Annotated in this window: 121 protein-coding genes and 3 riboswitches; of the genes, 60 read left to right on the top strand and 61 right to left on the bottom strand. The window is 43.7% G+C overall.

Annotated elements, in window-relative coordinates:
* The first annotated feature begins 88 nt into the window (after window positions 1-88).
* From HMPREF1535_RS06185 to HMPREF1535_RS06140, 11 genes are all read left to right on the top strand, one after another.
* On the top strand, window positions 89-1,840 hold the full coding sequence (locus HMPREF1535_RS06185) for a RagB/SusD family nutrient uptake outer membrane protein (RefSeq protein ID WP_046145604.1): 1,752 nt from the start codon (window positions 89-91) through the stop codon (window positions 1,838-1,840).
* Between the two features lie 137 nt (window positions 1,841-1,977).
* Window positions 1,978-2,940: a tetratricopeptide repeat protein gene (locus tag HMPREF1535_RS06180; RefSeq protein WP_007655712.1), complete on the top strand. Its 963-nt coding sequence runs from the start codon at window positions 1,978-1,980 to the stop codon at window positions 2,938-2,940.
* A gap of 45 nt (window positions 2,941-2,985) precedes the next feature.
* Entirely contained in the window at window positions 2,986-3,573 is a 588-nt protein-coding gene (locus HMPREF1535_RS06175; protein ID WP_007655710.1) for an RNA polymerase sigma-70 factor, read from the top strand.
* Window positions 3,574-3,639: 66 nt separating this feature from the next.
* The gene (locus HMPREF1535_RS06170; RefSeq protein WP_046145603.1) at window positions 3,640-4,662 is read left to right on the top strand and encodes a FecR family protein; all 1,023 of its coding nucleotides are present in this window, start codon (window positions 3,640-3,642) and stop codon (window positions 4,660-4,662) included.
* 240 nt (window positions 4,663-4,902) lie between these two features.
* Complete coding sequence (locus tag HMPREF1535_RS06165) at window positions 4,903-8,355, top strand: TonB-dependent receptor (RefSeq protein WP_046145602.1); 3,453 nt, start codon at window positions 4,903-4,905, stop codon at window positions 8,353-8,355.
* Window positions 8,356-8,367: 12 nt separating this feature from the next.
* The gene (locus tag HMPREF1535_RS06160; RefSeq protein WP_010801502.1) at window positions 8,368-10,257 is read left to right on the top strand and encodes a RagB/SusD family nutrient uptake outer membrane protein; all 1,890 of its coding nucleotides are present in this window, start codon (window positions 8,368-8,370) and stop codon (window positions 10,255-10,257) included.
* Between the two features lie 97 nt (window positions 10,258-10,354).
* Window positions 10,355-10,507, top strand: coding sequence for a 50S ribosomal protein L34 (gene rpmH, locus HMPREF1535_RS25330; RefSeq protein WP_005633099.1), 153 nt, complete (start codon window positions 10,355-10,357; stop codon window positions 10,505-10,507).
* A gap of 117 nt (window positions 10,508-10,624) precedes the next feature.
* Window positions 10,625-11,260: a PASTA domain-containing protein gene (locus HMPREF1535_RS06155; protein WP_007655703.1), complete on the top strand. Its 636-nt coding sequence runs from the start codon at window positions 10,625-10,627 to the stop codon at window positions 11,258-11,260.
* Between the two features lie 2 nt (window positions 11,261-11,262).
* On the top strand, window positions 11,263-12,336 hold the full coding sequence (locus tag HMPREF1535_RS06150; RefSeq protein ID WP_007655702.1) for an RluA family pseudouridine synthase: 1,074 nt from the start codon (window positions 11,263-11,265) through the stop codon (window positions 12,334-12,336).
* A gap of 2 nt (window positions 12,337-12,338) precedes the next feature.
* Window positions 12,339-13,346, top strand: coding sequence for a D-alanine--D-alanine ligase (locus HMPREF1535_RS06145; RefSeq protein ID WP_046145601.1), 1,008 nt, complete (start codon window positions 12,339-12,341; stop codon window positions 13,344-13,346).
* 11 nt (window positions 13,347-13,357) lie between these two features.
* Window positions 13,358-14,518 carry a 1-acyl-sn-glycerol-3-phosphate acyltransferase gene (locus HMPREF1535_RS06140; RefSeq protein ID WP_046145600.1) on the top strand — a complete coding sequence of 387 codons (1,161 nt, stop codon included), beginning with the start codon at window positions 13,358-13,360 and terminating at the stop codon, window positions 14,516-14,518.
* A gap of 269 nt (window positions 14,519-14,787) precedes the next feature.
* Here HMPREF1535_RS06140 and HMPREF1535_RS25745 read toward each other — a convergent pair whose 3' ends face one another.
* The gene (locus HMPREF1535_RS25745) at window positions 14,788-14,940 is read right to left on the bottom strand and encodes a hypothetical protein (RefSeq protein WP_154670866.1); all 153 of its coding nucleotides are present in this window, start codon (window positions 14,938-14,940) and stop codon (window positions 14,788-14,790) included.
* A 268-nt stretch (window positions 14,941-15,208) separates the two neighbouring features.
* Window positions 15,209-19,168, bottom strand: a complete 3,960-nt coding sequence (locus HMPREF1535_RS06135) for a hybrid sensor histidine kinase/response regulator (RefSeq protein ID WP_010801506.1) — start codon at window positions 19,166-19,168, stop codon at window positions 15,209-15,211.
* Between the two features lie 225 nt (window positions 19,169-19,393).
* Here HMPREF1535_RS06135 and HMPREF1535_RS06130 point away from each other — a divergent pair, with 225 nt between their 5' ends.
* Window positions 19,394-20,629: an MFS transporter gene (locus tag HMPREF1535_RS06130; protein WP_007655681.1), complete on the top strand. Its 1,236-nt coding sequence runs from the start codon at window positions 19,394-19,396 to the stop codon at window positions 20,627-20,629.
* Window positions 20,630-20,704: 75 nt separating this feature from the next.
* Here the strand turns inward: HMPREF1535_RS06130 and HMPREF1535_RS06125 are convergent, their stop codons facing one another.
* On the bottom strand, window positions 20,705-22,660 hold the full coding sequence (locus HMPREF1535_RS06125; protein WP_148499101.1) for a tetratricopeptide repeat protein: 1,956 nt from the start codon (window positions 22,658-22,660) through the stop codon (window positions 20,705-20,707).
* 298 nt (window positions 22,661-22,958) lie between these two features.
* On the opposite strand from HMPREF1535_RS06125, the gene HMPREF1535_RS06120 reads away from it, so the two are divergent.
* The 8 genes from HMPREF1535_RS06120 to rocF all read left to right on the top strand — a co-directional run bounded on the left by HMPREF1535_RS06120 (window position 22,959) and on the right by rocF (window position 36,757).
* Window positions 22,959-23,510 carry a helix-turn-helix transcriptional regulator gene (locus tag HMPREF1535_RS06120; protein ID WP_046145599.1) on the top strand — a complete coding sequence of 184 codons (552 nt, stop codon included), beginning with the start codon at window positions 22,959-22,961 and terminating at the stop codon, window positions 23,508-23,510.
* Window positions 23,511-23,744: 234 nt separating this feature from the next.
* Window positions 23,745-24,569 carry a DUF6261 family protein gene (locus HMPREF1535_RS06115; protein WP_046145598.1) on the top strand — a complete coding sequence of 275 codons (825 nt, stop codon included), beginning with the start codon at window positions 23,745-23,747 and terminating at the stop codon, window positions 24,567-24,569.
* A 165-nt stretch (window positions 24,570-24,734) separates the two neighbouring features.
* Window positions 24,735-25,685: an Rpn family recombination-promoting nuclease/putative transposase gene (locus HMPREF1535_RS06110; protein ID WP_046145597.1), complete on the top strand. Its 951-nt coding sequence runs from the start codon at window positions 24,735-24,737 to the stop codon at window positions 25,683-25,685.
* A 278-nt stretch (window positions 25,686-25,963) separates the two neighbouring features.
* Window positions 25,964-30,172, top strand: a complete 4,209-nt coding sequence (locus HMPREF1535_RS06105) for a hypothetical protein (RefSeq protein WP_046145596.1) — start codon at window positions 25,964-25,966, stop codon at window positions 30,170-30,172.
* Window position 30,173: 1 nt separating this feature from the next.
* Window positions 30,174-32,780, top strand: a complete 2,607-nt coding sequence (locus HMPREF1535_RS06100) for a cadherin-like beta sandwich domain-containing protein (RefSeq protein WP_046145595.1) — start codon at window positions 30,174-30,176, stop codon at window positions 32,778-32,780.
* Between the two features lie 170 nt (window positions 32,781-32,950).
* On the top strand, window positions 32,951-34,513 hold the full coding sequence (locus HMPREF1535_RS06095) for an ATP-binding protein (RefSeq protein WP_046145594.1): 1,563 nt from the start codon (window positions 32,951-32,953) through the stop codon (window positions 34,511-34,513).
* A gap of 115 nt (window positions 34,514-34,628) precedes the next feature.
* On the top strand, window positions 34,629-35,837 hold the full coding sequence (gene rocD, locus HMPREF1535_RS06090; protein WP_046145593.1) for an ornithine--oxo-acid transaminase: 1,209 nt from the start codon (window positions 34,629-34,631) through the stop codon (window positions 35,835-35,837).
* 23 nt (window positions 35,838-35,860) lie between these two features.
* Window positions 35,861-36,757 carry an arginase gene (gene rocF, locus HMPREF1535_RS06085; RefSeq protein ID WP_007655677.1) on the top strand — a complete coding sequence of 299 codons (897 nt, stop codon included), beginning with the start codon at window positions 35,861-35,863 and terminating at the stop codon, window positions 36,755-36,757.
* Between the two features lie 147 nt (window positions 36,758-36,904).
* On the opposite strand, the gene HMPREF1535_RS06080 is transcribed toward rocF, so the two are convergent.
* The 3 genes from HMPREF1535_RS06080 to HMPREF1535_RS06070 are packed head-to-tail and all read right to left on the bottom strand — an operon-like array spanning window position 36,905 to window position 42,622.
* Window positions 36,905-38,275 carry a TolC family protein gene (locus tag HMPREF1535_RS06080; protein ID WP_046145592.1) on the bottom strand — a complete coding sequence of 457 codons (1,371 nt, stop codon included), beginning with the start codon at window positions 38,273-38,275 and terminating at the stop codon, window positions 36,905-36,907.
* 4 nt (window positions 38,276-38,279) lie between these two features.
* Complete coding sequence (locus HMPREF1535_RS06075; RefSeq protein WP_046145591.1) at window positions 38,280-41,492, bottom strand: efflux RND transporter permease subunit; 3,213 nt, start codon at window positions 41,490-41,492, stop codon at window positions 38,280-38,282.
* 14 nt (window positions 41,493-41,506) lie between these two features.
* A complete protein-coding gene (locus tag HMPREF1535_RS06070; RefSeq protein WP_046145590.1) occupies window positions 41,507-42,622 on the bottom strand; it encodes an efflux RND transporter periplasmic adaptor subunit in 1,116 nt (371 codons plus the stop codon).
* A 296-nt stretch (window positions 42,623-42,918) separates the two neighbouring features.
* On the opposite strand from HMPREF1535_RS06070, the gene HMPREF1535_RS06065 reads away from it, so the two are divergent.
* The gene (locus tag HMPREF1535_RS06065; RefSeq protein WP_244275575.1) at window positions 42,919-43,830 is read left to right on the top strand and encodes a helix-turn-helix domain-containing protein; all 912 of its coding nucleotides are present in this window, start codon (window positions 42,919-42,921) and stop codon (window positions 43,828-43,830) included.
* A gap of 602 nt (window positions 43,831-44,432) precedes the next feature.
* Here the strand turns inward: HMPREF1535_RS06065 and nrdG are convergent.
* The 5 genes from nrdG to HMPREF1535_RS06040 form a co-directional block, all read right to left on the bottom strand.
* Entirely contained in the window at window positions 44,433-44,933 is a 501-nt protein-coding gene (gene nrdG / locus HMPREF1535_RS06060) for an anaerobic ribonucleoside-triphosphate reductase activating protein (protein WP_046145588.1), read from the bottom strand.
* A gap of 9 nt (window positions 44,934-44,942) precedes the next feature.
* The gene (locus HMPREF1535_RS06055; protein ID WP_046145587.1) at window positions 44,943-47,150 is read right to left on the bottom strand and encodes an anaerobic ribonucleoside triphosphate reductase; all 2,208 of its coding nucleotides are present in this window, start codon (window positions 47,148-47,150) and stop codon (window positions 44,943-44,945) included.
* A 318-nt stretch (window positions 47,151-47,468) separates the two neighbouring features.
* On the bottom strand, window positions 47,469-48,197 hold the full coding sequence (locus HMPREF1535_RS06050; protein ID WP_046145586.1) for a DUF6064 family protein: 729 nt from the start codon (window positions 48,195-48,197) through the stop codon (window positions 47,469-47,471).
* Window positions 48,198-48,221: 24 nt separating this feature from the next.
* Complete coding sequence (locus tag HMPREF1535_RS06045; RefSeq protein WP_007655663.1) at window positions 48,222-48,710, bottom strand: threonine/serine exporter family protein; 489 nt, start codon at window positions 48,708-48,710, stop codon at window positions 48,222-48,224.
* Entirely contained in the window at window positions 48,707-49,474 is a 768-nt protein-coding gene (locus tag HMPREF1535_RS06040; RefSeq protein ID WP_007655662.1) for a threonine/serine exporter family protein, read from the bottom strand. The genes HMPREF1535_RS06045 and HMPREF1535_RS06040 overlap by 4 nt, the downstream gene beginning before the upstream one ends.
* 136 nt (window positions 49,475-49,610) lie before the next feature.
* A riboswitch (cobalamin riboswitch) is annotated at window positions 49,611-49,808 on the top strand.
* Between the two features lie 59 nt (window positions 49,809-49,867).
* On the opposite strand from HMPREF1535_RS06040, the gene HMPREF1535_RS06035 reads away from it, so the two are divergent.
* The 5 genes from HMPREF1535_RS06035 (at window position 49,868) to HMPREF1535_RS06010 (ending at window position 55,843) form a co-directional block, all read left to right on the top strand.
* Complete coding sequence (locus HMPREF1535_RS06035) at window positions 49,868-50,083, top strand: cysteine-rich CWC family protein (RefSeq protein WP_046146438.1); 216 nt, start codon at window positions 49,868-49,870, stop codon at window positions 50,081-50,083.
* Window position 50,084: 1 nt separating this feature from the next.
* Entirely contained in the window at window positions 50,085-51,599 is a 1,515-nt protein-coding gene (gene accC / locus HMPREF1535_RS06030; protein ID WP_046145585.1) for an acetyl-CoA carboxylase biotin carboxylase subunit, read from the top strand.
* Window positions 51,600-51,636: 37 nt separating this feature from the next.
* Window positions 51,637-52,158, top strand: a complete 522-nt coding sequence (locus HMPREF1535_RS06025; protein WP_046145584.1) for an acyl-CoA carboxylase biotin carboxyl carrier protein subunit — start codon at window positions 51,637-51,639, stop codon at window positions 52,156-52,158.
* A 1-nt stretch (window position 52,159) separates the two neighbouring features.
* On the top strand, window positions 52,160-53,692 hold the full coding sequence (locus HMPREF1535_RS06020) for an acyl-CoA carboxylase subunit beta (protein WP_046145583.1): 1,533 nt from the start codon (window positions 52,160-52,162) through the stop codon (window positions 53,690-53,692).
* 155 nt (window positions 53,693-53,847) lie between these two features.
* Window positions 53,848-54,044: riboswitch (cobalamin riboswitch) on the top strand.
* A gap of 122 nt (window positions 54,045-54,166) precedes the next feature.
* The gene (locus HMPREF1535_RS06010; RefSeq protein WP_046145581.1) at window positions 54,167-55,843 is read left to right on the top strand and encodes a putative transporter; all 1,677 of its coding nucleotides are present in this window, start codon (window positions 54,167-54,169) and stop codon (window positions 55,841-55,843) included.
* Between the two features lie 102 nt (window positions 55,844-55,945).
* Here HMPREF1535_RS06010 and HMPREF1535_RS06005 read toward each other — a convergent pair whose 3' ends face one another.
* The 9 genes from HMPREF1535_RS06005 to atpD are packed head-to-tail and all read right to left on the bottom strand — an operon-like array spanning window position 55,946 to window position 63,028.
* Window positions 55,946-56,803 carry a F0F1 ATP synthase subunit gamma gene (locus tag HMPREF1535_RS06005; RefSeq protein ID WP_007655661.1) on the bottom strand — a complete coding sequence of 286 codons (858 nt, stop codon included), beginning with the start codon at window positions 56,801-56,803 and terminating at the stop codon, window positions 55,946-55,948.
* A gap of 16 nt (window positions 56,804-56,819) precedes the next feature.
* A complete protein-coding gene (gene atpA, locus HMPREF1535_RS06000; protein WP_010801515.1) occupies window positions 56,820-58,409 on the bottom strand; it encodes a F0F1 ATP synthase subunit alpha in 1,590 nt (529 codons plus the stop codon).
* Window positions 58,410-58,422: 13 nt separating this feature from the next.
* Entirely contained in the window at window positions 58,423-58,965 is a 543-nt protein-coding gene (locus tag HMPREF1535_RS05995) for a F0F1 ATP synthase subunit delta (RefSeq protein WP_046145580.1), read from the bottom strand.
* Window positions 58,966-58,968: 3 nt separating this feature from the next.
* On the bottom strand, window positions 58,969-59,469 hold the full coding sequence (atpF, locus tag HMPREF1535_RS05990; protein ID WP_007655658.1) for a F0F1 ATP synthase subunit B: 501 nt from the start codon (window positions 59,467-59,469) through the stop codon (window positions 58,969-58,971).
* Between the two features lie 13 nt (window positions 59,470-59,482).
* Complete coding sequence (gene atpE / locus HMPREF1535_RS05985) at window positions 59,483-59,737, bottom strand: ATP synthase F0 subunit C (protein ID WP_007655657.1); 255 nt, start codon at window positions 59,735-59,737, stop codon at window positions 59,483-59,485.
* A gap of 50 nt (window positions 59,738-59,787) precedes the next feature.
* Window positions 59,788-60,846, bottom strand: coding sequence for a F0F1 ATP synthase subunit A (gene atpB, locus HMPREF1535_RS05980; protein ID WP_046145579.1), 1,059 nt, complete (start codon window positions 60,844-60,846; stop codon window positions 59,788-59,790).
* Complete coding sequence (locus HMPREF1535_RS05975) at window positions 60,827-61,255, bottom strand: hypothetical protein (protein WP_007655649.1); 429 nt, start codon at window positions 61,253-61,255, stop codon at window positions 60,827-60,829. The genes atpB and HMPREF1535_RS05975 overlap by 20 nt, the downstream gene beginning before the upstream one ends.
* A 12-nt stretch (window positions 61,256-61,267) precedes the next feature.
* Window positions 61,268-61,504, bottom strand: coding sequence for a F0F1 ATP synthase subunit delta/epsilon (locus HMPREF1535_RS05970; RefSeq protein WP_046145578.1), 237 nt, complete (start codon window positions 61,502-61,504; stop codon window positions 61,268-61,270).
* Between the two features lie 6 nt (window positions 61,505-61,510).
* Window positions 61,511-63,028, bottom strand: a complete 1,518-nt coding sequence (atpD, locus tag HMPREF1535_RS05965) for a F0F1 ATP synthase subunit beta (protein ID WP_046145577.1) — start codon at window positions 63,026-63,028, stop codon at window positions 61,511-61,513.
* A 319-nt stretch (window positions 63,029-63,347) separates the two neighbouring features.
* A riboswitch (cobalamin riboswitch) is annotated at window positions 63,348-63,553 on the top strand.
* A 34-nt stretch (window positions 63,554-63,587) separates the two neighbouring features.
* Between atpD and HMPREF1535_RS05960 the strand changes: the two genes are divergently transcribed.
* From HMPREF1535_RS05960 to HMPREF1535_RS05950, 3 genes are read left to right on the top strand one after another with little or no spacing between them, the layout of a single operon-like run.
* A complete protein-coding gene (locus HMPREF1535_RS05960; RefSeq protein WP_046145576.1) occupies window positions 63,588-65,588 on the top strand; it encodes a TonB-dependent receptor plug domain-containing protein in 2,001 nt (666 codons plus the stop codon).
* A gap of 17 nt (window positions 65,589-65,605) precedes the next feature.
* Window positions 65,606-66,706, top strand: a complete 1,101-nt coding sequence (locus tag HMPREF1535_RS05955; RefSeq protein WP_046145575.1) for a YncE family protein — start codon at window positions 65,606-65,608, stop codon at window positions 66,704-66,706.
* 1 nt (window position 66,707) lies between these two features.
* Window positions 66,708-67,826: an ABC transporter substrate-binding protein gene (locus HMPREF1535_RS05950; RefSeq protein ID WP_046145574.1), complete on the top strand. Its 1,119-nt coding sequence runs from the start codon at window positions 66,708-66,710 to the stop codon at window positions 67,824-67,826.
* A 328-nt stretch (window positions 67,827-68,154) separates the two neighbouring features.
* Here the strand turns inward: HMPREF1535_RS05950 and HMPREF1535_RS05945 are convergent, their stop codons facing one another.
* The 19 genes from HMPREF1535_RS05945 to HMPREF1535_RS05855 all read right to left on the bottom strand — a co-directional run bounded on the left by HMPREF1535_RS05945 (window position 68,155) and on the right by HMPREF1535_RS05855 (window position 97,617).
* A complete protein-coding gene (locus tag HMPREF1535_RS05945) occupies window positions 68,155-69,531 on the bottom strand; it encodes an NAD(P)/FAD-dependent oxidoreductase (RefSeq protein WP_046145573.1) in 1,377 nt (458 codons plus the stop codon).
* A gap of 203 nt (window positions 69,532-69,734) precedes the next feature.
* Window positions 69,735-71,804, bottom strand: coding sequence for a ligand-binding sensor domain-containing protein (locus HMPREF1535_RS05940; RefSeq protein ID WP_007655628.1), 2,070 nt, complete (start codon window positions 71,802-71,804; stop codon window positions 69,735-69,737).
* 86 nt (window positions 71,805-71,890) lie between these two features.
* Window positions 71,891-75,109 carry a carbamoyl-phosphate synthase (glutamine-hydrolyzing) large subunit gene (gene carB, locus HMPREF1535_RS05935; protein WP_046145572.1) on the bottom strand — a complete coding sequence of 1,073 codons (3,219 nt, stop codon included), beginning with the start codon at window positions 75,107-75,109 and terminating at the stop codon, window positions 71,891-71,893.
* Between the two features lie 288 nt (window positions 75,110-75,397).
* Window positions 75,398-77,227 (bottom strand): O-antigen ligase family protein, encoded by a 1,830-nt coding sequence (locus HMPREF1535_RS05930; RefSeq protein ID WP_046146437.1) that lies wholly within the window; start codon window positions 77,225-77,227, stop codon window positions 75,398-75,400.
* Window positions 77,228-77,397: 170 nt separating this feature from the next.
* The gene (locus HMPREF1535_RS05925; RefSeq protein ID WP_046145571.1) at window positions 77,398-80,631 is read right to left on the bottom strand and encodes an efflux RND transporter permease subunit; all 3,234 of its coding nucleotides are present in this window, start codon (window positions 80,629-80,631) and stop codon (window positions 77,398-77,400) included.
* Between the two features lie 12 nt (window positions 80,632-80,643).
* A complete protein-coding gene (locus HMPREF1535_RS05920; RefSeq protein WP_046145570.1) occupies window positions 80,644-82,122 on the bottom strand; it encodes a TolC family protein in 1,479 nt (492 codons plus the stop codon).
* A 21-nt stretch (window positions 82,123-82,143) separates the two neighbouring features.
* Window positions 82,144-85,224 carry an efflux RND transporter permease subunit gene (locus HMPREF1535_RS05915; RefSeq protein ID WP_046145569.1) on the bottom strand — a complete coding sequence of 1,027 codons (3,081 nt, stop codon included), beginning with the start codon at window positions 85,222-85,224 and terminating at the stop codon, window positions 82,144-82,146.
* Window positions 85,225-85,233: 9 nt separating this feature from the next.
* Window positions 85,234-86,319: an efflux RND transporter periplasmic adaptor subunit gene (locus HMPREF1535_RS05910; RefSeq protein WP_044246119.1), complete on the bottom strand. Its 1,086-nt coding sequence runs from the start codon at window positions 86,317-86,319 to the stop codon at window positions 85,234-85,236.
* Window positions 86,320-86,404: 85 nt separating this feature from the next.
* Complete coding sequence (locus HMPREF1535_RS05905; protein ID WP_007655621.1) at window positions 86,405-88,246, bottom strand: O-antigen ligase family protein; 1,842 nt, start codon at window positions 88,244-88,246, stop codon at window positions 86,405-86,407.
* An 11-nt stretch (window positions 88,247-88,257) separates the two neighbouring features.
* Window positions 88,258-89,127, bottom strand: coding sequence for a signal peptidase I (lepB, locus tag HMPREF1535_RS05900; RefSeq protein ID WP_044245995.1), 870 nt, complete (start codon window positions 89,125-89,127; stop codon window positions 88,258-88,260).
* 2 nt (window positions 89,128-89,129) lie between these two features.
* A complete protein-coding gene (locus tag HMPREF1535_RS05895; protein WP_229102660.1) occupies window positions 89,130-91,013 on the bottom strand; it encodes a hypothetical protein in 1,884 nt (627 codons plus the stop codon).
* Window positions 91,014-91,167: 154 nt separating this feature from the next.
* Window positions 91,168-92,403 carry a 6-bladed beta-propeller gene (locus tag HMPREF1535_RS05890; protein ID WP_157277589.1) on the bottom strand — a complete coding sequence of 412 codons (1,236 nt, stop codon included), beginning with the start codon at window positions 92,401-92,403 and terminating at the stop codon, window positions 91,168-91,170.
* 34 nt (window positions 92,404-92,437) lie between these two features.
* Window positions 92,438-92,770 (bottom strand): NVEALA domain-containing protein, encoded by a 333-nt coding sequence (locus HMPREF1535_RS05885; RefSeq protein ID WP_007655615.1) that lies wholly within the window; start codon window positions 92,768-92,770, stop codon window positions 92,438-92,440.
* Between the two features lie 126 nt (window positions 92,771-92,896).
* A complete protein-coding gene (locus HMPREF1535_RS05880; protein ID WP_007655614.1) occupies window positions 92,897-93,655 on the bottom strand; it encodes a DNA-binding domain-containing protein in 759 nt (252 codons plus the stop codon).
* A 78-nt stretch (window positions 93,656-93,733) separates the two neighbouring features.
* Complete coding sequence (locus tag HMPREF1535_RS05875; protein WP_007655613.1) at window positions 93,734-94,789, bottom strand: BF3164 family lipoprotein; 1,056 nt, start codon at window positions 94,787-94,789, stop codon at window positions 93,734-93,736.
* 162 nt (window positions 94,790-94,951) lie between these two features.
* Window positions 94,952-95,227: an NVEALA domain-containing protein gene (locus HMPREF1535_RS05870; RefSeq protein WP_007655612.1), complete on the bottom strand. Its 276-nt coding sequence runs from the start codon at window positions 95,225-95,227 to the stop codon at window positions 94,952-94,954.
* Between the two features lie 219 nt (window positions 95,228-95,446).
* Entirely contained in the window at window positions 95,447-96,328 is an 882-nt protein-coding gene (locus HMPREF1535_RS05865) for a DUF1573 domain-containing protein (protein ID WP_007655611.1), read from the bottom strand.
* Window positions 96,329-96,336: 8 nt separating this feature from the next.
* The gene (locus tag HMPREF1535_RS05860; RefSeq protein WP_007655610.1) at window positions 96,337-97,392 is read right to left on the bottom strand and encodes a BF3164 family lipoprotein; all 1,056 of its coding nucleotides are present in this window, start codon (window positions 97,390-97,392) and stop codon (window positions 96,337-96,339) included.
* 3 nt (window positions 97,393-97,395) lie between these two features.
* The gene (locus HMPREF1535_RS05855; RefSeq protein WP_007655609.1) at window positions 97,396-97,617 is read right to left on the bottom strand and encodes an NVEALA domain-containing protein; all 222 of its coding nucleotides are present in this window, start codon (window positions 97,615-97,617) and stop codon (window positions 97,396-97,398) included.
* A 178-nt stretch (window positions 97,618-97,795) separates the two neighbouring features.
* Here HMPREF1535_RS05855 and HMPREF1535_RS05850 point away from each other — a divergent pair, with 178 nt between their 5' ends.
* From HMPREF1535_RS05850 to HMPREF1535_RS25325, 3 genes are all read left to right on the top strand, one after another.
* The gene (locus HMPREF1535_RS05850; RefSeq protein ID WP_007655608.1) at window positions 97,796-98,935 is read left to right on the top strand and encodes a helix-turn-helix domain-containing protein; all 1,140 of its coding nucleotides are present in this window, start codon (window positions 97,796-97,798) and stop codon (window positions 98,933-98,935) included.
* A gap of 1,254 nt (window positions 98,936-100,189) precedes the next feature.
* On the top strand, window positions 100,190-100,657 hold the full coding sequence (locus HMPREF1535_RS26195) for an AlbA family DNA-binding domain-containing protein (RefSeq protein ID WP_046145565.1): 468 nt from the start codon (window positions 100,190-100,192) through the stop codon (window positions 100,655-100,657).
* A complete protein-coding gene (locus HMPREF1535_RS25325) occupies window positions 100,584-101,357 on the top strand; it encodes an ATP-binding protein (protein WP_224263636.1) in 774 nt (257 codons plus the stop codon). Before HMPREF1535_RS26195 ends, HMPREF1535_RS25325 begins: the two co-directional genes overlap by 74 nt.
* Before the next feature lie 229 nt (window positions 101,358-101,586).
* Here HMPREF1535_RS25325 and HMPREF1535_RS05825 read toward each other — a convergent pair whose 3' ends face one another.
* From HMPREF1535_RS05825 to HMPREF1535_RS05810, 4 genes are all read right to left on the bottom strand, one after another.
* A complete protein-coding gene (locus HMPREF1535_RS05825; RefSeq protein WP_046145564.1) occupies window positions 101,587-102,672 on the bottom strand; it encodes a 6-bladed beta-propeller in 1,086 nt (361 codons plus the stop codon).
* A 2-nt stretch (window positions 102,673-102,674) separates the two neighbouring features.
* Entirely contained in the window at window positions 102,675-103,775 is a 1,101-nt protein-coding gene (locus HMPREF1535_RS05820) for a hypothetical protein (RefSeq protein WP_046145563.1), read from the bottom strand.
* Window positions 103,776-104,005: 230 nt separating this feature from the next.
* Window positions 104,006-105,034, bottom strand: coding sequence for a 6-bladed beta-propeller (locus HMPREF1535_RS05815; protein ID WP_046145562.1), 1,029 nt, complete (start codon window positions 105,032-105,034; stop codon window positions 104,006-104,008).
* Window positions 105,035-105,060: 26 nt separating this feature from the next.
* A complete protein-coding gene (locus tag HMPREF1535_RS05810) occupies window positions 105,061-106,218 on the bottom strand; it encodes a DUF4221 family protein (protein WP_048317708.1) in 1,158 nt (385 codons plus the stop codon).
* A 372-nt stretch (window positions 106,219-106,590) separates the two neighbouring features.
* Here HMPREF1535_RS05810 and HMPREF1535_RS26420 point away from each other — a divergent pair, with 372 nt between their 5' ends.
* Window positions 106,591-106,725, top strand: a complete 135-nt coding sequence (locus HMPREF1535_RS26420; protein WP_258971359.1) for a hypothetical protein — start codon at window positions 106,591-106,593, stop codon at window positions 106,723-106,725.
* The gene (locus tag HMPREF1535_RS05805) at window positions 106,722-107,120 is read left to right on the top strand and encodes a PD-(D/E)XK nuclease family transposase (RefSeq protein ID WP_082150454.1); all 399 of its coding nucleotides are present in this window, start codon (window positions 106,722-106,724) and stop codon (window positions 107,118-107,120) included. Before HMPREF1535_RS26420 ends, HMPREF1535_RS05805 begins: the two co-directional genes overlap by 4 nt.
* A 128-nt stretch (window positions 107,121-107,248) precedes the next feature.
* Here HMPREF1535_RS05805 and HMPREF1535_RS05800 read toward each other — a convergent pair whose 3' ends face one another.
* From HMPREF1535_RS05800 to HMPREF1535_RS05790, 3 genes are all read right to left on the bottom strand, one after another.
* Complete coding sequence (locus HMPREF1535_RS05800) at window positions 107,249-108,391, bottom strand: DUF4221 family protein (RefSeq protein ID WP_046145559.1); 1,143 nt, start codon at window positions 108,389-108,391, stop codon at window positions 107,249-107,251.
* A gap of 123 nt (window positions 108,392-108,514) precedes the next feature.
* Entirely contained in the window at window positions 108,515-110,206 is a 1,692-nt protein-coding gene (locus HMPREF1535_RS05795; protein WP_087880812.1) for a right-handed parallel beta-helix repeat-containing protein, read from the bottom strand.
* A gap of 94 nt (window positions 110,207-110,300) precedes the next feature.
* Entirely contained in the window at window positions 110,301-111,431 is a 1,131-nt protein-coding gene (locus tag HMPREF1535_RS05790; protein ID WP_046145558.1) for a 6-bladed beta-propeller, read from the bottom strand.
* Between the two features lie 74 nt (window positions 111,432-111,505).
* On the opposite strand from HMPREF1535_RS05790, the gene HMPREF1535_RS05785 reads away from it, so the two are divergent.
* Both HMPREF1535_RS05785 and HMPREF1535_RS05780 read left to right on the top strand, forming a co-directional pair.
* Window positions 111,506-112,384: an ion transporter gene (locus HMPREF1535_RS05785; protein WP_007655588.1), complete on the top strand. Its 879-nt coding sequence runs from the start codon at window positions 111,506-111,508 to the stop codon at window positions 112,382-112,384.
* 53 nt (window positions 112,385-112,437) lie between these two features.
* Window positions 112,438-112,665: a hypothetical protein gene (locus HMPREF1535_RS05780; RefSeq protein WP_046145557.1), complete on the top strand. Its 228-nt coding sequence runs from the start codon at window positions 112,438-112,440 to the stop codon at window positions 112,663-112,665.
* On the opposite strand, the gene HMPREF1535_RS26415 is transcribed toward HMPREF1535_RS05780, so the two are convergent.
* A complete protein-coding gene (locus HMPREF1535_RS26415; protein WP_007655586.1) occupies window positions 112,654-112,782 on the bottom strand; it encodes a hypothetical protein in 129 nt (42 codons plus the stop codon). The genes HMPREF1535_RS05780 and HMPREF1535_RS26415 overlap by 12 nt on opposite strands.
* A 165-nt stretch (window positions 112,783-112,947) precedes the next feature.
* Here HMPREF1535_RS26415 and HMPREF1535_RS05775 point away from each other — a divergent pair, with 165 nt between their 5' ends.
* The 17 genes from HMPREF1535_RS05775 (at window position 112,948) to trpS (ending at window position 143,595) form a co-directional block, all read left to right on the top strand.
* Entirely contained in the window at window positions 112,948-113,508 is a 561-nt protein-coding gene (locus HMPREF1535_RS05775; protein ID WP_007655585.1) for an RNA polymerase sigma-70 factor, read from the top strand.
* 66 nt (window positions 113,509-113,574) lie between these two features.
* On the top strand, window positions 113,575-114,567 hold the full coding sequence (locus HMPREF1535_RS05770; protein WP_046145556.1) for a FecR family protein: 993 nt from the start codon (window positions 113,575-113,577) through the stop codon (window positions 114,565-114,567).
* A gap of 157 nt (window positions 114,568-114,724) precedes the next feature.
* Window positions 114,725-118,069: a TonB-dependent receptor gene (locus HMPREF1535_RS05765; RefSeq protein ID WP_052716660.1), complete on the top strand. Its 3,345-nt coding sequence runs from the start codon at window positions 114,725-114,727 to the stop codon at window positions 118,067-118,069.
* Window positions 118,070-118,081: 12 nt separating this feature from the next.
* A complete protein-coding gene (locus HMPREF1535_RS05760) occupies window positions 118,082-119,623 on the top strand; it encodes a RagB/SusD family nutrient uptake outer membrane protein (RefSeq protein ID WP_046146433.1) in 1,542 nt (513 codons plus the stop codon).
* Window positions 119,624-119,632: 9 nt separating this feature from the next.
* Complete coding sequence (locus tag HMPREF1535_RS05755) at window positions 119,633-121,174, top strand: sulfatase family protein (protein ID WP_046145555.1); 1,542 nt, start codon at window positions 119,633-119,635, stop codon at window positions 121,172-121,174.
* Between the two features lie 74 nt (window positions 121,175-121,248).
* Window positions 121,249-121,818, top strand: coding sequence for an RNA polymerase sigma-70 factor (locus HMPREF1535_RS05750; protein ID WP_046146432.1), 570 nt, complete (start codon window positions 121,249-121,251; stop codon window positions 121,816-121,818).
* A 66-nt stretch (window positions 121,819-121,884) separates the two neighbouring features.
* The gene (locus tag HMPREF1535_RS05745; RefSeq protein WP_046145554.1) at window positions 121,885-122,871 is read left to right on the top strand and encodes a FecR family protein; all 987 of its coding nucleotides are present in this window, start codon (window positions 121,885-121,887) and stop codon (window positions 122,869-122,871) included.
* A 214-nt stretch (window positions 122,872-123,085) separates the two neighbouring features.
* Entirely contained in the window at window positions 123,086-126,457 is a 3,372-nt protein-coding gene (locus HMPREF1535_RS05740; protein ID WP_244275574.1) for a SusC/RagA family TonB-linked outer membrane protein, read from the top strand.
* A 12-nt stretch (window positions 126,458-126,469) separates the two neighbouring features.
* Complete coding sequence (locus HMPREF1535_RS05735) at window positions 126,470-128,398, top strand: RagB/SusD family nutrient uptake outer membrane protein (RefSeq protein ID WP_046145552.1); 1,929 nt, start codon at window positions 126,470-126,472, stop codon at window positions 128,396-128,398.
* Window positions 128,399-128,522: 124 nt separating this feature from the next.
* On the top strand, window positions 128,523-129,728 hold the full coding sequence (locus HMPREF1535_RS05730) for a DUF2264 domain-containing protein (protein WP_046145551.1): 1,206 nt from the start codon (window positions 128,523-128,525) through the stop codon (window positions 129,726-129,728).
* 39 nt (window positions 129,729-129,767) lie between these two features.
* Window positions 129,768-132,137, top strand: a complete 2,370-nt coding sequence (locus HMPREF1535_RS25320) for a glycoside hydrolase family 88 protein (RefSeq protein WP_046145550.1) — start codon at window positions 129,768-129,770, stop codon at window positions 132,135-132,137.
* Between the two features lie 5 nt (window positions 132,138-132,142).
* Window positions 132,143-134,554, top strand: a complete 2,412-nt coding sequence (locus tag HMPREF1535_RS05720; protein WP_316246729.1) for a DUF5703 domain-containing protein — start codon at window positions 132,143-132,145, stop codon at window positions 134,552-134,554.
* A gap of 398 nt (window positions 134,555-134,952) precedes the next feature.
* Complete coding sequence (locus HMPREF1535_RS05715) at window positions 134,953-135,948, top strand: metallophosphoesterase family protein (RefSeq protein WP_046145549.1); 996 nt, start codon at window positions 134,953-134,955, stop codon at window positions 135,946-135,948.
* 106 nt (window positions 135,949-136,054) lie between these two features.
* Window positions 136,055-138,202, top strand: a complete 2,148-nt coding sequence (locus HMPREF1535_RS05710; RefSeq protein ID WP_046145548.1) for an alpha-L-fucosidase — start codon at window positions 136,055-136,057, stop codon at window positions 138,200-138,202.
* An 89-nt stretch (window positions 138,203-138,291) separates the two neighbouring features.
* Window positions 138,292-140,838 (top strand): glycoside hydrolase family 95 protein, encoded by a 2,547-nt coding sequence (locus tag HMPREF1535_RS05705; RefSeq protein WP_007655572.1) that lies wholly within the window; start codon window positions 138,292-138,294, stop codon window positions 140,836-140,838.
* Between the two features lie 210 nt (window positions 140,839-141,048).
* Window positions 141,049-142,494, top strand: a complete 1,446-nt coding sequence (locus HMPREF1535_RS05700; RefSeq protein ID WP_046145547.1) for a sulfatase family protein — start codon at window positions 141,049-141,051, stop codon at window positions 142,492-142,494.
* A gap of 45 nt (window positions 142,495-142,539) precedes the next feature.
* Complete coding sequence (gene trpS / locus HMPREF1535_RS05695) at window positions 142,540-143,595, top strand: tryptophan--tRNA ligase (RefSeq protein ID WP_007655568.1); 1,056 nt, start codon at window positions 142,540-142,542, stop codon at window positions 143,593-143,595.
* A 56-nt stretch (window positions 143,596-143,651) separates the two neighbouring features.
* Here the strand turns inward: trpS and HMPREF1535_RS05690 are convergent, their stop codons facing one another.
* Entirely contained in the window at window positions 143,652-143,999 is a 348-nt protein-coding gene (locus tag HMPREF1535_RS05690) for a HepT-like ribonuclease domain-containing protein (RefSeq protein ID WP_010801557.1), read from the bottom strand.
* The gene (locus tag HMPREF1535_RS05685; RefSeq protein WP_007655564.1) at window positions 143,989-144,297 is read right to left on the bottom strand and encodes a nucleotidyltransferase family protein; all 309 of its coding nucleotides are present in this window, start codon (window positions 144,295-144,297) and stop codon (window positions 143,989-143,991) included. Before HMPREF1535_RS05685 ends, HMPREF1535_RS05690 begins: the two co-directional genes overlap by 11 nt.
* A 188-nt stretch (window positions 144,298-144,485) precedes the next feature.
* Between HMPREF1535_RS05685 and HMPREF1535_RS05680 the strand changes: the two genes are divergently transcribed.
* The 5 genes from HMPREF1535_RS05680 to HMPREF1535_RS05660 all read left to right on the top strand — a co-directional run bounded on the left by HMPREF1535_RS05680 (window position 144,486) and on the right by HMPREF1535_RS05660 (window position 150,522).
* Window positions 144,486-145,004: an RNA polymerase sigma-70 factor gene (locus tag HMPREF1535_RS05680; protein WP_044215195.1), complete on the top strand. Its 519-nt coding sequence runs from the start codon at window positions 144,486-144,488 to the stop codon at window positions 145,002-145,004.
* A gap of 100 nt (window positions 145,005-145,104) precedes the next feature.
* Entirely contained in the window at window positions 145,105-145,893 is a 789-nt protein-coding gene (locus tag HMPREF1535_RS05675) for a porin family protein (protein ID WP_046145546.1), read from the top strand.
* Window positions 145,894-145,905: 12 nt separating this feature from the next.
* Window positions 145,906-146,751 (top strand): FecR family protein, encoded by an 846-nt coding sequence (locus HMPREF1535_RS05670; RefSeq protein ID WP_046145545.1) that lies wholly within the window; start codon window positions 145,906-145,908, stop codon window positions 146,749-146,751.
* A 7-nt stretch (window positions 146,752-146,758) separates the two neighbouring features.
* Entirely contained in the window at window positions 146,759-149,458 is a 2,700-nt protein-coding gene (locus HMPREF1535_RS05665) for a TonB-dependent receptor (RefSeq protein ID WP_046145544.1), read from the top strand.
* 5 nt (window positions 149,459-149,463) lie between these two features.
* The gene (locus HMPREF1535_RS05660) at window positions 149,464-150,522 is read left to right on the top strand and encodes a DUF4249 domain-containing protein (RefSeq protein ID WP_046145543.1); all 1,059 of its coding nucleotides are present in this window, start codon (window positions 149,464-149,466) and stop codon (window positions 150,520-150,522) included.
* Window positions 150,523-150,546: 24 nt separating this feature from the next.
* Here the strand turns inward: HMPREF1535_RS05660 and HMPREF1535_RS05655 are convergent, their stop codons facing one another.
* Entirely contained in the window at window positions 150,547-150,756 is a 210-nt protein-coding gene (locus tag HMPREF1535_RS05655; protein WP_007655555.1) for a hypothetical protein, read from the bottom strand.
* 18 nt (window positions 150,757-150,774) lie between these two features.
* A complete protein-coding gene (locus tag HMPREF1535_RS05650; RefSeq protein ID WP_007655554.1) occupies window positions 150,775-151,257 on the bottom strand; it encodes a cold-shock protein in 483 nt (160 codons plus the stop codon).
* A 226-nt stretch (window positions 151,258-151,483) separates the two neighbouring features.
* On the opposite strand from HMPREF1535_RS05650, the gene HMPREF1535_RS05645 reads away from it, so the two are divergent.
* Both HMPREF1535_RS05645 and HMPREF1535_RS05640 read left to right on the top strand, forming a co-directional pair.
* A complete protein-coding gene (locus HMPREF1535_RS05645; protein ID WP_046145542.1) occupies window positions 151,484-154,219 on the top strand; it encodes a TonB-dependent receptor in 2,736 nt (911 codons plus the stop codon).
* Between the two features lie 17 nt (window positions 154,220-154,236).
* Window positions 154,237-155,256 (top strand): DUF4249 domain-containing protein, encoded by a 1,020-nt coding sequence (locus HMPREF1535_RS05640; protein ID WP_233584487.1) that lies wholly within the window; start codon window positions 154,237-154,239, stop codon window positions 155,254-155,256.
* Here HMPREF1535_RS05640 and HMPREF1535_RS05635 read toward each other — a convergent pair.
* From HMPREF1535_RS05635 to HMPREF1535_RS05590, 10 genes are all read right to left on the bottom strand, one after another.
* Entirely contained in the window at window positions 155,253-156,464 is a 1,212-nt protein-coding gene (locus HMPREF1535_RS05635; RefSeq protein WP_010801565.1) for a glycoside hydrolase family 130 protein, read from the bottom strand. The genes HMPREF1535_RS05640 and HMPREF1535_RS05635 overlap by 4 nt on opposite strands.
* Before the next feature lie 59 nt (window positions 156,465-156,523).
* Entirely contained in the window at window positions 156,524-156,979 is a 456-nt protein-coding gene (locus HMPREF1535_RS05630; protein ID WP_010801566.1) for an HU family DNA-binding protein, read from the bottom strand.
* A 143-nt stretch (window positions 156,980-157,122) separates the two neighbouring features.
* Window positions 157,123-158,922, bottom strand: coding sequence for an aryl-sulfate sulfotransferase (locus HMPREF1535_RS05625; RefSeq protein WP_010801567.1), 1,800 nt, complete (start codon window positions 158,920-158,922; stop codon window positions 157,123-157,125).
* Window positions 158,923-159,020: 98 nt separating this feature from the next.
* Complete coding sequence (locus HMPREF1535_RS05620; protein WP_010801568.1) at window positions 159,021-160,649, bottom strand: RagB/SusD family nutrient uptake outer membrane protein; 1,629 nt, start codon at window positions 160,647-160,649, stop codon at window positions 159,021-159,023.
* 20 nt (window positions 160,650-160,669) lie between these two features.
* On the bottom strand, window positions 160,670-163,693 hold the full coding sequence (locus tag HMPREF1535_RS05615) for a SusC/RagA family TonB-linked outer membrane protein (protein ID WP_046145541.1): 3,024 nt from the start codon (window positions 163,691-163,693) through the stop codon (window positions 160,670-160,672).
* 52 nt (window positions 163,694-163,745) lie between these two features.
* Window positions 163,746-164,078 carry a hypothetical protein gene (locus tag HMPREF1535_RS05610; protein WP_244275573.1) on the bottom strand — a complete coding sequence of 111 codons (333 nt, stop codon included), beginning with the start codon at window positions 164,076-164,078 and terminating at the stop codon, window positions 163,746-163,748.
* A 385-nt stretch (window positions 164,079-164,463) separates the two neighbouring features.
* A complete protein-coding gene (locus HMPREF1535_RS05605; RefSeq protein ID WP_007655540.1) occupies window positions 164,464-165,339 on the bottom strand; it encodes an AraC family transcriptional regulator in 876 nt (291 codons plus the stop codon).
* An 80-nt stretch (window positions 165,340-165,419) separates the two neighbouring features.
* The gene (locus HMPREF1535_RS05600) at window positions 165,420-166,862 is read right to left on the bottom strand and encodes a TolB family protein (RefSeq protein WP_046145539.1); all 1,443 of its coding nucleotides are present in this window, start codon (window positions 166,860-166,862) and stop codon (window positions 165,420-165,422) included.
* A 12-nt stretch (window positions 166,863-166,874) separates the two neighbouring features.
* The gene (locus tag HMPREF1535_RS05595; protein ID WP_046145538.1) at window positions 166,875-168,452 is read right to left on the bottom strand and encodes a DUF6057 family protein; all 1,578 of its coding nucleotides are present in this window, start codon (window positions 168,450-168,452) and stop codon (window positions 166,875-166,877) included.
* 2 nt (window positions 168,453-168,454) lie between these two features.
* On the bottom strand, window positions 168,455-169,498 hold the full coding sequence (locus tag HMPREF1535_RS05590; RefSeq protein WP_046145537.1) for an endonuclease/exonuclease/phosphatase family protein: 1,044 nt from the start codon (window positions 169,496-169,498) through the stop codon (window positions 168,455-168,457).
* Window positions 169,499-169,643: the final 145 nt, after the last annotated feature.

Raw genomic sequence — 169,643 nt, 5'->3', positions numbered from 1 at the left:
CTCTTTTGTTTTGTCTGAACTCTAAAAAAATCAATTTATTAATGGTTTAAACGGCTCTCTTGAGATAGGGAGCGCAATTTATTTACATATGAAACTAATAATTAAATTTTGCTTGTTAGGCGTATCTATTGTCTTATTAACAGGTTGTCAGAGTGACTTAATGGATTTGAATCCTTATTCTTCTATTGGTTCCGGTAATATGTGGACAACAGAGAATTTGGCTGATATGGGAGTTATGGGTATTTATAATGTGCTCCGTTCTTCAAATGTAGCTGGTGATTTGCATAAATTTGACAGTTATGGTGTGTCGGCTGACTATCGAGATGGAAATTACTCTCTGTTGATGGGGAATGCAACAACCAGCAACGAGTTGTTTTCTGATTATTGGAAGATTCATTACGAAGGAGTGAGCCGCTGTAATGATGCGATAACTAATTTACAGAAAGCTCCTTTGTCGGAATCAAAGTTGGCTCGCTTGATGGCTGAATCGAAGTTTATGCGTGCGTACTTCTATTATAAACTGAACATGGTATATAAAGGCGTTCCTCTTTATCTGGAGCCTGTCGAACTGGAAGACATGGTAAAAGGCCGAAATAGTGAAACTGAAGTATGGAACCAGGTAATTACCGATTTAACAGATGCTATCAATACTTCCGATTTCCCGGATAAATACACCAAAGGAGATGGTGATTACGGTCGTGTGACGAAAGGTGCAGCTTATGCTTTGCGTGGAAAGGTTTACATGTGGATGAACGAATGGACGAAGGCGGAAGCTGATTTTCGTAAAGTCGGTGATTTGGGTTTTGCTTTATTCCAAGGTGAATATAAACAGTTGTTTAAGGAAGAAAATGAGCAATGTGAAGAAATGATCTTTTCTTTGCAATGTATCGGTGAAAGCGGATATGGTAATAACTTTTCTTTTAGGTATGGCTCACGTGGAACCTTTGGTTCTTGTTGGAACACGTATCTGGCAAGTACGGATTTTGTGGAAACTTACGAAGATGCCGATGGCAGACCTTTTGATTGGGATAATTATATTCCGGGTTTTAATTCTATGGATGTTGCAAAAAGAGCAGTTTATTTTCTGCGTGATGGTATGACAGATGAAGAAAAATTGACTATGGAAAAAGCAGGGGCTGATTTATCCAAATATTTGGACAACGAGAATGAAGCCCGTATCAAAACTGCTTATGAACATCGCGATCCACGCCTGATGGCTACAATTATAACCCCGTATTCTGAATATGATGGAGCGGATGGTGTGACGGCTTATACCTATACGCTACGCTGGCCATACAGAGGTTCTAATACGGCCGCTCCATTTGATTTGAAGACTGATACGAATACTAAATTTTATTATTTGTTCCGTAAATTTGTTGCTGAGGGGGCTTCTGAAATTCCGAACCGTGAATATTCTCCAATCGATATTCCTATTATCCGCTATGCGGATGTGGTGCTTTCTCTGGCGGAATGTCTGAATGAACAGGGAAAGACTGATGAAGCAATAGAATGGGTGAACAAGGTGCGTGGGCGTGTAGGTGCAGCTTTATTGAATAGCAACCAGTATACTCAGGTTTCTGGGCAGGAGAATATGCGTGACCGTATCCGCAATGAACGTCGCTGGGAATTTGCTGGTGAGGGTGTGAACTTCTTTGATGAAATGCGTTGGAAAACATGGCATGAAACTAAGTTTAAGAAAAATGCCGGTCTGAAACAGATCTGGGGTATGGTAGAGTTTGCATATAGCTGGGATGGTGATCATTTATATAATTGGGCAATCCCCAGAACCGAAATTCAAAAGAATGATAATCTGACTCAGAATGATGGGTGGATTGATTGATTACAGATGAATTAAGGGGAGGTTTTCTTTGGAAGGGCTGTCATTTTGTGGCGGCCCTTTTCATGATAGGAGCTTATTACGTATGGCAAATTCAAAATAATCGGTATATTTGCCCTCTCGAACATAAACATATAACCATGGGAAATTTCTTTACATCTTTGTTCTCTTCTTCCAAAAGTGAGGATACGGCAGAAGGAAAAGCTAAAAATGATCAGAAAAACTTCGACATATTAAAATATGACGGTATTCGTGCGCAAAAAATCGGTCAAGTGGCCTATGCTATCAAATGCTTTACGGAAGCCTTGAATATACAGGAAGATTTTGAAACAATGAACCATCTGGTATCGGCCTATTCAATGGCAAACCAGACGGAAAAGGCTTTGGATACATTGAACCGTATGGTGGAAATGGAGCCGGAGCATATCCAGACGTTATTGACAAGGGTCAGCGTGCTTTTTATGCTGGATAAGGAAGCCGAGGTCATTGCCGACTGCCTGCGGGTGATCGAACTGGATGAGTCGAACCATCTAGCCTGGTTCCTGATGGCAAAAGCCAAAAGAACAACCGGCGACCAGTTGGGAGCCATTGCCGACCTGACGAAAGCCATTGCCTTGAAAGATGATTTCACGGATGCTTATCTGCTTCGTGCAGAGGTGTTGCTTGCCATGAAACAGGGACAGGAGGCTTTGCCCGATATCGAGAAAGCGATCTCATTGGCTCCGGAAGAAGAAACAACCTATTTGGTAAGAGGAAAAATACATGAATCGCTGGGTGACCTGGATGCCGCCGCCGATGATTACCAGCAGGCGCTCGACCTGAACCCGTTCAATGAAGATGCCTGTATACTGAAAGGTTCGCTGCTGATCACTAAAAACTTGTTAGACGAAGCCATTGTCTTTTTTGATGAGGCCATTGAAATAAAACCGGATTTTGCCAAGGCTTATGCCGAACGCGGACGCGCCAAAAACCTGAAAGGCGATAAAGAAGGTGCTTTCGAAGACCTGAAAAAATCAATCGAACTGAATCCGGAAGGAGAGGAAGCCAAGAAGTTTGAAGGGCAACATGCCAATTTCGAGAATAAAACTTATATGCCTTTCTGATGTTATATAAGGAGTAGATAATGATGGGGATAAACGGTGACAATTTTGCATGATGAAAACTTAATAGAAGGTCTGCGTCTTGGGGACGAACAGGCTTATAAATCGCTTTATAAGCTGCATTACAAGGTGCTTTGTGCTTTTGCATATACCTATGTGAAAGATTATTTTGTTGCCGAAACTTTAGTCAGCGATATTATATTCAATATTTGGGAGAAACGTGATTCGTTGATTATAAATCAATCATTGAGAGCCTATCTCATGAAAGCTGTGAAAAATAGCAGCATCAATTATCTTGACCATTTGGAGCGGCAAAACAATCTGAGGCAATCCGTTTCCCAACAAATGGAAAAAAGGGAAGAATCTTTCCATGAGCAGGATTATTATCCGATGTCTTCTTTGCTGGAAAAAGAACTGGAGGGAAAGATTATGCAGTCTGTCAGTTCCCTCCCTGAGTTTACACGTGAGATTTTCGAGATGAGCCGTCATGATGGATTGAAGTATGAAGAGATTGCCGCCCGTAAAAATATCACGATTGATATAGTGAAATATCATATACGTTTATCCTTGAATCAGTTGCGTCATGATTTACGGGACTACCTGCCGTTCTGGCTGACTTTGTTCCTTTTTATGTAAAAAAAAGATCATTTTTTTTCACCCGTTTTCTTTTTTCGTTTGTCATATCTATAGAAGAGGAACATTATGGATATACGAATTACAGATCGGGGATATTGGGATGATTTGATAATTGACCGACTTTCGGGAAATTTATCAGCAGATGACCGGGCACGTCTGGAAAGATGGTTGGACGAATCGGAGGAACATCGGCAATATTATAGCCAAATGAAAGAACTTTGGGATTCTTCTGAAGTTGCAAATCCGCATTTTCTTTTTGATGATGAGAAAGCCTACATACTTTTCAGCAAAAGGTGTGCCTCTTTTGCCGGGATCCCGCGTAAACGGTTGAGTGTCCCGTGGTGGAAAAGAGGGGTGGCAGTGGCGGCAGTGCTGATCCCTTTTGTGTTCCTGAGTTATTTTACCGTCCTTTATTTTCAATCACGTTCCATTGAGGAACGTGCTCCTCTGATCTCAGAAATAAAGAGTCCGAAAGGTTCACGAACACAGGTTTACCTGGCCGACGGTTCGCTTGTCTGGCTGAATTCCGGGAGTACGATCAGTTATGCGGATGATTTCGGTAAGAACAGCCGTACGTTGAAGCTATCCGGTGAAGCTTATCTGGAAGTTGCAAGAAACGAGGAGATACCTTTTGTTGTTGAGGCAGGCGGTCTTGAAGTGAAAGTCTTGGGGACAAAATTTAATGTGAGTGCCTATGCCGGAGATGAAGATGTAAAAGTCTTTCTTTTGAACGGGTCGGTCCGTTTATCAGGGAATGAAGAGTTGGCTCCGGTGACGCTTAAACCGCAGGAGATGGCAGTTTATAATACGTTGGTCAATCGGGTGAAAGTGTTTGAAGACGATGCCTCCTTTGCATTGAACTGGATGAATAACAAATTGGTGTTCCGAGGCGAAACAATGAAACAAATTGCACAAACCCTCCAACGTTATTATGATGTGAAGATTGAAATTCATAATCCTTCAGTGAGTGAGCGGCGATTCGCCGGTGACTTCAAGCTGGATGATCCGATAGAAAAGATATTTAAAGTAATGGCCGCTAATGAAAAATTCAGATACCGGATCAAAGGAGGTATAGTAGATATTTATTAAGAGAGTGAATAAAAAACTATAGTGTTAACATTTAATTTAAAATGCCTATGAATAAAAACTGAGTTAACCTGAGACAAATTGAGGAATGCGCTAACATTCCTCAATTCTGTTGCTAAAAAAGTAGAAAATCATTTCAGACTAGATTATTAACTATTTAACAACTAACTACAAATGTATCAAAAAGCTTGTAGCATAGGTTCGTTGTGTCGAATTTTATGCATAAAAAAAAGTCTAAATATTATGAAAATATCTGTCTTGCTGTTATTTCTGGGGATATTTTCAGTGTCTGCAAAATCTTACGGACAGGAGACTAATGTTACGTTTAATTTGAGTAATGTCACAGTGAATGAGGTCTTTGATGCGATTCGCGCCCAAACGGATTATTCCTTTTGGTATGACCTGAAAGACGTAGATGTAAATCGTGTTGTCTCAGTGGAAGCCGAAAATAAGTCGGTTAAACACGTGCTGGAAAGTATTTTTAAAGATAAGAATGTGGATATCCAATTGGTTGATAACCACATTGTCCTCAGAGCGAAAAGTTCACAACCGGGCCGTCCGGCAACTGCACAGGCACACCGGGTTACGGGAGTTGTGAAGGATCATATGGGAGACCCTGTTATCGGGGCGAATATTGTTGAGAAAGGAACGACTAATGGAACGATCACCGATATAGACGGACGTTTCTCTATTGAGGTATCTCCTGGTGCAACCTTGATTATTTCTTATATCGGTTATCTGTCAAAAGAAATTCAGGTAAATAACCAAAGAAATATTCAGGTTAATCTGGTGGAAGATACGCAGGCATTGGGTGAAGTGGTTGTTGTTGGGTTCGGTTCTCAGAAAAAGGAGAACTTGACGGGAGCTGTTTCGCAGGTGAAAATGACGGAAGTGCTGGGTTCGCGTCCGGTGACGAATGCGATGAGTGCCTTGCAAGGAACTATGCCGGGGTTGCAGATTACCGCCAATAATGATGCGGCAGGTCCGGGTTCGTCCAAGAATTTCAATATCCGTGGTACGACTTCAATTAACGGAGGAGGTCCGTTGGTGCTGATCGATAACGTGCCTGGTGATATCGATATGTTGAATCCGGAAGATATAGAAAGTGTTTCGGTCTTGAAGGATGCTGCTTCTTCTGCTATTTACGGGGCACGTGCCGCTTTTGGTGTAATATTGGTTACAACGAAGAAGGCACAGAAAGGGCAGCGGTTCCAGGTGAATTATAATAATAATTTCGGGTTCCAGTCTTCTATCAACGAACCGGGTATAGCCAATGGTATGCAATGGTTGCAGGCTTATAAAGACGCCCAGTTTGGTTCCGGGAGTTATTTTGCAGGACAGGATATCGATACCTGGATTAAATATCTGGGAGCCTATCAGCAGGATCCCAGCCAGTTTAAAACGTACGGGGATGGTATTTATACGGATCCGGAAACAGGTGTGAACTATTATTTGAATGAAAAGAATGTTTATACGAACATGTTCGATAATTTCGGCTTTTTACAGAACCACAATGCTTCGCTGAGCGGAGGCGGTGAGAAGATTACTTATCGTATGTCGTTGGGATATAATAAAGAACAGGGTATTTTGAAAACAGATAAAGATTCGTATAAACGTGCATCTGCCAGTGCCTATGTCTCCGCTGATATCACTTCCTGGCTTACTCAATCGGCCGATGTCCGTTATGCGCAAAGCACGAAAAATATGCCGATCACGTCATCTTCGTCTACGCTTTATGATATGCGTAAACCGAGCCTTTATCCGGAAGGTTATCTGATTCTGCCTGACGGAGAGGAACTGTTGACGGATACGCCGCAAAACTTGTTGAAGTTGACTACAGATAACAGGACGATCAGGGATAATACCCGTTTGATGTCGAAAACGGTCGTGAAACCGTTGAGTGGCTTGGAAATGGTTTTTGAGTATACCTTTGATAAAGTGGTACAGAACAACCGCCAGAACCGGGCTATCATGGATTATGCCAATATACAAATGGCTAAAATGCAAACGGCGGCAAACTCTTCTTTACAGGAGATTAATGAAGCAACCGATTACCATGCGATAAATGCTTATGCTACTTACACCCGTACGTTCAACGAGAAGCATAATTTGACGGCAATGGTCGGATTCAATCAGGAACATAGCAAATATACGAAACTGACTGCTTACGCATACGATTTGATAAATGATCAGGTGCCCTCATTCAACACGGCAACCGGCGAGACAAAAACGATTACGGATCAGTATCGTGAGTATTCTGTGCGTGGGGCATTCTATCGTTTGAATTACGATTATGAAGGGTGTTATCTGTTTGAGGCGAACGGACGTTATGACGGTTCGTCTAAGTTCCCGAAGAAAAGCCGTTTCGGTTTCTTCCCTTCTTTCTCCGTTGGCTGGAATGTCGCCCGTGAAGCCTTTATGGAGTCGACTGCCGGATGGCTGGGAGAATTAAAGCTGAGAGGCTCGTGGGGGCAGATCGGTAACCAGGCGATCGATCCTTATCAGTTTACACCGGTTATGTCGGCATATCCGGCAAACGAAGTGAACTGGATCGTAAACGGAGATAAACCGGTTACAATAAAAGCACCGGGACTGGTTAGTGATAACTTTACCTGGGAAACAGTGGAAACATTGGACTTTGGTGTGGATATCGCTTTGCTGAATAACCGCTTGCGCGGAACTTTCGACTGGTATCAGCGTGATACAAAGGATATGTTGGCTCCCGGATTGGAACTGCCGGCTTTAGTCGGGGCGTCCGCTCCTTTACAGAATGTGGCGGATTTACGTACGAAAGGATGGGAGTTGAGCCTGAACTGGCGGGATAAGATCGGTAACTGGGGATATAATGTCGGTTTTAATCTGTATGATTCGCGTACGACTGTTACAAAGTATGATAATGAATCGTTTGTCTTGCAGAACAGTAATGGAGAGAATAATTACTATACCGGTTATGAGATCGGAACAATATGGGGATATGTGACAGACGGATATTATACCGTAGATGATTTTGAGGATACGAATACCTGGAAACTAAAAGAGGGGGTTACCTCTATTAATGCTGTAAACCCACGGCCCGGTGACATAAAGTTCAAGAATCTGCGTGATGATGACGATAGTGTGAACCGAATCGATGCTGGCGACGGGACATTGATGAATCCGGGAGATCGTCAGATCATCGGTAACAATAAGATACGTCTCCAGTATGGTATTAATCTGGGTGTTAATTATAAAGGATTTGACCTGAATGTGTTGTTGCAGGGTGTCGGTAAACGTGATGTCTGGATAAGCGATGCCCGCAGATGGTCGTTTGCTTCCGGCCAGTTCGGACAGATTTTCGACGATCAGCTGGATTATTGGAAACCGATCGATCCGGATAATGGCAATTGGAACCCGGTAAATCCGGATGCTGAATATTTCCGCATTTACAACCAGCGTGAAAATTCCGGTTCGAATACACGTGCACAAACGAAATACCTGTTGAACGGGGCCTATCTACGTGTGAAAAACATCACATTCAGTTATACATTCCCGAAAACATGGATGGATGTTATTCACCTGAATGCGTTGAAGGCTTTTGTGAGTTGTGAAAATTTACACACATTCTCCTCTTTGCCTAAAGGGTATGATCCGGAACGTCTTTCCTGGGGATATCCTTTCTATCGCACCGTTTCGTTTGGTATAAATGTCACACTTTAAATTAGCAGGAAAATGAAAAAAATAATATATTCTTTGATGATTATGGCAGGATTGGCTGCCATGCCGGGGTGTAATGATGATTTCATGGAACATTCTCCGAAGGATTCATTGACCGAAGAAACTGTATTTTCAACCTACAGTACGTTCAAGACATATGCGTGGGGATTGTATAATGTATTTACGAATGGTAATATGTTGCGGCGTCCGGGGACGGGAGGTTCCTATGCCAGTGCCGTATCTTATCAGGGAGATATCAATGCGGGTTATCTGATGCGTCGGTTGGGTAGCGGGAACAGTTATGCTTTCCAGACGATAACGGATGCGGCTTCCGGCAACGGATGGAATTTCTCTTTTGTCCGTAATGCCAACCTAATGCTGGATAATATAGATAATTCTTCTATGAGTGATGTCGATAAGGAACATTGGCGCTCTGTCGGTTACTTTTTTCGTGCTTATTATTATATGGAACTGATCGCCCGTTTTGGCGATGTGCCTTGGGTAGAGCATATCCTGGGTGATAGTGATACCGAAGTGGCTTATGGTCCGCGTACTCCGCGTAAAGAAGTGGCGGACAAGGTTCTGGAAAACTTATTATACGCTGAACAACATATAAAACCGGAAGGCGACGGGGATAACACGATCAATGTGCATGTTGTACGTGCATTGATCTCCCGTTTTGCCTTATTTGAAGGAACCTGGCGGAAATATCATGAACTGGGCGATTATGAGAAATATTTTGATGCCTGTATCAAAGCATCCGAAAGTCTGATGGCTGCCTATCCGACGGTACACAGCAGTTTCGGGGAAATGCTGACCTCTGATCTGGCAGGTGTTCCGGGAGTGATCCTGTATCAGGAGTATGTTCCTAAGATTTTTACAAATTATGTGCTGACACATGTGGAACGGACTTCCACCCATAATGTGGAAATGCCCCAGCACATTGTCGACATGTATCTGTGTGAAGACGGAAAACCGATTTCTACCAGTAGCTCCTATGAATGGGGAAAAACGGATAAAACGATGTATTCAACATTTCGGCATCGTGATTACCGTTTGTTGGAGACAGTCGCACCACCCTATAAAGTTGTTCGTAAAAACAATAACAATTCTTGGGAATATACGGATAATCCGGCTGATAAAGAGTATATGGACTTGATGGGGATTACCACTTATACCGGATATGGAGGTGGAAACGGGGAAGCTGGCAAGCATAAGGTTTTTCCTCTGATGAACTGGTCGGCTTCTGTATTGGAAGGCATCCCTCATTTCTCGACTAATAATTGGGGGCAAGGTTTCATTGTAGCCCGTAGCGGTAATTATGTATACCGTTATTATAATGTATGGGATGATTCTCGTGAAAATCAGGGGACAACCGATGTCCCTTTATTTAAGATTGAAGAAGTCCTGCTGAACTATGCGGAAGCCAAATTCGAGAAGGGAGAGTTTAATCAGGGAGTAGCTGATGCAACCATTAATAAACTGCGGGTAAGGGCAAAGATTGCCAGTATGACGGTCAGCGAGATCAATGACAGCTTCGACCTGGCTCGGGACCCGTCGGTAGCTCCGGTTCTTTGGGAGATTCGTCGTGAACGGATGGTGGAACTGATGGGCGAAGGTTTTGGCTTTTACGACATACGGCGTTGGAAAAAAGCGGAATGGTTTGTAAACAAAGTACAGTACGGACAATGGGCGACTAAAGAGCAGATTGGTAACAGCGGGCAGTTTATTGATTTGAATACAGGTTTTGCCGATGCCTCCGGAAAAACAGAGGGATATGTATATATGTATAATGATCCGGTAAAAACAGGTAAAGGCTGGCTGGAGAAATACTATCTGTATCAGATTCCTACTAATGAAATTGCTCTGAATCCGAATTTGAAGCAGAATCCGGGCTGGAATTAGAAGAAAAAACTTTCAACTCTTTGTTTATTAAAAAAAAGCCTCTATCTTTGCAGCCCGAATTGATATGTAAGATAATAATAAATAAATATATAGAAAGATGAAAAGAACATTCCAACCTTCCAACAGAAAAAGAAAGAACAAGCATGGCTTCCGTTCTAGAATGGCTACTGCTAATGGCCGCAGAGTATTAGCATCTCGTCGTGCTAAAGGAAGAGCTAAATTAACTGTATCTGACGAATATAACGGATAATCCCCGTTAGAAGAAATTAGTATAAGAAAGTAGAGGTTTTTGCTAAAAAGCCTTTACTTTCTTTGTTTTAACGGCTTTGTTTTCTATTTTTGATCCCGCCTACAAAAACAAACAGAGATGAATAACTTTTTTGTTAAACTGATAAAGAATCCGTACGTCTTGAACCTGCTGCTGGCAGTGGTCGTGACGTGTGGCCTGATCTATGGTGCTTTGAAATGGCTGGATCATTATACACGGCATAATGAGGCTGTTGTAGTTCCGGATGTGAAGGGACTGAAGATAGAAGAAGCCGCTGAATTCTTCAAAAATAACAACCTGCGTTATAATGTGATCGACTCGGTATTCTCTAAAGACGTGGAACCGGGAGCCATCGTTGAGCTGTCTCCATTGGCCGGCTCGAAGGTGAAAGAAGGACGTATCGTTTTTATCACCGTGAATGCTTTGACCTCGCAGATGGCAACAATTCCGGAAGTGGAAGACCTGTCATTCCGCCAGGCGTATGCGCTTTTAAAAGCCCGCGGGTTTGAAAATGTGGAGATCGAGTATGTTCCGGGTGACTTCAAGGATCTGGCAGTTTCTGTCGATCTGCGTGGACGGGCGTTGGCAAAAGGTGAGCATGTTCCGCTTACGGCACCGCTGGTGCTGAAGGTGAGCAGCGGTGAAGCCGAGATGCATCCCGACTCTTTGTCGATCGACTCCCTGTCGACGATGCCTATCGAATCATTGGATAGTGAAGAAGAAAACTGGTTTTAGCTATGGATGAATTTTTCGACGAAATGGATGATGAACAGGTTGATGACCTGTTAGAACAGAACGAGGAGGATGCTCCCCGGCTGTATGAACATTTCCGCTTCGTTGCCGATCGCGGACAATCCTTGTTGCGGGTAGATAAATTTCTGGTAGACCGGATGATGGGGGCCACCCGTAACCGGATACAGTTGGCTGCCGATGCCGGTTGTATCATGGCAAACGGCAAGCCGGTAAAAAGCAATTACCGGGTGAAACCGGAGGATGTCGTGACTATTATGATGTCTCGTCCCCGTCGGGATTTAGCAATTATTCCTGAGAATATTCCTATAAAGATTATTTATGAAGACGATGATTTGCTGGTGGTTGATAAACCGGCAGGTCTGGTCGTGCATCCGGGCCATGGCAATTATACCGGTACGTTGGTAAATGCCTTGGCATGGTATTTAAAAGATGATCCTACTTACGATCCGAATGATCCGGCGTTAGGACTGGTTCACCGTATCGACAAAGATACTTCCGGACTACTGGTTGTTGCCAAGAAGCCGGAAGCAAAGGCGCATCTCAGTATGCAGTTTTTCAATAAGACGACTAAACGCGAATATCGTGCCCTGGTATGGGGCATCGTGAAAGACGACGAAGGCCGTATCGAAGGTAATATCGGACGCGACCCGCGCGATCGGATGCAGATGACGGTATTTCCCGAAGGAGATCAGGGAAAGACGGCCGTTACCCATTACTCCGTGTTGGAACGTCTGGGATATGTGACATTGGTGAAATGCCGCCTGGAGACGGGACGTACGCATCAGATCCGTGTGCATATGAAATATATCGGCCATACGCTTTTCAACGATGAACGTTATGGCGGAAATGAAATATTGAAAGGAACGACTTTTACAAGATATAAACAGTTCGTACAGAACTGCTTTGCTATCTGTCCCCGGCAGGCACTCCATGCCAAGACGTTGGGGTTTGTGCATCCTACTACCGGCGAGGAAATGTTTTTTGATTCCGAAATTCCGGCCGATATGACACAACTGATAGAAAAGTGGCGGGTATATGCAAATACTAAAGAGATATAAAAATGAAAAAGAACATTGCTATTGTAGCCGGAGGAGACTCCTCTGAAATTGTTGTTTCATTAAAAAGTGCAGAAGGAATCTACTCTTTTATTGATAAAGACAAATATAATTTATATATTGCCATCGTTAAGAAGGGCGAATGGGCGGTAAAACTTCCTGGAGGGGAACATACACCAATAGACAAAAATGATTTTAGTTTCCGTGAGAATGGCGAAGTAAAGCATTTCGACTTTGCTTACATCACTATTCACGGTACTCCGGGTGAAGACGGACGGTTGCAGGGATATTTCGATTTGATAGGCATGCCTTATTCTTCATGCAGTCAGTTGGTGAGCGCTCTGACCTTTAATAAATTTGTTTGTAATAATTATTTGCGTAGCTTTGGCGTCAGAGTCTCTGATTCCATCCGTTTGTTCAGAGGACAGACAGTTACGGACGAAGAGGCTGTGAGCCGTTTGGGATTGCCGATATTTGTGAAACCCAACGACGGGGGAAGCAGCTTCGGTGTTACAAAGGTGAAGGATGCTTCACAATTACAACCGGCTATAGCTAAGGCTTTTGCCGAAGGGAATGAGGTCATGTTGGAGAGTTTTATTTCCGGAACAGAAGTGACCTGCGGTTGTTATAAGGTAGGTTGTGGTTCGGGTGTGGCCCGGAAAGAAGTGATCTTCCCGCTTACCGAAGTAGTTACAAAGAATGAGTTCTTTGATTTTAACGCCAAGTACAACGGGGAGTCTGACGAGATCACTCCGGCCCGTATTTCTTCCGAACTGACGGAGAAGGTACAACGCGAAGCATCAAAGATTTACGATATACTGGGCGCCAAAGGGCTTATCCGGGTGGATTTTATTATTGAGGCAGACGGTGAACCGAAAATGCTCGAAGTAAATACAACACCGGGTATGACAGCTACCAGCTTTATTCCGCAGCAGGTTCGGGCTGCCGGATTGGATATCAAAGATGTCATGACTGACATTATTGAGAACGAACTGCAAAAGGTAGGTAAATAAAATTAAACGATATGGATACAGAAGTTTCCTATAATTTTGACGACATTCGTCCGCTGAACAACAACGAGGTGAAGGATGCAATCGAGGCATTGGTAACCAACGAAGATTTCGAGCGGGCCTTCCGGTACATCAAACCGGATGTAAACTGGAAAGAGTTTTCCGAAACAATGCGTTCTTTCAAGACGAAAGAAGATTTTAAATCGAAGCTGGCTTATGAGGCAGTGATGATGGTGGCTAACAAGACGACTTTCTCGCTGACGATCTCCGGACGAAGCCGTCTGCCGAAGGATAAAAAGCCTTGTACGTTTATTTCCAATCATCGGGATATTGTATTGGATGCTTCCTTCCTGAATGTCATGTTGTATGATGTAGGTTATGGTATGACACAGGTAGCCATCGGTGATAATCTGATGATCCGTCCCTGGATAGAAACTTTGGTTCGCCTGAACAACAGTTTTATCGTGAAACGTGGTGTTTCCGTACGTCAGATGCTGGATGTAAGCCGTACATTGTCTGCTTATATCCGTCATACGATCAACGATACGAAAGAATCGATCTGGATTGCACAGCGTGAAGGCCGTGCCAAGGATTCAAATGACCGTACACAGGGTAGCGTATTGAAAATGCTGAATATGAGCGGTGACAAGGATATCGTATCGAATATCATGGATTTGAATATCTTCCCGGTAGCTATTTCTTACGAGTATGATCCGTGTGACTTCCTGAAAGCAAAAGAGTTCCAGATGAAACGCGATGATCCCAATTATGTGAAAAGTCAGCGTGACGACCTCTTGAGTATGGAAACAGGTATCCTGAACAATAAGGGCCGCGTTCATTTTACATTGACACAGCCTATCAATGATCAGCTAGCTGCTTTGGATAAGGATATGGAAAAGAATGAACTGATCGCTACTATCGCAAACATCATAGACAAGGAAATCTATAAACATTACCGTTTCTATCCTTGTAATTACGTAGCATACGATATGTTGACAGGTACAAAGCGTTTCAGTAGTAACTACGGTTTAAGAGACAAAAAACACTTTGAAGAATATTTGCAGGGACAGTTGGATAAAATTGTATTGCCAAACAAGGATGAAGCCTTCCTGCGTACAAAAATTCTGGAAATGTATACCAACCCATTGAAGAATCACCTGGCAACTCAGGAATAAGATAGAAAGAAATCCATATAAAAATATGAATAGCAAAAGGTGTCCCGGAAAGGATGCCTTTTGTTGTTTATAAGCGAGTTCTGTTTAGGGAACCGTATCCTGTTTTTCTCTATAGGGTATGGTCGAATACCCTATATTCCGCCCCTCGCTACCTTATATCCAGTTGCATGGTGGGCTATAGGGTAAATGGTTGTAAATCAGCTAGTATTAAAAGATAGGGACAGAAAAGGACAAAAAGGACACCGCCACATTTTCAGAAAGTGAGTCCCTTATTTTTTACGAAGTTTAAGTTTGGCAATAAAGGCTCGAATATGAGGTAGCGCATATTTTTTGAAATAGAAAATAAAATCATTAATATCATTGGATGGTTGATAATGAATATATTCTATTTTTCTTATACTATTTTTTTCTACTTCAGCCATATGATTCACTTTTTCCAAAGATAAAAAAAAGAAATGAAAAGAACAAGTATAATAGTATAGAAATAGGGCGTTCCGATTAAATTAAAAGAAACGAATGTGACAGTGCAAGAACGAACCCTAAAATATGTGAAGCGTAGGGTATGCAGAGAGCCTTGCTTTCTGAAAATGTGGCGGTGTCCTTTTTGTCCTTTTCTGTCCTGTTTGCTTAATAGGTGTTGATTATCAATGATCTCATTTTCTTTTACCGTGCAACAGGGGGTATGTGTTTCTACCTGTTTTCTTTTGCATATTTTGACGGGCTAACTCCAAACTGTTTGATAAATGCAGACCAGAAATAAGATTGCGAACTGAATCCTACTGCATCCGATATCTCATATATCTTCATATTTCCCTGTAGCAATAGTTCGGCTGCTTTCTTTAAACGGCTGATTTTGATCAGTTCATTGGGAGTAAGATCTGATATGGCACGGATTTTACGGTACAGTGTCGGGCGGCTCAGGTGCATCAGGTCGGCGATCATGTTTACATCCAGGTCCGGATTACCAATATGTTCGTTGATAATCTCGTTCAATTTTTCAAGGAAACCTTCGTCTGCTTTGGTGTAAGCCATCGATTTCATGTTGGCGATCGGTGAGTTGAAATAGAACTTACGGATATTGTCCCGGTTTGATAACAGATTTGAAATTTGTGCCATCAGCAAGCTGGTGGAAAACGGTTTGTCTATATAAGCATCTGCTCCGAGTTCCAACCCTTCCAGGCGTGACTGCATGGTATTTTTTGCTGTTAATAAAATGATCGGGATATGGCTGAATTCAATATCCGCTTTTACGTGTTGGAGGAGGGCAAAGCCATCCATTACCGGCATCATGACATCGCTTATAATAAGTTGTACACTCTGTTTTTTCAACCAGTCCAATGCCTCGGAGCCATTACCGGCCACCAATACATTATAGTTCTCATTGACCTCGTCTGCGATGAAAGCACTCATTTCCTTATTGTCTTCAACGATCAGGACGGTCGGACGCCCCTCTTCGCAGGTATAAGTTATTTTAGGAAGGGATGTCTGTGGCTGAGATTCCTCGTCTGTTGTTTTTACTGCTCCGGTTTGTTTTACCGGCAGGGTGATACGGAACATTGTCTGGTTGTTTTGGAAGTCAACCAATTCAAGTATTCCATGATGCATTTCGGCTAGCGAGCGAGCTAATGGTAATCCCAGACCGGTCCCTGGCTTATCTTCATTCCCTTTGATACGGTAGAAAGGTTCGAATATTTTATCCCTCATATCGATAGGAACGGGAACCCCGTCGTTGATAAAGTCGATCATGAATGTTTCGTAATCGGAAGATAGATGCAAGCGCACCACGATGCTCTTGGCTGCATACTTAACGGCATTCGAAAACAGGTTGCTCATTATCTTGGTGAGAGCTTCGCGGTCAACAAAAACATATAGCTCCTGTACAGACAGATCCAGATTTAACAGGAGATTATTCTCCGTGGCTATATCCTGAAAGCGTTTGGCGGTCTCGGAAAGGAGTGAAACGACTTCCGTGCGGACAAAGTTTAGACGATAACCTTCGATCTCTGTTTTCCGGAAATCTAGCAACTGGTTGACGAGTGATAACAGGCGGGATACATTTTTATCCATTAGTATCAGTGAGTTATTCTCTTTTTCTCCGATCTTGTCCGATTTCAGCAGGCGTTCCAGCGGATTCTTGATCAGCGTGAGTGGCGTGCGGATCTCATGTGCGATGTTGATAAAGAAGTCTATCTTTGCCTGGTAAAGTTCTTTTTCTTTCTTGCTTTCAAATATCTGCATGTTGTATGCCATATTCCTTCTTTCTTTCTTTTGCCAGGAAAAGATCAGGTAAATAATCATTACAAGGAAGAAGAAAGCATAAATTACATAGGCTGTAGTGGATGTCCACCAGGGAGGGAGTACCGTGATATGCAGTCGGGTAATATCATCCCCCCAGCTATTGGCAAGATTGGCTGCTTTTACTTCAAATGTATAGCTGCCCGGATGCAGATCGGTGAAGTAAACGATGTTACGTTCTCCGAGTGAAATCCAATCCCTGTCGAGGTTAACCATCCGGTAAGCGTATTGCACTGAACCGGGAGCAATGAAGTTGAGAGCTGAGAAATTGATATTGAAAGACGATTCTTTATGATTCAGTGTAATGCTTTTGACTTCCGATACGGCTGAACTGTTGATAACTTTTCTTCCGTCTGCTCCGTTCTGTATATCCAGGGAACTGATATGTACGTCCATCTTTTCGTCTGCCGGACGTACATCCGTCGGTCTGAAGTGTATAAATCCTTTCACTGTACCAAAATAAAGGGTACCGTCTTCATCTTTGAAAGCTGAGTTATAATTGAACTGCCGGGTAACGAGGCCGTGTGCTTCCGTGTAGGTAGTGATTTCTTCGGTCTGTGTGTTAAGGCGAACCAATCCGTTTGCGGTACTGATCCAGATATGATTATTATCATCGGGGAGAATACGGAAAGCAACGTTACTCGGCATACCGTTTTTCACCGTATAATGTAATGATTCGCCGGTTTGAAAGTCATATTTGATCACTCCTTCCACCGTGGCAAACCACATATTGCCGGATTTGTCTTCACAGGCATCGTTTACTGAATTGTGGCGCTGGGTGTTCAGTTTATCATATTGGAGATACATACCGCTATTGCTGATCGTATTGAAATAATAGCTCCGGTTGAACATGCCGAGCCATATCTTTCCGACCCGGTCCTCATACAGGCAGTTGACGGCGAATGGCGGGAATTGGGTAGCATAGACAAAGCGATCGTTCAGGTAATCGTAACGGAAAATGCCGTCTTCCGTTCCGACCAGTACTTCTCCCTCACGCAGGACCTTGATACATTTGACGGTACTGTTCTTTACCGTTTGTGCATCTTTCAGCAGGTCGTAGTGTTTGATTACTTTCCGGGTCCGTATATCCATCAGGTCGATGCCGTGTATCACATGGCCTATCCACAGGTTATCCCCGGAGGCCGCCAATCCCCGGATATTGGTGTGTGAAAGACTTTTCATGCCGGGGACAGGCTGGTAGTTGGTGAAAGTCCCGGTTTTCTTTTCCAGGCAATTGATGCCGGCGTCTTCTGTCCCTACCCAGATATTCCCGTAGATGTCTGTACAAATGTCGCGTATTACTTCTCCTTTCAGCGAATGCGTTTCGTTCCAGGGATAATATACGTTGAAAGGACGGAAGGGAGAGTAGTAGTTCACTCCGTTCTGGTGGAAGCATATCCAGACTCCGTCTTCGCGGTCTTTAAACAAGGCTGAGACAAAATGGCTGGATAGTGCATAGGGGTCTAACGGGTCCTGCCTGATACGTTTGCAGGTTCCGAGGTCCAGGTCATAGATGAACAGGCCCGAGTCGGTTCCGATCCAGAGTTCTTTCTGGTTTTTTTCGAGGAAACAGTTGATCAGGATAGTCAATTGATTTTTTTCCTGGATATTCAGGTCCTGATAGGTTTTTGAAAGAACATTGAATATTTTCACGTCATCATGCTCAAATGCCACATAGATGTTGGCAGAAGAAGGAGAGGGGGATAGCATGGATAACTTCCGGGAGGTAGTGGCAGGTGAATGGGCAAACAGGTTGTGCGATTCCAGACTGCCGTCTTCCGGGTTCAACAGAGAGATAAAGCCTTCCGAATCACCCAGCCAAAGGGAATTGTCTGCCATGATACAAAAGGAGGTATAGGTCTGTCCGTTATTACCGGCAAAGATATGAAACTGTCCGTCGGATACATTATATTGTATCAGTGTTCCGTCCATGAGCAACCACAGCTGATTGTTTTTATCAAACCGGAATAGGTCGATCCCTTTGTTTTTTGTGAAAGGAACATGCAGAAATGATTCTTTGGCCTCATTGTACTGGTATAGCCCGGAAAGGGTACCCACCCATAAATTCCCGTCACGGTCGCAGTCCAGATGTGTGATCCAGTTGTTGCCGAGCGATTCCGGAACGTCCGGGTCATTCCGGAATACTTTAAATGTATAGCCGTCAAAACGGTTCAGTCCGTCACGAGTCCCGATCCATATATAGCCGCTTTTATCCTGCACGCAACAGGTCACCATATTATCGCTTAACCCGTTTTCCACCTGGTAATGGCGGAAGAGATAGTTGCTTTCTTCTGCAAAAAGCCAGCAGGAACAAGACAGGAAAAGTATAGATAAGATCAACTTCAGATAGCTCATATATAAGTTTGTTGTTTGACACTGCAAGATATGCAAAATTGTATTACCAGTTTTCATTTATTGTATCACGGATTTCAAAAATCGTATCATACCGGGTGAGAATAGCACAGAATGAGATGATTAGAGGAATTAATGCAACCGGAACAAACATACTTTTCTTTTGATAGGGAGTACTTTTGAGCAACGATTGGAAAACACAACAAGAAACCTTTTTATATTACTATCATGAGTACACTACATTTTAATACAGGAATAGGAACAAAGATTCAACTTTGTCTGATGATGTTTTTGCAGTACATGCTGAGTGCTGTCTGGTGGGTGCCGCTGGCGGCTTATTTGTCTCACACGCTCAAGCTGGAAGTGTATCAGGTTTCTTTAGTATTAAGTGCAATGGCTATCGGTGCAATGGCCTCTTCGTTTATCGGAGCAATTGCCGACCGCTATTTTGCCGCAGAGAAGATTTTGGCAGTTTTGAATATTTTAACGGGAGTTTTCCTGCTGCTGGCTGCTCAGCAGCAGGATTTTCCTCCTCTCATGTTCTTTGTTGTAATGGCAATGCTTTGTCACATGCCGACACAGAGTCTGACAAGTACGATTGCGATGAGCCACGCTCCTTCCGAGCAGTTCCCGCGTATACGTATGTTCGGTTCGGTCGGATGGGTAGCTTCGGGGATTTTCAGTCTGGTAGCTATCCATTTGTTAGGGATGGAAGCGTTCGATGATACGAACCTGCCGATGTATTGCGGAGCGGGTGTCTGTTTCATTGCTGCTTTTGCCAACCTGACACTTCCGCATACTCCTCCGTCGGTGGCAAAGAGCACAAAGATATCGGTGATGGATATTACAGGATTCTCCGCTTTTTCTTTGATGAAAGATAAGAATTACCGTGTGTTTATGATTCTTACATTCTTGTCGATCATCCCGTTTACGCTTTACCATGTATACGGTTCCATGATTCTGGCGGACGAACAGGTACGAAATATCACAGTGACGATGAACTTCGGGCAATTGGCAGAGATGTTTTTCCTGATAATTACCACGACTATTCTGGTAAAATCGGGTATTAAGAATACATTGATATTTGGTATGGCTGCTATGCTGGTTCGTTACGGGGCCTTTTTCTTTGGGGCGGAAACAGGGCAGCAATGGTTCTATTATATCGGTATCATTGTGCACGGTTTGATTTTCGGATTATTCTATGTCGGCGGACAGGTATATACCGATAATGTGGCACCGAAAGAGATGAAGGCACAGGCGCAGGGATTACTTTTCTTCCTGGTCTGGGGGATCGGTTTCCTGATAGGAACTTTGTGGAACGGATGGTTGATCGGTCAGTTCCGTGACGGCGACAAATGTGACTGGCCGGTATTGTTCCTGATCTCTTCGGCTTGCACGGCGGTATTGCTGTTTTTATTCATATTCCTGTTTAAGCCGGTAAGCCTTAAAACTGTCGATAAATAATACGCATTTAATTCTCAAGACTATATATATTTCACGCCAAACAAGAAAAAGGGGATGACAAAGGTCATCCCTTTTTTAGTTTACTTGCAGGTAGTTATCCAGCGAATCTTCCTTTTGTAATCCGAATTTTTTTCGTATCCGGCTCCGTGCCGTGTTGACACTGGCGCGCGAAATACCTAAGGCCAAAGCTATTTCATCCGTATTTTGTTTCAGGTAAATGAGCATGCAAAATAATTCGTCCGACTTGGTCAGTTCCGGACAGCGGCTCCGCAGTCCGGGCAGATAGCGCGGATAAAGGGCGGCGAACGATTGGCGGAAACGCTTTTCGTCCTCGCCGCTCAACAAGGTCGGGTCGAGTTGCCGACGCACATTGTCGATGATTTCGTTGTGCGAAACCTGTTCCAGTTCACGACTTAACGTTTCATTACGCCGGTTCAGTTCCTGCTGTGAAGTCAGTAACTCGTTCAGTTGGCGGCGGTGTTCTTCCTGTTCTTTGAGATGGCGACGACGGCGACGGATCAGGTAAACGACTCCGGCAGCCAGTAAACAGCCCGACAACCCCAGGATAATCCGGGTATAGACGAGCGATTGCTCTTTCAGTGCCACCTCGGCAGTCAACGCACGGTTTTCCTGTTCCTTTCGTTCCGTTTCATAACGGATATTGGCGGCGATGGCATACCGCTGCTTTTCTTTTTTCTGTAAAGAATCATGTATGGCGGTATAGACCGGGTAAATCTCGCCTATCCGGCTGTACATCTTATGTTCCGCATATCTTTTTAGCAAGATATTCCCGCACCAGTCGATCATTTCTGGGAAATCCTGTTCCAGATAATAGTCCATAGTCTCTTCCATCAGCGGAAAACCTTCCTGCAACTGTCCCGTTTTGACCAGAGCGTTCCCTAAAGAAAAACGGAAAGTCGGGTAGTGATAGCTCATGACGTCGTTTTGCGAAACGGCGCATAATTCCCGGAAACCTTTCACTACCAGTGCCACCGAGTCCGGGTAAAATTCGTCGTAGAAGCTGTAAAGCAAGTTCTTTGCCGCTGCGATCTCCGCCTGGTGCTGATGCGCTTCACCCAGCCTGAGCGCCTTTAGAATATAAAACTGTGCCGAATCTTTCTGTTCGGGTTTCCAGAACATGCCTGCTTTCATGCGGTAGAGGTCGCTCAGCACCACGCTGTCGAGCGCAAGGGAGTAGGCGATGGCCTGCGAAATGTTTTCCAGTGCCTTATCCTGTTGCTCCATCGTGTCGTACAGGTTAGCCAGGTCGGTAAAGTTATAGACGAACCCATCGTTTAGTTGGTCGGGGTGGGCCAGGCACCAGTCGCGGGCCTCCTGCAAATAACCGATGGCCTGTTCATACAGGCCCCTGCGACGGTAATAATTGCCTAATGTACTTAAAAGATCGGCCGGGTCATCGGCTTCTCCGCCGACATGGTAAGCGTCGACGGCCCGTTTCTGAAAAAGAATCTCCCTTTCCGGTTGTTCGCTGTAATGATAGCAGGCGTTGGCAACCAGGTGGCAGGCATAGATTTCCTGTGCCGGGTCGGGCGAGGGAGGAAGGGCGGCAAAGCGTTCGATCAACTTGCGCGTCCCTTCCGGGTCGTTGCCGTAATTGTGGAAGGCGGTGCAGACGGCCAGCAGGTCGTAATGGGCAGGCCCGTCGAAATAAAGGTGGTCTGCCTCCAGCAAACTATCCGTCAGCAGGCTGTTTCCGGCCGCTTGTTTGTTTTGGGTACTACTTTTCAGGTAGAAGTTGAGCAGGCGGCGTGTCTCCTTCAATACCGAGTCGCTGTTGCCCGTCGGGTATTGCGGAAAAGCCCGGAGCAGCTGCCTGCTGCATGTGATAACCGAATCGCAGTTTTTCTGCCGGAGCAGTTTTTCGTTCCGGTCATTATATTCCTTAAGCGTCGTTTCAGTATTTGTAGCCAGCCGTGCTTCGAGCGGTTGTAAAGGGTCGACGGGATGCTGTCGGCAACCGGCCAGCAGAAAAAGAAGAAAAAAAATGGAGGAAAACAGATAATTGCTCATATCTTGGTTGATATTTAAGGTTGGGGACAAAAATAGTGTATTTATCCGGTTTTACCCCTTGTTTTTGTAGGAAATCTATTAAACCGTCTATTGGTTATCCGAGGTGGTTCATGAGCCAGTATATACCTTTACAGCGTCCGAAGACAAGGCCGTGAGCTATTTGTTCAGTAACGTGTGATGAACAGAAATGTGAAAAAAAACGTTGTTGTTCAGTCGTTGTTCAGCAAATTGTTCAGACTGTGAGAGTGAGCGGACGCAAAGTATTGTTTTACTTTGGGTGCAAATAAAAAGAGCTGATATGAAGAAGAAAAGAACACAGGCATTCCTGATTCCGATCCTTTTATCGCTACCCTTGTTGCAGATGGTAGCGGTGATGATCGTGGGCGAGGTATATCTCCGCTGGACGGTGGTAATTCTCTCGGTTCTTTTTTATCTTCTGCTGGCAACAAATTGCATTTTCTGGTATCATTTGAACCGGAAGATCGATGTGTATCACCAATGCGTTAACCGTAAATTGGAATCTCTTTCTATAGCCGCTTCGCCTACGCCCGACACAGAGCCTGAAGACGGTGCAATGCCCGACAAAGCAGAAATAGGAAACGACCGGCTGTGTGAAACTTTCCGGGCTAATCATCCGGAGTTCCTGGCGCGCCTGCATGCCCATTGTCCAGCATTGACCCGGTCGGACGAATTTCTATGTATGCTTATTAAAATGAAAATAAACAATAAAGAGGCGATGAAACGACTATCTATTTCGCAAGGCAGCCTTCACACTACCCGCTACCGGCTTAAGCTCAAACTGGCTGTTCCTCGGGAAGAGGAGCTCAACGAATGGATACAGCGGCTGTAGGTCGGCGGAGTTATCGCTGCGACTGTCGCGGAGTCTCCGCCAGTAGGAAAAAGGAATACAACGACCGTAGCGAAGCCTCTGCCGGTCGGCAAAACGGTTGCTGAGGTCGTAGCGATACCTCCGTTGGCGGGCGGAACGGCCCCGACAACCGTAGCGACGGTTTCTCCGGCCGACGGAGCTTTTAAAATAGAAAAAACGAAATAATTTCTAGTATCAATATTAAAACAGACGATTATGCCATTAGCAAAACAAATCGGCACGATTAACAAAACGAAGTTGAGCAACGCGGCCCACAAGAACATGAATACGGAGATATACGACCGTATCCTGGTCGTTACGATTGCCGCGCTGCATCTCGAGTCGCTGGCTCCCGGTTACAAGGAATGTATCGACCGTGAAGGCGAATGCGTCAACCGCATCACCAAAAGCGCGACAACTGACCAGTTGGTAACCAAAGACGGTGAACGCGACAAGACGATCCAGTTCATATTCTCTATGAACGGCTCCTATCTGGTCTGCCCCGATCCTGCCTTCCAGTCGGCAGCCCGTACGGTCGACGCCGTGCTCCGTGCCTACGACAAGCTGTACAGCAAGGCCTATGCCGAAGAAACCGCCCTGATCGACGGACTGCTGGCCGACCTGGCTAAACCTGAAGTGGCAACGGCGCTGCAGACCCTTCATCTCGAAACGTATGTCACCCAGTTGAAAACCCAGAACGGCGAGTACAAGACGCTCGACGCTTCCCGCACCGACGAATACACCGCCCGCGTGAAGACCGACACCTCGAAGGCCCGCAAGGCGACCGACGAGACGCTCGACCTGGTCGTCCAGCGCGTCAACGCCTATGCCGTATTGGAACCGACCGACGTGATCAACGGCTTTATTGACACGGTGAACCAGATCTTCCGCAAATACAAAGACTTGATCGCTGCTAAAGGTGGCCCTTCTACACCGACCCAGCCCGACGATAAACCCTATCCGACCCCTGACCCGGTGCCTGACCCGACCCCCGATCCCGATCCGTCTCCCGGTGGAGGCGATCGTCCGGAGATCGAATAATACAGCGGTAGCCGGTGCAATATCTTAACAGCCTTTGCACTGGCCACCCGGAGAGTTCTTTGACATGATGGAAGATGATGGAGGAAAATAATGAGGAAAAAGAGGTGGCCGGTTTCATTTTCTTGTATATCTTTGTGAACTACATAATACATAAAACACTTAATTATGAAAAATTTAGATCCGAAAGTCATGGCAGAGAATGAAAGAAAAGAGTTACAGGACCGGTATATCCGCTTCGATTGGGCCATCAAACGTTTGTTGCGTCAGAAGGCCAACTTCGATGTGCTCAACGGTTTCCTGACCGTTATGCTGCGTGAAGAAGTTCGTATCCTCGAAATTCTCGAAAGCGAAAGCAACCAGGAAAGTGCCGACGACAAATTCAACCGTGTCGATATCAAAGCCCTGAACAGCAAAGGTGAGATTATCATCGTCGAAATTCAGAATACGCGCGAAGTGCATTACCTCGAACGCATCCTTTACGGCGTAACCAAAGCCATCACCGAGCATATCTCGCTGGGCGAAGGCTATCAGAAAGTAAAGAAGGTCTACTCGATCAGTATCCTCTATTTCGATCTGGGCGTGGGGACGGACTATTTCTACCACGGACAGAATCATTTCACAGGTGTGCATACCGGCGATCGTTTGCGAATCAACATGCGCGACCGGGATGCCGTCATAACCCGCCTGCCTGCCGAGATTTTCCCCGAGTACATCCTGATCCGTGTAAACGAGTTCGACAAAGTGGCCACAACCCCTCTGGACGAATGGATCGCCTACCTGAAAGACGGCACGATCCGTCCCGACACGACTGCTCCCGGTCTTCGTGAAGCCCGCGAGAAACTGAAGTATTACTCCATGTCCTTGCAGGAGCGTCAAGCGTACGACGAACATCTGAATGTGATCATGATCCAGAACGACGTGCTCGACACCGCCAAATGGGAGGGCCGTATCGAAGGCCTGGCCGAAGGCAAAGCAGAGGGCCTGGCTGAAGGAGAGGCCAAAGGAAAAGCCAAAGCTCTGCGTCAGACAGCAATTAATATGAAACGTATGGGTATCGCGGCTACCGGCATTGCAGAATGTACAGGTTTGTCGGTCGAAGAAATAGAGTCGTTATAGAAAGTTTTGAACCTACTTTTGGCTTGATCCAAAAGTAGTCAAAAGATCAAGGCTTAACCGGCTTCACAGACGACAGCGAACGAAGGATGTTGAGTAGCGAGACAGATGCAGCCTTGAACTTTTGGTTACTTTTCTTTCAAGAGAAAAGTAACATTCAAATCTGCCAAAAACCGAATCCTTGCAATCTTCATTGCAACATTGCCTTATTATTAATAATTCTCCCATCATCTTCCATCTTTTATATATAACATTAATCATTTAAATAGACATATTTACTTATGAACAACTTTTTATATGTAAAAAGAAACCACCGTGCAGCGAGCCGGAGGGGCGCTGCACGGATAATCAGTATCATGATACTGGCTTTTTTATGGCCGAAGGGGGGAGGGGCGCAAGAGATAAAAGACCTGGATGTGAGCAGTATCAGTGGCAAACTAACCCTGACCTATAAACAGAAATCTGGCAGTTCGACCGATTACGCTTGGTTTTGCAAGATCGGGACTGATGGTACCGAGAACGAGTTCTCCGGTACGCTGACGGGCACGAACAATGACTGGAAGCATGGGTCGATCGATATCAAAAGCGAGAAAAAGATAGAGGATCCTAATAATAATAAGCTTGACAGCTACCCGATCCTAAAACTGGATGGGCTAAACCTGACCTACAATGCCAACGACTCATTGCTTTATATGGTACAGAACGGTAATCCGCTCTGTATCCAAGCGACAGGCAGCTCTGCCAGTACCTTGAAATGCCAAGGAGTAGTAATCAACAACTACGTTGGGTGCGACCTGCTTCTGGATGGTGGAGCTGCTGGATTGAATATCCTTTCCCAAGGATATTCAAATGGAATATATTTGTACACTACTGGTCATTCAGTAGACCTTATCCTCAAAGGCAAAATAAATATCGTAGCGGATAACAAATATGGCGTGTCGATAGGGAATAGCGCTTCTTTATCTGCGGCCAAAGATGCGAAAATAACGGCTTCTGGAGGATTAAAAGCAATTCTTGACAATAATGTGCATTCCCCCTTCCTCGAATGGAGGTTTGAAGCCTCCCTAGGGAGCGGCAAGACGCTGGAAATAAAAGATGCCAACGGCGACTCGCTTGATCCCGCTATCCAATTCACCACCGACGACAAAAATAAGCATTTCGCTATCAACGTCGCGAAGAACACCGGCTACACCGTTTGGCTGGGCGATGAACAACTTATGGATGAGAACAGAAGAACCGTCTTTACGACGACGGAGAATGGAGTATCCTCCTTCTCGAAAATGCAAACTCTTCCTACCGACTGGGTCGGATACGCTGAGACAGCCGATGTCGGCCCGGATGGCGTCGATGTCTCCGTCTCCGTGAACAACTACACCGTCAAGACCCCCCGCGGCCTCGCGTGGATCGCTTGGGTAACGAATAAAGGGAAGACAACCGCCAATACCAAAGAGGCATATAGCAATTACTATCCCTCCAATGCGGGCTTCAAAGAGTGTACGGTTACGCTTGCCAATGATATCTCGTTGGCTACGCCTAAAGGCGTCACTGCTGGTTTCGTGAATAATTGGGTACCGATAGGGACTTATAGCTACCTTTCATACACCGACTACACTAAATGCTTTCAAGGCACCTTCGATGGTAACGGCAAGACCATTACCGGAATGACGATATCCTCGTCCTCGGTAGAATATATCGGCCTTTTCGGTTATCTGTATGGAGCGACCGTGCGGAATCTGACGATGGCCGATGAAGAAGGCGCCAACAATATTCAATTGGCTAGTATTACAGGCGGTGCCAATACTTACCCGCTGGGTAGCATCGCGGGGCGTGTGGAGAATGGAAAAATCATCAATTGCCATAACCGATGCGCGGTCAGTTTCTCTGTATCAGACAAGAGTGGGGATGTCGGTGGAATTGCCGGTTCAATAATAAACTCGGTGGTTAGCGCTTGTTCAAACAGAGGTACTATCACCATTATACAAGGACTGAATAATTATGCTGGTGGAATCGTAGGAACAAGTCTCAACTCCTCTATTGTTTCCTGCTTCAACACGGGTAATATGGATGTTAACGCCAGTGGTGGTTCCGCCTATGCGGGCGGTGTCGTAGGCGAAAGTGATACTAATGGTAGTAGCAGTAATCCAAGTCATCTATCGCACTGCTATTCAATAGGGAATATGACCGCAAATGCAACCCAGTCATCAAGTGTTTCCGGCGGCATTATCGGAGTTGCTCAATATGTGGTTATTGAATCTTGTTTTGCCACAGGCTCTGTTTCTGCTGAACCGTCAAGCAGCGACGCAGCTTATGCAGGCGGTATTATCGGGTGGATTTGGAGCGGTAGTAGCGTTACTGTAAAGGATTGCCTCGCCTTAAATACCGACGGCGTGAAAGCTACCGGAAACACCTCTGGTAAACATGCCGGTCGTATTGTCGGAAAGAATAGTAATAGCAGTAATGATAATGATACCTTTTCCAACAACTACGCCAGCACCAAGATTCAGCTGACGGTAGGAGATAACACCTTCGCCCCAACCGCCGACATCGCCGCCGATGCGATAAACGGCGCCGATACCTATCTCGATGAGGTCGCCACCGATATCGCTTCTTGGGCAGGTACTGAAAATACAAAAGCCTTCACCGCCATCGACACCGAAACGAACGGCCTGCTTCCACGACTGAAAGCCATCGCCAGCTATGGTGCCGACGGACTGCCGATAACTTACGGGGAAGCCATCGCCGGTCAGCCTGCCGACAACTTGAAGTCCGCCGACTATCTAGCTATGCCTGGCCCGCTGCCTTTGCCTGCCGACAACACAGAAACCATCACCCTCACTTATTCCGATGGCAAATGGAGTTCTAAACAAGGAGACAACGGAACATCGACCCGTTTCAACGGCACGGTCAAAATGGTCGATGGCGCATCTCCGTCCACCAACAAACTCGTCATCGCCACCGTCACCGGCAATCCGACGCTGACTTTCGATAAAGTGGTAATCAAACCGACCGACGGTGCTGCCCTAACTATCAACGACGGTTGCGCCCTGACCATCAACACAGCGGATAAAAGCACTTCCACTCTCAGCTCATCCGTAGCCTCTACCCTGATGAATAAAGGTTCCTTGACGCTGACGGGCAAAGGCCTGTATATCGGGAATACCGGAGATAATAACGAATATTACGGCCTCGATAACTCCGGTACCTTCACCGTGACTGATCCGTCATCGACCTCCGTTACCTTCTATTGTGCCAACACCGCCATCCATAACACCGGAACCCTTGCCAACGCCTGGATGGAATGGCGGTTCTCGAACGCATTGGAAAGCTACGAGGACATAGCCTTTGCCGCCACCGATGCTGCCGACCAATCTCCATCTTCCCTGTCGCACAATGGTAAAACCTTTGCCACGACTGTTACAGCCGGCAAAACGTATCGGCTTTGGAAGGTAACGAATGCTGGTGGTGAAGTCCGTACTTCTCAGAAAGGACTGGATGGTAATGGAACGCCGGTCAAGCTCTTCTCCGCGATAGCCAATGCCGTGAGCGTCTATACTGAGGTAGAAGACCTGAAAACAATCACGATTTCCGATACCAAGGATTTCTCGGATGCCAATTGCGCCGCCCAGGACGTCGTTGTTAAATCGAATGGCGTACTTACCGTCGATGCCGACAATGCTTTTGTCTTCAGTCTGACGCTGGAGGAAGGCGCACAGGTCGTAACGACAAATCCATTGAAAGTGTCCGAAACTTTCTCGACCACCCGTACGCTCGGTAACAAATGGACAACCTTCGGCAGCCCTGTCACCCTGACGGCCTCCGTGGGGGATGCCGAGGGTCAACGCCTTTATGCCGCCACCGGCTACACCGGTAAGGATGCCTCCGCCCAAGGTTGGACGAACATATCCGATGCTGCTAACGGAACGAAAAAGGTTAATATTGCCGCCGATAATCCCTATCTGCTTGCTGCCGAGGAGAATTCGACTACGGTAACCTTCGCCGCCACCGCTTCTGCCGACCAGGCGATCGAGATACCGGCGACCATTCCGGTTACTTTAGGTGATGCCTTGGAGGATGGCACGTTCGTTTTCCAAACGAACCCGAACCTGGCGAACCTGACGCTTTCCAATATCTACGTGTTGAATGCCGACGGTAAACGTTTTGAACTGAAAGAAGGCGAGTACACCGTGAAGCCGTTCGAGGCCTTTATCGTCGCCAATGCCGTCACCCGTGCCCGGGTAGCCAGCCTGAAAATAGGAGAGGGCATTGCTACGGGTATCGAACAGCCGCTTGCCGCCGTCACCGCCCGTGTCTGGGGAACTCGTGGCTCGTTGCATGTTTATTCCGGAGAGGCCGCTGCGCTTACCGTGGTCCGCTCTGACGGACGTGTCGTCTACGCTGCCTCTATCGCTCCAGGCGATACCCGCCTGGACTTGCCTTCCGGTATTTACATGATCCGAATTAATAACATCACTTATAAAATAGCGCTTTGATATGAAACGATATATTAGTTTATGGCTTGTATGCCTGCTGGCGGTCTTCTCGCTGACCGCCCGGGCGCAGGAAGGGACCGGGACGAAAGCTCAGCCCAACTTCCCCGCTCTACCTTTCACGCTGACTTTTGCGGCCCCCGCGGAAGGCTCGGCCTCTTTCTCGATCTCGGCAGACGACAAGACGCTCACTGCCCCTACGACCTTGTATTCCGGCACGAAGGTGACGATTACAACCGTCCCCGCCGCGGGCTACCGGATGGTTTTCGGCTATCCGAAGGCCTACCGCACGGATACGCCTGCCACAACGATAGAGGTTACGACGGTCACCGGCAGCGATAACACCTACACCTTCACCATGCCGGACTATCCGGCTACGGTAGAGGCGAAGTACGAGAAGATCCCGTACGCTGTTTCCTTTGCCGCCCCTGCGAACGGTTCGCTGGCCTTGGATACTGCCGGAACCTCGCTTACCTCCGGCACCGAGCTTGTTCCCGGCACGATAGTGACGCTTACGACTACCCCCGCCACAGGCTACCGGCTGGCTTTTGGCTACCCGAAGGCTTACCGCACGGATGCATCCGCCACAATGGTAGTGGTTACGCCGGTCGCAGGCAGAGATAATGCTTATTCCTTCACCGTACCGGAATACCCGGTCACGGTAGAGGCGGTGTACGAAAAGATTCCGTATGCCGTCACTTTTTCCGCTCCGGCGAACGGCACGTTGGCTTTGGATACGGCCGGAACCTCACTAACTTCCGGTACCAAGCTTATTTCCGGCACGGAGGTGACACTGAAAGTCGCCCCGGCTACCGGTTACAGGGTCGTTTTCGGTTCCCTGAAAGTGTATTGCACGAATGAGGCTGCTAAAAACCTCCAATTGGACCCCGTTTCCGGCGAGTCCGGCGAGTACACTTTCACTATGCCGGGAGAGCCGGTGACCGTCGACGTAGAGTTTGAAGCCAAACCCGCACAACTTTCATCGGATACCCGGTTGAGATCGTTGCAGTATAAGGTTGGTACTGATAATTCCGGTACTTTCATTCCAGTTCCCGACTTCACCGCCGCCAGGAAAGAATACACTGTAACCCTTCCTTCCGCCACTGCCGATAATGCACAAATTACCCTTTCCGGCACGCCTGCCGATGTCGGTGCAACCCTGCCGTCCGATGCGGTAACCGTCACCCTTTCCGATGGTTCCGGTACGGCTACCCTGACCGTTACCGCAGAGGATCGCTCGACAACGGAGACTTATAAAGTCAAATTCCAAAAGGCCGAAGCACAGAAGTACATCGTAACTATCGAAACTGTTGTAGGCGGCACGATAACCGTTACCGATGCGACCGGCAAAGTGATCAATTCCGGCGATGTGGTTGCTGATGGAGCTGAATTGACATTGACGAATACGGCTGTGCCGGGATATAGTATCTTAAAATATACTGTAAAAACGACTGTAAATAATACATCTGATTATACCGATGTAACGAACCCTGTTAGGTTTACCGTCGCTTCCGACGTAACGATCTCCGCCGGGTTTACCCCGCCGACCGATCCGATACAGCCGGAAAATATCGGTACACCTGCCGTCTCCAAAGAAAAGGAAGAGGAAACAAGTCCGACGGATGCCCCGGTGGTTATCATCCCCGATGCAGGTTCCCTTCCGTCTGATACCGAACTGTCCCAGCTTCGCCTGGTAAAGGATGATGTCCCCGAATCGAAGGAGAATGATGTAAAGAGCAAGGCGGAGGCGGCTGCTTCGCAGGCTAATATTGACATTGATGCGAATAATATGATTCTCATGGAAGTGACGCTGGTCAAGGTAACGACTATTTTCGATAACAGCAGCGGTAAGTCTGAAACTACCGTTACTCCTGTCCAGCCTACCGACAAAGTGAAAGTGCGTATCCCGTATCCGGAAAATGTGGACAAGAGCAAACATGATTTCACGATCATCCATCTCAAATCGGACGGTAGCACCGACGTGTATTCCACGGCTAAAGGAAATCTGACGTTGGCTGATGAGTATATGGAAATCACTGTTACCGGTTTCAGTCCGTTTGCTGTGGCTTATGTGGCTAAGTCGTCACCCGATCCGGGTCCAGGTCCCGAGCCTGATCCGGTTTACTACACTGTCACCCTTCCTGCCGTAGAAGGTGCGATGACCGATCCGGCTCCGGGTAATTACGAGGTGGAGTCCTGGGACCACTTCCGCTTCTACCTCACGCTGGATAAGGATTACGACCAATCCGTCCCCGTTGTAACAATCAGACGTGGTGAAACGGTCGGCCGCGATGAAACGATTACTCCTCGCATAAGCGACGGCGCTTACATCATCGATTACGTCCGTGCCCCGGTCACCATCTCGATCGCCGGTATCCAAAAGAACACCGATGTCGCCAACGCCACCATCACCACCGGCTTGAAAATCCGAACAGAGCCTTCCGCCCTCTGCCTCGAAATCGACCGCCCCGAAGAGGTCCGCATCCTCACCCTCGGCGGCGCAACACTGGCCACATTCAAAGCCCAACCCGGCCTTAACCGCCGGTCCCTGGCCCCCGGCCTGTATATCGTACAGACCGCCCGCATGGTGTGTAAGGTGATTGTCTGGTAGGATACATACAATCGGACACAGATAACGACGCAGGATAAGCAGGTTGTCGCAGATGCTATTATTTATTAATAAAAAGCCTGCGAGACTCTGCGTATTCCGCGTCGTCTGCATCCGGTAATCGATTATTTACTATCTTTGTAAGCATACGAGGCAACTAATAATGAAAGATTATGAATGAGCGAATTTATCCCATCGGCATACAGAACTTCGAGAAACTCCGTCAAGGCGGGTATGTATATGTAGATAAGACCGGACTGGCTTACCGGATGGTAAAGACCGGCAGTTATTATTTCCTGAGCCGTCCCCGGCGTTTCGGGAAAAGCCTGCTGATCTCCACTTTGCTGGCTTACTTTGAAGGGAAGAAAGAACTCTTTGTAGGGTTGGCCATGGAACGTCTGGAAAAGGAGTGGATAAAACGGCCTGTATTGCATCTCGATCTGAACATTGAAAAGTACGATAAGCCGGAAAGCCTCGATAATATACTGGACAAAGCCCTGACCCAATGGGAAAAAATGTACGGGGCGGAACCTTCCGAGCGTTCTCTCTCCCTGCGTTTCGCCGGTATCATCCAGCGGGCCCACGAGCAAAGCGGCCAACGTGTCGCCATCCTTGTCGATGAATACGATAAGCCGATGCTCCAGGCTATCGGTAACGAGGAATTGCAGGCCTCTTTCCGCTCCACCCTGAAACCTTTTTATGGCGTACTGAAAACAATGGATGGTTCTATCCAGTTCGCCATGCTGACGGGGGTAACAAAATTCGGTAAGGTAAGTGTATTCAGTGACTTGAATAATCTGGACGATATCTCGATGCGGGAGCCTTTCGTCTCTGTTTGCGGTATAAGCGAAGAGGAGTTGCACGCTTATTTTGAAGAGGATATCCACGGGTTGGCTTCCGCTCGAAATATGACGTATGATGAAGCCTGTGCCGAACTGAAGGAATGCTATGACGGTTATCATTTTGTGGAGAATAGTATCGGTATCTACAATCCATTCAGTTTACTTAATGCATTTAAGTACCGCCAATTGGATAGTTACTGGTTTGAAACCGGCACGCCGACCTATCTTGTCGAACTGCTGAAGAAGCATCATTACGATCTTAACCGTATGGCGCATGAGGAAACGGATTCCGATACGCTTAACAGCATCGACTCTACATCGGATAATCCGATCCCTGTTATTTACCAAAGTGGCTACCTGACAATTAAGGGGTACGACCGGCGTTTCGGATTATATCGTTTAGGTTTCCCCAACCGCGAAGTGGAGGAAGGTTTTATTCGCTTCCTGTTGCCTTTTTATGCAAATGTGGATAAGATGGAGTCTCCTTTCCAGATCAAGAAGTTTGTAGATGAGGTGATGGCCGGCGACTATGATGCTTTCTTCCGCCGCCTTAGCAGTTTCTTTGCCGATGTGCCCTATGAGCTGGCTTCCGATCTGGAACGCCACTATCAGAACGTGCTTTTTATTGTATTCAAGCTCATTGGTTTTTATGTTGAAGCGGAATATCATACCTCCGACGGACGTATTGACCTGGTGCTGAAGACAGATCACTTCATTTATGTGATGGAGTTTAAACTGGATGGTACCGCCGAAGAGGCTCTCCGGCAGATCAATGGGAAACAGTATGCCCGTCCTTTCGAGGCTGACGGTCGCAGGCTGTTTAAGATTGGTATTAACTTCAGCAAAGAAACACGCAATATCGAACGGTGGATTGTGGAAGAAGTCCGGTCATAGTGTGTTTCTTAACATATATCTTTCGGTGACATACTGTCACTCAAATTACTATCTTTGGCTCAAAGGCTGTATGAAACGCTTACAGTCTGACAAAAACAATTAAATCAGAAATAGTATGAGACCGGAAGATTACATCACCCGTGAGGGGAAGTTTGGTGCACACAACTATCATCCCCTGCCTGTCGTTCTCGAAAAAGGAGAAGGCGTATTTGTGTGGGACGTGGAAGGCAAACGTTATTTTGATTTCCTGTCCGGTTATTCCGCCCTGAGCCAGGGGCATTGTCATCCTAAAATCATCAAAGCATTAACCGAACAGGCGCAGAAGCTGACACTCGTATCGCGTGCATTTTACGCAGATATATTGGGTGAATATATGGAGTTTGCCTGTAAGTTCTTCGGCTACGACAAACTGTTACCGATGAATACCGGAGCAGAAGCGGTCGAGACCGCCCTGAAGCTGGCACGCCGCTGGGGATACCGCATCAAGGGTATCGCTCCCGAAAAAGCAAAGATTATTGTTTGCAGCGAGAACTTCCACGGGCGGACGATTACAATCATCTCGATGAGTACCGACCCGAGTTCCTATGAAGACTTCGGACCATACACGCCGGGTTTTATTAAAGTACAATATAATAATGTAGAAGCATTGGCAGAAGCATTGCAAGATCCCGATGTAGTCGGTCTCCTGTTGGAGCCGGTACAGGGAGAGGCAGGCGTAATTGTTCCCGATGACGGTTATCTCCGCCGGTGCTACGACCTCTGCAAACAACATAATGTCCTGTTCATCGCAGATGAGATACAGACCGGTATCGGTCGTACCGGGAAACTGCTGGCTTGCGATTATGAGAATATTCATCCGGATATCCTGATACTGGGCAAGGCTCTTTCAGGAGGTGTGACTCCTGTTTCCGCTGTACTGGCAAACGATGAGATTATGCTGACGATTGCTCCGGGTGAACATGGTTCCACTTATGGCGGAAACCCGCTGGCTGCTGCCGTCGGTATTGCTGCATTGGAGGTGGTGCGCGATGAACATCTGTCTGAAAATGCTTATGCAATGGGTGAACTTTTCCGTAGTGAAATGGAAAAGATAGACAATCCGATGGTCAAACAAGTTCGTGGTAAAGGATTACTGAATGCCGTAGTCACCGAACCGCATGACGGAAAGGTTGCCTGGGATATCTGCCTCGCACTGAAAGAAAACGGCCTGATAGCCAAGCCGACGCACGACCATATTATCCGCTTCACCCCACCTCTGATTATTACCCGTGAACAGATGATGGAGGCGGTAGGTATTATAAAGGAGACGTTTGCTCGGTTTTGATAATAATCGTAATAAATTATCGTATGAAAATAAACGTAATAGGAGTCCCTCTGAACCTGGGTTGTGACCGGGAAGGCGTTGAACGGGCCCCGAACCATCTGCGTGAACGGGGACTGATGCAGGTTATCCGGAAGAATGGGCATCGTGCCTTTGATTTGGGCAACCTCTATGTCCCGCTTGTGTCGGAAGCGGATAAGTTTGCCCGGAGCAAGAGTATGAAATACCTCGATGCGATAGTGGAGGTGAACAATAACCTGGCGGAACTGGTCTATGATACGCTACGCGGAGGAGCTTTCCCGCTGGTTATCGGTGGCGATCATTCACTTGGGCTGGGGAGTGCCTCCGGGGTTGGAAAAAGTTTTGATGATTTCGGTATCATCTGGCTGGATGCACACGGCGATCTCAATACGAATGAAACTTCTCCCAGCGGAAATATCCACGGTATGCCGTTGAGTGCTTTGATGGGCATGGGTAGCGAGGAACTGGTCAATATATACGGACAAGGGAATAAGGTGAATCCGCAGAATGTTTTTCTGGTAGGTACCCGTAGCCTGGATGAAGGAGAGTTGGCATTGATAGACCGGGAACATTTAAGTGTCTACACGATGGAAACGATCCGTTTGAAAGGCATCGGCTTTGTAGCGGAAGATATTAAACGGAAACTGAAGGAAAGGAAAATACGCAACGTCCATTTCAGTATCGATGTGGACAGTATCGACCCCCGCTTTGCTCCGGGAACGGGAACGCGGGTCAGCGAAGGTCTGATCCCCGACGAGTTTAAAGATTTTGTGGAACATATGCTATCTACGAACCTGATAAAGTCGATGGACCTGGTCGAGCTGAATCCCGATCTGGATACAAATGACCTGACAACCAATCTCTGCCTCGATATTATCGATTATATAACCGCCCGGCTCTGACCGCACTGCCGGAAAGAGATAAAAAAAGGTGCCGCATCTGCTAAAAGATGCGGCACCTTTCTTGTTAACCTGGAAACTACTTTCTATCTTGCCTGGAAGCCCCTTTCTAGCCTGCCTCGAAAGGAGGTTCTAGGTAGGCTAGAATTTTTATTCTTCCTGTCCTCCTCCCAAAGCATGGTAGAGGTTGATGACACCTTGTATTTCGTCGAAGCGGTCAGCCGCCTGGGAAAGTTCGGCCTGCAACAATGATTGTTGGGCAGTCAGCACTTCCAGGTAGGTGATATTTCCGTGGTCCATCAGCAACTGCGTGCTTTTTACGGCCTTTTGCAGGGAAACGATTTGCCGGTCAGCCAGTGTGATGCGTCCGCGTGCCGTCTGCCACTGGGTCAGGGCGTTGTTCACTTCGCTACCCGCATTCAGGATGCTTTGCTGGAAAGCCAGTGAGGCTTCTTCCTGCTGCGCTTTCGCAATCTTCAGTTGGGCGATGTTGGCACCTTTGTTGAATAACGGCTGCGTCAGCGAACCGATAGCCTGCAACAGCAGACCGCCGGGATTCGCGATGATGCCTCCTCCGCTGTTGGTCCATCCGGCCACACCGCTCAGGTTGATGTTCGGATAGAAAGCGCTCCGTGCCCCGTTCGTTGTATAAAACGCCTGTGCCAGCGAGTATTCAGCCTGCCGTACGTCCGGACGGTTACTCAGGAGGGCGAGCGGAACGCCGGCCGACAATGTCTCGGGAAACTCCTGGCGGTCCAGGTTGCCCCGTTCTACTCGCTGCGGTACTTCTCCGAGCAGGTTGGAGAGGCTGTTTTCCATCTCATTAATCTGTTGGCGCAAGGTCAGGAGGGAGGCTTCCACGCTGAGGCTGTTCGCTTCCGACTGCGAGACGGCGGCTTCGTTTGCCAGGCCTGCCTTTTTCAATGCCTGCATGGCTTGTACATTCTCTTTCCAAAGAGAGGCCGTCCGTTCACTGATGACAAGTTGTTTGTCGAGCAATAATAAAGTGTAGTAGGAGTTGGCTATAGTGGCTATTAGCTGTGTCCGGACGGCCTGTTTGTATGATTTGGTTTGTTCGAGAGCTGCCTGCGCACTTCTTTTGGCGTTTGTCAGTCTCCCGAATATATCTATTTCCCAACTCGCTGAGGCCGCCAGCTGATAACTTTTGGCGGCTTTCGAACCGTCGAAACTGCTGATGGTACCCTGCGGAGTCAGGTTAAGAGCCGGCAGGTAAGCCAGGCGCGACGTCATCAGGGCGGCTTCGGCCTCCTGTACCCGCAGGTGGGCGGTGCGCAGGTCGGTGTTGTTTTCCAACCCTTTCTCAATCAGTGCCTGCAACTGAGGGTCTGTGAAAAGTTCCCGCCAGTCGAGATTGCCGATGCTTGTCGTATCCGTAACCGGCGTCTCCTCCCTGAACAGGTTGTCGGGGACGGAGGTTTCCGGTTGGTAGGATTTGTAGATGCCGCACCCGCTCAGTAGCGAGAGGGTGGCGACAGATAATAGAATGATATTATTTTTCATCTGCTTATTTTTCTTTCTTTTTACTATCGAGATATTCTTTCCGCTCGGCAGTTACTTCTTCTACTTCTTCCTGAATCTGCCAGTCGTGCGTCGGCTCGAACTGTATCGGGCGTACTTTCTCCTGCAAATACTGGAATACAATGAACAGCGAAGGAACGACGAACAGCAGGGCGAGTGTTCCGATCAGCATACCGCCGACGGCACCCGTTCCCAACGAACTGTTACCGTTTGCACCTACACCGGTCGCTACGACCAGCGGGAGCAGACCGAAAATCATCGTCAACGCCGTCATCAGAATCGGACGCAAACGAACTTTGGCGGCAGACAGCGCGGCCGAAGTCAGGCTCATACCGGCTGCACGGCGTTCGGTTGCATATTCGGTCAGCAGGATCGCCGTCTTTGCCAGAAGTCCGATTAGCATAATCAAACCGGTTTGCAGGTAAATATTATTCTCCAACCCCATCATTCTTGCAAACAGGAAGCTACCCATCAGGCCGAATGGTACTGAAAGGATCACGGCAAACGGGATCAGGAAGCTCTCGTAAAGCGCACTCAGGATCAGGTAGATCATCAGGATACAAATCACGAAGATTACCGTTGTCGTGTCGCTCTGTTGGTTTTCCTCGCGGGTGATACCGGCAAAGTCGTAACCATATCCTTTCGGAAGGGCGGTTGATGCCACTTCTTTCACTGCATTGATCGCATCACCGGAGCTATATCCTGCCGCAGGCATGGCATTCACATTGATCGAGTTGTACATATTGAAACGACTTAGCGACTCTGCACCGTACACCTTTGTCAGCGTTATGAACTGGCTTAACGGGGACATTTCACCGTTTGCCATACGTACAAACGTGTTATCCAGTGAAGATTCATCCAGACGATAATCGGGGGATGCCTGTATCATCACCTTATACACTTTCGAGAAACGGTTGAAGTTGGAAACGTACTGTCCGCCATAGTAACCCGAGAGGGTACTCAGAACAGCATCCGGTGTAATGCCGGCACGTTTACATTTTGCCGCGTCTACTGTCACCTCCCATTGCGGGTAGTTGATAGCGAAGGTCGAATAAGCAGCCGCAATCTCCGGACGTTCGCGCAGGGCGGCCAGATATTGCTGGGTGGTATTGAAGAACTCGGTGAGATCGCCTCCCTTTTTGTCCTGCATGTACATTTCCAATGCGTTACCCATACCGTAACCCGGGATCATACCCGGAGCCATGGCGAAGATACTGGCATCTTTTATATCGGCAGTCCGTCCGTACACCTGTCCGATGACGGATTGCACATGGTCTTCTTTGGCGGTACGTTCGTCCCACGGTTTCAGTTTCAGAATAAACATACCGAACGAATTACCCTGTCCCGAGATCAGTCCGTAGCCGGAAACCTTATTATATTCCTTTATCTGCGGAATATCTTTGATACGTTGTTCGATATCCGTCATGATGATATCGGTTGTAGCCAGTGAATTGCCGGCTGCGGTGGTTACATTGACAAACAGTACTCCCTGGTCTTCGTCGGGTACCAGACTGGTTTTAGTCGTCTTCATCAGTAAAACGAGTACGACAATCGAACAAGCCAGTAACGACCATGTAAGCCATTTCCGTTTGATAAAGAACAATACACCTTTTTTATATTTGGTGATGATCGCATCGAAAGCCGTATTGAACGCTCTACGGAAACGGGCGGCAAAGTTTTCTTTCTGCGTACCGTCTTCATTGATATACGGTTTCAGGATCAGGGCGCACAAAGCAGGGCTCAGTGTCAATGCGTTGATAGCCGAAATACCTACGGCAACCGCCATCGTCAGACCGAACTGGGTGTAGAACGTACCCGAAGTACCGCTCATGAACGATACCGGAATAAATACAGCCATAAATACCAGTGAAGAAGAAATAATGGCGGTGCTGATACCGTTCATGGCATCCATACTTGCCATGTACGATGATTTATACCCGACGTCGAATCGGGCCTGCACCGCCTCGACGACGACAATGGCATCGTCCACCACCGTACCGATCACCAGCACGAGCGCAAACAGTGTAATCAGGTTGATACTGAATCCGGCAATCGACATAAAGGCAAACGTACCGACCAGCGACACGATGATACCTACCAGCGGGATCAATGTCGAACGGATATCCTGCAAAAATATGTATACAACAAGGATAACCAGGATAATCGCTTCGATCAGCGTCTTCACCACTTCATTGATAGAAGCGTAGAGGAAGTCGTTCGAGCTCATCATCTGTACGATCTCTACCCCTTTGGGCAGGTCCTTACGCGCTTCGTTCAGAAAGGCGTCGATATTATTGTTAACCTCGGTTGCATTCGATCCGGCTGTCTGGAAGATCATACAGGAGATACCGGTATGTCCGGATGTCTCGCCGATATATGCGTAGCTTTCGCGGCCGAGTTCTATTTCGGCTATATCTTTCAGTTTCAACACTTCACCGTCTTCCGATGAGCGGATCACGATATCTCCGAACTCTTCCGGTTGTATCAGACGTCCTTTGTACTTCATCGTGTACTGGTAAGCCTCTTTTGAGTTTTCACCGAACGAACCGGTAGCCGACTCGATATTCTGTTCGGCCAGGACGGCTGTTACATCGGCCGGGATCAGATTGTATTGTGCCATTACGTCCGGTTTCATCCAGACACGCATACTATAGTCGCCTCCCATTACCATCAACTCTCCTACACCCGAAATACGGAGGATTTCCGGCTTAAGGTTGATGCTCAGGTAGTTTGAAAGGAAGTTTTCATCATATGAGTCATCTGGACTGTAGATGGAAAATATCTGTAACATACTGGTTTGCCGTTTCGTTGTCGTTACACCGACCTGGTTTACTTCTGCGGGAAGCTGACCACTGGCTTTCGACACACGGTTCTGCACATTCACTGCGGCCATGTCCGGATCGGTACCTTGCTTAAAATAGACCATGATGGAGACGGTACCGGCATTAGTCGCAGTAGAGGTCATATAGGTCATATCTTCAACACCGTTGATAGCTTCCTCCAACGGGGCGATAACACTTTTCTGAAGTGTTTCGGCGCTGGCTCCGAAATAAGTGGTGCTTACCATGACGGTAGGCGGTGCGATATCGGGATATTGTTCGACGGGCAGGCTCGTCAATCCGATGATACCCATGAATACTATCACGATAGAGATAACGGCTGATAGTACCGGGCGTTCTATAAAGGTTCTTAATTTCATATTCCTTCTTTCAATTATTGTTTAACCTGAATCGGGGTTCCTTCGCGCAGCAAACCTACGCCCTCGGCAACAATCACGTCACCCGGCTTCAAACCATCGTTCACGATATATTCCTGTCCGCCGTTTACACGGGTGACATTCACCTGGGCAGAGGTTGCTTTGCCGTCTACCACCTTATAGACATATACTTTGTCCTGTATCTCGAAAGTCGCTGTCTGCGGAATTACGATACTGCCGGATTTCTCGGTAGACAAGATGATGTTACCGGAGTTGCCGCTGTAAAGTATGCCGTCTTTATTCGGGAATACGGCACGCAGGCTTACGGTTCCCGTGCTGCGGTCAATCACACCGCTGATGGTCTCTACTTTTCCTTTTACGGGGTAAACGGATTTGTCGTTCAGTTGTAATTCCACTTCCGGCATCATTTCCAGCGCTTTCTGTTTGGAGCCGTACTGGCGGGTAAGTCCCAGCAGTTGGTTTTCCGTCAGGGAGAAGTAGACATACATGTCCGAATTGTCCGAAACCGTAGTCAACGGCTTAGGCAGACTGGCGCTGACCAGTGCTCCGACGCGGTAAGGGAGTGTTCCGACAACTCCATTCGACGGACTTTTCACCTCTGTATAGGACAGGTTATTGCGGGCATTCAGTTCCAGCGCTTTCATCTGTGCCAGTTGGGCCTTGGCACTTAGCCAGGAGTTTTCGGCAGTCTGTAGGTCGAAAGCGGAGACTACATTTTGTGCATGTAATTCTTTTTTGCTGTCTAACGTCAGTTTTGCAGTGCTTAACGCTGCTTCTGCGGCTTCCACATTGGCTTGGGCTGTCTGCAAAGCCGCCTGATAAGGCACCTGGTCGATTACAAACAATAATTGTCCTTTGCGTACAGCCTGCCCTTCTTCCACACATAATTGAGTGATAAAACCTGAAACCTGCGGATAGATGTCGATGTCCTGACGTCCGCGGATAGTGGCAGAATAGAGACTGCTCAGGGTTTTGTCGGTTGTAGACACTTTTAGTACTTTGTACTCATTGTTCACCATCATGGCCGGCTGTTCTTTACATGAGCTGGCAACAAGGCATAAGAACCCTACCCCGATGCCACCCAGGCATCTGGTAATTAAATTTTTCTTCATTTCTACGTACTTATTTTATTTATAATCCCGGCAGCCGGATTGTTCCAAAATAAAAAACATCAATAGGGTGATATTCAAGTGAGAATAGTTTGTTACTCTTTGATATTTACTGCCTTAACTAATAACCGGTGCAAATGTCCGACTTTTTCTCAAATGAAGTGTGGTTGAAAATTGAATATTGTTGTTCCAAAATTGAACAGGGAATATCACACGAAACCATTTTGCTGACGTCAGTAAAATGGTCGGGATTGCTTTCAGATATATTTTTTATCTTTGCCGTTCATAGAAAATTATTCATGGAACAATCGGTTTTGCAGTTAACTATTGAGGACTTGCTTTCTTTTGGTATGAATTCCAAGTCCTATCAGGATAAATTGATTATTGTCGAATTTAGTGGCGGCGACCATAAGAATCCGGGATTCAAGGAAGGGGCTTCCATCCGGTTGGATGCATTTTCTATTTTTCTGGTCCGGCAGGGAGAGATTGATATTACGATAGATGATTTTACCTATCATTTGTCGGATAACTTGCTGTTGGATATTATGGATATGCATTCGGTAAAGGACTTCCGTATTTCTCCTGATTTCAGGGGATACCACCTGATTATCGAGCGAAATTTGTTTTCGGAGATTATGCTGAACAGCCGCCGTATGCCCGCTGCCTATATCGCTTCCCGGCATAGCCGCCCGATACAGAAACTGAATGAGGAAGAAGGCGCCTTGCTGGAAAACTGCCTGCACCGTATCGAACGGAATATCGAACGTACGGAACATGCCTGGCAACGGGATATTATTATGAATGAACTTCGCGGTTTTCTGTTGGAAATGAATAATATCGTTTACCAGGCCAACCGCGGAAATGTCAGTCCGAATCCTCCCAGCCGCGATTTGCTGTTGTTCCTGTTTATCCAGTTGCTGAACAAACATTGCCGGACAGAACATTCCGTCTCTTTCTATGCCGGCGAGTTATGTATTACTCCCGAATATCTTTCACGCATTATGAAAAGTTTCAGTGGAAAAACAGTCAACCAATGGATTAGCGAGGCGCTGATACGTGAATCCGAGATTCTGTTACGTAATCCGGACCTTACAATCCAACAGGTTGCAGATATGCTGAACTTTTCCGACCAGTCTTCGTTCGGAAAGTTCTTCAAAAAGCACCGGGATATTTCTCCGTTGGCATTCAAACGGCAATTTGCAAAAGATTAGGAAAGTTTTTTGCCTTTTGAGCTTTTGTCTATTGATTATCAAAATGATATTTATGTGTGGGGTGGATGGTTTGTACGGGCTGGTGGGAATGTTGGTTTGTTTTTATGAGCCTCTCGTGAGGTTTCTTTTGCTCGTTGTGTCTTGATTAGTATGAAAACATTAGCAGAATGCTGCGTATTGTTTATGAACTATGGCTAATCTGTTGTGTTTTCTGTTGTTATGTTGATATATTGCTATTTGCCGCAGATGCTGGTTTTTGGTTGTTCTGGAAATAAAAACTGCCTAAAAACATGTAATTTTCTCTTTTAATAGTACTGATAGTTATATTGCGGATGTCTTAATTAACAAATTTTTAGTCTAAAAAAGGCGCAATTTCTACTACAACAAAATTTTATCTCGTTTTAAACGAACTAAATTTTGTTTTAAACAAATTCGGACTTCGTTTAAAACGAGATAAAAAGTAGCTATTGGATAGTCTATGTGTTAATAAATGTGTAATGAGTCTTTCTGGAATGACTAAATGAAAAATAAGTCTGTTTTCATTTAGGGCTGTTATCTGCCATAATGTTTGTATATGTCTTATTCTTTTGTCGTTTTGCTTTTTATATAAACGGGTTATAATTATAGAAAACAACTTTATTTTCTTTCAGTGATTTTTTGACATCGATCAATCGCTGGTTACTGCTGCCTCGGAACAGGAGGCTTTCGTCATGGAGGGCTTGTTTGAATTTGCCGTCTACCAGAACGTCTACATATTGAAGCAGTGCGGCCTGTTTCGGGTTTTCCAGCAGTTTCTCAAATTTATATCCGGTGTAACACCAGATGTTTTTCCGGCTTTTTTCTTTGATGGCTCGTGCCAGCTTGGTGAATTCTTCCGGCTGAAACATCGGGTCGCCCCCGCTGAAAGTTACATCTGCAAAATCATCTGCGAGAACCTTTTCCAGTATCTCTTCAGTAGGAACAGGTCGGCCTTTATTGATATCCCACGATTCAGGGTTATGGCAACCCGGACACTGGTTTGGGCAGCCGGCAGCGTAGATAGCGGTCCGGAATCCCGGACCGTCTACAGTCGTATCTTCTATAATATCAATAATCGATAACATCGTATTTTTCTAATTATGAATAATTCTGTCATTCAACTCAGCTAACTTGGCATTGTTCCAGCGGTCGGTTGTACCTACCAGATAACCGGTGATGCGTTGTAGCTTGTCCAGATGTTTGCTGCCGCATTTGGGGCATTCGTCCAAATGATTTGCTGCGTTTTCGTAGCCACAATCCAGACAGCGGTTGCGGTTATGGTTTACCGAGCCATAGCCGATATTGTATTTATCCATCATGTCGACCACCTTCATGATCACTTCCGGGTTGTGGGTGGCGTCGCCGTCTATTTCCACATAGAAGATATGGCCGCCGCCTGTCAGTGCGTGGTAAGGGGCTTCTACTTCTGCTTTATGGCGGGCGCTGCATTTGTAATATACCGGGACATGGTTGGAATTCGTGTAATAATCGCGGTCGGTAATACCGGGTAACGGACCGAATTTCTTGCGGTCTCTAGCGGTAAACTTACCGGAAAGTCCTTCTGCCGGAGTTGCCAGTACACTGTAATTATGCTGATAACGTTCCGAGAACTGGTTTACACGGTCACGCATATAAGTCACGATCCGTAATCCCAGTTCCTGTGAGGCTGCGTCTTCGCCGTGATGTTTGCCGGTCAGGGCAACCAGGCATTCTGCCAGTCCGATGAATCCGATTCCTAGTGTGCCCTGGTTGATGACCGGGGCAATTGTATCGGTCGGTTTCAGTTTCTCGCTGCCCAGCCATAAAGAGGACATCAGTAGTGGGAACTGTTTGGCATAAGCCGTTTTTTGGAATTCCATACGTTCATGAAGTTGAAGGGCCGTGGTTTCCAGCATTTCATCCAGCTTTGCGAAGAAACGGGCAATCCGCTCTTCCTTATTTTCAATGTCCATGCATTCGATTGCCAGGCGTACGATGTTGATCGTCGAGAACGACAGGTTGCCGCGTCCGATAGATGTTTTCGGTCCGAAACGGTTTTCGAATACGCGGGTACGGCATCCCATGGTTGCCACTTCGTATTTGTAACGTTCGGGATCGTCGGCTTTCCAGTCTTCATGCTGGTTGAATGTGGCATCCAGGTTCAGGAAGTTCGGGAAGAAGCGGCGGGCTGTCACTTTGCAGGCCAGTTCATACAGGTCATAGTTCCGGTCTTCCGGCAGATAACTTACGCCCCGTTTCTTTTTCCATATCTGGATCGGGAAAATGGCGGTTTCACCGTTGCCGACACCCCGATATGTGCTTTTCAGCAATTCACGGATAATGCAGCGGCCTTCGGCGGACGTATCCGTTCCGTAGTTGATGGAGCTGAATACCACCTGGTTACCACCGCGTGAATGGATCGTGTTCATGTTGTGGATGAAAGCCTCCATGGACTGATGAACGCGGCTGACGGTTTTATTGATAGCGTGCTGTACGAGCCGTTTGTCTCCGGTCAGGCCATCCAGCGGACGGGTTACATAATCGTCTATTTCTTTATTATAAAGGTGTGAATAGTCTACGCCATTCAGGTCTTCCAGATTTTTGACTTCTTCGATATAGCTGTTACGCACATAAGGTGCCAGGTAAAAATCGAAAGCCGGGATCGCCTGTCCGCCATGCATCTCATTTTGTGCAGTTTCTAAAGAGATACATCCCAAGATACTTGCCGTTTCGATACGTTTGGCGGGGCGCGATTCGCCGTGTCCGGCCGAGAATCCATATTTAAGGATGCGGTCCAGCGGATGCTGTACGCAAGTCAGGCTCTTGGTCGGGTAATAATCTTTATCATGAATATGCAGGTAATTGTTGGCAACTGCCTCTTTTACCTCTTCGCTCAACAGGTAATCGTCAACGAACGGTTTGGTTGTCTCACTGGAAAATTTCATCATCATACCTGCGGGGGTATCTGCGTTCATATTTGCATTTTCGCGGGTAATGTCGTTCGACTTGATATTGATGATTTCCAGGAACATATCGCGGGTTTTTGCTTTACGGGCAACACTGCGCTGATTGCGGTAGGCAATGTATTTCTGAGCCACATCCTTGCGGCTACTGTTCATTAGTTCCAGTTCGACAGCGTCCTGAATCGCTTCGACTGTCATTTGCGGTTCTCCTTTGAATGAAATATGATCCGTGATCTGGCGGATCAACTGCAAATCTTCTCCATTTTCCGTATGCAGCATCGCTTTACGGATCGCCGTTACTATTTTTTCCTCATTAAATCCGACGATACGTCCATCCCTTTTGATAACTGTCTGAATCATGATAATTGTATTGGTGTATTACTTTTTATTCTCCTGCAAAGGTATACTCAATTGTTATATAGTTTTCTTTTTGGAAAACTTTTAACGGGTTAAATTATGTCAAATGGTTGATAGTCATATATGTTATTTGTGAAAACGGAAAACTTTGAAGATTTTGATGATAAAAAGTTTTCCCAAAAAAGGCTGCTTGGTGATAATAGGGTATAATGTGAAAGGTATCAATTGTTTATGCAGAAAAACAGAGAAAACAGGGGCGATTCCGGTCAATCGCCCTGTCTGTCGATAGTACGAAATATCTATAATTGCTTATTCGGATTGCTATTTGTCTTTCAGTAATTCGATAAACATGGTTGTCGTCAGTAATATCCCAATGGCAACGCAGACCAGGATAAGTAATAAGTTTACATATTTCGCATTCGGCTTCGAGCCGGTGTGCAGGTTGTTGGCGAAATATTCTTTGAAGAAAAGATATAACGCCGGGACGGAAGCACTGGCCAGCAGGAAATCTTCCGGGATATTGAAGTAATATGTTTTCGACAAGCCGATCAGCGACCAGTGTGTCAGAAACAGGACTATGAACATGTTGATATTCTTAGAGAAGAACAACAGGAGTCCGATGGTGAAAACAACGACCGAACAAGGCATGACCGGCGAAGTTATTTCCGGGAAAGTCAGTCCCCGTGCCATCGATATCAGCGGATAGATAAACGGCATGGCAAACAGGAAGTACGCCAACCAGTCATATTTGCGGGTACGTTCGAAAGTGGTGTATCCTGACAAGGCATCCCACCCCCATAGTATCGCCATGATCGCCCAGAATAAGGCCATCACTTCGTTGTAGCTGCGCTCGGCACAGTAGATGTAGTAGTAGATGACCGATATCCACAGATAGACGGCAATCAGATAGATTTTCATTCCGTTCTTTACCCACGGCTGAGGGTTGCGGGTCAGCAGGACGGTCAATATTATCCCGATCAGGATAATTCCCAGTTGCCATTCCCAGGTTGCTGCATTGTAGAGTCCTATCGTTTTCCAGAAAATTTCCATAGAGTTATTCGTATGCTGATGATTTTATTTGCGTCGTGTTAATGAAAAAGCCTTACCCGGCAGGAGGAAGATCGGCAGTGTCGCACCGACCGTCAGCATGAAGATCGCGGTGAAGGTAACGAAACCGTTCGACATGAACATTTCAATATATTTCGCTTTCTGTACCGGTTCGTCCATCGTCTGGAGGAACATGATCAGCGAGAAAACCATGTTGTAGGCAAATTTGCCTGGGATCATCGGCAATAAAGCCGGGATATAAAGCACTGTCATCGGGCAGTAAATCCTGCCTCCCAGCCACAAACTACCGAATCCGATCACCAATGCCCCGAACAGGGAGGCGGTGGCGATATCCACACCAAAGAAAGTCATCAGGCAGAATCGGCAGGCATGGCCTACGGCAGCCAGCAAGGCAATGTAAGGAAACGCCCGCATAGGTGGGTCGGAAATCGCACCGAAACCAATACCTGCAATGGCTGCAAAAAGTCCGTCTAAAAGAATATCCAATACTATCATATCAAATTATTTTTTACCATCATTAATGTGAAAGAAAGCCCGATCGCGATACAGATAATCAGCATCAGTGCATTGACCAGCCGGGCAAAACCGGTCAGTATATACCCTTCGACAATATCGATGACCCCATTGATCAGCGGTACGCCCGGTATCAGGAACAGGACGCTCGTTGCCAGTGCAATGTCCGAGGTCGTGTCGAATATCAACGCTGTAGAGGCACAAAGCGATGCAATAAAGGCCGATACCACGAAGATTATGTAATGATTGAATTTCCGTATCTGCATCTGTTGTTTCAGGAAAAAACCGGTGATAGTCGCAGAAAAGACAATCCCCATCGAAGTAATATCTCCCCCGAACAGGCGGCAGAAAGAGGCATTGGCAAAACCTACCAGTATCAGAACGAAAAGCGGATCGATGTGCGGGCTGGCGATAATCTCCTCATATTTATCTTTTAATTCTTCCAGCGACAAATGTTTGTCATACGTTTCCCAACTCAGAGCGCTCAGTTTGGCGTTCTTCTCGAAACTTATCGGAAGGGCGGGGATATCGATCACCTCGCTGTATGTTTCTTTCGTATCATTGTCGGAGATCGTCAGAATAATATTTTTCTGAAAAATGCTGATTTTAACATCAGCGCCATATGCTTCTCCTATTCGTTTGGAACTCCGGACTACCCGGGATGTGTGTACCCCGCATCCCATCATATGGGCGGAGTACTCTGCGATGAATTTGGCTACGGGTAGCAAAGATTCATTTCTACTCATGTCGTACTTTTTATATATGAACCGGATTCTATTCCGGAATGTTTCTTTTTGCTGGCTGAAAAACGGGCGATAAACCTAAACCGGGGCGCAAAAGTATAAAAAACTTATTTTATATCATTGTTTTGTCTTTTATTTTTGTAGTTTTGCACCGAAATGGTTCTGTATTTTTGATTCTGGAAATACAGATTAAAAGGGAATCGGGTGTAAATCCCGGACAGTCCCGCTGCTGTGAAGCTCTAATAACATTCTGAAAACAACTTATGCCACTGACATGTGTCGGGAAGGCTTCAGGATGGGAGTCAGTCAGAAGACCTGCCGTTCGTTAAAGGCTCATATCCTCGTGGGTTAGGATACGGGTTCGAAATGATTGTTTATTCTAAATTTATCAGATTTATGGAGAAAGATTGTCCGCGTTGTGGGGACTCTTTTGTTTGTCGGGTAGATGATATATCCGCCTGTCATTGTGTGCCTGTGAAATTGGATGAACTCCAGCTTGCTTATGTGAAGGTCCATTATCCGGGATGTTTGTGCAACTCCTGTTTGAATGAGATCAAGAAATATTTCTATGCCTGTGAGGTGAATCCCCGTTATAAACATTTAAAGCATTGATATGATACGGAAGATATTAATTGCAAACCGTGGCGAGATCGCCGTACGTGTGATGCATTCCTGCCGGGAGATGGGAATACAGTCTGTGGCTGTTTTTTCGGAAGCCGACCGGGCAGCACGACATGTACTTTATGCTGATGAGGCCTGCCTGATAGGGCCTGCTGCATCAAAAGATAGTTATCTGGATATTGAAAAGATTATCCAAGCGGCAAAAATTCATAAAGCCGATGCCATTCATCCCGGTTATGGTTTCCTTTCGGAAAATGCAGCTTTTGCCCGCAGATGTAAAGAGGAAAATATTATTTTTATTGGCCCGGCTGCTGAGACGATGGAGGCGATGGGCGATAAGATATCAGCCCGTAAGCGGATGATCGAGGCTGGTGTGCCGGTTGTTCCGGGAACGCAACAACCGTTGCTGGATGCTGCCGAAGCCGTTCGGATATGTAAGGAAATCGGTTTCCCCGTTATGCTGAAAGCCTCTATGGGAGGCGGAGGAAAAGGGATGCGACTGATCTATAAAGAAGAAGATATGGTGGAGGCTTATCATTCTGCCCGTTCGGAATCGTTATCGTCTTTTGGTGACGACACAGTTTATCTGGAGAAATTCGTAGAGGAACCTCATCATATCGAATTTCAGGTATTGGGTGACAATCACGGGAATGTAATCCATCTTTGCGAACGTGAATGTTCCGTTCAACGCCGTAATCAGAAAATCGTGGAGGAAAGTCCGTCTCCGTTCATCACTCCCGAGTTAAGAAAAAATATGGGTGAAAAGGCTGTTGCTGCGGCAAAAGCTGTCAACTATTCCGGTGCTGGTACCATTGAGTTTTTGGTGGACAAACATCGGAATTTTTATTTTCTGGAAATGAATACGCGTCTCCAGGTGGAGCATCCGATTACCGAGGAAGTTTTAGGCGTCGATCTGGTAAAAGAACAGATTCGGGTGGCTAACAACGAACCACTCCATATCCGCCAGGAGGAGATCGTCCAGCGCGGACATGCCATTGAATGCCGTATCTGTGCAGAAGATACAGAAGCCGGTTTTATGCCTTCTCCCGGTGTCATTAAACAATTGACAGAGCCGAACGGCATCGGTGTCCGTGTAGACAGTTATGTGTATGAAGGATATGAAATACCGGTTTATTACGACCCGATGATCGGAAAACTGATCGTTTGGGCGACAACGCGCCAATATGCGATCGAACGCATGCGGCGGGTATTGCATGAGTATAAGATTACCGGGTTGAAAACGAATATCGGTTACTTACGTCGGATTATGGATACATCCGACTTTGTGCAGGGAAAGTATGATACTTCTTTTATTGAAAAAAATGCCGGACAATTGCAACATCCCGTAGAAGAGGGTGGAACAGAGACTGAAAATATAGCTATGATCGCTGCCTATATAGATTATCTGGTCAATCTGGAGGAAAACAGATCCGGTCAGGCTTCCGACAATCGTCCGATCAGCCGCTGGCGTGAATTCGGATTACAAAAAGGAGTCCTGCGTATTTAATAATCGGCACATTAGCACTATTGAATAATTATTATTTATGGAAATACATATTGGAAAAAGAGTTGCGGATGTTTCGTTGGTCAGTAAAGATGGGAACAAAGTCCGGTTGACTATTGACGGTATCCTTTATGAAGTCGATGTCGTAATGGCCGAAAATGGCGCCTGTTCTATTTTGCACAACGGTGTTTCGTATAATGCAGAACTGATCCGCGGAGAAAGTGGTAAAAACTATACGGTGAATACCCATTTCCTCTCTTATGGTGTGGATATTGTTGATACGCAGGTGAAATATTTGCGTATGCGCAGGAATAGCGAAGAGCGGCAGGACAATAAGATTATTTCTCCGATGCCCGGCAAGGTGGTGAAGGTTGCTGTTCAGAAAGGCGACCGTCTCGAACCTGGCGATATTGTCGTAGTGATCGAAGCAATGAAGATGCAGAGTAATTATAAGGTAAGTTCGGCCTGCACGGTACGCGATGTACAGGTAAAAGAAGGGGATTCGGTGACGAGCAACCAGGTCCTTCTGACTTTGGATATAATAACAGACAAAGAGGATTAAAATGGGAAAAGAACATTTATATAAAACGTTTGAAGAACTGGATAAGGCAGCTTCATTGGGAGGCGGTATGGCACGCATAGAGAAACAGCATGAAGCCGGACGTATGACTGCCCGTGAACGTATTGACATGTTACTGGATAAGGGTACATTTGTCGAACTGGATAAGTTTGTCGTTCACCGTTGTACCAATTTCGGTATGGAAAAGAACAAAATAGCGGGTGACGGGATCGTTTCGGGGTATGGCAAGATAGACGGACGCCAAGTGTTTGTCTATGCTTATGACTTTACCGCTTACGGAGGAACATTGAGCGGAACGAATGCCGCGAAGATCGTCAAGGTGCAACAACTGGCATTGAAAAACGGAGCGCCGGTAATTGCCCTGAATGATTCGGGTGGTGCCCGTATTCAGGAAGGGGTCAGCAGTCTGGCCGGATATGCTTCCATTTTCTATCAGAATACGATGGCCTCGGGAGTGGTTCCGCAGATTTCTGCGATCCTCGGACCTTGTGCCGGAGGAGCCTGCTATTCGCCTGCGTTGACCGATTTTATTTTTATGGTGAAAGAAAAAAGCCATATGTTTATCACCGGTCCGGACGTGGTCAAGGCGGTTACCCATGAAGAAGTAGGAAAAGAAGAATTGGGTGGTGCTTATACACATAGTACTAAGAGCGGTGTTACTCATTTTATGTGTGATACGGAAGAAGAAACATTAATGAGTATCCGCGAATTACTCGGTTTTCTTCCGGCCAATAATATGGAAGATGCCCCACTTGTTCCTTGTACGGATGATATCCGCCGCGAAGAAGAATCGTTGCAGGAGGTGATTCCGGATGATCCGAATATTCCTTATGATATAAAAGATATTATTGAACCGGTGGTGGATAATCACTATTTCTTTGAGGTAATGCCGCATTTTGCAAAAAACATCGTAGTCGGTTTTGCCCGTTTAGGCGGACGTACGGTCGGTATCGTTGCCAACCAGCCGGCATTCCTGGCAGGTGTGCTGGATATCGATGCTTCGGATAAGGCGGCTCGTTTCATCCGTTTTTGCGATTGTTTCAATATTCCACTGGTTACTTTTGAAGATGTACCCGGTTTTCTTCCGGGATGTACCCAGGAGCACGACGGTATTATCCGCCACGGTGCGAAGATCGTCTATGCTTATGCGGAAGCGACCGTGCCTAAAATCACGTTGATTACCCGGAAAGCCTATGGCGGTGCTTATATCGTTATGTCGAGCAAACCGACCGGTGCCGATGTTAACCTGGCTTACCCTATGGCGGAGATTGCCGTTATGGGAGCAGAAGGGGCTGTTAATATCTTATATAGAAAAGCAACCGGGGAAGAGAAAGAGCAGGCAATGAAAGAATATGCGGAAAACTTCTCTAATCCTTACCGGGCTGCCGAGCAAGGATTTATCGACGAGATTATCATGCCGCGGCAGACTCGTTTCAAGCTGATACAGGCGTTGGAGATGGCAAAGAACAAAAGCCAGAGCAATCCGCCGAAAAAACATGGCAATATGCCATTGTAACGATTTGATTTTGTTGTTAGAATTATGAATGGTAAATCCCTGTCGACCGTGAGGCTGGCAGGGATTTCTGCTTATGTCATAGTTTTATAAATAAACAGGAACGTAAAAGTTTAAAAAACTTGTATTTATCATATTGATTTTGTCTTTTATTTTTGTAGCTTTGCCTCCGAATTGGTTTCGTGTTGTCTGTTCGGATGATACGGATTAAAAGGGAATCGGGTGTAAATCCCGGACAGTCCCGCTGCTGTGAAGCTCTAATAACATCCTGAAAACAACTTATGCCACTGACATGTGTCGGGAAGGCTTCAGGATGGGAGTCAGTCAGAAGACCTGCCGTTCGTTAAAGGCTGTTTTTCCTCGTGGGTTAGGGAAATGGTTCGAAAAGAATATTAATTCTAAAGTGTATGAAAATCATGGAGAAGCTTTGTTCGCGTTGTGGCGTGGAGTTTTGCTGTGCCTCAAAAGCGATTGACTATGGAATGGATTCATGAATTATTATGGGGAGAAGGTATCGGACATTCCATCCTTTTACTGTCTCTGGTTATTGCCATAGGGATCCAACTTGGTAAAATCAAAGTATTTGGAATTTCTCTGGGGATAACCCTGGTATTGTTTGTCGGTATTCTACTGGGACATTTTGGGTTTACAATCAATCCATCTGTTATTCATTTCTTTAAAGAGTTTGGATTGATCCTGTTTGTTTATTCAGTCGGCATGCAGGTCGGACCCGGTTTTTTCTCTTCTTTTAAGAAAGGGGGGATGACTTTGAATGGCCTGGCTTGCGGAATTGTCTTTCTCGGAGTTATGATGGCCTTGGTGATACATTTTGTGACAGGAATTCCTATTCCGACGATGGTCGGTATTTTATCGGGTGCAGTAACAAATACGCCGGGACTGGGGGCTGCTCAACAGGCATTTAGTGATATGACGGGGACTTCTGATGATACGATTGCATTGGGATATGCCGTTGCTTATCCGCTGGGGGTCGTCGGTATCATCCTTTCCATGTTGTTTGTCCGGTATATTTTTCATATAAGTTTTGACCAGGAGACGAAAAAGCTGGAAGAAGAGAATAATGTGCATAATAGTGAGGCCACACCTATATCGTTGATAGTGAAGAATCCGGCTCTTTTTGGCAGGAAGATAATGGAACTTGCCGCCCTGTTGGAGCATAGGGAATTTGTCATATCCCGTATTTGGCGTAACAAGACCAATAAAGTAGACATTGTTACCGGCAGTACGATTTTGGAAGAAGATGATAAAATATTTGTGATCACGACTGAACATGATGCAGAAACTATAAAAACCTTTATCGGTCAAGAGATAGAGATGGACCGTAAACAATGGATTCCCGCCGAAAGTGCTTTTGTCAGCCGCCGCATTTTGGTGACAAAGCCGGAACTGACGGGTACTAAACTGGGGGATTTGCAGTTACGCCGTTTGCATGGTATCAATGTAACACGTGTGAATCGTGCCGGAGTGGAACTGGTAGCAACACAAGGTTTGCAATTGCAGGTTGGTGACCGTGTAACCGTAGTCGGTAGTGAACTGGCTGTCGATAAGGTGAGTATGATATTGGGTAATTCGATGAAACGTCTGAATGAACCGAACTTGATTCCAATATTTATCGGTATCGCTTTAGGTATTATTCTGGGAAGTATTCCAATTAGTTTCCCAGGGATTCCTCAACCTATCAAGCTGGGTTTGGCAGGTGGTCCGTTGGTTGTCGCTATCCTGATCAGCCGTTTCGGATACCGTTATAAACTGGTTACTTATACTACCCAGAGTGCCAATCTGATGCTCCGGGAGATTGGTATAACTATGTTCCTTGCCTGTGTCGGGCTGAGTGCCGGGGATGGTTTTGTGGATACTATCGTGAATAAAGGCGGATTTGCCTGGATTGGTTACGGTTTTATTATAACAATGCTACCTTTATTAGTCATCGGATTGATTGGCAGGTATTTTTTTAAACTGAATTACTATACGTTGATGGGATTGCTGGCTGGCAGTACGACGGATCCTCCCGCTTTGGCTTATGCGAATGCAACGGCGGGAAATGATGTTCCGGCAGTAGGTTATGCTACAGTTTATCCGTTGACAATGTTTTTACGTGTACTAACTGCCCAATTAATGATATTATTCTTCTATTAAGTATTAGATTTGGTTGTTAGAAATTGTTCAATAATAATTTTAAAGCCAGGAGCCCCGCCGAAGTGATTCGCCGGGGCTTCGTTTATTTATCGATGTAAAAGATTATTGACCGCTTCCTCCCATAATATCCAGCAATTCATTGGTGATGGCCTGCTGGCGGTTTTTGTTGTATTGCAACGTCAGTTCCTGGATCAGGTCGTTGGCGTTGTCGTTGGCTGTCTGCATGGCAAGCATGCGGGCGGCATGCTCGGAAGTGACAGTGTCGAGCAAGGTCGTGTAGATGTTCAGATGGAGCACTTTGGGGAGCAGTAGGGCCAGCAACTGTTCGGCAGACGGCTCCAGAATATAGTTGCTCGAAGCACTTTCCGGGTCTGCTTCCGGTAAGGAAACCGGAAGGAAAACCTTTTCGGTCAGTATCTGCTCCGCCATATTCTTGAAATGATGGTAGAGTAGTTCCACCCGGTCGACCTGGGCAGAGATATACAACTCCATCAGGGCAGTTGCCAGTTGCGAAGCATCCTCGTAGGCCGGTTTGTCGCCGATCGTAAGGAAGCTGTCATTGGTCTGATAACCAGCTTTATGCAATTCGTCCGCCACCTTTTTGCCGATCGGATAAATGCGCACGGTTATACCGTCCGCCTCATACTGGTGGAGACGGACTGTTAACTCTTTCCATATGTTCGCATTGAAAGCGCCACACAACCCGCTGTTGGAGGAAAAAGCGACAATAGCCACCTGTTTGACCTCGCGAACAGCTGCGTAGGGCGAACTCATATCACTTTCAGCCGACAGCGTGCCCCTTAATATGGCGCTCAGCTTACTCTCGTATTCGAGCATATGTTCGACAATCGTCTGCGTATGATGCAGTTTGGCAGAAGACACCATCCTCATGGCGGAGGTGATCTTCTGCGTGTTTCTGATCGACGCAAGACGGATTTTTATCTCTTTCAGTGATGCCATAGTCTAATTTCTGTTATCAACCTGCTTTATATGCCCCGCTGACCTGGTGGGCTGTTTCTTCCAGGATACGGCTGACTTCATCATTTATCACACCCGATTTTAGTATATCGAGTACGTCTTTCTGATGATTGGTGATCAGAGTCTGTAAGAACGCATTCTCAAAATCGTGTACCTTATCCAGCGGAACCTCTTTCAGTAAACCTTTGGTGCCGCAATACAGGATAGCGATTTGCTGTTCCACAGGCATCGGGTTATACTGGGGTTGTATCAATAGTTGTGTATTTTTCTGTCCTTTGTCGATCGTGAAGGCGGTTACCGCATCCATATCGCCGCCGAATTTTGTGAACGATTCCAGTTCGCGGAACTGTGCCTGGTCGATTTTCAGCGTACCGGCCACCTTCTTCATCGCTTTCAACTGTGCGTTACCACCCACACGGGATACGGAAATACCCACGTTGATAGCCGGACGGTTTCCCTGGTTGAACAGGTCTGTTTCCAGAAATATCTGTCCGTCGGTGATGGAAATTACGTTGGTCGGGATATAAGCCGACACGTCGCCCGCCTGCGTCTCGATAATCGGCAGGGCAGTGAGCGAACCGCCACCTTTTACCTTATCTTTCATGCTATCGGGCAGGTCGTTCATCTGGCTGGCTACTTCCTGTTGGTTGATGATTTTCGCTGCACGTTCCAACAGGCGTGAATGCAGATAGAAAATATCACCCGGATACGCCTCGCGGCCCGAAGGACGACGAAGGATCAGGGATACCTCGCGATAAGCGACTGCCTGTTTCGACAAGTCATCATAGACAACCAATGCATGACGTCCGCTGTCGCGGAAATATTCGCCGATGGCAGCTCCGGCAAAAGGAGCGAAATATTGCATGGCAGCCGGGTCGGAAGCAGTGGCACTGACTACGATCGTGTAATCCATCGCCCCTTTTTCCTGTAAAGTGTTTACCAGAGAAGCGACTGTAGAACCTTTCTGTCCGATCGCCACATAGATACAGTAAACCGGATTACCGGCTTCATAATTACTGCGTTGATTGATGATCGTGTCGATGGCGATCGAGGTTTTACCAGTCTGACGGTCACCGATAATCAATTCACGTTGCCCGCGTCCGATAGGGATCATGGCATCTACGGCTTTGATACCAGTCTGTAAAGGTTCGTTTACCGGCTGGCGGTAAATAACGCCCGGAGCTTTTCGTTCCAGCGGCATCTGGCATTTCTTTCCGACAATCTCGCCTTTACCGTCGATCGGGTTACCCAGCGGATCGATTACACGACCGATCATGTTTTCGCTTACGTTGATGGAAGCGATGCGACGTGTACGTTTCACCGTGTCGCCCTCTTTTACCTGGTCGGTCGGGCCGAGCAATACGGCACCTACGTTGTCTTCTTCCAGGTTCATCACGATGGCTTCCATTCCGTTGTCGAATTGCAACAACTCATTGGCTTCGGCATTGTCCAGCCCGTAGATACGTGCAACACCGTCACTGACCTGAAGCACAGTGCCCACCTCTTCCAGATGGATCGTGGTGTTGATACCTTCCAGTTGTTCGCGTAAAATGGCGGAAACTTCACTTACTTTTATCTGGTCTGTCATACGTTTTTCTTTTTTAATTTTTTTCGATTAGCTGATTTCTGATTTCCCGCAGTTGCCGGGCGTAGCTGGCATCTATCCGGGTATTACCGATACGGAGCACGAAGCCACCGATCAGTTCCGGCTTGATCACTCCCATGAATTCGATGGTGTTGCCGGTTTCTTCCTTCAGCCGTTTCTTTAAATGTTCCTGTGTCGCTTCATCTACCGGAGCCGGCGTCTTGAACAACACACGGGTGATCTTTTTGTCTTTCCGGTACATATGGATATAAATATATGCCATTAGCGGTAACAAGCTCTCTCTCTTGTGCTGAAGTACCAGGCGGATAAAACGGGTGAACAACTCGCATACTTCCAGGCCGGCGGCGGTAGTCAGCAACTTTACTTTCTCCTCCAGGGGAAAGATGGGGTTGTCGAGCACCGTTTTCAGTCCCGGCTCTTGCTCGAAACTGATGGTCAGCATCTTCATGTCATCATATACCCGGTCCTCCTGCCGCTTGTCTTTTGCCAGCGAAAAGAGTGCTTTGACGTACCGGGAAGAGATTGTACCTACGTCCATATCTTATGATTTACTAAACGAAACATTGTCGAGCAGCCCGTTGATGATCTTTTCCTGTTCATCGGTACGGCTGATTTTCTCTTTCATCACTTTCTCTGCAATGGCGACTGACAGGTCGGCGATTTCGGTGCGGACTTCGCGGATGGCTTTGTCCTTTTCTTCCCCTATCCGGCGTGTCGCTTCCTCCAGTTGCAGATGTGCCTCAGCGGATGCCTTTTGCCGGGCTGCGCTGATAATCTGTTCTTTTTCGGCCAGGGCTTGTTTCAGAATCTCATTCTGCTGCTCTCTTGCCTGGGCAAGAATCTTTTCGCTTTCGGCCTGGATGCCGGCAAGTTGTTCGTTTGCCTGGCGGGCCGATTCGAGGGAATGATCGATGTATTCTTTCCGTTGTTCCACGGCTTTGATGATTACCGGGAAACCATATTTGGAAAGAATAACAAAGACGATTCCGAAAGAAAGGATCATCCAGAATAAAAGCCCTGCGTCTGGTGTGAGCAATGACATAGTTTACTTTTATTTATTGGAACAATCCTAAGAAACATACTACGATCGCAAACAGGGCAACACCTTCTACCAATGCACCCATGATAAGCATGGACGTACGGATGTCACCGGCTGCCGACGGTTGGCGGCTGATACCTTCGACGGCACCTTTACCGATCAATCCGATACCTATACCTGCACCGATAGCAGCTAATCCTGCTCCTACTGTTGCTCCAAGTTTAGCGATGCCTGCACCGGCTGCTGCTTGTAATAAAATTGCTGATAACATAACTCTCAATCTTTAAAATTAGTAATCTTATTATTAATAAATATATTTGTTCATTCCCGTACTTTGGCCAATCCGATATAGTTGGCCGACAACAGGGTGAATATATAGGCCTGAAGGCATGCCACCAGCAGTTCGAGACAGTTCATAAACACGGTGAACAATACGGATACGATTGTCATCGTGCCGTTTATGGCTGTTCCCATCGAGGCGGTGATGAATATCAGGCAAGTCAACGCCAGAATGATTGTATGTCCGGCCATGATATTGGCAAACAGACGGATCATCAGGGCGAACGGCTTGGTGAGTATGCCGAAAAATTCCACGAAGGGCATGATCGGCAACGGTAACTTCAGGAAGATAGGGGCATTGGGCCAGAATATCTCCTTCCAGTATTCCTTGGTAGCGAACAGGTTCACTGCCAGGAACGTACATAAAGCGAGCATGGCGGTAATGGTGATATTACCGGTGATATTGGCTCCTCCCGGGAAAATCGGAATAATACCGATCAGGTTGTTTATCAGGATGAAGAAGAAGACCGTCAGCAGATAAGAAGAGAAAGGCTTATATTCTTTGCCGATTCCTTCCTTCACTACGCCGTCATGTATGAACATGACCGCCATCTCCATCAACCCGGTAAATCCTCCGGGGGCTTCATACGGATGCTTTTTATACCAACGGGCGGTACGCAGCACGATGAAAAGCAGTAAGCCGCAACTGAGAAGCAGGCCGCATACGTTTTTGGTAAGTGACAGGTCCCAGGGCTTTACTTCTTCGCCTCTGCTGTTTTTTTCTACCACCTTTCCGGCATGTTTCCCTTCCTTGGCGATGTAATAGTTATGATGCACATTACCATGATGCAGGTGTGAGGAGAGGAACAAGTCCCATCCGCGTTCTTCGCTTTTCAGCAGGACGGGCAGCGGTATGGAAATCTCTTTCCCGTTCCACTCCGTGATGTGCCAGGTGTAGGCATCCTTGATGTGTGAGAATACGATATCCTGCACATCTACCTCACCTTGTTTCGCATCCGTGGAGGCGTTTACCGGAAAGCTGATGCAAACCAGTAACAAGAAAGTAAACCAAAACAGGCCGTTATTTTTTATTCTGTTCATCTTTTTCTTTTTTCTCACTAATCATTCTCTTTTTCTCAAACAGATACAATGTATATGTTTCCAGTACAAGATAAATGAAATAGAACAACATCATCGTGAAGCCGAAGGCTTTCAGGTTCTGTCCGACCAAAGCGGCATAAAGCCACAGGAAAACCAGTGCGAGCGTGAATTTGCAAAGGCGGACTACCATATAAGTAACGACCGTGACGTCTCCGTGTTTCCGTTTGACATGATCCAGAAAATAGATCATTAACATACTGCTTAACCAGTAAAACACCGGTATCGACGGATACCACTCAAAATAATGCGAAGGCCAGATGGTGTATAACAAGCCTCCCAGGGAGACGCCGATAACTACATTAATAAAGGTAGTCAAGCCCATTAGCTTCATTCTTAATCTACCGCTCATGATCGTATTTTTTTATTCGATGCATACGGACAGGATATCGTCTTTTATCTCGACGAATCCGCTCTGTATTTTTATTTCTTGTTCTTTCTTTTCATCTGTCTGGTACCGGATAACGCCTTCTTCCAGGGCTGCGATCATCGGAGCGTGATGGGGCAGGACGTCGAACGAGCCTGCCGTACCCGGAAAGGATACATAATCTGTCTCTCCTTTGAATAAAGCGCCACCAGGGGATATGATTTCCAGTTCCATACGTTTTTAATTTGCTTGTTCTGCCAGTTTCTTTCCTTTTTCAATCACATCTTCAATCGTTCCTACATTCAGGAAGGCCTGTTCAGGGATATCGTCGGTTTCACCGTCCATGATCATATTGAATCCGCGGATGGTGTCTTCGATAGAGACCATTACGCCCGGTACGCCGGTGAATTGTTCCGCCACGGCGAAAGGCTGCGACAGGAAACGTTGTACACGGCGGGCGCGGTTAACCGTCTGGCGGTCCTCGTCCGAAAGTTCCTCCATACCCAGGATAGAGATAATATCCTGCAACTCCTTGTTACGCTGGAGTATCTGTTTCACACGCTGTGCCGTTTCGTAATGTTCCTTGCCTACGACCAGCGGGTCGAGGATACGGGATGTCGATTCCAGCGGGTCGACTGCCGGATAGATACCCAGTTCGGTAATCTTACGGCTCAGTACGGTGGTAGCATCCAGGTGCGTAAAAGTTGTTGCCGGTGCCGGGTCGGTCAAGTCGTCTGCCGGCACGTAAACAGCCTGCACGGAGGTGATGGAACCTTTTTTCGTAGAGGTGATACGTTCCTGCATGGCTCCCATTTCGGTAGCCAGTGTCGGCTGATAACCTACTGCCGACGGCATACGTCCCAACAGGGCGGATACTTCGGAACCGGCTTGCGTGAAACGGAAGATATTATCTATAAAGAACAGTATATCGCGAGTCTCGCCTTCCGGAGCCAGGTCGCGGAACGATTCGGCGATGGTCAGTCCCGATAGAGCGACCGACGAACGTGCTCCCGGCGGTTCGTTCATCTGTCCGAACACCAGTGTCGCCTGCGATTTAGCCAGTTCTTCGTGATCTATCTTCGACAGGTCCCAATGACCGGCTTCCATACTTTCCTTAAATTCTTTACCGTAACGGATTACATTCGACTGTATCATTTCGCGCAGCAGGTCGTTACCTTCACGGGTACGTTCACCCACGCCGGCGAAAACAGAAAAACCGTTATTCTTTTTGGCAATGTTATTGATCAGTTCCATGATAAGAACCGTCTTTCCGACTCCGGCGCCACCGAACAACCCGATTTTACCTCCTTTGGAATAGGGTTCCAGCAGGTCGATCACCTTGATGCCGGTGTAGAGCACCTCTTTGGTGGTTGTCAGATCTTCAAACTTCGGCGGCTCACGATGGATAGGGAGAGCTCCTTTTTTATCCAGCATTTTCATCCCGTCGATCGGATCGCCTGTCACGTTCATCAAACGCCCCTTTACCTGATCGCCGACCGGCATGGTAATGGGCGAACCGCATGATACGGCTTCCATTCCTCGTTGCAGTCCGTCTGTCGTATCCATAGCGACTGTACGGACTGTGTTTTCCCCAATGTGTTGCTGAACTTCCACGATCAGTATTTTCCCATTAGGACGGGTTATCTCCATGGCGTCATGAATACGGGGTAGCACTATTTTCTCTTCTTTTTCATTATCGAAGTGAATATCCACGACTGGACCGATAACCTGCGAAACATAACCTTTTGTTTCTCCCATACAATTCTTTTTAAACCTCGTCAATATATTTTTTCAACCGTGCAATATTACGAAAACAACCTGTCGGAAACCCGAACATATTACTTTTTTGGCTTTTTTGCATTTAGTTAAACTTTAAACTAATTTTATAGTCATTCTGAAATGAACCAATTGTTTTGTGATATGGAACAATTTGAGGAAAAATTACGCTGTTTTTTGAAGAATAAGGAGTGGCATTTTGTGTGCGGAGTGGTTTGGGGGATGGTGGTCTGATCTGTTAAATTATATTACCAGGAGTAGTATTTTAAATTATCAGGTATAGTAATTGATATTATTTGTATTTTTGTCACCGGATTATGGTGTAACGGTTTGGCTTCCGCTGACCGTTAGTAATAGGGAATCCGGTGCAAGTCCGGAACTGTACCCGTAGCTGTAAGTTCTGCAACCCCGGCAAATCTTGTTGCCACTGAGGATTTTAGGATCCTTGGGAAGGCGGCCGATCATGGGAGAACAAGTCAGAAAACCTGCCATTATTCTATATATACAATGCCTCGGGTAAGGTGTTGATGGAACTTGATATATGCGTACATTATTTATTATAGTATTTATATGCCTGACAGGCATATTTCTGTGCGTGCCTGTTCTGCACGCACAGCAGATCGATACGACTGTTTATCACCAGCTGAAAGGTGTTGAGGTCGTGGAAAAGGCGCGTCCTTCCACAACCCGCGAAGCTACACCTTTACAAGTGATGGACCGTTCGGGTATCGAACGGCTCGGCATACAGGATTTATCGGAGGCTGTTAAACGTTTCTCCGGTGCTACCGTGAAAGATTACGGTGGGATAGGAGGACTGAAGACGGTTTCAGTCCGTAGCCTGGGAGCACAACATACGGCTGTCAGCTATGACGGCGTAACGATCACGGATGCCCAGAGCGGGCAGGTGGATATCAGCCGCTTCTCGTTGGATAATGTGGAGATGATCTCACTGTCGATCGGGCAATCGGATGATATTTTCCAGACGGCACGGATGTATGCGTCGGCAGGGGCGTTGAGTGTGAAGACACGTAAGCCTGTATTCGATGGAAAACCGATGAATCTTCAGGCGAAAGCGAAAGGTGGTTCTTTTGGCTTGTTCAACCCGATGCTTCGTTATGAACAGAAGATAAGTAACCGCTTTTCCGCTTCTTTACATGCCGACTGGCTAAGTGCAAAAGGGGAATACCCTTTTACTTTGGTAAACGGAGATGTTGTAACGGAAGAAAAAAGGAAGAACAGCGATATCCAGGCACTTCGCCTGGAAGGTAATCTGTATGGCGACCTGGGTAAGGCGGGAGCATTGACCGGTAAGGTCTATTATTACGATTCCGAACGCGGACTCCCCGGTTCGGTGATATTATATAGCAACAGTAACCGGGAACGCTTGTGGAACAATAATTTCTTTACTCAGTTGCAGTATTCCAACAAATTAACGGACAATTTATCTTTACAGGCACATGCCAAGTATAATTACTCTTTCAGCAAATACCGTGATGTAAGTAATAAATACTCAGGAGGTAAGCAAGAGGATTTGAATACCCAGGAAGAGTATTACGGTTCGGTAGGCGTACTTTATTCACCCTGGAAGAACTTCTCAACCTCTCTTACGACTGATTTAGCCCATAATATGCTGGATAATAATTTTATGAATGCCCCGCAACCCAAGCGTTTGACTTCACTGTCGGTATTATCCGCCCAATATAAGAACTCGATGTTTACAGCAACAGCCAGTTTGCTGGGCACTTATATGACCGACAAAGTAAAGGCGGGCGATAAACCGGCCGACCGCAAACGTTTGTCTCCTGCGGTTAGCGTATCGTTGAGGCCTTTTCCCGATAATGCCTTTCGTGTACGTGCCTCTTACAAAGATATTTTCCGTGTTCCGACTTTCACCGATCTGTATTATCTCCGTATGGGGAATACGAACCTGCAACCGGAAAAGGCTACACAATATAATCTGGGGCTGACCTGGAGCGGGGAAGCTGGGAATCTCTTTCGTTATCTGAGTTTTTCGGCCGATGGTTATTATAATAAGGTGAAGGACAAGATTGTTGCTATTCCGACGATGTATATATGGAAGATGATGAATATGGGAGAAGTCGATATCAAAGGTCTGGATGTGAATTTCTCATCTGAAACCTCTCTGCCGGCAAAGATGACCTTACTCCTCTCTGCTACATATAGTTTTCAGAAAGCAATCGATATAACTGATCCTGATGCAAAAAATTACAAGGATCAGATACCATATACTCCGAAACATTCGGGAAATGCATCGTTGACCTTGGAGAATCCGTGGGTCAACGTCTCTTATAGCTTGACTGCGGCGGGTGATAGGTATGCTTTGCCTCAAAACATAGAAAGCAACCTGATTGCCGGATATGTAGAACAGGGAATATCCCTTAACCGTGAGTTTGTGGTAAAAAAATGTAAGTTGCGTTTGCAGGGAGAAGTGATTAACCTGGGTGACAAAACATATGATATTATTCAATACTATCCAATGCCGGGACGTTCCTGGCGTTTGAGTGTGAGTATAGTTTATTAATGATAAATAAATAAGTGATGAAAAAGAAAAATTTGCTGTATGTATCTGCACTTTGTGCTTGTATGTCTTTCTCCTTTATTGGTTGTAGTGATGATGATGATAAACAGGAAATCCCATCTCTTCCGGAACAGATTTCTTTGAATGGAGTCTATGTGTTGAATAGTGGAAACAAAGGGAATAATAACTCTTCGTTGTCATTTTATGATTTCGAGACCAAAAAGGTAGAAGCGGATATCTTTAAGAAAGTCAATGGACGCGGATTGGGAGATACAGCCAACGATATCCTGGTTTATGGCTCAAAGGCTTATATAGCTGTCACTAATTCTAATACAATAGAGGTGACAGACTTACAAGGAAAGTCTTTGAAACAAATTGTTTCCGATGGCGATCCGTTACAGCCGCGTTTCTTTTCTTGTTATAATGGAAAAGTGTATGTATCATTGTATGGTGGTTATGTAGCTCGTTTGGATACAACTTCGCTCACAATTGAAAGTAAGGTGAAAGTAGGACGTAATCCGGAACAGATGGCTATAGCTAATAACAAATTGTATGTAGCAAACTCTGGTGGTGCGGATTTTAACACCGCTGTGGGATATGATAAAACTGTCTCTGTCGTTGACCTTCCTACTTTTAAAGAAAAGACTAAAATAGAAGTTGTCACTAATCCGGTGAATTTGCTGGCTGATAGTCAGGGTGACGTTTATTTGGTTTCTATGGGTAACTACGGGGATATACCTAATACATTTCAGAGAATTGATTCTAAAACAGATGAAGTGACAACAATTACGGAAACGAATGCAACGGAATTTGCAGCTGTAGGCGATAAACTTTACATCATTTATTCACAGTATGATGCTAACTGGAATCAGACTATTTCTTATCTCTGTTATGATGCAATAAACGAAAAGGTAATCAGCACTGACTTTATTACGGATGGAACGGATATTAAAAAGCCTTATAAAATAGGTGCTGATACCCCGTCAAACTATGTTTTTGTGACTGAGTCTAATTATTCTACAAATGGAGATGTGTACACATTTAATCCAGCCGGTAAGTTACAGTTTAAATTTGAAGCAGGTCTGAATCCTATAAAAGTGATTTCGGCTGGTAATAAATAAGATGAAGTTTTTTATATCCACCCTCTTTCTACTTTGCTTCACACTCAGTTGTAGTGTGAAGCAGAGTTCTTCTGAAGATCAGTCGTTTTCTTCTGATACTATCCGCTACGCCCGTGGTTTCACCATACAGCACTTCACTGACTATACATCGGTAGAGGTCCGCGACCCTTGGGACAGCACCCGCATCCTGCAACGTTATCTGTTGGTGGATCGCGGTGCGTTGATGCCCGGTGATTTGCCTAAGGGGACAGTTGTACGGACACCGGTGAAGAATATCGTGGTTTATACCTCCGTTCATGCGGCTATTATTGACCAGTTGGGGGAAGCGGATAAGGTGATCGGCGTGTGTGAACCCCGGTATATGGATACGCCTTCCATTCAAGAGGGTTTGCGTGCCGGAAAGATTGCCGATCTGGGAGAGGCGACGGCGCCGAATATCGAAAAGATTATAGATATAGGGGCAGAGATCATTATAGCTTCTCCTTTTCAGAATGCAGGATACGGACCTGCCGAGAAACTGGGTATTCCTATCATTGAGGCCGCCGATTACATGGAGTCGTTGCCGTTGGGACGGACCGAATGGATACGTTTCTATGGCTTGTTATTCGGTAAGGAAGTGATGGCGGATTCAATCTTTCGGGAAACGGAAGGCCGTTATCTGGAACTGAAAGAGCTGGCAAAGACAGTCACTAACCGTCCGACCGTCATCTCCGAAAAGAAATTCGGTTCTTCCTGGTATATGCCGGCAGGCGATAGCTATGTCGCCCATCTCTACAACGATGCCGGAGCCGATTATATCTTCAAAGACCTTCCCGGAGCGGGCAGTACCCCTTTGGCTTTTGAAACCGTACTCGACAAGGCGATCCATGCCAATATGTGGCTGATCAAATATAATCAAACAAACGACATGACCTATAAAGACCTTCGTACCGAGTATACGCCCTATGAAAACTTTGATGCCTTTAAGAACCGCCGGATTTATACCTGTAATACGGGAATAGTACCCTATTACGAGGAATTTCCGATACATCCCGATTACCTCCTGAAAGACCTTGTATGGGTATTCCATCCGGAGTTATTGCCGGGTTACACGCCCCGGTATTATCGGAAGATGGAGTAATCCTACTAATTATTAAGACTAACCTATGGACTAACTAATTCAAAGGTTACGACTCAGTGTTTTCAGGGTGTACACCGTAGTTGATTATGGTGTACAGGATAACCAGCCAAGGTGTACAGGGTAATCCACTACCCTGTACACCCTGATAGTAGTGGGTAAGGACTTTCGTTCTAGTGAGTAAGGAGTTTCGACTTAATAAGTGGTAGCCTTCCTTTTAGTTGGAGGGTGGGTAGGGGATAATAAAACAAAATCCCCGGCATCAGGAGTCTGACCCGGGGATTTTCTGTAGTTTGGCATTTGAATTATAGGGAGTTGTTATTTTGGTCCGTTATGCATAACCGTTCAGCATTCCGTAGAAATACATCGGTTTCAGCATGTAAACTTTCAGTAACCAGGCCGCCCATTGTTCCTTGGATGTGTCCAGCATGCTGAACGGGAACGAGTGAACCGGCTTTTTATCATAGTCGAACTCGCACAACAGTACGTGTCCATAGTCTGTTACGATCGGGCAGGCAGCATATCCGTTGTATTTCTCAACAGGTTCTTTGCCTTCCATCAACGAGATCAGGTTTTTGGCAGCGATCGGCACTTGCATGCGTACTGCCGCAGATGTTTTACTGGTCGGTATCCCGGCAACATCTCCCAGGGAGACGATGTTCGGATAAGTTTTGTGAACCAGTGTCGCTTTATCAACCATCACCCAGGCATCGGCAGCCAGTTTGCCTTCCGTCCATCCCAGACCGGCCTCGCGAACGAAATCGGGAGCCGACATAGGCGGAGTGAAATGAAGGAAATCGTAATCTTCCACGAATGGAGTATATACTTTCTCTTCTCCGACTGTTTCAACCTTTTCAAAATGTACCTGTTTGGCTGCCGTATCGACACCTTTCACGCGAACGTTGAGATTGATGGGAATATTACGTTCCTTGTAAATCTCCAGCAGACGGGGAGTATAAAACGGAATATCGTACAGCTCTTTCGCAGCCGTGAAGTAATCCAGTTTCAAATTGTCCCGTGTGCCTTGTTTGCGGCTGTAATCTTCTGTCAGCAAACAAATCTTTTTCGGTGCTCCGCCACATTTATGCTTTGTGTATGTATCTGTGTAGATACCACGGCCGCCTGTCTTTGCGAATTCCTGAAGCGCTTTCCAGGTTTTTTGTGCACCTTCGTAATCATATATACAGTGAGCATTTCCTGCTCCTAATGTATCGTGTGTAATCCCTTCCACCTTTTCCCAGTTAATCTGTATACCTGGTGTCAGGACCAAAAAGTCATAAGCGACTTTTCCATTGTTGTTCGTTGTTACCAGGTTCATGACCGGGTCAACGGCGGCAACAGAATCTTTAATCCATTTTACGCCGTCGGGAATGCAATCTTCCTGCTTCTTCCATACTTCGTCCGGTTTATAAACACCGGAGGCGATCAATGTAAAGCCGGGTTGGTAGAACTGTCGGTCGCTGGGGTCTATCAATGTAATGTCCGGGCTATCCAACCAGTGCATCAAACGTGCAGCCATACTAATTCCGGCAGCCCCTCCACCGATTATCAGGATTTTCCCTTTTGCATTGCTAGAGAATGCATGAGCTTTTTGTGTACCCACAGCAGTTATAACTCCTGTTGCTGTTAATATTTTGAGGAAATGGCGGCGACTGATACCCTGCCTTTCCAACTCTTCCAGTTGTTCTTCCAAATCGTGCTTCATCATGTCTATAGAAATTAAGATTCAATTGCACTGGCAAAGGAAACACATTTAGAAACATAACGATTAAAAAGTACTACTACACTACTTGCGCAAATGTTTTGTGTGAGAGGAAATACTACATCAAGCCTTTCTCATGTCTACTACAGTAGCGGGTAATTAATTGTATAATAGCAGTTTGGTGAAATACTGATTCTAGAAAATACTTTTTAGAAATTCATGAGGAAATCAATGAGATTCGTATCGCTATCGAGTGACAGGCGCTTTCTTAACCGGTACCGTCGTAATTCTATCGCACGGACTGATACGTTTAACAATGATGCGATTTCTTTGGTGGAAAGATTCATGCGGAGCAGGCAACAGATACGTAAGTCGCCGGTGGTAATGTCGGAGTATTGTTGGCGTAACCGGTCAATGAAATTCTGATGGGCGCTGTTGAAATGCGTCTCAAACAACAACCAGTCCGCCTGGTCGTTCAACGATTCTTCCATCAGGTTTTTCATCCGGGTATACAGTTTGTTCGGATACCGGTCGCCCAATGTCTCTTTCTGTTGCTCCAGTTCGTCAAGCAGTTTCTGTACCGCCTGGTTTCTTTTTACCAGGGCAGAGGTTTGCAGGGTCAGTTCGTTATTCTTGTTTTGCAGCTCGGCTTCCAGCATTCGGCTTTTCATCTGCTGGATTTTCTGTTCTTCCGCCTGCCTTTTTGCATCCAGCTTGCTCTTTTCTTCCCGTTGCAGGTTTTTCAGATGGTAGCTGAGTGTGTATTTGCCTATTACGGCGATGGCGATGATATAGATCAGCCACGCCCATATCGTGTTGTACCAGGCCGGGCGGACGGTGATCGGAATGGCGATTTCAAGGTACGGCCCTTTTACTACATATTTGCGGATCTTGAGCACATATTTGCCTTCCGGAAGTTGCAGGAAAGAGATCTCCCCGCCTTTTTGCCAGGGCGACCAGTTTGAAGAAACACCCTCTATCATATAACTGATCTGATGGTTCGGGGTAAAGATCGTGCTTCCTACATAGACGGAAAGTTCCTGGAAATTATGGGGGAGGGTGATCTTTTCCGAATTGACCGGCAAGTTGTGTACGCCATCTTTGTCGATATACTTTATTTCGGATATTTGCAGGGGCGTGGCAGGGCCGAGGCTTCCCTCTATCAGGTCGCGTATATTGACCAGCAAGGCTCCCTGCATGGCCGAGATCAGGTGAAGCGTGTCATTCAAAGGATATATCCTTCGGTCTCTGCTCACCATATTCATATTGTAGTTATTGAGCAGAATGCGGCATTTCAGTGTCCCTTTCCCGTTATCGTTATGGAACAGGCCGGCTTCGTTTTTGGCACAAAGCCAATAGGTGTTATCGCCGATAGGATAGATCTGTTCCGCATGGGCAAACTCTCCCAATGATTCGGTGTCGTAGAATACATTGCTGACACGGAGCGAGTCGTACACACTGTTCTGTGGCAGGAGGTGGAATGTCTCTTTCTTTATATCGACCGGTTCAAAATGATCACCGGCGTCTAATGTCCTTTTGAAATATCCGATATTCGTCTGGATATATAATGTGTCGTTGAAGAGCGTAGCATTTTTCAGTTTTCCTATCTGGCTTCGCTTCCCCAGCAAAGTGATCGAGGGGTCGAATGTTATCTGTGAGATGCCATTGTCGAAAGCCAGCCATATCTGTTGCGCATCCTGGATGCAGATGGCGCGCACGATATTGTCGGGTAATGACTGGTCGTGGGTTGACAGATGGCGCAGGATAGTCCCTTCCGGGCTTGTTATATATAATCCGTTGTTGGTGGTACCGATAAAATACAGATCGTTTATTGTCGTAAAGACAGAGGGTTGTGCATGCAGTATCTCGTCGGGCAGGATGAACGGAATGGGAGCGGGCGGTTCTTTAAACTTGACTTCTGCCGGTATCGTGGAGAGCTTATGGTAACGCATAACACCTAAATGGTCGAGGGTCCATCCTCCGAAAGAACCTTCACTGATGGTATAGATCGTGTCGTTGAGGAATGTTACGCCGTTTATAACCGATTTATCGGGTGTTTCATAAAGCTTCCAGGTGTTTCCGTCAAATGTGAGCAGTCCGGAATTATTGGCTACATAGAGCACGCCGTCGGAGGCTACCGACAGTCCCCAGTTCTGACAACTGGCTTTATAATCATCTACCGAGAAGTTTTTTACGAATAAATTAGGGACGACTACCGATGCATGCGCGACCATGAATGTCACCATGAATATCAGGAATAATAACGGTAGTCTGTACATGGGCATGATTTAAAATTAAACAGGTAGAGACAAGGTAATACCCTGTCTCTACGTATTATGGTCACAAATATAATAAAAATATTTGCTTATTTGTAATCTTGCCAGTCTTTGATCTGGATATCTTTTACATCCATCGTGCAGAATGCTTCGATAAATGCGCTAGCCAGACGAGCGTTGGTGATCAATGGTATGTTATGATCGATCGCAGCACGACGAATCTTGTAACCGTTGGTCAGCTCGCGTTTGCTATGATCTTTCGGGATGTTTACAACCAGTTCGAATACGTGGTTGCTGAACATATCCATGATATTCAGGTCGCCCTGTTCATCCGGCCAGCATACGGCAGTCGCTTCGATTCCGTTCTCATTCAGGAACTTGGCGGTTCCGGCAGTACCATAGATCTTGTATCCCTTTGTGCTCAGCAGGCGGCAGGGTTCCAGCAAATCTACTTTGCTCTTGGCTGCTCCCGAAGAAACCAGGATATTCTTTTTAGGAATGTTGTTGCCAACAGCGATCATGGCAGACAGCAATGCTTCGTTGAAGTCGTCGCCGATACAACCTACTTCACCGGTCGAGCTCATATCCACACCCAGTACCGGGTCGGCTTTATGCAGACGGGCGAATGAGAACTGAGATGCTTTTACACCGATCCAGTCGATATCGAAAGCGCTCTTGTCCGGTTTGGTATAAGGAGCATCCAGCATGATGCGTGTAGCCGTTTCGATGAAGTTGCGTTTCAGCACTTTGGATACGAACGGGAAGCTACGTGATGCACGCAGGTTACATTCGATTACCTTCACGTCGTTGTTCTTAGCCAGGAACTGGATATTGAACGGACCACTGATGTTCAGCTCTTTGGCGATCATCTTGCTCACCTTCTTGATGCGGCGTGCTGTTTCGAAATAGATTTTCTGGGCCGGGAATACCAGTGTAGCGTCACCTGAGTGAACACCGGCAAACTCGATATGTTCGGAGATTGCATATTCAACCACTTCGCCGTTCATGGCTACAGCGTCGAATTCAACTTCTTTCGCTCCTTGCAGGAATTCGGATACGACAACCGGATATTCTTTGGAAACCTTGGCGGCCAGATCCAGGAATTCGATCATCTGTTCCTTGTTGTGGCAAACGTTCATCGCAGCTCCTGAAAGTACATATGACGGACGGATCAGGATCGGGAATCCTACCTTTTCGATAAATCCGTCGATCTCTTCCATACTGGTCAGCTCTGCCCAACGCGGCTGGTCGATGCCCAGTGTATCCAGCATCGCGGAGAATTTGTGACGGTTCTCAGCGCGGTCGATCGACAGCGGAGAAGTACCCAGCACCGGAACATTCTGGCGATACAGTTTCATTGCCAGGTTGTTCGGAATCTGACCTCCCACGGATACGATTACACCCTTCGGCATTTCCAGGTCCATTACATCGAGTACACGTTCGAAAGAAAGTTCGTCGAAATACAGACGGTCACACATATCGTAGTCGGTAGAAACCGTTTCCGGGTTATAGTTGATCATGATCGACTTATAACCCAACTTGCGGGCTGTCTGGGCTGCATTGACCGAACACCAGTCGAATTCTACGGAAGAACCGATGCGATAAGCACCTGAACCCAGGATAACCACGCTCTTGTCGTTCTTGTAGTAAGGAATATCATGTTCGCTGCCATCGTATGTCATGTACAGGTAGTTCGTCAGTTCCGGATGTTCGGAAGCGATTGTGTTGATACGTTTTACGCTCGGCAGAACGCCCAGTTTCTTACGCAGGTTACGTACACGGATGTTTTCTTTTTCCATGTTTCCTTCCGGATTTTCAACGTAACGGGCGATCTGGAAGTCAGAGAAACCTAAACGTTTCGCTTCTTTCAGTACATCTTCGGGCAGATCTTCGATCTTATTGTATTGAGACAATACTTTCGTATAGTCTACGATATTTTTCAAACCGTTCAGGAACCACGGAGTGATCTTTGACAGTTCGTGGATACGTTCTACGGTATACCCTTCTTCCAGCGCTTTTGCTACGGCGAAGATACGCAGGTCGGTCGGGTTTGCCAAGGCGTCGTCCAGGTTGTCGAATTCCAGGTCGTTGTTTCCTACGAAACCGTGCATGCCCTGTCCGATCATACGCAGACCTTTCTGCATGATCTCTTCGAAGCTCTTACCGATCGACATGATTTCGCCGACAGACTTCATGCTTGAACCGATCAGGCGGCTTACGCCAACGAACTTAGTTAAGTCCCAACGCGGGATCTTCACGATCATATAATCAACTTCCGGAGCTTTGTATGCTGAGTTCGGAGTACCCATTTCGCCGATTTCGTCGAGGCTGTAACCCAGCGCCAACTTAGCGGCAACAAAAGCCAGAGGATAACCGCTTGCTTTGGATGCCAGGGCGGAAGAACGGCTCAGACGAGCGTTTACTTCGATCACACGGTAGTCGCAAGTATCTGAATTGAATGCGTACTGGATGTTACATTCACCTACGATACCCAGGTGGCGGATCGTCTTGGTAGACAGTTCTTTCAGCAGATCCAGTTCCTTGTCGGTCAGTGAGCAGGTAGGGGCAACCACAATACTTTCACCGGTATGTACACCCAGCGGGTCGACGTTTTCCATGCTTACAACCGTGAAGCAATGGTCGTTTTTATCGCGGATTACTTCGAATTCAATTTCTTTCCAGCCTTTCAGCGATTCTTCCACCAGGATCTGTGAAGAATAAGCGAAAGCGCTTTCTGCCAGTGTGCGCAGTTCTGCTTCATCCTTGCAGATACCGCTACCCATACCGCCCAGTGCATAGGCAGAACGGATCATTACCGGGAAACCGATCTTGTAAGCAGCTTTCACTGCATCTTCCATCGTTTCAACGGCCTGGCTGATCGGAGTTTTTACGTCGATTTCATTCAGTTTCTTTACAAACAGGTCGCGGTCTTCTGTGTACATGATAGCTTCAACAGAAGTTCCCAGTACCTTTACGCCATATTTGGCAAGTGTGCCGCTGGTGTATAACTGAGTACCGCAGTTCAGGGCAGTCTGGCCACCAAAAGCCAGCAGGATTCCGTCCGGTTGTTCTTTTTTGATTACTTCTTCAACAAAATACGGAGTGATAGGCAGGAAGTACACCTTGTCTGCTACCCCTTCCGATGTTTGGATAGTTGCAATGTTCGGATTCAGCAAAACGGTACTGATACCTTCTTCTTTCAGTGCCTTCAATGCTTGTGAACCGGAATAGTCAAACTCTCCGGCCTGTCCGATCTTCAGGGCACCCGAGCCCAGAACAATCACCTTTTTGATTCCAATCTTCGACATAGTAATTGGGTTGTTTTGTTTATTAATATATTATAGAATGTTATATCTTACTTAATCTCCACTTGCGGGACACAAAAAAAATGCGTTAGTAAAAATAACCAACGCATCTTATATAAAGAAATTATTATCCCGTAAATTAAAGAAATGAGCTTCGATATCCGGCGTTGAACCGGAAATAAACATCGGATTACAAGTATGTATCTTATTCGTCATGAAACTCTTCCTTCCAAAATTTCGGCAAAGATAGGGGATATAATTTAAATGTGCAATAAAAACAAAGGGATTGTTCTATTTACTGTTTGCCATTTGTTGTAAAAGAAGTTGATAGACTTCTTCTTTCATCTGCCTGGCGGGCTTGAAGCAGGTGTCCGGCTGTTTGGTCAACACGGAATGGGCAGCCAGCCTGAGCTTGTCCGGGTGGTAGTAGTTTGTTTCCGCATATAATTTGGTTAGCAGATAATAAGTATCTATCTGTTCCGGAAGAATATGCAGGCATTGCAGTAAATATTTCTCAGCCAGCTTATAAAGTCCGAGTTGCTGGTGGCTTTCGGCAAGGATATAGTAGAATTCGGGATCAGCACTTAACCAGATGGCCCGACGACTCCAGATGATGGCATTCGAATACTGTCCGGATTGTTGCAGGCACCGGGCGCCTTCCAGCAGGAATTCGGTCCGGTGGGAGAGGCGCGGGTACAAGCTCATATATCCTTGTGCGGCAACCTTCTGTTCCTCCTTTTCTACCAGGATCCGCAAAGTCTTCCATTCTTTGTACGGTTCGTAATAACTTCGTTGTCCGAAAAACAGGATACAGGCGACTAAGGCAGCGAATGTCCCGATGTAAGGAAAACTTTTCACAGACGGTTTCTGTTGTTTTTCCGCCCGGGTGACACACATTGCAGAGAAGAAAATAAGCAGAACCCAGAATGACGGTAGTTGCAGCGGATAGGAATACATGGAGAAGAAAAGTAACGAAAGGATACCTCCCGTAGCCCCGACCTGTTTGTTTTTCAGCCCGTAATAGAGGCAGAAGGCGATCCATAACGCAAAGAGAAGCAGTCCGGCGATACCGAATTCGAGTCCTATCTGCAAATAATCGTTGAAGGCGAAAGGGGGACAGGTCGCAGCCATCCGTTCCGTATCGGAGGCTTTCGTCGACGCTAGGTAGTCGGCCTGTGTCTGGGCGAATGAGACGGGGAAACCTCCCAGCCCAGTGCCGGTGACAGGCTTGTTCAGTATGGCCTGGGTCGTTACGTTCCACATCAGCATCCTGTTGGCAGATTTCTCGGTATTGAAAACACTGCCCAATGTCGGAAGTCCGGAAATAACGATAAATAAGACAATGCAGCTGACGATCACTGTCTTATTATGCTTTATAACCCTTTTCTTCAATAACTGCCACCCTGATTTCCGGAGATAGAAGACCCAGCAGCATGAGATTCCGGCTGCCAGCCACGCTGAATGGCTTTTCCCGCCGGGAAGCCCTATCAGGATGAGTATGATCGTGAATGCCGACAGGTAGAATAGCATCGTCCTTGTTTCCCACCAGGCCAGTTTGTCGCAATCGCGGAACCGCAAAGCCAGGTTCAGGCATACGGGGAGTACGATTGCCAGATAACCGGAGAAGGGGCCGGGGCTGAAAATAAGTCCGTCACCTTTGAGTAGCGGATGGTTTGTCGATGCTCCCCCGTACAGTTGCCCCATTCCCCAGGCCGCTTCGAAGATACCTGTACATATAATAATGGACAGGAAGAAAAGCCTGAGTTCCGGGTGGGCTTGCAACGTGGCTCGCAACATAAACCATAAGGTCGTAATTTGTCCGACGAAAAGAAGTCTTTCCGGTTCCGGGTCCAGCTCATAGTTGTAATTTAGCAAGGCCAGACCGGCAAAAAGTAATAAAAGTCCGTCGGGTAATGAGAAGGTAAAATTGCTTTTTTTCACTGTGGCTTCCATAAACAATACACTGAATGCAAGTAATAAAATAGAGAAATGAAACCAGAATACTTTACCTGTGATGGTTCCTTCAGCAATTTCGGGGTTTGCAGCAAATACAATGCACAAAAGTAACGCTCCGCTCGTAGAGAGGGATAATAGTCGTAGATACTTAAATAAAACTTTCATCTTTAAATTATTTTTAGGGTGATATCGGACTTTCAACTTCTGCAACTTTTCTGCTCCTGCATAAAACATTTAAGACGTAAGAAGGGTTTGGATAATTAACAAATCGTCCAAGAATATCACAAAATTAGGAAAGAAAAACAGTTATTGGCGGTTAAGTATTAACAAGATGATTATTTCTTCAAAGTAAAAATAGGTAGGTATATGAAGATACCGAGGATCGACATGGTCAATCCGCCGATGGTCCCGGCTGCCAGCGGAAACCAGAACGCTTCTTTATCGGGACCTAACATGAACGGAATAAACCCGAGTATGGTAGAGATCACGGTCAGGAAGATTGGTGTGATCTTGGCATTCCATGCTTTCAGGTAAAGACGCCAGGCGGGCATTTTGGGCCTGGCTTCGCGAAGTTGGTTATATTCGTTTAATATATAGATACTTGCATTTACCGTGATACCGCATAGCAAGACAAACGACGCAAACCCTCCCTGGTCGAAATTCAGCTTGAACCAGTAGAATGTCAGGAACACCCCGATATAGGAGATAGGGATGACAAAGATAACAGCCAGCGGTTGTTTCAGCGAATTGAACAGAATACTGGTCGTAAAGAAAATAATGGCAATGATCAGCAGCAATAACAGATACTGTTTATTGTCTTTGGTGTTCCAACTCCAGTAATTACTATCCGATTTGGCAGTGTATCCCATCGGTAACGACGCATTGAATTCTTTCAATACACGTTCCTGTATCTTGGTCCCCTGATTGGATGCACCGATGTATTCATATTGAAGACACAGGCGGTATTGCTGGTTCACCTTGGCTACTTTCTGCGGCATCTGTCCTTTTTCGACGGTGGCCAGTTCCGACAGTTTATAAGGTTTGCCCTTAATGCTCTGGGGGACGTATTGCATGCTCCAGACATCATAATCTTTTGACTGGCGCGAACTTAGTTTCAGCTTTTCCGTTTCATTGTCGACAACGATCGTACCGCTGTAGATATCCTTTCCGAACACCGGGTTGATGGAGGCGAACAGTTCGATCGGCAGGATATTTTCCTGTGCCATCCGTGCCTTGTCCAGATTGAAATAGAATTCCTGATAATCGTCTTTCCACCACGAAAATTCAGAGTTGATCAGTACTTCCTTGATACGGCGGTAGGTAAGAAGTGTATCCTTCAACTGTTCCGCCCAGGTGTATAATTCGTCATAGTTATAGCCGAACATTTCAATACGGAACGAACCTGCTCCTTCCCGTACGTCGTTGCTGAAGCCCTGGTCCTGGAGCCCGTACACACCCCAACTACCGCCGCCCAGTTCCAGCGCCTTGCTGATAATCTTGCTTTTCAGCGTATAAGGGAATCCGCTTCGCTCTGCCGCTTTGGTGAAATAAATACGTATGCCTGCCTGCCGCGCACTGTAAATGTTCGTCTGGAACTGGCGTATGTCCTTGAATGTGCTGAGGTAAGCCTCCATGCGTCCCATCAACTGATTCATCTGTTCCAGTGTAGTCCCGTTGGGAAGTGAGGCGGTGACCGACAGGACCGTTTCGTCGTTGCGGGTAAAATAACTGCCTTCATACACTTTTTGCACGAACAGGCGCAAGGTTCCTCCCAGTGCTTTGTCCATTATCGGCTTGACTTTCTCCTTATAGGTCTCGCTTGAGACAATCTTGTTGTATTTTTCAATGAGCAGCGAGTCTGTAGCCGTATATACCTTGTCCTTGTCATCCATTTCTATTTTTTCGGGGAGCAGGAAGACCGGCAATCCGAAAGCCAGTAGCAACAGGAAACATGCGGTCTTTTTCCATCGGCAAAGAAAGCTGATCTGTGCATGGTAATATCTGTTGAAATAGACCGGGAACCGTTTTAAAAATCTGTTCCCCCACCTTCTGATCCGCGGAAACCAGGTGGCTTTTGGTTTCAGGGAGAGCTGCGCTTTCCGGGCTGAGCTTTTCTTTTGCCCCAGTCCCAGCTTCTCTATCAGGGCAGGAACGAAGAGCAGGGCGATCGCCAGCGACACTGCCAGGTTGATGATTACCACAGCTGCAAAATCCTGTAGGTTCAGCCGTATTTTTTCATCGAGGAAGAAAATGATCACCAGCGCACCGATAGTCGTCAGCGTTGCCGTTAGGATGGAAAGGAAGGCTTTGCGGTTATGTCGGTTGCGTATATGGTCGGTCATCACGATCGTATTGTCGATTACCAGGCTTAACGATATGGTAACTCCCGCCAGCGAGTAAAGCTGCATTTCCAGTTTTGCCAGATAGAAAAAGATAACGGCAATACACAGGTTTACGCTCAGGCTGACCACGATCAGGAACAGATAGCGCACATTCCGGGTGATCAGCAGGACGAACAATAAAAGAATCAGGATCGTAAGTCCCGTACGTACATATATCTTATCCAGTTCATTCTGGATAAACTCGGTCGCGTCATAACTGGTATGTACCTCATATCCCTGCGGTAATAACTGGCGGATATGCTCCATCTCCTCTTTTACCTGTTTGGCGAGTTCCAGCTGGTTGGCTGTCTCTTCCGCACGGATGGAGAGATAGATCGAGTTCAGTCCGTTGATACGGTAATAGCTTTGGGGAGCCTCTTCCTGGCGGGTGACTTTCAGCAACTGGTCCAGGCGTATCAGCTTCCCTTCTTTACTGGTGACGGTTATGTGGGAAGCCTCGAAACCCTCCCGTACATCTTCCGGTATCAGGGCGAGGCGAATCCATTCCTCTTGTTCGTTCGTATTGACATTTCCGGTTCCCAGGAATTCTTTGTTATAGTATTGAGCGATCGCATTCTGTATGTCATTGGTGGTAATGCCGAGCGACACGAGTTGCCGGCTGTCATACTCCAGCCGCCATTCCATCGGCGTGGCCCCGCGTACATCGATCCGGTAAATACCCGGGATACCGGCGAGGCGCGGTTTGATCTGGTCCTCCGCAAACCGCTGGATAAAGATCGGAGTTGCCGCCGCATTCAGCGTATAGGTCATGAACGGGCCGGATTCCTTGTCGTCCGGGCGGCTCATTTCCAGTATCGGATAACTTAACCCGTCGGGCAGGCTGGGCCATGTCTGGCGTACGATCGTGGATGCCTCGAAACGGGCGGCGTCGATATTGGTATGTTTGTCAAGTTCCAGTGTCACATATCCCCAGCCGTTTCCGGAAGTGGAGTTGATCTCCTTGATTCCCTTGATACGTGCCAGCATCGATTCCAGCCGCGAAGTGACCTCCATCTCGATTACACGTGCCGAGTTGCTGGGCATATTATAGCTGACGGTCAGCCGGGGCAATGTGCGTGAGGGAGACAGCTTAATCGGCAGGAGAGGGATGAAAGCCAGTCCTGTCAGCGCCACACAAAGGAAGGTGACGATGATCGTAAAGGATGATATCTTGGGAGATGTGCTCATTGAATCTGTTACTTATAGTCCGTGCGTAAAATCAAATTCCCGTGCCAGTGATATGCCGGTTTCAAAATCATGCAGTGTCAGTTTCCGTATTTTGAAATAACTCAGCCAGTAATTTTGCAGGGCGGAGATATAGTTGCGCTGTGCCTCCTGCTGGCGGTTCAGCGATAAGGTCAGGCTGTTGATGTCCGCCTTCCCGATCATAAACCGTTGCTTTGTCTCACTGTAAGCCATAACAGCCAGGTCGAGCGCCTCTTCTGCGCTTGAGATCAGGTTTTGCTGGATATTGAAGTCACCGACAGTCATGATCACGTCTTCCTCTACCGTCAGTTCCTCCTGGCGGGCGGAAATCTGTGTCACATTCAGATTATTCTTGGCAATGTTATGTTTCCCTTTCCGTACGCCCCAATCGACGAGAGGGATAGATACGGACACGGATACGACATCCTGTTGCAAGGGGTTGCGGTAGGCCTCTTTCATTTTATCCGAAACCTGGTTGAAACCGATACTGGCGTTGATGGAGGCATTGAACATGGCTTCTTTTTTGGTTTTATCCACCTGTTGCTCCGCTTCAAGTACCTGCTGTTTCATGTCGAGAAATTTCGGATTGTTCTCCCGGGCGAGTGTCAAAGCCTCATCGACGGAGATCTGCATGTCTTTCGGACGTCCCGGAAGGCGTAACCTTATTTCTGTGTTTTTATCGAAGTTGAGGAAAGAAGCCAGGCTGAACATGGCTCTTTTCAAGGCTATATCTGCATTTTGCAATGTATTGCGTGCGTTGACGGCATCCAGTTTCAGTGTCAGCAACTCTGCTTTGTTGATCGCAGCGATTTTGTGTCGTTCCTGTCCTGTCCGGTACAAGGTATCTGTTGAAGCTACATTCTCTTTTGCCAGGTCGTATTCCGCTTGTGCCATAGCCAGGGCAAAGAAATAAGTGGTCGCTTGTTCGCTGATATTTTCGATATTGTACAGTAATTCCTTTTTCGCCTTCTCATATTTGAGCGGCTCTATCTTTCGTTCCCACCGGAAAGGATTGTAACCCAGGAGACTTTGGCTATACCCGATTCGAATAGGGACAGTAGTGTATTGATTATAAGTATTTTCTCCGAAATTACGCATATACCCCAGTTCCGAATCCAGATAAAAAGTACCTCCCAGAAGGTCGAAGTTCTGCTTGACCTGAAGATTGCCGTTGGCATAGAATGATTGCTGCGTACGATATTCTTCTATATTTTCATCATAATTATATCGTTTCGTGATATCGCGATAATACTGTGCCGGAGTCAGGTTCAGCGTCAGGCTTGGCAATCGTCCCGCCTTGAATGTCCTGTATTGCCAGTATCCGGCCAAAAACATATTCTTTGTCCTGAATGCCTCCAGCGAACTATCCCCCGCCAATGCAATCGTCCGCTCCAGCGACAGCGTAAGCGGCTGGGCATTCAGATAGACTGAGGTAAATAACAGGAACGATAATAATATTTTACATATCTTCATAACGGCATTATATATAATTCGTTAAACTTCAGTTTGTTTTTCAGGCATCACTGCATTCGGGTCGTGTTTGCGGTAGATGAACCAGTAGACCAGCGGGATGATGAACAGGCTGACGGCTGTACCGATCAGCATGGCTGAGATCATGGCGATGGAAAGGGGTTTTTGTAACTCGCTACCCATGTCGAATGAGAACAGCAATGGGACCATACCGAAGATGGTGGTCAGCGAAGTCATGATGATCGGGCGCAGACGGCGGCGGCCGGCTTCGTGGATCGCTTCCATCAACGGAACACCTTCCTTACGTAATTCATTGATCGCATCCAGTTTCAGGATGGAGTCGTTTATAATGATACCGCAGGTTACCACGATACCGATGGCACTCATCAGGTTCATCGTATGTCCGCAAATCCAGAGTACCAGCAGTGATGCAGCTACGTCGATCGGAATCTCGATCAGTACGATCAGCGGCTGCAGAAAGCTTTCGAACTGGGCTGCCAGGATGAAATACATTAGCAGGATAGAGATCAGCAGGATCACCACCAACTCATTCAACATCTGTTTGTTGGAGAAGAAACTACCGGAGAAATCGATCTCCCAGTTCTGTTCGCCTAACTTCTTCACCTCTTCCATCAACGGTTCCGCCTTCTTGACATCATAGAAGCTGAACGGGATATATTCGCCGTTCTTACCGGCAGTAACCGTCTTCAGGTCTTCCCCTTGCGTCACCTTAACCAGTGACTGCAACGGGATGTACTGGCTTTTTCCCTCTTTGTCGGCCTGCGTCCGGACCAGTGTCTGCTGTAAGACTTCGTTCACCGTCTTACCGTCGCCGGCCAGGGCAATCGGCAGATATTGCTGGTAGGAACGGAGGGTCGCCACTTCATTTTCTTTGAAAGCCGTTTTCAGCAGGCGGTATACTTCATTGTAATTTACATTATAAAGTAGTAACTTCTGCCTGTCGACCGATATATTCAGTTGGTTATCGAAGGCGACTCCCACCGGTGCAATACCGGTAGACGCTTTCATCTGCGATTCCAATTTGTGCAATGCCTGAGCCTCCGGAGCTTCCGCTTTGTTGCGGGCATAAAATTCTGCAACCACGTCAGCTTCTCCCGTCACGAACAACTTTTCGAACACCGTGATCGGCGGAGAGAAGGAGAATACAGCCTGCGGATAATTAGTATCCAACCATTGCGTGATCTTTACCTGCAAGGGAGAGATGGCAGATGATTTTTCTGTCTTGAAATATAATTCGGCTTCCGAAGAAGACAGTTCCCGGTCGCGGTTCAACAGGAATTGTTGTTGACCGACATAGGAGGTATATTCCTGTACATCGTCTGCGATCTGGGCAAACAGTTTGTCCACCCGTTCCCGGTTTTCGTCGATATGGATGTTTTCGTTCCACTCGATATGGGCGATCAGTTCGTTCTGGTCGATTTCAGGCATCCTGCTTTTAGGTACTTCATAAAACAGCAGGGCGCATAACGGCAATGTAACGAAGATAAATATGATATTCGACTTTTTATGACGGAACACGAAATTGACTCCAGCATCGTAGAAACGATCCAGCGTATGTTCTTTGATCAGGTTGTTGATCCGGAGATTGAATCCCGTATGTTTGATATCGGGAATGCTGTAAACCAGCTTGTAGAGTACCGGAAGCAGCATGATACCCGTAAAATAGGAGACCATCAGTCCGACCGTCACCGCGAAAGCCTGGTCGTAGAATATAGCCCCTGCGATACCGCTCATGAATACCAGCGGCACAAATACGGCGATTGTCGTCAGTGTGGAACTCAGCATCGGGGTGATCACTTCGCTGGTCCCCATGTTACAAGCCTCTTCCAGCGTATACCCTTTCGACCGGTACTGCATGATATTCTCCGTCACAATGATCGAACTGTCGATCATCATACCCAGTGCCAGGATCAGTCCGGAAAGGGAAATGATGTTCAGCGACATCTTGAACATATAGAAGAAAAGGAAGCTGATAATCAGACTGACCACCATACTCAGGCCGATCACTGCCGGACTCTTGATATCCCCCAAAAACAGGATAGCCACTATACATATAAATATAAAGCCGAGCGACAGGTTCTGTTTCAGGTTTGAAATTGTATAATCCAGCAACTCCGTCTGGTTCCGGCTGACACTGAACTCTATATCCGGATAAACCGTTGCGAAATACGCAGTAACTTCCTGCAACGCCTCCTTCATGTTATCCATATTCTCGTCCGCCTGCTTGATCACAGCCAGCGTAACCGCCCGTTTTCCGTTTGAAAGTGAGGCACCTGTTTCCTTTTCCGGTACCACTGCCACTTTCGCCAGGTCTTTCAGCTGGAAGATACGGTCATTTTTATGGAGATAGATATTTTGTACGTCTTCCGGTGTGCGCAGTAAAGTTGAGAATTTGATGTTGTATTCATAATATCCGTCCCGTACGGTCATACTTCCCGGCTCGATATTGTTCGAATTCAGGGCCGATTCCAGGTCATCCAGCGTGATACCGGCCATTTCCAGTGTTTTCATGTCCGGCACGATCTGCAACTGCCGTTTCATCATCCCCGTGATATCTACCATCGCCACTTCCGGCAACTGCTCGATACGCCGTTTGATAACCGATTCGGCAAACTGGCAAAGGTCCAGAAAAGCAGCCTCGCTGTCACCTGTTTTCAGTGTTAGGTTCAGGCAAAAGACCGGTATGTCCGTTGCGCTCGCCTTGATCACCCGCGGACGTTCTATTTCGCGCGGCAGGTAGTTCATGGCAGCATCTATCTTTTCGTTCACCTCGATGAATGCCAGGTCCGTGTTAGTCCCGAAGTCGAAACTCAGGCGGATGATGCCGGCACCGTCGCGTGTCTCACTGTGTATATCGCGCAGGGCAGCCACCTGCATCAGCTGTTGCCGGATCGGTTTGACTACCGTATTCTCCAGTTCGCGGGCCGACGTATTCTGTCCGGACACCTGTATGGTGATCTCCGGTATCGCAATATCGGGCAACAACGATACCGGGATGGTAAAGTAAGTCACCAACCCCACGATAAAACAGGCTGTAAAAGCCATCAGTACCGCGATAGGACGTTGTAGTAGGAATTTGACCATAACAAATTTTTAATTTTCAATTATCGTTACCGGTGCCTCGTGTGCCAGATTGATATTACCGCTGGTAATGACGAAATCATCCTCTTTCAGGCCGTCCCCTTCCGAACTTGTAATCGTGTAGCTGTCTGCATTTTCCAGACCGGTATGTACATATACCCAGCTAGCCTTGGTTCGGGTGCTGTCGAGTTTGAACACCACTTGCTTTCCGGACCGGAGAACGACGGCGCTTTTCGGTACGACCAGTTGTTTGCCCAGCGAACGGTGGATGCTGACACGGACGTTCATTCCCTCGAATAACTTCCCTCTGTCCGTTACCGCCGCTTTCACCTGCACCATGCCGTTTTCATCGACCAGCGGGTTTATTTCGGTGATGCGTCCTTCGGCTTTTGTGTCGTTCAGGGCAAAAGGAGTGACCTCCACCCGGTCGCCGTTCTTGATCAGAGGCAGTTCGCTCTCCAGAACAGTGAACGCTGCTTCCAGGCTGCCCGGATCGATGACCGTGCAGAATATGTCGGAGGTAGAAGCTGTATTATATTGTTTGGCAAACAGATTGGCAACGATACCGTCGAAAGGAGCCGTCAGTACGGCATTCCGTTCTTCATATTCTGCCAACTGGTATTGGATAAGCGCCTGATCGTAACCGCTCTTTACCCGGACAAGCTGCATGGTGGCGGGAGGAACTTTGGCCGAGTCTGCCAGCGCATATCCCTGGCCGATCAGCACGTCTTGCAGTTCCAGTTTCGCCCGTTCCAGGGCATCTTTGGAAGTGGCCGTTTTGTTTTTCAGCCGGAAGGTCGACAATTCAGCCAGCTTTTGTCCTTTGCTTACCCGGTCGCCGTTCTTTACATGAATCGTAGCGATCGGTTCGGCCGACTGAAACCGCAGGTCGACATGGCGGCGTGCCGACAATTTGCCGTTACTCACCAGTTCATGGTTGAAGTCGGTAGCCTTTAGTGTCATCACGGTCACCTCGTTGGTTTCGTCCGGTAAAACCGTTTCAACAGTTTCTTCTCCTTCACTGCTGTCTTTTTTGTCACCGGAACAGGCTATCATCCCGGAGAGGAGCAGTATTGCCAGCAAATTGTAGTATTTCATATTCATATAAGCTATGATTCAAATTTTAATTTCCAAATATACAAAAATATTATTACGATGTTATCGTAAATAGCATATAAATAAATTAATTACGATCTGATCGTATGTTGTTGAGCATATTTTTAACATCTGTTCTCATTTCCCGGATAGCCGTGCTCTCTACTTTCGGTTCTTTTTTCAGTACGGCGTCAGCCGCTTTGATAAACTTATCTTCCTGAAAGAAAGTAGGTTCTGAGTAAAGTTTGGTAAGCAGGTAATACGGATAGATCCGTTCCGGTAACATATCGATCGCATGCAGCAATAAATTTTCCGCTTTTTGATAGTTTCCCATCGACTGCTCATTTTTCGCCGCTATGTAACGTATCATCGGATCACCGCTTAACTTCATAGCCCGATATAATAGCTTATTAGCTTCTGTATATCGTTCGGCCCTATTTAAACATTGTGCTGTCTCGAACAGGAATTCCGGTTTATGTCCCATCAACGGCACCAGTTCCTCATATCCTTCACCTGCCGCTTCATAAGCTTTACTATGATGCAACATCTTCAACGTATTCCATTTTTTATATCCTTCATAATACCCTTTCTGCTGCCGGAAAATCCACCCGCAACATATAGCCAGCACCCCTATCATAGCGACAGAAAGTATCTTCCTCCCCTCTCGAGAGGGGGTAGGGGGTGTGTCAGCGTCAACCGAAATATCAGCGTTAACCGGAGTCTTACTATTAGCCACCCCCATCAACACCACCAACACCACCCAGAACTCCGGCAACTGCAACGGATACGATGCCAGGCTGAACACCATCAGCGCCAATATCCCTCCGGCCGCTCCCGCCTGTCTGTTTTTTACCCCCCGGAACAAGGAATAGCTTAACAACAATACAAAAACCATTAAACCCACCAGCCCCTGCTCCAAACCAATTTGTAAGAATTCATTAAATCCGTATTCCGGACATCCGGCAACCAGCATCTCTGTCTCCGAAGCCTTTCCCGAAGTAAAATACTCCGCCTGTGCTTCTGCATAAGCAGCCGGAAAACCCCCCGTCCCGGTTCCTGTCCAGGGCTGTTCCCTAATCGCTTGCCCCGTCACTTTCCATAAAAGTAGCCGGCCATTGGCAGAATCTTTCTTTAGCAGATAAATACCCGCCAATGCACCGGCTATGGAGATCAGGATCAAAATAGAAGATACGATAGTTAAGGTCCGGTTTCCATTAATGTATCTTTTAGTCTTTTCCCATCCGATCCGTTGCACCCAATACACCCATCCGCATGAAATGGCAGCCGCTATCCATGCCGTCCGGCTCATCCCGGCAGGAAGCACGACAATGATTGCCAACAAACCGATCCATCCCAGGTAATGCAGATAAATTTTTGTTTGCCGTAGGATCATCCACAGGCAAACCGGCAATACGATTGCGAGATACCCCGAATAAGGCCCCGGATTATAAAAATCCCCAGTCAGCTTGAACAAGGAATGGTTAGATCCCTCGAATCCATGTAACTGTCGCATTCCCGACACGGCTTCAATCCCTCCGGTCGCAACAACCACCGCCAGGAAAAATAACTGTAACTGCGGCCATCCTGTCAATATGAACCGCAGCAAAAACCACAATACGACTAATTGCCCGCCAAACAACATTTTCTCCGGTTCGGGATCCAGCTGCCGGTTATAAGTAAGTGCAACGATAGCCGCCAAAACCAGCACCAATCCGTCTGCGACCGAAAAGTCAAACGGCTTTGCCGGTTTCATCAGAACAGCCGCCACCAGACTGCATGCTGCCAGCAGCAACATCGCCAGATGAAACCAAAGAACTTTCCCTGTAACCAGCCCGTTAGCCAGTCCTGTGTTGGTGGCAAAAACGGTGCACAGCAGAAAAATTCCGCTGATGGCGAGTAATGAGTAACTTATGTATTGTCTGTATTTCATGATTAATCTCTTTAATGAATTATTTTCATGAATCGTTCCCACCTGAATTTCTCCGTATACGGATCGACCGATTTCCAGATAATCCAAGCTTTTCCCACGATATATTCTTCCGGCAACATTCCCCAATAACGCGAATCTTGCGAATTCATACCGTTATCGCCTGCCATAAAATAGTAGTTTTTCAAGAAACGATAGCCGTCGATCGGTTTTCCATTAAGAAAAGATGTGGAATCCTTGTATTCGAGAGTTCCCTGTTGTTCCCATTCAATCAGCTTTTTATATAAAACGAAGTTTGTCCGATTCATCCGGATCGAATCCCCTTTGGCGGGAATATGAAGCGGTCCGAACTCCTTGATGCTCCAGCCGATAGTACCATCATAGGGGAAACTATGGAATATGCCCTCTTGAAACTTTTCTGTAACGGCAATCTTTTTTTGCGAATCCGTATTACCAAGAGGTGTATTTATTCCGTTTACATGGAAAAAACCATTTCGGATGGAGAGGGTATCGCCAGGTAATCCTACGCATCGTTTGATATAATATTTGAGGATATGCATTTCTATTTTATCCCAACTATTAGGGTGTGGAAAATTGAAGACTAAAATGTCATTGCGTTTAATATTTTTGAAACCGGGAATACGATAAATCTCGGTTTGTTCATTTCGCATGGAAGCAAACAGATTGAATATACGTGGTCCGATCGTTGGCTTCCAGACCAGGATATTATCTCCGGTAGTTAATTCCGGTTCCATCGAATCACTAGGGATTTTGAAAGAGGCAAACAATAAGACCTGTGTGGCGAACCATGCCGTAGCCAGCATACATAACCAAAAGGTTACGTCTACAGTATATTGCGCTATTTTTTTCCAATGCTTTTTCATGCTTAATACCAACGAATAATACCATTTTTATAGGCAAAGATACGATCATTTGTCCCTTTTACCTTTACTCTGTAAATAGTCCCTCCAGGTATATTTTCAAAAGTCATAAAATTGTAATCACCTTTTAAACTACCACCTTTAACCCATTGATTATCCCAATACCATAATTCTATGTCTATATCTTTAGGTAAATAATTTTTTGTATAGGGAATATATGAAATTCTACAGATTGACTTGGGGGCACCCAAATCAAACCAAAGTGTATTTTTCCCATCTTCCGGGTTGTTGAACCTGCCTCTGAAACCAGTGGCAGAACGACTGTCGGTAACCATGTTCAGTTCCTCTCCATCACCAAGCGGTGTGATATCGGCTGACACTTTTACACCTTGAATCGGTTTATCCTCTTTATTCTGTTCATAGAAAGATATTTCACAGAGTGCCAGTGAGTCTTTGGGAGATATTAATTGTATATATCTGTATTTTTGAGAAACAGGAAGATTGATCTCATTTTCCCATGTATCCATGCTGTCTGTCATCATATATAAGGTATCAGCGGCTAAGGTATTCAAATCATTGCATCCTGTGAGATAAGCCCCGACCAGCGTCTCTTTCGCTTCGGAAATCTCTTCAGGATACAGATAGGCGGTATAGTTTCGTACGGTAACCGGCATTTTCTCCTCTTTGCATTCCAGTTTTTCGCAATTACCGTCTTTAGTCAGGATAAAAGCAGATGCGGCAGGTGTTAAAACACCATTTTGGTAGAACATAGGCAGGTAAACGATATCCCTACCCATCCCTTTGAAAGTCACCTTTTTGTTCCATTCGATTTTACCCCATTGCACGGGTTGCCATTCTTTTGCTCCGAAAACGCATAGATAGCAATAACGTGTGTTTTCGGGAATAGGCTCCGTAATAGTTATTTTCACATCTGTTGTCTGGAAATATTCAGAAGAAACATCCTTCATAAATGGATTTTTGAATAGAGAAGGAATATCTTCTCTAGCAACCGCCTCATTACCCAACGGACCGGAAAAATAATGTTCGAACGTATGCCGGTACACTTTCGGAAGTCTGAATTTTCCCCACTTCAAATCAAAACACTCATTATTGTAAATCTCCTTGTATTTCCACCGGTCATCGTCCCAAAACGGTTCGAAGGGATATGACTCTCCGCCAACGATCAGGCTGTTCCAGCTATGCCCCCCGGAGCGGTTCCCCCATTCCGGCACGAAGTCGATAGCGACTCCCATGCCGAGTGCAGACATCATCAGGCAGTTATACCAGGCTTTATCGTCGCATGAACCTCGTTTTATTTGTTCGAAAGTGGCAGCGTTGCAAATAGGCATGGAGGCAGCGGCCCAGTTATTATGCATAAGGTCGCTATATATTTGATGTAAAGAGTCGGTCACTACTCTGAAATCTTTATTAATATCGTTGAATATACGAGCATGTCGTTTGTAAAAAGTATCCCGGCTCTCGTCCAGACAAATTCCTTCGGCAAAACGATAGGGAAGGATATATTTGCAGAAATCATCAAAAGTATCACTCTGTGTATATACATTCTCTTTCCAAGCATTGAAAGAACGGTCTATTTCGTTGATAAGCCAGTCTGCATTAATGGTTTGGATATCCGCTTTTTTATTAAATAAAGACGGATGGATTTTTGTTTTCTCATTTCTCCAAAGAGAGTCGATTTCTTTTTGCCATTCGGATGAACGCTTCCAATTATGTTGTTTTGATATATCTACGTACTTCAAATAAAAAGGTTGTAGTTTTTCTATATTTGATTGGTTAACACCTGAATGGCCAGGCATATTCATTATTAGAAAACGGGCAGCAGCGAGTTTTTCCGGATCATTTTTATAATGATCTAATATTTTTTCCATTTCTTTCCGGTTGTCTCCGGCTAGACTAAGGGGCATGTCCAGTTGCTTGTCAATTTTTGATTGACAGGCTGTTTGTAAAAGAATGACTAATATGCCGAACAGCAAAAAAAACAATTGCTTCATATATTTCAATTGATTTTGTGAAAATATATTTTTAGTGAATATCTTTAAATTGATATGCAACTATGATTGGATTCGCATTTTCAACATCTTTAGGTAATAATTTTGCTAGTTTAGGGGAGATACTTTTCAGTTCAGGATCTTTTCCTATTTGAAAAATCCCGTAAAATCTATCGTTATAAGACGTTAAAGGTATAGTTATGACATCACGAATATTTTCTTTCGAGATAATTGTTTTTGAATCCCATCTATATGATATCTTATTTATTTTGTCCCAAATATATGGTTGTTTGATTATTCCTCCTTTATATTCTTCATTGGTCGTGAAAAGCATATATCTCTCTGAATCAATAATATTGCCGGTAAATAATGTGTAATTATTCTCTTTGATTAGTTTACATATTTCTGCATATGTCATGTTTTCATTATGCTTATTCCAAATACTTTTGTTTTGTTTGATTACAAACTTTGGAATGAATGATATATTTTCACAAAATTGATATATTGTGTCTGAATAAGTAGGGGTATATATTAGTTTATTTTCAAAGTCATAAGATATACTGTTTTCTATAAAATTGTTTTTTTGTAATTCTTCTAATTGAAAACCTTTATATAGAATAGAGTCTTTATCTGTTATTAGTAATTGCCAACTTTCTTTATCGTTAAAATCTTGTCCGTATGATAACATATTAATGTATATATTATTTATATTGGCTAAATAGCAATTCTGAATGCCTCTCTCTCTTTTTATGAAACTACCATCTTCTGTTGAATAATAGATATAAGATAATCCTAAGGCATCATTTAGTAAGATTTCTTTTTTTGATTCATTAACTTGCATATCCCAAATACTGATAAATTCCTCAGGTCCATTACCCTTTTCGTCTATGCGGAATAAAAGTTTTCCTTGTTTATCAAAAACAAAAACTTGCTGTGATAGAAAGGAATCCATAATATATATTTTACTTTCTGTGATAATCATTTTTCTAATTTCTCCAATTAGATGTTCAGAGTCAAGCGCTATATAGTCTATATTTGAAATACAGTCTGTCAATTGCTTTGTAGAAATATCTTTGGCTTCACTTGTATTGATAATTTGAGGATATTCGTTTTTAATTTCTACTTTTTTTATATTCTCTAACTCTAATTTTAATGCTTTCTTAGGAATCGGTTTGTTGCAACCGATTAAAAACAAGTATATTACAGATAATATATATATGTTGAGTGTTCTATACATGGATATTGAAATGTTTTTTGTGAAATTCTCCATTCTCATTTTGATATAGAGAATGGAGAATTAAAATTTAACTATTAGTGCAAGCACTTTCTATTAAGCAATTTCCATTTCCGTTATTGCAAGTCACTTTCTGTCCTTCATAGGTCTCTTGCCAGAAAGAAGGTCCTGTAGTAACTGTGCATTTTACTAAAACTGGTTTCCAATCGCTACCCAACCAGTGATTTTCTTCTGTGTCCCACTCTTTTCCGTCCCAACTGAAACTTTCTCCGTAGGCTATAGCATTAATATTTTCAAGGAGTAAATCCGAATTCTTTTTTGTGCTATTAGTATTAACACAGATGTTTATACCAGATAATATGCAAGTAATAATAGTGATGAATAGAAATTTGTTTGTTTTCATATATATTTGAATATTTAATATTGTTTGCGTTATCTAAACACTCCTGTTTATGCTCCCTAAACACGGTTGTTTGTGATGTCCAAACAGGAGTGTTTAGGGAATGCAAACAAAAGTAGTTGTTCTGTATTATTCAATTTCAGGTCTGTCACCACCCTCTTCTCCTTTGGCGGCACCCACATATACGATGCGGTTAATACTGCGCGGTGTTTTTAGAAAACGTTGCGTATTCCCTGAATATTGCGTTGTCAACGTCATTTCATATTCTCCGTCAGCCAATCCTGTGGGAGCGATGAATATTAGTTCCGAAGGATTGTTTGTACCGAACATGTCGGAAGTAACTTTTGTCACCGTGTCGTCTGCCAGGTTGCGGAAGGTGATACCGACCTTTTCGTCTGTTCCCTCAATGCGGATACGCGAACCGGTGATGCGGAAGTTACGTCCCGGCGTGATATGTCCGTCTTTTATGTTGTTGCTGCAATCCTGAACGCCAGTGATATAAATAGTGTCAGCTTTTTCACCCAGGATTTCAACTTTGGTGTTTCGTATTTCTTCGCGCAGGACGCGGTTTTGAGTGAATGCGACGTAGATGTCGTTTTTTGCCGGATTCCATTGTCCGTCTTCGACCGGTCCGATGAAGCGGGGAACGGCGTAGAACAATCCGGTGTTAACATTGTGGCCGTTCATCAAAGCCCGTGCCACGATTCGTTCGTAGAGGGTGACTACGTGAACGAGTGTTTCCCGGCGCAGGCCGGTGTCTTCTTCGCGCATCTCTTCGTAGAGTTGTTCGTTGTCAACCGTACCGGCGGAGTTGAGTACTAAGATACGGTCGTTCGGATCTTCTGTCAGTGTGTTGGGGGCTAACCAGCCTTGGAGTTTGTTGCTCATGGTGTTAAATTTTTAGTTGATTATGTTTTTAGGAATCGAAATAAAAAAGGAATAACTTATAGTAGATGATTTAGAGTCTTATTTTATTATTGATGAATAAATATTTAAATCAAGGTTGTCTTCTGATACACCTATGGCATATAATATATTTGAAGAGTCTATGCAAAAATAAGAAATAGCTTTATCTAGTTGGAATATATCTTTTAATTCACCTTCCCAATTAAATTTGTATATAGATGTTTTTGCACTGCCTTGTTTTATATTTGTTCTCGTATTATTCCAACAAAGAGCATAAAAATAATCATTAGTTGGATAAATAAAAGAAAAAAACATATGTGCATCATCTTCTATTCGTAAACTTTTTCTATCTAATGACATTTTACTCTTATTGTAATCATAATTAGGAAAATATATATGTTTTATTAATTTTCCTGATGTAGATATGATATCTATTTGTTTCCAATTTTTGTAAGCAATGACTATTCTTTCTTTATTTGAAGAATAATAAGCATCATAAATCTGCATTACATGACAGAAATCTGAAGCGTCTTTTAAATATCTGTTCTTTTCGAAATAATTCTTTAATTCAATTGTGTGTGTTAGTTTATTGTAGAATGTTAACTGATGGTCTCGTGTTTGATTGACAATAAGCATGCTGTCATTGTCCTGTAAAACATAATTGTAGAGTCGTAAATTTTCAGGAATTTCGGTTTGAATATAATGTGCTTTTTTTGAACTACTAAATATAGAATCAATATTTACGGAATATAGGCTTGTTACATCACCTATTAATAATGTATTTTTAGATATTTGCAAATTATCATTAAATAAAAATCGAGGATTTTTAAAATCATTGGGACCTTCGCCTATTATACCATATTTATTTAACAATGTTTTTTTTTCTTTGTTGTAAATATATAGAAATCCATCTTTATCTTTGGGATCAAAAATAACAAGAAAAGAATCTTTTATACAACATCCCTTAGGAAATAATGAAGGTATATCAAAGGGAGTTTCTTCTAATTGCAATTTAGACACTTTGACATGCTCTAATGTTAGTACTTCTTTTTTCTCAGTACAAGAACTGAATGTGAAAAGCAAAAAAAACAAAGTAAATAAGGTGTATTTTATCATTTTGTTGAATTTAATTGTTTTTTAAGGAGGATGTGTCAATTCACATTATGGCTACAGACTTGGCAGATAACTTATTTAATATATAATCTGTGTTATCTATATATCATTTAGTATTTTGACACACCCTCTTGATTTTAAATAGAACTTTGACTATTGGCTAATTTAGCAATTCATGTATTTAGGCTCTGTTCCACTTCCTTCGGGGCAACCACTTCTGCATTTTGTGAAGTTTTTTGTATCTTCATACCAATCACTATCCCATTCGTATGCAGCATTTCCGCACCCAAAACTGCCACCACTTTCTCCATTAGCCAACGCTTCTACGTTAGCCAGTGCCAAGTCTGACAATTGTGTTTCATTTTTGCTCTGGTTGAAATTCCAGCCGGCTGCAACAGCCATAGCAGAGATAAGAGCTGCTCCAAAGATCTTTTTCTTCATGATCTTATTGTTTATTAAGTTGTGAATTCGTTAATTTTCTATCTTTGCCTACTCTTGTTCAGCTAAGATATTTGAATAATATAAGTATCATTAGATACCGCTATTATTTCGATTGTTGATTTTAAGTGATTTTGATATACCTCCTTTCTTTTATTAAGAGGGAATGGGTGGGGAGTTTGCCGTAACAGTTGTCAGTCTATCAGGCAGACTCCCTCTTTTTTATTTTGCATTCCCCTTAATCTTTACTTTGACAGGTTGATTGTTAATACTGTTATACCTGACTGTCACGACTTCATCGAAGAAACCTGTATCCTTCGGTGTCATCTTGATTTGCACCCGGAGGGATTCTCCGGGTTTTGCAGGTCGTTTGTCATAGGTGGCTGCTGTGCAGCCGCAGGTGGTACTTACGTCCACAATCACGAGGGGACTATCCCCTGTGTTTTTAACCTCTATGGTTGTTTGTTTTATTTCCGATTTGTCGAATGTACCGAAGTCGATATCTGTTTGACTGGCTTTTGCGATTGTTTTCGGTATGTTTTTGTTTGGGTTGTCTTTTCCGGTAATCTGTTTCAGATAAAGGTCTTTGACTGCCGTATTGTGTACGGGGTTACCCAAAACTGCGACTTTGTTGTTCTTATCCAGTAAGAATGTCTGGAAAGTCATATCAGCCGGGAACTTGTTCAATTTGTTTAATCGGTCGTCCAAATCAATACAAATGGGGTGATCAAAACCATCACGTTTCAGCAAGTAACGTATTTCTTTGGCATCTTTTGGATGAAAGAAGAAAAGGAAAGGTACTTTATTTTGTGTTACCGAATTAGTATATTCGATCAACTCTTTCCACTTATGTAATTGTAGTTTACAGCTGGTACAACCAATAGAGTCTACATATATTAATACCTTATACTCGGATTGTGGTATCTGATAATCCGTAGTATCTGTCAAATAGCGGGTAAATATTGAGTTTTCCGGGAATACAATTTGTTTTCCTTGCCATTCGCTTACCAACTGCGCAATCTGTTTCTCCTTTTCTTTCTGCTCGTTTTTACAGGAAAAGAAGATTGGTAATAATACTAGTATGATTAGATTTAAAGTTTTCATCTTGTCCTTTAAATTTTAAATTCTATAATCGGATCATCACTTTTCACTTCGGTAGCGACGATTGTATTTGTTTCTTCGTTTACATCAATGCCATATATCGCGTGGTCAAGAGTGTATTTCTGTACCGGATTCCCTTGCAGGTCGAATACATAGATAAATCTACCTCCGTCTTCCAGACGTTCTCCCCGCTGATAGGCGGCTAATTTGTCTTTGAATTTAATTCCTTGAAATACCGCATAAATGTATTTGTTTGTTACTTTTATATCATTGAAACCCATGATTCCGTTAGGAATGCCTGAACCATCTTTTCCTGTTTTAAACTCCGGTTCTCCTGCCGGACCGTACAAAACTTTATGAGTATCGTTCTTTAGGTTATAGATTTCGATTGCTTCTCCCAACTGTGTAGCCATTGCTAATATGCCATTGTCGGGATTATAATCTATGAAACTTCGCCATGCTTGCGCTAATGCCGGTCGGACAGTCTTTTCGTTGGCTGTTTCGCTGGGAATTTCGCCACTGCTTTTTATCGGTTTACCGTTGTTGTCGACTTCCCAGATGCGGTGCTCTCCCATATAGTCTGGAATCAAAAAGCCCGATTTCATCGTGCGAAAGTCCAGTGAACGGACCAGTTTCTTGTCTAATTTAATCTCCTCTACCCGTTCCGCGGAACCGGTAGAAGGAGATATTTTCCAACGTGTAATTTGCATCTTGTTGGGATCGAGTGCCCACAAAGAATCTAAGGAGTTGAATTGAAAGTTTGCTGCTGATAACATCTCCTCCGGTGCTTCTCCACGTCTGCCGAATGAGACAACGTGTTTCCACCCCGGATAGGTAAAGGCATGTAAATAATGGTCCATATTATGCAGATCCATTACAACGGCAATACTATCTCTAACCGTTACCCGAAATGGGTAACGGAAGAGGATAGTATCCAGGTTAATTACCTGTGCACTGAGCGCCTTGGTTTTGGCAAAGTCTGAGTATCTGGGGAAGTGCGAATCCGGAGAACTCGTGCAGGCGACCAGGCAGCTAATACCTATTAATGTATAAAGGAGATGTTTCATTGTTTATTCAAGGCTTAATCCTTCAATTTTCATTTCGACCCAATATCCGTAACACTCTACAGAGCCATCGCCATAGCAATTGGCTCCATTTCCATGTTCACCGTAGGCCAATGCTTCCACATTCTCTAATAATAGAGACGGTAAATTGTTTTTTGGAGTGGACCCAAAATAACAACCGACGATCAGGCAAGTTACAAATCCTACTAATTTTAGTTTCTTCTTCATATCTGTATTATGTTTGTTAGTGCAAAAATAGAGAGTCTTTTTCGGATGAACTCCTAGAATTCTCTTATAAATTTCTTATAAATCTCCTATATGAGACCTGTATAGGTGTTTTTTTCTTCGTTTTGCCTCTTTTTGAGTGTTTCTTTACTACTTTTGTATTTTAAAATAAGAAGTGGAAATGAAGAATGATTCATCATATGGGTTAATTGGGATTTTAATGGTTTTGCTGATCTTTATAAGTGGAGGATATTGGTATTCTTGTAGTTTGCGGACCCAAGTGACTGAGATTTGGAAGCAAACTTTATGGGAAGATCGTACGAACAGGATGAGAGAAGCCAAAGTAAAGAAGATACATGTATTTACTCCGACAGCTTCCCCCGAAATTAAAATAACAACTGAAGGTCAGACTGTGCATTTAAAAAGGGATAGCATTAAATCTTATACTGCTGATGAAGGAAATTTTCTGGCTGATCAGCAGTATTTGTCACTCAAGAACCCTGTAAAACTGGAAAACTTGGATAGTCTTTTCCGGTTAAAGTTGAAAGAGAATGGATTGGATTATAAAACGGCAGTATCACTTTATAATAATAGTACAGATAAAAAGACATTTTACGGCCAAGAGGATGTGAAAGTCTTACATGATTACTTGAAGTTGACATACAAAGTAGATATTCAGGATATTATTCTTTTGGAAGGATATGTTAAGGGTGGTTGGATAGAAAGCATAGTGTGGGGGACATCTTATTATGTTGTGTTATCCATAGTCCTTATGATTTTGGGAATATTGATAGTAAAAAGAAAACAGAACAATAAGTCTTCAAAATCTCCGGATCAATTTGTTTCTGAAAATGAACAGCCCATGGAAACAGAGCAGGCTTTACCTGATGAACCTGTTGAGCAAAAGGTAGAGCAGCTAACAGAACCTGTAACAGAACCTGAGGTAGAACCTGTGGCAGAATCGTTGGAGTTGCCTTTGCAACCAACTGATAATGTTGTTCGGTATGACGAAAGACTGTGTTCTTTGTTTTACAGCGATCAGACGATACAACTTACTCCTAAGGTATTTGAGTTGTTTTATTTCCTGTCGCAGGGAAAAGACTATTTTCAATCGTATGAATTTCTCTATAAGGCTCTTGGAGATAAAAATGTAGAAGTTGATAAAAAAACTATGGAACAGTTAGTGCTCCGTTTGCGGAAAGATTTGAACCTGACTATACCTGTTTTGAGTATTGAAACTATACGGGCTAAAGGATACCAAATCAAGGGAAAAGACGAGATGGAAATATGCATAGAACGGATAGAGAATAAAGAAGTGTAGTATTTGGCACTTCTTTATATGATATTATTGAGATCTAAATAACCAAATTGAATATCATCATTAAAAGCGAAAATAAGTTGATTGTTGTCGTCGTCATGTTTCAGCAAATACTGGTGTTTGCTCTATCTTATCTTCCAAATCCGTTTCATTGAGATCGTGGTGTGTCAATTGTCAAAAAGGTGTTTATTATGCTGTTTTTGCATTAAAAGGATTTATAATAAGCAGATAAACTTACGGGGGTATTTTTAACAGTGACCGTTTTAGTAAGTTTTCTTACACATTATTTAACACAATGCTTTTCTATACTCGTTTTTCGGTCAAATCGAATTTCGTTTAAACAAAAAATTATCTCGTTTTAAACAAAAATTCATCTCGTTTTAAATGAATATTTTTTCAGTTTAACTGAGATAGGAGTTCGGTTTAACAGAGAAAATGTTAAAAATACTTGAATTTTAAATAGTTCGTGTGTTTTTGGACTCCGAATTGTATGTTTTCTAGCATGTTTTTTCTACAGAAGGCGTCTGATAATGAGATGAAATGATCTTTCATAAATTGCTTATAAATCAGTATTGGAGAATAAAAGGTTATAATAATTCCTATATTATTTTCGGAATTAATCATTTATTTCCATTTTATTAGCAATAGGATATAAGCGAACCTTCGGAGAATGGCTTGGAAAGTCCCTTGCACGTCCTCAGGTTCATATATTCAAACTATGAAGTACTTAAAATGTCATTTTGATAAAAAGGAGAACAGGGATAACGAAGTGATTACCTTGAAGCTGTTTGTAATTAATCTGGGTGAATGAGATCTACAATTAAATTATCGGAATCGTTTTTATCATGAATGTTGTCAACAAAAAGTATGATGCCGTTATTGATTGTATTCCATCCCGTGTAAGGGTTGAATCTGTTCGAGGCTAATTTACTTTCATATACTTTTTTGAAAGATTTGTCAAATAGCATCAGATACAAATCACGTTCATATGCTATTGTGTCTAAATTTTTATGGGTGTCGAAGGTTGTACAAGCAAAATGTAAACGTGCATACACGTTTGTACAAAGATATTGAACTTATTATGTTAGTCGAAGTTATAGGTGCTTTATTTCAAAGGTGATTCATGCTTTTATTGTAAAGAGTGAAGCATTGATTTTATTACCGAAGCCGGTTGCACCCTTCATAATGCGATGTAGAGGATGTCATTCTCATTTTTTGTTATACATTTGTAATGCTTATCACATATGATATTTGGAGATGAATAGTAAAGAATTGCAACTCATAGTGAAATGTGGAGAAACCAGTACGGTCCAGTTCAAGGAACGTTTCTCTAATCAAGATAGTATTGCAGCCGAAATGGTTGCTATGTCGAATGCACGTGGAGGTATGATTCTGTTTGGTATCAGAGATAAGACAGGGGAAATTATCGGATTATCTTATCAGGAGATACAACAAATAAATTCAATGTTAGCTAATATTGCTACAAACTTGTTACGTCCGGTCATTTACATACAAACCGAAACTATCATAATAGAAGATCGTTCAATTCTTGTTGCTCATATTGATGAAGGAGACAATAAACCTTATAAAGATTTAGGTGGGGCTATTTGGATAAAGCAAGGATCAGATAAACGCAAAGTGATGGAAAATAGTGAAATTCGGAAAAAATCCTCAGCAGTACCGCCCTACTTTTGTAATAAAAGCAGTCGCTTTTTGGGGAAATGATATAGCAGGGATTAGCTATAGAGATAGTAAAGATATTTCAGGTACTTTGCCAGAAATATTTGATAAAGGTATGTCTTTTTTAAAAGCTAATCTCCGTAATATACAGGCTGGACAAGGGTTTAATTCTATTGGTAAACTGGAAGTTTCGGAGATAGCTTTGGAAGAGATACTCCAAAATGCACTTGTGCACCGTGATTATACAAAAAATGCTCCGGTGAGATTACTTATTTTTGATAACCGTATAGAGATTATCAGTCCGGGATGTCTTCCGGATGGACTGACAGTTGAAAATATAAAGTTTGGAAATGCCGTTGTTCGTAATCCATTTATTGCTAATTTTTGTGCAAAAACAATGCCTTATCGTGGTTTAGGTTCTGGGATTATACGTGCATTAAAAGAGGAACCAAGTTTAAAGCTTATCAATGATTTTGATGGTGTACAATTCATATCTGTTATTGAACGGCCATATAATGAGGGAATAAGTGAGGGAATAAGTGAGGGAATAAATGAGGGAATAAATGAAATAGAAACTCTTATTCTTACTTTCTTAGAAAAGAATCCTGGAATTAAAGTGAAAGATATATCCAAATATATCAATAAAGGTATTGCAACGACGGAACGTTATATCAAATCTTTGAAAGAAAAGGGATTGGTCGTGTATGTGGGAGCCCGTAAAACAGGGGGGTATTATAAAAAATAAGATGTTTAATATTAATAATAGATTGCATTCCATCTTATGAAAGGAATGAAAAACCGGAAGCAGCGTATCATTCACTGAAAAGTTCTGATAGTTTTGCCAAAAACTGCCTAAACAACCATTCGTTTAATATATATCAAACGAAAGGAACTCAATTGTCAAACGAAAAGAGCATATATGTGTACTATTCGTTCAATATATATCAAACGCAAATTTGAATGGAAACTTTTCTTTAAAAGAATTCTACAATGCAAGGATTGTCATCTATTTGACAAATAATTTCGTTGCCATCTCTATCTGTATATTGTTTTTCACTCTCTAAAAGTTGATCCGGAGTTAAATAGAGGAGTAGGCTATTTTCGCTGTCTCCTACGGTGATTGTGGAAACAAATGTGCCGTAAGAATATTCTGTGGAGGTTGCCTTTCCGTCTTTTTCTATTTTGGTTATATATTTTTTTCCAGCATAATATGTTTGAATCCAGAATGTTTCGTTAAGCGGTATTATGTTGTTAATATAAGAGCCCTTATTTGCTTCTCTGATAAACTCCATTTCGTATGTATTATATAATTCCAGTAATTGTATATCGGAGAGGTAAACTTCGTTATTTGAAAAGAGACCTTTATTAAAGGTTTCTGTTTTGGAGTCGAAAGCAATATAGGTATTTGATATGCCTAATTGAAAAAGATATTCGGAACCGTATTTCACGAATTGTACGGGTCTGAACATTAAATAGGGTATTTCTTTTTTGAGGTATTCGGATAGGATGTTTCCGTTTTTATCTGTCAGTGTCAAAGAATGATCGTTTTGTCCGGTTACCAGTAGGATATGGGAGTTGTCTAAGCGTTTGAATTTATGTATGATGAAAGGATAGCTGATTTTGTTCAAAAAAGTGCAATCATTTGCATCATAAATCTTTAGACTCTTATTGTCTGAAATCCAAATTTCAGTTTTTCCGTTTATTTCATACACATCAAAGTCTTCAATACGAAGATATTCTTCCGGACCTTGTCCCATTTTATTAAGTGAAGTAACAAATTTACCTTTCTCATTGAAGCACAAAATGGACTTTCCCGCTGAGGAAATATAATAATGACCGTTGAACTTTTTGATTTTGTTGATTTCACCAACCAAACTTTCCGGGGTTGTTTCCAGCGGTGTAATGGTATATTTATCGGTGAATAGATCTGTCCATTCGGGATGATCCTCTTGGGGAACAGTGAACTTTCCCAGCAGGGTGACTTGGTGTTTCTGTTGATTACAGGAGCTTACGGAGAATAAACAGAGTAGGATGTAGAATAATATACTAGTGTTTCTCATATCTATTTTTTTATATCTATGGTTATTAGAATCCAGTTGCTATTATCTGTGGATAGAGACGGTAATATTTTTCGTATAGCCGGATAGTTGCATTTTATATTTTGATAGTGTTCTGCCAGATCTTTTTCCCAAACAAGTAAATAGAGTTTATCTTTATAAGATCCGACGAATGGATTGATAAACCTTGATTGGAATTGATCGAATAGCCGGTCAAAAGAATATAGTAAATGATCTTTGAGATTGATGAAACAGAAATCTTCCCGTTTACCTTTTAATTTAAAAAATAATTTACCGGATGCCTGGTAAAAACTGTAACGATTATGAATGTATGTACGTTTAGTGATAATTTCATGCATTTCATGATCTTCGAAACCTTTGTCTGATTTCAAGAAATCTCCGTGAAAATCAAGTGAATAGAGTGGATATAATTCTTTTTGTTGAAAGTTATAGGAGTAGATGGTGTCTATGCGGGGTGGAAAAATGAATATATTATTATTGGTATCTGTTGTATGTAAATTATATGGAGTATAAGGCCATTCGTTTTTCCCTTGCATTGGCATAAAAAGTTTATTGATGGATTTTAAATCAGTCAAAGCCATAAAGTGTCCTTCAATGTTACCGCGTTCGTTGCATGTTCCTCCTGAGTAAACTAAAAAATCATGTTTGTCGGTCGGAATAATATTAGCACAGGGGAAAGGCAAGGAGACTCTTTTGATCAATGTTCCATCCAGTTTGAACTTATTGATTATTTTGAAACGGCTAACTACCCATAATTCTTCCAATTCACGAATAACACACATTGAATTGACCAGAAGTGCATCAGAAAAAGTGAGTTCCTTGATAAATGCGCCTGTGTTTTTGTAGATAGTCACACTTTTTCCTGCGATGGTACTTCCCATAAAGTATAGAAAATCTTTATGTTGTATCATATCTATACACTGTTCAAATAATTTGTTTTCTAATTTGGTGCAAGAAATATTCGTTACCAGACTATCAAAACAGATTGTTTGATAATGTGACATATCAATTCGGGTAACACCATTTTTCCCATTACAAAAGAATGAACAGGCAATGAAAAGAGTTAACAATATATTTGTCTTCATATTCTATTTATATATTACATATTGCAAATATATAAAACATTACGATATATTCGTAATTATGTGATTGTTTATTTATTACGATTTTGTCGTTTTTATTGCGTGGGCACTTATATATTCCCGTTTGAAGTTAGTTTTATCCATCATAATGGATACTTTGTGTAAATATGCCCATTTCGTCAATTATAATTGATGGATTTGGAGAGGGCAGGTAACTAGTATAGGGATTTTGATTATTCAATAATCCCATCCAAATCCAGATAACCGAATTGTATCTCATCATCCATGCACAGAATGATCCGGTTATTTTCCCGGTCATAGCAGAAACTGGATATTTTATATTCAGTTTCCAGTGTTTGGATATAGTTGCCGTTGAAGTCGAAGACGAGTAGCTTGGTTGGGTAATAGGCATCCGTACGGTGGTCCCCTCCCGAATAACCTGCGATGATTTTGTTTCCACAGAAGACGGGTTGGCTGTAATGTGCTGTTTGCGTTGTTTCTTTTTCCCATTTAGGACCGTATATATTGTATTTTAAATTTCCGTTCAAGTCACAAATAGTCATTAGGTCGTAACGGGAATAACATTCGACATATAATCCATATTCAGGGGAGACATCTGCTGTGATATGCTTCTTTTTTATATCGGGGTGTTCGTATTTCATTGGCTGGATTTCTCCTGTCTGCATGTTCCATTTGGCAACAAGTGATTTGAAATCATTAGTGCCTATAGGCTCTATGATACGTCCGATACATAATGTGTTGTTTATATATCGGTACGTATCAGGAAATAACCCGATTTTTATATCGGCTTTTATATTCGGGATATAGAATGGATTTGCCAGAACGCTGTCCAGGTTATAACTGAATATCTTTTGTTTGCCATGATCCGAGACATAAAATGTACGCTGGGCTTCGTCGATACCTACATGTCCCGGTATGGTAATTTCACCAGGACCTTGTCCTTTATAAGCTGTGCTGGTGATATAATGGAAGTCATTCTTATCAAATAGATGAATAAAGCGGTCGTATGAACTGTGATCGACTATAATTAGATATTTGTCAATAAGATAAGGTCGGGTAACCCGTCCAATCAGTACATCTTCGATCATTATCTCTTTTACCTTATCTTTTACGGAGATTACATTATCCCGTCTATTCTGGTATATTTCCGTATCTGTGTTTGAGGTGCAGCTCAAGCATAGTACGATCAATAATAAGAGGGAGACCTTATAGGGATTAAATAAGCAAGCGGCTGTGTTCATAACTGTTCTATTTGATATTAATTGTTTTAGAGTTCTATTAAATCCATTCTTCTGAAACTTAAAACATTTTCATTGAATTCCGGATTCTGGAAATTGTTGTCGGAAATATACAAGCCATCTTTGAGGATGAAGAACATTACTGGGATGTAGATATTTTCGGGGAATAATGTTTCTCCGATTACCTTAAAATCCTTATCTAAAATCATGATAGAAAATTTTTTTCCGGTTTTCATCAGGTCGGTAATATTCTCGTTGGGGCTTACCTCGCATGCCGGCTGGAAGAAGCGGTAATAGACTTTCCGGTATTTATCATAAATGATATTTCCGTATGAAGCGTTTTCGATAGATTCTTTCCGTATTGTTTTAATGTCGGGAGCAGTATGATTTTTAGGAGAACCGTTTATATATCGGCTTTTGCATGGATATTCTTTGAATGTCTTGTTGTCGTTGGTGACATGAATAGAGTTACTGATGAAAAAGGAATAGACAAAATTTGTTCCGTCATAGTCTCTGCTGCATGTGAAGATACCGTTTTCATTTTTTGCTTCCCACAATCTGGGATAGGTAAGTGGCAGAGTTTTCGTTTGTTTTGTTTGCATATTGACTTTTATACATAATGGATATTTCTCAAGATCGTCTCCGCTATAATGTTTGTCGGAAAACTTTAAAGCCTGATATAAATAGATAGAGGAATCCTGTAGGATCATAGGTGTGTAAACTTTGGACGTAGGAGGGTGGGCGAGAGCCATTTGAGTGTCGGTTATCAGGTCATATTTATCCAGAATTTTTCCGGATTTATTAATCTTAGATATTTTGAATTGATTAAATATCAGGATATTGTCGAGATCGATAACTGTGTGACCGATGAAGCGTCCGACTGCATCGGGACCTTCCATGGCTATTTTGATCTTGTGGGATAGTTTGCAGGAATCGAGCCGATAAAAGTTTAGTTCATTGGTTTGTTCATTTTCATAACTCAGATAGGGAATCCCTTCAGGAGTAATGTAAGAAAACATGGACATGCTATAACAACTTGTATTATCATCTATCGGGATGACGATACGTTTTTCTCCCGGTTGGAGTGAATAGTTCTTAGTCTCGTTTTTGCTCATGTTTCCTTTGCAAGAAGAGAACAGAGGAAGTATAACGCAGAAGGATAATAGGTATTTTAATATGTTTTTCATACAAGTTCCGATTTAGAATGTTTGATGTCGTAAATATAGATATAATTACGAGATGTTCGTAGCTTTGACGGGGGATTCTGATTTTTTAGGAACTGTATTGAATTTATAATATGGTTCAGAATTTATCAAAATTGAGCTATCTTGTCCCCGTGCTTGACACGGGGCCGCAGAAGAACCAGCAGTATCAAAAGATACATATAGGATACGGTCTGTGCCTTTGCGATCCCGTGTCAAGCACGGGGAACAGGATAGCTCATTTATTTCTACATCTGAATCAAATAATCTTCTTCTGCGGTTGGATTAAATAAAATATTACCTACATTTGTCCCGTTACCTGCTATTGGGTAATAAAACAACTAAAACTATTGATTTATGGAAAAGTATGTGAACATCATGCTCGACAAGGCTTTTAAAACCGTATTCGGTGAAAAGCAAGTAGCAATCGACTTTATCAATGCCACGCTTGAGGGCGAACGCCAGGTAAAACTTTTGGCGAGGTCAAACTGAAACAGATTTATCTGTCGTTCGATCTGTTCAATCTAAGAGAAGAGGAATGCAAAACGCCTCTTGAAAATATGGTTTATATATTGAAGAATATGAATTTATTTGATATGTCTCCGTTTAAGGAGAAAAACGATGCCTTCAAGCGCCTGCTCGACGTGGCAAACCTGAATGCAATGACTCCTCACGAACGGGCAGTTTACGATGAGAACCTGAAGATTTATCGCGACTGGCGCAATACACTGGAATATGCGGTGGAAGAGGCTGAAATGAAAGGTTTGAAAAAAGGAAAAGCAGAAGAACAACGCCAGATTGCTGCAAATTTTAAAAAGCAGGGAGTTAATGTCGAAACGATCGCTCAATGTACCGGTCTGTCTGTCGAAGAAATAGATGAATTGTAGTTTATTTATGCGATATTGAATCAACAAAGTGCTCCGAATCCTCGGAACATTTTGTTGATTGCTTGTTTTAGTTATTATCAGTTTTGAACTATTGCAATGCTGATCTGTGTCATCTGTGCGCCATTGCTTTATATTTGTGGCTTGAATATAACTAGTTGAAAAGCTTCAAAGTCTTTATTTTCATCCAGTAGGTTGTCTTCAGTAATAAACAGGCCATTATCCAAGACTCCCCAACTGTTATAATGGGTGTATATGTTATTTTCCAATTTGGTTTCGGAAGTGATGCGGAAGTTTTTATCGAAGCTGGTTAGATATAATTCCTTGCTGTCAGATAAGGTTCTAAAAGGAGTGGTAGAGACGTTCTCTGTTTTGTCGAGATGCAGTCGGTAATAGATGTTTTTATAAGGATCATACTGGATTTCAAAGAAATGAATATTTTCTATGTGATGCTTACTGGCATCTTTCATATCGTAAGGCATGGTTAACTCAGACGCCAGGTTGGGTGTGTATCGGCTCTTTCCTCCAAAAGCTGTTTCTTTGCCGGTCTCGATGTCGATCCGGTATATATTCGAACTGATAGGGAAATTATATAAGATATCCTGATCGGTATAAGTGACATTCGGGAATTGTTTGAATCCGAATCTTTTTCCGGCGAATTTTTCTGTTTCAGATCCTTTTAGTTCAAAGGTTTTGAATGTGCCTGAATTGAGGGAATACTCATAAACGATATAGGTGGCGCTCTCTTCTGTGGGGGTAACGGTCAGGTAGAAAACTGAGTTTCTTTGCGGGTGGTAGAATAATTTGATTGTCGCCATAGAGAAATTAGTCTCGACCATGATGAATCCCCCTTCCAGAAACGGGAGTTCATATTTCCCTTTCACTTCTCCTTCGTTGTTAACCAGATACAGGAATCCCTGGCTGTAAAGCCATAAGCTGTCTTCTTGATGAACATATAGTCCGGATACATTTTTTAGAATTCCGTTTTCTCCTTCCTTATTTAATGGGAGATGCGATATGCTCTGGTCGTTGAGATTGAAAATATCCAGCGAGTGCATGGGACTGTTGTAAGCATAAACTAAATTGTTTTCATTTTCCTGAAAGCACGAAATGACTTGATATGAAGTCAAGGTCTTATCATCTATCGGTATATTAATCTCTTCTTTTTCAAAAGAAATCGCTTTACCATATTGTGATTCGATTAATCCGTCTTGTGATTTTGCACAAGACAAAAACAGGCATATAAGGAGGAAACTTGTTAGTATTTCTTTCATGTTTGTTTTTGTGGTAAATATAATTCTTTTCTGATTATAAATTCTTGTAAATTATCTATTAGTCACCCTGATTGTTGTCGGTAAATCGGTTCAGCAGTTGGTGCTTCGCCGGGTTTTTCACCGTTATTGAACGATATTTCCTTCCATGAAAACATTTTCGCAATCCTGTGTCTTTATCAGATTCGATATTTCGGCAGGAGTTGGCGACAGGAACAGGTTGTCCGTGATTTTTAATCCGTCGACTGATTTGGCGAAGATAGCGTTTGTGCCTGTCAATTGGAAACGGTTGTTCGTTATGGCGATGTTGCGGTGAACATAGCCTTCGTTGCGGTCGTTTTCCGGAGAAATGAGGATGACCGGTCCGCCGCATTCCATGAAATTGTTGTTGCGGATGGTTACATCGCGTACCATACCTGATTCGAACCAACTGCGGGCATCGTCGGCTATCAGGATACCACTCATTTGCATACGGAAGAAGGTGTTGTTCTCTATCAATACCTTGCGGCGGGTGGAAACAAGAATTCCGCGTGTCGGTATGCGGGCAAAATAGTTATTGCGAATGAGGACTTCCGGTGTATAGGTTACGTTTTCAACGACCAGTTCTTTTTTATCCCGGATCGTTTGGGGGATATTCTTGTCGAGGGTTATGAGTATTTCCCGTTCGTTTTTCATTTCCGCCTTTTTTACCTTTGCCGGTGCAAGGCTCATCAGCGAATGGGCATCGATAAATTCGATCTGGTTGCCGGGAAGGAACGATTGGAAGCCATATGTCTGCGGGTGCATGTATTTTACTGATACCTGGTTGGGGGCCGGGTAGCCGGTGACAGCCAGGTGGGTTCCGTGTATATTGATTGGATCGTCGTGCGCTCCGAGGAAACGGGAGTTTTCGATCGTGATCTTACCTTTGCAGCCTGACATCTGTACGAAATCGGCAAAACCGGCACAGGTACGTCCGCTTCCGGCCTCCGGTTCGAATGTCAGATTCCGGTAAGTGATATTTTCTGTCATTTGCCCGACAATTCCGAAGTTACCCAGGAATGCCAGATGTACTCCTTCCAGTGTGACGTTTTTACTGTATTGGATAAGTCCGCAAGCCTGGTCACGGATACCGTCACGCATCTGGAATACCGTACCTTGTTTGGCCTGTGGCGGGGTGTCATATACGAAACGGAGTAGGTTGGTGTCCAGCTCTATTGCCTTGCGAAGGCCGGAAAGCGGCGACCAGCTACGCCAGGTTATATCTTTTTCTTTGTCATAGCTTTGAGCGATACCTCTGGATAGTTCCCAGTTGTCACCGACAAAAGCAAAATGCCCGTCTTTAACGGTGTAGCGTGATTGCGGGTGGATGCGTACGGTCATAAAGTTTTCGCCCACTTCCGTAACGGTCAGTTCCGGGACGGTGGGGTCGGAAGCTGTAACGGTAAAGTCCCGTAGAGTGATATTTTCGCACTGGTCGATTACGAAGCTGGTCATTTCGCCATGGGTGACGAAGCGGGCTCCCTGACCGTCTATTGTCACGTTTTTCAGGTCTTTCAACCACAAACCGATATGTTTTGTCTGATCAGGATTTTCTTTTTCGGAGGCTGTATTGGAGATATGGTAAAGGATCTGTGACGAATTTTCGCGATGGAGGTTATAATCTGCATTTTGCAGTTTGATGACAACCGCTTTCCCGTTATAACTCCGGGCCTGTTCGATTGCAGCCTGGATTTTCTTTGTCATATCTCCGTTTTCCGGGGCAATCCGGATTACATGTTGTGCGTTTGCTATGAATCCCGAAAAGAGACATAGTGCAATAAGGATCGTTTTTTTCATGGTGTAATTAAGAATTTAGAATAATAAATTGACGCAAAAGTAAGAAATAATGCGTCAATATTGTCGGATTACTGCTGGTTTTACGAATAGAACATTATTTGAAATAGTATTTTACCAGACAGAGATTATCGTCTTCCTGTAAATTTTTTACTTTACTGAACTCTTCCGGCGGAAGAATATTATGCAATGTCCCGATCTCCTCCGGTGATACGATGCAGATCATATATTCATCGGTGAAAAGACTTGTTTTCTTGACCTTTGCGCCTCCTTCCAGCGTGTCGAAAACAAAGGATTTTCCATCTTTTTTACGGTAGAAAACATTGCGCCATTTATCTATGTTCCAGGTGTTCAGGACTGTGTAATAATAGTCTTTGTTTTGAAACTGTCGGAAGAAAAAGTAGGGAACTTCGTGTGAATCTACCAGTTGAGGAAATACATTGGGATCTTCTTTTATTCTTTCCTTAAAGGGTTCAAGATTGATATTGCCGGAACCGAAGTCCCATCTATATGCTAATTCTACGGCCTCTTTCGTGAACCGGTATACCTCATTGGAATATTGAGTGGAAAAGTAATTTTCATTGTTATATTTGTAAAAAACATCGATGCACATGTTGGTCATAAAATTATCGTCTGTCGTTTTCCAGAAACCGCCGGCTATTTCCTCTGTGTTTGTATTATAGAATGTGATTAAGTTTTCTGTCGGATCGCCCGCTGTTGTCAGAGTCCAGTAAGCAATCAGCCCTTTGTCGATTTCTATCATATCCGTTTGCCCTCCGCCTCCTGGCAGCAGGTGCCTTTTTATGAATTGCCCGTCTGTTGTATAAGTGTGTATGGCTCCCATCGGACTTAACATATGAATAAGGTTCTCTTCCGGATTGACAATGACTTCATAGATCATATTATATTCACCCGGACCGTTACCGGTCTTATCTATTTTAGATAGAAATTTGCCTTGTTTATCAAAACAGAAAAGTATGCCCATCTCCCTGTCATCATCGAGAATATAATATTTGTTATCAGCTTCGATAACTCGTCCGATCGTTTTGAGCAGGCATTGTTCGTTTGTTTCCAAAGGGATCACTTCTATCTTTTTGAACAGGGTGGAGGCTACCAGGTCTTTGGGAGAGAGTTCTACCTGCAAAATTTTCTGTTCCGTTTTGCTGTTTTGTTTGTTACAAGAGAGTAGTAACATACAGAGAAGTGATATGAAAAAGTATTTATTCATGGCAGTACTTGATTTTATTCATTGGGCTAATGTAAGTAATATTTTTTATTTTTGTATTCAAACACGGGGTTATTATGGAAGAGAAGAAAACAGGTCTTTGGAAGGCTCTTACAAATAAGATAAATACCTTTCTTCACAATAAAGAGTTGAAGGAGAAATTGTATGTGATCATTTTTGAATCGGATACGCCGAAAGGGAAGTTATTCGATGTCTTTCTGATCGGTTTTATCATTATGAGTGTTCTGGTGGTCATCCTGGAGAGTGTGGTCACTTTTTCCGACCATTTCAGGCTGGCGCTTCAGATACTGGAGTATGTGTTTACTGCTTTTTTTACTTTCGAGTATCTGGTGCGTATTTATTGTTCGCCGAAGCCGAAGAAATATATTTTCAGCTTTTTCGGTATTGTCGATTTGCTGGCAACCTTGCCGTTGTATCTGGGATTCCTTTTTACCAGTGCACGTTATTTACTTATTATCCGGACATTCCGCCTGATCCGCGTTTTTCGTGTGTTCAAGCTGTTTAACTTTCTGGAGGAGGGGAATTTACTGTTGGTATCCCTGCGGTTGAGTAGCCGGAAGATTTTTGTTTTCTTCTTTTTTGTACTGATCCTGGTGACTTCGATCGGTACGATCATGTTTATGGTGGAAGGTACGCAACCCGATACTCAATTCAATAATATTCCCAACTGTATTTACTGGGCGATTGTAACCATGACGACCGTGGGGTATGGAGATATAACCCCTGTGACTCCTGTCGGCCGTTTTATCTCGGCTTGTGTGATGCTGATCGGTTATACGATCATTGCTGTGCCTACGGGTATCGTTTCTGCCACGATGATCAAGGAACACCGGCGGCGGAGCGAATTGAGATGCCCCCATTGTTTCCGCACGGGACACGAGGAAGAAGCAAAATACTGTAAATACTGTGGTGGAAAGTTGGATGAGTTTTCATGATTTTTTCTATATTTGCGCTCTAAGAAGGGGGAAGGAATATGAAAAAAGTATCTATGAAAACACTACTGGCTACTATTGTGGCCGCATTATTTATTACACTGTTTTTTGTTGGCGGAGTGTATTGCTTATATACTCAGGTAGCAGATCCGGCTTTGTTTATCGTCGCTTTAGGGAGTGCCTGGGCGGTTTCGCTATGGTTGTTATTGTCTACTGTTTTCAGTAAAAGACGGAAAGGGTCTGTTTCTTTTCATTTTCATGACAGGAGTCTGTTAATCTTTTGAGCTGTTGTTAATATCTTTCCAGGTATCTTTTACAACATACCATATTACACATACGATCATAACCAGCATGATCGCACTGCCGCCTACACTGATGATTGTTTTTATGTATTGATCCATTTTTTCCGGTGTTAGATTTATAAATGTTGTTATTTGATTGGCTAAAGATAGGAATAAGAATATCAATAATTTGAGTTTTGTCGAAAGAATGATGCTGTGTCCGGTAAATTTACGTTTTATATCGTAAGATATTATCTGTTCTTAAATAATATCTATATTTGCGATATGATGGAGGTCGATCGGGAATCTGAATATCTGGAAAAATTGGGGCAGGGGGATCATAAGTCCTTCGATGCCCTGTTTATGTTGTACCATCCGCGGGTAAAGAACTTTCTCAAAGGTTTCATTAAGGATGAGGAAGAGGCGTGCGATATGGCTCAGGATATTTTCTTCAAGGTCTGGACAAACCGGGAAAGCATTTCTAAGGTCAGTTCCCTGAAAGCTTATTTATTTCGTATGGCTCGTAATATGGTCTACGATTATTATGAACACAGCCTTGTAAAAGAGTCTTACGAACAGAAATTACAATCTTCATCCTCTGCTTATACCGACCTGATAGAAGAGGATATCTATGCAAAAGAATTATCGATACTGATCGATATTGCCATCGAACAAATGCCGGAGCAACGCCGGCGTATTTTTAAGATGAGCCGGAAAGAAGGGTTATCGAATGAAGAAATTTCACAGAAGTTGCAAATTAATAAACGGACTGTTGAGAACCATGTAAGTCAGGCGTTGGCGGACCTTCGTGAAGTCGTGCGCGGAGCTTTTTTATTACTTTTTTGAAAAAAATCTCTTTTGGACTGTGTGTGCCTGCTCCTTGTCCCGTCTTCAATATAAACAGGGGATGAAATGGCGAATAAAACGATACATACATTAATCACTAAATTCTTCGGAAATGATCTTCCGGATGCAATCCAGATGTCTTTCCGGAAGTGGTTTGTCGGCGGAACCCATCAGCAGGAAAAGGAAGAGGCAATGCGGGAACTTTGGGAACAGGTTCCGGCAGAAGCAGACGGTCGGACTGTACAGGAACTGTACAGGTTACGTTGTCGTATGGAAGCAGTTGGCCGTCAGGTAGTTAAGCGATCTATGTATCAACAGGCTCTCCGGATTGCCGCCATATTGCTGTTACCTCTGATCGGTGCCGCCAGTGCCTGGTTTGTGATGCAGGGCGAGCCGAAGGTTATAGAGCCGGAATGGACGGAATGTTTTGTGCCGAACGGCGAGAGAAAGCAAATTACTTTATCGGACGGTTCTGTGGTATGGCTGAATTCAGGATCGCTATTGGTATATGCCGCAAAGTTTGAAGGTAACAAACGAGCTATTTACCTGAATGGGGAAGCGAGCTTCAATGTGGCTAAAGATCCGGAAAAACCTTTCATTGTTAAGACAAGCCATATGGATGTGGAGGCGCTGGGGACGGTATTTAATGTAGAGGCTTATTCGGATTCGGAATTGACCGTTGCGACGTTGGAGGAAGGGAAGGTCCGGGTAAGTACCGACCTCACAGCAGATAAGCCGATCATTCTCCACCCGGATGAGCAGGTCGTATATAACAGTTTATTGCGGACCGTTTCCAAAGAAGTTGTTGATGCCGGCAAAGTCATGCAGTGGAAACACGGATATCTCACCTTCCAGGGGGCTTCGTTCGATTATATCGTGAAGACGATAGAAAGGCGTTTCGATGTGACGATTAACTATGAGACTGGCAAGTTTGCAGGACGTAGTTTCACAATGAAATTCCGGCCGGATGAAGGCTTGAACCAGGTACTGGATATTCTGAAAGAAATGGTGAACGGATTAAATTACAGGATTAAAGATAATGTGATATACATAAACTAAAAAAACGGAGGATACATTATGAAAAAAAGAACCCGGGAAGACGACGCCAATCAGAACTCCCCGGATTTGAAATCGTGGTGAACACCAATTAATAAATCGCCTGAAACAGGTGGTAAATAATATAGTATTCAACTTTAAAATCTAATTTTACAAAGGTATGGAAATAAACCTGAAAACACAATGGAATAAACTGAATAGTTTGTTCCGGGTAGCAATAATACTTTTTCTTTTCCTTTTTTCGCAATTTACGGTTATATGGTCTCAGACCATAACGTTTTCCGAAAATAGTCTGACAATCAAAAAAGCGTTTGCCGAGATCGAGAAACAGACAGACATGTCGGTTGACTATGATGAATCGGTTTTGAATATTCATAAGAAGATAGAGCTTGGAACTGGTAATAAAAATCTGGATGAAACATTAAATCAGATTTTACAGGGAACAAATTGCTCTTATGTAATTAAAAATAATCATATTGTTATTTCTGCCGAGAATAAAAAGCAGGAAAAGGAGAATCTGGTGGTAACCGGGACAATCACAGATGAACATGGCGAACCGATTATCGGTGCGAATGTGATGGAAAGAGGAACAACAAATGGTTGTATCTCCGACATCGACGGCAATTATTCATTAAGCGTAAAAGGAAATTCGGTCCTTTTATTTTCCTATATCGGATATATATCCAAAGAAATAGCCGTGAATAACCAGAAGATGATAAATGTGAGATTGATGGAAGACACACAAAAACTGGAGGAAGTGGTTGTCGTAGGTTATGGTGTTCAGAAAAAGGTAAATCTTACCGGTGCTGTTTCTGTAGTGAAAGGGGAAGAGATGACTAAACGTCCTGTTACCAATGCAACTTCCATGTTACAGGGGCAAGTTCCGGGTTTGCGTGTCGTAAACGGTTCCGGACAGTCGGGTAATAATAAAGTGAGTTTACGGGTTCGCGGACAAGGCACGTATTCCGATGCCGGCTCCGATCCGCTGGTACTGATCAACGGTGTTCCGGGAGATCTGTCAAATCTCGATCCGAATGCGATTGAAAGTATATCGGTATTGAAAGATGCCGCTTCTGCTGCTGTATATGGTGCGCGTGCGGCTAATGGTGTAGTATTGGTGACAACGAAAACGGGTATAAATAAAAAGACATCGATCAGTTATTCCGGAAACTTTGCTATTTATTCTCCGACACGTATGCTGAATGTCGTTACCAATTCCGTGGATTATATGAATTTGTGGAATGAGGCTAAAGCGAATTCCGGTATTTCTTCGGGTTTGTATCCCCAGGACATTATTGACCAGTATAAAAATGCTAAACCGGGTGATCCGGAATATCCTAATTATGATTGGTTGGGCGAACATATCCACAGTACGTTCTCACATAATCACAATGTAGCTGTTTCCGGCGGATCGGATAAGATGTCATACAATGTCTCTATGTATTATGCCGATGAAAACGGAACAATGGACGGACACGGATATAAGAAGTATAATTTTACGGCAGATCTGCAAAGCCAGATAACCAAATGGATGAAATTCGGTTCGTATGTGGGGTTTATGAGAGGGGACAGAAAACGTCCTTATGAGGGAGGCACAGACGGCAGCTTTACTTCTATTTTTGCACAGGCACCCACCTATGCACCTCAACGTTCCGACGGTTCATGGGTGTACAAGGCTTATCCGTGGGAAAGTAATAACAAGAATGTGATTGCTTTGGTCGGTAATGATGCATTACGTAAAAATACGAGTTATGATGTGAATGCACAGGCCTGGTTGACAATAGATATTGTTAAAGGGTTGTCCTGGCATACAAAGGGAGCGGTTCGCATGATCGCAGAAAGAGAGAAAGAATGGCGTCCGTTGGTAAAACTTTATAATTATCACTCCGGTGAATATATGAATGAACTGGATGTGGGTGCAAAAGGCCTGAATTCGAATGATTATCATACATTCTATACTTATCTGTATTCTTATCTGAAGTATGATGTGTCAACAAAAGACCAGAATCATAATTTCGGTCTGCAATTGGGTTATTCTCAGGAAACAAATGATTATGATTGGCTGAAGGGGTATAGAAAAGATTTTCCGTTCCCGTTGACGGAGATTGATGCCGGTTCGAAAGAATTACAGGAGGCAGAAGGAAATCTTGAGCAATGGTCGTTAATGGGTATTTTCGGACGTTTCAATTATAACTATAAGGAACGTTATTTGTTTGAGGCCAACTTCCGTTATGATGGTTCTTCCCGCATTAATCCTGACGACAGATGGGGTATATTCCCTTCTTTCTCTGCCGGTTGGAGAATGACAGAAGAACAGTTTATGCAGAATTTGCATTGGTCATGGTTGAATAGTATGAAGATTAGGGCTTCCTGGGGACAGTTAGGTAATCAGAATATTGGTATATACCCTTATCAGGCAGTCATGGAAAATGAGGGAAATTATACATTTGATAATTCTTCTTTGTCGACCGGTTATGCACAAACCAAGTATGCAAACCGGAATATAACATGGGAGACTACTACCGTTACTGATATAGGTTTGGAGGCAACAGTATTCAATGGTCTTAATGTTACGCTTGACTGGTATAAAAAGAAAACAAAAAACATTCTCCGGGATGCCCAGGTTACAGGGGCTTTAGGATTGGATGCACCTGTTATAAATAACGGTGAGATGGAGAATAAAGGCTTTGAAATTAATGCGCAATATGTAAATAATATTAAAGGCGGTCTTTTCAAGGGATTAAATTATAATGTAGGTTTCTATTTTGACCGTAACAGGAACAAGGTGACAAAGTTTGGTGCTGATGAAATATCCGGACATTATTTGCGTCAGGAAGGTTTGCCTTACAATTCTTATTATATGCTGGATTGTATCGGTATTTTTAGGGATGAGGATGATGTGAAAAATTCACCCAAACAGTTCAATGATAATACATTGCCGGGCGACCTGAAATATCGTGATGCCAATAATGACGGTGTGATAGATAATAATGACCGTGTAGTGATTGACGGACGATTCCCTAAATTTGAGTATGCATTTAATTTGTCTGCCAGTTGGAAGGGATTTGACGTTTCTCTTCTGCTGCAAGGTGTTGAAGGAAAGAAACATTATGTTACGGATTGGGGATTACAGCCATTCCGTCAGGGTAGTGCTCCGACAATTGATTATGTAAAATATCGCTGGACAGAAGATAATCCGGATAACGCAAAGTATCCGAAAATGTATTTTGATGATTTCGGCGGTAGCAAGAATACAAGAAAGAATTCTTACTTTTTGAAAGATGCTTCTTATTTGCGTCTCAAGAATCTGACAATAGGCTATACTATTCCTGTAGAGTTGACAAGGAAAATGTTGGTTGAAAGGATACGTATATTCTTCTCCGGTGATAATCTGGCGACAATTACCAATTATCCGGAATTGGATCCGGAAAGAGAAGAAGACGGTCGTTTTGTCGCTTATCCGCAAAATAAGATTTGTTCATTTGGTATTAACGTCCAATTTTAATTCGATATGGTTATGAAGAAAGCTAAATATTATTTGCTGCTGGCATTGGTTGTTATCATGAGCGGATGTGATGATTTTCTGGAAAAGAATCCGCCGTCCAAACCTTCGGAGAATACATTCTGGAAACAAAAAAGCGATTTGGATATGGCTCTGACCGCCTGTTACGGGACAATGACGAAATTTAGCCATGGTTATTTCTCATTCGGTACTCCTCAATGGGATAGCTTTGTTGATAATTGTCATAGTGTGGGCGAAGGAATCACTTTTGATGTATTCCAAGGGAATATAGACCCGTCGACTGTAGGCATAATTCAAGATGTATATAAAGGTTCGTATGTCGGGATTACCCGTATGAATTTATTTCTTTATCAATTGGACCGATACGAAAATACCGACTTATCGGATACAGAGAGAGATTTTTATAAAGGACAGGTACTTTTCCTCAGAGCATTTTATTATTCATTCTTGTATAGATGTTACGGAGATGTTCCTTTGATCCTTGAACCCCTCGATCTTGAAACACAATATCAGCCGAAAGTTGAAGCTGCAAAAATCTTAGAACAGATTTATTCGGATCTGGATGATGCCATTGGGCTGTTGCCGGACAATACCTATTTGGAATTACCCGGAAGAGTGACAAAAGGTGCGGCTCTTGCTTTAAAGGTCAGAATTATGTTATATGACGCATATAATGACAATGGGAAAGCTGATATTGGAAAAATGGGAAATATACTGACTGTGGCTGAGCAAATAAAAGGCTATTCGTTAAGTAATGATTTTGAAAGCATTTTTCAGGGTGCAGGGCAGGAAACGAATACGGAGATCATTTTCTCGACGAAATATCTGGCTCCCAATAATTGGCATACGAGTGATCTATGGTTTGGCGCATGGTTACGTTGTGCTCCTTTGACGAACCTGGTGAGTGAATTTGAGTTTAAGGACGGTACCTCTTTTTCTACGGAAAATCCGTTATATAATCCGGAAAACCCGATTGAAAACCGAGATCCCCGTTTGGATATGTCCACTTTTTATCAGCAATTGGTTATGGGAGATGTCGAACAGCCTGTTACGGGCGTTTTGCCGACCGGTTACGGACTGAAGAAATTTGTAACCCGCGACAAGACGCAGTATCCGATCGGGTATAATACGCGTAGTGATCAGGACTGGGTACATTTCAGATATGCCGAAATATTGCTGGCTATAGCGGAGGCAGAGAATGAAGTGAATGGCCCGACTCAGAAAGCGTATGATGCGATTAACAGTATCCGTGCCCGTAAAGGTGTTGATATGCCGCCGTTACCGACCGGTTTGAATCAGACACAGATGCGCGAAAAGATACGTCATGAAAGGCGGATAGAATTAGCATTTGAAGGGCATCGCTATTTTGATCTGAAACGATGGCGTATTATTGGAGAAATTATGAATAACTTTGACGAGCCGACATTGCCATTGTATAAATCTGTATTTGAAGATCGTTTTTATTTGTGGCCGATACCGCAAAGTGAGATTGACAAGAACAATGGCGTTTTGGTTCAGAACCCGAATTACAAATAAAACAGAGATATGAATAAGTTAATCAAAAATCGCGGGCTGCTTCTTTCTTTAGGCAGCCTGGCAGTCTTTAGCAGTTGTGCCCAACAACAGCCACAGGAAGCAAAGAAGCCGAATATCGTGTTCATCTTTGCGGATGATATGGGATATGGAGATGTTTCTGCATTGAATGAAAATTCCAAGATAAAAACGACTAATATCGACCGGATTGCCAATGAAGGAGTTATTTTTACAGATGCACATTCCAGTTCATCCGTCAGCACACCTTCGCGTTATAGTGTGTTGACCGGACGGTATAACTGGCGTTCCGATCTCAAATCCGGTGTATTGATGGGATACAATAAGGCTTTGATCGCTCCGGACCGCAGAACGATCGCTTCTGTGCTGAGGGATCAGGGGTACCAGACGGCATGTATCGGGAAATGGCACCTCGGATGGGATTGGAATAATATAGAAGCAGGGCCGGATAGTGTGGATTTTAGCAAGCCTATCTCCAACGGGCCTACGACAAGAGGTTTCGATTATTTCTACGGGATCATTGCTTCCCTGGATATGGCTCCTTATGTTTATGTGGAAAATGATATGCCGACTGCTTTGCCTGACCGGGTAACGGTGAATGATGGTATGAAGTATTGGCGTAAGGGACCGACGGCTTCCGATTTTGATCATGAACAGACGTTACCCAATTTTATCAACAGGGCGGTGGATTATATCCATGATAAATCAAAGGAAGACAAGCCTTTCTATCTGTATCTCCCGTTACCGGCCCCTCATACTCCGATCTTGCCGATCAAGGAGTACCAGGGTAAATCCGGCCTGAATCCTTACGGCGATTTTGTGCTGATGGTGGATGATATGGTTGGCAAAGTAATGAAAGCATTGAAGGATGCCGGTGTTGATGATAATACAATATTGGTATTCAGTACCGACAATGGTTGCAGTCCGCAGGCCAAGTTTGATGAACTACAGGAAAAGGGGCATTATCCGAGTTATATTTATCGCGGGCATAAAGCCGACTTGTTTGACGGCGGTCACCGTATCCCTTGTGTTGTAAGATGGCCGGCACAGGTTAAATCTCATACGGTAAGCCAGACGGTCTGTCTGACTGATTTCTTTGCAACGTTTGCCGCTGTTGCCGATTATCAGTTGAAAGATTCTGAAGGTGAGGACAGCTACAATATCCTGCCTTTGTTGTTGAATGAGAAAGAAAGTAATGTTATCCGTGAGGCTACGGTTCATCATTCGATCAATGGTGATTTCACGATCCGTAAGGGAGAATGGAAACTCTTGTTGTCTCCCGGCTCCGGCGGTTGGAGTTTTCCGAGACCGGGTACGGATGATGATGTAATTAAAACATTGCCGTTGGTTCAGTTGTATAATATGAAGGATGATCCGGCAGAAACAAAAAATGTATATGCAGAACATCCTGAGATCGTGAAAGAGTTGAAGGAGCTGATGATAAAATACGTCAGGGAAGGCCGTAGTACTCCGGGAGTCCCCCAGAAAAATGATGGTCCCGAAGTCTGGAAGCAACTAAGCTGGATAGAAGAATAAATATTTTGAATCGTTGGATAATCCCGGAAAACAGTTACTTTTGTTTTCCGGGATTTTATTTATCTGAGAGAGAGATGTTAACAGAAAAGAGGAATATACCGTATGATTTTGAAGAAATATATGTATCATATTTCTCCAGAATGAAATGTTTTGCTCAGGAATATGTCCTGTCTGAAGAAGATGCGGAAAACATAGTACAGGATGTTTTTACAGAACTTTGGGAGAAAAAGGAGCTTCTTACCTATAACATAAATTTAGTTGCTTTCCTTTTTACATCGATAAAAAACAGGTGCATCGACCATTTACGCCATGATATCGTTGTAAGAGAGGCTGTAAGCCAAATGCAAGAAGAGTATCAGATTACTTTAAAAGTAAAACTGGCGTCATTGGAATTATTTGACCAATCACTTTTGTCGGAACAGGATATTGAAAAGATAATATCGGAAGTGATAAATTCTTTACCGGAAAAATGCCGAGAGATTTTTATTAAAAGTAAAATAGAAGGGAAGAAACAGAAAGATATTGCCGTAGAAATGAATATATCTCTTAAAACTGTTGAAAACCAAATGAATATTGCTTATAAGAAACTAAAGTCTGAACTGAAAGACTACTTGCCTCTTCTTTTATTTTTTCTGAATAACTAAAAAATTGGATATCTCCTTTGGGGGTTTTCATCCCTTCATCCGTTTATTAATTATTAAACGGAAAATATGGACAAACGAATAGAAAAATACTTTTATGAGGAGCTTTCCCCGGAGGAACGTTTATCCCTGCTGCATGATGTTGAAGCAAATGAGGAACTGAAGAGGCAATTTGCGGAATATCAGAATATGTACGCTTTATTGAATCTGGGGCATCAGATGGAAAACAGGGAGGTCGGCAAAGATAAATTTGATCAGTTTATTTCCGCGAAACAACGTGGAGTTAGCTTAAAACTGTGGGTACGGCGATTAAGTTATGCGGCAGTTGTTGCAGTATTAGTCGTATCATCAAGTATATTGACATATTTATATATGCAGAATAGTTTGCAACAGAATTTATTATCCAATACAATGAATACTTTATATACACCAGCCGGGCAACGTGCACAACTTGTTTTACAGGATGGAACGGAGGTTTGGTTGAATGCAAAGTCGAGGTTGGTTTATCCGGCCCAGTTTGTTGGGAAAGAAAGACGAGTGACTGTTGAAGGAGAGGCTTTCTTTAATGTGGCGAAAAATCCTTCAAAACCGTTTATTGTCTCAACACAGGATATCGATATGAAAGTACTGGGTACGCAGTTTAACGTTTACTGCTATCCGGATGCCGGATATATACAGACTAGTTTGTTGGAAGGTACTGTCAAAGTATTTTTTCCTGATAAGGAGAAAGAAGGGATTATTTTGAAGCCGGATCAACAAGTTACTGTTTCAGAGGGAAAAATGATTGTATCACAGATAAGCCTCGAAGAGCGTTTTTTGTGGCGTGAGGGTATTTATGCCTTTGAAAACGAGCCTCTGATCGATATTCTGAAGAAAATGGAGTTATATTACGACGTTAGGATTATAGTAAAAGATGCTTCCTTGTTTAATGATACTTATACAGGTAAGTTCAGGCAGCGTGATAGTCTGGATGATGTATTTCGGGTATTGCAGCAAATACGGAAATTTAAAGTAGAAAAAGATAAAGACCGGAATATAATAACCTTAAGTAAATAGAATGTTAAACTAAAAACGAAATGCTTATGAGGAAATAACACAAGTAAAAACAAAAGCGGCAGAAGCTACCAACAACTGCCGCCGATGTAAAGTAAACACAAGACGTAAAATTTTTTAGTATTCACTTTAAACATTGAACAAATGTATGAAAAGAAAAACTTTGTTACAGTATTTTGCTGTGCATAATAACAGCGTTAAAGATTTTTTTAGGATTATGAGAATATCGCTATTACTTTTATTTGTCTGTGTATGTCAGTTGATGGCAACAGATATGGATGCGCAAAACACAATTGTTAAAATCAAACAAAATAATATTTCTATCAAGCAGTTGATAAAAGAGATTGAGTTACAGACTGACTATTTAGTTGTTTTCCGAAATCAGGATGTAGATGTGGATAAGCTGATCTTTTTTAAAAAGACCTCAGCTAAAGTGACGGAACTTTTGGAAGAAGTGTGCAGGAATGCTAATATTAATTATGTATTTGAAAATAATTATATCACCTTATCCAAAGGTATTCAGGAGATAAAACAAAATAAGAAAAAGGTAACAGGAGTTGTAATTGACGCTAAAGGAGAACCGATAATCGGAGCTAATGTTGTAGAGATAGGAACATCTAATGGTATTATTACAGATGTAGATGGAAACTATTCATTGGAAGTCGGTGATGGCGCGACTCTTCAGTTCTCATTTATTGGCTATTTGAGTCAGAGTGTTAATGTGAAGGGAAAAACAGTTCTTAATATTACTATGCAGGAGGATACACTGGCTTTAGATGAGGTTGTAGTAGTCGGTTATGGTACGATGCGTAAAAGAGATCTTACAGGTGCCGTAGCCCAAGTACGTCCTGATAAGTTGCTTAAAGAAGGTATTACTACGGTACAAGATATTTTACGGACAGGAGTACCGGGTTTGAATGTCGGCGTTAGTTCTTCTGCCAAAGGTGGCGGATCATTGCAGGTCAGAGGCCAGCGTTCATTATCGGGAAATAATGATCCTTTGATTGTAGTGGATAATGTTATATTTTTTGGTGAATTATCAGAAATCAATCCTCAGGATATTGATCAGTTAGATGTACTGAAGGATGCATCTTCTGCTGCAGTGTTTGGTGCCAAGTCGGCTAATGGTGTTATTATTATAACGACTAAAAAAGGAAAATCAGAAAAACCGACTGTACGTTTTGACGCTAACTGGGGAGTTGTCACTATGGGAAGACAACGCAAAGTGTACGATGCCAATGAATATCTGGACTTTCGTTCAGATTGGTTTGACAGCCAGACTGGTTTTGTTAATCCGGGTAAATATAGACAACCGACTGCTGCAAATCTGAAGAAATATGGTTTAACGATTGATGAGTGGAGAGCAATGTCAGTAGAACAGGGGACAGATGATGAAATCTGGCTGAGTCGTTTAGGCTTGTTCGATAAAGAAAAAGAAAACTATTTTGCCGGTAAAACGTATGATTGGTACGATGAAGCATATCGAACAGGAATCAAGCAGGACTATAATGCGAGTATTTCCGGTCGTGGCGAAAAGGTGAATTATTATTTCTCATTGGGATACTTGGATTCAAAAGGACAAATTATTGGGGATGATTATAAGAGTATTCGTTCGAATCTAAAGGTAGATGCCACCGTTGCCAATTTCTTGACTTTAGGAGCAAATGTGAATTTTCAGGATCGCACAGATGGAAATTTAGCTGTAAAGCCGGAAGATGTATTAAAAAAGAACTCTCCATATTCTACGCCTTATGAAGAAGACGGTAGTTTGGCATGGCATCCTATGGGTGAAAATCCTTTAAATATGGGGTATAACTATCGTTTTGATAGACAGTATAAAGATTTGGAACGTGGTTATACTACACTGAATACTATTTTGACGGCAAAGATTAAATTACCTTTTAATATTAGCTATACGCTTAATTTTACTCCGCGTTTCCAATGGTATCATAATCGTTATCACGAGTCTTCACAGCATCCGGAATGGAAAACGAAACATAATGGTGCTGTAGACAGAGAACAAACACAGCGATTTGAGTGGTTGGTTAATAATACGATTAACTGGGATTATACATTTGCTAAAAAGCATAAAGTGAATGTAACATTGGCTCAGGAAGCCGAGGAACATAGAAAATGGACAGATAAAATTAATGCACGTGATTTTATTCCGACAGATGCATTGGGGCTACATTATGTAGGAGGTGCCGACAAATTAAAAAGTTCTTTTTTAACAGAAGATACTCACAGTACGGGGGATGCCTTGTTAGCTCGTCTATTCTATTCGTATGATGATAAATATATGACAACGTTATCGGTTCGTCGTGATGGATATTCTGCGTTTGGAACATCGAATCCGAGAGCAACTTTCATGTCGGCTGCTTTGGCCTGGGCATTTACGGAAGAGGACTTTTTTACCTGGGAACCGATGAGCCGTGGTAAGTTAAGAGCTTCTTGGGGATCCAACGGTAATCGTGGTGTCGGAATATATGATGCCCTCTCTAACTTGACGACCGGATCAGGGCCTTATGGTTATATAGGTTCAAATGGATCTTTGCAGGAAATTTCAATGTTGTATGTCAGTCGTATGGCGAATCCGAACCTGCGTTGGGAAAGAACTACTTCCTGGAACTTTGGACTTGATTTTGGCTTCCTGAATGATCGTATCATAGGTAGTATTGAATATTACCATATGCCAACTACAGATTTGGTTATGAGTCAGAGCTTGTCTGATATTACCGGTTTTTCAAGCATTACCACAAATTTGGGTGAAGTTCAGAATAAAGGTTTTGAATTGACACTAAATACATTGAATATTCAGAATAGGAATTTTGAATGGAATTCCAGCCTGAATGTTTCCCTGAACAGGAATAAGATCGTGCATTTATATTATACTTATGAAGATGTATTGGATGAAAATGGTAATGTAATTGGAAGAAAAGAAGTGGATGATGAAAAGAATAAATGGTTTATCGGTCATGATATTAATGAAATATGGAACTATCAATATGAAGGAATCTGGCAGTTAGGTGAAGAAGAGGAGGCTGCTAAATATAAACAGGTTCCGGGAGACCCTAAATTCAAAGATATATATGATGTCGAAAACAGAAGATATTCCAATGATGATAAAGTATTTTTAGGATCTACTTCCCCCCGTTTCCGTTGGTCGTTTAGAAATGACTTTACATTTTGGAAGAATTTTAATGTCTCTGTAAATATTTATTCTAAGTGGGGACAGAAAGGTTCTGAAGAGTTTATTAATAGTGGATATGAAGCAGAGCGACAAAATGTGTATAAGCTAAAATATTGGACTCCGGAGAATCCTACGAATGATTATGCCCGCTTAGGTGGTTCGAATGTGGCTAGTGGTGGTCAACGTATTATAGATAAGTCATTTATACGTTTGGAAAGTATTGCACTGGAGTACAATGTACCTAAAAAGTTTTTATCGAAATACCATTTAGGAGGACTGCGTGTATCGGGAAGTGTTCGTAATGTGGCTTGCTGGACTAAGGAATGGCAGTATAATGATCCGGAATACGGAAGTCTGGTTCCTGTTTCATTTAATTTCGGTTTAAGTTTAACGTTATAAAAACAATAAAACATGAAAAATAAAAAGCATATTAAATATATTATGATGGCTGCAGTTTTGTCATCAGCATTGATGATTTCTGGATGTTCTGAGGATTTTTTGAAACCGGACCCTCTCTCTTTTTATGAGCCATCCAAGACTTTTAGAACAAAGGAAGGACTAGAGTCTGCTTTAGCTACTTGTGACAAGCATTTACGCAATATGTATTTTCATTGGCAAGATGCGGACGGAGCTCCTTTTGTTTCTGAAAATCTTTTTTCAGAGATGGCGGTGAATGGAACAACAGACCAGCCTTCAATACCTGGAGTAGGGATTGATCTTGTTACACTGATGCAACCTACTGCTACTGATAATGCTTCAACGATAAGGTATACTTACTTTTGGAGTCAAGCTTATGCTGGTATTAAATATGCAAATTCCATCATTACGAATATTGACTATGTAGAGGGACTGGATCCTAAGTTACATGATGAAATGTTGGGAAGAGCTTATTTTCACCGTGCCTACAGATATTTTAATACAGTCTTTCAATATAAGGATATACCGTTGTTTACGAGAGAAGTACAGGGTACAAAATTCGATTATAAATCGACAAAGCGTTCCGTTATTCTGGATATGATCACAAAAGATTTGGAATATGCTGTTCAAAATGTGCCGGAAGTTGCTGATTATGGAGGTATGATTGATAAAGGAACTTGTCGCCATTTATTGATTAAATGTTATTTGGCAACAGGACAGTTTGATAAAGCAATTGAAGAGGCTAATATTTTAATCAATAACTCAGGATATGCGTTAATGACTGAAAATTTCGGAACCTTTATCAATCCGATGCCGGATGTTCATCCTGTTACACGCAATGTAATCTGGGATTTACACAGACCTGAAAATAAAATGACATCGGCGAATAAAGAAGCAATCTTTTGTATGATTAGTCGTAATGAATCAGCGGAAAGTAGTATTCGTCTTAAAACAATGCGTAATGCAGTTCCTTTTTGGCCTGCTGCTGGAGCTATTGGAATCATGACTCCGAATGGTAAACAAGGCATGGATATTACTACAACTTATTTCAATTATAAAAAAACTTATGGGCGTGGAGTTGCTCGCATGCGTCCAACGAATTATAACCAATATACGTTGTGGGTAAATGATTCGACAGATTTGCGCCATAGCGTGAAACATGGAAATTGGATGGTAATGGAAAATTTCAAATATAATCATCCTAAATTATTCTCGGAGGGAAATGAGTATGCAGGGAAAAATATTCGTTTGTATGGGGATAATGGAGAATTGTTATGTTCCGATACGATACGAAACTGGTTTAACTGGCCTCATTATAAAACTTGGGTAGAAGATCCTAATTATGAGAATAGCAATAACTATGAAGGAGGAGAAGGAGATTGGTATATGTTTCGTTTGGCCGAAACGTATCTTTTGAGAGCTGAAGCGTATATGTGGAAAGGGGATGTAGCTAAAGCTGCAGAAGATGTCAATACGATTCGTAAAAGATCCCAATGTTCAATACTGTTTACTCCGGGAGAAATGAATATGGGAGTTATAATGGACGAAAGAGCAAGAGAATTATATCTGGAAGAATGGCGTCATGTTGAATTAAGTCGTGTTTCTTATATTTTCGCATTGACAGGACAGACTGATGAATTCGGAAAGACTTATACGGAAGAAAAATTGTCTGATGATAGTTATTGGTGGCAAAGGATTTGTAAATACAATAATTTCTATAATTCGGGTATAAAAACTCGTTCCGGAGTAAAGTATACTATTGCTCCGTATCATATATTCTTCCCGATCCCTCAAGGTACCATTGATGCGAACAGAGAAGGTCGCATCAATCAAAACAAGGGATATGCTGGATATGAGTATAATGTAACTCCGTTTGACAATCTGGAAGAAGCGAAGGCTGCAGAATTGGATTATACCAATTAATAGTATGTCATTTGTTACCATTTGGCCTGGAGTGTTCCTATTTGTATAAGGAACATGTTACAGGTCGAATGGTAGTCTTTTGGAATAGAAGTTTTACGTTTGATAATTAAAAACTCTACATAACATGATAAAACATACTTTTAAATTATTGTTGGTTGTCGTAGCTTTAGTATATGTTCCTTTTGTTAAAGCGCAAGAGGATGACCGGATTGTCTGGATAGGTGCGATGACACGCATTGCCGATCCTGTATTGATTAATCTGAGTCAGAACACATTGAAAAAGAATATGCCTTATGAGTCTTTATCGAAGACAAGAAGTAAGTTTTCGCATCTGGAAGCTGTCGGACGTTTGATTTGCGGAATAGCTCCATGGCTAGAACTCGGACCGGATAATACCCCGGAAGGTCAATTGCGGGCGAAATATATTGATTTGGCAGTAAGAGGATTAAGGAATGCTGTTGATCCTAGTGCTCCGGATTATTTGGTTTTCGGAGAACCTTCCCAACCGTTGGTTGACGCTGCCTTTTTAGCTCAAGGATTGCTTCGTGCTCCTAAACAATTGTGGGAGAAGTTGGATGATCAGACTCAAAAACGGATGATCACAGAACTTAAACGTAGCCGGGGTATTAAACCTGGAGAAAACAACTGGTTGCTATTTGCTTCTATGGTGGAAGCTGCATTGCTGGAATTTACCGGCGAATGTGATATGGGGCGTTTGACATACGGAGTTTTTAAATTCCGTGACCAGTGGTATAAAGGCGATGCCATTTATGGAGATGGAAAGTTTTTTCATATGGACTATTATAACAGTTTTGTCATTCATCCAATGTTGACCGATGTTTTGAAAATGATGAAAAAACATCATTTGGAAGGTGCAGATTTTCTGGAAATACAATTGAAACGTCATACTCGGTATGCAGAACAACTGGAACGTTTTATCTCTCCGGAAGGGACCTTCCCTGCAGTGGGCCGTTCTATTTGTTATCGGTTCGGTGCTTTTCATGCATTAAGCCAAGCTGCATTATTACATATGTTACCAGGAAGAGTTAAGCCGGCACAAGTCCGTTGTGCATTGACGACAGTGATACGTAACCAATTTAAGTCTCCGGCCAATTTTGATTCGGATGGTTGGCTACGTGTTGGATTTACCGGTGAACAACTCGATATGTCCGAATCGTATATCAATACTGGTAGCGTGTATTTGTGTGCTGTCGGTCTGCTGGCGCTGGGATTGCCGACAACGGATGAATTTTGGTCGGAGCCGTTTGCCGAATGGACTAATCTGAAAGCTTGGAGTGGCAAAGAAGTAAAGGCGGACCATGCTCTTTAAATAGAAAAAGCTAGTTGGAATTATAAAAAATAAGTATTTATGAAAAACTTGGTAGGTATTATATTACTCATTTTAATTTTTTGTCAGGGGAATTTGTGTGCTCAACAGTATGATGAGGCCCCTTCTTATGCAGAAGATTATGCATTTGTTACACAGGATGGCGCCTGGTGTTGGTTCTCTGATCCAAGGGCTGTCTATGTGGAAAATAAAATAATAGGAGGATTTGTTGATAAACAAGGAAGTATATGGGCTTTCTCTTATGATCCGGTTAATCAGCAGAAAAAACAATATAAATTGAAGGATCAGCTGGACTATGACGATCATGCTAATCCTTCTGTAATGATTCTCCCGGACAAACGTATTATGATTTTCTTTTCGGCACATGGGGGAACGACAAATTCTCCAATCTATTATGCAACGACTGAAAAGCCGGTGGATATTAGTTCATGGAGTAAATTAGATTCGATTGTTCCTAAAATGCCGGGAAATCTTGGGGTTTGTTATACGAATGCTGCAATGCTTTCTGGAGAGAATAATAGAACTTATCTCTTTTTTAGGGGACGTAATTTTAAACCGACTTTTATTGCAAGTGATGATTTAAAGAATTGGAGTGCTCCGGTAACAATTGTTGTCAACGATAGTATTTACGGTGAGAGTGGACGTCCATACATGAAAATGACAACGAACCATAAAGATAAAATCTTTTTTGCTTTTACTGATGCACATCCGCGGGATAGGGCAACCAATTCTATCTATTTCATGATGTATAAAGATGGAAAATTATGTAAGGCAAACGGAGATGTTGTGTCAGAGAGTATGGAGCATGCAGTTATGCCCAGTCAGGTTGATAAAGTATATGATGCTACAAAAACATTCGATAAAGCCTGGATCTGGGATATTGCATTCGATAAGGATGAAAATCCAGTACTTGTGTATGCTCGTTTCAGTGATCGGGATAACAGTCATTCTTATTGGTATGCCCGTTGGACTGGTAGTGAGTGGGAAAATCATCTTATTACTAAAGCCGGGCAATGGTTTCAGCGATCAAATTATGTAAAAGAAAAACCTGAATATGAATGTAATTATTCCGGTGGTGTTTATTTGGATCATGAAAATCCTTCAATCGTTTATACTTCCCGACCAATAAACAATGTTTTTGAGATTGAGCGATGGATTTTTGTCGGAGGTAAAGAAAAGTGGAAAACGGAAACGATCACCAGTGAGTCTTCACGTGATAATGTACGACCATTTGTCGTTAGAAATCATAAGGGAGGCCAACCGGATGTTTTATGGATGTATAACTATGAGTATCCGGGTTTCAGAGCATACAATTCGGCGATCCGTATCAATCAAAAGGCAAAAGGCTTCAGCTCGGAGTTGAATAAAGAGGCAATATCACAAGTGGCAAATGCTGTCTTTGATTGGCAAATGAAAGATTATAAAGTAAATAGAAATAGTTGTAATCAGGGATGGGTAAGCGGTGTTCTGTACAATGGTTTATTTGATTGGGCTGACTGCTCTAATAATAAAGGCTATATCGATTTTCTGAATAAGATATTTTCAGGTTTCTCCTGGCAAGTGGGTAACAGAATGTATCATGGTGATGATCTTTGTGTTGGACAGGCCTATTTGGATATGTATGCTAAGTTTAAAAAAGAGAATATGTTGGTCCCGACAAAAGCCCGGGTTGATTGGGTGATGGCTAATCCTCCGGCAGAAAATATCGATGTAACGAAGGGGCATAGTGATCGTTGGTGGTGGTGTGATGCTTTATATATGGCTCCCCCTGTATATGCTCGTTTATACACTCTGACAGGGAACAAAAAATATATGAAGTTTGCACATAAGGAATTTTTGGCAACATATGATCATTTATATGACAAAGAGGAGCATTTGTTTTATCGGGATGCAAGATATCTAGATACGAAAGATGAAAATGGGACAAAGGTTTTCTGGAGCCGTGGTAATGGTTGGGTAATAGCGGGTTTAGTGGAGGTATTGAAGAATCTGCCGGAAGAGGATAAAAAGTACCGTCCGTTTTATCTGCAATTATATCGGGAGATGTGTGAAAAACTGATCGAACTTCAGGGGGAAGATGGTTATTGGCGTTCTAGTTTGTTGAACAAAGAGACTTTTCCTATGCCGGAAACAAGTGGAACAGGTCTATTTACTTATGCTTTGGCTTATGGCGTTAACCAGGGGCATTTACCTAAGGATAAATATATGCCGGCTGTAGAAAAGGGTTGGAATGCATTGGTAAAAGCTGTAAATACAGAAGGAAAAATTGGCTGGGTTCAAATGGTGGCAGATAAACCGGGAAAGGTTGAAAAGAAATCGGTTAGAGGCTATTCGGTCGGAAGTCTATTGATGACAGCAGCAGAGTTATATGAATTCTTGGAAAAAAAATAGATATTATGAGTTTTGGGGACTATTTAAAATATTCAATTTGTTTTCTAGCATTATTTTCTTGTCAATATTCGGGAAAGAAGGAAAAGCTTTCCCTGTGGACTGACATGTACAATGTCATTTGGGATCAACCATCTTTGAATGCATCGGAATCTATGCCATTTGGAGGAGGAGATATCTGTTGTAATGTGTGGGTCGAGTCTGGTGATATTTTACTTTATATGCAGAAAAGTGGCTGTTTTAGCGAAAACGGAGAATATTTGAAATTAGGGCGTGTCCGATTACGTCTTTCTCCTAACCCATTTATTCAATATACTAAATTTGAACAATGTTTAAAACTGAAAGATGGTTCCATTCTGATATCGGCCAATAAGGATAACGGAGAGTCTGTTTGTATCAAAGTCTGGGTAGATATATTTACCCAGTCTATCCATTTTGACATGCATTCGAATAAAAAAATAGCATTAGAAGCTTTTTACGAGAATTGGAGAACGGAAGATAAGGAACTGACTGATAAAAATAGAGGACGTTTCGGTTGTTTTGGACTGGAAGGTTATCCGGGGAAAGTTATCAAGAAAAAAGATCAGATTGTTTTTTCTGAAAATGGGATTCTGTTTTATCATAGGAATACAGGGAATACCTTATCACCGGATGTAATGATCGAGCAACAGAAGCTTTCCCGTTATAAAGATGAAATATGCAATACTATTAGTAATCTGACATTCGGAGGCTTTATATTTGGAGATAATTTGGTCGCTGGAAGTATAACAGAAGGAAAGTATTGCAACACCGATTTTAAATCCTGGTCTCTGAAAAGTAAAAAGGCCAGTAATGACTATCATTTCCAGATTGCAACTTATAAGGAGCAAACTGCAGATGTTAATCAATGGATCTCCTGTTTAAAAGAAAAGGCTGCTGTGGCAAATAATGAAAAAGGAAATCCGGAGAGAAACACAGAATGGTGGAGAGAATTTTGGAATCAAAGTTGGATAATTACAGATCCAACCAGAAGGGATTCTGCCTGTTTGTGGGAGGTCGGTCGTAACTATCAGTTATTTCGCTATCAGTTAGGTTGTAATTTATATGGAGAATATCCTTCTAAATTTAATGGAGGGAATCTTACTTTTGACCCTGCATATGTCGATTCCAGATTAGAGCATGATCCGGATTGGCGACAATGGGGTGGAGATGTTTTTACGGCGCAAAATCAACGTCTTCTTTTTTGGCCTCTGTTAAAAAGTGGAGATTTTGACGGGATGATAGCCCAGTTTAATTTGTATAAACGTGGATTGAAGGGTGCACAATTGAGGGTTCAGGAATATTTTGGACACAATGGCGCCATGTTCTGCGAATATGCAAATGATGCAGGACTTGATTTTGGAGCTGGATGGGGCTGGAATGATAGTAATATTAGGCAACGGGGAAAAGAACTGCCATTCGGTTCGCCGGAGATAAAAGCTGTCAACACTTATTTTGAGCCGGTGGAACATGGAGTTATGGCTAATGGTTCTATTGCCTATCATTGGGAATCACAGGTCGAACATGCCTATATGATTTTGGAATATCATCGTTTTACCGGCAGGAATATTGACGAATATATGCCTTTTATCAAAAATGCCTTGATCTTTTTCGATGAACATTATCAGAAAAGAGAATTGATGAGGACCGGGAAAGCTTTGGATAATAACGGTAAGCTAGTATTTTTCCCGTCTACTTCCTGTGAATCATATCGTGGAGCGAAGAATCCTGCGGATTTGGTTTCGGGTATTCATTCTTGTTTGGAGGAGTTACTGAGGTTGAAGAGTGATTCTATTTCAGAAAAGGATAGGACTTACTTCTCTTCTTATTTGCAGCGATTGCCCGGTCTGTATTATGATGTGATGAAAGGGGATACAATAGTGAAACCGGCAGAATCGTTTATTAAATATCAAAATGTGGAGTGTCCGCAATTTTATCCACTTTTTCCGTTTAACCGATATGATATCAATAGTAATAAAATTCAGTTGTTTAAGAACACTTGGAAGCATGGGAGTTTCCCTAAAAATATGGTAATCAGTTGGCACCAGGATGGTATTTTTTATGCACGAATGGGGATGGTAGATGAGGCGTATAGTTATAACATGCAGAAGTTGAAAAGTGCAGAACGACGTTTTCCTACGTTTTGGGGACCTGGTCATGATTGGGTTCCGGATCATAATTGGGGAGGATCAGGTATGATTGGTTTGCAGGAGATGTTGTTGCAGACAGTAGGTGATAAAATACATATATTACCTTGTTGGCCCAAAGAGAAAGATGTGTATTTTAAGTTACATGCACCACAGAACACAACTGTTGAGGTCGAATATAGTGGTGGTAGAATTCAAAAATTGGAAGTTCTTCCAGCCAACCGTATGAAAGACGTAGAGGTGTTTCTGGAGTAAATTCTAAACAATCGATGACTGATATTAAATCCGGGTAATTCATAGGAACATTCGAAGCGTCACCGCTGGTATATCGTGCACCGGTAGTGGTACTTCGAGTGTACCTAAAAATACAGCAAGATTGAAAGATGTATGATTTTTATTCTTTTGTTTTTGAATTATGTAAATATATGTGTGGATGGGATGGATTTGTGTGAAAACCAATAAAAACACATTGGTTCAGTAGGGTATGCAAACCTTTGCGTAAATTTTTCTTCTTACAATTGGGACGAATTGGGAAATAATGACGTACTTTTGAAATGGAAAAAAACTTAATGACTTATTAAAGTCTTATGGCAGAAGTATTTGGATATTCGTCAAGGTAGTAATCGATATTTAATAAAACAATAATTAAATTTATGAACTATTTGAAATTAGTGCATTTGTTTCTAGCTGTAACCATGATGGGGACGGTGATGATATCTTGTGTAAAAAAAGAAGCACCGGTAAGATTCGCCATTGCATCGGATTTTCATGCACCGGATGTTCCGGGCGGGAAGGAACGTGTTGAAACATTTATTAAAGCGGCCAGTGATGAGAATGTCGATTTTATCATTGAACTAGGGGATTTTTGTCGACTTGACAGTGCGAGCCAAGTGTACAGAGATGTATGGAACAGTTTTAAAGGAGAAAAACATCATGCCATAGGGAATCATGACCTTGACCGTTACAGTGTAGATGAATATGTAGTGGGAATGGGTATGCCGAATCGTTATTATTCATTTGACAAGGGTAATTTTCATTTTGTGGTACTTGATGGTAATAATTATTCCGATGGTGAAGAAATTCATCATTATGACCATGCGAATTATGGGAAGTATCCGTTGAGCAACCATTCGTATATGGACAAGGAGCAAATGGAATGGCTGGAAAAGGATTTGGCATCGACGGACTTGAAGACCGTTTTGCTGTCTCATCAAAGTTTGGATAGTGAACTTAAAAACGGTGTAGAAGTGCGGAACATTCTGGAAAAGGAAAACAAACGTGCGGGATTTAAGAAAGTGCTACTTGCTTTCAGCGGGCATAACCATAGTAATTATACGAAAAATATTAATGGGATCACCTATATGCAGATCAATAGTGCTTCCTATGTGTGGATCGGCAAGGAGACTATGACAGAGAAGCGATTTCCAAAAGAAATCAATGATAAATATGGCCTGATGGCATATTCTATGATGTATGATAAACCTCTGTATGCTATTGTGACATTGACAGAAGAGGGTGCTGATGTAAAAGGAGTAAAGGCTGATTTTATGCCTCCTGCACCGAAAGAAGTCGGGTTGGGTGATTCTATAGGCGGTTATCCTTTGGTGTCGACCATTGAAGATGTCTATGTGGAATTTACCGACAAGTAAAGAAATATCCGTAAACCTTTGTGTAATTTTTTACATATGTTAATTTATTGAATTAGAGATTTAAAGCGTATTTTTGGTTTCTCAACATATTTATCATATAAAACACATGAAAAAAATCTATTCATTTTTGGTAGGGACTATGCTTCTTTCTGCCTGTTCTCAAACGCAGGAATCGAGTATGCCTATTCAAAATACGATTAAAATTGAGGAGGGCGACACTAAAGAACTCATTATTGAGAAAGCTGCCCATGTGGTGCCGACTCCTAACCAATTGGCGGCACTGCAAAATGAGTTTATCGCTTTTATTCATTTCGGGCCGAATACGTTTACCCGGATGGAATGGGGGAACGGTATGGAAGATCCGAAAGTGTTCGATCTGAAGGAACTCGATACCGATCAGTGGTGTGAAGCGATGAAAGCTGCCGGCATGAAAATGGTTATTATTACCGTAAAGCATCATGACGGATTTGTCCTTTGGCAAAGCCGTTATACAAAACATGGCATTATGTCGTCGAATTTCCGGGACGGTAAAGGCGATGTCTTAAAAGACTTGTCCGCTTCTTGTCAGAAATACGGATTGAAGCTGGGTGTTTATCTTTCACCGGCCGATTTGTTCCAGATAGAAAGTCCTGACGGATTATATGGAAATCTCAGTGAATATACAAAACGAACCATCCCGCGCGAAGTGCCGGGCAGACCGTTTGCCAACCAAACGAAATTTGAGTTTGTGGTGGACGATTACAATGAATATTTCCTGAACCAGTTGTTTGAAATACTGACTGAATATGGCCCGATACATGAAGTCTGGTTTGACGGTGCACATCCGAAACGGAAAGGTGGCCAGACTTACAACTATCCGGCATGGAAAGAACTGATCCATAAACTGGCTCCGAATGCTGTGATATTCGGTCGTGAAGATGTTCGCTGGTGTGGTAACGAGGCCGGTGGAACCCGTCCTACGGAATGGAACGTAATCACTTACCAGGCAGATCCGGATACAATGACACAGTTTGCCGATATGACAGACCCCGTGCTGGGCGATCGCGAGAAACTATATCAGGCAAAATACCTGCATTATCAGCAGGCAGAAACTAATACGTCTATCCGTGAAGGCTGGTTCTACCGTGATGATACACATCAGAAAGTGAGAAGTGCCGATGATGTGTTCGATATTTACGAACGGGCTGTTGGAGGTAACTCTACCTTCCTGTTGAACATACCGCCTAACCGTGACGGTAAATTCTCTCCGGCAGACGTTGAGTCGTTGAAAGAGGCCGGTAAACGTATTCGCGAGACATACGGCACGGATTTGCTGGCTGGTGCTAAAGGTCCGAAAGAAGTTTTGGATGGAAAGAATGATACTTATTTGTTGATGAAAGAGAAGGAGTTTACTGTTACGATGCCTTCTCCTGTCACCCTCAACCGTATCATGCTTCAGGAAGCCATTGCCACTCATAGCGAACGTGTGGAGAAACATGCGGTAGACGCATGGATCGACGGCGCCTGGAAAGAGATTGCCGTATCGACCAATATCGGTTATAAACGTATCCTTCGTTTCCCGGAAGTGACGACCGACAAGCTTCGTTTCCGTTTATTGGAATCTCGCCTGACTCCGGCAATTAGTCATGTTTCTGCCCATTATTATACAGCCCGTCCGCCCCAACTAAGCTTTAGTCGGGATATGAATGGAGTAGTTAAAATAGAGCCCAAAATGCAAGAGTTCGGTTGGAAACCTCACGGAGAAAATGCTGCAAGTAACCTGAATGTAGGATATAAGATTTATTATACGACAGATGGTACTGAACCGAGCGAAACTTCTACCGAATATAAAGAACCGGTTGTATTGGATCGTTGTGAATTGAAAGCGGTTGCTGTTTTACATGGTGAAAAAGGAGCTGTGTCCAGTGAACGACTGGGATTGATTAAGAAAGACTGGAAGTTGTCAGAGGTGAAAGGTAATCCGTTGTATCTGACTATTGACTTAGGAAAGAGTCAGGAACTAAGCGGATTGGCTTATGCGCCACAGGCCGGTAAGAACTTCAAAGGAGGTGTGACCAAAGTTGTTGTCAAAGTCAGTGATGACGGACAGCAATGGAAAACAGTGGAAAGTGTGGAGTTCGGGAATTTAGTGAACGACCCGACTAAACGTTTCCATTATTTCAAGAATACTGTTGCTGCCCGTTATGTGCGTATAGAACCTACTGTAATGGCACAGGAAGGCAAGCTAACTTTGGGTAATATAGACCTGCTCTGATTGAAATATTGTAAAAAACTTTTGATGTCTCCGGAAAACAACTACTTTTGTTGTCCGGAGACATTTTTTGTAATTAACATCTAATAATCATGAATATACGCGTTTTATTTTCTCTTCTTCTATGTTTTTGTTGTTTTGCGTGTGCGGAAACACAAAAGAAAGAATCGCTTGTCTTGTGGTATAACGAACCTTCGGAAAACTGGAATGAAGCCCTTCCGATCGGTAACGGCCGTGCCGGAGCCATGGTGTTTGGCGGCGTAGACAAGGAACAGTTGCAACTGAACGAAAACACGCTTTATAGCGGGGAACCTTCTACTGTCTTTAAAGATATCAAAATTACCCCCGAGATGTTCGATAAGGTGGTAGGACTGATGAAGGCGCAAAAGTATGACGAAGCCTCCGACCTTGTCTGCAAACATTGGTTGGGGCGTCTGCACCAGTATTATCAGCCTTTTGGCGATCTGTTTATCGAGAACAACAAGCCGGGAGAAGTGTCCGGTTATAAACGTGAACTGAATATCTCGGATGCCGTCACCCGTACGGTTTTCGAACAGAACGGTGTGCAGTATGAACGTGAGATATTTGCTTCCCATCCTGACGATGTTATTATCGTCCACTTGAAAAGCAGTACTCCGGACGGCCTTGATCTGTCTCTTAATTTCACCTCTCCGCACCCGACTGCCAAACAGTCGAAAGGAACCGACCGTCTGGTTCTTCACGGACAGGCTCCGGGATATGTGGAACGCCGTACTTTTGAACAGATGGAAGCCTGGGGCGATCAATATAAGCATCCGGAATTATATGATGAAAAAGGGAACCGTAAATTCGATAAACGTGTTCTTTACGGTGACGAGATTGATAACAAGGGTATGTTCTTCGAAGCCCAGTTGAAGCCTGTTCTTCCTAAAGGTGGCGATTATGAAATAACCGATGCGGGCGTACATGTGTATAATACCAATGAAGTTTACTTCGTATTAAGTATGGCCACCAGTTTCAACGGTTTCGATAAAAGTCCGAGCCGTGAAGGCGTAGACCCTTCCGCTAAAGCTGCCGGTATTCTGGATAAAGCCCTTGCTTATGATTATAAGCAATTGAAACAACGCCATATGGCAGATTACCAGAAGCTGTTCGACCGCGTTGATTTGCAACTGCCTTCTTCTCCGGAACAAAAGGCAATGCCTACCGATCAACGTATTGCCCAGTTTGAGACGATGGGGGATCCCGATCTTGCTGCTCTGTTGTTTCAGTTCGGTCGTTACCTGATGATCAGTGGTTCGCGTCCCGGAGGACAACCGTTGAACTTACAAGGAATATGGAATAAAGATGTTGTTCCTGCCTGGAACAGTGGATATACAATCAATATCAATACCGAAATGAATTATTGGCCGGCAGAAGTGACCAACCTGTCCGAATGCCACGAACCTCTTTTCCGCCTGATCGACGAACTGGCGGTTTCCGGAGCCGAAACAGCCCGCAACATGTATAACAGGCGCGGTTGGGTAGGGCATCATAATACATCTATCTGGCGTGAATCCGTACCCAATGATAATGTGCCGACTGCCTCTTTCTGGCCGATGGTGCAAGGTTGGTTATGCAGCCATCTTTGGGAGCATTATCTTTACACGCAGGATCAGGACTTTTTGAAGAACAGGGCTTACCCGTTGATGAAAGGAGCAGCCGAGTTCTTTGCCGACTGGCTGATAGATGATGGTAACGGACGTTTGGTAACTCCTGTCGGCGTTTCTCCTGAAAACCGTTTTATCATGGATAACGGTAAACAGGGGGCTATGACGATGGGGCCGACTATGGATATGGCTATTGTCCGCGAAACTTTCACCCGTACGCTTCAAGCTGCGGAAATGCTGGGTTTGGACGAATCGCTTCAGGCTGAACTGAAGGATAAACTTCCCCGCCTGTTACCTTATCAGATCGGTGCACGGGGCCAATTACAGGAATGGATGTATGATTTTAAGGAATGGGAACCGAAACACCGTCATTTCTCCCATTTGTACGGACTTCATCCCGGTAATCAGATCACTGCGGACGGAACTCCTGATTTGTTCGATGCAGTCAAACAAACCTTGATCTTGCGTGGCGACGAAGCCACCGGCTGGTCGATGGGATGGAAAATCAACTGTTGGGCCCGTTTGCAGGATGGAAACCATGCTTATAAAATTGTTTCAAACTTATTCAACCCGGTCGGTTTTGGTAATGGACGTAAAGGAGGCGGCCTGTTTAAGAATATGCTGGATGCTCATCCTCCTTTCCAGATCGACGGTAACTTCGGATATACAGCCGGTGTAGCCGAAATGTTGATGCAGAGCCATGCCGGATTTATCCAACTGTTGCCTGCCCTGCCCGATGTATGGAGCGAAGGCTCTGTATCCGGTCTGAAAGCACGTGGAAATTTCGAAGTAGCCATGAATTGGAAACAAGGTCATTTGTCAGAAGCGACGATTCTTTCCGGAAGTGGTAACGAGTGCCGGTTAAGGACTTCGGTTCCTGTTACGATTAAAGAGGGTGGTAAAGAGGTGACTACTTCTTCTCCGGTTACTTCCAACGGGAAAGAATATTACGAAACAACCTTTGCCACGGTTGCCGGAAAGAGTTACCGGGTGAATCCGGCTACTCTTTGAGGCAATCTGTAAGATCCTGAGAAACTCTCTTTTTGTCGATGTTGGCATCGGTGTGAATAGCTCCCTGGGTAAAAAGTGTTTCTAAGTAATGAAACAACTGTTTCAATATGGAGAAACAACTGTTTCATTATGATGAAACACTTCCAACAATGCAACTCTGGTAAGAGCCAATCAGAACAATAAAGAATATACAAACTAAGTAAAACTTTTATGAATAAGAAATTAACTTTATTAAGTACGGCCATGCTTTCAGCAACCTGCTTGTTTGCTGCCGATAAGAATCCCAATGTCATCCTGATACTGGCGGATGACATGCGTGGAACGGCAATGGATTTCTTAGGTGTCGAGGACATACACACTCCCAACCTGGATAAACTGGCTGCCGAGAGTACCGTCTTTACGAACGCTCATATCATGGGCGGAACCTCCGGTGCCGTCAGTATGCCGAGCCGTGCCATGCTGATGACCGGCAAATATCTCTATACCCTGGAAAAGCAGGGGGCAACTGTTCCGGAAGACCATAAACTGATTGGTGAAACATTGCAGCAGTCCGGTTATAATTCCTTCCATACCGGCAAATGGCATAACGGCTACCAGGCAATGAACCGTTGCTTCAATGATGGTAAAGGCATCTACTTCGGTGGCATGTGGGACCACTGGAACGTACCGCTCTACGACTACAATGCTGATTGCGATTATAGCAATAAACGCCCTGTCGTAAAAGATTGGGCAAAAAGCAATGTCATTACGTATGAAAAAGGCGAATATATGCTCTCCGGCAAACACTCGGTAGATATCTTTACCGAAGATGCCGTCGAATATATCGAAAAACAAAAGGAAGCCGGCAAACCCTTCTTCCTCTCCGTTGCCTATATGTCGCCGCACGACCCGCGTACCATGCCGGACGAATACATGCGCCAGTACGACTTCGACAAAATCCAGTTGCCACCGAACTATATGGATAAGCATCCGTTCGACAACGGCGAACTGGTGATCCGTGACGAGGTACTCGCCGCCATTCCCCGTGTGCCGGACGAAATCAAGAAGCATATCATGGAATATTACGCCATGGTCACCCATGTGGACCGCCGCGTGGGCGATATCGTGAAAGCCTTGAAAGAAACGGGCGAATATGAAAATACAATTATCGTCTTTGCCGGCGATAACGGATTGGCAGTCGGACAACACGGTCTGATGGGTAAGCAGAATGTGTACGAACATAGTGTCCGTGTACCTCTGATGATTAAACAGGCAGGCAAAGACGTCAAAGGACAGATGAGCGATAAGTTGTGTTACCTGATTGACGTTTTCCCGACTTTGTGCGAGATGGTCGGTGCGAATATCCCTTCTTCGGTAGACGGCGTGAGCCTTGTCCCCGCCATCAAAGAAGACAAACCCGTGCGCGATTATCTCTATTACAGCTATATGGATAACCAGCGTGCCGTATCCGATGGCGAATGGAAACTGTGCGAATATAATGTAAAAGGCGTGCGTACCACCCAACTGTTCAATCTGAAGGCCGACCCTTGGGAGATGAATAACCTGGCAGGAGAAAAGAAACATGCCAAACTGATTAAGAAACTGCGCAACCAAATGACTTTGGAGCAGGAGAAAACGAAAGACAATTCGTCTTTCTGGAACGGATTTGTATTCTAAAATTACTATCTTTGCGGCTGTTTGAATAAAATAAAGAATTTAGAAATGGAAACAGTAGTAAGTGGCATCAGGCCAACAGGTAATTTGCATCTGGGGAATTACTTCGGAGCAGTAAAGAGTTTTCTGCAAATGCAGAATGAGTATAATTGCTTTTTCTTTATTGCAGACTGGCACTCCCTGACTACACATCCGCGTCCGGAAAATATCCGTAACAGCGCGAAGACAATCCTGGCTGAATATCTGGCCTGCGGCATCGATCCCGAAAAGGCGACTATCTATATACAGAGCGACGTGCGTGAAGTGGCAGAGTTGTATCTCTACCTCAATATGAATGCCGGTATCGGCGAATTGATGCGTACGACTTCTTTCAAGGATAAGGCGCGTCAGATGCTTCATATCGACCGTGTAAATACGGCGGAAGGCGACGTGGAAAAAGAAATCTTCAACGAAGGAAACCGTCATAGTGTAAGTGCAGGCTTGCTGACTTACCCGACTTTGATGGCCGGCGATATCATCATTCACAAAGCCGTGAAAGTGCCGGTAGGGAAAGACCAGGAACAGAATATGGAGATGGCCCGTCGTTTTGCCCGCCGCTTCAATTCAACGTTTGAAGTCGATTTCTTCCCCGAACCGGCATCATTCCACCTGACAGAGAAGGCAGTAAAAGTGCCTGGCCTGGACGGTTCCGGTAAGATGGGTAAGAGCGAAGGCAATGCCATCTATCTGATCGATGATGAAAAAGCAATCAAGAAAAAGGTCATGAAGGCAGTCACCGATGCCGGTCCTACGGAACCGAACAGTGTGAAGCCCGAACCGATTGCCAACTTGTTTGCCATGATGGATATCGTTTCAACGAAAGATACATACGATTTCTTCAACGAAAAGTACAACAACTGCGAAATTCGTTACGGCGATTTGAAGAAGCAGCTGGCAGAAGATATCAACAACTTCTGTGCACCGATCCGCGAAAAGATTATCGACATCCGTTCCAACGAGGAATACATGGAGAAAGTAGCCCGCATGGGAGCCGAAAAAGCCCGCGAAAGCGCCGCTAAAACATTAGCGGAAGTCCGTGAAATTATCGGGTTCCGGCCGTATTGATTTCAGGATAGTTTAGAAGAAAAAGAGAGGCACGCAGAGATCTATTCTGTGTGCCTTTATAATATGGTGAAACCTCCTAATAGGTCTTCAACTTGCTCTTTTAGTTTCGGCAGATTTTTGTTAACTACTCCCCAGATAATGACGTTGTCGACTTTATCATAGCCATGAATTACAAAGTTACGCAGGTCAACAATCTTTCTGGCGTCATCTATCTGAATGTCGGGTTCCATATCTAATATGTGCTTTGCTGCTTCACCGATAATTTCCAGTTCCCGTTCTACTGCTCTACGCAATAGTTTGTTTTGTTCATAAGCGAAGAAATCTCTTTTCTCACCCAGATACTCCTCGATCGATGAGATCGATTGTTGTATATCATATAGATATTTCTGAATACTACGCGCCATAAAGAAGCTGTTTTGTCTGTTCTACATCGGCAATAAAGAATGGGTTTGAGAGTGAACGATGAGTGACAAGATCGATTTTCCTTCGAAACAACTCTGTTAGTTTATTATGTAAAAGAAAATAATTATCGGTATATTCTTCAATAGAAATATCCGGCTCGAACTCTATCAATAGGTCGATATCGCTTTTTTCGGTAAATCGGGGTGTATTTACCGAACCAAAAGCATAAAGGCTTTTTACTTTATACCGCCGACAAAGCTCCTTTAGAGCTTCCAGTTTATTGTGTAAAATGTGGTTCATACTACCTCCTGTCTTTTTTGTTACACAACAAAGATAACAATCTTGCAATAAATCGTGCTGGATTTGATAATAGATTAACTATCCTTTAGCCCATAATTTCTTAAATATGTGATAAAGATGTTGAAATTATATCTGACTATCAAGAAATCTGCTTTACTTTGTGGCGAATAGTTACAGATAGCAAACGTATGGCAATCATTTCCAGCGGAGAGTTTGAACAGTATTTCAGGGATTTGTATAAACCTCTGTGCTTGTTTGCACTCCGTTTCACTGAACGGTTAGATGATGCGGAGGATATTGTACAGCAAGCCTTTGCCGATGTATGGGATAAGAATATCAATAATGTGTTGATTGAGAATCTTAAATCCTATATGTACCAGGCAGTACGCAACCGTTCCCTGTCGCTGGTGACTCAGCCGGTCGAATTGCAGACTACCGACCAGTTTCCGGATATGGAAGACTCGTCGGAAGAGGAGCAGATGTATAATGCCGAACGCGATGCCCGGCTGTGGAATGCTATCGACGGTTTACCTCCCGAACGCAAAAAAATCTTTTTACTTTCCAAACGCGACGGCCTGAAGTACCAGGAGATTGCGGAAGAACTGAATATCTCAATCAAGACGGTTGAGAATCAGATGGGTAAGGCTTTGAAAGCGTTGCGGGAAACAGCTGTGCGTATCTATAACTTTCTCTTGGGGCTGGCGTGACCTGAGAAAAAAGTTTTATCCGGAGTAGGGGTTTTTTCCATTAACTCTGTCTTAGAGACAAAAGGTATTACAAATTTTTGTTTCACTAAGAATGAGAGAAATGATGATGAAGAAGATTACATCTTGCGTGATGTTGATGATGATGTTGATGTGTGTGACGGAGGTTAGTGCACAATGGTCTGTAACTCCTGAGGCCGGAATGAATGTGACGAAGTACAAGGATTCGCCTGCTGCTGTCGGTTTTAAAGCCGGTGCGGCTGTGAGTTATACTTTTGGTTCAGGATTGTTTTCACTTCAATCCGGCCTGTATTATGTACAACGCGGAGCAGGGAAAAGTTCATACGGAGGAGCTGTAGGTAAAGCAATGGATAAAGATGGAAATTGGAATGACTGTTATTTAAGTTTCGCCTCAAGGAATTCGGATATTATATGGCAAATGGACGGCTACTACGGTTTTTATGGACAAGGAGGAAGTTTAAGCCTTCCAACCGATATGCGAATAGAGCGAATTTATGTGAATGAAGGAAGTACTCGTCGAGATTATTTGCAATTACCGGTACTTGCCCGCTTTAATTGGAAAATTGGAGATGATATAAAAATGCATGTCGCAGTCGGTCCTTATCTTGCTTATGGCATTGGAGGAAAGTACAAGTCAAAGTTTTTGGAAGTATCCGAAAAAGGTACATGGCATGTAGATGAGTCGGTTAATCCGTTCAAAAACAGCAGTCTTCAACGTTTTGACTGGGGGGTTGCGCTGAATGCCGGAGTTGATGTGAAACGCTTTTCCTTTAATGTCGCTTACGATATGGGATTGGGCAAGCAGTACGAATATGAAAATGTAGCTTTAAACTATCATACTGTAAGCTTTACAGTAGGATATAGGTTTTAGAAAATAATATATATGAACAACGAGCAGGAACATAAACTGGAACAACGCATTCGTTTCGTAGCGAAACACTACGAGGAAGGACGTCTGGATACTGATAAGGCTTGGCAAAAGTTTGCCGGCAAGCATCAGGTACGCCGTACGGTCTCTTTCCGTCGCTACTGGATGGCGGCTGCGTCGGTGTTGTTGCTGCTCATTGGTTTTGGTACTTATTTTATGACCGATCGTAATTCGCCCGAATGGGTTGCTGTTACGACCGAACCGGGACAAATCATGGAAGTTTACCTGCCCGACAGCACATTGATTTCGATGGCTGGTAATTCTTCCATCCGATATGATAAAAAAGCTTACGGAAAGGAACGGCGTGTAGTGGAGATGAAAGGAAAAGCCTTTTTCCAAGTGACGCGGAATGAAGCACGCCCCTTCTCTGTATATACTGAACGGACGGAAGTCACCGTGCTCGGCACCAGTTTTCAGATAGATGAACAGCCGGACGGGACGGATGTGGATGTGATGACCGGTAAAGTCAGCTTTGGCGTTACCGGCAGTGAAACGGACAAAGTGATATTAACCGCCGGAATGTCGGCCTCCTATTCTATGGAAAGTAAAGGAATCACGATACTGGAAGAAGAAGACCTTAATACCCTGTCGTGGAAAACCCGGCAGTTGCGCTTCAATGACACCCCGTTGGAGAAGGTGGTCAGCGATCTGAATGAATACTATCAGGTGAATATAATCAATAAAGCAGAAACTCCGAATCTGAAACTGACGGCCACTTTCAATGATCTTCCGCTGGAAGATGTTTTATTGGTTATCAACCAGACACTCGATACCCGCCTGGCTCCTGACCCCAATAAATAAGTAATCTATGGAACGTATATGGATATTGCTGACAGGGCTTCTTATGCTTTTTTCCCAGGTAAAAGCCAGGGAAGAAGCCTTTGTTGTCGATCTTCCGGTGGAACCGACGCCTACGGTTACGATGGACAAACGACAGGTCCCTTTGTTGGAAATCTTACAGGAACTGGAAAAGCAAACCGGAATCTTTTTCTCCTATGAATCGTCTTTGCTGGATGAGTTTCCGAAAATCTCATTCAAGGCACAGGACGAATCGCTTTCCTATTGCCTGAGAAGATTATTTTCCACCTTGCCTCTTACTTACCGGCAGACAGGGCAGATCGTGATACTGAAACGGAAGCCGCGGCTGTATACGATCAGTGGCTTTGTCCGCGATTCGGTGTCGTATGAGAGTCTGATCAATGCCAATGTCTTTGAACGTAAATCCAGAACCGGTACGACTACCAATAATTATGGTTTTTACAGTATCACGCTTCCACCCGGAAAAGTAACCTTGCGGGCCTCTTATGTCGGATACGAAGCGAAAGAGGTTACATTTGAATTGTCTTGCGATACATTGATAGATATACCTTTGCTTTCGTCGAGGGCATTGGGCGAAGTGGTCGTGGAGGGACTGAATCCCCGATCGGAGGTATTAAGCACACGAACCGGGGTTGTGGAGGTGCCTGCCCAGCGCATCAAGTCGATGCCCGCCCTGCTGGGGGAGACGGATGTGGTGAAAACCCTGCAACGACTGCCCGGTGTTGCAGTGGGGACCGAAGGGATGACCGGACTTCATGTCCGGGGAGGTGATGCGGATGGGAACCTCTTTTTGCTGGATGGCAATCCGGTTTATCACACCAACCATCTGCTCGGTTTCTTTTCCGCCTTTAACCCGGATGCCGTCAAAAATGCAACATTTTATAAAGGAAGCTTTCCTGCCGAATACGGAGGAAGGCTTTCGTCCGTAGTAGACGTAAGGACCAATGATGGCGACCGGTATGAATATCATGGTAATCTTTCGATTGGTCTGCTGGCTTTGCGGGGCAACCTGGAAGGGCCTATCGTAAAAGGGAAATCCTCTTTCAATGTGTCTGTCAGGCGTACCTGGATGGAGTTGATTACCTGGCCTTTGCTGAAAGCTCTCAACAGCGGGGAAGAGAAGAAGATCAGGGGTGGTTATCATTTCTTCGATATGAATGCGAAAGTAAACCACTCCTTTAGTGACCGGACACGTGGTTATATGAGTTTTTATATGGGAAGCGACAGTTATCTGAACGGAGAGGAGAAAGACGAAGAAGATCGTGTAGGTAAAGATTTCCGTTGGCGCTGGGGGAACCTGATCGGTTCGGCCGGGATCAGCCATGTGTTCAGTAATAAATTGTTTGCTACGTTTACGGCAGGCTATACGCGTTATCGTTCGCATATCCAGCAGGATAAGGAAGGATATACTTTATCGCCCAATCGGAAGGACCGGCAGTTATTCAGCCAGGAAAACCATTACCGTTCGGCGATGGAAGATGTCAGTCTGCGTGCGTCTTTCGATTATCGTCTGCATGAGAAACATCGTCTGAAGTTCGGGGGAGACTATCTTTTCCATAATTTCCGTCCGGAGCAGAATACGATGAAGAGTTTATACAAAGATTCTGTCAAATCGCAGAAGACCAATACGGTCTATGCAAACTCGCTGATCCGCGGTCACGAAGTGTCTCTGTTTGCGGAAGAAGAGATGCATGTGATAGAACGCCTGACCGCTAATGTCGGTTTGCGTGCAACGACCTTTCTTGTGCAGGGGGAGACTTATTTCTCTTTGCAACCTCGTTTATCCGCCCGTTATTTGCTGGCGCGTAATTTATCGGCAAAACTGTCGTATACGAAAATGAACCAGTATATCCATTTGCTTTCCATTTCTTATATCAGCCAGCCTACGGATATTTGGGTGCCCGTTACCCGTAATATCAGGTCGATGAATGCCCATCAGTTTACAGCTGGTCTTTATTATACATTACACAGGCAGTATAATTTTTCTGTGGAAGGATATTTCAAGCGGATGAATAATCTGATAGAATATAAAGATCGCATTCCGGTCGGTACGGATTATTCTAACTGGGAAGAGCGGGTTGGTATGGGATATGGTCGTGCGTATGGCATGGAGTTGATGGCCCAGAAAAAGTCCGGACGCCTTTCCGGTTGGATCGGTTATACGTTGTCCTGGTCTGACCGCCGGTTTCCGGACGGTAGTGTGAACAAAGGGCGCCGTTTCCCATCCAAATATGATAATCGCCATAAGGTTGATCTGGTGGCAACTTATAAAATTTCCCGTAAAGTAGAGTTGACTGCCGCCTGGATGTTTGCCTCTGGTAATCATATTACTATCATGGATCAGATCTATCATGGAGGAACCGGGCAGACCGACCATGGCTATATGCAGGGAGAAGACGTTATACTAAAGGAGGGCGAAGGTGTCGCTTATGCTGCCAGTTCGCGTAATAACTATCAACTATCACCTTATCATCGTCTTGACCTGGGGGTGAACTTTTATCGTTATAAAAAGAAAGGACGTCTGGGAGTCTGGAACCTGAGCCTTTGCAATGCGTATCTTCATCCGAATCCGTTTTCTGTGAGAACTCATTATTATATAGACGGTGAGACAGGAAAGAAAAATATATATCTGGAACAATCCATCCTGTTTCTGTTCCTGCCTTCTGTGTCTTATACTTATAAATTCTGATCGTTATGAAAAAGATATTATTGTTCCCGTTGTCTCTGCTGCTATTATTCATATGTCTCTCGTGTACACGCGATGTGATATTAAAACTTGACCCTGCACCTCCGGTGTTGGTTCTGAATGCATCCGTAACACCGGAACGGGAAGTGGCGGCTTTTTTGTCAAAAAGCTGGTTTTTGCTGGATAGTGTCCCGGAATATGATTTACCGGAAGAAGGGGTGAAGGTTGATGTTTACGTGAATGAGACTTTCCGGGGAACCATGCAGCGATCCGACGATCCGGCCGATAGCACGGCATATAAAGGGCAGTTCAGACTACCGGGTTGTCACGTGCAGGCTGGTGACAAAGTACGGCTTGAAGCCCAGGCTCCGGGATTTGATCCGGTAAAGGGGGAAACCATTATTCCTTCAAAAACAGATATATTATCACTCGATACAGCCAGTGTGATTACCTCTGATTATAGTTCGGCGCGTACGCGGATATATCTGACGTTGAAAGATGATCCTTCTGTCCGGAATTATTATCGTTTGGTGGTGGAACGTCTGGTCGAATATCGTAAAGGGGATAAGGTGATGTGGGTAAGTTCATTTAACGATAATTGGGGAGACTCTGTAATTTCCGGTGACAGTGTAGAGGTCGTAATTGTATCTTATGACTTCAGGCTGGTTTATGATGATCCTGCATTTCAGCAAGGCATTCCATCTCCCGCTCTGGAGGAGTATGACGGGACTTATTGCCGGGGGGTTTTATCCGATGAGATGTTTGATGGAAAAGAGTACACGTTGACCAGTTCCTTTTTCCCGGAAAGTTCTTTTAAGAATGATTCGATAGAAGCTATTGTACATTATGATATCCATCTGATGTCTATTTCGGAAGCTTATTATAACTACTTGAAAAAGATTCGCGGTTTCTCTATCTCTTTAGGAGATGCTTTTCTGGATGGTTTGCTGGAACCGACTGCCGTTTATTCAAACGTAACCGACGGTTTCGGAGTAGTGACAGGTTATCAGATTTCCACACGTCGCCTTACAATGCCTTTCGGTGATCGGACGCACGTGTGGTACTAGGCTGTATCCATCTGATTGAGATTTTTAGATCTTCGAACTATGTAATTTTTTATAGATCTCGATACGGGCTTCTCTCTCTGCCTGTGTCAGACTGGCCGGCAATTCAATAGTTGTTCGCGGACCTACTGAAACGAGTATTACCTCGCCAATGCTTTTTTTATACTCTTTCAGTGAATTTTCAATTAATTGATTGGCCTGATTCCTGTCTGACCGCATGTTGATTTCCCTTTTCATACTTTTGTCTATTTAATATTAAGTGATATCGTCTTCCGGATTTTTATTCTCCGGTTCGTTCTCCAAAGATATATTGATCGCATTCATTCCCTTCAAACCACGTTCCAGGTCGAATGTAACAATATCACCTTCTTCAACCTTTGAAAGTAAATTGTTTACGTGGAAAAAGTATCTTTCACCTCTTACCAGTTCTTTGATAAAACCGAATCCTTTGGATGTATTGAAGAAATCGACTTTACCTTTTAAAACGACCGGTTCCTCTTTTTCCTTTTTAGGTACCGAGATCAGTATTTCTTCCTGGTTGATTTCTTCTTTTTTGATATTTTCCGCGGGCGGGGTTGAAGTAATTACTCCATTCTCATCGACATAAGCAATCATATCCTCGAAACTGCTTGCCTTGCCGGATAACTTCTTTTCTTCTTTTTTCTTTTGCTTTTCTGCTCGTTTAGCGAGTCTTTTCTTTTCATTTTCACGTTTGTCAACTGTCATTGATCTTGCCATATAACTTTTTTTATAAGATAAATACTAAGTGGAGTGAGGAGTATAATTAAAGGAGAGACCTGCTTAAAATGATAAGGAGAACTATGCAATAATGATTTATATCTCTAACTCTTCTACAAAGATAAGCAAAAAAGGGGAATATTCCTAGGTTTAATTTTTTTTGTCTTACCTGATAGGGGTATTTCCGGAAAATCTGTCTTAAAAACAGATATCAACAAATAACAAGATGAAGAAAGTATACCCTGCAAAACAATTTGCCCGTGTTACCTTGGTAGTAATGATGATGATTTTTAGTTTGTCCGGCCTTCAGGCACAGACAAATAGAGTGGATGAAACACGGATGGTTACGTTGAACATGCAAAAGGCCTCTGTTCGGGAAATCCTGGACGAAATCCAGAAGCAAACCGGAGTAACCTTTTCTTACGAATCATCTTTGTTGAGTGGACTTCAGAAAACAACGTTCCGTGCGGATGATGAAGCACTGACGGATTGCCTGACGCGTTTGTTCGCGAATCTTCCGGTAGTGTACAAGATGACAGGAAACGTAGTGGTTCTGAAGCGTAAACCCAAGCAGGTAACGGTCAGTGGTTTTGTGCGTGATAAAAGATCCGCCGAATCTCTGATCGGGGCCTCGGTTTATGAAGCCCATAGTCGTGTGGGAACAGCTTCCAATAATTTTGGTTTTTTCAGTTTGACATTGCCACCAGGGGATATTACAATTCGTTCTTCTTATATTGGTTATACCAGTCATCAGCATATTCTTAACGGACTTGAGCGCGATACAGTGCTTGCTATCGAACTGGAGCCTTCGGCTTCGTTGCAGGAAGTTGTCATAACCGGACAAAGTAATGACAAGCAATCTGTGCTAAGTACCCAGATGGGAGCATTGGAAATTAATCAGCAAACGATCCGCTCTACTCCCGTAATGTTTGGGGAGGCTGATATTATCAAGACTTTGCAGTTGACGCCAGGCGTGTCGGCCGGTACGGAAGGAACGGCAGGAATGTATGTCCGTGGCGGTAATGTGGATGAAAACTTATTCCTGATCGATGGTAACCCGGTGTATCAGATCAATCATATCGGCGGTATCTTCTCGGCATTTAATCCGGAAGCGATCAGCGGTATGGATTTCTTCAAATCCGGTTTCCCCTCGCGTTATGGCGGACGACTTTCGTCTGTAGTGGATGTGCATACAAAAGAGGGTAATATGAAGGAATATCACGGTAGTGCTTCAATTGGCTTGATTTCCGGTAATCTAAATTTCGAAGGGCCTATCATAAAAGACCGTACTTCTTTTAATATAGGTTTGCGACGTACCTGGCTGGATGTACTTTCAGCTCCGGCTGTAGCTATCGCCAATAAGATAACGAAGAAGGATGGAACACGTCTGCGGGCCCGTTACGCTTTTCATGATCTGAACCTGAAGGTGAATCATATATTTAACGACCGTAGCCGCATGTATCTGAGTCTTTACAATGGTAATGATGTGTTGAAAGGAGGAAGTACAGATTTCCCGGATCAAGATAGTGACAATAATTATAATTATGATTCCGATGTATCCCTCCGTTGGGGGAATATCATGGCTACTGCCGGTTGGACTTATGTGTTTAATAACCGTTTGTTTGGTAAAGTGTCAGGTGTTTTTACCCGTTATCATTCCAGATTGAGGAATACAGAACACGATGTGGTAGGAAACGAAGGAGATGAGGATTATTCTGATTCGTTCAGGGAGAATGAAACAAATACGGGTATTACGGATTTTGGGTTGCGCACTTCATTCGATTATCTGCCGGCATCTGCTCATCATATCCGTTTTGGAGGTGATTATCTGGTACACCGTTTTCATCCGGAATACAATCGTTCGGTAGCTTATGAAAAGAATGAAGAAACATCGGTCGAGATAGGACAGGAATTTGCAAACGATTTGTTGTGGGGGCATGAAGCCGGAGTCTATGCCGAAGATGACTGGACATTATCGTCTGCCGTAAGATTGAATGCCGGATTGCGTTTCAGTCTTTTCAATGTGCAGGGAAAGACTTATACCGGACTGGAACCGCGGGTATCTCTTCGTTGGTTGCTGGATGATAATCTGAGTTTTAAAGCTTCTTATTCCCGAATGAATCAATATGTACATCTGATTAGTAATAGTTTTATCAGTTTACCGACCGATGCCTGGATGCCGGTTACACGAAAATTGAAACCGCTGATAAGTGACCAGGTCTCTGCTGGTTTCTACTACAATCTTAATAAAGAATATAATTTCTCTGTTGAAGGATATTATAAAACATTGGATAATCTGTTGGAATATCGTGACGGACATACCTTTACTCCTTCCTTTGTCAATTGGGAAGACAAACTGACGGCTGGTGAGGGACGTTCTTATGGAGCGGAATTTATGGTACGTAAAGAAACCGGTCGTACGACGGGTTGGGTGGGTTATGGTCTGTCCTGGTCCGACCGACAGTTTGACGAACTGAATCAGGGAGCACGTTATCCGGCTCGTTTTGATAACCGGCATAAATTGAATATAGTGGTGATGCATAAGATATCTCCTAAAGTCGAACTTTCTGCAGCCTGGTCGTATGCTTCCGGAAACCATGTGACGTTATCTTTGGAAAACTATTATGAAAATGGAACAGGTTCTCCAACGAATAATGATAACCATTATGTGGGTGCAAGCGAGTCAATCGATTATTACGAAGGACGAAATAATTATCAGTTGCCAGCCTATCATCGACTCGATTTAGGAATCAAGATATATCGTCCTAAAAAGAAAGGGCGGATGGGTATCTGGACAGTTAGCATATATAATGTCTATTCCCGCATGAATCCTTTTATGATTTATAAAAGTGATAAGACGGTTCCTGATCCAGGCAGTTCTTACGGTAAGAATGTACCGGTCTTTAAAACTATTGGAATAATGCCTATAATTCCTTCTATTTCTTATACCTATAAATTTTAATGATTATGAGTATGCATATGAAACATATATTTCTTTTAGCTCTTCTTTTATTAGTTACTTCCTGTATGAAAGAGATTGATCTGGAGCATTTACGTCCGGAGCCTAAGCTTGTATTGAACTGTGTCATTATACAGGACAAACCGATAATTGCTTCCTTGTCACGTACTTGGTTTTACACGGAGGGCGGAGTTAACCTTCTTATGGAAAACGCGGATGTCAAGTTATACGTAAATGACCGTTTTGTAGAACAGTTATCATTTAATCTAAATGCGTATAATTATAATACATTTGGAGGCTATGTGGCTACTTATGTTCCGGTTGTCGGAGATAAAATACGTATTGAAGCGGAAATGGATGGGTATAAACCGGTTGTGGCAGAAGATGTAATACCGGGTCCTCCTACATTACTTAATTTTGCAGTGGAAAATTATTATAATCAGAATCCTTATTATAGCTATTTTCAGGAACGTTTGAAAGTTACATTCCGGGATGATCCCTCTGCTGGAAACTGCTATCTTATTCGTTTTACCAGAGGCTATCCGGAGTATGATTATGTGGGGGACGACTGGGAGAAAACGGAGGTTTACAAGGGGTCTTATAAATGGTATTCGCAGTATGTTGATTTTGCTTCTGAACCGATATTTGCAAATAAAATTACTATTCTGGATAAAGTAATGGGAAATGACTGGTTGTCTGGCGGGCAAGGACGGCCTTTTTCGGATGAATTGTTTAACGGGAAGGAGTATACAATGAAGTTGGATAATGGTTATTCTTATTCATCTGAAAGTTCTGAGCCTATTATGCCGGATTCAATGAGGGTTTATCTATACGCTATATCTGAATCTTATTATAAATATATGTTAGCTTTGGCTTCCTTACAAGACGAATCATTGAATAACGACCTTGCGGATATTGGTCTTGCCGAACCGGTTCGTGTATTCAATAATATCGAAGGAGGAGTAGGCATATTGGGAACAGCTTGTGTGGATAGTCTCACTGTTGCTATTCCCAATAAAGTTTTGCCGGATAATGATTAGAGATCTACGTTCCTTAATTTCAACTTTTGACACATCATCTTGTATTGTTTATTCTTGTCAATCAGCTCGTTGATCTTTGCCACGGAAGTGGCAGAACGCAGACCGTCTTCCGGGGTATTCATACAATAATCAACCAGTATTTCTACAGTAGAAACTGCTACATGCATCCGGGTGTCGCTGGATGCATAATATATAAATATCTTTCCATCTTCATCGGCAATCCATCCGTTGGAAAATAGCACATTCGACACATCCCCGATCCGTTCTCCCCCCCACGGAGCGAGGAAGTAGCCTCCAGGCTGTGCGATGACTTTGGTCGGATCTTCCAGCGATGTCATGTATAGATAAAGTACATAGCGCAATCCGGCAGCACATCCCCTGACTCCGTGGGCCAGATGTAACCAGCCCGCCGGAGTCTTGATAGGATGTGGTCCCTCCCCATTCTTGACCTCTTTGATTGTATGATAGTGGCGTTTGTCTATAATTTGTTCAGAGAGAATAGACGCGTTTGTTATATCATCGATCAGGCTCCAGCCTATGCCGCCACCGCTACCGGCATCGATAAAACCATCCTGCGGACGGGTATATAATGCATATTTCCCATCTACGAATTCCGGATGCAGCACAACATTGCGTTGCTGGCTTTTCGATTTCAGATCGGGTAACCTTTCCCAGTCGATCAAATTTTTGGTACGGACAATCCCGGCTTTGGCCACAGCCGAAGACAGATCACCCAGGGCAGCTGTCCGGTCATGCCGTTCACTGCAAAAGATACCGTATATCCACCCGTCTTCATGTGCCGTCAGGCGCATATCATACACGTTGGTTTCTTCCGGGTCGATATCCGGCAGATTGACCGGACGTTCCCAAAACCGAAAGTTATCTACCCCGTTCGGACTCTCGGCAATGGCGAAGAACGATTTGCGGTCGAATCCCTCTACGCGTACCATCAGCAGGTATTTACCGTTCCATTTGATGGCACCTGAATTCATACAGGCATTTACCCCGATGCGTTCCAGGCAATACGGGTTGGTTTCCGGATTCAGGTCGTAACGCCATTCGAGCGGCACATGTGATGCTGTAACGACAGGGTTTTTATAACGTGTAGCGATGCTGCGGGGAGCATCCAGAGGGACATTCTCTGCAGATAGAAGCATTTCATGTTGTATCTGCAACTTTTCGATCGTATCTGAGAAATTGATTTCCATTATCGTATTGTTCTTTATTTATCTATGTAATTTACCGGTATGCGGCAATGTGTTCTGTTCTATTCGATCTCCGGACGGTCGCCTTCGCCACCATCGCCGGGAGTCGTATCTTCCGTTTCGGGCGAAAGTTCGATCCATTCCAGTTCGTCGCTGTCCACTAGGGCACGACTGTAATTGCCGCCTGCCATTTTCGTACGTTCGGGAATAAATTCAACGTGGACGGCTTTTACCTGTTTGGCGAAGTTGAAATCCTTGATATCTTTTACGCCTACCGTGTTAAGGGTGTAGCGGAAATAGCCCAATCCTTTGATATGAACGCTCTTGCCTTGTGCCATACGAGTGTGCATCACACCGGCGATATCGCCAAGTACGGCCTGAACGTCCGAGTTGCTGACTGTGGAGATTTTCGCCAAGTCTTTGGCAATCGTTTCCGTTTCTACTGGCTTCCCTTGCACGATGGCGCGAGGGTAATGCACTTTTTGTTTTGAGTTGTACGCTTTCTTGTAGAATGGCATAGCTTTTTGTTTTTTAATTGATAAATATGTTAATTTCTCGATACGCCGTATTGACGCGCTCAATACGTCATATTGACGTCCTCAATACGTCATATTGACGTCCTCAATACGGCGTATTGAGAATGGCAGTTCGGAATAATGTTTTAAAGACCTTCGGGATAGAGGGAGATGCGGTTGGCACGGTGGAAAGCCAAATAGTTGGGTACTGAAAAATGAAATTCAGAGATAACCTCTTTGGTCTTGTAATCTACTTCAATGATTCTGCCTCCACGTCCATTGACTGTAGGAGTACCAACTCCCGGACAAAATAACACATGGTTCGTTTTCGGAAGATAATCTGTTGAAGATACTCCCATGGCGAAACAGGATTTTCCTCTTTCTTTCCCATATTCCCATACTTGTTGTATTGTTTTTTGCTCTTCATTAATCTTGTATTCAACGGAACGTGTATACGCTTTTTCCCTGTCTTTATCGTAGGTCTGGTAGTTACGGTAGAAACCATTGTCAAGGAGCAATATATTTCCGTTAGGCATGAATACGGGACAATGTTGTCCCCAGCACCATTCGAAATCATCATGATTCTTTTCTCCGTTAAGGATTTCTATATCTGCTATCTTCTCGCCCTTTGCATCTAAAGGCTTCAGAAGGGTGAGCGAATTTTTCCATTCTTTATGAGGTGTCATAATCCATTTAAGCTGATTGTTTCGGGTCAATTTGGCGACTCCCTGATAGCGACAGGACACGATGATGCAATCATCGTCTTCTGAATAAATGACAGCATTACCATGAGCCCAGTTACCAAAAACCGCGATCGTGTCACCTGCCGGAACAAAAGTCTTACGAGTTTCATCCAGCGACTTTTTTAGATCCCATTCATTGACAATGGCACCGGTTTCATTGTCTACTTCCACCACATAGTCGTAAGTCGTTACTTTCCCGTCTTGTCCAATGCTGCCATCTTTACTAGCTGTAGCAATCAGATGGCCGTTAGGTATTTCAATGACATCATGATGGAATGAATATCCTTTTTCTTGTATGTTCCATGTATTTAGTATATTGCCGACCATGTCAAACTCCAGGATTCTTCCTGTCTTTACATCTCCGCAGTAGAAATTTCCTTTCTTGTTTCGTTTTAAGCCGGTATGGGCTGTTATTCTCATTTCCGGATGATCTTTCAGGCGTAACAGCCACCGGATATCGCCATAGTTATCTATAATGAACGGGCGATGTGTATCGTATTCGTTGTCTCCCAAGAAATTGATTAATGTCACTCCGGGCTCCATTTTTTCTCGTTGAGCGATAATCATTGATATTTGGGGATATTGGGTGTTAAGTTGCAAGTCGGGGACTGTTATCTTGACTGAGTCGGTCAGTCGTACCTTTCCCTGCTTGTTTGTTTGGGTGATATAGACCGTATTGGTATGATTCTCATATAGACCGTGTACGTTTACCCGGTATGCAGAGCCGTATTTCTTGAATGTATGTGACAAGTCGGCACCATCGTGTTTTCCCTTGACACAGACGGTCAGGTAACCGCTTGTCGGTAAAAGCAAATTGAGCTCTGCACTTAAAGGGGCATAGCCGGTAGGATCGAGTTTGATGTTTTTATCGCTAAGATGGAAAGAGGTTCCTAAGGTCGGAATCTCCAATATCGTGTTGTCTGCGAAAAGCAGTGTTGTTTTCCAGTTGTCAATGTCGGGTGTTAGTTGAATAATTTTATGGTAGGGGATAACTAACGTGTCTGTTTCAAAATAGAAAAGGTGTTTATCCTCATTTTGTTCGGTTTTTATTAACAGGCTGCCTTCTTCCATTAATGAACGGATAGTCGTTATTTCTTCACCTGTTTCTGTTTCCAGAGAATCAATCTCTTCGTTACATCCGGTACATACTCCCAGTAAAAGAGCAAGCAGGACCGTTCTTGTGTTATGGATATATTTCTTCATGCGATTATTTTCTATTTACAGACAGAAAGGGGAAGGACACGCACTGTGTTTGTCAGGGTGTCACTTCCCCCATAGCTATTCTATTCAATTATTTCGGTTTATCTCCACATCGGATGCTGTTCGATAGCTTCATTTGTATTCAATTCATTTTGCGGAATAGGCAAATAGAAATGTTTCGGCTGGAAGTTCTCTGCACCTTGTTTTTTGTTTTTGACGAAAATCTGCTTCATCTCTTCGTAAGAATACCAGCGTTTCAAGTCAAAGAAACGGTGACCTTCAAAGAAGAATTCAAGTTCGTTTTGATGAACCATTTCTTCCCACAATTCATCGGCTCCGTTCCAAGTCTTTTTCGCAAGTCCGGCACGGTCGCGAATACGTGTCAGGTCAGCAGCTGCTTCTGCCAGTTTATTGGTTTTGATACAGGCTTCGGCATGTAGCAATAATACTTCGGCAAAACGCATCACACGCAGGTTGTTATTCTGGTTTGCCTGGTTGTACATGCTGTTTGCTTCAGCTTCGTTTTTGTAGAAATTGGTGAATTTCTTGATCAAAAAACGACCGGGTTTACCACTGATGGTCGGGTAATCGGGTTCGCCTCTTAAACGTTTGGTAGCACAAGCCTCCCATATCTCATCAAAAGACATATCTCCGAACCATGCACCATCTTCTACGGTCGTTTCATAATCAGAATGTTTCCAGAAGAAACTGGTGTACATACGTTTGTCGAAGCGGGTATCGGAACCTGCCGGACGTTCTTCGACGATGAAATCATCAACGATTGAAGCTGTCGGCATCCATTTGAACCAACCACCTGTTCCCTGTGGACCTGCGAAATTAGGAATTACCCAGCCTTGTGTATCGTTGGGCCCTTCAGCCCCCCAAGTACCTGAACCGTATTTTCCTTCATATACGAGTTCAAATATTGATTCTTTGTTTAACTCTGTATATTCGGTGAAGTTGTCTTCGAAATTTTCAGTCAAGTCATATGTATAAGGGCTTTGCATGATTGTTTTCAATTCAGCTTCTCCTTCTTCGTATCTTTTTAGATAGTTGTATGTCTTACCCAGGTAAGCGATAGCAGTTCCTTTGGTTACACGACCAGCCTCATCGGAAGGACGGGTGATCGGCAAATATTCTTTGGCTGTTTTGAAGTCGGCTTCAACTTGTTTCCATATATCAGCTTCCGGAGAACTCGGCTTCATGGTTTCTTCCAAACTTTCAGCAGCAGAAACCAGACGCAGAGGAACATCACCAAAGTTGGTAACCAACAGGAAGTAAGCGTAACCTCTTAAGAAACTGGCCTCTCCAATCAGTTCGTTCATTTTAGTCTGATCCATATTCACTTTATGAATATTGTTTAAAAGGACATTGGCACGATTGATTGTGTTATAAATTCTGCCGAAATCACTTTCTGCGGTATTCGGAGTGTTGGTGAAAGTGGCAGGTTGCCAATTGTGCGCTTCTTCTCCCAAGATGAACCAAGTATCATCTGCACGGTTCATGGTATGCCATCCGGTGTAGCCTCCGAAATAACCATACATTTGGCTGCGGATAGGAGAATAGATGGTTGCCATAGCAGCTTGTGCATTGGCTTCAGAAGACCAATAGGTATCTTCTACATATTCATTCGGGTTTGTAAAACTTAAAAAATCAGACTCGTTACATCCTGTCATGGCAAGGACAGCAGCCGGAACGAGTACCAGCTTTTTTAATATATTCGTTTTCATATTATGAGCATTTTATTAAATTAGAAATTAAGTTGAACGCCAAAAGTAATTGTTCTTGCCAACGGGAAACGACCGTGGTCACAACCTCTTGTCATGGTACCGTCACCACCACCGTTCTGACCGTCGTTCTGTCCTAAGTCAGGTGTATAGCCGGTGTATTTAGTGGCAGTAAATAGATTGTCCATTGCTGTATATATACGCAAATTGTTCATTCTTAACGGTGTCAACAGATTTTGTGGCAATGTGTAACCGAATTCCAATGTCTTCAAACGGAAGAAAGAACCGTTTTCTAACCAGCGGTCGCTACAACGACGGCGGTTTTCGTTTTTGTCTTCTTGTGTGAAGCGAGGCATATCGGTATTTCTGTTCTGTTCAGTCCATGCATTTAATGTGCTTGTACCGAAGTTGGTGAATTCGTTCATGGATTCCATACGGCAACGTGTATAGTTGTATATTTTGTTACCAATCATACCATCAAAGAACAATCCTAAATCAAATCCTTTGTATTGAACGTTGCCACGGATACCGAAGGTTACATCGGGGAACGGACTTCCTGCATATTGACGGTCATCGTCGCTAATCTGACCATCACCGTTGTAGTCGATGAAACGGATGTCTCCCGGTTGTGCGTCTGGTTGAATCAATTTACCATCGGCAGTGGTATGTGCTTGTATTTCTTGTTCGTTTTGGAAGATACCGTCTGTTTTTACAACGTAGAAAGCACCGATCGGATCACCTACTTTGGCCCAAGTTACAGTACCTTCACCTTGTGGATTGTAACCTGCATACTCTTGTTTGTCACTACCTACGGTGATTTCTTTAATCTTATTGCTAACTGTAGAAATGTTTACTCCGACATTGTAATAAACTTCTCCTACAGTGTTACGGTGATTGACTACAAATTCAAAACCTTTGTTTTGAATCGTACCGGCATTCATTGTCGGGCTACCACCCATACCTACCGATGAGGGCATAGCGATACTTAACAATACGTCTTTGGTTTCCTGAATGAAGTAATCAGCATTGAAAGAAAGTTTTCCGTTGAAGAAACTGGCATCCAAACCAATGTTGGTAGTCCGAGTCTCTTCCCAAGTCAAGTCTTTTGGGGATACCCAATTGATACCAGTGCTACTACCCATCCACCATTGGCCGCCTTGTACGTAGTTGATACCGCTGGTGGCTGTACTTTGTGTTGTATAGTTTCCGATTTCCTGGTTACCCAATACACCATAACTGAGGCGTAGTTTCAACTCATCGACGGTCTTTTTTGCATTTTCAAAGAAGTGTTCGTTCATGATATTCCAACCGGCAGATACTGATGGGAATACGCCATATCTGTGACCATCGGCAAAGCGGGAAGAACCATCACGGCGGATAGAGGCAGAAATCATATAGCGCGAATCGTAACTATACATAGCGCGGGCAAACAGAGAAACCAATGAGTGTTCTTGCAAAGAACCAGAAGTGCTTTGTTCTTTAGTGGCACCAGCTCCGATTGCATTTGTTCCTGCCGGAATATCTTTACGGGAAGCGCCAAACGAACGGTCTTTATTTTCCTGTGCAGAATAACCGAACAAGCCGGATACGGTATGTTTTCCAAATGTATTGTCGTAGTGCAATGTGTTTTCAACCAACCATTGGTCACCGAAAGAAGCACCTTCACTCAGGCTTGATTGAATGGCTCCGGATCCGAAATTGTATTCAGGATTGTAGTTGTAACTACGGCCGTTGTTTTTGTTGTAACCAAAGTTTAGTTTATATTTTAATCCTTTTAAACCCAGGTCGATTTCTGCGTAAGCGTTCAATAACAACTCCATGTTGTGGTTTTGTCTGTCGAACAGTTCGGAATAACCGACAGGGTTGTCCATGTTTTTCATCCAGGGTTCGATACCTGCATAACCTCCTAGCTGATTCGGATCTTTCACTTTCATCAACGGGTTCTGTCGCAAGGGGTCTGTAATAACTAAGTCATTGATCTGTTTGTCGGCTGTTTTCACTAACAATGTATTTCCAACACGGAAATGATCGTTAAAGAAAGAGAATGTGTTTTTGGCTCGAACATTAAAAGCACTGTATCCTGAATTCAATAAGATACCCTGCTGGTTGATATAACCGGCAGACACATTATAGGTCGCTGTTTTTGTACCTCCGCTGATATTTAAATTGGCTTTTGTGACAGGAGCTGTGCGATATACTTCATCCTGCCAGTTTGTTCCGGCACCTTGGAAGTTTTTCACTTCATCAGGTAGGAAACCTGTTTGTTTCATAACAGAAATCCATTGTTGAGCATCTAATACATCCAATTTCTTTGCTATGTTCTGGAAACCGGAATATACGTTTACATCAATAGTCGTAGGAGTTTCTTTTTTACCTCCTTTTGTCGTAATCAATACAACACCATTGGCGGCACGTGAACCGTAGATAGCTGCAGCCGAAGCATCTTTCAGTACTTCAAGTGATGCAATATCTGCCGGATCTACCATATTGATATCACCATAAACGCCATCAATTACATACAACGGTGTATTTGAACCTAAAGAGCTTAATCCACGGATGTTGATGCTCATACCAGAACCGGGTTGACCTCCAACGTTGGAAACACTTACACCGGCAATACGACCTTGCAATGCACCAGCTGCACTTTTGGCAATATTGGCTTGTAGATCTTTAGATGAAACAGAGGCAACGGCACCGGTTAAATCTCTTTTCTTTACTGTACCGTAACCGATTACGACAACCTCATCCAATAATTCGCCATCAGCCATTGTGATATTGATTACATTTTTATCTCCAACAGTGATAGAAGATTGTTGCATACCTACATACGAAAATTCCAGGACCTGTCCTGGGTTGACATTGATGGTGTAATTCCCATCAATGTCAGTTGTTGTACCTATTGTGGTTCCTTTTACAACAACTGTTGCTCCGATGACTGGATTGTTCTCCGAGTCTTTTACCGTACCTTTCACGGTAACTGCCTGCTGTGCCCAACTGGATACCGCAAAGGCTCCTAGTAATAGAGAAAAAGCTAGTTTTCTGTTCATAAATGAAATATTTAAATGATAAAATAATTCTGTTAGGTTAATAAAAAGTCTACTATCCTTGATTTTGAAGGATAGTAAACTGATTGTTTATGTGATCACCTCTTAATATATTCAGGTGCAATCCATCTTTTCCGAACATCAGGTCTAATACAGTATCACGTTTTCGGTGTGCATACAGATAATCCGCCCATCCGGCTTGTGCTACACCGAAACCATCAATGTTTTGTTCTTCTGTATTCCAATGGAGTATTACGTCAGTATTTGCAACGGCTTTTGTCGCAATGGAGCCACCAGTTTTCTGGTCTACAATTTCGTTGTCAGTACAAGATCCTAGCAGGAAAAGACAAGCGAACAATCCTAAGGTTAAATTTCGATGTGTTTTCATAATGAATGGCATTAATGTTAATTTCCATTGCAAATGTATGGAATGACAGAATCCGAGAAGTGTCTTATTCTGTCAAAGTAGTGCGCTTTTCTGTCAATTTTATTAAAGCATAACTCTTATAAATATTTTATATTTACATAGATTAACAAAATTACTATCAAATAGGTGCTTTATTAGTAAATATAAACATTATAAATGTAAATATGTGTATATCGAATTTTTAAGGGACTTATTGTATTAAAATGTTGTTTCTCTGCTGTTTATATGGTTTAGGAGTGTGCTGTAAGGTCAAAAGTGATTGCTCTATTCGGTCAATGGAATAAAGGAGGTTTTCAAATTACTATAACAACAAATCAGCGACCGATAATTATAGCCGCTGATTTGTTTATATGATAACTCGCATTCGTTGGTAGTTCTCACGGTATTCCTGTGGGGTAACACCTTTGAATTTCTTAAATACTTTGTAAAAATAGGATTGGCTGACAAAACCACACCGGGAAGCGATGTCCATGATGCATTCCTTTTCATTATTATTTAGTTCGCGCACAACAGAGTTGATGCGGTATTCCTGCAGGAAGTCTGTGAAATTACGATTTGTGTTCTTTTTGAGGAACCGGGAAAGTGTGGAAAGACTCATACCCATATATTGAGCCAGTTCGTCTATCGTTATAGGGTCGGCCAAATTCTTACTGATATAGTCGAGTATTTTTTTCATTTGGTAGTCTGCCTCCGTATATTGCGGAGATATGTTTTTAGATAAAACGCGTACATCTTCCGACAAAGAGAGCTCATGTAGGAGAATAAAGAATTTTATGACCGAATAGAATCCTTTTTCCGTAGATATCATTCGCATAATAGGCTGTATGCGGTTGATCTCGGCTTGTCCGAATGCCAATCCATGCTCTGCTTTTGCCATCATTTTCATGATTGAATCGAATTGGTTTTTCTGGAATGCAGGGTTAGAAAACAGGGAGGGATGAAACTGGAGAGTGATCTCATGGATGTCGTTCGAACGGCAGTTTCCGTTCATCCAGGCATGTTTTAGTTCTGTATTGGTGATCAGTACAAGGTCTTTTTCGCCGATAGTTTCTTCCGAGTCGCCGACAATACGCAAGGCTCCGCTTGCATTTTCTACAAAGTTGAGTTCCCAAACATTGTGGACATGTATAGGGAAAGTGAAAGAAGATTTTGTGCGTTCGAATAGTATGAAACTGTCCTTAATGGATAGAGGCGACTTTTCTCTGAAAACTTCTGTTATCATGGTATGTAATATTAAAACAGTGTGAGCAAAAGCGAAGATAGTGATAAAAATGAAAATATGAACAGATGGAATCTGTTTTATTACTCGTGTTCCTGATATATCCGGCATATATCGAAGGCGTCGAAGGGTACAGGTGTGGAGGATAGCTCCGGAATATTGTATGATTTGAATGTATAATCGTAATGTTCCGGATCTTTTTGGGGTAAGACGAAAGGTTTTCCTGCTGTTCCGTCGGGAGAGATATAAGCAAAGTAGGGTTTGCCATATTGCCCGTCACCCCGTTTACTGGCAAAGACGAACCAACGGCTGTTCGACGACCAGCTATGATACGTATCTGATCGGTCGGAATTTATTGTAGGCAATGAATCGATTTGGCCATTTTGTAAATCCATTAGTTTTAAGTCTGTTTCCCTGTGCCAGATGGGAAAAGTGCCGCAATCGGCAACCGAATAGAGCAAATAGCGACCATCGGGAGAGGCTTTCGGGAAGCAAACGGAGGCATGATGTTCTGCTGCATTCCAAAGTGTGTCGATATGGTTGCCCCATTCTCCTTTTTCTGCATCGAAAGCGATGCGGCAAAGGGAATAGTGGAGTTGATGAAGGCTGTCCGGTAGTTCCACAGCCGGAGAGGCACAATAATATATCCAATTACCGTCGGCTGAGAAGGTAGGGAAAGTTTCGAATACCTCTTTTCGGGCTGTTTGAGGAGAGATAAGCATTTTGTTGTTGTCGAAATCGGCAATAACTAAGTCGGAAACTGTGTCATATACTTCCAAACGTTTGTTGTTCTGGGCATGATAAGCCGGAATGATGATATTGGAAGAGAAGACTCCATAGCGTCCCGATGGATGGAAATCTCCGTATACGGCACCGGAAACCATTTGGTCGTTTTTAAGTGATAGTTTGCGTAATACGCCGTTGCGGTTGAGGATTGTGCCGCCATTCTTTCCACGCAAATGAAACAGAGATAGATTGCCGCTTTGTTTTCCATAGATGTGACAGTTCATACAGTTGCCATCTACCAGATTGTTGTCGGCAATTACTTTTTCTTCAAATGTTTCGATGTTACGTTCACATAATTGGATGGTATTCCAGACTTCATACCCCGGTTCTATTAAGCGGTAACTTAAGAAACTGTCTAGTTTTTCGGAGACGACCTTCCAAGTGAATGTCGGGTATTGCAGCCATTTACCTTCAACCTTGGCTGTGATAGTGACGGTTAGTGTCTGTCCTTTTTCAGCTTCCAGCAAGTTTTTCCATTTACGGAGTGGAAAACAAACTTTCCTGTTTCCGTGGACGGTCAAACTTTCCTGTTGTCCGCTAACGGTTACCTGTAAAGCGGATACTTCGTTACGAAGCAGGAAGTTTAAAGGGGCAATGTTGTATGGAATGGTCACATTTGCGTAGTCAGGGTAAATGGGAGCAGGTTCGCTCACTTCTGTCACCTGTTTGGGCTGGGAGGTACATGCTGTACATACCAGTAGCATTGTCAATCGAATAAGTCTCTTTATATTATAGATCATCTTTATTTCTTTTTATTGGTTTTGTGCAAAATGATAATAGAACCAGTAGGTTTTCCCGAATTTGCCGGTCAATGCTTGTGGGATTCCTTTTGATTGTCGGTGTAAACGAGTATATTCTTTAAAATCTTGTACGACAGTAGGATCTACAATAGTCTCCTGTATTTCTTTGCCAGAAGCGTGGTGACGAACAAGATCAATCATCAATGCTTCGGCATATAACCGTTTGGGGGCTTTCCCCGGTTGTTTCGGGTAGTCTTCAATAAAAGCAGGCAAGTTTTTTGCCAACAGGTGCAGGCAAAGCAGGTAGTCGCGTGCCATTTCGTTTTCAGGGTTACTTGCAAGTAGGAGCCGGAGTGATTTGACCACATCGGTTGTGGAGGTACGTATCGTATCTGTTTTAGGAATAAATGCCCTTTTTTCTTTTAACCATCGTTTGACGGAGTCGCTTTCTTTTCCGGGGATTCTGTCTTTAGCCCATTGACTGTAAAATTTTGTTTTTGACAGAATGCGCAAATATTTCATGGCGGCTTCTTCATCTCGGTTGATCAGGTTGATTTCTGCCAATCGCTTTACCATACGGCTACCTGTGTGATTAGGAGAAAAGATCATACCGAGTATCGTGGCATGTTCGGCCATCGTCATGTCACCTAAATGGAACCAGACTTCATTGGCATATAATGAAGAAAGGTAAGAAGAAGAGGTACTGATAGGTATGAACAGCCCTTCGGCTCCCGGTTGGTAATAATCCATCAGTCTGTCAGGCAGTTTGTTTTCGACGGCATTTGCTAAATTATAATAATAACTGCAAGCACTTATGTGTTCTTCGGGGAAAGATAATTCACGGACTTTATCCCAATGTCCTGCCTCAGCTTCAATATCGAGTCCTATCAATCGTTCGTATAAAGGATTAGGGGTACCCCACCAGGAGGTGGCAGGATATTGACAGGCTTGGCTGTAGGTGAGCAAATAACTTTTACTGCATATTCCAGGTAAAACAATCGTTATGATGGCTGCCAGGCAACTCCATAGTCTATTCCTTTTGTATATTAGGGAAGAAATCAACACGAAAAGCAGAAAGATAAAAACTCCATACCCGAACAACCAATATCCTAAAACGATTTCGAAAAAAACGGCTCCGATGCGTAAAAATCTGTTCTTTATAGGATCATAGAGAAGAAATAAACCAATCCCACCAATTAAAGATATTGTGGAAGATAAAGGATAGAGCAATCCGCAAGAACGCATCACCTCCCAACTCATGATAGTGATAGCAGGAATGATGGCTAGCCAGCCGTTTGTCCATTTCCGAAATGCGGCATAACAGATCAGTCCCAATACAAGCATAATCCCCCCCATCAAAATGGAAGCCGTTACCGGAGTACGAAAGAATTGAGTCAGGTAATCACCGGTCAAACAAGATAATACGGCGGGTTTATTCAAATAAGAATATAAAACTTCTGAGGCATAGACAAAAAGTGTCGTCTGTTCTTTGTGAAGCAAATGATAAGGGCAGGTGTGCAAGTAAAAATAAAAACAGGCAATGCCTACCGGTATAAAGGTTAACCAACTGTATTTATTTGTTTTATTCATTTCTATAGATGTCTAATAAGTTGGAAAGTTGCCAAAATTGCTTTATGGTCGGTAGGCCATACTCCAAGCGGTTCAATAACCGGATCAGCTGTTTCTTTTGTGACACGTTCACCACGAAGTATATCTCCTTTAGGACCGATAATTGTTACATCAGTCAGGCTCAGTCCATTGAATGGTGAATACATGATAAAGTCAATACGATCGCGATCATCGGCTTCCGGTGACCAGACCAGTTTTTTTAAGGCAATATCCGGGCAATCAGCCGGGCAGGTAAATCCGGGATGAGTGACGGGATCCGGATATTTTTCGCGATAGGAGTCTTTATATCCTGCTTTTTCAAGCATAACGGACACATCCCAGGGAACAACCAGGCCATAATGGTCACGCATATCTTTAGTTGCTTCCGTCCAGTCCAGATGAGAAGGCTCGTTGAAGTCACCTCCCAGGATAACGATACGACCTGCCGCTTTGTCTTTTTCTGCTTCTTTGATGAAACGGGCGATAGCATCGTCACGAACGGATGCACGGTTCAGTACCAGAATCGAGTCCAGATTCGTAACCGGTTCTATTTTATTCCAATTGTTACCGTCATATCCACGGGCATCATAGTAAGCGCAATTGCGGTAATCCAGATGGGCAGTGTATACGGCAAATTCCTGGTCCCCTTTTTTCGTTACCAGGCGATAGATGCTTCCCCGGTCGTCGTTCAAAGGATAAACAGTGCTGCTGTCGCTGATGGGATAGCGGCTTAGTAATCCGGAATCTTCCGTGTAGAAAGAATAATATGTTTGTCCGCGTTTTTGGAGAGCTTCAACGATACGGTCGCAGAAACGTGTGTTGTGGTAATTTCGTACCTCGCTCAATGTAACGAAATCGGCATCGCTGCGAACAATTTCATCTGCAACGGCATCAAATCCGTTTTCTACTACGGTTCCTTCCTGCCAGATATTAAACTGGAGAACTTTAAATGTTTCTGTTTTCTGACAGGACGAGAAGCAGAGAGTGATTATAAACAGTAGAACTGTTGTGAATAGACTTTTTTTCATGGTGTTTATGCTTTTTTGTTTAGCTCTGCGAAATTAATTAAATTTCGGATAAATTGGGGTGGATTTTTTTATTTATTAGTGTTACAACGGTTTTACAAGACTCTTTTGTTATCTTTGCAGCAGACAATCAAACACAGAACAGAGT

Origin of the sequence: Parabacteroides goldsteinii DSM 19448 = WAL 12034 (genome assembly GCF_000969835.1) — a bacterium.
GTDB lineage: Bacteria > Bacteroidota > Bacteroidia > Bacteroidales > Tannerellaceae > Parabacteroides > Parabacteroides goldsteinii.
This window is presented reverse-complemented; position numbering and strand designations above follow the sequence as displayed.

Coding starts and splice junctions, on each gene's coding strand:
- atpD (WP_046145577.1), bottom strand. CDS start 63,028: ATGGGAGAAACAAAAGGTTATGTTTCGCAGGTTATCGGTCCAGTCGTG.
- HMPREF1535_RS05665 (WP_046145544.1), top strand. CDS start 146,759: ATGGAACGTATATGGATATTGCTGACAGGGCTTCTTATGCTTTTTTCC.
- HMPREF1535_RS06125 (WP_148499101.1), bottom strand. CDS start 22,660: ATGAGCAATTATCTGTTTTCCTCCATTTTTTTTCTTCTTTTTCTGCTG.
- HMPREF1535_RS05950 (WP_046145574.1), top strand. CDS start 66,708: ATGAAGTTTTTTATATCCACCCTCTTTCTACTTTGCTTCACACTCAGT.
- HMPREF1535_RS05770 (WP_046145556.1), top strand. CDS start 113,575: ATGGCGAATAAAACGATACATACATTAATCACTAAATTCTTCGGAAAT.
- HMPREF1535_RS06065 (WP_244275575.1), top strand. CDS start 42,919: ATGGAACAATCGGTTTTGCAGTTAACTATTGAGGACTTGCTTTCTTTT.
- trpS (WP_007655568.1), top strand. CDS start 142,540: ATGGAAACAGTAGTAAGTGGCATCAGGCCAACAGGTAATTTGCATCTG.
- HMPREF1535_RS05960 (WP_046145576.1), top strand. CDS start 63,588: ATGCGTACATTATTTATTATAGTATTTATATGCCTGACAGGCATATTT.
- HMPREF1535_RS05705 (WP_007655572.1), top strand. CDS start 138,292: ATGAATATACGCGTTTTATTTTCTCTTCTTCTATGTTTTTGTTGTTTT.
- HMPREF1535_RS05780 (WP_046145557.1), top strand. CDS start 112,438: ATGAAAACACTACTGGCTACTATTGTGGCCGCATTATTTATTACACTG.
- HMPREF1535_RS05655 (WP_007655555.1), bottom strand. CDS start 150,756: ATGAAAAGGGAAATCAACATGCGGTCAGACAGGAATCAGGCCAATCAA.
- rocF (WP_007655677.1), top strand. CDS start 35,861: ATGAAAATAAACGTAATAGGAGTCCCTCTGAACCTGGGTTGTGACCGG.
- HMPREF1535_RS05765 (WP_052716660.1), top strand. CDS start 114,725: ATGGAAATAAACCTGAAAACACAATGGAATAAACTGAATAGTTTGTTC.
- HMPREF1535_RS05690 (WP_010801557.1), bottom strand. CDS start 143,999: ATGGCGCGTAGTATTCAGAAATATCTATATGATATACAACAATCGATC.
- HMPREF1535_RS05720 (WP_316246729.1), top strand. CDS start 132,143: ATGAGTTTTGGGGACTATTTAAAATATTCAATTTGTTTTCTAGCATTA.
- HMPREF1535_RS05735 (WP_046145552.1), top strand. CDS start 126,470: ATGAAAAATAAAAAGCATATTAAATATATTATGATGGCTGCAGTTTTG.
- HMPREF1535_RS06160 (WP_010801502.1), top strand. CDS start 8,368: ATGAAAAAAATAATATATTCTTTGATGATTATGGCAGGATTGGCTGCC.
- HMPREF1535_RS05710 (WP_046145548.1), top strand. CDS start 136,055: ATGAAAAAAATCTATTCATTTTTGGTAGGGACTATGCTTCTTTCTGCC.
- HMPREF1535_RS05800 (WP_046145559.1), bottom strand. CDS start 108,391: ATGAAAGAAATACTAACAAGTTTCCTCCTTATATGCCTGTTTTTGTCT.
- HMPREF1535_RS05620 (WP_010801568.1), bottom strand. CDS start 160,649: ATGAAAACGAATATATTAAAAAAGCTGGTACTCGTTCCGGCTGCTGTC.
- HMPREF1535_RS05995 (WP_046145580.1), bottom strand. CDS start 58,965: ATGGACGTAGGTACAATCTCTTCCCGGTACGTCAAAGCACTCTTTTCG.
- HMPREF1535_RS06095 (WP_046145594.1), top strand. CDS start 32,951: ATGAATGAGCGAATTTATCCCATCGGCATACAGAACTTCGAGAAACTC.
- HMPREF1535_RS05860 (WP_007655610.1), bottom strand. CDS start 97,392: ATGAAACATCTCCTTTATACATTAATAGGTATTAGCTGCCTGGTCGCC.
- atpB (WP_046145579.1), bottom strand. CDS start 60,846: ATGAACAGAATAAAAAATAACGGCCTGTTTTGGTTTACTTTCTTGTTA.
- HMPREF1535_RS05760 (WP_046146433.1), top strand. CDS start 118,082: ATGAAGAAAGCTAAATATTATTTGCTGCTGGCATTGGTTGTTATCATG.
- HMPREF1535_RS05955 (WP_046145575.1), top strand. CDS start 65,606: ATGAAAAAGAAAAATTTGCTGTATGTATCTGCACTTTGTGCTTGTATG.
- HMPREF1535_RS06130 (WP_007655681.1), top strand. CDS start 19,394: ATGAGTACACTACATTTTAATACAGGAATAGGAACAAAGATTCAACTT.
- HMPREF1535_RS05660 (WP_046145543.1), top strand. CDS start 149,464: ATGAAAAAGATATTATTGTTCCCGTTGTCTCTGCTGCTATTATTCATA.
- HMPREF1535_RS05790 (WP_046145558.1), bottom strand. CDS start 111,431: ATGAATAAATACTTTTTCATATCACTTCTCTGTATGTTACTACTCTCT.
- HMPREF1535_RS05970 (WP_046145578.1), bottom strand. CDS start 61,504: ATGGAACTGGAAATCATATCCCCTGGTGGCGCTTTATTCAAAGGAGAG.
- HMPREF1535_RS06110 (WP_046145597.1), top strand. CDS start 24,735: ATGAAAAATTTAGATCCGAAAGTCATGGCAGAGAATGAAAGAAAAGAG.
- HMPREF1535_RS26415 (WP_007655586.1), bottom strand. CDS start 112,782: ATGGATCAATACATAAAAACAATCATCAGTGTAGGCGGCAGTGCGATC.
- rpmH (WP_005633099.1), top strand. CDS start 10,355: ATGAAAAGAACATTCCAACCTTCCAACAGAAAAAGAAAGAACAAGCAT.
- HMPREF1535_RS05785 (WP_007655588.1), top strand. CDS start 111,506: ATGGAAGAGAAGAAAACAGGTCTTTGGAAGGCTCTTACAAATAAGATA.
- HMPREF1535_RS05795 (WP_087880812.1), bottom strand. CDS start 110,206: ATGAAAAAAACGATCCTTATTGCACTATGTCTCTTTTCGGGATTCATA.
- HMPREF1535_RS05775 (WP_007655585.1), top strand. CDS start 112,948: ATGATGGAGGTCGATCGGGAATCTGAATATCTGGAAAAATTGGGGCAG.
- HMPREF1535_RS06040 (WP_007655662.1), bottom strand. CDS start 49,474: ATGAGTAGAAATGAATCTTTGCTACCCGTAGCCAAATTCATCGCAGAG.
- HMPREF1535_RS06180 (WP_007655712.1), top strand. CDS start 1,978: ATGGGAAATTTCTTTACATCTTTGTTCTCTTCTTCCAAAAGTGAGGAT.
- rocD (WP_046145593.1), top strand. CDS start 34,629: ATGAGACCGGAAGATTACATCACCCGTGAGGGGAAGTTTGGTGCACAC.
- HMPREF1535_RS06050 (WP_046145586.1), bottom strand. CDS start 48,197: ATGGAAATTTTCTGGAAAACGATAGGACTCTACAATGCAGCAACCTGG.
- accC (WP_046145585.1), top strand. CDS start 50,085: ATGATACGGAAGATATTAATTGCAAACCGTGGCGAGATCGCCGTACGT.
- HMPREF1535_RS06155 (WP_007655703.1), top strand. CDS start 10,625: ATGAATAACTTTTTTGTTAAACTGATAAAGAATCCGTACGTCTTGAAC.
- HMPREF1535_RS05880 (WP_007655614.1), bottom strand. CDS start 93,655: ATGAGCAACAAACTCCAAGGCTGGTTAGCCCCCAACACACTGACAGAA.
- HMPREF1535_RS06010 (WP_046145581.1), top strand. CDS start 54,167: ATGGAATGGATTCATGAATTATTATGGGGAGAAGGTATCGGACATTCC.
- HMPREF1535_RS05975 (WP_007655649.1), bottom strand. CDS start 61,255: ATGAGCGGTAGATTAAGAATGAAGCTAATGGGCTTGACTACCTTTATT.
- HMPREF1535_RS05920 (WP_046145570.1), bottom strand. CDS start 82,122: ATGAAGATATGTAAAATATTATTATCGTTCCTGTTATTTACCTCAGTC.
- HMPREF1535_RS05815 (WP_046145562.1), bottom strand. CDS start 105,034: ATGAACACAGCCGCTTGCTTATTTAATCCCTATAAGGTCTCCCTCTTA.
- HMPREF1535_RS05850 (WP_007655608.1), top strand. CDS start 97,796: ATGAAGAATGATTCATCATATGGGTTAATTGGGATTTTAATGGTTTTG.
- HMPREF1535_RS05670 (WP_046145545.1), top strand. CDS start 145,906: ATGAACAACGAGCAGGAACATAAACTGGAACAACGCATTCGTTTCGTA.
- HMPREF1535_RS06115 (WP_046145598.1), top strand. CDS start 23,745: ATGCCATTAGCAAAACAAATCGGCACGATTAACAAAACGAAGTTGAGC.
- HMPREF1535_RS05810 (WP_048317708.1), bottom strand. CDS start 106,218: ATGAAAAACATATTAAAATACCTATTATCCTTCTGCGTTATACTTCCT.
- HMPREF1535_RS05865 (WP_007655611.1), bottom strand. CDS start 96,328: ATGAAAACTTTAAATCTAATCATACTAGTATTATTACCAATCTTCTTT.
- HMPREF1535_RS05905 (WP_007655621.1), bottom strand. CDS start 88,246: ATGAAATACAGACAATACATAAGTTACTCATTACTCGCCATCAGCGGA.
- HMPREF1535_RS05590 (WP_046145537.1), bottom strand. CDS start 169,498: ATGAAAAAAAGTCTATTCACAACAGTTCTACTGTTTATAATCACTCTC.
- HMPREF1535_RS06025 (WP_046145584.1), top strand. CDS start 51,637: ATGGAAATACATATTGGAAAAAGAGTTGCGGATGTTTCGTTGGTCAGT.
- HMPREF1535_RS06145 (WP_046145601.1), top strand. CDS start 12,339: ATGAAAAAGAACATTGCTATTGTAGCCGGAGGAGACTCCTCTGAAATT.
- HMPREF1535_RS06105 (WP_046145596.1), top strand. CDS start 25,964: ATGAACAACTTTTTATATGTAAAAAGAAACCACCGTGCAGCGAGCCGG.
- HMPREF1535_RS05630 (WP_010801566.1), bottom strand. CDS start 156,979: ATGCCATTCTACAAGAAAGCGTACAACTCAAAACAAAAAGTGCATTAC.
- HMPREF1535_RS05645 (WP_046145542.1), top strand. CDS start 151,484: ATGAAGAAAGTATACCCTGCAAAACAATTTGCCCGTGTTACCTTGGTA.
- HMPREF1535_RS05680 (WP_044215195.1), top strand. CDS start 144,486: ATGGCAATCATTTCCAGCGGAGAGTTTGAACAGTATTTCAGGGATTTG.
- HMPREF1535_RS06120 (WP_046145599.1), top strand. CDS start 22,959: ATGAAGAAGAAAAGAACACAGGCATTCCTGATTCCGATCCTTTTATCG.
- atpE (WP_007655657.1), bottom strand. CDS start 59,737: ATGTTATCAGCAATTTTATTACAAGCAGCAGCCGGTGCAGGCATCGCT.
- HMPREF1535_RS06100 (WP_046145595.1), top strand. CDS start 30,174: ATGAAACGATATATTAGTTTATGGCTTGTATGCCTGCTGGCGGTCTTC.
- HMPREF1535_RS05890 (WP_157277589.1), bottom strand. CDS start 92,403: ATGGAGAATTTCACAAAAAACATTTCAATATCCATGTATAGAACACTC.
- HMPREF1535_RS05715 (WP_046145549.1), top strand. CDS start 134,953: ATGAACTATTTGAAATTAGTGCATTTGTTTCTAGCTGTAACCATGATG.
- lepB (WP_044245995.1), bottom strand. CDS start 89,127: ATGAAAAAGCATTGGAAAAAAATAGCGCAATATACTGTAGACGTAACC.
- HMPREF1535_RS05750 (WP_046146432.1), top strand. CDS start 121,249: ATGTTAACAGAAAAGAGGAATATACCGTATGATTTTGAAGAAATATAT.
- HMPREF1535_RS05745 (WP_046145554.1), top strand. CDS start 121,885: ATGGACAAACGAATAGAAAAATACTTTTATGAGGAGCTTTCCCCGGAG.
- HMPREF1535_RS05875 (WP_007655613.1), bottom strand. CDS start 94,789: ATGATAAAATACACCTTATTTACTTTGTTTTTTTTGCTTTTCACATTC.
- HMPREF1535_RS06135 (WP_010801506.1), bottom strand. CDS start 19,168: ATGAGCTATCTGAAGTTGATCTTATCTATACTTTTCCTGTCTTGTTCC.
- HMPREF1535_RS26195 (WP_046145565.1), top strand. CDS start 100,190: ATGAATAGTAAAGAATTGCAACTCATAGTGAAATGTGGAGAAACCAGT.
- HMPREF1535_RS05755 (WP_046145555.1), top strand. CDS start 119,633: ATGAATAAGTTAATCAAAAATCGCGGGCTGCTTCTTTCTTTAGGCAGC.
- HMPREF1535_RS05825 (WP_046145564.1), bottom strand. CDS start 102,672: ATGAGAAACACTAGTATATTATTCTACATCCTACTCTGTTTATTCTCC.
- HMPREF1535_RS05700 (WP_046145547.1), top strand. CDS start 141,049: ATGAATAAGAAATTAACTTTATTAAGTACGGCCATGCTTTCAGCAACC.
- HMPREF1535_RS05635 (WP_010801565.1), bottom strand. CDS start 156,464: ATGGAAATCAATTTCTCAGATACGATCGAAAAGTTGCAGATACAACAT.
- atpA (WP_010801515.1), bottom strand. CDS start 58,409: ATGACAGACCAGATAAAAGTAAGTGAAGTTTCCGCCATTTTACGCGAA.
- HMPREF1535_RS06075 (WP_046145591.1), bottom strand. CDS start 41,492: ATGAAATTAAGAACCTTTATAGAACGCCCGGTACTATCAGCCGTTATC.
- HMPREF1535_RS06070 (WP_046145590.1), bottom strand. CDS start 42,622: ATGAAGAAAAATTTAATTACCAGATGCCTGGGTGGCATCGGGGTAGGG.
- HMPREF1535_RS06035 (WP_046146438.1), top strand. CDS start 49,868: ATGGAGAAAGATTGTCCGCGTTGTGGGGACTCTTTTGTTTGTCGGGTA.
- HMPREF1535_RS05610 (WP_244275573.1), bottom strand. CDS start 164,078: ATGAAAACACATCGAAATTTAACCTTAGGATTGTTCGCTTGTCTTTTC.
- HMPREF1535_RS06165 (WP_046145602.1), top strand. CDS start 4,903: ATGAAAATATCTGTCTTGCTGTTATTTCTGGGGATATTTTCAGTGTCT.
- HMPREF1535_RS05820 (WP_046145563.1), bottom strand. CDS start 103,775: ATGAAGACAAATATATTGTTAACTCTTTTCATTGCCTGTTCATTCTTT.
- HMPREF1535_RS05870 (WP_007655612.1), bottom strand. CDS start 95,227: ATGAAGAAAAAGATCTTTGGAGCAGCTCTTATCTCTGCTATGGCTGTT.
- HMPREF1535_RS05930 (WP_046146437.1), bottom strand. CDS start 77,227: ATGAAAGTTTTATTTAAGTATCTACGACTATTATCCCTCTCTACGAGC.
- HMPREF1535_RS05925 (WP_046145571.1), bottom strand. CDS start 80,631: ATGAGCACATCTCCCAAGATATCATCCTTTACGATCATCGTCACCTTC.
- HMPREF1535_RS06020 (WP_046145583.1), top strand. CDS start 52,160: ATGGGAAAAGAACATTTATATAAAACGTTTGAAGAACTGGATAAGGCA.
- HMPREF1535_RS05615 (WP_046145541.1), bottom strand. CDS start 163,693: ATGAACAGAAAACTAGCTTTTTCTCTATTACTAGGAGCCTTTGCGGTA.
- HMPREF1535_RS05595 (WP_046145538.1), bottom strand. CDS start 168,452: ATGAATAAAACAAATAAATACAGTTGGTTAACCTTTATACCGGTAGGC.
- HMPREF1535_RS06055 (WP_046145587.1), bottom strand. CDS start 47,150: ATGATTCAGACAGTTATCAAAAGGGATGGACGTATCGTCGGATTTAAT.
- HMPREF1535_RS25745 (WP_154670866.1), bottom strand. CDS start 14,940: ATGGCTGAAGTAGAAAAAAATAGTATAAGAAAAATAGAATATATTCAT.
- HMPREF1535_RS06005 (WP_007655661.1), bottom strand. CDS start 56,803: ATGGCATCACTGAAAGAGATAAAAATCCGTCTTGCGTCGATCAGAAAC.
- HMPREF1535_RS05730 (WP_046145551.1), top strand. CDS start 128,523: ATGATAAAACATACTTTTAAATTATTGTTGGTTGTCGTAGCTTTAGTA.
- HMPREF1535_RS05625 (WP_010801567.1), bottom strand. CDS start 158,922: ATGAAGAAATATATCCATAACACAAGAACGGTCCTGCTTGCTCTTTTA.
- HMPREF1535_RS06045 (WP_007655663.1), bottom strand. CDS start 48,710: ATGATAGTATTGGATATTCTTTTAGACGGACTTTTTGCAGCCATTGCA.
- HMPREF1535_RS05915 (WP_046145569.1), bottom strand. CDS start 85,224: ATGGTCAAATTCCTACTACAACGTCCTATCGCGGTACTGATGGCTTTT.
- HMPREF1535_RS06080 (WP_046145592.1), bottom strand. CDS start 38,275: ATGAAAAATAATATCATTCTATTATCTGTCGCCACCCTCTCGCTACTG.
- HMPREF1535_RS05640 (WP_233584487.1), top strand. CDS start 154,237: ATGAAACATATATTTCTTTTAGCTCTTCTTTTATTAGTTACTTCCTGT.
- HMPREF1535_RS05940 (WP_007655628.1), bottom strand. CDS start 71,804: ATGTACAGACTACCGTTATTATTCCTGATATTCATGGTGACATTCATG.
- atpF (WP_007655658.1), bottom strand. CDS start 59,469: ATGTCATTGCTCACACCAGACGCAGGGCTTTTATTCTGGATGATCCTT.
- HMPREF1535_RS05600 (WP_046145539.1), bottom strand. CDS start 166,862: ATGATCTATAATATAAAGAGACTTATTCGATTGACAATGCTACTGGTA.
- HMPREF1535_RS05895 (WP_229102660.1), bottom strand. CDS start 91,013: ATGGAAAAAATATTAGATCATTATAAAAATGATCCGGAAAAACTCGCT.
- HMPREF1535_RS06170 (WP_046145603.1), top strand. CDS start 3,640: ATGGATATACGAATTACAGATCGGGGATATTGGGATGATTTGATAATT.
- HMPREF1535_RS25320 (WP_046145550.1), top strand. CDS start 129,768: ATGAAAAACTTGGTAGGTATTATATTACTCATTTTAATTTTTTGTCAG.
- HMPREF1535_RS05945 (WP_046145573.1), bottom strand. CDS start 69,531: ATGATGAAGCACGATTTGGAAGAACAACTGGAAGAGTTGGAAAGGCAG.
- HMPREF1535_RS06150 (WP_007655702.1), top strand. CDS start 11,263: ATGGATGAATTTTTCGACGAAATGGATGATGAACAGGTTGATGACCTG.
- HMPREF1535_RS05605 (WP_007655540.1), bottom strand. CDS start 165,339: ATGATAACAGAAGTTTTCAGAGAAAAGTCGCCTCTATCCATTAAGGAC.
- HMPREF1535_RS05740 (WP_244275574.1), top strand. CDS start 123,086: ATGAGAATATCGCTATTACTTTTATTTGTCTGTGTATGTCAGTTGATG.
- HMPREF1535_RS05685 (WP_007655564.1), bottom strand. CDS start 144,297: ATGAACCACATTTTACACAATAAACTGGAAGCTCTAAAGGAGCTTTGT.
- HMPREF1535_RS26420 (WP_258971359.1), top strand. CDS start 106,591: ATGGAAAAGTATGTGAACATCATGCTCGACAAGGCTTTTAAAACCGTA.
- HMPREF1535_RS05650 (WP_007655554.1), bottom strand. CDS start 151,257: ATGGCAAGATCAATGACAGTTGACAAACGTGAAAATGAAAAGAAAAGA.
- HMPREF1535_RS05910 (WP_044246119.1), bottom strand. CDS start 86,319: ATGAAATACTACAATTTGCTGGCAATACTGCTCCTCTCCGGGATGATA.
- carB (WP_046145572.1), bottom strand. CDS start 75,109: ATGTCGAAGATTGGAATCAAAAAGGTGATTGTTCTGGGCTCGGGTGCC.
- HMPREF1535_RS05855 (WP_007655609.1), bottom strand. CDS start 97,617: ATGAAGAAGAAACTAAAATTAGTAGGATTTGTAACTTGCCTGATCGTC.
- HMPREF1535_RS05675 (WP_046145546.1), top strand. CDS start 145,105: ATGATGATGAAGAAGATTACATCTTGCGTGATGTTGATGATGATGTTG.
- nrdG (WP_046145588.1), bottom strand. CDS start 44,933: ATGTTATCGATTATTGATATTATAGAAGATACGACTGTAGACGGTCCG.
- HMPREF1535_RS05885 (WP_007655615.1), bottom strand. CDS start 92,770: ATGAAAACAAACAAATTTCTATTCATCACTATTATTACTTGCATATTA.
- HMPREF1535_RS06185 (WP_046145604.1), top strand. CDS start 89: ATGAAACTAATAATTAAATTTTGCTTGTTAGGCGTATCTATTGTCTTA.
- HMPREF1535_RS06140 (WP_046145600.1), top strand. CDS start 13,358: ATGGATACAGAAGTTTCCTATAATTTTGACGACATTCGTCCGCTGAAC.